This is a genomic window from Pseudaminobacter soli (ex Zhang et al. 2022) (genome assembly GCF_014595955.1).
GTDB classification, from domain to species: Bacteria; Pseudomonadota; Alphaproteobacteria; order Rhizobiales; family Rhizobiaceae; genus Kumtagia; species Kumtagia pseudosoli.
In genome coordinates this window covers 227006-457691 of sequence record NZ_JABVCF010000001.1, presented here as the reverse complement: position 1 = coordinate 457691, position 230686 = coordinate 227006, and the positions used below count along the sequence as shown (strand labels likewise).

General features: G+C 63.3%; 205 protein-coding genes, 5 tRNA genes, 4 pseudogenes and 1 riboswitch (2 of these 215 cut by a window edge). Of the genes and pseudogenes, 126 read left to right on the top strand and 88 right to left on the bottom strand.

From position 1 onward, the window contains the following. A protein-coding gene (iolG, locus tag HUI96_RS02150) for an inositol 2-dehydrogenase (RefSeq protein ID WP_188252963.1) crosses the window boundary here: on the top strand, window positions 1-788 show its 3' portion. 202 nt of this gene lie to the left of the window's left edge; 788 of the gene's 990 nt are visible here — the last part of the coding sequence; the start codon falls outside the window, past its left edge; the stop codon is at window positions 786-788. 27 nt (window positions 789-815) lie between these two features. Then, a complete protein-coding gene (locus tag HUI96_RS02145; RefSeq protein ID WP_188252962.1) occupies window positions 816-1604 on the top strand; it encodes an SDR family oxidoreductase in 789 nt (262 codons plus the stop codon). Between the two features lie 84 nt (window positions 1605-1688). Here the strand turns inward: HUI96_RS02145 and HUI96_RS02140 are convergent, their stop codons facing one another. Further along, on the bottom strand, window positions 1689-1994 hold the full coding sequence (locus tag HUI96_RS02140) for a hypothetical protein (RefSeq protein WP_188252961.1): 306 nt from the start codon (window positions 1992-1994) through the stop codon (window positions 1689-1691). 215 nt (window positions 1995-2209) lie between these two features. Further along, a complete protein-coding gene (locus HUI96_RS02135; RefSeq protein ID WP_188252960.1) occupies window positions 2210-3319 on the bottom strand; it encodes a Gfo/Idh/MocA family protein in 1110 nt (369 codons plus the stop codon). 170 nt (window positions 3320-3489) lie between these two features. On the opposite strand from HUI96_RS02135, the gene HUI96_RS02130 reads away from it, so the two are divergent. From HUI96_RS02130 to HUI96_RS02090, 9 genes are all read left to right on the top strand, one after another. Next, window positions 3490-5424 carry a bifunctional 5-dehydro-2-deoxygluconokinase/5-dehydro-2-deoxyphosphogluconate aldolase gene (locus tag HUI96_RS02130; RefSeq protein ID WP_188252959.1) on the top strand — a complete coding sequence of 645 codons (1935 nt, stop codon included), beginning with the start codon at window positions 3490-3492 and terminating at the stop codon, window positions 5422-5424. A 44-nt stretch (window positions 5425-5468) separates the two neighbouring features. Continuing rightward, complete coding sequence (gene iolD / locus HUI96_RS02125) at window positions 5469-7316, top strand: 3D-(3,5/4)-trihydroxycyclohexane-1,2-dione acylhydrolase (decyclizing) (protein ID WP_188252958.1); 1848 nt, start codon at window positions 5469-5471, stop codon at window positions 7314-7316. 94 nt (window positions 7317-7410) lie between these two features. Continuing rightward, window positions 7411-8328, top strand: a complete 918-nt coding sequence (gene iolE / locus HUI96_RS02120) for a myo-inosose-2 dehydratase (protein ID WP_188252957.1) — start codon at window positions 7411-7413, stop codon at window positions 8326-8328. A 25-nt stretch (window positions 8329-8353) separates the two neighbouring features. Next, on the top strand, window positions 8354-8563 hold the full coding sequence (locus HUI96_RS02115) for a DUF3329 domain-containing protein (RefSeq protein ID WP_188252956.1): 210 nt from the start codon (window positions 8354-8356) through the stop codon (window positions 8561-8563). A gap of 4 nt (window positions 8564-8567) precedes the next feature. Next, window positions 8568-9380, top strand: coding sequence for a 5-deoxy-glucuronate isomerase (gene iolB, locus HUI96_RS02110; RefSeq protein WP_188252955.1), 813 nt, complete (start codon window positions 8568-8570; stop codon window positions 9378-9380). A gap of 83 nt (window positions 9381-9463) precedes the next feature. After that, window positions 9464-9540, top strand: a tRNA-Pro gene (locus HUI96_RS02105). A gap of 17 nt (window positions 9541-9557) precedes the next feature. Further along, window positions 9558-9863: an ETC complex I subunit gene (locus HUI96_RS02100; protein WP_188252954.1), complete on the top strand. Its 306-nt coding sequence runs from the start codon at window positions 9558-9560 to the stop codon at window positions 9861-9863. Between the two features lie 47 nt (window positions 9864-9910). Then, window positions 9911-9987: transfer RNA gene (locus tag HUI96_RS02095), tRNA-Arg, on the top strand. A 67-nt stretch (window positions 9988-10054) separates the two neighbouring features. After that, on the top strand, window positions 10055-10366 hold the full coding sequence (locus HUI96_RS02090; protein ID WP_188252953.1) for a PilZ domain-containing protein: 312 nt from the start codon (window positions 10055-10057) through the stop codon (window positions 10364-10366). Window positions 10367-10475: 109 nt separating this feature from the next. On the opposite strand, the gene HUI96_RS02085 is transcribed toward HUI96_RS02090, so the two are convergent. After that, a complete protein-coding gene (locus HUI96_RS02085; protein ID WP_188252952.1) occupies window positions 10476-11648 on the bottom strand; it encodes a cystathionine beta-lyase in 1173 nt (390 codons plus the stop codon). Between the two features lie 350 nt (window positions 11649-11998). On the opposite strand from HUI96_RS02085, the gene HUI96_RS02080 reads away from it, so the two are divergent. Genes HUI96_RS02080 through HUI96_RS02065 form a run of 4 tightly spaced genes read left to right on the top strand, consistent with a single transcriptional unit; the run spans window position 11999 to window position 16266 of the window. Beyond that, window positions 11999-13027: an amino acid ABC transporter substrate-binding protein gene (locus HUI96_RS02080; protein WP_188252951.1), complete on the top strand. Its 1029-nt coding sequence runs from the start codon at window positions 11999-12001 to the stop codon at window positions 13025-13027. 56 nt (window positions 13028-13083) lie between these two features. Beyond that, the gene (locus tag HUI96_RS02075; RefSeq protein WP_188252950.1) at window positions 13084-14274 is read left to right on the top strand and encodes an amino acid ABC transporter permease; all 1191 of its coding nucleotides are present in this window, start codon (window positions 13084-13086) and stop codon (window positions 14272-14274) included. A gap of 39 nt (window positions 14275-14313) precedes the next feature. Next, window positions 14314-15435 (top strand): amino acid ABC transporter permease, encoded by a 1122-nt coding sequence (locus HUI96_RS02070; RefSeq protein ID WP_210320018.1) that lies wholly within the window; start codon window positions 14314-14316, stop codon window positions 15433-15435. Window positions 15436-15462: 27 nt separating this feature from the next. Next, on the top strand, window positions 15463-16266 hold the full coding sequence (locus HUI96_RS02065) for an amino acid ABC transporter ATP-binding protein (RefSeq protein WP_273032282.1): 804 nt from the start codon (window positions 15463-15465) through the stop codon (window positions 16264-16266). A gap of 33 nt (window positions 16267-16299) precedes the next feature. On the opposite strand, the gene HUI96_RS02060 is transcribed toward HUI96_RS02065, so the two are convergent. Beyond that, window positions 16300-17562: an FAD-dependent monooxygenase gene (locus HUI96_RS02060; RefSeq protein WP_188252948.1), complete on the bottom strand. Its 1263-nt coding sequence runs from the start codon at window positions 17560-17562 to the stop codon at window positions 16300-16302. 18 nt (window positions 17563-17580) lie between these two features. Next, window positions 17581-17826 carry a zinc-finger domain-containing protein gene (locus tag HUI96_RS02055; protein ID WP_188252947.1) on the bottom strand — a complete coding sequence of 82 codons (246 nt, stop codon included), beginning with the start codon at window positions 17824-17826 and terminating at the stop codon, window positions 17581-17583. A gap of 143 nt (window positions 17827-17969) precedes the next feature. Here HUI96_RS02055 and HUI96_RS02050 point away from each other — a divergent pair, with 143 nt between their 5' ends. Together HUI96_RS02050 and ppx are read left to right on the top strand one after the other, a co-directional pair. After that, complete coding sequence (locus tag HUI96_RS02050; protein ID WP_188253187.1) at window positions 17970-20174, top strand: RNA degradosome polyphosphate kinase; 2205 nt, start codon at window positions 17970-17972, stop codon at window positions 20172-20174. Continuing rightward, the gene (gene ppx / locus HUI96_RS02045; RefSeq protein WP_188252946.1) at window positions 20174-21691 is read left to right on the top strand and encodes an exopolyphosphatase; all 1518 of its coding nucleotides are present in this window, start codon (window positions 20174-20176) and stop codon (window positions 21689-21691) included. The genes HUI96_RS02050 and ppx overlap by 1 nt, the downstream gene beginning before the upstream one ends. A gap of 112 nt (window positions 21692-21803) precedes the next feature. On the opposite strand, the gene HUI96_RS02040 is transcribed toward ppx, so the two are convergent. The 5 genes from HUI96_RS02040 to HUI96_RS02020 all read right to left on the bottom strand — a co-directional run bounded on the left by HUI96_RS02040 (window position 21804) and on the right by HUI96_RS02020 (window position 28271). Further along, window positions 21804-22226, bottom strand: a complete 423-nt coding sequence (locus HUI96_RS02040; protein WP_188252945.1) for a DoxX family protein — start codon at window positions 22224-22226, stop codon at window positions 21804-21806. A 123-nt stretch (window positions 22227-22349) separates the two neighbouring features. Continuing rightward, window positions 22350-23753, bottom strand: coding sequence for a class II fumarate hydratase (gene fumC, locus HUI96_RS02035; RefSeq protein ID WP_188252944.1), 1404 nt, complete (start codon window positions 23751-23753; stop codon window positions 22350-22352). A 404-nt stretch (window positions 23754-24157) separates the two neighbouring features. Then, entirely contained in the window at window positions 24158-25801 is a 1644-nt protein-coding gene (groL, locus tag HUI96_RS02030) for a chaperonin GroEL (RefSeq protein WP_188252943.1), read from the bottom strand. Between the two features lie 58 nt (window positions 25802-25859). Continuing rightward, window positions 25860-26156 (bottom strand): co-chaperone GroES, encoded by a 297-nt coding sequence (gene groES, locus HUI96_RS02025; protein ID WP_188252942.1) that lies wholly within the window; start codon window positions 26154-26156, stop codon window positions 25860-25862. Window positions 26157-26414: 258 nt separating this feature from the next. Beyond that, the gene (locus tag HUI96_RS02020; RefSeq protein WP_188252941.1) at window positions 26415-28271 is read right to left on the bottom strand and encodes a TadE/TadG family type IV pilus assembly protein; all 1857 of its coding nucleotides are present in this window, start codon (window positions 28269-28271) and stop codon (window positions 26415-26417) included. A gap of 1441 nt (window positions 28272-29712) precedes the next feature. Between HUI96_RS02020 and HUI96_RS02015 the strand changes: the two genes are divergently transcribed. The 4 genes from HUI96_RS02015 (at window position 29713) to HUI96_RS02000 (ending at window position 35597) form a co-directional block, all read left to right on the top strand. Then, window positions 29713-30570: a TIGR01459 family HAD-type hydrolase gene (locus HUI96_RS02015; RefSeq protein WP_188252940.1), complete on the top strand. Its 858-nt coding sequence runs from the start codon at window positions 29713-29715 to the stop codon at window positions 30568-30570. Window positions 30571-30579: 9 nt separating this feature from the next. Next, a complete protein-coding gene (locus HUI96_RS02010; protein ID WP_188252939.1) occupies window positions 30580-31566 on the top strand; it encodes a bifunctional riboflavin kinase/FAD synthetase in 987 nt (328 codons plus the stop codon). 245 nt (window positions 31567-31811) lie between these two features. Then, window positions 31812-34748 (top strand): isoleucine--tRNA ligase, encoded by a 2937-nt coding sequence (ileS, locus tag HUI96_RS02005; RefSeq protein WP_188252938.1) that lies wholly within the window; start codon window positions 31812-31814, stop codon window positions 34746-34748. 177 nt (window positions 34749-34925) lie between these two features. Continuing rightward, complete coding sequence (locus tag HUI96_RS02000) at window positions 34926-35597, top strand: hypothetical protein (protein WP_337917853.1); 672 nt, start codon at window positions 34926-34928, stop codon at window positions 35595-35597. On the opposite strand, the gene HUI96_RS01995 is transcribed toward HUI96_RS02000, so the two are convergent. Next, entirely contained in the window at window positions 35598-36050 is a 453-nt protein-coding gene (locus HUI96_RS01995) for a deaminase (RefSeq protein ID WP_188252937.1), read from the bottom strand. Window positions 36051-36290: 240 nt separating this feature from the next. Here HUI96_RS01995 and HUI96_RS30010 point away from each other — a divergent pair, with 240 nt between their 5' ends. The 12 genes from HUI96_RS30010 (at window position 36291) to lpxK (ending at window position 48139) form a co-directional block, all read left to right on the top strand. Then, window positions 36291-36995: a hypothetical protein gene (locus HUI96_RS30010; protein ID WP_337917905.1), complete on the top strand. Its 705-nt coding sequence runs from the start codon at window positions 36291-36293 to the stop codon at window positions 36993-36995. After that, a complete protein-coding gene (locus HUI96_RS30005; RefSeq protein ID WP_337917895.1) occupies window positions 36938-38122 on the top strand; it encodes a pseudouridine synthase in 1185 nt (394 codons plus the stop codon). Before HUI96_RS30010 ends, HUI96_RS30005 begins: the two co-directional genes overlap by 58 nt. 5 nt (window positions 38123-38127) lie before the next feature. After that, window positions 38128-38682, top strand: coding sequence for a 16S rRNA (guanine(966)-N(2))-methyltransferase RsmD (gene rsmD / locus HUI96_RS01985; RefSeq protein WP_188252935.1), 555 nt, complete (start codon window positions 38128-38130; stop codon window positions 38680-38682). A gap of 93 nt (window positions 38683-38775) precedes the next feature. Next, complete coding sequence (locus HUI96_RS01980) at window positions 38776-40152, top strand: M16 family metallopeptidase (RefSeq protein ID WP_188252934.1); 1377 nt, start codon at window positions 38776-38778, stop codon at window positions 40150-40152. Continuing rightward, a complete protein-coding gene (locus HUI96_RS01975; RefSeq protein WP_237683907.1) occupies window positions 40149-41522 on the top strand; it encodes a M16 family metallopeptidase in 1374 nt (457 codons plus the stop codon). Before HUI96_RS01980 ends, HUI96_RS01975 begins: the two co-directional genes overlap by 4 nt. Beyond that, window positions 41522-42367 carry a patatin-like phospholipase family protein gene (locus HUI96_RS01970; protein WP_188252933.1) on the top strand — a complete coding sequence of 282 codons (846 nt, stop codon included), beginning with the start codon at window positions 41522-41524 and terminating at the stop codon, window positions 42365-42367. The genes HUI96_RS01975 and HUI96_RS01970 overlap by 1 nt, the downstream gene beginning before the upstream one ends. A gap of 147 nt (window positions 42368-42514) precedes the next feature. Further along, on the top strand, window positions 42515-43858 hold the full coding sequence (locus HUI96_RS01965) for a TldD/PmbA family protein (RefSeq protein WP_188252932.1): 1344 nt from the start codon (window positions 42515-42517) through the stop codon (window positions 43856-43858). Next, the gene (locus HUI96_RS01960) at window positions 43845-44669 is read left to right on the top strand and encodes a 3'(2'),5'-bisphosphate nucleotidase CysQ (protein WP_188252931.1); all 825 of its coding nucleotides are present in this window, start codon (window positions 43845-43847) and stop codon (window positions 44667-44669) included. Before HUI96_RS01965 ends, HUI96_RS01960 begins: the two co-directional genes overlap by 14 nt. Window positions 44670-44754: 85 nt before the next feature. Beyond that, window positions 44755-45012 (top strand): DUF4170 domain-containing protein, encoded by a 258-nt coding sequence (locus tag HUI96_RS01955; RefSeq protein ID WP_188252930.1) that lies wholly within the window; start codon window positions 44755-44757, stop codon window positions 45010-45012. After that, a complete protein-coding gene (locus HUI96_RS01950; protein WP_188252929.1) occupies window positions 45009-45803 on the top strand; it encodes a lysophospholipid acyltransferase family protein in 795 nt (264 codons plus the stop codon). The genes HUI96_RS01955 and HUI96_RS01950 overlap by 4 nt, the downstream gene beginning before the upstream one ends. After that, window positions 45800-47116 (top strand): lipid IV(A) 3-deoxy-D-manno-octulosonic acid transferase, encoded by a 1317-nt coding sequence (waaA, locus tag HUI96_RS01945; protein ID WP_188252928.1) that lies wholly within the window; start codon window positions 45800-45802, stop codon window positions 47114-47116. Before HUI96_RS01950 ends, waaA begins: the two co-directional genes overlap by 4 nt. Next, window positions 47117-48139 carry a tetraacyldisaccharide 4'-kinase gene (gene lpxK, locus HUI96_RS01940; protein WP_188252927.1) on the top strand — a complete coding sequence of 341 codons (1023 nt, stop codon included), beginning with the start codon at window positions 47117-47119 and terminating at the stop codon, window positions 48137-48139. A 33-nt stretch (window positions 48140-48172) separates the two neighbouring features. On the opposite strand, the gene HUI96_RS01935 is transcribed toward lpxK, so the two are convergent. The 3 genes from HUI96_RS01935 to mutL all read right to left on the bottom strand — a co-directional run bounded on the left by HUI96_RS01935 (window position 48173) and on the right by mutL (window position 50870). Then, entirely contained in the window at window positions 48173-48403 is a 231-nt protein-coding gene (locus HUI96_RS01935; protein ID WP_188252926.1) for a DUF2093 domain-containing protein, read from the bottom strand. A 227-nt stretch (window positions 48404-48630) separates the two neighbouring features. Next, window positions 48631-48996 carry a VOC family protein gene (locus HUI96_RS01930; RefSeq protein WP_188252925.1) on the bottom strand — a complete coding sequence of 122 codons (366 nt, stop codon included), beginning with the start codon at window positions 48994-48996 and terminating at the stop codon, window positions 48631-48633. A 53-nt stretch (window positions 48997-49049) separates the two neighbouring features. Next, the gene (mutL, locus tag HUI96_RS01925) at window positions 49050-50870 is read right to left on the bottom strand and encodes a DNA mismatch repair endonuclease MutL (RefSeq protein WP_188252924.1); all 1821 of its coding nucleotides are present in this window, start codon (window positions 50868-50870) and stop codon (window positions 49050-49052) included. Window positions 50871-50993: 123 nt separating this feature from the next. Here mutL and HUI96_RS01920 point away from each other — a divergent pair, with 123 nt between their 5' ends. Further along, the gene (locus HUI96_RS01920) at window positions 50994-51530 is read left to right on the top strand and encodes a class I SAM-dependent methyltransferase (protein WP_188252923.1); all 537 of its coding nucleotides are present in this window, start codon (window positions 50994-50996) and stop codon (window positions 51528-51530) included. A gap of 114 nt (window positions 51531-51644) precedes the next feature. After that, entirely contained in the window at window positions 51645-53201 is a 1557-nt protein-coding gene (locus HUI96_RS01915; protein WP_237683934.1) for a trimethylamine methyltransferase family protein, read from the top strand. A 67-nt stretch (window positions 53202-53268) separates the two neighbouring features. On the opposite strand, the gene queF is transcribed toward HUI96_RS01915, so the two are convergent. Further along, complete coding sequence (gene queF, locus HUI96_RS01910) at window positions 53269-53730, bottom strand: preQ(1) synthase (RefSeq protein WP_188252922.1); 462 nt, start codon at window positions 53728-53730, stop codon at window positions 53269-53271. A gap of 181 nt (window positions 53731-53911) precedes the next feature. Between queF and HUI96_RS01905 the strand changes: the two genes are divergently transcribed. The 3 genes from HUI96_RS01905 to HUI96_RS01895 all read left to right on the top strand — a co-directional run bounded on the left by HUI96_RS01905 (window position 53912) and on the right by HUI96_RS01895 (window position 57918). After that, a complete protein-coding gene (locus HUI96_RS01905; RefSeq protein WP_210319992.1) occupies window positions 53912-54592 on the top strand; it encodes a superoxide dismutase in 681 nt (226 codons plus the stop codon). A gap of 92 nt (window positions 54593-54684) precedes the next feature. After that, the gene (locus tag HUI96_RS01900) at window positions 54685-56730 is read left to right on the top strand and encodes an NADH:flavin oxidoreductase (protein ID WP_188252921.1); all 2046 of its coding nucleotides are present in this window, start codon (window positions 54685-54687) and stop codon (window positions 56728-56730) included. Between the two features lie 153 nt (window positions 56731-56883). Beyond that, window positions 56884-57918 (top strand): SDR family oxidoreductase, encoded by a 1035-nt coding sequence (locus HUI96_RS01895; protein WP_188252920.1) that lies wholly within the window; start codon window positions 56884-56886, stop codon window positions 57916-57918. 18 nt (window positions 57919-57936) lie between these two features. Here the strand turns inward: HUI96_RS01895 and HUI96_RS01890 are convergent, their stop codons facing one another. Then, entirely contained in the window at window positions 57937-58647 is a 711-nt protein-coding gene (locus HUI96_RS01890; RefSeq protein ID WP_337917848.1) for a DUF2270 domain-containing protein, read from the bottom strand. Between the two features lie 205 nt (window positions 58648-58852). Between HUI96_RS01890 and HUI96_RS01885 the strand changes: the two genes are divergently transcribed. Then, window positions 58853-60052: an acyl-CoA dehydrogenase gene (locus HUI96_RS01885; protein ID WP_188252919.1), complete on the top strand. Its 1200-nt coding sequence runs from the start codon at window positions 58853-58855 to the stop codon at window positions 60050-60052. Between the two features lie 133 nt (window positions 60053-60185). On the opposite strand, the gene HUI96_RS01880 is transcribed toward HUI96_RS01885, so the two are convergent. Both HUI96_RS01880 and hspQ read right to left on the bottom strand, forming a co-directional pair. Beyond that, complete coding sequence (locus HUI96_RS01880) at window positions 60186-61172, bottom strand: isopenicillin N synthase family dioxygenase (RefSeq protein WP_188252918.1); 987 nt, start codon at window positions 61170-61172, stop codon at window positions 60186-60188. Between the two features lie 113 nt (window positions 61173-61285). Next, a complete protein-coding gene (gene hspQ / locus HUI96_RS01875; protein ID WP_188253181.1) occupies window positions 61286-61609 on the bottom strand; it encodes a heat shock protein HspQ in 324 nt (107 codons plus the stop codon). Between the two features lie 124 nt (window positions 61610-61733). Here hspQ and HUI96_RS01870 point away from each other — a divergent pair, with 124 nt between their 5' ends. Beyond that, on the top strand, window positions 61734-62702 hold the full coding sequence (locus HUI96_RS01870) for an AEC family transporter (protein ID WP_188252917.1): 969 nt from the start codon (window positions 61734-61736) through the stop codon (window positions 62700-62702). Here HUI96_RS01870 and HUI96_RS01865 read toward each other — a convergent pair. Further along, the gene (locus HUI96_RS01865; RefSeq protein WP_188252916.1) at window positions 62673-63869 is read right to left on the bottom strand and encodes a UbiH/UbiF family hydroxylase; all 1197 of its coding nucleotides are present in this window, start codon (window positions 63867-63869) and stop codon (window positions 62673-62675) included. The genes HUI96_RS01870 and HUI96_RS01865 overlap by 30 nt on opposite strands. Before the next feature lie 340 nt (window positions 63870-64209). Here HUI96_RS01865 and pcsA point away from each other — a divergent pair, with 340 nt between their 5' ends. From pcsA to HUI96_RS01815, 10 genes are all read left to right on the top strand, one after another. Further along, a complete protein-coding gene (gene pcsA / locus HUI96_RS01860) occupies window positions 64210-65067 on the top strand; it encodes a phosphatidylcholine synthase (RefSeq protein ID WP_188252915.1) in 858 nt (285 codons plus the stop codon). 88 nt (window positions 65068-65155) lie between these two features. Then, the gene (locus HUI96_RS01855; protein ID WP_188252914.1) at window positions 65156-66133 is read left to right on the top strand and encodes a quinone oxidoreductase family protein; all 978 of its coding nucleotides are present in this window, start codon (window positions 65156-65158) and stop codon (window positions 66131-66133) included. 109 nt (window positions 66134-66242) lie between these two features. Continuing rightward, a complete protein-coding gene (locus HUI96_RS01850; RefSeq protein ID WP_188252913.1) occupies window positions 66243-67865 on the top strand; it encodes an ABC transporter ATP-binding protein in 1623 nt (540 codons plus the stop codon). Then, window positions 67865-68968 carry an ABC transporter permease gene (locus HUI96_RS01845; RefSeq protein ID WP_188252912.1) on the top strand — a complete coding sequence of 368 codons (1104 nt, stop codon included), beginning with the start codon at window positions 67865-67867 and terminating at the stop codon, window positions 68966-68968. The genes HUI96_RS01850 and HUI96_RS01845 overlap by 1 nt, the downstream gene beginning before the upstream one ends. After that, window positions 68955-69929 carry an ABC transporter permease gene (locus HUI96_RS01840; RefSeq protein ID WP_188252911.1) on the top strand — a complete coding sequence of 325 codons (975 nt, stop codon included), beginning with the start codon at window positions 68955-68957 and terminating at the stop codon, window positions 69927-69929. The genes HUI96_RS01845 and HUI96_RS01840 overlap by 14 nt, the downstream gene beginning before the upstream one ends. Window positions 69930-69975: 46 nt before the next feature. Beyond that, on the top strand, window positions 69976-71052 hold the full coding sequence (locus tag HUI96_RS01835; protein ID WP_188252910.1) for a BMP family ABC transporter substrate-binding protein: 1077 nt from the start codon (window positions 69976-69978) through the stop codon (window positions 71050-71052). Window positions 71053-71237: 185 nt separating this feature from the next. Beyond that, on the top strand, window positions 71238-71978 hold the full coding sequence (locus HUI96_RS01830; RefSeq protein ID WP_188252909.1) for an ATP-binding cassette domain-containing protein: 741 nt from the start codon (window positions 71238-71240) through the stop codon (window positions 71976-71978). Beyond that, the gene (locus HUI96_RS01825) at window positions 71968-73071 is read left to right on the top strand and encodes an ABC transporter permease (protein ID WP_425299178.1); all 1104 of its coding nucleotides are present in this window, start codon (window positions 71968-71970) and stop codon (window positions 73069-73071) included. Before HUI96_RS01830 ends, HUI96_RS01825 begins: the two co-directional genes overlap by 11 nt. A 53-nt stretch (window positions 73072-73124) precedes the next feature. Further along, window positions 73125-74129, top strand: a complete 1005-nt coding sequence (locus HUI96_RS01820; RefSeq protein ID WP_188252908.1) for a substrate-binding domain-containing protein — start codon at window positions 73125-73127, stop codon at window positions 74127-74129. A gap of 141 nt (window positions 74130-74270) precedes the next feature. After that, window positions 74271-74903 (top strand): glutathione S-transferase family protein, encoded by a 633-nt coding sequence (locus HUI96_RS01815; protein WP_188252907.1) that lies wholly within the window; start codon window positions 74271-74273, stop codon window positions 74901-74903. Here HUI96_RS01815 and rimO read toward each other — a convergent pair whose 3' ends face one another. The 4 genes from rimO to HUI96_RS01795 all read right to left on the bottom strand — a co-directional run bounded on the left by rimO (window position 74904) and on the right by HUI96_RS01795 (window position 78416). Further along, window positions 74904-76217 carry a 30S ribosomal protein S12 methylthiotransferase RimO gene (rimO, locus tag HUI96_RS01810; protein ID WP_188252906.1) on the bottom strand — a complete coding sequence of 438 codons (1314 nt, stop codon included), beginning with the start codon at window positions 76215-76217 and terminating at the stop codon, window positions 74904-74906. A 138-nt stretch (window positions 76218-76355) separates the two neighbouring features. Further along, the gene (locus tag HUI96_RS01805; RefSeq protein ID WP_188252905.1) at window positions 76356-77048 is read right to left on the bottom strand and encodes a TerC family protein; all 693 of its coding nucleotides are present in this window, start codon (window positions 77046-77048) and stop codon (window positions 76356-76358) included. 139 nt (window positions 77049-77187) lie between these two features. Then, window positions 77188-77652, bottom strand: a complete 465-nt coding sequence (locus HUI96_RS01800) for a MucR family transcriptional regulator (RefSeq protein ID WP_337917843.1) — start codon at window positions 77650-77652, stop codon at window positions 77188-77190. Between the two features lie 395 nt (window positions 77653-78047). Further along, the gene (locus tag HUI96_RS01795) at window positions 78048-78416 is read right to left on the bottom strand and encodes a hypothetical protein (RefSeq protein ID WP_188252903.1); all 369 of its coding nucleotides are present in this window, start codon (window positions 78414-78416) and stop codon (window positions 78048-78050) included. 240 nt (window positions 78417-78656) lie between these two features. Here HUI96_RS01795 and HUI96_RS01790 point away from each other — a divergent pair. After that, window positions 78657-78746, top strand: a tRNA-Ser gene (locus HUI96_RS01790). A gap of 94 nt (window positions 78747-78840) precedes the next feature. Here HUI96_RS01790 and HUI96_RS01785 read toward each other — a convergent pair. Further along, entirely contained in the window at window positions 78841-79713 is an 873-nt protein-coding gene (locus HUI96_RS01785; protein ID WP_337917842.1) for an ATP-dependent DNA ligase, read from the bottom strand. 257 nt (window positions 79714-79970) lie between these two features. Then, a complete protein-coding gene (locus HUI96_RS01780; RefSeq protein WP_188252902.1) occupies window positions 79971-80945 on the bottom strand; it encodes a GlxA family transcriptional regulator in 975 nt (324 codons plus the stop codon). 120 nt (window positions 80946-81065) lie between these two features. On the opposite strand from HUI96_RS01780, the gene HUI96_RS01775 reads away from it, so the two are divergent. Continuing rightward, window positions 81066-82433, top strand: coding sequence for an MmgE/PrpD family protein (locus HUI96_RS01775; RefSeq protein WP_188252901.1), 1368 nt, complete (start codon window positions 81066-81068; stop codon window positions 82431-82433). Between the two features lie 45 nt (window positions 82434-82478). Here HUI96_RS01775 and HUI96_RS01770 read toward each other — a convergent pair whose 3' ends face one another. The 6 genes from HUI96_RS01770 to uxaC form a co-directional block, all read right to left on the bottom strand. Beyond that, a complete protein-coding gene (locus tag HUI96_RS01770; protein WP_188252900.1) occupies window positions 82479-83324 on the bottom strand; it encodes an ABC transporter permease in 846 nt (281 codons plus the stop codon). A 1-nt stretch (window position 83325) separates the two neighbouring features. Then, window positions 83326-84222 (bottom strand): ABC transporter permease, encoded by an 897-nt coding sequence (locus tag HUI96_RS01765; protein WP_188252899.1) that lies wholly within the window; start codon window positions 84220-84222, stop codon window positions 83326-83328. A gap of 8 nt (window positions 84223-84230) precedes the next feature. Beyond that, a complete protein-coding gene (locus HUI96_RS01760; RefSeq protein WP_188252898.1) occupies window positions 84231-85298 on the bottom strand; it encodes an ABC transporter ATP-binding protein in 1068 nt (355 codons plus the stop codon). A gap of 144 nt (window positions 85299-85442) precedes the next feature. Continuing rightward, on the bottom strand, window positions 85443-86618 hold the full coding sequence (locus tag HUI96_RS01755) for an extracellular solute-binding protein (protein ID WP_188253178.1): 1176 nt from the start codon (window positions 86616-86618) through the stop codon (window positions 85443-85445). Window positions 86619-86719: 101 nt separating this feature from the next. After that, on the bottom strand, window positions 86720-88219 hold the full coding sequence (locus tag HUI96_RS01750) for a mannitol dehydrogenase family protein (RefSeq protein ID WP_188252897.1): 1500 nt from the start codon (window positions 88217-88219) through the stop codon (window positions 86720-86722). Between the two features lie 2 nt (window positions 88220-88221). Next, the gene (uxaC, locus tag HUI96_RS01745; RefSeq protein WP_188252896.1) at window positions 88222-89622 is read right to left on the bottom strand and encodes a glucuronate isomerase; all 1401 of its coding nucleotides are present in this window, start codon (window positions 89620-89622) and stop codon (window positions 88222-88224) included. A 155-nt stretch (window positions 89623-89777) separates the two neighbouring features. Between uxaC and HUI96_RS01740 the strand changes: the two genes are divergently transcribed. The 3 genes from HUI96_RS01740 to HUI96_RS01730 all read left to right on the top strand — a co-directional run bounded on the left by HUI96_RS01740 (window position 89778) and on the right by HUI96_RS01730 (window position 94017). After that, a complete protein-coding gene (locus HUI96_RS01740) occupies window positions 89778-90530 on the top strand; it encodes a GntR family transcriptional regulator (RefSeq protein ID WP_188252895.1) in 753 nt (250 codons plus the stop codon). Between the two features lie 42 nt (window positions 90531-90572). Beyond that, entirely contained in the window at window positions 90573-91757 is a 1185-nt protein-coding gene (gene uxuA / locus HUI96_RS01735; RefSeq protein WP_188252894.1) for a mannonate dehydratase, read from the top strand. Window positions 91758-91962: 205 nt separating this feature from the next. Further along, entirely contained in the window at window positions 91963-94017 is a 2055-nt protein-coding gene (locus HUI96_RS01730; RefSeq protein WP_188252893.1) for a vWA domain-containing protein, read from the top strand. Between the two features lie 44 nt (window positions 94018-94061). Here the strand turns inward: HUI96_RS01730 and HUI96_RS01725 are convergent, their stop codons facing one another. Next, on the bottom strand, window positions 94062-94307 hold the full coding sequence (locus HUI96_RS01725; RefSeq protein WP_188252892.1) for a DUF982 domain-containing protein: 246 nt from the start codon (window positions 94305-94307) through the stop codon (window positions 94062-94064). A 289-nt stretch (window positions 94308-94596) separates the two neighbouring features. On the opposite strand from HUI96_RS01725, the gene HUI96_RS01720 reads away from it, so the two are divergent. The 3 genes from HUI96_RS01720 to HUI96_RS01710 all read left to right on the top strand — a co-directional run bounded on the left by HUI96_RS01720 (window position 94597) and on the right by HUI96_RS01710 (window position 96241). Further along, entirely contained in the window at window positions 94597-95292 is a 696-nt protein-coding gene (locus HUI96_RS01720; RefSeq protein ID WP_188252891.1) for an RNA polymerase sigma factor, read from the top strand. Between the two features lie 91 nt (window positions 95293-95383). After that, a complete protein-coding gene (locus tag HUI96_RS01715) occupies window positions 95384-95908 on the top strand; it encodes a DUF4142 domain-containing protein (RefSeq protein WP_188252890.1) in 525 nt (174 codons plus the stop codon). 12 nt (window positions 95909-95920) lie between these two features. Further along, window positions 95921-96241 (top strand): cupredoxin domain-containing protein, encoded by a 321-nt coding sequence (locus HUI96_RS01710; RefSeq protein WP_188252889.1) that lies wholly within the window; start codon window positions 95921-95923, stop codon window positions 96239-96241. Window positions 96242-96360: 119 nt separating this feature from the next. Here the strand turns inward: HUI96_RS01710 and HUI96_RS01705 are convergent, their stop codons facing one another. Next, the gene (locus HUI96_RS01705) at window positions 96361-97440 is read right to left on the bottom strand and encodes an NAD(P)H-dependent flavin oxidoreductase (protein WP_188252888.1); all 1080 of its coding nucleotides are present in this window, start codon (window positions 97438-97440) and stop codon (window positions 96361-96363) included. A 773-nt stretch (window positions 97441-98213) separates the two neighbouring features. Between HUI96_RS01705 and HUI96_RS01700 the strand changes: the two genes are divergently transcribed. From HUI96_RS01700 to HUI96_RS01670, 7 genes are all read left to right on the top strand, one after another. After that, complete coding sequence (locus HUI96_RS01700) at window positions 98214-98999, top strand: glycosyltransferase family 2 protein (protein WP_188252887.1); 786 nt, start codon at window positions 98214-98216, stop codon at window positions 98997-98999. Further along, the gene (locus tag HUI96_RS01695; RefSeq protein WP_188252886.1) at window positions 98996-99283 is read left to right on the top strand and encodes a lipid-A-disaccharide synthase N-terminal domain-containing protein; all 288 of its coding nucleotides are present in this window, start codon (window positions 98996-98998) and stop codon (window positions 99281-99283) included. Before HUI96_RS01700 ends, HUI96_RS01695 begins: the two co-directional genes overlap by 4 nt. After that, on the top strand, window positions 99277-100698 hold the full coding sequence (locus HUI96_RS01690; protein WP_188252885.1) for a glycosyltransferase family 39 protein: 1422 nt from the start codon (window positions 99277-99279) through the stop codon (window positions 100696-100698). Before HUI96_RS01695 ends, HUI96_RS01690 begins: the two co-directional genes overlap by 7 nt. Window positions 100699-100953: 255 nt before the next feature. Further along, complete coding sequence (locus HUI96_RS01685) at window positions 100954-101613, top strand: hypothetical protein (protein ID WP_188252884.1); 660 nt, start codon at window positions 100954-100956, stop codon at window positions 101611-101613. Beyond that, the gene (locus HUI96_RS01680; protein ID WP_188252883.1) at window positions 101613-102005 is read left to right on the top strand and encodes a phage holin family protein; all 393 of its coding nucleotides are present in this window, start codon (window positions 101613-101615) and stop codon (window positions 102003-102005) included. Before HUI96_RS01685 ends, HUI96_RS01680 begins: the two co-directional genes overlap by 1 nt. Then, window positions 102002-103201 (top strand): DUF3618 domain-containing protein, encoded by a 1200-nt coding sequence (locus HUI96_RS01675; protein WP_188252882.1) that lies wholly within the window; start codon window positions 102002-102004, stop codon window positions 103199-103201. The genes HUI96_RS01680 and HUI96_RS01675 overlap by 4 nt, the downstream gene beginning before the upstream one ends. An 865-nt stretch (window positions 103202-104066) precedes the next feature. Continuing rightward, window positions 104067-104426, top strand: a complete 360-nt coding sequence (locus HUI96_RS01670) for an SPW repeat protein (protein ID WP_188252881.1) — start codon at window positions 104067-104069, stop codon at window positions 104424-104426. Window positions 104427-104818: 392 nt separating this feature from the next. Here the strand turns inward: HUI96_RS01670 and HUI96_RS01665 are convergent, their stop codons facing one another. Then, window positions 104819-104971, bottom strand: coding sequence for a hypothetical protein (locus HUI96_RS01665; protein WP_188252880.1), 153 nt, complete (start codon window positions 104969-104971; stop codon window positions 104819-104821). 96 nt (window positions 104972-105067) lie between these two features. Between HUI96_RS01665 and HUI96_RS01660 the strand changes: the two genes are divergently transcribed. Then, window positions 105068-105343 (top strand): metal-sensing transcriptional repressor, encoded by a 276-nt coding sequence (locus HUI96_RS01660; RefSeq protein WP_188252879.1) that lies wholly within the window; start codon window positions 105068-105070, stop codon window positions 105341-105343. After that, window positions 105343-106656 carry an MFS transporter gene (locus HUI96_RS01655; RefSeq protein WP_188252878.1) on the top strand — a complete coding sequence of 438 codons (1314 nt, stop codon included), beginning with the start codon at window positions 105343-105345 and terminating at the stop codon, window positions 106654-106656. The genes HUI96_RS01660 and HUI96_RS01655 overlap by 1 nt, the downstream gene beginning before the upstream one ends. Window positions 106657-106749: 93 nt before the next feature. On the opposite strand, the gene chrA is transcribed toward HUI96_RS01655, so the two are convergent. Both chrA and HUI96_RS01645 read right to left on the bottom strand, forming a co-directional pair. Beyond that, a complete protein-coding gene (gene chrA / locus HUI96_RS01650; RefSeq protein WP_188252877.1) occupies window positions 106750-108171 on the bottom strand; it encodes a chromate efflux transporter in 1422 nt (473 codons plus the stop codon). Between the two features lie 17 nt (window positions 108172-108188). After that, window positions 108189-109175 carry a chromate resistance protein ChrB domain-containing protein gene (locus HUI96_RS01645; protein WP_188252876.1) on the bottom strand — a complete coding sequence of 329 codons (987 nt, stop codon included), beginning with the start codon at window positions 109173-109175 and terminating at the stop codon, window positions 108189-108191. Between the two features lie 260 nt (window positions 109176-109435). On the opposite strand from HUI96_RS01645, the gene HUI96_RS01640 reads away from it, so the two are divergent. The 5 genes from HUI96_RS01640 to HUI96_RS01620 all read left to right on the top strand — a co-directional run bounded on the left by HUI96_RS01640 (window position 109436) and on the right by HUI96_RS01620 (window position 113612). Next, window positions 109436-109741 carry a PepSY domain-containing protein gene (locus HUI96_RS01640; RefSeq protein ID WP_188252875.1) on the top strand — a complete coding sequence of 102 codons (306 nt, stop codon included), beginning with the start codon at window positions 109436-109438 and terminating at the stop codon, window positions 109739-109741. 73 nt (window positions 109742-109814) lie between these two features. Further along, entirely contained in the window at window positions 109815-110282 is a 468-nt protein-coding gene (locus tag HUI96_RS01635; protein ID WP_188252874.1) for a chromate resistance protein ChrB domain-containing protein, read from the top strand. Window positions 110283-110381: 99 nt separating this feature from the next. After that, on the top strand, window positions 110382-111296 hold the full coding sequence (locus tag HUI96_RS01630) for a DUF1259 domain-containing protein (protein ID WP_188252873.1): 915 nt from the start codon (window positions 110382-110384) through the stop codon (window positions 111294-111296). A gap of 46 nt (window positions 111297-111342) precedes the next feature. After that, window positions 111343-112311, top strand: coding sequence for a YncE family protein (locus tag HUI96_RS01625; protein ID WP_237683904.1), 969 nt, complete (start codon window positions 111343-111345; stop codon window positions 112309-112311). Between the two features lie 29 nt (window positions 112312-112340). Then, the gene (locus HUI96_RS01620; RefSeq protein ID WP_337917834.1) at window positions 112341-113612 is read left to right on the top strand and encodes an MFS transporter; all 1272 of its coding nucleotides are present in this window, start codon (window positions 112341-112343) and stop codon (window positions 113610-113612) included. A 481-nt stretch (window positions 113613-114093) separates the two neighbouring features. On the opposite strand, the gene HUI96_RS01615 is transcribed toward HUI96_RS01620, so the two are convergent. Then, window positions 114094-114735: a class I SAM-dependent methyltransferase gene (locus HUI96_RS01615; RefSeq protein WP_188252872.1), complete on the bottom strand. Its 642-nt coding sequence runs from the start codon at window positions 114733-114735 to the stop codon at window positions 114094-114096. A gap of 44 nt (window positions 114736-114779) precedes the next feature. Beyond that, a complete protein-coding gene (locus HUI96_RS01610; RefSeq protein ID WP_188252871.1) occupies window positions 114780-115496 on the bottom strand; it encodes a hypothetical protein in 717 nt (238 codons plus the stop codon). Between the two features lie 186 nt (window positions 115497-115682). Here HUI96_RS01610 and HUI96_RS01605 point away from each other — a divergent pair, with 186 nt between their 5' ends. Further along, window positions 115683-116288 (top strand): TetR/AcrR family transcriptional regulator, encoded by a 606-nt coding sequence (locus HUI96_RS01605; protein ID WP_188252870.1) that lies wholly within the window; start codon window positions 115683-115685, stop codon window positions 116286-116288. Window positions 116289-116568: 280 nt separating this feature from the next. Further along, window positions 116569-118251 (top strand): SbmA/BacA-like family transporter, encoded by a 1683-nt coding sequence (locus tag HUI96_RS01600; protein WP_188252869.1) that lies wholly within the window; start codon window positions 116569-116571, stop codon window positions 118249-118251. Between the two features lie 44 nt (window positions 118252-118295). Here the strand turns inward: HUI96_RS01600 and HUI96_RS01595 are convergent, their stop codons facing one another. Beyond that, window positions 118296-118964 carry a CBS domain-containing protein gene (locus tag HUI96_RS01595; RefSeq protein ID WP_188252868.1) on the bottom strand — a complete coding sequence of 223 codons (669 nt, stop codon included), beginning with the start codon at window positions 118962-118964 and terminating at the stop codon, window positions 118296-118298. Between the two features lie 622 nt (window positions 118965-119586). Here HUI96_RS01595 and HUI96_RS01590 point away from each other — a divergent pair. From HUI96_RS01590 to HUI96_RS01580, 3 genes are all read left to right on the top strand, one after another. Next, a complete protein-coding gene (locus HUI96_RS01590; RefSeq protein WP_188253175.1) occupies window positions 119587-122052 on the top strand; it encodes a phosphoketolase family protein in 2466 nt (821 codons plus the stop codon). 125 nt (window positions 122053-122177) lie between these two features. Continuing rightward, window positions 122178-126083 (top strand): GH36-type glycosyl hydrolase domain-containing protein, encoded by a 3906-nt coding sequence (locus HUI96_RS01585; RefSeq protein ID WP_188252867.1) that lies wholly within the window; start codon window positions 122178-122180, stop codon window positions 126081-126083. A gap of 4 nt (window positions 126084-126087) precedes the next feature. Continuing rightward, a complete protein-coding gene (locus tag HUI96_RS01580; protein ID WP_188252866.1) occupies window positions 126088-127407 on the top strand; it encodes a glucoamylase family protein in 1320 nt (439 codons plus the stop codon). A 511-nt stretch (window positions 127408-127918) separates the two neighbouring features. Here HUI96_RS01580 and HUI96_RS01575 read toward each other — a convergent pair. From HUI96_RS01575 to HUI96_RS01550, 6 genes are all read right to left on the bottom strand, one after another. Beyond that, window positions 127919-129004 (bottom strand): ABC transporter ATP-binding protein, encoded by a 1086-nt coding sequence (locus HUI96_RS01575; RefSeq protein WP_188252865.1) that lies wholly within the window; start codon window positions 129002-129004, stop codon window positions 127919-127921. 125 nt (window positions 129005-129129) lie between these two features. Then, the gene (locus tag HUI96_RS01570; RefSeq protein ID WP_188252864.1) at window positions 129130-130206 is read right to left on the bottom strand and encodes an ABC transporter substrate-binding protein; all 1077 of its coding nucleotides are present in this window, start codon (window positions 130204-130206) and stop codon (window positions 129130-129132) included. A gap of 22 nt (window positions 130207-130228) precedes the next feature. Further along, window positions 130229-131071 (bottom strand): ABC transporter permease, encoded by an 843-nt coding sequence (locus tag HUI96_RS01565; protein WP_188252863.1) that lies wholly within the window; start codon window positions 131069-131071, stop codon window positions 130229-130231. Beyond that, window positions 131068-131946 (bottom strand): ABC transporter permease, encoded by an 879-nt coding sequence (locus tag HUI96_RS01560; protein WP_188252862.1) that lies wholly within the window; start codon window positions 131944-131946, stop codon window positions 131068-131070. Before HUI96_RS01560 ends, HUI96_RS01565 begins: the two co-directional genes overlap by 4 nt. A 354-nt stretch (window positions 131947-132300) precedes the next feature. Then, a complete protein-coding gene (locus HUI96_RS01555) occupies window positions 132301-132501 on the bottom strand; it encodes a hypothetical protein (protein ID WP_188252861.1) in 201 nt (66 codons plus the stop codon). Between the two features lie 193 nt (window positions 132502-132694). Further along, entirely contained in the window at window positions 132695-133636 is a 942-nt protein-coding gene (locus HUI96_RS01550; protein WP_188252860.1) for a ring-cleaving dioxygenase, read from the bottom strand. 393 nt (window positions 133637-134029) lie between these two features. On the opposite strand from HUI96_RS01550, the gene HUI96_RS01545 reads away from it, so the two are divergent. The 6 genes from HUI96_RS01545 to HUI96_RS01520 all read left to right on the top strand — a co-directional run bounded on the left by HUI96_RS01545 (window position 134030) and on the right by HUI96_RS01520 (window position 142698). Next, window positions 134030-134608: an OsmC family protein gene (locus tag HUI96_RS01545; RefSeq protein ID WP_210319990.1), complete on the top strand. Its 579-nt coding sequence runs from the start codon at window positions 134030-134032 to the stop codon at window positions 134606-134608. A 58-nt stretch (window positions 134609-134666) separates the two neighbouring features. Beyond that, window positions 134667-135899: a flavin-containing monooxygenase gene (locus HUI96_RS01540; RefSeq protein ID WP_188252859.1), complete on the top strand. Its 1233-nt coding sequence runs from the start codon at window positions 134667-134669 to the stop codon at window positions 135897-135899. Between the two features lie 10 nt (window positions 135900-135909). Then, entirely contained in the window at window positions 135910-137133 is a 1224-nt protein-coding gene (locus tag HUI96_RS01535; protein WP_188252858.1) for an NAD(P)/FAD-dependent oxidoreductase, read from the top strand. A 159-nt stretch (window positions 137134-137292) separates the two neighbouring features. Beyond that, window positions 137293-137532, top strand: a complete 240-nt coding sequence (locus HUI96_RS01530; protein ID WP_188252857.1) for a DUF1127 domain-containing protein — start codon at window positions 137293-137295, stop codon at window positions 137530-137532. 147 nt (window positions 137533-137679) lie between these two features. Further along, window positions 137680-137832 (top strand): hypothetical protein, encoded by a 153-nt coding sequence (locus HUI96_RS01525; protein WP_188252856.1) that lies wholly within the window; start codon window positions 137680-137682, stop codon window positions 137830-137832. 132 nt (window positions 137833-137964) lie between these two features. Then, entirely contained in the window at window positions 137965-142698 is a 4734-nt protein-coding gene (locus HUI96_RS01520) for an alpha/beta fold hydrolase (protein WP_188252855.1), read from the top strand. A 16-nt stretch (window positions 142699-142714) separates the two neighbouring features. On the opposite strand, the pseudogene HUI96_RS29255 reads toward HUI96_RS01520, so the two are convergent. After that, window positions 142715-142821: pseudogene (locus HUI96_RS29255) on the bottom strand (metallophosphoesterase); the annotation flags it as partial. 814 nt (window positions 142822-143635) lie between these two features. Here HUI96_RS29255 and HUI96_RS01515 point away from each other — a divergent pair. After that, on the top strand, window positions 143636-145648 hold the full coding sequence (locus HUI96_RS01515) for an amidase (protein ID WP_337917822.1): 2013 nt from the start codon (window positions 143636-143638) through the stop codon (window positions 145646-145648). Between the two features lie 752 nt (window positions 145649-146400). On the opposite strand, the gene HUI96_RS01510 is transcribed toward HUI96_RS01515, so the two are convergent. The 6 genes and pseudogenes from HUI96_RS01510 to HUI96_RS01485 form a co-directional block, all read right to left on the bottom strand. Further along, window positions 146401-146664 carry a formate dehydrogenase subunit delta gene (locus tag HUI96_RS01510; protein WP_188252854.1) on the bottom strand — a complete coding sequence of 88 codons (264 nt, stop codon included), beginning with the start codon at window positions 146662-146664 and terminating at the stop codon, window positions 146401-146403. Further along, entirely contained in the window at window positions 146654-147424 is a 771-nt protein-coding gene (gene fdhD, locus HUI96_RS01505; RefSeq protein WP_188253172.1) for a formate dehydrogenase accessory sulfurtransferase FdhD, read from the bottom strand. Before fdhD ends, HUI96_RS01510 begins: the two co-directional genes overlap by 11 nt. Window positions 147425-147482: 58 nt before the next feature. Further along, on the bottom strand, window positions 147483-150362 hold the full coding sequence (gene fdhF / locus HUI96_RS01500; RefSeq protein WP_188252853.1) for a formate dehydrogenase subunit alpha: 2880 nt from the start codon (window positions 150360-150362) through the stop codon (window positions 147483-147485). Window positions 150363-150372: 10 nt separating this feature from the next. Beyond that, window positions 150373-151929: a formate dehydrogenase beta subunit gene (locus HUI96_RS01495; RefSeq protein ID WP_188252852.1), complete on the bottom strand. Its 1557-nt coding sequence runs from the start codon at window positions 151927-151929 to the stop codon at window positions 150373-150375. Next, a complete protein-coding gene (locus HUI96_RS01490) occupies window positions 151926-152399 on the bottom strand; it encodes a formate dehydrogenase subunit gamma (protein ID WP_188252851.1) in 474 nt (157 codons plus the stop codon). Before HUI96_RS01490 ends, HUI96_RS01495 begins: the two co-directional genes overlap by 4 nt. A 120-nt stretch (window positions 152400-152519) precedes the next feature. Then, window positions 152520-153417, bottom strand: a pseudogene (locus HUI96_RS01485) (LysR family transcriptional regulator). A 444-nt stretch (window positions 153418-153861) separates the two neighbouring features. Here HUI96_RS01485 and HUI96_RS01480 point away from each other — a divergent pair. The 7 genes from HUI96_RS01480 to HUI96_RS01455 all read left to right on the top strand — a co-directional run bounded on the left by HUI96_RS01480 (window position 153862) and on the right by HUI96_RS01455 (window position 157779). Then, window positions 153862-154068 (top strand): TOBE domain-containing protein, encoded by a 207-nt coding sequence (locus HUI96_RS01480; protein WP_188252850.1) that lies wholly within the window; start codon window positions 153862-153864, stop codon window positions 154066-154068. A gap of 25 nt (window positions 154069-154093) precedes the next feature. Then, window positions 154094-154579, top strand: a complete 486-nt coding sequence (locus tag HUI96_RS01475; RefSeq protein WP_188252849.1) for a hypothetical protein — start codon at window positions 154094-154096, stop codon at window positions 154577-154579. A gap of 207 nt (window positions 154580-154786) precedes the next feature. Next, window positions 154787-155125: a hypothetical protein gene (locus HUI96_RS01470; protein ID WP_188252848.1), complete on the top strand. Its 339-nt coding sequence runs from the start codon at window positions 154787-154789 to the stop codon at window positions 155123-155125. A gap of 87 nt (window positions 155126-155212) precedes the next feature. Further along, a complete protein-coding gene (locus HUI96_RS01465; protein ID WP_188252847.1) occupies window positions 155213-156691 on the top strand; it encodes a multicopper oxidase family protein in 1479 nt (492 codons plus the stop codon). A 29-nt stretch (window positions 156692-156720) separates the two neighbouring features. Then, a complete protein-coding gene (locus HUI96_RS01460; protein WP_188252846.1) occupies window positions 156721-157161 on the top strand; it encodes a DUF411 domain-containing protein in 441 nt (146 codons plus the stop codon). Between the two features lie 34 nt (window positions 157162-157195). Beyond that, window positions 157196-157324, top strand: a complete 129-nt coding sequence (locus HUI96_RS29800; protein WP_273032246.1) for a hypothetical protein — start codon at window positions 157196-157198, stop codon at window positions 157322-157324. Further along, window positions 157321-157779 (top strand): c-type cytochrome, encoded by a 459-nt coding sequence (locus HUI96_RS01455; protein ID WP_188252845.1) that lies wholly within the window; start codon window positions 157321-157323, stop codon window positions 157777-157779. The genes HUI96_RS29800 and HUI96_RS01455 overlap by 4 nt, the downstream gene beginning before the upstream one ends. Before the next feature lie 221 nt (window positions 157780-158000). Here the strand turns inward: HUI96_RS01455 and HUI96_RS01450 are convergent, their stop codons facing one another. The 3 genes from HUI96_RS01450 to HUI96_RS01440 are packed head-to-tail and all read right to left on the bottom strand — an operon-like array spanning window position 158001 to window position 161240. Then, window positions 158001-158609 (bottom strand): SCO family protein, encoded by a 609-nt coding sequence (locus tag HUI96_RS01450; protein ID WP_188252844.1) that lies wholly within the window; start codon window positions 158607-158609, stop codon window positions 158001-158003. 2 nt (window positions 158610-158611) lie between these two features. Beyond that, window positions 158612-159094 carry a copper chaperone PCu(A)C gene (locus tag HUI96_RS01445; RefSeq protein WP_188252843.1) on the bottom strand — a complete coding sequence of 161 codons (483 nt, stop codon included), beginning with the start codon at window positions 159092-159094 and terminating at the stop codon, window positions 158612-158614. 16 nt (window positions 159095-159110) lie between these two features. After that, window positions 159111-161240: a heavy metal translocating P-type ATPase gene (locus HUI96_RS01440; protein WP_188252842.1), complete on the bottom strand. Its 2130-nt coding sequence runs from the start codon at window positions 161238-161240 to the stop codon at window positions 159111-159113. A gap of 66 nt (window positions 161241-161306) precedes the next feature. On the opposite strand from HUI96_RS01440, the gene HUI96_RS01435 reads away from it, so the two are divergent. Further along, window positions 161307-161714: a MerR family transcriptional regulator gene (locus tag HUI96_RS01435; RefSeq protein WP_188252841.1), complete on the top strand. Its 408-nt coding sequence runs from the start codon at window positions 161307-161309 to the stop codon at window positions 161712-161714. Between the two features lie 400 nt (window positions 161715-162114). Here HUI96_RS01435 and HUI96_RS01430 read toward each other — a convergent pair whose 3' ends face one another. Together HUI96_RS01430 and HUI96_RS01425 are read right to left on the bottom strand one after the other, a co-directional pair. After that, window positions 162115-162825 carry a L,D-transpeptidase gene (locus HUI96_RS01430; protein WP_237683902.1) on the bottom strand — a complete coding sequence of 237 codons (711 nt, stop codon included), beginning with the start codon at window positions 162823-162825 and terminating at the stop codon, window positions 162115-162117. Between the two features lie 189 nt (window positions 162826-163014). Then, window positions 163015-163194 carry a hypothetical protein gene (locus tag HUI96_RS01425; protein WP_188252840.1) on the bottom strand — a complete coding sequence of 60 codons (180 nt, stop codon included), beginning with the start codon at window positions 163192-163194 and terminating at the stop codon, window positions 163015-163017. 842 nt (window positions 163195-164036) lie between these two features. Here HUI96_RS01425 and HUI96_RS01420 point away from each other — a divergent pair. After that, window positions 164037-166286, top strand: coding sequence for an Orn/Lys/Arg decarboxylase N-terminal domain-containing protein (locus HUI96_RS01420; RefSeq protein ID WP_188252839.1), 2250 nt, complete (start codon window positions 164037-164039; stop codon window positions 166284-166286). A 51-nt stretch (window positions 166287-166337) separates the two neighbouring features. Here the strand turns inward: HUI96_RS01420 and dnaE2 are convergent. The 4 genes and pseudogenes from dnaE2 to HUI96_RS01400 form a co-directional block, all read right to left on the bottom strand. Continuing rightward, window positions 166338-166726 (bottom strand): annotated as a pseudogene (dnaE2, locus tag HUI96_RS01415) (error-prone DNA polymerase); the annotation flags it as partial. A gap of 239 nt (window positions 166727-166965) precedes the next feature. Beyond that, a tRNA-Asp gene (locus HUI96_RS01410) sits at window positions 166966-167042 on the bottom strand. Window positions 167043-167230: 188 nt separating this feature from the next. Continuing rightward, entirely contained in the window at window positions 167231-168490 is a 1260-nt protein-coding gene (locus HUI96_RS01405; RefSeq protein ID WP_188252838.1) for a M23 family metallopeptidase, read from the bottom strand. A 305-nt stretch (window positions 168491-168795) separates the two neighbouring features. After that, window positions 168796-169275, bottom strand: coding sequence for a peroxiredoxin (locus HUI96_RS01400; protein WP_188252837.1), 480 nt, complete (start codon window positions 169273-169275; stop codon window positions 168796-168798). Between the two features lie 237 nt (window positions 169276-169512). Between HUI96_RS01400 and HUI96_RS01395 the strand changes: the two genes are divergently transcribed. Next, entirely contained in the window at window positions 169513-172800 is a 3288-nt protein-coding gene (locus HUI96_RS01395; RefSeq protein ID WP_237683901.1) for an AsmA-like C-terminal region-containing protein, read from the top strand. Window positions 172801-172802: 2 nt separating this feature from the next. Here the strand turns inward: HUI96_RS01395 and tyrS are convergent, their stop codons facing one another. Next, window positions 172803-174056, bottom strand: a complete 1254-nt coding sequence (gene tyrS / locus HUI96_RS01390; RefSeq protein WP_188252836.1) for a tyrosine--tRNA ligase — start codon at window positions 174054-174056, stop codon at window positions 172803-172805. A gap of 105 nt (window positions 174057-174161) precedes the next feature. Between tyrS and HUI96_RS01385 the strand changes: the two genes are divergently transcribed. Together HUI96_RS01385 and HUI96_RS01380 are read left to right on the top strand one after the other, a co-directional pair. Beyond that, window positions 174162-175298 (top strand): anhydro-N-acetylmuramic acid kinase, encoded by a 1137-nt coding sequence (locus HUI96_RS01385; RefSeq protein ID WP_188252835.1) that lies wholly within the window; start codon window positions 174162-174164, stop codon window positions 175296-175298. Window positions 175299-175411: 113 nt separating this feature from the next. After that, window positions 175412-176782: an esterase-like activity of phytase family protein gene (locus tag HUI96_RS01380; RefSeq protein WP_188252834.1), complete on the top strand. Its 1371-nt coding sequence runs from the start codon at window positions 175412-175414 to the stop codon at window positions 176780-176782. Window positions 176783-176876: 94 nt separating this feature from the next. Here HUI96_RS01380 and HUI96_RS01375 read toward each other — a convergent pair whose 3' ends face one another. Further along, entirely contained in the window at window positions 176877-177551 is a 675-nt protein-coding gene (locus HUI96_RS01375) for an alpha/beta hydrolase (protein WP_188252833.1), read from the bottom strand. Window positions 177552-177749: 198 nt separating this feature from the next. Between HUI96_RS01375 and HUI96_RS01370 the strand changes: the two genes are divergently transcribed. The 6 genes from HUI96_RS01370 (at window position 177750) to HUI96_RS01345 (ending at window position 184583) form a co-directional block, all read left to right on the top strand. Beyond that, window positions 177750-178913: a cysteine desulfurase family protein gene (locus HUI96_RS01370; protein WP_188252832.1), complete on the top strand. Its 1164-nt coding sequence runs from the start codon at window positions 177750-177752 to the stop codon at window positions 178911-178913. Between the two features lie 138 nt (window positions 178914-179051). Further along, window positions 179052-180587 carry a Fe-S cluster assembly protein SufB gene (gene sufB, locus HUI96_RS01365; RefSeq protein ID WP_188252831.1) on the top strand — a complete coding sequence of 512 codons (1536 nt, stop codon included), beginning with the start codon at window positions 179052-179054 and terminating at the stop codon, window positions 180585-180587. A 147-nt stretch (window positions 180588-180734) separates the two neighbouring features. Next, window positions 180735-181490: a Fe-S cluster assembly ATPase SufC gene (gene sufC, locus HUI96_RS01360; RefSeq protein ID WP_188252830.1), complete on the top strand. Its 756-nt coding sequence runs from the start codon at window positions 180735-180737 to the stop codon at window positions 181488-181490. Between the two features lie 9 nt (window positions 181491-181499). Then, complete coding sequence (gene sufD / locus HUI96_RS01355) at window positions 181500-182768, top strand: Fe-S cluster assembly protein SufD (RefSeq protein ID WP_188252829.1); 1269 nt, start codon at window positions 181500-181502, stop codon at window positions 182766-182768. Window positions 182769-182931: 163 nt separating this feature from the next. Continuing rightward, on the top strand, window positions 182932-184173 hold the full coding sequence (locus tag HUI96_RS01350) for a cysteine desulfurase (protein ID WP_188252828.1): 1242 nt from the start codon (window positions 182932-182934) through the stop codon (window positions 184171-184173). A 5-nt stretch (window positions 184174-184178) separates the two neighbouring features. Then, complete coding sequence (locus HUI96_RS01345; RefSeq protein ID WP_188252827.1) at window positions 184179-184583, top strand: SUF system Fe-S cluster assembly protein; 405 nt, start codon at window positions 184179-184181, stop codon at window positions 184581-184583. A gap of 43 nt (window positions 184584-184626) precedes the next feature. Here HUI96_RS01345 and HUI96_RS01340 read toward each other — a convergent pair whose 3' ends face one another. After that, a complete protein-coding gene (locus HUI96_RS01340) occupies window positions 184627-185172 on the bottom strand; it encodes a DNA-3-methyladenine glycosylase (RefSeq protein ID WP_210319989.1) in 546 nt (181 codons plus the stop codon). Between the two features lie 573 nt (window positions 185173-185745). Further along, the gene (gene lipB, locus HUI96_RS01335) at window positions 185746-186453 is read right to left on the bottom strand and encodes a lipoyl(octanoyl) transferase LipB (protein WP_188252825.1); all 708 of its coding nucleotides are present in this window, start codon (window positions 186451-186453) and stop codon (window positions 185746-185748) included. A gap of 327 nt (window positions 186454-186780) precedes the next feature. Here lipB and HUI96_RS01330 point away from each other — a divergent pair. Then, window positions 186781-186865: transfer RNA gene (locus HUI96_RS01330), tRNA-Leu, on the top strand. A 616-nt stretch (window positions 186866-187481) separates the two neighbouring features. On the opposite strand, the gene HUI96_RS01325 is transcribed toward HUI96_RS01330, so the two are convergent. Then, window positions 187482-188228, bottom strand: coding sequence for a hypothetical protein (locus HUI96_RS01325; RefSeq protein WP_188252824.1), 747 nt, complete (start codon window positions 188226-188228; stop codon window positions 187482-187484). Between the two features lie 62 nt (window positions 188229-188290). Between HUI96_RS01325 and HUI96_RS01320 the strand changes: the two genes are divergently transcribed. Further along, complete coding sequence (locus tag HUI96_RS01320) at window positions 188291-189085, top strand: ABC transporter permease (protein WP_188252823.1); 795 nt, start codon at window positions 188291-188293, stop codon at window positions 189083-189085. Between the two features lie 80 nt (window positions 189086-189165). On the opposite strand, the gene HUI96_RS01315 is transcribed toward HUI96_RS01320, so the two are convergent. Beyond that, on the bottom strand, window positions 189166-189909 hold the full coding sequence (locus HUI96_RS01315; protein WP_188252822.1) for a sulfotransferase domain-containing protein: 744 nt from the start codon (window positions 189907-189909) through the stop codon (window positions 189166-189168). Window positions 189910-190216: 307 nt separating this feature from the next. Between HUI96_RS01315 and HUI96_RS01310 the strand changes: the two genes are divergently transcribed. Continuing rightward, the gene (locus tag HUI96_RS01310) at window positions 190217-190603 is read left to right on the top strand and encodes a MerR family transcriptional regulator (RefSeq protein WP_188252821.1); all 387 of its coding nucleotides are present in this window, start codon (window positions 190217-190219) and stop codon (window positions 190601-190603) included. Between the two features lie 142 nt (window positions 190604-190745). On the opposite strand, the gene HUI96_RS01305 is transcribed toward HUI96_RS01310, so the two are convergent. From HUI96_RS01305 to HUI96_RS01295, 3 genes are all read right to left on the bottom strand, one after another. Continuing rightward, window positions 190746-191219 (bottom strand): methyltransferase family protein, encoded by a 474-nt coding sequence (locus HUI96_RS01305; RefSeq protein WP_188252820.1) that lies wholly within the window; start codon window positions 191217-191219, stop codon window positions 190746-190748. Next, window positions 191216-192211, bottom strand: coding sequence for a DUF1624 domain-containing protein (locus HUI96_RS01300; RefSeq protein ID WP_188252819.1), 996 nt, complete (start codon window positions 192209-192211; stop codon window positions 191216-191218). Before HUI96_RS01300 ends, HUI96_RS01305 begins: the two co-directional genes overlap by 4 nt. Window positions 192212-192402: 191 nt before the next feature. Next, complete coding sequence (locus HUI96_RS01295) at window positions 192403-193590, bottom strand: aromatic ring-hydroxylating oxygenase subunit alpha (RefSeq protein ID WP_188252818.1); 1188 nt, start codon at window positions 193588-193590, stop codon at window positions 192403-192405. A 130-nt stretch (window positions 193591-193720) separates the two neighbouring features. Continuing rightward, window positions 193721-193913: riboswitch (cobalamin riboswitch) on the top strand. 37 nt (window positions 193914-193950) lie between these two features. On the opposite strand from HUI96_RS01295, the gene HUI96_RS01290 reads away from it, so the two are divergent. The 4 genes from HUI96_RS01290 to cobO are packed head-to-tail and all read left to right on the top strand — an operon-like array spanning window position 193951 to window position 196025. Then, complete coding sequence (locus HUI96_RS01290) at window positions 193951-194124, top strand: CbtB domain-containing protein (RefSeq protein WP_188252817.1); 174 nt, start codon at window positions 193951-193953, stop codon at window positions 194122-194124. A 12-nt stretch (window positions 194125-194136) separates the two neighbouring features. Beyond that, window positions 194137-194898: a CbtA family protein gene (locus HUI96_RS01285; protein ID WP_188252816.1), complete on the top strand. Its 762-nt coding sequence runs from the start codon at window positions 194137-194139 to the stop codon at window positions 194896-194898. After that, window positions 194891-195406 carry a bifunctional adenosylcobinamide kinase/adenosylcobinamide-phosphate guanylyltransferase gene (gene cobU / locus HUI96_RS01280; RefSeq protein WP_188252815.1) on the top strand — a complete coding sequence of 172 codons (516 nt, stop codon included), beginning with the start codon at window positions 194891-194893 and terminating at the stop codon, window positions 195404-195406. Before HUI96_RS01285 ends, cobU begins: the two co-directional genes overlap by 8 nt. A 1-nt stretch (window position 195407) precedes the next feature. After that, on the top strand, window positions 195408-196025 hold the full coding sequence (cobO, locus tag HUI96_RS01275; RefSeq protein ID WP_188252814.1) for a cob(I)yrinic acid a,c-diamide adenosyltransferase: 618 nt from the start codon (window positions 195408-195410) through the stop codon (window positions 196023-196025). Window positions 196026-196033: 8 nt separating this feature from the next. Here cobO and HUI96_RS01270 read toward each other — a convergent pair whose 3' ends face one another. Further along, on the bottom strand, window positions 196034-196543 hold the full coding sequence (locus HUI96_RS01270) for a class I SAM-dependent methyltransferase (RefSeq protein ID WP_188252813.1): 510 nt from the start codon (window positions 196541-196543) through the stop codon (window positions 196034-196036). A 77-nt stretch (window positions 196544-196620) separates the two neighbouring features. Continuing rightward, complete coding sequence (gene cbiB / locus HUI96_RS01265; protein WP_188252812.1) at window positions 196621-197592, bottom strand: adenosylcobinamide-phosphate synthase CbiB; 972 nt, start codon at window positions 197590-197592, stop codon at window positions 196621-196623. Here cbiB and cobD point away from each other — a divergent pair. Together cobD and HUI96_RS01255 are read left to right on the top strand one after the other, a co-directional pair. Then, on the top strand, window positions 197591-198655 hold the full coding sequence (gene cobD, locus HUI96_RS01260) for a threonine-phosphate decarboxylase CobD (protein WP_188252811.1): 1065 nt from the start codon (window positions 197591-197593) through the stop codon (window positions 198653-198655). The genes cbiB and cobD overlap by 2 nt on opposite strands. Continuing rightward, complete coding sequence (locus HUI96_RS01255) at window positions 198652-199161, top strand: protein-tyrosine phosphatase family protein (RefSeq protein WP_188252810.1); 510 nt, start codon at window positions 198652-198654, stop codon at window positions 199159-199161. The genes cobD and HUI96_RS01255 overlap by 4 nt, the downstream gene beginning before the upstream one ends. A 12-nt stretch (window positions 199162-199173) precedes the next feature. Here HUI96_RS01255 and HUI96_RS01250 read toward each other — a convergent pair whose 3' ends face one another. Next, entirely contained in the window at window positions 199174-199977 is an 804-nt protein-coding gene (locus tag HUI96_RS01250) for a creatininase family protein (RefSeq protein ID WP_188252809.1), read from the bottom strand. 151 nt (window positions 199978-200128) lie between these two features. On the opposite strand from HUI96_RS01250, the gene HUI96_RS01245 reads away from it, so the two are divergent. Further along, on the top strand, window positions 200129-200365 hold the full coding sequence (locus tag HUI96_RS01245; RefSeq protein WP_188252808.1) for a hypothetical protein: 237 nt from the start codon (window positions 200129-200131) through the stop codon (window positions 200363-200365). 9 nt (window positions 200366-200374) lie between these two features. On the opposite strand, the gene HUI96_RS01240 is transcribed toward HUI96_RS01245, so the two are convergent. The 3 genes from HUI96_RS01240 to map all read right to left on the bottom strand — a co-directional run bounded on the left by HUI96_RS01240 (window position 200375) and on the right by map (window position 202536). Beyond that, a complete protein-coding gene (locus HUI96_RS01240; RefSeq protein WP_188252807.1) occupies window positions 200375-200791 on the bottom strand; it encodes a RidA family protein in 417 nt (138 codons plus the stop codon). A 47-nt stretch (window positions 200792-200838) separates the two neighbouring features. Further along, window positions 200839-201612, bottom strand: coding sequence for a RadC family protein (gene radC, locus HUI96_RS01235; RefSeq protein ID WP_188252806.1), 774 nt, complete (start codon window positions 201610-201612; stop codon window positions 200839-200841). Window positions 201613-201708: 96 nt separating this feature from the next. Beyond that, entirely contained in the window at window positions 201709-202536 is an 828-nt protein-coding gene (map, locus tag HUI96_RS01230; RefSeq protein WP_188252805.1) for a type I methionyl aminopeptidase, read from the bottom strand. A 324-nt stretch (window positions 202537-202860) separates the two neighbouring features. Here map and HUI96_RS01225 point away from each other — a divergent pair, with 324 nt between their 5' ends. Both HUI96_RS01225 and HUI96_RS01220 read left to right on the top strand, forming a co-directional pair. Then, entirely contained in the window at window positions 202861-203085 is a 225-nt protein-coding gene (locus HUI96_RS01225; protein WP_188252804.1) for a hypothetical protein, read from the top strand. Between the two features lie 147 nt (window positions 203086-203232). After that, on the top strand, window positions 203233-204144 hold the full coding sequence (locus tag HUI96_RS01220; RefSeq protein ID WP_188252803.1) for an acetamidase/formamidase family protein: 912 nt from the start codon (window positions 203233-203235) through the stop codon (window positions 204142-204144). Between the two features lie 78 nt (window positions 204145-204222). On the opposite strand, the gene HUI96_RS01215 is transcribed toward HUI96_RS01220, so the two are convergent. The 6 genes from HUI96_RS01215 to HUI96_RS01190 all read right to left on the bottom strand — a co-directional run bounded on the left by HUI96_RS01215 (window position 204223) and on the right by HUI96_RS01190 (window position 208621). Next, window positions 204223-204507 (bottom strand): hypothetical protein, encoded by a 285-nt coding sequence (locus HUI96_RS01215; protein ID WP_188252802.1) that lies wholly within the window; start codon window positions 204505-204507, stop codon window positions 204223-204225. Between the two features lie 268 nt (window positions 204508-204775). Beyond that, window positions 204776-205468: a glutathione S-transferase family protein gene (locus tag HUI96_RS01210; protein WP_188252801.1), complete on the bottom strand. Its 693-nt coding sequence runs from the start codon at window positions 205466-205468 to the stop codon at window positions 204776-204778. Window positions 205469-205492: 24 nt separating this feature from the next. Next, the gene (locus tag HUI96_RS01205) at window positions 205493-206074 is read right to left on the bottom strand and encodes a VOC family protein (RefSeq protein WP_188252800.1); all 582 of its coding nucleotides are present in this window, start codon (window positions 206072-206074) and stop codon (window positions 205493-205495) included. 29 nt (window positions 206075-206103) lie between these two features. Continuing rightward, window positions 206104-207405 carry a phenylacetate--CoA ligase family protein gene (locus HUI96_RS01200; RefSeq protein ID WP_188252799.1) on the bottom strand — a complete coding sequence of 434 codons (1302 nt, stop codon included), beginning with the start codon at window positions 207403-207405 and terminating at the stop codon, window positions 206104-206106. A gap of 8 nt (window positions 207406-207413) precedes the next feature. Further along, window positions 207414-208196 carry a citryl-CoA lyase gene (locus HUI96_RS01195; protein ID WP_188252798.1) on the bottom strand — a complete coding sequence of 261 codons (783 nt, stop codon included), beginning with the start codon at window positions 208194-208196 and terminating at the stop codon, window positions 207414-207416. 281 nt (window positions 208197-208477) lie between these two features. Next, the gene (locus HUI96_RS01190; protein WP_188252797.1) at window positions 208478-208621 is read right to left on the bottom strand and encodes a hypothetical protein; all 144 of its coding nucleotides are present in this window, start codon (window positions 208619-208621) and stop codon (window positions 208478-208480) included. Window positions 208622-209327: 706 nt separating this feature from the next. Between HUI96_RS01190 and HUI96_RS01185 the strand changes: the two genes are divergently transcribed. From HUI96_RS01185 to HUI96_RS01160, 6 genes and pseudogenes are all read left to right on the top strand, one after another. Further along, window positions 209328-209981 (top strand): SGNH/GDSL hydrolase family protein, encoded by a 654-nt coding sequence (locus HUI96_RS01185; RefSeq protein ID WP_188252796.1) that lies wholly within the window; start codon window positions 209328-209330, stop codon window positions 209979-209981. Window positions 209982-210091: 110 nt separating this feature from the next. Further along, window positions 210092-211282, top strand: a complete 1191-nt coding sequence (locus tag HUI96_RS01180; protein ID WP_188252795.1) for a glycine C-acetyltransferase — start codon at window positions 210092-210094, stop codon at window positions 211280-211282. A 37-nt stretch (window positions 211283-211319) separates the two neighbouring features. Beyond that, complete coding sequence (gene tdh / locus HUI96_RS01175; RefSeq protein ID WP_188252794.1) at window positions 211320-212354, top strand: L-threonine 3-dehydrogenase; 1035 nt, start codon at window positions 211320-211322, stop codon at window positions 212352-212354. A 142-nt stretch (window positions 212355-212496) separates the two neighbouring features. Next, window positions 212497-213006, top strand: a pseudogene (locus tag HUI96_RS01170) (HPP family protein). Window positions 213007-213143: 137 nt separating this feature from the next. Continuing rightward, a complete protein-coding gene (locus HUI96_RS01165; RefSeq protein ID WP_188252793.1) occupies window positions 213144-214157 on the top strand; it encodes a fumarylacetoacetate hydrolase family protein in 1014 nt (337 codons plus the stop codon). Between the two features lie 28 nt (window positions 214158-214185). Further along, a complete protein-coding gene (locus HUI96_RS01160) occupies window positions 214186-214740 on the top strand; it encodes a DinB family protein (RefSeq protein WP_188252792.1) in 555 nt (184 codons plus the stop codon). Between the two features lie 90 nt (window positions 214741-214830). On the opposite strand, the gene HUI96_RS01155 is transcribed toward HUI96_RS01160, so the two are convergent. Further along, window positions 214831-215775, bottom strand: a complete 945-nt coding sequence (locus HUI96_RS01155; RefSeq protein WP_188252791.1) for a threonine ammonia-lyase — start codon at window positions 215773-215775, stop codon at window positions 214831-214833. Window positions 215776-215862: 87 nt separating this feature from the next. Continuing rightward, the gene (locus HUI96_RS01150; protein ID WP_188252790.1) at window positions 215863-216954 is read right to left on the bottom strand and encodes a DUF4432 family protein; all 1092 of its coding nucleotides are present in this window, start codon (window positions 216952-216954) and stop codon (window positions 215863-215865) included. A gap of 691 nt (window positions 216955-217645) precedes the next feature. Here HUI96_RS01150 and HUI96_RS01145 point away from each other — a divergent pair. The 6 genes from HUI96_RS01145 to HUI96_RS01120 are packed head-to-tail and all read left to right on the top strand — an operon-like array spanning window position 217646 to window position 224918. Further along, on the top strand, window positions 217646-218635 hold the full coding sequence (locus HUI96_RS01145) for a glycosyltransferase family 2 protein (RefSeq protein ID WP_188252789.1): 990 nt from the start codon (window positions 217646-217648) through the stop codon (window positions 218633-218635). Next, entirely contained in the window at window positions 218632-220428 is a 1797-nt protein-coding gene (locus HUI96_RS01140) for an ABC transporter ATP-binding protein (protein WP_337917807.1), read from the top strand. Before HUI96_RS01145 ends, HUI96_RS01140 begins: the two co-directional genes overlap by 4 nt. A 5-nt stretch (window positions 220429-220433) precedes the next feature. After that, a complete protein-coding gene (locus HUI96_RS01135) occupies window positions 220434-221654 on the top strand; it encodes a glycosyltransferase (protein ID WP_188252787.1) in 1221 nt (406 codons plus the stop codon). Then, window positions 221651-222955 carry a glycosyltransferase family 2 protein gene (locus HUI96_RS01130; RefSeq protein ID WP_188252786.1) on the top strand — a complete coding sequence of 435 codons (1305 nt, stop codon included), beginning with the start codon at window positions 221651-221653 and terminating at the stop codon, window positions 222953-222955. Before HUI96_RS01135 ends, HUI96_RS01130 begins: the two co-directional genes overlap by 4 nt. Next, window positions 222952-223692, top strand: a complete 741-nt coding sequence (locus HUI96_RS01125; RefSeq protein WP_188252785.1) for a class I SAM-dependent methyltransferase — start codon at window positions 222952-222954, stop codon at window positions 223690-223692. The genes HUI96_RS01130 and HUI96_RS01125 overlap by 4 nt, the downstream gene beginning before the upstream one ends. Next, window positions 223689-224918: a glycosyltransferase family 4 protein gene (locus HUI96_RS01120; RefSeq protein ID WP_188252784.1), complete on the top strand. Its 1230-nt coding sequence runs from the start codon at window positions 223689-223691 to the stop codon at window positions 224916-224918. The genes HUI96_RS01125 and HUI96_RS01120 overlap by 4 nt, the downstream gene beginning before the upstream one ends. 18 nt (window positions 224919-224936) lie before the next feature. Here the strand turns inward: HUI96_RS01120 and galE are convergent, their stop codons facing one another. The 4 genes from galE to HUI96_RS01100 form a co-directional block, all read right to left on the bottom strand. After that, window positions 224937-225911, bottom strand: coding sequence for a UDP-glucose 4-epimerase GalE (galE, locus tag HUI96_RS01115; RefSeq protein WP_188252783.1), 975 nt, complete (start codon window positions 225909-225911; stop codon window positions 224937-224939). Beyond that, on the bottom strand, window positions 225908-226882 hold the full coding sequence (locus HUI96_RS01110; protein ID WP_188252782.1) for a UDP-glucuronic acid decarboxylase family protein: 975 nt from the start codon (window positions 226880-226882) through the stop codon (window positions 225908-225910). The genes galE and HUI96_RS01110 overlap by 4 nt, the downstream gene beginning before the upstream one ends. 259 nt (window positions 226883-227141) lie before the next feature. After that, window positions 227142-228482 (bottom strand): c-type cytochrome, encoded by a 1341-nt coding sequence (locus HUI96_RS01105; protein ID WP_188252781.1) that lies wholly within the window; start codon window positions 228480-228482, stop codon window positions 227142-227144. A 31-nt stretch (window positions 228483-228513) separates the two neighbouring features. Continuing rightward, window positions 228514-230686 carry the 3' portion of a xanthine dehydrogenase family protein molybdopterin-binding subunit gene (locus HUI96_RS01100; RefSeq protein ID WP_188252780.1) on the bottom strand. Its footprint extends 89 nt past the window's final position, so 2173 of the gene's 2262 nt are visible here — the last part of the coding sequence; its start codon lies off the right edge, out of view — the gene reads right to left on this strand; it ends in the stop codon at window positions 228514-228516.

Sequence of the window (230686 nt, the reverse complement as noted above, 5' to 3'; positions counted from 1 at the left end):
TCTGCACGCCCACCGACACGCATGCCGATCTCATCGAGCGCTTCGCCCGCGCCGGCAAGGCCGTGTTCTGCGAGAAGCCGATCCATCTCGACGCCAAGCGGGTGGAGGAGTGCTTGGCGGTCGTTGACGAGACCGGCGCCACGCTGATGGTCGGGTTCAACCGTCGCTTCGATCCGCACTTCGCAGCCGTGCGAAAGGCGATCGACGACGGTGCGGTCGGCAAGGTGGAGCAGGTGGTCATCACCTCGCGCGATCCCGGCCCGCCGCCGCTCGACTACATCCCGCGTTCGGGCGGCGTTTTTCGCGACATGACCATCCACGACTTCGACATGGCGCGCTTCCTGCTGGGTGAAGAACCGGTGACCGTCAGCGCGACGGCCTCGGTGCTGGTCGACGACAGGATCGGCGAGATCGGGGACTTCGACACGGTCAGCGTCCTGCTCACGACCGCCAGCGGCAAGCAGGCGGTGATCACCAATTCGCGCCGGGCGACCTACGGCTACGACCAGCGGATCGAGGTGCATGGCTCGGACGGCATGGTCGCGGCGGAGAACCAACGCCCAGTCTCCATCGAGGTGGCGAATGGCAGGGGGTATATCCGCCCGCCGCTGCACGACTTCTTCATGACCCGCTATGTCGAGGCCTACGCCAACGAGATCGCGACCTTCGTCAAGTCTGTGAAGGAAGGAACGAAACCTTCGCCCAGCGGGCGGGACGGGCTCATGGCCCTGAGGCTTGCCGACGCCGCGCTGCAGTCGGCTCGCGAGGGGCGGGCGATCAAGCTCTAGCGGCAAGCAAGACATTCGGGAGGCAGCATGGCGACGGGTCGGAACAGCAGCACGCGGGTGATCATCACAGGGGGCGCACAGGGCATCGGCTTTGCGGTGGCCAACCGTCTGGCAGATGAGGGCTGCCACGCGATCGCGCTCATCGGGCGCGACAAGGAGAAGGGGAAGGCGGCGGCCGCTGCCCTAAAGGCGAAGGGCGTCGATGCCATCTTCATCCGTGCCGATGTCGCGGATACCGGAGCGTGCGGCTCGGCCTTTTCGGAGGCGCTTGGACATTTCGGCAGCCTCAACGCGCTGGTGAACGCGGCCGCCACATCGGCGCGCGGTTCGCTTACCGACACCACGCCGGAACTCTTCGACCGCATCTTCCACACCAATGTGCGGGGGCCGTTCTTCCTGATGCAGGCGCTCGTGCGTCACCTGCTCGAGGCGGAAAAGGCGGGTTCGATCGTCAACGTGCTGTCGATGTCGGCCCATTGCGGCCAGTCGTTTTTGGCGCCGTACTCTTCCAGCAAGGGCGCGCTCGCGACGCTAACCAAGAACGCGGCCAACGCCTATCGCACCAACCGCATCCGCGTGAACGCGGTGTTGCCCGGCTGGATGGACACGCCCGGCGAGGCGGTGGTGCAGGCGCAGTATCACGGCGCCGGGCCGGACTGGCTGGAGAAGGCCGAGGCCGCTCAGCCGATGGGGCAACTGGTCAAGCCGGATCAACTCGCCGGCCTGGTCGCCTATATGCTGAGCCCGGAGTCCGGCGTCATGACGGGTTCGCTGGTGGACTACGACCAGAACGTGGCGGGCGCCTTTCCGGAGTAGCTTTGGCTGGGGCCCGCACACCTGCATCCCGGCCGCCGGATGACCCGGGTCCGGGAGGCCGCATCTTCGCCCCGAGGGTGCTACTCACAGTGTCCTGCATTCGGTCGCGCGGATCAACACCTTCTCCTGAATGAACTCGTCCTCCAGCCGCTTGCGCAACTCGGCCCACCAGGTCTCGTCAAGCTCCTCGACCATCACCTCGATGATGACGATGCGGTCGCGCGCCACGGTTTCGCCCGTGTGCCACAAGCCCTCGGCCGGGGCGCGGGTGAAGGCCGTCGCACCGCCGAAGCGGTGCGTAAAATCGTGCACGAGATCCTCGATCTCCTCGGGGCGCACTTCAGAGCCATCGCCGCGATCGAGTGGCAGGAAGACGTCGATGAGATGCATCGAGATTCCCTAACTTGGTGAACTTCATCTAGGCCGGACGGCATCGAGGGAAAGGACAGGCGCGGAAAGGAACTCAACGAGGGTAACGCCGCGGAGAGCCCGAACCGGCGACCGGCGGGGATTTGGTCCAGGCTCCTCGGGCATCAAATGACCGCCGCCAAGCCGGTTACAACGGCAACGGCCTACTGCCGGCCACGCTAGCGGTCCGGTCCACGCTACCGCACGTCGACCCAGCGCTGCTCCTGATGCGAACGCGCCATGGCGTGGACGCTGCGCTCGATCTCAAGCCCTTCGTCGAAATCCACCAGATGCGCCGGCCGGCCCTCGAGCCGGGCGATGATCTCGTGGCATTCGATGATCTTGTGATCGTTGAAACCGAGGCCGTGGCCTGGCGCGGGAATGAAGCGGCCATAGGGTTCGTGATGCGGCCCCACGAGGATCGTGCGAAAACCCTGCTCGGTCGGGCGGTCAGAGGTGACGTAGAGTTGGAACTCGTTGAAACGCTCCTGGTCGAATACAATGGTGCCTTTCGACCCGAAGATCTGCAGAGCAATGCGGCCCTTGCGTCCCCAGGCGGAGCGGTTGACCTGCAGTGTTCCGGCGATCCCGTTTTCCAGCCGCATCAGTACGCTGGCGATGTCCCAGGTCTCGACTGCTCGCCGCCCGCCGCCGGCGACTTGTCGGTCCGCATAAGGCTTTGCCATGTCGCACATCACGCGGGAGACGCGTCCGAACAGCTTTGAGATCAGCGAGAGCGGGTGGACGGCAAAATCGTCCAGAGCGCCGTAGCCGGAAGCCGCCTCGTGCTTCCAGAAGAACAGCGCTTCGGGATCGGCCATAAAATCCTCGTCCATCTCGATCCTGAGATGGTTCACCTCGCCGATGATCCGTTCATCGAGCAGGGTGCGAATGTGGCGGAAAGCCGGGCTCTGGATGTAGTTGAACCCGAGCACCGCCAACTTGCCGGAGCGGCTGGCTGCATCGCGCATGGCTTGCGCCTCGGCGAAGGTCGGTGCCATCGGCTTCTCGCACCAGACATGTTTTCCGGCTTCGAGCGCCGCGATCGCCATCTCGGGATGGAACTGGTTCGGCGTGGTGACGGAGACTATGTCGACCTCCGGGTCTTCGATCACGGCGCGCCAGTCGCCGGAAGCCTTGGCGAAGCCGAACTCGCGTGCGCAGCGCTCCGCCAAGTCCTCCGTCGCCTCGCCGAGATGGACGAGCCGTACCCGCGGCGTGTCACCGAACACCGCTCCCACGGACGTCCATGCTATCGCGTGGCACTTGCCCATGAAGCCTGTGCCGATCAGTCCGACGCCGACCATCTCCAGCCCTCTTTGCGCGATAGAGCCTTGTATGGATTAGTCGATTTCGAGTTGAAACGGAATGGATAGTTTATTCTATTTGGTCTACCCGGCTTCCCACCAAATGGTTCCGAGTGGGGATTACTATCATGTCTGCTGACGGCGTGCGGCCGCCAAAGGAGATATCTTTCATGAGGAATGCGCCGGGCGAGCAGTCGTCCGAGATCGACGTCATCACCATCGGGCGCTCGTCCGTCGACCTCTACGGACAGCAGATCGGCTCCCGCCTGGAAGACATCGCATCCTTCGCCAAATCGGTGGGAGGCTGTCCGGCGAATATCGCGATAGGCACCGCGCGGCTCGGGCTCCGATCGGCCTTGCTGACGCGCGTCGGCGACGAGCAGATGGGTCGGTTCATCCGCGAGCAGCTACAGCGCGAGGGTGTCTTGGTTCAGGGTGTCGTCACCGACAAGGAGCGCCTGACGGCACTCGTCCTGCTCGCGGTCGAGGCGGAAGGCGTCTCGCCGATGATCTTCTACCGCACTGATTGTGCCGACATGGCGCTGTGCGAGGACGACGTCGACGAAGAGTTCATCGCTTCCGCGCGGGCGATCGTCGTCACGGGAACCCATTTCTCTCGCCCGAACTCCGACGCGGCGCAGCGCAAGGCGATCCGGGCCGCGAAGGCGGCGGGCCGCAAGGTTGTCTTCGACATCGACTACAGGCCCAATCTCTGGGGCCTCGCCGGCCATGCCGCCGGTTTCGAGCGCTATGTAAAGTCCGAGCGTGTTTCTCAGCAGCTGAAATCGGTCCTGCCCGACTGCGACCTGATCGTCGGCACAGAGGAGGAGATCATGATCGCCTCCGGCGCCGACGATGTGCTCGGCGCGCTGAAGGCCATCCGCTCCGTCTCCCTGGCCACCATCGTGCTGAAGCGCGGCTCGATGGGGTGCATCGTCTATGACGGCGAGATCAGCGACGATCTCGAGGAGGGAATCGTCGGCCGGGGCTTCCCGATTGAGGTCTACAACGTCCTGGGGGCGGGCGACGCGTTCATGTCCGGTTTCCTGCGCGGCTGGCTGGGCGGCGAAAGCCTCGAGACCGCCGCCACCTGGGCCAATGCCTGCGGGGCCTTCGCGGTGTCGCGCCTGCTCTGCTCGCCCGAATATCCGACCTGGGAGGAACTGCAGTTCTTCCTCAGGAACGGCAGCCCGCACCGGGCGCTGCGCAAGGACGAGACGATCAACCACATTCACTGGGCGACGACCCGCCGGCGCGAGATCCCAACGCTGATGGCCTTCGCCGTGGACCACCGTGTGCAGTTGGAGGATATGGCGAAGGCCGCTGGGGCGGGGCCCGAGCGGATTTCTGCCTTCAAGGTACTGGCGGTCAAGGCCGCCGCTCGCGTGGCCGACGGCCGCGAAGGCTATGGCATGCTGATCGACGAGAAGCATGGCCGCGACGCCCTCTTCGAGTTCGCCCGCCATCCGTTCTCATGGCTGGGCCGCCCGGTCGAATTGCCGGGATCGCGGCCGCTGCGCTTCGAATCAAGCCAGGACATCGGCTCGCAATTGATTGAATGGCCGGTGACGCACTGCATCAAATGCCTGTCCTTCTACCATCCGGGTGATCCGGCCGAGCTTAAGGCCGAACAGCAGCAAAAACTGGGCGCGCTCTACGATGCCTCCCGCAAGGTCGGACGCGAACTGCTCGTCGAAATCATCGCCGGCAAGCACGGCACGCTTGCCGATGACACGATCGCCCGCGCTCTGGAGGAGATCTATGCGCTGGGCATCAAGCCGGACTGGTGGAAGCTGGAGCCGCAGGCCTCGCCCGACGTGTGGCGCCGCATAGGCGCCGTCATTGAGAACAACGACCCGCACTGCCGCGGCGTGGTGCTGCTCGGGCTGGAGGCGCCGGAGGAGGAACTGGCCAAGGCGTTCGCCGCGGCGGCAGACGCCCCGATCGTGAAAGGCTTTGCGGTCGGCCGCACCCTCTTCGCCGACGCAGCCCAAAAATGGTTCGCAGGCAAGATCTCGGACGTCGAAGCGGTTGCCGACATGGCCGAGCGCTTCCAGCGTCTCACCAGCGCCTGGCTTGCAGCACGGGGGCTTGAGACGGCATAGTCAAAGACGCCGCGTTTCGGAGCAAAATCGTCTGGGAGGACAAGATGACCGAGACCATCCGCCTGACCATGGCGCAGGCGCTCACCCGCTTCATGTCACGGCAGATGACGGTAATCGACGGCCGGAAGGTTCCGATCTTCGCCGGCGTTTGGGCGATCTTTGGTCACGGCAACGTCGCCGGCGTCGGCGAAGCGCTCTATCAGGTGCGGGAGGAACTGCCGACCTACCGCGCTCACAACGAGCAGGCGATGGCGCATGCGGCCATCGCCTTCGCCAAGGCGTCGTTCCGCCGCCGTTTCATGGCGGCGACATCCTCTATCGGGCCGGGCGCCACCAACATGGTGACGGCAGCGGCCCTTGCCCATGTCAACCGCCTGCCGGTGCTCCTTCTGCCGGGCGACGTCTTCGCCAACCGGGCGCCCGATCCCGTGTTGCAGCAGGTCGAAAGTTTTGGCGACGGCACCATAAGTGCCAACGACGCGTTCCGGCCGGTGTCGCGCTATTTCGATCGCATCACACGACCCGAGCAGATCATCCCCGCCCTCCAGCGCGCCATGCAGGTCCTGACCGACCCAGCCGATTGCGGGCCGGTGACGCTGAGCCTCTGCCAGGACGTGCAGGCGGAGGCCTTCGACTATCCGCAAAGCTTTTTCGCCGAGCGGGTGTGGGAGCCGCGCCGGCCCCGCCCGGACGTTCGGGAACTGGAGGTGGCGGCCACCGCGCTGCGCGGGGCGGAAAAACCGGTGATCATCGCCGGCGGCGGCGTCCTCTATTCCGAGGCGGCAGCGACGCTGCAGGCCTTCGCCGAAAAGCACGGCATCCCGGTGATGGAAACCAATGCCGGGAAATCGAGCCTGCCGCACGATCATCCGCTCAACATGGGTTCGATCGGGGTCACCGGCTCCTCGGCGTCAAACCTGCTTGCCGAGCAAGCGGACGTGGTGCTGGCGGTTGGCTCGCGCCTGCAGGATTTCACCACCGGCTCCTGGGCGCTGTTCAAGGCGGAAGGCGTGAAGGTCGTCGGGCTGAACGCACAGTTGTTCGACGCCGGCAAGCATCGCGCGCTGCCGCTGGTGGCCGACGCCAGAGCGGGTCTTGAGGGGCTGGAGGAAGGGCTCGACGGCTGGAAGTCGCCCGACAACTGGGTGTCCAAGGCCAAGGCCGCGAAGGCCGACTGGCTGGAGGCGGCCAAGGCGGTGACCGACCCGACCAACGCGCTGCCGTCCGACGCGCAGGTGATCGGAGCGGTGCACCGCGCGCGCGGCTCGAAGGCAACCGTGGTTTGCGCTTCCGGCGGCCTGCCGGGCGAACTGCACAAGCTCTGGCCAGCCGGCGCGCCCGGCAGTTATCACCTCGAATACGGCTATTCGACCATGGGCTACGAGATCGCCGGCGGCTTGGGCGTGAAGCTCGCCAGGCCTGATGACGACGTGGTCGTGATGGTCGGCGACGGCAGCTACATGATGATGAATTCCGAGATCGCCACCTCGGTGATGCTGGGCGTCAAGCTCACCATCGTGGTGCTGGACAATCGCGGCTTCGGCTGCATCAACCGGCTGCAGATGGCGACCGGCGGCGCCAACTTCAACAATCTCTTCAAGGACACCCGGCATCAGCTTTTGCCTGAAATCGATTTTGCCGCCCATGCCGCCTCTATGGGCGCGGTGGCGCGCAAGGCAGCCTCCATTGCGGAGTTGGAGCGCGCGTTGAAGGAGGCCGAGGCGGATGACCGCACCAGCGTGATCGTCATCGACACCGACCCGCTGATCTCGACCGAGGCGGGGGGACATTGGTGGGATGTGGCGGTGCCGGAGGTGAGCCCGCGCCCTACCGTGAACGACGCGCGGAAGAAGTACGAGGAAGCCTTGAGGGTGCGGCGGCTGGTGAGCTGAAATCTGCCCCTCTCGCCGCCGCTGCGGTCAGAGGATGCCGGCTGGCAGGTGAGGGGGTGTGCGTGCAACGCTCAAAGGGATCGGAGGGAAGACGGTGAAAGCCAGACTGGGAATGTCCCCGATTGCGTGGTGGAACGACGATCTGGTCGAACTCAGCGAGGACGTGTCGCTGGAGGAGTGTTTGCGGCAGTCGCGCTCGGCCGGTTTTACCGGCATGGAGATGGGGCGGCGCTTCCCGAGAGACCCGGAAATCATGCTGCCGATCCTGCGCGAGGCCGACGTTACCCTCTGCGGCGGCTGGTTCTCCGGGACGCTGGTCGACGAGGAGATGGCCGTGAACAAGGACCGCATCCAGCCGATGATCGACCTGTTCAAGGCGGTGAACGCGCCCTGCATCGTCTATGGCGAGGTCGGCCGATCCATCCAGGGCGACCGCTCGAAACCCCTCGCGACGAAGCCAAAGCTCTCTGACGATGAGATGAAGGCCTATGCAAGGCGGCTCACCGAGTTCGGCGAATGGTGCGCCGGGCAAGGCATGCCTCTGTCCTATCACCATCACATGGCGGCGGTGGTCGAGACCGAGCCGGAGCTCGACACCTTCATGCGTCATTCAGGGTCCGGCATTCCGCTCCTGCTCGACGCCGGACATCTCGCCTTCGCCGGCGGCGACGTGCTGCGCGCCATCGACAAGCACCACGCGCGCATCAACCACGTCCATGTCAAGGACGTGCGCATGGACGTCATCCGCAGCCTCGACCGCAGCAGGCAATCCTTCCTCGACGCCGTGGCGCTCGGAGCCTTCACGGTTCCCGGCGACGGCTCGCTGGATTTCGGCGCGATCGTCAAGCGGTTGGCGGATTATGGTTACGACGGCTGGTTCGTGGTCGAGGCCGAGCAGGACCCGGGGAGGAGCCCGCCCCTGAAGATGGCTCAGATCGGTCACAAGGAACTGATGCGCGTCCTGACCGAGGCGGGCTATACGGTCGAGACGCAGGGTTTTCGCCTTGCCTGACACCGCGAATTTGAGCCGAGGACTGATGCGCGACGCAGATCACCCCTTTTTCCGGCCGCTGTGGCGGCGTGTCGCCATCGTCGTGGTCTGCGCCGCCTGGTCGATTCTCGAGTTCTGGGCCGGAGCGCAACTCTGGGGAATGCTGGCCGGCGGCATGGCTGTCTATGGCGTCTGGACGTTCCTGCTCAACTACAAGCCGCCCGCGGATCCAGACCGACCTTCTGAAAAGGAGTAAGCGTATGCCGAAACTGCTTGTGAAGCCCGGGGGCACGAGCGGCCGTGTGACCCACGTCACGCCGGAAAACGCCGGGTGGACCTATGTGGGTTTCGAGCTTCTCCGACTGAAGCCGGGCGAAAGCGTTTCGGCCGAGACCGGTTCGCGCGAGGTCTGCATCGTCTTCGTGACAGGGAGTGGGAGCGCCAATGCGGGCGGCCAGGCATTCGGCTCGCTTGGCGGCAGGACCAGCCCGTTCGATGGAAAACCCTGGTCACTCTATGTGCCCGAAGACTCCAATTGGTCGGTCACGGCGGAGACCGATCTGGAACTGGCCGTATGCTCGGCCCCGGGGTTGGGCGGCAGACTGCCGCCGCGCGTCATTGGACCCGACGATGTCAAGCAGGAGGTCCGCGGAAAGGGCTCCAACACCCGCTACGTGACCAACATCTTGCCGGAGGGCGAGCCGGCCGATTCGCTGCTGGTGGTCGAGGTGATCACGCCGGGCGGCCACACATCCAGCTACCCGCCGCACAAGCACGATCGCGATGCGCTTTCTGCCGAATCGTATCTCGAGGAGACCTACTATCACCGGCTCAACCCGCCCCAGGGCTTTGCCTTCCAGCGGGTCTATACGGATGCCGACGAGAATGGTGTGCGCGAGTTGGACGTGGCAATGGCGGTCGAGGACGGGGACGTGGTTCTGGTGCCGAAGGGGTATCACCCCTGCGCGGCCTGCCACGGCTACGATCTCTATTACCTGAACGTCATGGCCGGACCGAAGCGCACCTGGAAGTTCCACAACGCGCCCGAGCACGAGTGGCTGCTGAAGGCGTAAGGGCGCGTAGCTTGGGCGCATCTTGGAACAAGTCGCGCCAAGTGCTTGCGTTCGCTGCGATCACCCCCTAAGGGAGAGCCATCCGGAGTGTAGCGCAGCCTGGTAGCGCACCTGATTTGGGATCAGGGGGTCGCAGGTTCGAATCCTGCCACTCCGACCAGTTCGCGAGAGGAATGGATGTCAGCGCGCATTTTCAGCCCCGCCCGTAACGCGATGCAATCCGGCAAGGCCAAGACCGGCTTCTGGGTTCTCGAGTTCGAGCCGGCGCAGCCGCTCAAGATCGATCCGCTGATGGGCTACACCTCTTCCGGCGACACGAGGCGCCAGGTTCGGCTCACCTTCGACACCAAGGAGGAGGCGATCGCCTACGCTGAAAAGAACGGCATCGACTTCACCCTACAGGAGCCGAAGGTTTCGAAGCGCCGACAGATTTCCTATGCGGAGAATTTCCGCTATGACCGCAAGACGCCCTGGACGCACTGACGGCGCGTCCGCCTGATCGCTTCTCGCGGCAAGCCGCTCTGCCGAACGGTCCCGTAGCTCAGCTGGATAGAGCACCGGCCTTCTAAGCCGATGGTCGCAGGTTCGAATCCTGCCGGGATCGCCAAAATCAAAGCTTATCCGTGATGGCCGAGTTGGGTGAACTGCAACCCTTTTCGCGATCCAAGTGATCCATGACCGACGACGATCAGTCGAAAGCCAGCTCTTCCGCGCCACCGCCTGCCCGCGCCCATCGGGCGAGGGTCTTGAAGCGGGCGACGATCGTGCGCGGGGTCGACGAATCGGAGATAGGCTGCACGGTCCGCAACCAGCATTCCGATGGCGCCGAACTGATCGTCCCTGCCGTGCCTGTCCCGGGCGAATTCCTACTATACGTTCCCGCAGACAAGCTGGCGTATCGCTGTCTCGTGAGATGGCGTCGCAACGATCACATCGGTGTTCAGTTCACCGGAACGGAGCCCAAGCCGAAGCACCACTATGGCTGAGTTGTGCCAAGCTGTGGTGGCCGGCTCAAGCCTCGGCGTCGCCGCGAGCGCGCCTTAATTTGATCGCGGAAGCGACAAAGCCGCTCAGTCCAGGAGCCGGCCGCCATCCTCAAGCCTCCGCTGCCGCCTTCAACCCGCGCTGCAGGTCCGCCTTCAGATCCTCGACATCCTCCAGGCCGATCTGGAGGCGCAGCACCGGTCCCTCGTAGGGGCCCGTCGCGATCGTCCGATCCGTGATGTTGACCGGCACGGCCAGGCTCTCGTAGCCGCCCCAGGAATAGCCGAGCCCGAAGATCTGCAATGCGTCGAGGAAGGCGTGGCCATGGCGAACCCCGCCGCCGGCCAGCACCACCGAGAAGACGCCGCTCGAGCCTGAGAAATCGCGATTCCAGATCGCATGGCCAGGATGGCTTTCGAGGGCCGGATGAAGCACGCGGGCAACGCCCGGCTGCGCCTCGAGCCAGCGAGCGACCTCCAGCGCGCTCTTCTGGTGCCGCTCCAGGCGGAGACCCATGGTGCGCAGCCCCCGCAGCACCTGGTAGACGTCGTCGGGACCGGAACAGCAGCCCATCGTGAAGAAAGTCTCCTGAAGTCGCGGCCAGTGAGCCTCGTTGGCGGAGACCGTGCCGAGCACCAGATCGGAATGGCCGGCCGGATATTTGGTGGCGGCATGGATCGAGATGTCGACGCCATGGTCCAGCGGCCGGAAGTAGAGCGGTGTTGCCCAAGTGTTGTCCATCATCACCACGGCGCCGCGTGCCTTGGCGGTTTTGGCGATGGCCGGTATGTCCTGGACCTCGAATGTGTTGGAGCCCGGCGATTCTGTGAACACGACCCGCGTATTCGGTTTCATCAGGCGCTCGATGCCGGCCCCGATCAGCGGGTCGTAGAATTCGACCTCGATACCTAGCCGCAGCAGCATGGTGTTGGCGAAGTGACGGGTGGGGAAATAAACCGAGTCTGTGATGAGCACGTGGTCGCCGCTGGAGAGAAACGCCAGCAGGGGGATGGTCACGGCGGCCAGACCCGACGGGACGATGATCGTGCCTGCCGAACCTTCCAACTCGTCGATGGCGGAGGCCAGCGCATCGGTGGTGGGGGTACAGCGGGTCCCGTAGGTGTATCTCTGGCCGCGTGACGCGATCGTCTGAGCGTCTGGATAGAGCACCGTGGAGGCATGGACGACCGGCGGGTTCACGAAGCCGAAGAAGTCGCGCGGATCGTTGCCGGAATGCGCAAGACGCGTGTTCACGCCCGCTTTGCTCAGGTTACGTTCAGTCATGCTGTCCTCTTCGTAGTCGGCATGGCTTAGAGCGGTGTTGTGCCTGGCGCAACCGCTCGAGCGCAGGGGAACGTGCGGAACTCAGCGATGCCGATTGTGCAAGAATCAGCGGACAGCCGACGTGCACGCATCGTTGGCAAGCGGCGCCGCCGCATGACGGTGGCAAAACTGGCCTAACCGGTTCATACCGCTTGACCTCACGGAAATAATCAACTTCGATGCAAGCCGTGAATGGGGAACACGGGAAGGTCTTGCCAGGTATCCCGTCTCGGGGTGGCCGGGCACCAGAACCGCCGCCTCCAGGGGGAAATCGGGAAGAGCAGTCCCGGCAGACAGAAAGGCTCGCTGAAATGAAAAACACGTTGAAGGTCGTTCTCGGGGCGGCCGCGCTGGGGCTGATGGCATCGGTTGCCTCCGCCGGAACGCTGGAAGACGTCAAGGCAAAGGGTTTCGTCCAGTGCGGCGTGAATACCGCTCTGGCCGGCTTCTCCGCGCCGGACGATAAGGGTAACTGGACGGGCCTCGACGTGGATTTCTGCCGGGCGGTGGCGGCAGCGATTTTCGGCGACGGCAACAAGGTGAAGTTCACCCCGCTCAGCGCCAAGGATCGGTTCACCGCGTTGCAGTCGGGCGAGGTCGACCTGCTTTCTCGTAACACCACCTGGACGATCCAGCGCGATACAGCGCTCGGCCTGAACTTCGCCGGCGTTACCTACTATGACGGCCAGGGTTTTATGGTGAACGCCAAGAAGCTGCCGGGCGTCAACTCCGCGTTGCAACTGTCCGGCGCGTCCGTGTGCGTGCAGTCCGGCACGACCACCGAACTGAACCTCGCCGACTACTTCAAGGCGAACAATCTCGAATACAATCCGGTGGTCTTCGAGAAGGTCGAAGAAGCCAACGCCGCCTATGATTCCGGCCGCTGCGATGCCTACACCACCGACCAGTCCGGCCTCTACGCGATCCGCCTGACGCTCGCGGCACCGGACGATCACGTCGTGCTGCCCGAGATCATCTCCAAGGAGCCGCTCGGCCCATCCGTGCGCCAGGGCGATGACAAGTGGTTCGACATCGTCAAGTGGACCTATTACGCGCTGCTGACCGCAGAGGAACTCGGCATCACCCAGGCCAACGTCGATGAGATGAAGAATTCGGCCAGCCCCGAGATCAAGCGCGTGCTCGGCGTCGAGGCCGAAACCAAGATCGGCACCGATCTCGGTCTCGACAACGATTGGGTGGTCAAGATTGTCAAGGCAACCGGCAATTACGGCGAGATCTTCGAGCGTAATGTCGGCTCCGGCAGCCCGCTGAAGATTGCGCGCGGTCTCAATGGCCTGTGGACCAAGGGCGGCCTGCAATACGCGATGCCAATTCGCTGATGCAAGGCTGGGCCGGAGTCCACCTCCGGCCCAGTACCTATCCGGAAGGTTAGCCAATGGCGATACAGGATGCGGTGAAGGCAAGCGAGCCGGCCAAGAGCTCGCTGATCTATGACCCGCGTTTCCGCAGTATCTTCTTCCAGGTCCTTATTGTGGGGCTTTTGGTATTCGCGATCTGGTGGATCGTCGGAAACACAATCGAAAATCTGCGCCGCTCGAACATCCCGACCGGGTTCGAGTTTTTACGTGGGCGGGCCGGCTTCGACATTTCCGACCGGCTGATCGCTTACAGCTCAGACTCGACCTATGGGCGCGCGATCCTCGTCGGCCTCTGGAACACGGTGCTCGTGGCGGTCTGCGGTATCGTGACGGCCACAATCATAGGCTTCATGGTCGGTATCGCCCGGCTCTCCCACAACTGGCTGATCCGGAAGATCGCGACCGTTTACATCGAGATTTTCCGCAATATCCCGCCATTGCTGGTCATCTTCTTCTGGTACCTCGGGGTTCTGTCGATCCTCCCGGCGCCGCGTGACAGCATCGTGCTGCCGTTCGGATCCTATCTGAACAGCCGCGGCTTCTATTTCCCGAAATTCGTCTGGGGGGAGGGCGCCTGGCTCGTTGTTGCCGGGCTTATTATCGGTATCGGCCTGAGTTGGTTCGTGGCCCGACGCGCAAGGGCGCGCCAGATGGCGACCGGCCAGCAATTTCCGGTATTCTGGACGAGTGTCGCGCTCATCATTGGCTTTCCGCTGCTTGGTTTCGCGGTCGCCGGATTTCCGCTGACGCTCGATTTTCCGAAAGCGGGCACTTTCAATCTCACCGGCGGCTTCAATGTGAAGCCCGAGTTCCTGTCGCTCTACTTGGCGCTCTCCTTCTACACGGCCGCGTTCATCGCCGAGATCGTGCGGGCTGGTATCTTGGGCGTCAGCAAGGGCCAAGGCGAGGCGGCGGCGTCGCTGGGCTTAAGGTCTGGGCAGGCGCTTCGCCTGGTGATCATCCCACAGGCAATGCGGATCATCGTTCCGCCGCTCACCAGCCAGTATCTCAACCTCACCAAGAACTCGTCGCTGGCGGTCGCTATCGGCTATCCGGATCTCTATGCGATTGGCGGCACGATCCTCAATCAGACCGGCCAGGCGATCGAAATCGTTGCCATCTTCATGGTCATCTATCTGGGGATCAGCCTGCTGACCTCCGGCTTCATGAACTGGTTCAACGCCAAGATGGCGCTGAAGGAGAGGTGAGCCGTGCAAGAGCATGACGTCTCCTGGGTTAGAACGGAAATGGTGCTGGCGGAGGCCGCGCCACGCAGCCAAGCGGGCTTCGGCGCATGGTTCCGCAAGAACCTGTTTGCGACCCCGATCGACGCGGCTCTGACGGTGCTGGCTCTGCTGGCGCTGGCCTGGGCGGTTCCGCAAATACTGAACTGGGCGTTCTTCAGCGCGCAATGGACTGGCGCGGACCGGTCCGCCTGCCTGACCGTCGCCCAGGGCGGCAGCCATCCCGACGGGTGGTCCGGCGCCTGCTGGGCGTTCGTCAGCGCAAAATTCGGTCAGTTCATGTTCGGCCGCTATCCGATCGAGGAACGCTGGCGCGTCATTCTCACCGGCATCCTCTTCGTCGCTCTGCTGGCGCCGCTGTTGATCCCGCGGGCGCCTTACAAGGGATTGAATGCGATCCTCTTCTTCGGGCTGTTCCCCTTCGTCGCCTTCTTCCTGCTGGTCGGCGGCTTCTTCGGGCTGCCCTATGTGGAGACCTCGCTTTGGGGCGGCCTGCTGGTGACCCTTGTCCTCTCCTATGTCGGCATCGTCGTGTCGCTGCCGCTGGGCATCATTCTGGCGCTCGGTAGGCGCTCGCACATGCCGGCGGTCAAGCTCTTGTCGGTGATCTTCATCGAGACAGTCCGCGGCGTGCCGCTGGTGACCGTGCTCTTTATGGCTAGCTTCATGCTGCCGCTGTTCGCGCCGCCCGGGGTGACCTTCGACAAATTGCTCAGAGCTCTCATCGGCGTGGCGCTTTTCGCCTCCGCCTACATGGCCGAAGTGGTCCGAGGCGGACTGCAGGCCATCCCGAAGGGACAGTATGAAGGCGCGGACTCGCTCGGTCTTGGCTATTGGCAGAAGATGGGCCTCATCATCATGCCTCAGGCGCTGAAACTCGTCATTCCGGGCATCGTCAACACCTTCATCGGCATGTTCAAGGACACGACGCTGGTCCTCATCATCAGCATGTTCGATTTGCTCGGGATCGTGAAACAGAACCTCGCCGACGCCAACTGGGCGACGCCGCAGACGGCCAAGACCGGGCTGGTCTTCGCCGGCTTCGTGTTCTGGATTTTCTGCTTCAGCATGTCGCGCTATTCGATGTACATGGAGCGTCGGCTCGATACCGGATTACGGCGCTAACAACAAAAAACAATGGGAACCCCACATATGAGCACCGAGAACGCCGTCAGCGCCGAGGAGATCAAGGTCGACGCGCGCAAGATGCACGTCTCCGAAACGGATGTCGCAATCGACATCGTCGGCATGCACAAATGGTACGGCGACTTTCACGTTCTGAAGGACATCAACCTGAGAGTGATGCGCGGTGAGCGGATCGTCGTCTGCGGTCCATCGGGCTCGGGCAAGTCGACCATGATCCGCTGCATCAACCGGCTGGAGGAGCACCAGAAGGGCAGGATCATCGTCGACGGCAAGGAACTCACCAACGATCTCAAGAAGATCGACGAGGTCCGGCGCGAGGTCGGCATGGTGTTCCAGCACTTCAACCTTTTCCCGCACCTGACCATCCTGGAGAATTGCACGCTGGCGCCGATCTGGGTGCGGAAGGTCCCACGGAAGCAGGCGGAGGAGACGGCGATGCACTTCCTGCGGCGGGTCAAGATCCCGGAGCAGGCTCACAAATATCCCGGCCAACTCTCAGGGGGCCAGCAGCAGCGCGTCGCCATCGCCCGCTCGCTCTGCATGAACCCGCGCATCATGCTGTTCGACGAGCCTACCTCGGCGCTCGACCCCGAGATGATCAAGGAAGTGCTGGAGACGATGGTGGGGTTGGCCGAGGAAGGCATGACGATGCTTTGCGTCACCCACGAGATGGGATTTGCGCGCAAGGTCGCGAACCGCGTGATCTTCATGGACCAGGGCCAGATCGTGGAGCAGAACACGCCGGCCGAGTTCTTCGACCATCCCCAGCACGAGCGCACAAAGCTGTTCCTCAGCCAGATTCTGCATTGAGGACGGGCTCGGCGGGAACGTTCCGTACTGTCGCTACCCTGACGTGCCGGGCTCCCACCCATAAAGCCAGTCCATATCTGCGGCGAGACTCTGTGATGGTCGGGCGCGCAGGACAAGGTTGCGGGCAAGCGCGACCGGCCCGCTCGCATGCCACACGAACTCGTTGAACGCCCCGCGCTTTCGCACGGCGGCGATACGGGTTCTTCGGGATGTCTCCCAGGCGAGTAAAGCTTGGTGAAGCCGAGTGGTGTCGGATATCGACAACCCATTGGGCACCTCAGCGTCGTTCGCGGCCCCGACCACTTCGCCGATCACATCGGCCAAGGTCACAGCGTCCTCGATTGCCATTGCCGCACCCTGCGCCGCAAAGGGCGTGAGCGCATGCGCAGCATCGCCGATTAGGACAAGCCGGTCACGAATCCAACGGGTCGAACTGTCAACTGTACACACTGGCCATGGTGTCCAGACCGTACCGTCTTCCGCAAGGAGCGCCAACTCGGGTGCGGTGCTTGCCAGCGCGTTGCGGAGTGACAGAGGATCGGCTTCGGCCGACCAGCTTTCGTCGACGCGACCGTTCGCCTTCGTGAACGCGACTAGATTGATGTCCGATCCCCCGCGCAGCGGATAGGCGACAAGGTGGAAGCCAGGGTGCAGAAACGCATTGACGCTCAGGTCTCGTGGAAACCATGAGACTTCTGGGCTGCCAGCCGGCAGGGTGCGGCGCCAGGCCATTTGGCCGCTGAACCGGGCGACACTTCCTAAGCCTCCCTTCGTCCTGAGTTCGGACCAGACGCCGTCTGCTCCTACCAGCAGCGCTCCGGCGAAGGTCTCGACCTGTCCTCCGATTTCGACCGTGACGGAGACCCGCGAGGTTTCCAGGTCCACCTCCCGGACCGTTGCGCCCGTGATCAGGGAAATGCATGGACAGTTTTGGGCGGCTTCCAGAAGAGCAGCCTGCAGGTCCGCCCGGTGGACAACCAGATAGGGCGCCGCCCAGCGCCTTTCGGCCTCTGCGCCAAGCGGCACCCGCGCGAGCGCTTTCAACGTTCGGGCATCGCGCAATACGATCGCCGGCGGAGCAACTGCGGACTCCCGCAGCAGATCGAGCACGCCGAGGCGTGCCAGCAGCCGCGTTGCATTGGGCGACAACTGCAGCCCGGCGCCGATCTCCTGAAGTTCGGGAGCGCGTTCGAAAATGCGGACGGGAAAGCCCCGGTCGGCCAAGGCGATGGCGGCGGTCAGTCCAGCAATTCCGGCACCCGCAACGAGGATTTCGCGCGGTTGCCGCTTAATCATCGGTCGCGTGGCGCCGTCCTAGGCAGCGCGGCTGACGTACAGGCTGCCCTCGGGCCGAGTCTCCGTCGCTTTCAGGGCAGGGTCGTAGCGGTAAAGGGTCGAGCAATAGGGGCAGACCTTCTCGTCATCGTCGCCCATGTCGAGGAAGACGTGCGGATGGTCGAAGGGCGGAGTGGCGCCGACGCACATGAATTCCTTCACGCCGATCTCGATCGTCGCGTGTCCCGCGTCGTTCTGGAAATGGGGAACCGTGCCGCCCGCCATCGCTGTCTCCTTCGCGCTTCGCGCCGCGTCATAACAGTCCGGGGCGCGTTCGCCAATCACCCGTAGGTGCCGAAATCAAACTGTCACATTCGCCTGTCACGAGCTACATTTTGCCTAGGTGGAGGGGGCAGGGAATGATCGAGATGGATGAAGTCAAGCCGCTGAAGAGGTACGAAGCGACCGAACTGGCGGCTCCGGACGCCGTCACCGGCAACCCGGATCGGTTCGTCAATCGAGAATTCTCCTGGCTTCAGTTCAATCGGCGCGTGCTGGAGGAGGCGCAGAACCCTCATCATCCGCTGCTGGAGCGGGTGCGATTTCTCTCGATCTCGGCGGCCAACCTCGATGAGTTCTTCATGGTTCGTGTGGCCGGGCTCGCTGGCCAAGTACGAGAGGGGATTACGCTGCGCAGCCCGGACGGTCGCACGCCCGAACAGCAACTCGATCAGATCCTGCACGAGGTCGAGAGCCTGCAGCAGGATCAACAGGTCAGCCTCGCGACCCTCATGGATCTGCTCCGGGCCGAGGGCATCGAGACGGTCGCTGCCTCCGCTCTCACGACGGACGAGCGCGCTTGGCTGGAGGACCACTTCCAGGAGCAGATATTCCCGGTGCTGACGCCGCTCTCGATCGATCCGGCGCATCCCTTTCCGTTCATCCCCAATCTCGGCTTCTCGATCGCGCTGCGGCTGAGACACCGGAAGGACAGGGAGGAGATGAATGCCCTGCTTCGTCTTCCCGTAGCGCTGAGACGCTTCATCCGGCTCCCGGATGGCAAGACGGTCGTTCGCTTCATCCAACTCGAGGAAGCGGTCGGCATGTTCATCGGACGCCTGTTCCCGGGCTACGAATTGAAGGGCTCCGGCACGTTCCAGATCATCCGCGACAGCGATATCGAGGTGGAGGAGGAGTCGGAGGATCTCGTTCGGCTCTTCGAGACGGCGCTGAAGCGGCGTCGGCGCGGCTCGGTGATCCGGATCGAGTTCGACGCGCGGATGCCGTCGGAACTGCGCGACTTCGTGGCCGGCGAGTTGGGGGTCCCATCGAACCGGATATCGGTTATCGACGGCCCGCTCGCTCTCAGCCAGATCGCCGAGATCTACGCCATCCCCCGCGATGATCTGAAGTTCGTGCCCTATAATCCGCGGTTTCCCGAGCGTGTGCGCGACCATCGCGGCGACTGCCTGGCCGCCATCCGCGAGAAGGACATGATCGTCCACCACCCCTATGAATCGTTCGACGTTGTCGTCCAGTTCCTTCGCCAGGCAGCGCTCGACCCTGACGTCGTCGCCATCAAGCAGACGCTCTACCGCACCTCCAACGACAGCCCGATCGTACGCGCACTGATCGATGCGGCGGAGGCAGGAAAGTCCGTGACCGCGCTGGTCGAGCTCAAGGCACGCTTCGATGAGGAGGCGAACATCCGCTGGGCGCGCGACCTTGAGCGCGCGGGCGTGCAAGTCGTGTTCGGGTTCCTGGAACTGAAAACCCACGCCAAGATGTCGCTGGTGGTGCGCCGCGAGGACGGCAAGCTGCGCAACTACGTGCATCTGGGGACCGGCAACTACCATCCGATCACCGCACGCATCTACACCGACCTCTCCTTCTTCACGACCGACCCGCAGATCGCGCGCGACGTGGCGCAGATCTTCAACTACATCACCGGCTATGCCGAGCCGGCGGAGGAAATGGCCATCGCCATGTCGCCGCTGACCTTGCGCAGCCGCATCCTCAAGCACATCGCGGACGAAATCGATCACGCCAGGGCAGGGCGGCCGGCGCGCATCTGGATGAAGATGAACGCATTGGTGGACCCTATGGTGATCGATGCGCTCTACGAAGCGAGCCGGAACGATGTGGAGATCGACCTCGTCGTGCGCGGAATCTGCTGCCTGCGCCCTCAGGTGCCCGGCCTTTCAGAGAACATAAGGGTGAAGTCGATCGTCGGGCGGTTTCTGGAACACAGCCGGATCTTCTGCTTCGGCAACGGGTATGGGCTGCCGTCCGACGAGGCCATCGTCTACATCGGCTCGGCCGACATGATGCCGCGCAATCTCGACCGGCGGGTCGAGACGCTGGTGCCGATCACCAATCCAACCGTTCACGAGCAGGTTCTGGGGCAAATCATGCTCGGCAACATCATGGACAACCAGCAGAGTTTCGAAGTATTGCCTGACGGCACTTCCCGGCGGGTGATGCCGGACGAGGGCGAAGAGCCGTTCAACGCTCAGGAATATTTCATGACAAATCCGAGTCTCTCCGGCCGCGGCGTTGCGCTGAAGAGCCACGCGCCGAAGCAGATCGCCCAGTTTCGCCGCCGCAAGAAGCCCGTCGCGATCTCCGGCTGATGATCGCCAACTCCCAAGGTCGACTGCAGGATCGCAATCCGGTCGCGATCATAGACATCGGATCGAACTCGATCCGCCTCGTCATATATGAGGGGATCGCCCGTTCTCCGACCGTGCTCTTCAACGAGAAGATGCTGGCGGGCCTGGGCCGAGGCATCGTCTCGACCGGCAAGCTGGACCCGGAAGGCGTGACCCGCGCAGTCGAGGAGTTTGGCAGGTTCCGTGCGCTTGCCGACCAGGCTGGCGCAGGGGAACTGCACGTCATTGCAACGGCCGCTGCGCGAGAGGCCGAGAACGGCCCCGACTTCATCGAGAGAGCCGAAAAGATCCTGGGAACCACGATACGCGTGCTTAGCGGGCGCGAGGAGGCCGGCTATTCGGCGCTCGGCGTGATCTCGGGCTTTCATTCCGCGAACGGAATCACGGGCGATCTCGGCGGTGGCAGCCTGGAACTCGTCGACATCGACGGCGAGGCGATCGGCGACGGCATTACCCTGCCGCTCGGCGGCCTGCGCCTTCAAGACATGGCGAACAATTCCTTGGCGGAAGCCGCGCGCATCGCCCGCAGCGAAATCAAGCGCGCCAAGCTGCTGAAAGCAGGAGAGGGCCGGAACTTCTATGCGGTCGGAGGCACCTGGCGAAACCTCGCCCGCCTGCACATGAATGCCACCAACTATCCGCTGGCGGTCATGCATCACTACGAGATGTCGATAGGCGGCTCGCTTCCTTTCCTGCGCCAGGTCGCCAAGGGCGACATCGACAAGATGAAAGGGCTCGAAGCCGTTTCGAAAAGCCGGCGGGCGCTGCTTCCCTACGGCGCTGCGGTCCTTTTGGAGATCATCGAGGCGATGAAGCCGTCGAAGATCGTCGTCTCGGCGTTCGGTGTGCGCGAGGGCTATCTCCATTCCCTGCTGTCACCCGAGGAGCAGCGGCGCGATCCCCTGATTACGGCTTCAGAGGAACTAGCCCTGCTGCGTGCCCGCTCGGTCAAGCACGCGCATGAACTGGCCGAATGGACCGGCTATTCCTTCGCCGCCTTCGGCATCGACGAGACCGAAGAGGAGGCGCGCTACCGCCGGGCTGCGTGTCTGCTCGCCGATATCGGCTGGCGCGCCCATCCCGAATACCGCGGCACGCAGTCGATGAACATCATCTCCAACGCCTCGTTTATCGGCGTCGATCACCCCGGCCGGGCCTTCCTGGCGCTGACCAACTTTTTCCGCCATGAGGGAATATTCAACGAAGCGGGCGCGGCGGAGATCATACGGCTGGCTACGCCGCGCTATCTGGAGCGGGCGCGGCTGCTCGGCGCCATGATGAGGGTCGTCTATCTTTTCTCGGCAGCGATGCCCGGCGTCATTCCGACGCTGCGCTGGGAACGCACGGAAGGCGAAGGTCTTGCGCTTGTCGTTCCCAAACGCTTCGCCGCACTCGTGGGTGAGCGGCCGGCCGGCCGCCTCGCTCAACTCGGCAAGCTCACCGGGCGCAAGCTGGAGCTTCGCATGGAGGAAGAGTAATCGGCGCGATGAGCGTCGTTGAGGCTCGAGCGGTCTGCCTCAGATATCCGCAACAAACAAAAAAATAGGCCCGGACAATGCCGGGCCCTCGGAGGCTTGAACTTCGGAGATCTTAGCCGCGCCGTGCGTCGATCGAAAGGGCGCCCGGGCCAAAGACCGCCAGGATCAGGAAGCCGCCGGTGATCGCCAAGTTCTTCTGGAAGAATAGCATCTGGCTCATGTCGGCGAAGTTGGTGTGCGCGATCAGGGTCGCCGCAACGGTGAAGAGCGCAAGCACGACCGCGGCGATGCGGGTCTGGAATCCGATCAGGATGGCTAGGCCGCCGACCAGTTCGACCAGGCCGACTCCGATCGCCACAAGGGTCGGAGCAGGCAGGCCGATGCTGCCGAACCACTGCGCCGTGCCGCTGATGGCGGTCAGCTTGGAAAAGCCGGCCATGATGTACATGGCAGATATGAGAAGCCGGCCGAGGACGAGCACGGCAGCGGCGCCGGTGCTCTGGCTGGCGGATGACTGGGTAGCGCTAATGGACATTCAAATGCTCCGATGTGCTGTTCGCGAAGTCAGATAGCAGCGGAGCGCTGTCCTTAGAAAGGTACCTACACGTCAACGCATCGTTCACTTCTATTGAACAGCGGAGGCATCTGCCCCAGGGGTTTACCCGGGGCGCGTCATTTCCTCCGGCCGAACCATGCGGTCGTACTCCTCGGCGGTCACCAGTCCGGTCGCCAGCGCCTCTTCGCGCAACGTGGTGCCATTCTTGTGAGCGGTTTTGGCGATCTTGGCCGCATTGTCGTAGCCGATCGTCGGCGCAAGCGCCGTCACGAGCATCAGCGAGCGCTCCAAAGCTGCTCTGATATTGTCCTCCCGCGCCTCGATGCCGACCACGCAATTGTCCGTGAAGGAGACCGCCGCGTCGCTCATCAACTGCACGGACTGCAGGAAATTGTAGGCCATCAGCGGATTGTAGACGTTCAGCTCGAAATGGCCCTGGCTGCCGGCGAAGGTGATGGCCGCCTGGTTGCCCATTACCTGGATGCAGACCTGCGTGAGCGCCTCGGACTGCGTGGGATTGACCTTGCCCGGCATGATCGACGAGCCAGGCTCGTTCTCGGGCAGCGACAGTTCTCCCAGTCCCGAGCGCGGGCCAGAGCCCAGGAACCGGATGTCATTGGCGATCTTGTAGAGCGCAGCGGCCGCGGCGTTGATGGCGCCGTGCGAGAACACCATGGAGTCGTGCGCGGCGAGCGCCTCGAACTTGTTTGGCGCACTGACGAAGTCGATGCCAGTGATGGCCGCGATGCGCTCGGCCACCTTCTCGGCGAAGCCGATCGGGGCATTGAGCCCGGTACCCACCGCCGTGCCGCCCTGGGCGAGTTCCTGTAGGCCGGGCAGCGTCAACTCGATCCGCTTGATCGAGGAGGCGACCTGGGCCGCATAGCCGGAGAATTCCTGGCCGAGCGTCAGAGGTGTGGCATCCTGGGTGTGCGTGCGGCCGATCTTGACGATGTGCGCGAACTCTTTCGCCTTGGCGTCGAGCGCCGCATGCAGGTGGCGCAGCGCGGGCAGCAGGTCGTGGACGATCCGCTCGGCGCAGGCGATGTGCATGGCCGTCGGATAGGTGTCGTTCGACGACTGGCTCATGTTCACGTGGTCGTTCGGGTGGACGGGCTTCTTCGAGCCCATCTCGCCGCCCAGGAGCTCGATCGCGCGGTTCGAGATCACCTCGTTGGCGTTCATGTTGGACTGCGTGCCCGAGCCGGTCTGCCAGACCACCAGCGGAAAGTGGTCATTGAGCTTGCCTTCGATGACCTCCTGCGATGCCTCCACTACCGCTTTGCCGATCGTCGGATCGAGGCGGCCGAGTTCCATATTGGCCTCGGCGGCGGCGCGCTTGACGATGCCCAGCGCGCGCACGATGGCCAGCGGCTGCTTCTCCCAGCCGATCTTGAAGTTGCCCAGCGAGCGTTGCGCCTGCGCGCCCCAGTAGCGGTCGGCGGGGACTTCGATCGGCCCAAAGGTGTCCGTTTCAATCCGTGCCTTGTTCGCGCCTTCGCTCACCACCGCCTCCTACGCTTCCGCTTTGCGGCATGGGCCTATCGCGTTGCACAACAGCCTTCAAGGGCAGAATGGGTGAGCGCGGAAATCCAATCGATTGAGAGGGAGGGCTCGTCCTTTGCGAACGGTGCTAGCCGACCGAATCCTGCATCGATGACGTCAAGTTTCCCTCATAAAAGCCGCCTCGCCGGTGAGGGCTCCGGCGAGGCGTTCCGTGGCATCAGTGGATGCTTCGGAGTGAATCCGTCGTCCACCTAGCACGATTATGAAATGCGCAGGGTGACCTTGGGTTCCGCCGATAATCAACTTTGCTCCAAAGAGCCTGGGGCCCATTTTGCACCCCTCCTATGAAGCAAAAAAAGGGGCGGCATCGCTGCCGCCCCTCGATAGACTTGGCTGTGACGGACTTAGAAGTCCATACCGCCCATGCCGCCCATGCCGCCGCCGGGCATCGCCGGAGCAGCCGACTCCTTCTTCGGAGCCTCGGCGATCATGGCCTCGGTGGTGACCAGCAGGCCGGCGACCGAAGCGGCATCCTGCAGGGCGGTGCGCACGACCTTGACCGGGTCGACGATGCCCATGGTGATCATGTCGCCATACTCACCGGTCTGAGCGTTGTAGCCGAAGGTGGCGGCATTGTTCTCGAGGATCTTGCCGGCAACGATCGACGCTTCGGCGCCTGCGTTGGCAGCGATCTGGCGAGCCGGAGCCTGCAGAGCGCGGCGCACGATGTTGATACCCGCATCCTGGTCGGCATTGGCCCCCTTGACCTTGAGCGAGGACGAAGCCCGCAGCAGCGCGACGCCGCCGCCCGCAACGATGCCTTCCTCGACGGCCGCACGGGTCGCGTTGAGGGCGTCGTCCACGCGGTCCTTCTTCTCCTTGACCTCGATCTCGGTGGCACCGCCGACGCGGATCACCGCAACGCCGCCCGCGAGCTTGGCCAAGCGCTCCTGCAGCTTCTCGCGATCGTAGTCGGAGGTGGTCTCTTCGATCTGCTGCTTGATCTGGGCGACGCGGCCCTGGATCTCTTCCTTCTTGCCGGCGCCATCGACGATCGTGGTGTTCTCCTTCTCGATGCGCACCCTCTTGGCGCGGCCGAGCATGTTGAGACCGACGTTCTCGAGCTTGATGCCGAGGTCTTCGGAGATGACCTGGCCGCCGGTGAGGATGGCGATGTCCTCGAGCATGGCTTTGCGGCGATCACCGAAGCCTGGAGCCTTGACAGCGGCGATCTTCAGCCCGCCACGCAGCTTGTTGACGACGAGCGTGGCCAGTGCCTCGCCCTCGACGTCCTCGGCCACGATGAGCAGCGGCTTGGAGGTCTGCACGACCGCTTCCAGCACCGGCAGCATGGCCTGCAGGTTGGCGAGCTTCTTCTCGTGGAGCAGGATATAGGCGTCCTCGAGTTCGGCAACCATCTTGTCCGGGTTGGTGATGAAGTACGGCGACAGGTAGCCGCGGTCGAACTGCATGCCCTCGACGACCTCGAGTTCGGTCTCGGCGGTCTTCGCCTCTTCGACCGTTATCACGCCCTCATTGCCGACCTTCTGCATGGCCTCGGCGATCATCTCGCCGATCTCCTTCTCGCCGTTGGCGGAGATGGTGCCGACCTGCGCGACTTCCTCAGAGGTGTTGATCTTCTTGGCAGCGGCGCCGAGATTGGCCACCACCTCGATGACCGCCTGGTCGATGCCGCGCTTCAGGTCCATTGGGTTCATGCCGGCGGCAACGGCCTTGGCGCCTTCCTGAACGATGGCCTGGGCCAGAACGGTCGCAGTCGTGGTGCCGTCGCCGGCCAGGTCGTTGGTCTTGGAAGCGACCTCACGCACCATCTGCGCGCCCATGTTCTCGAACTTGTCGGCAAGCTCGATTTCCTTGGCGACGGTGACGCCGTCCTTGGTGATGCGCGGTGCGCCGAACGACTTGTCGATGACGACGTTGCGGCCTTTCGGACCCAGCGTGACCTTCACGGCGTCGGCAAGGATGTTGACGCCATTCAGCATGCGCTCGCGGGCGTCGCGGGAGAATTTTACGTCTTTAGCAGCCATTTCAAGCTCCTGGGCTCAATGCCCTTATTTAACAAATACAGGGGAGGGGCGACCGGCCTCAGCCGATGATGCCCATGATGTCGGATTCCTTCATGATCAGCAGGTCTTCGCCGTTCAGCTTGACCTCGGTGCCCGACCACTTGCCGAACAGCACGCGATCGCCAGCCTTCACATCCAGCGGGACCAGCTTGCCGGTCTCATCGCGAGCACCCGATCCGACGGCGATGATCTCGCCTTCCTGCGGCTTCTCCTTGGCGGTGTCGGGGATGATGATGCCGCCGGCGGTCTTCTCTTCGGCCTCAATGCGGCGGACCACCACGCGGTCGTGCAGCGGCCGGAAATTCGACGTTGCCATGATTGACTATCCTTCGAAACGGATGTTGAGAGGTTCCTCCGTCCGGGCTGGCCGGACTGTCATTAGCACTCGCCCTGAGTGAGTGCTAATGTAGCGCGCAGATAGACGACGGCTGCCGCGATGTCAAGGGATTGAGCGATTTGGCAGGCGCACTCGGCGGGCTTCATTTTCGTGCGGCAGGAAGTCTGTCCGGTCGGCCCTCCCCGAAAAAGGACCCCGCCGATTGGCGGGGCTGGGGGTCATAAAGAGGACGGCTGATTAGCCGACGATGCGCAGGTTCGAGAGTTCGTTGCCGATCGCCTTGAAGTCGTCCGACAGGCTGGCGCCGGTAGAGTTCCAAAACAGCTTGGCCGGGCTGCCGCCTTCCTTGCGGTATCGGGATTCCGACGCACATTCCTTGAGCATGTTGATCTGGGTCTTCTCGGCGGACTTGGATGCGTCCAAGTCGAGTGCGACCGTCATCACCATGATCTTTTTTTCTTTGGCACTCTTGCACAGATCCTTGAAGTGCTCGTTCATGGCGTTCGTATAGTTCGCGTTCGCGTAGTTCGTCTTCGAAATCGCGCTGCTGGTCCCCTGGAAGATGCGGCCGGTCTTGGTGCTATCAAGAACCATCTTCACATAACCCAGCGGAGAGTACGTCGACATGTTGCCGGCACCGTCGCTGTAGTTGAGGGAGTCCGGCCTGTAGTAGGTGTTGGCACCGTCGGTCACGACGATCACGACCTTGTCGTTGCCCTTCTCGTTCTCCGATCGTCCTTCCGTGTAAGGAGCGCCGCTGGACACCGTTCTCCAGCCCCAAGCCATGCCTTCGGGAACGTTGGTGGCACCGTTCGGCTGCATCGCGTCGATGGCCGTGTTGATCGCCGAAAGGCCTGCGGCGATGGTCACGTCCGTTAGCGGCGTGATCGGCACGGTGGTGCAACTCTGGTTGGGTCCGACGGTGACTTTGTCGCCCGATCTCACGCTTTCGCCGGACTGAAGCTGCGCCGTGGTGAAATATTTCGGCATATAGGATTGACGCGTGAGCTGGCTCGAGTTGGAAGTGCCATCCGGGAACCAACTGTTATAGGGCTTCGTGTCGTCGCTCGACTCGTCGGGTGCAAACATGGGTACAAACAGCGTCGCCGGCGTGGTGGTCGACGGCGGCGTATCATCGACATTATAAGGATGTGGGCGCGCCTCTACGCAACCCTTCCATGAGGCGAAAGCCGCAGCAGTTCCCAAAGTCTTGCAGGAGCCATTGCCGTAGTATTCCGTGCAGGGCTGGTACTTCACGTCCTTGTACATGGTGAAGCGGGTCACCGGCTTGTCCTTCTGCGAGCCCCACCCGGTTCCCCGCATATACCAGGCGGTGCCTACGGGCTCGACGTACTTATTCGAGTTGAAGCTCTTGGACATAGTCGTCCAGTCGAAGTTTTCATGGTGGATCGGCGAGATCCCGTTCTGGTCCATCCAGGATGCGTTTTCCTTATCAGGTCCCACGTTGACGGAGGCAGCGAACGGCACGACAGAGAACTGCACGGGCTTGGCCACCTGCTTCATCTTGTTGCCTTCGCCCGCGAGCGTCTTCACTAATTCCTTAGCCGCGGCCTTCAAGAGATCCATCCGGACCTTGCCCGAACTGCCGCCCTTCTCTGACATCGACCCCGAGTTGTCGAGGACGAGTGCGACTTCCAGAGTGTTCTTCAGCCGGATCTCGGTCTCCGCGCTGAAATTGACCTGATTGACCGCGTTCTTGCCGAGCATGCTGGTCAGCACCGGCAGGAAATAGGGACTGTACTTCCCGTCAACACGCAGCTTGAGCGAGCCTCCACCCTGACTGTTGTCCGGAAGGGTAACTGTCAGGGTCACCTTGCTCGGATCGAGCCCGTTGGCATTAGCCATGAAGTAGGCATGGGCATAGGTCCGGAGTTGCGCCTCGGTGCCGCCCTCCAGATAGCGGAGGGATGTCGCGAGGGCGGCAGCATCGAGCGCATTCAGGGCTAGGCTGCGCTCCCGCGACAGTTCCGAGTAGTCAACGGCGACTGCCAGTCCACCCATCAGCGGGAGCATGGCGATGACCGTCATCATGGCATAATTGCCGCAACGATCGGCCCAGAACTTGCGTAGCATCAAAAGACCCCGGGAATCCTAGTTCCCGGAATCATCCCAAAAAGAGTTGAACATCGCCTCTTTCAGTATGGTGCAAATTTCGTCACCGCCTTCAGCCGCCGTTAACCATGCTACAGGTCGCAAGAATATCCATCTGCCGCGACGATCGCGACCGGAAAAGTCAATGCCTTCAAGCCAGGACCTGCGGCCGGCTCGGAAAAGTACCTCGCGGTTCTCCGACAAGTTCGTGACGTAACCCTGCTCAGGAAACCGCAGCTTCAGCGCACGCAGGTAGCGCCCGCCATCCCGCAGTTGGTCACCGGTGGGCTGTAGCCAGGCGCCAGGTCGTAAATTCCAGGATAGCGGGGGTACCCCATGCTGTATGTCGAAGGCGGCTGCGTATAGTACCCGCCATATGTACGAGGCTGACGATAGTACCCGCCGTATGTAGGAGCACGCCGTATGTGGTATGTCTGATGATGCCGGGTGCTGTGCGTCTGACCATGCCGAATGCTGTGCGTCGGAGACTGCTGCCAAGCATACGCCTGAGAGCCCAGGAGGCAGGCGGTGGCGCCGGCCATCAGCATGATCGTTATTCTGCGGAACTGTCGCATTTCCAATCTCCTTGAAGCCGCTTCAAGTCGTATTCGGATCGATGAGACAGGCGCGTGGGAGGCGTACAGCTTGCGAAACGATAGTACCCGACCCGGAGGCGGATTCCTGGAAGATCACAACGGCAATCGGCGGATGTTGCAGGACTGGCCATGGTTCGCACTCCTCCGCGATGGATCGAAGGGAGGGCTCATTCATACTTAGCGCCAACTGACGCGTTGTGCCCGACAAACATCATTGAACATCATCACGTTAGCGCGACTTGCTAACTCTCCGACCGGCTCGTGTAGCGCGGCGTCGCGGCAGCCTAGACAATCCGAACCGTGGGCAGGGGCACCACATTATCCGGCGGAAGCTCCGTCTGTGCCGAAGTGTCTTCGTGCCCGGGTCCGCTTGCTTCCTGCCGGGCATGTCGCGAGGTCAACTCGATTATCGCAGACTCGACCGAGCGGGCCAGTCTCGCCATCTCCACATGTGCCCGTCGTGCGCGCTGCGCCGCGCGCAGTGCCAAGGCAGCCGAAAACACAGCAAGCAGTAAAGCGGACGCACAGGTCGCGAGAACGATGTCGGTCAGGGGCACACCGGATGCGAGAATACCGCGCAAGACATATACGCACGCACCGCACAGGACGGCTGCTCCCGCAACGGCAAGAACTCCGCGCTTCATTGTACTCCCCAAGCCCCTTAGCGCCTTGCACGCCCGTCCCTTGGCCGCAACCAGCCTCTCAATCTTGCACGACGGCGCGACGCCGTTAAGTCAAAGCTCGTGACAGGGTGATAAGTTCCGGTTAATTGCCCCGTGGCAGCCGGACGCCGTCCTCCGCGCATCACCCCGAACGAAAGGAATTCCATGGCGGGCACACTCAATATGATTTCGTCGCTCGCTGAGATTTCGAAATCCTACTCCGTCATTCTTTCAGACGTCTGGGGCGTGCTGCACAATGGCGTCGACGCCTTCAGCCATGCCGAGGCGGCGCTGGAGCAGGCACGGCAAAGCGGCATTGCGGTCGTCCTCATCACCAACGCGCCGCGCCTCTGGCCGGATGTAGAGAAGCAGATCACGGGACTGGGCGTAAAGTCCGGCTATGACCGCATCGTCACCTCGGGCGATGTGACGCGACAACTGGTAAAAGAGGGCCCGCGAAAAATCTTCCATCTCGGACCGGAGCGGGATCTCGGCCTCTACGAAGGGCTAGAGGTCGAGTTGGTGGAGGAGTTCGAGGCCCAGGTCGTCGTCTGCACCGGGTTCTTCGACGACGAGACGGAGACGCCGGACGACTATGCGGACATGCTGCGGCGCTTTCGAGCGCGCAACCTGCCGTTCGTATGCGCCAATCCGGACATCGTGGTGGAGCGCGGACATCGTCTCATCTACTGCGCCGGGGCGCTCGCTCGCGATTATGCCCAACTCGGCGGCCGTACCCTTATCGCGGGCAAGCCGCACAGGCCGATCTACGACGCGGCCATGCAGGCCGCCTGCGAGTTGCTCGGCCGCGAACTGGACCGCAGCGAGATTCTCGCGATCGGCGACGGCATGATGACGGACGTCAAGGGTGCGGAGGACTACGGCCTCGACATCCTCTACGTTTCCGCGGGTATTCACGCAGGCGAATATGGCAATCCGCACGAACCCGACGAGCAACTCCTTGCCGAGTTCCTGGCCCGCCACGGCCATCATCCGGTGGCCGTCATCCCGCGTCTGAGATAGACCCGCAGGATGAGTTTGACCGGATTCCATCGTATCGAGGGGGCGGGGCGGCTGCCCGAGAGCCTGCGCGGCAGCGTGGTGGCGATCGGCAATTTCGACGGCGTCCATCGCGGCCATCGAGCGGTACTGGACTGCGCGCTGGAACTGGCGCGGTCCAAGGGTCTGCCCGCGCTTGCACTCACCTTCGAGCCGCATCCCAGATCGGTCATTCGCCCGGAGGCAGTAGTCGCGCGCATCACGCCGGCGCCGATGAAAGCCCGTATTCTGCGGCTGCTCGGCTTCGATGCGGTGGTGGAGGAGCCGTTCACCAAGAGTTTTGCAGCCCGGCCCGCCCTCGACTTCATCGACGACGTCCTTGTGAGAGACATGGGGGTTTCCCACGTGGTCACCGGCTTGGACTTCCATTTCGGTCATGACCGGCAAGGCAACCCGGCCTTCCTGAAACGCGCCGCCGAGGAGCGCGGATTCGCCGTCACCACGGTGGAGGCGTTCTGCGACGAAGGCGGCGAGGCCGTATCTTCGACCCGTATCCGGCATCTTCTTTCGCAAGGGGACGTCGCCCAGGCGGCAGGCCTGCTCGGCTATCGCTACACGATCGAGGGCGAGGTGGTGCACGGAAAGAAGCTCGGCCGCACGCTGGGCTTTCCCACGGCCAACATGGTGACGCCCGATGACGAACTCCTGCGCCACGGGATCTATGCGGTGCGGCTGCGCCGGGCCAATGGCGAACTGTTCGACGGTGTTGCGAGCTATGGCCGGCGGCCAACGGTGGACGAGTCGGGCAATCCACTGCTCGAGACCTTCGTCTTCGACTTCGAGGGCGATCTCTATTGGGAAGTGTGCCAGGTCACCTTCTTTGGTTTCCTGCGCGGCGAGGAGAAGTTCGACGGCCTGGATGCACTGACTGCGCAGATGCACCGGGACAAGGAAGAAGCACGCGCCCTGCTGGCCGGCGTCCGGCCGCTCTCCGAGCTAGATCTGAAACTGGCGTTTTAGCAGCGTCGGTGCGACCCGCGCGTGCGTTTCAACCCTTTATCTCACCGCCGCTATTCGCTATTGAGCGCGACCATGCGATATGCCGCCGTCACGATACGAATTATCGGCCCGGCCTTCCTCGCGGCCTGAGGCTCGCGCGGAAGTTCCGGGACCCCCTTTTTGCCTGAGCGCATTCGCGCTTTTCCCCAATCGTGATAGTTGAACGCCCGGGCGCCAGCGGCGCGGGCAGTGTTGATGGCAAGACGATGACCGATACCAGCGAGAAGATCGACTATTCGAAGACGCTCTACCTGCCGCAGACCGATTTTCCCATGCGGGCCGGCCTGCCGGAGAAGGAACCGCAGATCGTCGCCCGCTGGCAGGAGATGGACCTCTACCGCCTTCTGCGGGAGAATGCCGACGGCCGGCCGAAATACGTGCTCCACGACGGCCCGCCCTATGCCAACGGCAACATCCATATCGGACATGCCCTCAACAAGATCCTGAAGGACGTGATCACGCGCTCCTTCCAGATGCGCGGCTACGACTCCAACTACGTACCCGGCTGGGACTGCCACGGCCTGCCGATCGAGTGGAAGATCGAGGAGGAGAACTACCGCTCGAAAGGCAAGTCGAAGCCCGACCTCTCCGATCCAACTGCGATGGTCGCCTTCCGCCAGGAATGCCGCGCCTATGCCGAGAAGTGGATCAAGATCCAGAGCGACGAGTTCCAGCGGCTCGGCGTCGTCGGGGATTTCAAGACCCCCTACACCACCATGAACTTCCACGCCGAGGCGCGGATCGCCGGCGAACTCCTGAAGTTCGCGATGTCGGGCCAACTCTATCGGGGCTCGAAGCCCGTGATGTGGTCGGTCGTCGAGCGCACTGCGCTGGCCGAGGCCGAGGTCGAGTACCAGGACTATGAGTCCGACACGATCTGGGTGAAGTTCCCGGTCGAGAAGGGCGTGCCTGCGTTGGAAGGCGCCCATGTCGTCATCTGGACGACCACGCCCTGGACCATCCCCGGCAACCGTGCGGTGAACTATTCGTCGCGCATCAGCTACGGGCTCTACGAGGTGACGGCGGCCGAGAACAACTATGGACCGCAGCCCGGCGAAAAGCTGATCTTCGCCGATGCGCTGCCTGAGGAGGCGTCCGCCAAGGCCAAGGTCGTCTTGAACCGCCTTCGGACCGTGCCGGCTGAAGAGCTTGAAAGCCTCACGCTCTCCCATCCGCTCGAAGGCCTGGGTGGCGGATATGAATTCCCCGTGCCTATGCTGGCGGGCGAGCATGTCACGGACGATGCCGGCACCGGTTTCGTGCATACCGCTCCCGGCCACGGCCGCGAGGACTTCGACGCCTGGATGGATGCTGCCGCCGCACTCGAAAAGCGCGGCATCGACACGCGCCTGCCGTTCACGGTCGACGATGCCGGCTTCTTCACCAAAGATGCGCCGGGCTTCGGCCCGGATCGCGAGGGCGGGCCGGCGCGCGTCATCGACGATGCGGGCAAGAAGGGCGACGCCAACAAGGCCGTCATCGACGAACTTATCAAGGGCAACATGCTGTTCGCGCGGGGGCGGCTGAAGCACAGCTATCCGCACAGCTGGCGCTCGAAGAAGCCGGTCATCTTCCGCAACACGCCGCAGTGGTTTGTCTATATGGACAAGGAACTCGGCGATGCCACCACATTGCGCTCACGCGCCCTCGCGGCCATTGACGACACGCGCTTCGTGCCGGCTGCCGGCCAGACACGCCTGCGCTCGATGATCGAGGAGCGGCCGGACTGGGTGCTGTCGCGGCAGCGCGCCTGGGGCGTGCCGATCTGCGTCTTCGCCGACGAGGACGGCAACGTGGTGAAGGATGAGGCGGTCAATGCCCGCATCCTCGAGGCCTTCGAGGCGGAAGGGGCGGATGCCTGGTTTGCCGAAGGCGCGCGCGAGCGCTTCCTCGGCAGCCGCGCCAACGAACCCTGGGTCATGGTCAAGGACATCCTCGACGTGTGGTTCGATTCCGGCTCGACCCACACCTTCACGCTTGAGGACCGGCCCGATCTCAAATGGCCGGCCGACGTCTATCTCGAAGGCTCAGACCAGCATCGCGGATGGTTCCACTCCTCGCTGCTCGAAAGCTGCGGGACCCGAGGCCGCGCGCCCTACGACACCGTCGTCACCCATGGCTTCACCATGGATGAGGACGGCCGAAAGATGTCGAAGTCGCTCGGCAATGTCGTCGTGCCGCAGGACGTGATGAAGCAGTCCGGCGCCGACATCCTGCGGCTCTGGGTGATGACCACCGACTACTGGGAGGACCAGCGGCTCGGCAAGAACGTCCTGCAGACCAACATCGACGCCTACCGCAAGCTGCGCAACACGATCCGCTGGATGCTGGGCACGCTGGCTCACGACGACGGCAGCGAGGTGCCGCTGGAAAAAATGCCGGAGTTGGAGCAGCTTATGCTGCACCGGCTGGCCGAACTCGACGATCTGGTCCGCAGCGGCTACGACGCGTTCGACTTCAAGCGTGTCGCCAAGGCGCTGCTCGACTTCATGGTGGTCGACCTCTCGGCGTTCTACTTCGACATCCGTAAGGACGCGCTCTACTGCGACGCGCCGTCGAGCGTGCGGCGGCAGGCGGCGGTGCAGGTGGTGAGGCACCTGTTCGAGCACCTCGCGAAATGGCTCGCGCCGATGCTGCCCTTCACCATGGAGGAGGCTTGGCTGGAGCGCTATCCGGACCGCATCTCGATCCATCTCGAGCAGTTCCGGACCGTACCGGCCGAATGGCGCAATGACGCGCTTGCCGAAAAATGGCGGAAGATCAGGAGAATAAGGAGCGTCGTTACCGCGGCGCTGGAGATCGAGCGCGCCAACAAGGTGATCGGCTCCTCGCTGGAGGCCGTGCCGGTCCTGTACTTCGAGGACCCGTCGCTGGCGCAAGTGGTTCCGGCCGAGGACCTGGCTGAGATCGCGATCACAAGCGATCTCAAGTACTCCGACCGCGAGGCCCCGGCCGACGCGTTCCGCCTGGACGAGGTGCCCGGCGTCGCCGTCGAGGTGACGCTGGCCGGGGATCGCGGACTGCGGAAGTGCGCGCGCTCCTGGCGCTACACGGACGATGTCGGTTCCGACCCGGATTTTCCGGACGTGTCCGCGCGCGACGCCTCGGCGCTGCGCGCGCTCAGATCGCTTGGAGTGCTGTGAACAACGCCGCAATCGTTGCCGTTTTCCGCCCTCTGGGGTAGAGGGGTAACCATTCTGGGTGACAAACTATCGCCGGATTCTCCCGCCATGCCCGATCTGGGGACGAGTCGGGGCGGTTTTCGAGAGGCATTTGCATTGACAGTGCGTGGACTTGCGGAACGGCGCCGGCGAAAAATCGTGGCTCTTGCGGGTATTTTGGCGGCCGGAGCGGCGGTGTCCGGCTGCGTGGGCTCGCCCACCTATGGAACGGACAAGACCGCCAATGAGCAGTTGATGAGCGACGTCAGCAATATCCTGGCGCTCGGGCCGAAGGAGCGGCAGTCGATCGATTACAAGCCTCGGCCCGAACTGGTGAAGCCGGCGAAGGGCTCCACGGCAACGCTGCCTGAGCCGCAGCAGAGCGTGGCCTCCGCCGAAAATCCAGCTTGGCCCGAATCACCCGAGCAGAAGCGGGCCCGGCTGCGCGCCGAAGCCGACGAGAACCGCGACAAGCCCGGCTGGCGTCCGCAGATCGAGCCGGATCTCGCTCGTGCCACGGCACGGCCCAGGGAGGCGACACCCACGGGCCAGAGCGCGCGCTACGGGGACTCTGGTGTGACCCCCGTCGGCATCAACACGACCAAGCAGAGCGAGGAGTTCCGCAAGAAGCTGGCCGAGGAACGGCAGGGAAGTCCCACGAACCGCAAATACCTCAGCGAGCCGCCACTCGAATACCGGCAAGCCGCGGCGACCGCTCCGACCGGCGATGTTGGCGAGGACGAGATCAAGAAGGAACGGCGGCTGAAGGCGCAGGCCCGGAAGAACAAGGGTTTTAGCCTGCCGAAGTGGGCCGACATAAACCCCTTTTGATTAGGGCTCGCGCCGCTCCCTGAAGAAGCGCACCAGGAGATCGGCGGCAGCGCGTTCGCCGATCCCGGGATAGAGCTCCGGGACATGATGGCAGGTTGGGGCTGAGTAGAACCTGACGCCGCTGACGACCGCGCCGCCCTTCTCGTCCGTCGCTCCAAAATAGAGCCGCCGGATGCGGGTGAAGGAGATCGCCGCGGCGCACATGGTGCAGGGCTCCAGCGTCACATAGAGGTCGCAGCCACCGAGGCGCTCCGCCCCCAGCTTGGCCGATGCTTCCCGAAGGACGAGCATTTCGGCATGAGCGGTGGCATCATTCAGTTCGCGGGTGCGGTTGCCGGCCCTGGCCACCACATCGTTGCCGCTGACCAGCACCGCGCCGATCGGCACTTCGCCTCTGCCGGCCGCATTCTCGGCCTCTGCCAGCGCAAGGCCCATGAAATCGGGTCTGTTCACCGGAATACCATCGGGACATTTCCCTCGCAGGTCATAAGCGTTACTGCTACATCCCGCCGCGAAAGGCAAAGCTAATGGACGACAAACCGAGAAAACCCTCTGCAAGGGGCAAGCCGCGCGGCGGAAACAACGACCGTTTCCGCTCAGAGAGCGGGCGCGGCCGCACGGACCGTCCCAAGTTCGCCAAGGAGGGAGACTTCAACAAGGGAGCGAACGGCCCGGGAAGCCGTTGGAAGCGCAATGACTCGGATGAGAGTGCGTCGGGCGGTGCCGCCCCGCGCGAATTTCGGCCCAAGAAGCAGGGCGATTTCCGAAATCGTGAAGAGACGAGAGGGGCCGGCAGAGGCGAGGAGCCAAGGCGTTTCGGCCGTGATGGGTCAGAGGGCGGATCGGGCCGGTCCGACCCAGGTCGGCCCTGGCGTGGCGAAGGCCGGTCGGGTGAGGGTTTCGAGCCGCGCGCACCTCGTCCGGGGCGTCGCGAGCGTGAAGACGCGGCCGGTGGCTACAAGCCGCGAAGCACCGAGGGAAGGACGCATACGGGAGAGCGTCCGGAAGGTCGCCGATTCGAGAAACGCTCCGAGCGTCCGGGGACATCCGGTGATTTCCGGCCGCGCGAATTCCGGCCGCGTGAAGATCGGGGCGAAGGCGCCCAGCGGAGCGAACGCCGAGGCGGATTTCGGTCTGAAGGACGTGGTGACCAGCAAAGAGAGAGGGGTCAATTTCGGTCTGAAGGTCGTTCCGGATCTCACGATGACAAGGGGCGGTTCCGTCCCGAGGGGCGCGAGCGGCCTGCATTTGGCAGGGACGAAGCCCGCCCCCGCAAGGAGTTCCACGGCGAGCGTCGCGATCGGGGCGGACCGCCAGCCGAAGAGGCCGCCGGCGAGCGCATCGCCAAGCGGCTGGCGCGTGCAGGAATTGCCTCGCGCCGCGACGCCGAGGCGCTGATCGAAGACGGCCGGGTGAAGGTCAATGGCCGCGTCCTCGATACGCCGGCCTTCAACGTCATGCCTGACGACGCGATCGAGATCGACGGCGCGCCGCTGCCGCCGGTCGAGCGTACACGGCTCTTCCTCTTCCACAAGCCCGCCGGCGTGGTCACCACAAGCCGCGATCCCGGGGGCCGCCAAACGGTTTTCGACGTATTGCCGCAGGATCTGCCGAGACTGATCACGGTCGGGCGTTTGGACATCAACACCGAGGGCTTGCTTCTCCTTACCAACGACGGCGGGCTTGCCCGCACGCTCGAACTGCCGGCCACGGGTTGGCTCAGGCGCTACCGCGTGCGGGTCCATGGCAAGGTCACCCAGGCGGACCTGGACAAGCTCAAGGACGGCATCGCCGTCGACGGCATCTTCTACGGCTCGGTCGAGGCGACCCTGGATCGCGAGCAGGGCAGCAATGCCTGGCTGACGGTCGGTCTGCGCGAAGGCAAGAACCGCGAGGTGAAGAACATTCTCGGCGCCCTCGGCCTGGAGGTTGGCCGTCTGATCCGGGTCTCCTTCGGCCCGTTCCAACTGGGCGAACTTCCCGAGGGCCACGTCCAGGAGCTCAAGGGCCGGACGCTGCGTGACCAACTCGGCGAGCGGCTGATCGAGGAGTCTGGCGCGAACTTCGATGCAGACATCGCGAAGCCCTTCAGCAACCGTCCGAAGGCGCGCGAGGACGATCGGCCGAGCCGCGCCAGCACACCGGAGCGGAAGCCTCTAATCGAGGGCGAGGGCGGGCTAATCAAGAACCGCGGCCGCGGCAGGGACCGTATGCGGGACGACGCTCTGGGACGGCTGACCACAAAGCCGAAGCGGCCCGGCTTTGGCGATGGCCGGCCGGGCAAGCCGGAGCGTGGCCCACGCAAGTTCGGCGAGCGTGAGCAGCGCCCCATCGAGCCGCCCGGGGCGCGCAAGTCCAATGTCTGGATGGCGCCGGGTGCGCGTCCGCAAGGCAAGCACGAAGAGGCCAAGCCATTCGGCGAGCGGAAGGATCCGGCCGGGAAGCGTCCTGGCAAGCCGGGATATGGCCGCGAGGGCGGCGCCGGCGGGCGGCCGCACTCCGGCAAGCCGCGCAGGGACAAATAGGCGACATGCGGATCGTCGGGGGGGAGTTCCGGGGCCGGCCGCTGGCCACGCCGCGCGGCAGCAGCATCCGCCCCACGAGCGACCGCACCCGCGAGGCCGTGTTCAATGTCATCGCGCATCGCTTCGGCGACCGATTGGCAGGCGCCCGAGTGATCGATCTGTTCGCGGGTACGGGTGCTCTCGGCCTCGAAGCGCTCTCCCGCGGTGCATCCTTCTGCATGTTCGTGGAGGAGTCGACCGAGGGACGGGGGCTCCTCCGTGCCAATGTAGAAGCGCTCGGCCTGACCGGCCGCACCAAGATCTTTCGCCGCGACACAACGAAGCTGGGGCAAGTGGGAACGATTTCACCGTTCAACCTGCTCTTCGCCGATCCGCCTTATGGGAAGGGCCTCGGCGAGAAAGCACTTGTCTCTGCTCGCGCCGGCGGGTGGCTACAGCCGCGTGCACTTTGCGTTCTCGAGGAGAGCGCAACAGTTGCTTTGGCGCCTATTCCTGACTTCGAACTTGTCGAACAGCGCTCCTACGGGGAAACGATCGTTCACTTTTTGATGAACGTCTGACTTCTGCCTTTTTCGACATATTCATGGCGGGCAACGGCTTTTCCCCTGATTTCGCGCCCCCATATAAGTCGAAATACTCGTCCAGGAACCTTCATGAACTATCGTTTACATTCGCCGCGCCATTTTGCGGCAGCGGCTCTGATGCTCCTTCTGATTACGTTTCCGACTCAATTCGTACAGGCAGAGGCGGCCAAACAGGAACCCGTAGCCAACTTCGTTCTCGACAATGGCATGGAGGTCGTGGTGATCCCCGACCACCGGGGGCCCATTGTCACCCACATGGTCTGGTACAAGGTCGGCAGCGCCGACGAGCAGCCCGGCAAATCGGGGATCGCTCATTTTTTCGAGCACTTGATGTTCAAGGGCACGAAGAACCACCCCTCCGGTGAACTCGATGCTATGGTGTCATCGATCGGCGGCGAACTGAATGCTTTCACTACCTACGACTACACCGCCTATCATGAAACCGTTCCTCCCAAAGCCCTCCCGACCATGATGGCGCTCGAGGCGGACCGGATGCGCAACCTGATCATCGACGACGCCGTCGTCGCAACGGAGCGCGAGGTGATCATGGAGGAGCGCCGTTCGCGCATCGACGGCGATCCGCAGGCCCTGCTTTCGGAGGAGGTGCAGCCGACGCTCTATAGGAACCATCCCTATCGGCAGCCGGTTATCGGCTGGATGCATGAAATAGAGCAGCTCAACAGCGCCGACGCCAAGGCTTTCTATGACCGCTACTACCGGCCGAACAATGCCGTGCTGGTGGTTGCCGGCGACGTCACGGCAGAGAGTGTTCGCGCCATGGCTGAAGCGACCTACGGGAAGCTCGAGCGCGGTGAGGACCTGCCGCCGCGTGTCCGCCCGAGCGAGCCGCCGAACGACGCCAGTCGCGCCGTGAAGATGAGCGACGCCCGTGTCGGCATTCCCAGTTTCGGGAAATATTGGCTGACGCCGTCGCGGCGGACGGGAGATCCTGGTGAGGCGGAAGCCCTGGAACTGCTGGCCGAGATCCTCGGCGGTGGTGCGCGTAGCCGGCTTTATCAGAATCTCGTCGTGAAGGATCCGGTGGCCGCTGCTACTGGTTCCCAGTACGATGGTGATATGCTCGACGAGACGAGCTTCGTTGTGTACGGCGCGCCCAGGAGCCCGGAGGGGCTGGGTGACCTCGAGCAGCGAGTGGAGAGCGAGATCGCGCGCATCCGCCGCGACGGGGTCTCTGCCGAAGAACTCGAGCGCGCCAAGAACCGGCTGGTGCGGAGCACCGTCTTCGCTCAGGACAAGCCATCCCGCCTAGCCCACATCTATGGCACGGCGCTTGCGACGGGCGCGACGGTCGAGGACGTGCAGGAATGGCCGGAACGCATCCGGGCGGTCACCGCTGCGAAGGTCCAGTCCACGGCGCTGAAGTACCTGGACCCGCAGCGGATGGTCACCTCCTATCTTCTGCCTGCCGCGGAGACACCGAATTGAGCATACATTCCATGACCGCCGGACGGCCGGCGGCGAGCGCAGGTCGCTTTCTCTCTTCCATCGCAGCCACTCTCGGGGTTTTCGCGGTCCTAGTCGTTTCTCCGGCCAAGGCTGAGGTCGAAATCCAGCAGGTGGTGTCCCCCGGCGGCGTATCCGCCTGGCTGGTCGAGGACTATTCGGTTCCAATCATCTCCGTTCGCTTCGCATTTGCCGGTGGAGACTCGCAGGATCCGCGCGGAAAGGAGGGTCTGACGACCCTCATGACCGGCCTCTTCGACGAAGGCGCCGGCGATCTCGACAGCGATGCCTTCCAGACCCGGCTCGATGATTCGGGGGCGGAAATGAGCTTCCGGTCGGATCGCGACAACTTGTACGGCTCAATGCGCATGCTGGCCGAAAAGCGGGACGAGGCACTGGATCTGCTTCGCCTAGCGATCACCGCTCCTCGCTTCGACCAGGATCCGATCGACCGCATCCGGGGTCAGATGATCACGGGGATCCAGAGCGAGGCGAACAATCCCGAGGCGCAAGCGGGCAAGCGGTGGCTCGCCGCGCTCTATGGCGACCACCCCTATGCACGTCCCAGCGAAGGTACGGAACAATCGCTCAACTCGATTACGGCGGACGATCTACGTTCCTTGCACAAGGCGGTCTTTGCCCGCGAGAAACTCAAGATCGCCGTTGTGGGTGCAATCGATTCCGAGACGCTCAAGCTCCAACTCGATCGTCTCTTCGGAACGCTGCCCGAAAAACCCACGCTCGCACTCGTCCCAGACATCCTGCCCAAGCTCGATCAGCAAGTCCGGTTCGAATACAAGCTGCCGCAGACGAGCCTCAGCCTCGCCTATCCGGGGGTGTCGCGCCACTCGCCCGATTTCTTCGCGGCTGTTCTCATGAACCATGTCCTTGGCGGAGGCAGCTTCACCTCGCGCCTCTTCCAGGAGGTGCGCGAGAAGCGCGGGCTGACATACGGCATATCTTCGGCTCTGGTAGACCGCGAGCATACGGACTCGCTTGTGATCAGCACCTCCACCCGGGCGGGCAAGGGGACCGAGACCTTGGGCGTTATAAGAGGTGTCGTGAGAGATATGGCCGAGAACGGGCCCACGGAGGCGGAACTGGCCGCCGCGAAGCAGTATCTGATCGGCGCCTACGCCATCAACAACCTGAACTCTTCGGGGGCGATCGCGTCCACCCTGGTTCAGTTGCAGATCGACGGATTAGGGGCCGACTATATCCAGCGGCGCGCTGGGCTAATCGATGCGGTCACTCTCGATGATACGCGAGCGGTGGCGCAGAAGCTGCTTCGAACAGACCCGGCTGCCCTCATCGTTGGCCCGCCCGAAAAGCCAGCAGGCGAGGGGCACTGATGAGCCCAACCTTCGCTGTTGCGTTCGGCGGGGGAGGGGCGAGGGGCCTCGCGCACATACATGTCATCGAGGCGCTCGATGAACTCGGAATACAACCTGTCGCGATAGCCGGCTCCTCGATCGGCGCTATCATGGGAGCCGGCATGGCGGCGGGAATGTCGGGCCGCGACATACACCACTACGCGTCGTCGCTGTTGGGGCGCCGGGCAGAAGTCGCAAGCCGAATATGGCGCGCCCGGCCCGGTACCTTCCTGGAGGCCTGGCAGGGTGGACTGGGCCTCAGCCAGTTCAACATAGAACGGATTCTAAAATCCTTTCTCCCGGATGCCATTCCCGATCGGTTCGAGGAACTGCAGATTCCCCTCAAGGTGACGGGCACGGACTTCTATGGCCGCAAACTGGCTGTCTTCGAGGATGGCGATCTGCTGTCGGCCCTTGCCGCTTCTTCAGCGATCCCCGCGATTTTCCGGCCGGTCCGACGCGGTGGGGGCCTCTTCATCGACGGCGGCATCTACAATCCCGTGCCGTACGACCTTCTGACCGGACTGGCGGACTTCGTGATTGCGGTCGATGTCGTCGCCGCTCCGGCGATGCGAGCGCGCCGCAAGCTGAGCTCGATCGAACTCATGCTGGGCGCCACCCAACTGATGATGCAGTCGATCATCTCCGGAAAGCTTGAGCATAGCCGGCCCGACATTCTCCTGAGACCACCGGTATCAGGCTATAAGGTGCTCGACTTCCTCAAGGTCGAGGCCCTGCTCACGGAGACGGTGGTCATCAAGGACGAACTTAAGCGCGCTGTCGACAGGCTGATAAATGGAGGCCAGTTGCGGCTGCGGGCCTAAGCAGCCTCTGAGGCGGGGGCCCAGGCCGAACGGGCAGCACCGCGCACGCCGGCTCCGTGAGCACGGCCGGGCTGGCAACGGCGAACCATTGCCTAAGCCGGACCGGAGCAATAGATGGTGCACCAGCAAACGGGAATTTCGCTCCCCATGGACAAGACCTTAGAAACCGCTGCCCTGATCGACCGTGTCTCAGCACTGGTGGACGCCGCGAAGGCGGCGGGAGCCGATGCTGCCGACGCCGTCGTTGTGCGTGGCCGCTCCACGGGCGTATCCGTCAGGCTGGGCAAGGTGGAATCCACGAATTCCGCGGAAGGCGACGACGTTGCGCTGAGAGTCTTCGTCGGCCGGCGGGTCGCAAGCGTCTCCGCCACGGCGGCATCAGATGCGAAGACCTTGGCCGAGCGTGCCGTCGCCATGGCTCGCGTCTCGCCGGAGGACCCGTATCAGGGCCTGGCCGACGCCGCATTGCTGGCGACGGTCGTGCGCGACCTCGACCTCTACGATGCGACCGAAGTTTCCGCTGAGCGGTTGAAAGAGGACGCGCTGGCGGCCGAGGAAGCCGCGCTTGCGGTCTCCGGTGTCACCAATTCCGCCGGTAGCAGCGCCAGCGGCGGCCTCGGCGGCCTGGTGCTTGCCACATCGCACGGGTTTCTAGGCCAGTATGTCGGCACGCGGTTCTCCCGGTCCGCAAGCGTCATCGCGGGCGAGGGCGTCGGGATGGAGCGGGATTACGAGTACTCCTCCCGCCTTCATTTCGCCGACTTGGACGCGCCCGATGAGATTGGCCGCAAGGCCGGCGAACGCGCGGTGAAGCGCCTCAATCCGCGAAAGGCCAAGACCGGTCCTGTAACGGTGGTGTTCGATCCGCGCGTCGCGCGCGGCATCGCCGGCCACCTGGCGGGCGCGATCAACGGCGCATCGGTGGCGCGCAAGACCAGCTTCCTGCGCGACATGATGGGCAAGCAGGTGGCCTCGGCCCAAATCACGGTGATCGACGAGCCGGCCCGGCCGCGCGGACAGGCCTCCAGGCCGTTCGACGGCGAGGGCATCGACGGTCCGACGCTCATCATGGTCGACAAGGGCGTGCTGCAGCACTGGTTCCTGTCGACGTCCGCCGCACGCGAGCTGGGGCTGACCACCAACGGCCGCGGCGCACGCAGCGGCTCCTCGGTGTCTCCGACCTCCACCAATCTTTCCATTGAGCCGGGGGACCAGACGCCGGAGGCGCTGATCAGATCGGTGAACTCGGGCTTCTACGTGACGGAAGTCTTCGGCCAAGGCGTCAACATGGTGACGGGCGAATACAGCCGCGGCGCTTCGGGCTTCTGGATCGAGAACGGCGAGCTTGCCTACCCTGTTTCGGAGGTGACGATCGCCTCCAACCTGAAGGACATGTTCCCTCGGATGGTCCCCGCGAACGATCTCGACCGCAACTATGCCACCGCGGCGCCGACCCTGCTCATCGAAGGCATGACGCTTGCCGGAAGCTGAGCAAATCACACTGGGCGAGGGGCTGGAGGCCGATCTCGATCTCTTGCGTGACGCGGCAAGCCAAGCCGGCAAGATCGCCATGCGCTTTTTCCGGCAGGATCCGGAAGTCTGGATGAAGGCCGGCAGTTCGCCGGTGAGCGAGGCGGATTTCGCGGTCGACCGGTTTCTGCGCGAAAACCTTCTTGCTGCACGGCCCGATTATGGCTGGCTTTCCGAGGAGACCGCCGACTCGGCGGCGCGGCTCGATGCGGCGCGGACCTTCGTCGTCGATCCCATCGACGGGACACGCGGCTTCCTTCAAGGACTGGACCTCTGGTGCGTTAGTCTCGCCGTCGTCGAGAACGGCAGGCCGATTGCCGGCGTACTGGAATGTCCGGCCCGCAGGCACACCTACTGGGCGCTGCCCGGTCGCGGAGCCTTTCGCAACGCCTCCAGGCTGAAGGTCAGACGGCCGGGAAATGAGGTCGAGATCGCCGGGCCTAAGCCGATGCTGGAGGGACTGCCGAGGTCCTGGCAGGAAAGGTTGAAGCGGGTCGGACACATACCCTCGCTTGCCTACCGGATCGCCAGGATTGCCGACGGCAGCCTGGATGCGACCTTCGTCAAACCGAACTCGCACGATTGGGATCTCGCCGCAGCCGACCTGATCCTGAGCGAGGCAGGGGGCACGGTTGTCGACGGCAGGCGGGAACGGCCGACCTATGCAGGACCCAAGGTCTCGCATGGCGCGCTCGCGGCCGGAAGCGGCGAACTCCTGGAGAGCATGGCCGGCGTGATTGCGCGCCAAGCGCACCGGCAGCCGGGTGACTGACGCCCTTTAGGCGTCCGAGTGTTCCAAAAGACCGGAAATTCATCTAGAGCAATGCACGCATTTCAGAGCGACTCAGGATTTTCCCATGGCTGAGCAGGACAGCAAGAAGCAGCTTCTGCACCTTGTCTTCGGCGGCGAATTGAAGTCGCTGAAGGCGACCGAATTCCGCGATCTCGACAAGCTCGACATTGTCGGCATCTTCCCGGACTATGCCTCCGCTCTGGCGGCCTGGAAGGCTAAGGCGCAGGCCAGCGTCGACAATGCACATATGCGTTATTTCGTCGTTCACCTGCATCGGCTGCTCGATCCGGAAGGCAGCGCACCGGGTAAAGCCAAGGAATGAGCGACATTCCGGTATCGCAGCTCGGCGCGGCCGCTCCTGCGAAGAAGAAGAAGCCGCGGCGTCCGGCGGGACCACTGAAAGCTTTCTGGCGGCGTATCCGGCAGCCTTTGGCCGAGTCGCGTTTTGCGAAGGGCGCGATCGCCACCCTGCTCGCCCACGCGCTGAGGTTCATACGCCTCACCAACCCGGCTGCAGAAGGTTCGACCGATCTCAACAAGGCGCATGAGGCGCTGACCCCGGCGATCCTGGCGCTGTGGCATGGCCAGCATCTTCTGGCCCCTACGGTCTACACGCACGGTGAGGAGATCATCGCCATGGTCTCGCGCAGCGCCGATGCGGAGCTCAACGCGCTGGTGTTGGAAAAATTCGGTTTCAAGACGGTGCGCGGCTCCGGCGGGCGCGGCGAGAAGCGCGCCAGCAAGGGTGGAGCACAGGCGCTCGTCGCCATGAAAAAGGCGCTGGATGCAGGCACTAACGTTTGCATGATCGCCGACATACCGCACGGAACGCCACGCCAGGCCGGCATGGGCATCGTGACCCTGGCGCGGCTTTCGGGGCGTCCGATCGTTCCACTGGCGATTGCAACCAGCCGTCGCAAGGTGCTCGAGAGGAGTTGGGACAAGACGACGATCAATCTCCCATTCGGCCGCTCCGCCGTGATCGTGGGAGAATCCGTCCTGGTTCCTGCGGACGCCAGCGAAGCCGAGCTCGAGGCGAAGAGACAGGAGGTCACCGCCAGGCTCAACGAAGCGACAGAGCAAGCCTACCGGATCGCCGATCAACGCCGATGAGCGAGCGCTGGGCACGCACGCTGCTGAACGGCTATCGATTGGCGGGCGCTGCCGTCTATCCGCTGATCGGCCCCTATGTCGCCTGGCGGGCAAGCCGCGGCAAGGAGGATCCTGCCCGTCGCCGCGAGCGATACGGCCGCCCCAGCAAGCCACGCCCGCCAGGGCCGATCGTTTGGATCCATGCAGCAAGCGTCGGCGAGACCAACGCGGTCGTGCCCCTGGTGCGGCGCATCCTCGGCTATGGCGTGAATGTGGTGCTCACGACCGGAACGGTCACGTCGGCGCGCGTGGCTGACGAGCAGTTGGGCGAGCGGGTGATCCATCAATATGTGCCGCTCGATCTCAAGCCTGCGGTGGATCGCTTCCTGGACCATTGGGCCCCCGACCTCGCCATAATGGCGGAGTCGGAGATATGGCCCATGACCATCCTGGAACTTGGCGAACGCCGGGTGCCGCAGGTGCTCGTGAACGGCAGGCTCTCCGACCGATCGTTCCAGTCGTGGAAGAAGCGGCCCCACATCGCCGAAGCGCTGTTCGAGAACCTTGCCCACGTCGTCGCCCAATCGGATGTCGACGGAGAAAAGTTCCAGGCTCTGGGGGCGCGCCCTGTCACGGTATCAGGGAACCTGAAGGTCGACGTCGCGCCGCCGGCTGCCGACGACGCGGCGGTGGATCTGCTGCGCAGCCAGATCGGCAATCGCCCGACCTGGGCGGCCGTCTCCACGCATGACGGCGAGGAGCAGGTCGCGGCGGAGGTTCACCGCATGCTGCGCAACCGACATTCGGGCCTTCTCACGATCATCGTGCCGCGTCATCCGGAGCGAGCGGGGGAGTTGGCCAGCCAGATGTCGGGAATGGGACTGAAGGTGGTGCGCCGGACGAGTTCCGAGTCGATCGCGCCGGATACCGACATTCTGCTCGGCGATACGATCGGCGAGATGGGCCTTTACCTGCGCCTGACCGAGATCGCCTTCGTCGGCCGCTCGTTGACCGGAGAGGGCGGCCAGAACCCGCTCGAGCCAGCCATGCTGGATACGGCTGTCCTGTCGGGACGCAACGTCCAGAACTTTCGCGACGCTTATCAAAGGCTGCTGGACGGCGGCGGCGCGCGGCTGGTCCGCGACAAGGAAATGCTCGCCGGTGCCGTCAACTATCTGCTGACCAACGAGTCGGCGCGCCGCGAGATGATGGCCGCGGGCGCCACAACGGTCGAGGCCATGCGGGGCGCACTCGATAAGACGCTGAGGGCGCTGGACCCCTTCATCCATCCGCTCGTCGTGAAAGCGCGGCTGGAAACCGCCAACGGGGGCTGAGTGTTTTCGCAAGCCCCAGCCTTCTGGTCGAAGCCGGACTGGCGCGTCGCCGCGCTATCCCCGGTTGCCCTCGTTTATGGTGCGGTTGCGCGGCGACGGCTGGTCACCGCTGCGCGCAGGCAGGTCGAACTACCCGTGCTGTGCGTAGGCAATTTCACGGTGGGTGGGTCCGGCAAGACGCCGGTCGTCATTGCGCTGGCGCTTGAGGCCGGCCGTATGGGACTGAAGCCGGGCATCCTTTCGCGCGGCCACGGCGGACGCGCACGAAAACCTCTGCTGGTCGAACCGGAACGCGACGGCGCCGAGTTGGTCGGAGACGAGCCGCTGCTGCTTGCCCGCCACGCACCTGTCGCCGTCACGCCGGATCGGACCGCAGGAGCCCGCCTGCTCGAGGAACAGGGCTGCGACTTCGTCATCATGGATGATGGATTCCAGAGCGCGCACATCCACATGGATTTCGCGTTGCTCGTCGTAGACGCAGCGCACGGCGTCGGCAATGGCCGGGTCCTTCCAGCCGGTCCGCTGCGGGCGCAGATCGTCGATCAGTTGCGCTATGCGGACGCGGTGCTGCGTCTGGGCGACGGTCACGCCGCCGACGAGGTCGTGCGCGCCGCCTCGCGCGCGGGGAGGCCGGTCTATGACGCCGCTCTCGCCCCTCGAACGCCAGACCGCTTCGCCGGGAAGAGGGTGCTCGCCTTTGCGGGTATCGGCCATCCCGAGAAATTCTTCGTCACCCTGCGCGGCATCGGCGCGGACATCGTCGAGGCCCGATCATTCCCGGACCACCATGCGTTCAAGGAAGAGGAGATCCGCGACTTGCTAACGACGGCCCGGGACCAGGGCCTGGCGCTGGTCACCACCTCGAAGGACGCGGTGCGGCTGGGCGAAGGACCGGCGAGCGTGGAGATCAGGCAGGTGCTCGAGGTGGTTGAAGTCGAAGTGGACTTCGCCAGTTCCGAGACCCCTCGGCGCATTATCAGCCAAACTCTTGAGGCCTGGCGCCGGCGCAAGTCCTCGCTCTGAGCAGGATATCCCGTCTGAACTGCAAGTCGCGGATCAGCCGCGCTTGCGCAATGACGGATTTAGATCGAGTTCGCGCTTCAACGAAGCATTGGCATCGACATAGGGCTCCTGCCGCGCGACGCTCCAATACTTCAACTCGTCCAGTTGGATGCGTTCGCCCGTAACGGCGCAGCGCACGAAGGACCCAGGGCTGGTGACCTGAAAGTCTCCGTCAAGATAGCGAATCCCGGCTTCTCGTGCGCCCGGGCCCTCGAAGCGGTTCATGCAATGGTCCCTTTCTATCGGCTCCTTCCGCCACAATTCACCGGCGAGGTCAAGCGCCCCAGATGCGGCGCTTTAGTTCGCATCTGCAGTCGCGGCACGACTCTTGCAATCACTGGAGCAGCATCTGAGGGTACCACAATTGGGCGCGATGTCCGGCTGGCCGAACCTCATTCCTGCACGGCTCTCAGCGACAATTGAACGAGACGCCCTTCTTGCTCGCGGAATCGTCAGTAATGAGCTGCCGCCGTTCCATGTACGGCACGCGGATGCCTGGGCTCGTACAGTCCGAGGCGGGCGCCGCTTGGCAGAACGACCTCGGTGAGCAGTCCCCAACCCTCGTCGGAAACACCCCCGCATTGAATGTTGTGCGCCGTCAGCTCTTTGACGGTGGCCTGGATGTCCTCGCACGTCAGGTAAAGATCGTGCTCGCTTCCCTCCGCTGTGGGATGTACCGCGACTTCGGCCGGCGGAAGCGCGAAGATCAGCCAGCCGCCTCCGGCGTCTACGGCAGGGAAGTTGAGGACGTCTCGGAAGAAGCGCCGATCAGCCTCCGGGTCTGTGCTGTAGACCACGACATGCGCACCTGAGATCATGATGCACTCCTCTGGCCGGCTCGGCCGAAGCATTCAATGGTCGAGCGCTAACCTCAGCGCCGCCCGAACAGCCTCTCGATGTCGGCGAGCTTGAGCTCGATATAGGTCGGTCGGCCATGATTGCATGTGCCGGAACCGGGGGTCACCTCCATCTGCCGAAGCAGCGCGTTCATCTCGTGGGGCAGCAGGCGCCGGCCGGAGCGCACTGAGCCATGGCAGGCCATGGTGGCGGCGATGGCGTTAAGGCGCTGCTTCAGGGTCTCGACCGTGTCGTGCTCGGCGATCTCGTCGGCGAGGTCTCGCACCAACTGCTCGACGTTGGTCTCGCCCAACATTGCCGGCGTCTCGCGCACCGCAACCGCGCATGGCCCGAAACGCTCCAGGCCGAGACCGAAGCGCTTGAGCGTCTCGGCGTGCAGCGAAAGCCGCTCGGCATCTTCCTCGGCTAGATCGATGATTTCCGGCAGTAGTAGCATCTGCGCCGGCAAGGGACGGGAGGCGAGGGCCTCTTTCAGGGCCTCATAGACCAGCCGCTCATGCGCGGCGTGCTGGTCGACGATGACCAGCGAATCCTCCGTCTGGGCGACGATGTAGTTCTCGTGCACCTGCGCGCGTGCGGCGCCGAGACGGAAACTGGCTGTTGAAGGTTCGGCATCCTGTTGCGAGGCGCGCGTGTCGGCGCTGGCAAGGGGACCGGCTTCGAACACGGCCTGCGCTGCCTCGGCGAAACCGTCGAGCGGCCGCTGATGCGAGCGCAGCGGATCGAAGCCGGGACTGCCGTGGAAAGAGGGATTGTAGTGGCGATGTCCATTCGCCGGCCCGGGGTGCCCGAACGGGACCGGTCCTGGGCGGAATGCGCCCAGCATGGCGGCTGCACCGGTGGTAGCAGGTCGGACCCCCGCCGCGGCCAGCGCCTCCTTGATGGACCCCACGATCAGGCCGCGCACCAGCCCCGGGTCGCGAAAGCGAACATCCGCCTTCGCCGGATGCACGTTGACGTCGACTAGCGCCGGGTCGAGCGAGAGGAAGAGCGCGGTCACGGCGTGCCGGTCGCGGGCAAGCACGTCCGCAAAGGCGCCGCGGATCGCCCCGGCGATCAGTTTGTCGCGCACCGGACGGCCATTCACGTAAACGTATTGCTGCAGCGCATTGGCGCGCGAATAGGACGGGACGGAGACGTGACCCTCGAGCCGCACGTTCTCGCGCTCGGCGTCGATCTCAACCGAGTTCTCCGGAAATTCCGCCCCAAGCACTTGGGCGACGCGACGAAGACGTTCGTCCGTGGGCGCGAACTCGAGTGTCATGCGGTCGCTGCCGGACAGGGTAAACCGCACGGCGGGGAAGGCGATGGCGATACGGCGCACGATATCGGCGATCGCCGATGCCTCGGCGCGCTCGCCCTTCATGAACTTCAGCCTTGCTGGCGTGGCATAAAAGAGGTCGCGCACCTCGACGGTGGTCCCACGATTGGCGCCCGCCGGCCGCACAGGCGAAACGCGTCCCCCTTCGACGGAAATTTCGACCGGCTCACCGGCGGCGGTCCGGGACCGGATCGAAAGGCGGGATACCGCGCCGATCGACGGCAGCGCCTCGCCCCGGAAGCCGAGTGTGCGAATGTCGTCGATGCCGTTGGCGAGCTTGGATGTGCAGTGACGCGAGACCGCCATTTCGAGTTCGTCAGCCGGGATGCCCCCGCCGTCGTCGCTGACGCGGATCAGCGTCAGCCCGCCGCCGGAAGTCGCGATCTCGATCCTGGTCGCGCCCGCATCGACGGCATTCTCGACCAATTCCTTGACCACGCTTGCGGGACGCTCGATCACCTCGCCGGCGGCGATCTGATTGATCATAGTTTCCGGAAGAAGGCGTATTGGCATGGATCGAGAATACCCGGATTCGCCGGCATTCGAACAGGCCATGAGTCGGTCCTGCCTAAGAGAGCCGGGCAGCCTTTGTCATGCCTCGCTTCGTGCCTATACACTGGGCCGGAGCTTGTTCACATGGACAGTTCAGTGCCGAGCCGCCCGACGAGAACCCGTCTGGATGGCTTAATAGGGCGCCTAACCGCGCAACGCGACATACTGGACGAGGTCTGTCCGCACATCCCCGCCGATGGACCTGTGATTGAACTCGGGCTGGGCAATGGGCGGACCTACGACCATCTGCGAAGCCGTCTTCCCGGCAGGCGGATCATCGCCTTCGATCGCGCGCTGGCGGCCCATCGCAGCAGCGTGCCGCCGGAGGAAGACCTCGTGCTCGGCGAAATCCGCGAAACAACGTGTTCCTATGCGGGAACCTGCGCGGCGCTTGTTCATGCGGATATTGGCACCGGATATGCCGAGATTGACGACCAGACGGTGCAATGGCTTCCTGATCTCGTTGCCCGGCTGCTTTGCCCTGGTGGCATGGCGGTGAGCGGCCTGCCGCTAGATCATCCCTGGCTCGAACCTTTGCCGCTGCCCGACAGCGTGCCGGTCGGGCGATACTTCGTCTACCAGTTGCGGACGACGAGGAGGCCAGATCGAACAGGCGCCTAGTCGATCCAGCCTTTGGTGCGACTGCCTGATATGCGTCATCGAGCGCCGCGAGATCGCGGCCAAGAGACCATGTCAGCCTCTATCATCGCTACAGGCATAGTACTGGAAGTGATGATGGACGCGACCACGCCCTCTGAGCAGACTGAGAAACGGGCCCGAGCAGGCCGCAGCGCACGGCGCGAGCAACGCTCCCACGGACCGCAGGGCCTCGGCCGGCCCTATATCGTCCGCAACATCCCGACTTACGACATCCTTTCGGAAGAGGGCCTCATCCGCATCGAGGAGACGGCGGACCGCATCCTTGCCGAAATCGGGATCGAATTCCGCGACGATCCGGTTGCCCTCGACCACTGGAAGAGGGCAGGGGCCAAGATCGACGGCGTGCTGGTGAAGTTCGAGCCGGGTATGTTGCGGGAGATCCTGAAGACCGCGCCGGCGAGCTTCACGCAGCACGCGCGTAACCCGGCCAAGTCGGTCGAGATCGGTGGCAAGAGCGTCGTCTTCTCGCCGGCCTATGGTTCGCCCTTTGTCATGGATCTCGACAAGGGCCGCCGCTACGGCACGATCGAGGACTTCCGCAACTTCGTGAAACTGGCGCAGTCCTCGCCCTGGCTGCACCACTCCGGCGGCACGATCTGCGAGCCGGTCGACGTGCCGGTGAACAAGCGCCATCTCGACATGGTCTATGCCCATATCCGCTACTCGGATCGCGCTTTCATGGGCTCGGTCACGGCCGAGAGCCGGGCCGAGGATACAATTGACATGGCGCGCATCGTCTTCGGCGAGGAGTTCGTTGATGCGAACTGCGTCATCCTCGGCAATGTCAACGTCAACTCGCCGTTGGTCTGGGACGGGACCATGACTACCTCGCTGCGGGCCTATGCGCGCGCCAACCAGGCAGCCGTGGTAGTGCCGTTCATCCTCGGCGGCGCGATGGGGCCGGTCACCAATGCCGGCGCTATCGCCCAGTCGCTGGCCGAGACCATGGCTGGCTGCGCGCTGACCCAGCTCGAGCGGCCGGGTGCGCCCGTCATCTTCGGCAACTTCCTTTCTTCGATGTCGCTGCGTTCCGGCTCGCCCACCTTCGGGACGCCGGAACCGGCGGTCGGCTCGATGGTCATCGGCCAGCTCGCGCGGCGGCTCGGCCTCCCGCTCCGCTGCTCCGGCAATTTCACCACCTCGAAGCTTCCCGACGCGCAGGCCATGAACGAGGGCACCGTGTCGATGCTGGCGGCCGTCCATTGCGGAGCCAACTTCATCCTGCATTCGGCCGGCTTCCTCGATGGACTTCTGTCCATGTCGTACGAGAAGTTCATGATGGACACCGATTTCTGCGGCGCGCTTCACACCTATCTCGACGGGGTCGTCATCGACGACAACCAACTGGCGCTGGACGCTTTCCGCGAGGTCGGGCCGGGCAATCACTTCTTCGGCTGCGGCCATACCATGGCGAACTATCAGTCCGCGTTCTGGGACTCGGAGCTAGCCGACAACGAGCCGTTCGAAAAATGGGAAGCAGCCGGCTCCGTGGATGCCGCCACGCGCGCCAATCGCCGCTGGAAGAAGGTCCTCGCCGAATATCATGCGCCGCACCTGGATCCGGGCATCGACGAAGCGCTGAAGGATTTTATGGCGCGCAAGAAGGCATCCATGGAAGACGCCTGGTACTGAGGCGTTGTAGCCGACACGTAGCCGCCTTGAGCTCTCGCACCAGCGACTACGCGCTGGCGCGGAAGGGCTAGCCGCGTCCGCGATAGGGCGGCACACCTGTGTCCGGGAGCCAGGCTCCCTGGGGCGGCTCGCCGGTCTGCCAGAACACGTCGATCGGGATGCCGCCGCGCGGATACCAGTACGCGCCGATCCGCAGCCAAAGCGGCTTGGCGGCCGCAATGAAGCGGCGGGCGATCGCCATCGTGCAGTCCTCGTGGAAGGCACCGTGGTTGCGGAAGGCGAACAGGAACAGCTTCAGCGACTTCGATTCGACCAGTAGCGCGTCCGGCGCATAGTCGATGACGATGTGCGCGAAGTCGGGCTGACCCGTGACCGGGCAGAGCGACGTGAACTCCGGACAGGTGTATCGCACGATGGTGGGCGGGCCATCGCCCTGCGTGAACGGCACCGTCTCCAGCACGGCTTCCTCCGGCGAAGTGGGCGCCTCAGTCCTTCTTCCCAGTTGGGTCAACTCATCGGTAGCGGTCATCGTGAACCCCCAGAGATCTGTGCGTCGTTCATGGACCGCAACTTAGTCAGTCTGCCGGCATTTGCGAGGGTCGAGGCGGTTTTCATATGGGAGGAGCGGGAACGTACCGAGCTACGTTGAGGAACTGCACCGTGGCGAGCCCGTTCGGGGGGAGCGGGAGGTCTCGAAACGGAGGATTGTCATGGCTATTACGATCACCAGACGCGCGACCCTGGCTCTCGGGGCCGCCGCAGCAGCCGTCACGCTGGCGCGGCCCTCGCTTGTCCGAGCCGCGGCGCCTTTCGAGCAGCCGCCCTTGCCCTACGAACAGAATGCGCTCGAGCCGCAGATTTCGGCGAGAACCGTGGGCCTTCACTACGGCAAGCACCACAAGGGCTATTTCGACAAACTGAACCAACTGGTGCCCGGAACGCCTTACGCCGACATGAGCCTGGAGGAGGTGGTGGCGGCTTCCAAGCGCAACGGCGACGACAAGATCTTCAACCAGGCGGGACAGGCCTGGAACCACAACATCTATTGGGAGCAGTTCACGGGCGGACCGGCCAAGGCGACCGGCGCGTTTGCAGAGGCGATCGAGCGGGACTTCGGCGGCGAGGACAAGATGTTCGAGGCATTCCGCAAGGAGGCCGACGGTCTGTTCGGGTCCGGCTGGGTCTGGCTCGTAATGGATGGCGACAAGCTGGCGCTAAAGTCCTACCAGAACGCGGGCAATCCTCTGCCCGATGGATTGAAGCCGCTAGTCGGCATCGACCTGTGGGAGCACGCCTACTATCTCGATTACGAAAACAGGAAGGCCGAGCACATCGCGGCGGTGCTCAAGGATCGCGTGAACTGGCAGGCAGCCGGGGAGCGCATGACGTAATCACGATCATCCGCGCCGCGTCGAACGGTTGAAGCCGGTCGCGCGCCATTGCAGGCTGGCCATCGTCTTCACAGCCAGCCTGCGAGCAAGCATTGACATCCGATCCGCTCCTCCAGCCCTACCAGCTCAAGCACCTGCGGTTGAAGAACCGGGTGATGTCGACCAGCCATGAGCCGGCATACTCCGACGACGGCCTTCCGAAGGAACGCTACAGGCTCTACCATGCCGAGAAGGCGAAGGGCGGCATGGCGCTGACCATGACGGCGGGTTCCGCCCTGGTCTCGCGAGACAGCCCTGCGGCCTTCGGCAATCTCCAGGCCTATCGCGACGAGATCGTGCCATGGCTGCGTGAAATGGCAGAGGCCTGCCACGAGCACGACTGCAAGGTGATGATCCAACTCACCCATCTCGGCCGCCGTACCGGGTGGAACAAGGCCGACTGGCTGCCGGTGCTCGCGCCGACGCCCGTGCGCGAGCCGGCGCATCGCGCCTTCCCCAAGGAGATGGAGGACTGGGACATCGAGCGCATCGTCGCCGACTATGCGAGCGCGGCGCAGCGCTGTCAGGCGGCCGGCCTCGATGGCATCGAATTCGAAGCCTATGGCCACCTCATGGACGGCTTCTGGTCGCCCGCCACGAACCATCGGTCTGACGAGTTCGGCGGTTCGCTCGACAACCGGCTGCGCTTCACCCGGATGGTTCTGGACGCTATGAGAAAGGCGGTCGGACCGGACTTCGTGGTCGGCATCCGAATGGTCGCCGACGAGGATTTTTCGTCCGGTCTTTCGCGCGAGGAGGGCGTCGAGATAGCGCGGCGCCTCGCCTCCTCGGGCAAGCTGGATTTCCTCAATATCATCCGCGGCCACATCGAGACCGATGCGGCGCTGACCAAGGTCATTCCGATCACGGGAATGCGCTCGGCTCCGCACCTCGACTTCGCCGGCGAGGTGCGCGCCGCGACCAAGTTCCCCGTGTTCCACGCTGCGCGAATCCAGGACGTCGCAACGGCCCGTCACGCGATTGCCTCCGGCAAGTTGGACATGGTCGGCATGACCCGCGCCCATATCGCCGATCCGCACATCACGCGGAAGGTCATCGAGGGGCGCGAGCACGAGATCCGTCCCTGCGTGGGGGCCACTTACTGCCTGGACCGCATCTATGAGGGCGGCGAGGCGCTGTGCATCCACAACGCCGCGACAGGTCGCGAGGCGGCGATCCCGCAGATCATCAAGCGAACGACGGGGCCGTCGAAGAAGGTGGTGGTCGTCGGTGCCGGACCTGCAGGCCTGGAGGCAGCGCGCGTCGCCGCCGAAGCCGGTCATTCTGTCACGGTGCTGGAGGCGGCGGATCGCGCGGGAGGCCAGATCCTGCTCGCCACCCAGAACCCACGCCGCAAGGAACTGAACGGCATCGTCGACTGGCGGCTGGCGCAACTGGAGAGGCTCGGCGCCGAGGTCCGCTACAACACGCTTGCGGAAGCATCGGACGTGCTGGCGCTGGAGCCCGGGGTGGTGATCGTGGCGACCGGCGGCCTGCCGCAGAACCCGCCGCTCGAAGCCGGCGACGACCTCGTGGTTTCGAGCTGGGACATCCTCTCGGGTGCGGTCAAGCCGGCCGAGACCGTGCTGCTCTATGACGACAACGGCGGGCACCAGGGCATGAGCGCCGCCGAGGTCATCGCCAGTTCGGGCGCGCAACTGGAACTCCTGTCGCCCGAGCGGTTCTTCGCGCCCGAGATGGGGGGGCTGAACCACGTGCCCTACATGCGCAGCTTCCACGAGAAAGGCGTGCGCGTCACCATCAACACGCGGCTGAAATCCGTCCGCCGCGAAGGCAACCAACTGGTGGCGACACTTGCCTCTGACTTCGCGGAGAGTTTTGCCGAAGAGCGCCACGTCGACCAGGTCGTGGTCGAGCACGGCACGGCGGCCAACGACGAGCTCTATCACGCACTGAAGCCGCTTGCGCGGAACCAGGGGGCGGTCGATTACGACGCGCTGGTGCGCGGGACAGGCACGCTCTTCCCGACTCGCAACGAGGAGGGCGCCTTCGTGGTCTTCCGCATCGGCGATGCAGTCGCCTCGCGCAACATCCACGCGGCGATCTATGACGGGATACGGTTCACGATCCGCATTTGATGAGTAGTCAGGTCGATACCTGGCTGTGTCGCCGCGAAGGCGGCGGCACTCACGCAGTGTTGACGCCGGCGGTGCGGACCCAGCCGCTGAATCTCAGGTTGTGCAGGCCTCTGCGCGAGCGAGCGCAGATTCAAGCCGAGGCTGAGGCCTGCCATGAAACCGGAAGAACCTGACAGCACGCGACGACTTGTGGTCGGGGGGATCACGACGGGACTGGCCGGCGCTCTCGCCAGTTCGGCCTTCGCTCAGGAGCAAGCGCCAGCACAGCAAGCCCCGGCGCAGCAACTGCCCCCGGCCGCTCAGGGCGTCAGGCTGATAAATCCGGTGACGGAGTATCCGAGGCCTCCCTTCCCGAGACAGGAGCAGGAATGGCCGGGGCTCGCGAACAAGATGAACCCGCGTCCGGACCATGGCGAGGCCACCTACAGGGGTTCCGGACGGGTGACCGGGCGCAAGGCGCTGATTACGGGAGGCGACTCAGGCATGGGCCGCGCGGCCGCGATCGCCTTTGCGCGCGAGGGCGCGGACGTCGCCTTCGGCTTCCTCCCGGCCGAGCAGTCGGACGCAGACGAGGTCATCCAGCTCATCCAGGAGGCCGGGCGAAAAGCGGTGCCGCTGCCTGGCGACATACGCGACGAGAACTTCTGCAATCAGCTGGTGACGGATGCCGTACGTGAGCTCGGCGGACTCGACATCCTGGTCAACAATGCGGCCCGGCAGCGGTCGACCGACTCGATCATGGACATTTCCACCGATCAGCTCGACTGGACGTTCAAGACCAATCTCTATGTGCTGTTCTGGATCACCAAGGCGGCGCTCCAGCATCTCGGTCCGGGTTCGGCCATCATCAACACTACCTCGGCGACCGCCTACGAGCCCCCGAAGAACCTCGTCGATTATGCGGTCACCAAGGCCGGCATCATGAACTTCACCAAGAGCATGGTGAAGCAACTTGCGCCGCAGGGCATTCGCGTCAACGGGGTGGCGCCGGGGCCGATCTGGACGCCGCTGCAGCCGAGCGGCGGCCTACCTCCTGACACGCTGCCGCAATTCGGAGCCGATACTCCGATGGGCCGTCCCGGCCAGCCGGCGGAGCTTGCGCCGATCTACGTGCTCCTCGCCTCGGCGGAACCGAGCTATTCGACCGGCCAGATCTTCGGCGCCGTCGGCGGGCGCGGCGGGCCGTAGGCAGGGCGCTCCGCTCCGCTAGACATGGACGTCCCCGTCCTGGTCTTCTTTATCGTGGGCGAAGAAGGTCGTGTATACGAGCCAGCCATAGAAGACCGCCACTGCCGCCACGACGATCCAGCCTGGCAGGTGGCCCAGTGAGGCGTTATCCACGATCTCGCGGATGGAAAAGACCGGGTTGCCGCTCGTGCCTTCGACCTGCAGCTTCGGTGTCGCAAGCTTGAGGATCCACGACAGAAAAAGCATCAGGAAGATCCAGATGTAATTCCGGCGCAGCCTTCGCGACATTGCCACACGCAGGCTGATCAGGAAGGTGGGCTTGTCGAGGCTGGCGGCCAGAGCCTGCGTCCATTCGCTGGTCGCCGACTTGGATCCCGCGAAAACGGGCGCGAAGAAGTGGCGCTCAATCAGCCGGACCCTCGCTCGATAGACATCGAAGAAGCGGTAGCGCCGTGCCTCGATGATAAGAAGGAGGAGGACCAGCAGCATCGTGAAAAGGAGTACGCCGTGATGCGAACTAGGCGTGGATAGCGTCAGCGAGAGCACGGCCCCGGCACCCGTGATCGCCCAGTTCGTGGTACGATCGATGCGGTCGCGCCAGCCCGCCATCCGCGCGAGCTCGGCGCGATGGAAATGCGCCAGCACAGTGATGTATTCCGACGTGGTGGTGGGCGCCGGCGGGTTGTGAGGGGCCGGCGTTACCGTCGCGGCATGGGGCTCGCTGTCCACTCCTTTCCTCCCGGTGGGTACTCCACTGGAACAGTTTGGGCCAAAGATCGATCCAATCTTGACGATACCACATCCCTGGGTCGCTTTGGATGAGGAACCAGGCCATCGAGAATTCTTGAAGACTTGACGGGGGCCGGGAGAAAGGCTTCCACGGGACCCGCTCTCGCCGATACAATCAGAAAGAACACGAGCAGGACGAACTGCGATGAACATCGAAACCAAGACCCCCGCCTCCTTCGTCTGGAACGACCCGTTCCTCCTGGAGGACCAACTCACCGAGGACGAGCGGATGCTGCGCGACGCCGCTGCGGCCTTTGCCGCCGACAAGCTCGCGCCGCGCATCGAGCAGGCCTATCTCGAGGAGCACACGGACCCGGCGATCTTCGCGGAAATGGGCGAGGCGGGGCTCCTGGGGATCACTATCCCGGAGGAGTATGGTGGGCTCGGCGCCGGCTATGTTTCCTACGGTCTCGTCGCGCGCGAGGTCGAGCGCATCGATTCCGGATACCGCTCGATGATGAGCGTGCAGTCCTCGCTGGTGATGTACCCGATCCATGCCTACGGTACCGAGGAGCAGCGCAAGAAATTTCTGCCGAAGCTCGCTTCCGGCGAGTGGATCGGCTGCTTCGGTCTCACCGAAGCAGATGCCGGCTCCGATCCCGGCGGTATGAAGACCCGGGCCGAGAAGATCGATGGCGGTTACCGCCTCTCTGGCACGAAGATGTGGATCTCCAACGCGCCGTTCGCCGACGTCTTCGTCGTCTGGGCGAAGTCGGACGCCCACGACAACCAGATCAAGGGTTTCGTGCTTGAAAAGGGCATGAAGGGGCTTTCGGCACCGAAGATCGAGGGCAAGCTGTCGCTCAGGGCCTCGATCACGGGCGAGATCGTGCTCGATGGCGTCGAGGTCGGCGAGGATGCGCTGCTGCCCAACGTGGCAGGCCTGAAGGGTCCGTTCGGCTGCCTCAACCGGGCGCGCTACGGCATTTCCTGGGGCGTCATGGGCGCGGCCGAGGACTGCTGGTTCCGCGCGCGCGAATATGGCCTCGATCGCAAGCAGTTCGGCAAGCCGCTCGCCGGCATGCAGCTCTACCAGAAGAAACTGGCCGACATGCAGACCGAGATCGCGCTTGGCCTGCAGGGCTCGTTGCGGGTCGGGCGGCTGATGGAGGAGGGCAAGTTCGCCCCCGAGATGATCTCGATCGTCAAGCGCAACAATTGCGGCAAGGCGCTCGACATTGCCCGGATGGCTCGCGACATGCACGGCGGCAATGGCATCCAGATCGGCTACCACGTCATGCGCCATTCGCAGAACCTGGAGACGGTCAACACCTATGAGGGCGCGCACGACGTGCATGCGCTCATCCTCGGCCGGGCGCAGACGGGACTGCAAGCGTTCTTCTGAGGCGTGGCCGGCTGATATCCGCTAGAACTGCTCCTCATCCGCTGCCGGCACCTTCTCCCCGTATGGACGGGGAGAAGGGAGATCGGCCGCAACGCTGACGACCCCTCAACTGGGGTGGAGGCAGCCGTTTGCCTTACGCTGCCGTCTTGGTGGTCGAGCGGAACTTGCTCATCAGATAGGGTCCAGACAGCACCGGCTCGTATTTCGGCTTCTCTCCCGGCGCGAGACACGGCTCGATGCAGGCGATTTCCGCATCCCAATCCGGCTGGTGGAAGAAGGCCAGCGATTGCCGGCGCGCCATGCCGCCTTCTTCAGCCGGCGGGTTCACCACCCTGTGCACAGTCGATACCCAGCGATCGTTCGTCCAGCGGGCCATGAGATCGCCAATGTTGATCACGAAGGCGCCCGGCACTGGTGGGACAGGGGTCCACTCTCCGTCCGGCGTGATGATTTCGAGGCCTTTCGAGCCTTCTTGGGGGAGCAGGATCGTCAGGCTGCCATAATCGCTATGTGCGCCGGCGCGGAGCTGGCCGGGTCTCGGCGGCACCGTCTGCTCGGGATAGTTGAGCGCCCGCAGCGCGCTGATCGGTGTCTTGATGTAGCGGTCGAAGAAGTCTTCCGGCAGTTCGAGCGCGGCGGCGAAAAGGCGCATGATGCGGGCCGCAAGATCCTCCATGGCGGCATAGTAGGCCTTCCATGCATCCGCGAAACCTTCCGGCGCTGCGGGCCAGATCGTCGGGGCGTAGCAGAAGCTGAGCGCGTCCTTGTCCTGGATGCCCTCCGGTGTTCCGAGCGGCCCGCCGTTAAAACTCTCCTTGAGGTCGGGCGGGGTGTCGACCCCGCGCGATTTGGCAAGCGCTTCCAGTTCCGGTCCGAGATAGCCGTAAGGATAGCCGGGATAGGGAGCCCTGGCCTTCTGCTTCTCTGCAGGCGCTAGGTCGAAGAACTCGTGGGCCTTGTTCCACACTCCGTCGATCGTTTCGGCGGGGACGCCATGATTGGCGATTGCCAGGAAGCCGGTCGAGCGGCAAATCCGATCCACTTCGGCTGCCATTGCACGGCGTTCTGCCGCGCTCGCTTGTTCGAAACGGCCCAAATCGAAAACCGGAAAGGCGGACATCAACTCTTATCCCTCGCATAGTTCGGTGCCGAACCTATTCTTGAGGGATAGCGGGAACCAGTCCGGGGAACAGAAAAGTGCGGCTTATTCCCGCTCTTTTCGGCGCAGGATGATCAATGCCTTAGCCGCGCCTTTGGCCGATAGAGGCCGTCCTCGGTCCTCTCGAACAATTCCCCCAACTGGGGGTGGCGGATCGGCTCGCCGGTGCTGTCCTCGAGCAGATTCTGCTCGGAGACGTAGGCGATGTACTCGGTATCTTCGTTCTCGGCGAGGAGGTGATAGAACGGCTGGTCCTTGCGCGGCCTGACATCGGCTGGGATGGCCTGATACCACTCCTCGGTGTTGTTGAATTCGGGATCGATGTCGAAAACGACGCCCCGGAATGGAAAGTACCGGTGTCGCACAACCTGACCGATCGCGAATTTAGCCGCCTTCATAGTCGTCATGGCATTATCCCGTGTAGCAATTTGGCCGAACGAGCCGGTGAATTCAATCCGCCCGGCTTGACGCCTGGTCCGACGACGCGTTAGCGCCGCCGCACCATCCACGTGCAGCGGCCAAATGTACGACGTCATCGGACTCGTGATTCCGTTCTTCGGGCTCATCTTCATCGGCTTCGTCGTAGCGCGGCTCGCTCGCCAGCCGCTGGACGCGCTCGGATGGATGAACACCTTCATCGTCTATGTGGCCCTTCCGGCTCTGTTTTTCCAGCTTCTGGCGAAGACGCCGATCGAGCAACTGACCGCCTGGAGCTACATATTCGCCGTGGTGCTTTCCACCTATGCGGTCTTCACGATCATGTTCTTGGGGTCCCTGCTTGCACCGGCGGGCAACATCGCCGAGTCCACCATGAAGGGGCTTGCCGCGGCGTACGGCAATATCGGCTACATGGGTCCGGGCATCGCGCTGCTGGCGCTGGGCGAGGAGGCGGCCGTTCCCGTCGCTCTCGTCTTTTGCTTCGAGAACATCGTGCACTTCGCCGTCGCGCCGATGATGATGGCGCTTTCGGGAGGCAAGCGCCAATCGCCGGCGCGTCTGGCCCTCGACGTCCTCAAGAAAATCGTTCTCCACCCATTCATCATCGCGACCGCGATCGGCGTTGCGGCCGCGGCTTTCGAGGTGCGGCCCCCGATGCCGATCGAACGCCTGCTCGATTATCTTGCCCGCGCCGCCGCCCCTTGCGCACTCTTCGCCATGGGAGTGACACTGGCGCTGAGGCCGCTCAAGCGCATGCCGGTCGAGATCGCGCCGATCACGATCCTCAAGCTCGCTGTCCATCCGGCACTCTGCTACGTCGTGCTGAGCTGGGCTGGCGACTATCCCCCGAGTTGGATGTATGCCGCCGTGCTACTTGCTTCGCTGCCGACCGCCACCAACGTCTATGTGATCGGTCAGCAATATGGCGTCTGGGTTGAACGGGCGTCCGCCACGGTGCTGGTGACGACCTGCTTTTCGGTAGTGACCGTCACGTCGCTGCTTTACCTGATCACGAGCGGCATCCTACCGCCGGACCTGTTCCCTCAAGGCTGAGAAGAGGGACGAGAACCCGCTGCCCGGCTTCATGCCCTCGCGCATGACGAAGGCCCGCAGCGGACCGATCGAACCCAGGAGCCCCAGTCCCGCGCTGCGGGCGATCTGCGCAGGCAGCATGTCGGAGAGCAGGGAGCGGTTGAGCAGGCTGACCGCGCCGCTGCGGGCGAGGATGTCCGGGCGACGCTTGGCATCATAGGCGGAAAGCGCCTTCGCAGAGCCTGGATCGCTTCGGTATTGGCTCGCGATTTCAACCAGTTCCTGCACGTCCCTGACGCCGAGGTTCAGTCCCTGCGCGCCGATCGGCGGGAACATGTGCGCCGCCTCGCCAACGAGAGCGACCCGGTTGCGGGCGAAGGCGGAAGGCAGGCTTGCCGAGAGCGGATAGACCTGGACGGGCGAATCGACCGTGACTCGGCCGAGCATCGACTGCATCCGCTCCTCGATCAGCAGCGAAAGCTCTTCGGCGCCCCGGTGGGCGAGGCGCTCGGCTTCCCAGGGCTCCACCACCCATACCAGGCTCGAGCGGTTGCCGGGCAGCGGCACCTGGGTGAACGGTCCGGTCTCGGTGTGGAACTCCGTCGAGATGAACCCATGGCCACGCGCATGTGCAAATGTGAGCACGACGGCTGATTGCCGGTAAGGCTTTGTCGAAGTCGAGATGCCGGCAGCGTCACGGGCCGGCGAGTTGCGGCCGTCGGCCGCGACGGCCAACTCGGCCGAGAGCTCCGTGCCGTCGGCGAGATGCGCCTCGACCCGATCCTGCGAGATCGTCCAGCGATCCACGATCGTCTCGTGCCGCGTGATCCCGACCGCTCGGGTGACGGCATCCTCCAGGGCCTGGTTCAGCACGCGATTCGGGATGTTCAGGCCGAAAAACTCCTCCGCGATCTCAGCGGCATGGAAGGTGACGACCGGACTGCGGATGAGCCTTCTCGTACCGTCGATGATCCGCATGGTGCGCAGGGGCGCCGAGGCCGGCTCGATCGCCGAGCGAAGGCCCAGTACATCCAGAAAAGCGATCGCCGGCGCCATCAGCGCCGTCGTTCGCCCGTCCTCCCGGTTCGCCGCGGGTCCGACGAGCGCAACCTGGAAGCCATCGCGTGCCAGTGCAAGCGCTGCCAGCATGCCGGCGGGACCGGTTCCCGCCACGATGATGTTGCTCATTGCCTTCCCACGACCGACTTTGTTCAGTTGCCCAAATAGCTTGCTGGTATACGGCGTTCCGGGCATGCGGATCAACGCGACCGTCGGATTCGCGTCATGAACTTGTCTCACACGTGGTGTCTGTGATTTCGAGGCTTGTGGAAAAGCCGCTGATTGGGCACCGGATCAGTCGATCGCCTCGAAGCGATCTTGCTTGTATGGTCGGTAGCCCTGCTATTAACTTCCTGTGAATCTGGGGGACGGACATGAACTGGGCAACGGAGGGAGGACTCGTTCTATCCCGCAACCGCACTCTTCGCCGGCGCTTCTTCCTATTGCCCGGAGCGCGGGCGACGGCGGAATGCTGCAGTCCGAGCCGGGCCTGCGGCTCGGTTCGTTTATCCCAACTGGGGCCGCGCGGCCAGTGACCCGCAAGCCGCTCTCGTCCCGAATTCCGAAGCCGAAGAAGAAGGTGACGTGGCCGCAGGCGCGCGCCTTTTCGGTGCACCTGCTCACCGCGTCGGGCTCGTTCCTGGCTTTCCTGTCGCTCGTGGCGGCCAGCGAAGAACGCTGGACGGCGATGTTCTGGTGGCTTGGCCTGGCATTGTTCGTGGATGGCATCGACGGGCCGATCGCCCGGAAGCTGGAGGTCAAGGAAATCCTTCCGACATGGTCGGGCGAACTCCTCGACAACATCATCGATTACGTGACCTACGTCCTCATCCCAGCCTTCGCGCTCTATCAGCGCGGGTTGATGGGGGAGGGGCTGTCCTTCCTGTCGGCGGCCATCATCGTGGTGTCCAGCGCGATCTACTACGCCGATACCGGCATGAAGACGAAGGAGAACTTCTTCAAGGGCTTCCCCGTCGTCTGGAACATGATCGTCTTCACCCTGTTCGTTGTGGAGCCGGGCGAGTGGATTTCCTTCGCCGTCGTTGTGGTCGCGGGCATCATGACCTTCATGCCGGTCAATTTCCTCCACCCGGTTCGGGTGGTCCGCCTTCGCCCGATCAACCTCGGCATGACCCTGCTCTGGTGTGGATTCGGCATGTTGGCACTGCTCGAGGCGACGCTCGCCGCCTGGTACAACAAGATCGGCCTGCTCGCTGAGAATGTGAGCTTCTTCTCGAAAGTCGGAATAGCCGTGACCGGCGTCTATCTCTTCTGCATCGGCGGCATCATGCAGGCATTTCCCAATCTCGGGAGACGCAAACCGTAGCGCGGGCTGTCAGGTTTACTTTTCATCCGTTGCGCCTAGCATGCCGGCTAGCCTTCCAGGGCCATAAACAAGCTCCCCGGAGTTTCCCATGTCGAAAGCGATCCGCATCCACGCCAATGGCGGTCCCGACGTTCTCAAATACGAAGATGCCGATCCCGGCAGGCCAGGCCCAGGGCAGGTTCTGCTGCGACATACTGCGGTTGGGCTGAACTTCATCGACGTCTACTACCGTACCGGTCTTTATCCACCGCCGAACGGCCTTCCTCTCACCCCGGGCGGCGAGGCCGCCGGCGTGGTCGAGGAGGCGGGCGAGGATGTGGATTGGCTGAAGCCCGGCGATCGGGTCGCGTATGTCAGCCAACTCGGCGCCTATGCCGAACACCGGGTGATCGACGCGGACCGGCTCGTCCGCATTCCTGACGGCGTCTCCGACGAGCAGGCCGCCGCCTCGATGCTGAAGGGGCTTACCGCCGAGTACCTGCTGCGGCGGACCTATGCGGTGAAGCCGGGCGATACCATCCTCTTCCACGCGGCGGCCGGCGGCGTGGGACTCTTTGCCGGGCAATGGGCGAGGCACCTGGGTGCCACGGTGATCGGGACGGCAGGCTCGCCCGATAAGGTCGAACTGGCCAGGCAGCATGGCTACGATCACGTGATCAACTATCGTGACACGGATTTCGTCACAGCGGTCAAGGAGATCACCGGCGGCGGGCTCTGCGAGGTCGTGTACGATTCCGTCGGCAAGGACACCTTTCCCGGCTCGCTCGACTGCCTGAAGCGGCGTGGGATGTTCGTGAGCTTCGGACAGTCATCCGGTCAGATCCCGCCCTTCAATATGGGGATCCTGGCACAGAAGGGATCGCTTTATGCGACCCGGCCGAGCCTCTTCGCCTATATTGCCACGCGCGAGGAACTCGAGGCCGCCGCCGCGGCGCTCTTCGATGTCATGTCCAGAGGAATCGTGAAGGCGGTCGTCAACCAGCGCTATCCACTTGCCGAGGCGGCGCGCGCTCATGAGGACCTCGAGGCGCGCCGCACTACAGGCGCGACGGTCCTCATCCCATAGGCTCGGCCGCAAACTCCAGGGACCGATCTCATGCGGCGGGTTTTCGCGAATTTTCTTGAAGCACTTTCAAGAACCGCTCGCTTTACCTTCTTGCACGGCCGCGCCTAGCATGGTTTTGGGAACACACAACATATCTGGAAACCAGAGTCGGGGAGGCAGCGTGGGTGCGCAGCCTGGGCTGGGCGAGGCGAACCTTCTCGAGGTGCGCGGCCTTACCAAGATTTTTGGCACATTGACGGCCTGCGACCATGTGGACCTCACGGTCCGCAAAGGCGAGATCCATGCGCTTCTCGGCGAGAACGGGGCCGGCAAGTCGACGCTGGTGAAGATGCTGTTCGGCTCGCTGGAGCCGAATGCGGGCGAAATACTGTGGGACGGAAACCCCGTCCGCATCCCGAACCCGAGTGCCGCAAGGCGGCTGGGCATCGGCATGGTGTTCCAGCATTTCTCGCTGTTCGATGCGCTGACTGCGGCCGAAAACATCGCGCTCTCGCTGCAGAACGACACGCCGATCGCGACGATCGCCGCCAAGGCGAGCGCGCTCTCGCATGCCTATGGCCTGCCGCTCGACCCCTTTGCGCTGGTGGGCGATCTCTCCGTGGGCGAGCGCCAGCGCATCGAGATCATCCGCTGCCTCTTACAGACGCCGCAACTGATCATTCTCGACGAGCCCACCTCCGTGCTGACGCCGCAGGAGGCGGACAAGCTGTTCGAGACGCTCGACCGGCTGCGCTCGGAAGGCAAGTCGATTCTCTACATCTCGCATCGCCTGGAAGAGGTGAAGCGCATGTGCGATGCCGCCACCGTGCTGCGGCACGGAAAGGTGGTTGGCCATTGCGATCCGCGGCAGGAAACGGCCGCTTCGCTCGCGCGCATGATGGTCGGCAACGAGGTGCAGGCGGTCGTTCGCGAGCCCGTGTCCGAATCGGAGCGCGGGCCGGTGCTGCTGGAGATCAGGAACCTCTCCCGGCAGCCCGCCACTCCCTTCTCCATTCCGCTGCGTAGCATCAATCTCAGGGTAAGGGCCGGAGAGGTAATCGGGATCGCTGGTGTCGCCGGCAACGGCCAGGGCGAGTTCTTCGAAGCTGTTTCCGGCGAGGTCATGCAGACGGACGCCGCTTCGGTCCGCATCCGGGGAAAGGATGCCGGACGGCTCTCCATCTCTGGGCGTAGGCGCATGGGGGCGGCATTCGTGCCCGAAGAGCGCCTTGGCCACGGCGCGGCTCCGCGCATGCGGCTCTCCGAAAACCTGCTTTTGTCCCGCCACGCCACCGACGGGCAGGCCTTTGTCGGCTCGGGCGGCGTGGTGAAGGCAGGCGCGATCGACGCGGCGGCGCAGCGCATCATCCAAGCGATGGACGTGCGCAAGAGCGCCCGCGACCCCGAAGCGTCTGCGCTGTCCGGCGGCAACCTGCAAAAATTCATTGTCGGGCGTGAACTCGACCGCAGGCCTTCGGTGCTCGTAGTGAACCAGCCGACCTGGGGCGTGGACGCCGGTGCCGCGGCAAAGATCAGGCAGGCGCTGATCGGGCTTGCCCGCGCCGGCTCGGCGGTGCTGGTGATCAGCCAGGACCTCGACGAACTTTTCGAAATCTCGGACGCGATCGCGGTGATGCACAATGGCGAACTGTCGCAGCCGCTTCCGATCGCGGAGGCGACCTATGAGAAGATCGGGCTGCTGATGGGCGGGGCGGAACCCGGCCATGCACTCCATGCGACGGAGCCGGCTTGATGCGCATCGAACTGGTCAAGCGTCCGCAGCGTTCGAAGCTGTTCGCCGCGATTTCGCCCTTCCTGGCGTTCCTGCTTACCTTGCTCGCGGGCGCGCTGCTCTTTGCCATCTTGGGCAAGGACCCGATTCTGACCCTCTACACCTATTTCGTCGAACCGCTGACCGAAGTCTGGTCTTTGCACGAACTGGCGATCAAGGCCGCGCCGCTTATCCTCATTGCAGTCGGGCTTTCTGTCTGTTTCCTCTCGAACAACTGGAACATCGGCGCCGAGGGCCAGTTCACGATCGGCGCCATCACCGGCGCGATCATTCCTCTCTATTTTCCCGAATGGAACAGCTTCGCGGTCCTGCCGCTGATGCTCGTCATGGGAGCTCTGGGAGGAGCAGCTTATGCTGCCATACCTGCCGTGCTGAAGGCCCGCTTCAACACCAACGAGATCCTGACGTCGTTGATGCTGGTCTATGTCGCGCAACTCTTCCTCGACTGGCTGGTGCGCGGGCCTTGGCGCGATCCCGCCGCGATGAGTTTTCCGCAGGCGCCCGCATTTCCTTCGTGGGCCATCCTGCCGGAACTTTTTCCATCCTCTGGCCGAGCGAATTGGGGGATCGTCTTTGCCGTCGTCGCGGCGGTAGCGGTCTGGTTCCTGCTGAAGAAGACCTTGAAGGGATTCGAGGTCCGGGTAATCGGCCAAAGCCCGAGGGCAGGGCGGTTCGGCGGGTTCTCGACCGCCAAGACGATCATCTTCGCTTTTCTGCTGTCCGGCGCTCTGGCGGGCTTGGCTGGCATATCGGAAGTGTCGGGCGCTATCGGCCGCCTGCAACCGGTGATCTCGCCCGGCTACGGCTTTGCGGCGATCATCGTTGCCTTCCTCGGCCGGCTCAATCCGCTCGGCATCATCGCGGCCGGCCTGGTGCTGGCGCTTTCCTATCTCGGCGGGGAGGCTGCCCAGATTGCGGTGGGCGTCACGGACAAGACGGTGCGCGCCTTCCAGGGCATGCTGCTCTTCTTCGTGCTCGCCTGCGACACGCTGATCCTCTACCGCATCCGCTTCGTCCGTACCGCGGTTTCGCCTGCCAAGGAGGTTTCCTATGGGCATGGCTGAGGCGATCCTTCTCACCATCGCGACGGCCGCCACACCGCTCCTGCTGGCGGCCATCGGCGAACTGGTCGTCGAGCGATCCGGCGTCCTCAATCTCGGCGTCGAAGGCATGATGCTGATGGGGGCCGTGGCCGGCTTCGGCGCCGCCTTGACCACGGGTTCGGCGTGGGTCGGCGTCTTCGCAGGAATCATCACCGGAGCGCTATTCTCGCTGCTCTTCGCGTTTCTAGTCTTGACCCTGGTCACCAATCAGGTGGCGACCGGCCTCGCGCTGACCTTGCTGGGCATTGGCGTATCGGGGATGATCGGCGAAGCCTTCGTTGGCCAGCCAGGCGTCAAGCTGACAAACATCCATATTCCAGGCCTCTCTGACCTGCCCTATGTGGGCCGGCTCCTGTTCGGACAGGATCCGCTCTTCTACATCTCCGTGCTGCTGACCGTCGGCGTAGCGTGGTTCCTCTTCCGTACCCGAGCCGGCCTGACGCTGCGTTCGGTCGGCGACAGCCATTCGTCAGCGCATGCGCTAGGCATCCGCGTGATCGCAATCCGTTATGCGGCGATAGCATTCGGTGGCGCCTGTGCAGGCTTGGCCGGCGCGCATCTGTCGCTCGTCTATACGACCCAGTGGATCGAGAACATGACGGCCGGCCGCGGCTGGATTGCTCTTGCTCTCGTCGTCTTCGCTTCGTGGCGTCCGTTACGGGTTTTTGTTGGCGCCTATCTGTTCGGGGCGATTTCCATCCTGCAGTTGCACATTCAGGCGATGAACCTCGCGGACCTGGCCTTCCTGCCTGGACCGCTCTACTGGCTGCTTGCGCAACTCAAATCGCTCCCGTCGCAATTCCTCTCGGCATTGCCCTATCTGGCGACGGTGGCCGTGCTCGTACTAATCTCAAGAAACAGAAGGCTTACCATCATGAACACGCCGGCTTCGCTTGGACAGCCGTTCGTGCCGGATCGGTGAGGGAGAGGGAGGATCCTTTAACATGACAACTCAGGGAACAAGAGCAATGAGGAAACTATTGTTTGCGCTGGCCGCGTCCGCGGCCATGCTCGTGGCGGGCGGTGCGTCCGCACAGGAGAAGGTGAAGGCCTGCTTCATCTATGTCGGCCCGATCGGTGATTTCGGATATTCCTATCAGCATCACCAGGGCGCGCTGGAGATGCAGAAGAATATCGGCGGCGAAGACAAGGTCGAGATTGCCTATCTCGAAAGCGTCCCGGAAGGCGCCGATGCCGAGCGCGCGATCGAGCGTTTCGCCCGGTCCGGCTGCAACATCATCTTCGCAACGTCCTTCGGCTTCATGGACGCCACTAACAAGGTGGCTGGCAGGTTTCCGGACGTGAAGTTCGAGCATGCCACGGGCTTCAAGCGCGAGCATCCGAACGTCTCGACCTACAACTCGCGCTTCTATGAGGGCCGCTACGTCCAGGGCGTGATCGCCGCCAAGATGTCGAAGGCCGGCATGGCCGGCTACATCGCGTCGTTCCCGATCCCGGAGGTCGTCATGGGCATCGACGCCTTCGTGCTTGGCGCCCAGTCGGTCAATCCCGATTTCAAGGTCAAGGTCGTGTGGGCCAACACCTGGTTTGATCCGGGCAAGGAGGCTGACGCTGCGAAGGCTCTCGTCGACCAAGGCGTCGACATCATCACCCAGCATACCGACTCCACGGCGCCGATGCAGATCGCTCATGAGCGCGGCATCAAGGCCTTCGGCCAGGCCTCGGACATGATCAAGTTCGGGCCCGAGACGCAGCTTACTTCGATCGTCGACGATTGGGGCCCCTACTACACCCAGCAGGTGAAGGCCGTGATGGACGGCACCTGGAAGCAGCATGACGTCTGGGGCGGCATGAAGGAGGGGCACGTCGTGATGGCGCCCTATACCAACATGCCCGACGACGTGAAGAAGGCTGCAGAAGAAGCCGAGGCCAAGATCAAGTCCGGCGAGTTTAATCCCTTCACCGGCCCGATCACCAAGCAGGACGGCAGCGAGTGGCTGAAGCAGGGCGAAGTTGCCGAGGACAGCGTGTTGCTCGGACTTAACTTCTACGTGAAGGGCGTAGACGACAAGCTGCCGCAATAAGGCGTAAGCGGCGAAGCATTGGGAAGGCGCCCCGCTTGCGGGCGCCTTTGCCATTTTTGGCCCAGCCAGCCAGGCGATGCGGACGCCGGCTTGCGCAACGTGACGAGATCAAAGTTCTCTGCTAAACATCGTTTGGTCCGACCAGTGAGGCAACAAACTGGAGGATGGGAGCGAGGGAACGCCTCATGTCGCTGCTGGAGGTACGCGGCGTTGGTAAGAGCTTCGGAGCGATCCGGGCGCTGCACGATATCGATTTCTCAGTCGCGGCCGGTGAAGTCATCGGCCTGATGGGCGACAACGGCGCCGGCAAATCCACCATGGTCAAGCTGATCGCCGGCAATTTCCCGCCGAGCGAGGGTGAGATCGCGGTCGGTGGCAAGCTCTGCCACTTCCACAAGCCGGTGGAGGCGCGCGCCGAGGGGATCGAAGTAGTCTACCAGGACCTCGCACTGGCCGACAATCTCACGGCTGCCCAGAACGTTTTCCTCGGACGCGAGGTCAAGAAGGGCACCTGGCCATTCCGTATCCTCGACAAGAAGGCGATGATCGAGCGGGCGGCTCAACTCTTCGCAGAGCTGAAGTCGGAAACCCGTCCGCGTGATCTGGTGAAGAAGATGTCGGGCGGTCAGCGACAGGCGGTCGCTATCGCCCGCACCCGGCTTTCCAATGCAAAGCTGGTGCTGATGGACGAGCCCACGGCGGCGATCTCGGTTCGCCAGGTCGCAGAGGTCCTGGATCTGATCCGCCGGCTCAGGTCACGGGGCGTGGCTGTGATGCTGATCAGCCACCGCATGCCGGACGTGTTTGCGGTGTGCGATCGCATCATCGTGCTGAGGCGCGGCTCCAAGGTGGCTGACAAGCAGACCACCTCGACCTCGCCGGAAGAGATCACAGGCCTGATCACGGGGGCAATCCGTGCAGCATAGTCAGGCGCAACTCGCCGCAGAGAGCCACGCCGAGATCAGCGACGTCGTCGGCATCAAGGAGCAGACGGTCCTCCAGACCATGCTCAGCAGCCAGTCTTTCTGGGTGACAGTGGCGCTGGCCGTGCTGGTGATCTTCATGAGTTGGTTGCAGCCGAGCTTCGGCACGGTAGAGAACGTGACCAACGTCACCCGCAACTTCGCGCCGATCGGCATCATGGCGCTCGGCATGACCGTCGTGCTGATCACGGGCGGCATCGATCTCTCGGTCGGCTCGGTGATGGGCCTTGTGGCGATCGTGGCGGGACTGCTGCTCACCTGGCACCATCCATGGTATGTGGCCTTCGGGGCAGGGCTCTTGGCCGGCCTAGCATGCGGGGCGTTCAACGGCTTCTTCGTGGCCTATGTCGGCATGCCGTCCTTCGTCGTCACGCTTGGCATGCTTTCGATCGCTCGCTCGCTGGCCGTGGTGATCTCGGGCAATCAGATGCTCTATCAGTTCGGGCCGGACGCGCCGATCGTGAAGGCGATCGGGCAGGCGAAGTGGCCGCTGCGCGCCCCCGCTGGCTGGGCGCCGCACTGGATGCCGGAGCTCTCGTCGCATTTCTGGGTGATGGTCGTCCTTGGCCTCGCCGTTGGCTTCGTCTTTATCTTCACCGCCTGGGGCCGCCACCTGTTCGCGATCGGCGGCAATGAGCATGCCGCCCGGCTCACGGGCGTCCCCGTCGACTGGATCAAGTTCCAGGCCTATGTGTTCTCGGCCTTCTGCGCTTCCATCGCCTCGCTGCTTTTGCTCGGCTACAGCGGCTCGGCCATCAATGCGATGGGCACCGGATACGAACTGCGCGTCATTGCCGGTACCGTGATCGGCGGGGCGAGCCTGATGGGCGGCTATGGCAGCGCCTACGGTGCGATCATCGGCTCGGCGTTCCTCGAGGTCATCCGCAACGCGCTGCTCATGGCCGGCATCGACTCGAACTGGCAGGGGGCGTTGGTCGGCGCCTTCATCATACTTGCCGTGCTGCTTGGGATGCAGAGCCCGGCGACCTCCGTGGGGGTTTGGGTGCGTGCAATGTTCGCGAGCAAGCGCGGATAGGGTCCGGCAATCGTCCGCCGGTGAGAAAGTGACGATGAAAGGTGGAGGAGAAAGTGAACAAGTACCTACTTTCAGCCGCCGTAGCGGCTTCTGCGCTGATCGCAGGAAATGCCTATGCCCAGCAAACCTATACCTTCGCGCTCGTGCCGAAGAACATGAACAATCCATTCTTCGACCAGGCTCGCGACGGCTGCAAGAAGGCAGAAGCCGAGTCCAACGGCGCGTTCAAGTGCGACTATATCGGCCCCGGCGAGCACGGCGGCGGCGAGGAGCAGGTGCAGATCGTGCAGGACCTCGTGGCGCGCCGCGTTGACGGGATCGCCGTATCTCCTTCGAACGCGGCTGCCATGGCGGTTGCGCTGCAGGCGGCGAAGGAGGCCAATATTCCGGTCCTGACCTGGGACTCCGACCTGCTGCCCGAGAACAAGGACCTTCGCGTGGCTTACATCGGCACGCACAACTACGAGATCGGCGTTAATCTTGCTAAGATCGTGCAGACCATCAAGCCGAAGGGCGGAACGATCTGCATCCAGTCGGGTGGCGCGGCCGCCGCGAACCACAATGAGCGCATGAAAGGTATCCGCGATACGCTGGCGGGTAAGGAGTCGGCCGAGTCGCCCGGCGATCGTCTGACCGGCCAGAACGGCTGGACCGAAGCCGAGGGTTGCCCGCTCTACACCAACGACGACTTCCCCGTGGCGGTTCAGCAGTTCCAGGACTTCATGGCTAAGATGCCGAACCTCGACGCCTTCGTGCCGACTGGCGGTTTCCCGCAGTTCGTGCCGGACGCCAATCGCGCCGCTGTCACGCCCTACAAGGACAAGATCGCGTCCAGGTCGCTCGCCCTGGTCGTCGCCGACACGCTGCCGGTGCAGATGGACCAGATGAAGGAGGGGCTGTCGCTCGGGCAGGTCGGCCAGCGTCCGTTCGAGATGGGCTACAAGACCATGTTCGCCCTGAAGGACATCAAGGACGGAAAGGCTCCGCCGACCGATCCGACCTATACAGGACTCGACGTCTGCACGCCTGAGACGGCGGATACCTGCATAGCGAAGTAGTCTGCTGGTTCTGGGCGGCTGGGTCCCGGCAGGCGAGGGGACCACATATCCCGATACGCCTTGGCGGGAACGCTCCTGACATTTGGCTGTCAGGAGCGTTCTGCTATTTGGGCTCCCTCGAAGAAGCAGAGGAGCGCGACGATGCTGAAGTTCTATCATGCCCCTTGGTCACGCGGATCCGGCGTGCTGTGGCTCCTGGAGGAACTCGCGGTCGATTACGAATTGGTTCACATCGATATCCGCGCAGAGGAGGGCGCGCCCGAATGGTATCGCGCCGTTCAGCCGAACAAGAAGGTTCCGGCGATCGAACACGATGGCGTGGTCATCACTGAGCGCGCCGCGATCACCGTCTATCTGGCGGACACCTTTCCGCAGGAAGGGCTCGCACCAGTAATCGGTGATCCCACGCGCGGGCCATACCTTTCGACCACGGTCTATTGCGACTCGGTCTTCGATCCGTGCATCGCGGCCCGCGCGCACGGTCTCAGCTATAAGAGCAACGATTATTCCTTCGGCCTCTTTGAGGACATGGTCGCTCACCTGGAGCGCAGGCTGACGGCTCATCCCTTCGCGGCCGGCAACAGCTTCACGGCGGCGGACACGCAGCTAGGTTCGGCGATCCATTATACGATGGTGCGCTTGAAAGCGCTGCCCGAGCGCCCCGCCTTCAAGGCCTATCTGGAGCGCCTGGCCGACCGCCCCGCCTGGAAGCGGGCTCAGGAGAAGGATTATGCGCTGGCCAAGACCGTTCCGGCCTGGGCCGGAAAGGTCTGATCAGACGGCCTGGCCGTAAAGGTCGTAGGCGTCGGCGCGGTCGATCTTCACGGTGACGATCTCGCCGGCGCGCAGCGGCCGCCGCGAGGTGATGTGCACCGCCCCGTCAATCTCTGGCGCATCATACTTGGTGCGGCCCTTGCCGGCCGTTCCGTTCGCCTCGTCGATGATCACGGGCAGCCGCTTGCCCACTTTCTTCTGCTGCTGCGCCGCGGACACCTTCTGCTGGCGCTGCATGAAGCGGTGCCAGCGGCTCTCCTTCACTTCCTGCGGCAATTCGGGCAGGCCGAGGTCGTTCGAGCGGGCGCCTTTGACCGGCTCGTATTTGAAGCAGCCGGCGCGCTCGATCTTCGCCTCGCTGAGCCAGTCCAGCAGAAGCTCGAAATCCTTTTCCGTCTCCCCTGGGAAACCGACGATGAAGGTCGAGCGGATCGCCAGGTCCGGGCAGGCCTCGCGCCAGGAGCGGATGCGCTCCAAGGTCTTCTCGCCGTGGGCGGGCCGCCGCATGTTCTTCAACACCGCTGGCGAGGCGTGCTGGAAGGGGATGTCCAGGTAGGGGAGGATCTTGCCCTCCGCCATCAGCGGAATCACTTCCGTGACGTGCGGGTAGGGATAGACATAGTGGAGCCTGACCCAGATGCCCAGGTCTCCGAGTTCCTTGGCGAGATCGTAGAACTTGGCGCGGACGGTGCGGTCGCCATACTGGCTTTCAGCATATTTGAGGTCGATGCCGTAGGCGCTCGTGTCCTGCGAGATCACCATGATCTCCTTGACGCCGGCCTTGGCCAGCCGCTCCGCTTCGCGCAGCACGTCGGCGGCGGGACGCGAGACGAGATCGCCGCGCAGCGACGGGATGATGCAGAAGGTGCACCGGTTGTTGCAACCTTCTGAAATCTTCAGATAGGCGTAGTGGCGCGGCGTGAGCTTGACGCCCTGCGGCGGCAGCAGGTCGATCAGCGGATCATGCTTCGGCGGCACCGCCTCGTGCACGGCGGCCATCACACTCTCGTAGGCCTGCGGTCCAGTGATCGCCAGTACATTGGGATGCCGCTGCCGAATCACCTCCGGCTCGGCGCCGAGGCAGCCCGTGACGATCACGCGTCCGTTCTCGGAAAGCGCGTTCCCGATCGCGTCGAGAGACTCGTCACGTGCCGAATCGAGAAAGCCGCAAGTGTTGACGACGACGAGGTCCGCACCGTCATGCTTGCGCGCGATCTCGTAGCCTTCGGCACGCAGGCGGGTGACGATGCGCTCTGAATCGACCAGCGCCTTGGGGCAGCCAAGGCTGACGAAGCTCACACGGGGTGCGCTCATGGATGGCACTCGCGAAAATCATGCAAGCCGCGCCACGTATCACAGTTGCCCGGTTTTGCAACCGGGCGCCTCGCGGTGGGCAAGCGGCAATCCGCCGCTCCGGGCCCGAAGTCGGTCCGCCTCACGCGCCGACCGCCCTCAATGCGCGCTGGCTTCGCCGCCGAACCAGAACTCGAGAAACGCGAACTGTTCCGGCCACTGACCGTAGGCGCCCTTCAGCAGCATCTCGATGGCCACGTAGAGGATGACGACCAGGCCGAGATAGGCGATCCAGCGATGCTTATGCAGCAGCCGAGCTATGAAGCTCGCGGCAAAACCCATCAGCGCAATTGACAGCGCCAGGCCGATGATGAGCACCGTCGGATGGTCCATCGCCGCGCCTGCGACTGCCAGCACATTGTCGAGCGACATCGAGACGTCGGCGATCACGATCTGCCAGGCGGCCTGGGCGAACGTCTTTCGCTTGGCCTTGCCGGCCACCGTACCACTAGCGTCAAAATCGCTGTCGGCCAGCGCCTCGGTCGCCTCATGCTCGTCCTCAAGCGAGGTACGCAACTCGCGCCACATCTTCCAGCAGACGTAAAGCAGGAGCAAACCGCCCGCGATGAGAAGGATCGGTCCGATCTGCAGGAGTTGCTGGGTGATCAGGGCGAAACCGATACGCAGGACGGTAGCCGCGATGATGCCGACGAGGATCGCCTTACGACGCTGCTCGGCGGGGAGGCCGGCAGCCGCCAGGCCGATCACGATGGCATTGTCCCCCGCAAGCACCAGGTCGATTGCGATCACCTGCAACAGTGCGGTGAAGCCAGCCGCCGTGAAGATTTCCATCAGGAGCCTTTCCGAGAATATGTTGGCGGGCCCGCCTATCGGCCTGACATTGTGCCGTCAAGTGCGAGGGGCCGCGATGGTTCCCTCGGATGCTCGCGGAATGGGCAGATCTGAGATCGAGCCCGAGGCTACCACCGGCTTACTCGGCGTGCTTCTTCGTACGTCCACGTCGGCCGGTTCGGGGTCGTCCCGGCGAGCCTTCCCCTGTCGTGGGCTTGCGGCCGAGGCCTATGCTCTTGGCGAGCGCCGAACGCGCGGAGGCATAGCTCGGGGCGACCATCGGATAGTCGGGCGGGAGGTTCCACTTCGCCCGGTACTGTTCGGGCGACATGCCATATTGGGCGCTCAGATGGCGTTTCAGCGACCGAAAACGCCGGCCGTCCTCAAGGGAGATGATGTAGTCGGACGTGACGGATTTCTTGATCGGGACTGCCGGGACCAAGGGCTGGGACTCGGAGGACGTATCGCTCTCCAGTCGAAGGAGTGTTTCATGGATCGTTTGAACAAGTTCGCCGATATGAGCCATCGGCACGCTGTTGTTCGAAACGTAGGCTGAAACAATCGAGGCGATCAGTTCCAGACGAGATGACTGTTCGTCATTCACGTACCTTCTCCGCATGTGTGCCGGTCACCCCGAGCGCAAAAACGATCCGACTCAAATATTAATGAAAAGCTTTTTATCACCCTCTCGATCGAGATCAACGATCTTCCGTTCTTGAACGGGGGCCTTGATGAATTGTTCCCTGCAAAAGTGGGTAAGTCTAACGTTGGAGCCTTCCTCGCATAATCGGGGCCGCGAAACCGTCTGCCGCGGCCGGATCGGGCATGAGGCAGTATAATGGGACCTCGGGCTAAGAATTGGCTCCGAGCGCCTGACGGCCAGCCGGTGTGAATTCACGGCTGGCGAGGCCCGATCGAATCCTGTCGGGGCAGAGAGGCCGGCACCAGGAAGTCGACGGCATGCCACGGATCGGGAACGTCACGCCTTTTCGTAGGAGGTCAGTTGCAGGCGACCCTCACGCGCCCGTTATCTCCCTGCGTGGTGCGGCAGGTGACGGGCGTTTCTGACGCGACTTGCAGCGGCAGCAGGCGCCGCCCGCTGTCCGCCGGCCTCGGAACAGTGCGGGTGGGTCGAGACGGTGCAGCCTCCGCCTGGGGCGGCGGCGGAGCGCTCGGGAATTCCACGAAGCGGCTGGCTGGGAGCGTATCCGATTTGCGATACTCGACGCGGGGGACGCCGCGTTCCACCGCCAGCATCGGCGTGTATTCGGGGACGATCGTCCCATCGTAGGTCCGCACGCAACCGGCAGCCGTCAGGCAGGGAAGCGCCAGGACGATCACGCAGGCCAGTTTTGGTTTGCGGCGCATCGGGTCAGACTATCTTTCAATCCCTGCGGAAGCGATGAACGAGCTTAGTTCGAAAGTCGTGGAGGAACAATCACCTGCGCCGACTGGGTTCCGAGAGTGCCGTCAGCCAAGCGGGAGCCCCGCTGTGACCGATGCTTTCGTGATGCCGAACATTGACGCGAGGAGCGCAGAAACGATAAAGGCAGCGCCAGCCACCATGTGGCAGTTGCTGGAATGCCTGCTCTGCACAGAGCGGTATCCGGAGGGATGGCCGAGCGGTTTAAGGCACCGGTCTTGAAAACCGGCGTGGGCGCGAGTCCACCGTGGGTTCGAATCCCACTCCCTCCGCCACAATAATTTGTCAAGAGACCGGAGTTGCTCTCTTTTCAACTGGCGCGTTATGTCGTTCCTACGGCCGTCTCCACTTGCACTGGCGGCGGAGGTCTCATTGATCCTCGCGCACATCCTTCAGCGTGGCATGCCGGAGCGTCTCCTCGCCCTTAAGGAACCGGACCCGCCCGATCAGGCCGGGCCTGATCCACTCGGCCTTTTCCTTGTCCAGGCCCTTGGGCGGTTTCGCCCCAGCCTTCGCCTGCACCCGCTGCCATAGACGCTCGCGGATGCCTTTCGGCAGTGTGACGAAGGCGCTGCCAACATAGTTACCGGTTTCGTCGGCCATCAGCGCCATGGCCGATTCTCGGCCCTCCCGCTGCACGCCGATGATGCCGAACTCGGCCTCTACGAAGCACGTGGTCTTCATCCAGTCGATCGTGCGGCCGCTTCTATATCGGCTGCCCAGCCGTTTCGAGACCATCCCATCCAGCCCCATCCGCTCGATAGCGTCGAAGATCTCGGTGGAGGTCCCTTCAAAGGACTGGCTGAAGCGGATCGGTTCGTGCTCGGGCTTCAGCATGGCGTGCAGCAGCAGGCGCCGGCGCTGCAGCGGCTGATCGCGAAAATCGTAGCCGTCGAGGTGAAGCAGGTCGAAGGCTATGTAGATGAGCCGCTTCGGCGCAGTCCGGATCGCGGGCTTCAGGGCCTTGGTGTTCGGCTTGCCCTCCGCCTCGGCGACGATCACCTCGCCATCGATCACCGCACCCGAGCCGACCTGGATCCGCTCCGCCGCTTCGGCCAGCGGCAGGTACTTGAGCGTCCAGTCATGGCCATTTCGGGTGAAGAGCCGCGCTCGCCGATCGGCGATCACGATCTGAGTGCGGTATCCGTCGAACTTCAGTTCGTGAATCCAGTCGTCCCCCTCGGGTGGTTCGTCCACCAGGGTCGGGAGCATCGGCGGGATGAATTCGGGACGCGTACTCACGATGAGTCGACTCTAGGCGCATCTGCGCGGCCGGACAGGGGAACGAAAGCAGATTTGGAATTAGTAAGCCGGAATCGCGGATCAGGAGCATCCTGCTCCTATCGAGGGCAGGGCCTATAGTGGCATCTCGCTGGGTCGCCGCGCACCGTAAGGATCGCACCGCCGCCGCCATCCTGCGCGTCAACCTCGTCAACCGCGCCAATCTGCGCGGGCTGAACGCGCTCCACCTCTCTCTTTCCCATCGGGCCGTCGGTCCTCTACACTTTCTGCTTGATCATGTTTGTTCGAACACGGTCCGCGCTGGGAGAGCACCCGAAGTGGCTTCGATAGGCTCTTGAGAAATGCGAGGCTGATGTGAAACCGCAGGCAACCGCGGCATCGAATATGGGCATCGAGGAATGGCGCAACAGCGCCCGGGCGCGATCCAGCCGTACCCGAACGTAGTATTGTGCGGGCGCAACTCCGAGCCACGTTTCGAACAAGCGCTCCAACTGCCGCTGCGATACACCCACACGACGCGCCAGCACAGGTAGGCGGAGCGGAGACTCGGTATGGGACTCCATCAGGCCGACCGCGTCGATCAAGGTCACATTCGCCACGCCCAGGCGCATCCGCAAGGACATGCGCTGGCTCTCGTCGTGGCTGCGTATGCTTCCATAGACGAAGTTCTCGCGGACCCTGTTTGCGAAATCGCTGCCTCGCATGCCCCCGACGATCTCCAGCATGACATCCATTGCGGCGACGCCGCCGCCGCAGGTGAAGACCCGTCGGTCGATCACGAAGATATCGTTGCAGATGTCGAGTCGCGGATACTTCTCCCGAAAGGCATCGATGTAGTCCCAGTGGGTTGTGCAACGCCGGCCATCCAGGACTCCCGCGTCTGCGAGGATGAAGCTCCCGGTGCCGACGCTGCCGACAATCGCCTCGGTGCGCACGAGGTGGCGCAGGAATTCCCGCAACCTGCGGTCGGTATACGTCTCGTCTTCCTGGCCGCCGCAAATCGCGACCATGTCCGAACCCTCATCTCGCACGGGGATTGGTTGTGTCTGCAATTCGATGCCGTTGCTTGCCGGAACGGGTCCGCCGGCCGGGCTGAGTAGGCGCCACCGGAACAACTGGCTGCCCGCTATGCGATTGGCCCCTCGCATCGGCTCGATCAATGACGAAAACGACATCATCGAGAAGCCCGGAGTGAGGAAAACGGTCGCGGTAAAGGTGCCTTGATCGTGCATGTAATGCTCTTTCTTGAGCGCTGCCGAAACACGCACAGTACCCGTCGAAAAATGTCAAGCATCGGCAGCGGCCGTGGGCATAGTTGCCGCCACTGCATGGGCTCGGGGAGGAGTTGAAAAGTGGGCAAGCGGTTGCATGATTTCGTCTGTTCGACGCGGTTCGCGGACTTGCCGGACGAGGTCGTTCGAATGGCTCGTCGTTGTCTGCTCGACCTGATCGGAACCGCCGCCGCCGGCACACAAACGGACATGTCGCGCATCATCATAGGCCATGCGGCCAGATTCTTCGGGGCAGGGCAGGGCGAGCGGCCTTCTCGCATCCTCTTCGACGGACGTTCGGCGAGCCCGGTCGGCGCTGCCTTGGCCGGCGGCGTTACCATCGACAGCTTCGATTGCCATGACGGGCACGTGCTGACGAAAGGCCATGCAGGCTGCGCGATCCTTCCCGGGCTGGCGGCCGTGGCGGACACGCTTCAGGAGCCGATGCGGGGCGATGAGTTTCTCGCGAGCCTCGTGATCGGCTATGAGATCGCCCTGCGCGCCGGTATTGCCCAGCATCGGATCTGCTGCGACTATCACACCTCCGGCGCCTGGAACGCCCTCGGGGTCGCTGCAGCGGCCGCGCGCGTCTGGGGGTTCGACGCAACGCGTCTTCGCGAAGCTATCGGCATTGCGGAGTATCACGGTCCCCGCAGCCAGATGATGCGCTGCATCGACTTCCCGACGATGGTGAGGGATGGCTCCGGCTGGGGCGCCATGGCGGGCCTCAGTGCCGCCCATCTGGCCGCTGACGGCTTCACAGGGGCTCCGGCGCTGGTGGTGGAAGACGAGAAGGTCGCGGATCTCTGGAGTGATCTGGGCGAGCGCTGGCGCATCCTCGAGCAGTACTTCAAGCCCTACCCGGTCTGCCGGTGGGCGCAGCCCGCCATCGAAGCCGCGTTGTCGGTGCGCCGGGCACATGATCTGACTGCCGATGCCATCGAGCAGATTGAGATAGAGACCTTCCACAATGCCGTCCGGCTGGACGACATGATGCCGGCGACGACCGAGATCGCGCAGTACAACCTTCCGTTCCCGGTCGCCGTGGCCGTTGCCTATGGAGAGTTCCCCCCATCGGCTATCGTCGGGCCGTCCCTGCAGGACCCCACCGTTCGTTCGCTCAGCAGCCGGATCCGGCTGATCGAGGCTCCCGACCTCGAGGCACGCTTCCCGGCCGAGCGCTTCGCGCGGGCCCGCTTCAGGCTCAAGGACGGCCGTGTGCTGGAAAGCGAAACGCTTCCGGCCCGTGGCGATGCCGAGCGCCCTCTGAGCGACGCCGAAATCCTCGCCAAGTTCCATGCCAATGCCGACGACTTCTGCGGGACCGAGCGTGCCGGTCAGATCGTCGACGCGGTAGCCGCGCTGTCGGGCAGGGTTCCGGTCAATCCACTCCTGGATCTGATCACTGCACCGCCGGTTGCACGCGCCTTCAGCAGATCGGCTGCGTGAGCCGTCTAGTCGCGGAGCGCCAACCGATAACGGCAGCGAGCGCAATCAACTCGAGGCCGGCTGTTGCTTGGCGCGGGCGACGATCTGCGTGGGATTGACGAAGCGGAGCGCGATCAGCAGCCAGACCAACGTTGTGATCATGTAGATGACCGCCATGGCGTCAATGGACTGCACCGCGCGCACGCCCGAGGCAAAGACCGAATAGTAGAGCGCCACCACGAGCGTCTGGCTGGTCGGGCCGGCAGTCAGGAACGTCAACTCGAACATGCCCACCGTGCGCACCAGGACCAGAAGCAGGGCCGCCAGAATGCCCGGCAGCAACATCGGCAACAGCACATGGAGGAGGAGCCGGAACGTATTGGCTCCGAAGACGCGTGCCGCCGCCTCGATCTTCGGATCGATCTGCTCGATGAAGGGGATCATCACCAGAACGACGAAGGGGACCGTCGGCACGAGGTTGGCGAGCACCACGCCCCAGAAGGTACCGGCGAGCCCCGCCTGATAGAGCACGGTCGCCAGCGGAATGCCGAAGGTTATCGGCGGCACCAGAAGGGGCAAGAGGAATAGAAGCATCACCAGCTTCTTGCCCGGGAAATCACGCCGTGCCAGCGCATAGGCGGCCGTCACCCCAAGCAGACCCGCCAGCGCCACCACGGTGAAGGCGATCTGAAACGTCACGATTAGGACGTTATATAGCTGGAACTCCGCCCAGGCGGTGAAATACCAGCGCGTGGTGAAGCCGGCGGGCAGCCAGGTTCCGAGCCAGCGCGTGGCGAAGGATGACAGGATGACGGTCGCGATCATCGCGATCAGGTTGACGACGAAGAAGGCGACGACCACCCAGATCGCGGTGATCCAGAGTTTTGCGCCGACCGTGGTATCGCGGATCATCTCAGCCCTTTCCGCCGGCGGTGGTGCCTCGATAGAACAGGTTGCGCAGCATCAGCACGGCCACGACGATGACCAGTTGCACCGCCGCCATGATCATGGCGATCGCCGATGCCATCGAATAATCATATTGCTCGAAAGCCGCCTGATAGGCAGCGATCGAGATCACCCGCGTCGGACCGGCCGGGGCGCCGAGCAGGATCGCTGAAGGAAATACCGCGAAGGCCTGGACGAAGGAGAGGCAGAAGGCGATCGTCAGGCCCGGTACCAGCAGCGGCACGAAAACGTGGCGGAAACGCTGCCATGCGCTGGCGCCATGCGTCGCCGCGGCCTGTTCGAGCGCCGGATCGATGCCCGTCACATAGGACAGCGTCAGCAGGAAGGTGAACGGGAAGCCGGTTATGATCAGCGAGGCAAACACGCCCCAATAGTTGTTGGTGAGCTTCACGGGGCTGTCGATGATCCCGATGAGCATCAGGGTACGGCTGAACCAGCCCTGCGGGCCAAGAAAGTTGAGAAGTCCTTCGGCCACCAGGACCGTGCCAAGCGTGACCGGTAGAACGAGGACGGTGGTCAGCAGCCTTTGACGGGTCATCAGGCGGACGCGGAAGGCGACCGGCAGCGCGAAGGCCAGGCTGATGACGGTCACCGGCATGGCCAGCCACAGCGTGGTGGCGATGGTGTTGTAGAGGAACGGATCGGAAAAGAAGCGAATGTAGTTGGCGAGCACCCCGCCTTCCTTCGGCGTGAAGGACAGCAGCAGGCCATAGACAAACGGGTAGACGAAGATCGCCAGCACGAACAGCACGGCCGGCAGCACCATAAGCGTGACACCGTCAATACCCTTGACGGCAAGCCGCTGTCGCAAGGTCGGAGGTGGGGTGTGTACGGCCCTCTGCATGTGAACGCTTACACGGCGTAGACTAGCGCGTGTGCCGGGTCGACCGACAGCGAAACCGTGCTGTCGATCGCTGCGGCCTGAGGCGCATGGAAGATCAATTCGAGCCCGTCCGCGGTGCGGGCGCTGCCGACGAATTCGCGGCCACGGTATTCGATGGTCTCAACTGTAGCCTCGAGAGCGCTTTTCCCCTGGTTCGCGGCCGTGACGTCGTCCGGGCGCGCAGCGATCACGGCTTGAGCGCCGACGGGAATGTCGCCGCGCATCTTGCCGGCAAGCCTGACAGTGCCGACCTCCACCGTCACGCGTTCGCCGTCGCGGGCTGTGACCTTGCCGGTGAGGCGGTTGCGAAAACCCATGAACTCGGCGACATCGAGATGGTCGGGGCTTTCATAGAGGTCGCGCGGCGAACCGACCTGCCGGATCCGGCCCTCGCGCAGCACGACGATCCTGTCGGCGAGTGAAAGCGCCTCGTCCTGATCGTGGGTGACATAGATGGTGGTGGCGCCGAGCTGGTTGTGAATTCGCCGTATCTCGGCGCGCATTTCCAGGCGTAGCTTCGCATCCAGATTGGATAGCGGTTCGTCCATCAGCACCAAGGGCGGTTCGATGACGATGGCGCGGGCGATGGCGACGCGCTGCTGCTGGCCCCCGGACAATTGTCCGGGCAGCTTGTGGCCATGTGCTTCTAGGCGCACCAGCGCCAGCGCCTCGTCAACCCGCTTGGCGATTTCGGCCTTGGGCGTGCCTCGCATCTTCAGGCCGAACCCGATGTTGGCGCGGACGCTCATGTGCGGAAAAAGGGCGTAGCTCTGGAAGACCATTCCGAAGCCGCGGTCCTCCGGCTTCAGTTGGTCGATGCGCTTGTCGTCGAGATAGATGCTTCCGCCGGTGGCCGCGAGCAGCCCTGCAATGCAGTTGAGTGCCGTCGATTTTCCGCAGCCCGAAGGCCCGAGAAGAGCGATGAACTCGCTCCTTCGAATGGTCAGTGAGACGTCTTGAAGCGCATTCAGCGCACCGAATGACCGTGTCAGATGGTCGAGCCGTAGTTCATCGAATTTCGACGACGCCAGAAGCATCCGCAATTCCGTTCTTGAAGAAGAGCCGGGCGAAGGGCGCCCGGATCCTGCCAGGTCAAGCAGCTATCACGAGAGTCCCGAGAAGAGCCGGAATCCAGCCCTTCTTGACGACTGAAGCGCCTTCAGAGGCGCCCTCCTGATGCGCTACTTCGCCGCCGCAGCGACCTGTTCGTCCCAAATGCGGAATGCCGTGACCATCGACGATGGTTCGAGCGGCAGTTCGATCGGATTGTTGGCGATCAGATCGGCGTATTCCTCGCGCCCGAATTCGGCGATGGCGTCCTGGCTTTCCTGTGGCGCCATGGCGAGCGTCACGTTTTTGACCGCCGGGCCGGGATAGAAATAGCCTTGGTCATAGGTGAAGGCCTGCTGTTCCGGGGTCAGCAGGAAGGCCATCATATCCTTCAGCACCGCCAGCTTTTCGTCGGAGACACCCTTCGGCACGCACATGTAATGAGCGTCGGCGACCCAGTGGAAGCCCTTCAGCGCAGCCACCTTGGCTTCCTTCGGGACGACGCCGAGCACGCGCGGGTTAATGTCCCAGCCGGTCGTGCTCACCGTCATGTCGCGCGTGCCCTCGCCGAGTTCCTTCATCAGCGCCCCGGTGCCGGTCGGGTAGTACTCGATGTACTTGTGCAGTTCCTTCAGATAGGCCCAGGTCTTGTCCCAGCCTTTGACCGGGTCCTGCGGGTCGGCGTCGCCGAGCAGATAAGGCAGGCCCATGAGGAATGTGCGACCAGGGCCGGAATTGGCGGGGCGCGCATAGATGAAACGGTTCGGGTTCTCCTTGGCCCAGGCGAGCAGTTCATCCGCGGTGGTCGGAACCGTCTTCACCTTGTCGGGCATGTACTCCAGCAGCGGGCCGGACGGATAGTAGGTCACGACAACGCCGTGGTCCTTGCCGAGCGCCAGCATGCGTGCTGCCGGCTCCAGATAGATGTCTAGAAGCTTCGGCAGGCTACCGGATTCGTCCGGCAGCAGCTTGACCCACAGATCCTGCTCGAGACCGGCAGCAAGCGCATCGGTTCCGGTCAGCACCAGGTCGATGTCGACGCGGCCAGCATCCTGCTGGGCCTTGATCTTGCCGGGCAGTTCAGGAGCCGGAGCCTTGGTGAAGGTGATGCTCGAGACAAGCTCGGGCTTGGCCGCCCGGTAGTTCTCGATTGCCTTCTGCGTAAGTGCCAGATTGCCAGCAACGTCAACGATGTTGATCGCAACCGGCGAGGTAGGCAGCGCTGCTGTTTGCGCGAAAACGCGCGCGGCCGGCAGGGTTGCGACGCCCGCCAGTCCGCCGAGTGCTTGTCTGCGAGTGATGCTGATCATTTCCCGTCTCCTCCCTGAAATCTTCTCGCCGCAGCTGACAGGTTGCCGCAGCCCGAGTTTGATATATTAATCTACCAGTTATTGAACACAACCGCTTTCTAGTTCCTCCGTAACCGCGGATATGGTGCGCGAAAGCGCGCGACTGCTGCGGCCGCACCCTCCCTCAACAGAAGGTCCAACCCGGTCTCGACCGAGGCGCGGAATTCGGGTCGGGAGGGGAGGTCGGTCCCGAAGACCTGCTCCAGCCCGAGGAATGCCGTGGTCAGGTCAGCGGCAGACGCGTGACCTTGCGTCCGGCTTCGAATGAGTTCGGCAAGAGGGTCGCGGACGTCGATCGGCGCGCCCTTCTCGTCCCTTCCAAGAGTATAGCGCATCCAGGCGGCGACCCCGAGCGCCAGCCGTGCAAAAGGAGCGCCGCTGCCGATCCGGTCGCGGATCGTGTTGAGCAGGCGTTGAGGCAGTTTTTGGGAGCCGTCCATGGCGATCTGCCAGGTGCGATGGCGCAATGCGGGGTTGCGGAAACGCTCGAAAAGGTCGGCCTTGTAGGTAGCGAGGTCGATCCCCGGCAGATCCGGAAGCGTCGGAGTCACCTCCTCGTCCATAAAACCTTGGATTAGCGCGCCAAAGCCGGGCGCAGCGATCGCCTCGGCAACGGTTTCGTGGCCCGCCAGATAGCCGAGATAGGCGAGCGTCGAATGGCTGCCGTTAAGGAGCCGCAGTTTCATCAGTTCGTAGGCATCGACATCCCGTACGAATGTCGCGCCGGCTTGTTCCCATTCCGGCCGCCCGGCGGGAAAATCATCCTCGATGACCCATTGCGAGAACGGCTCGGTCATGATCGGCCATGCGTCGTACAGACCGAGGCGCTCGGCAATGGCGGCGCGATCGGCATCCGTCGTCGCTGGCACGATCCTGTCGACCATCGTCGAGGGGCATGCGATCTGCTCGGCGACGAAGCGGCCGAGGTCATGGTCGCGCAATTCGGCAAAGCGGGTCGCGGCCCGCTTCAGCGTTCGACCGTTGGCGGGAAGGTTGTCGCAGGAGAGCAGCGTGAAGGGCGCATGGCCGGCGCTGCGTCGCCGGGCGATCGCCTCGACGATGAAACCGATGGCGCTGCGCGGCGCCCGCGGCGAGGCAAGGTCATGGCGTATATCGGGGTGGGTTTCATCGAGATCGCCGCTGGACGGGGAATGGCAATAGCCCTTTTCGGTCACCGTCAGCGAAACGATCTTCATCTCCGGACGCGTCATTGCCGTCAGCAGGGCTTCCGGGTCTTCCGGCGCGACGACCAGACCGGTGCTGCTGCCCACGACACTCAACTGTTCGCCGGCGCCGTCGCGAGCGGCGACAGTGTAGAGGCCGTCCTGTGGCGCCAGGGCATCGCGTGTTTCAGCGCTGCGCAGCGAGGCGCCGACAATGCCCCAGCGTAGGTCGCCGCCGTTCAGGACGGCATCGGTGTAGACCGCCTGATGTGCGCGATGGAAAGCCCCGACGCCGAGATGCACGATCCCGGTTTGCAATCGGCTGCGATCGTAAGCGGGGCGGCTGACATCCGCCGGCAATTCGCCGAGCGTATTGTTGGAAAGGCGATTCCCCATCGTCACAGCCGATAAGCCTGCTTCGCCAGACGGTAAGCGAGATCGTATGCTAACTCGTGCGCCTCGTCCTCCTCAAGCCGATGGGAGGCGACGAGTTGCGCGAGGTAGGCGCAGTCGACCCGCCGGGCCATGTCGTGGCGCGCCGGGATCGAGCAGAAGGCCCGTGTGTCGTCGTTGAAGCCCACCGTATTGTAGAAGCCCGCCGTCTCGGTGGTAAGTTCGCGAAAGCGGCGCATGCCTTCCGGGCTGTCGAAGAACCACCAGGGCGGGCCCAGCCGCAGGGCCGGATAGTGGCCCGCGAGCGGCGCCAACTCGCGGCCATAGGTGGTCTCGTCGAGGGTGAACAGGATGAGTGTCAGCCGCGGATCATTGCCGAAAGCATCGAGCAGCGGCCTTAGAGCGTGCACGTAGTCCGTGCGCGTCGGAATGTCGGCGCCCTTGTCGAGGCCGAATTCGGCAAAAAGCTGCGGGTTGTGGTTGCGGAACGAGCCGGGATGGATCTGCATCACCAGCCCGTCCTCGACGCTCATGCGGGCCATCTCGGTCAGCATCTGTGCACGGAAAAGATCAGCGTCTTCGGCCGTCACCTCCGGCTTCAGCACTCGTTCGAACAAGGCTTCGGCCTCGTCCCGCGGGAGGTTTGCCGTACGGGCGTTCGGATGCCCATGGTCGGTGGAGGTTGCGCCGCGCTCCTTGAAGTAGGCGCGCCGGGAGCGATGCGCGTCGAGATAGCCGGCAAAGGTCGCGGGCGCGCCGGCAACTGCCAGGAAGCGCTCGACCTCGCCGCGGAAATCCTTGCGCGACGGGTCAATCACGGCATCGGGCCGATAGGCAGGAACGACACGGCCCGTCCAGCCCGAAGCCTTGATCCTGTCATGTGCGGCAAGCGGGTCGGAAGCGGCGTCCGTGGTGGAGATCACCTCTATGTTGAAGCGCTCGTAAAGCGCCCGCGGCCGCATGTCGGCCTGACCAAGCCGCTCTGAAATCCGGTCGTAGAGGGAATCGGCGTTCGCCGAGGTCAGCCGCTCCTCGATCCCGAACACCGTCTCGAGCGAATGCTCGAACCATAGCCGTGATGGCGTCCCGCGAAAGAGATGATAGTGATCGGCAAACAGACGCCAGATCTTGCGGCCATCGGACTCGACGGGAGCGCAGTCCAGGCGCGGCACTCCCAGCGCCTCCAACTTTACGCCCTGCGAGTAAAGCATGCGGAAGATGTAGTGATCGGGCTTGACGAACAATGTCGCCGGATCGGGAAACGGCGCGTCGTCGGCATACCAGTTCGGATCGGTGTGGCCATGCGGGGAGATGATCGGCAACGCCTGGACGCTTCGATACAAGCGCCGCGCGATCGCCCGGACAGCAGGTTCGGGCGGCAACAACCTGTCAGGATGGAGCGGCATTACTGATCCTTCCGGCGGCTGCTATGGAGCGGCGATCGTTGCCTGCATCGCCGATCGCGGTAGTCTTTTCGACAAAACCCGATGCACTAGCCTTGGCCAAGACTAGGGAATAATATATTAATATGTCAACCGATCTGGCCAGGGAGAACTGGTAAATGAATTCGGCGCCCCCGAAGCGGCGGGTTACAGGCTCTGCAGCGGCGACCCGTCCGGGCGCCGGGCGAGCGGCAATGCCACGCCCGGCCGGCGTCGTGCGGACCACGGCAGCGACGGCGATCTATCGCGAACTCCATGCAGCGATCGTCTCGATGCAACTCAGGCCGGGCAATGCGCTGAATGAGAAGGCGCTGGCGGAGAAATTCGGGGTCAGCCGCACACCGATCCGCGAAGCCCTGATCCGTCTGGTCGAGGACGGCTTGGTCAACATCTATCCGCAATCCGGCACTTTCGTTGCGCCGATCCCGACCTCGCTCATTCCCGAGGCGGTGGTCATCCGCCAGGCGCTGGAAGGTGCGACGGTGGAAAAGGCGGCGGGTTGCGCCACGGCCGACGACGTGGCCAGGCTCGATGAGATCCTGGCGCGGCAGCGCTTCCTTGCCGACAGGGAGAACCTGGACGGGTTCCATGAGGCTGACGAGGCATTCCATGAGGCGATTGCCGAGATCGCCGGCTACCCCGGCCTTTGGAGCTATCTGAAGCCGGCGAAAGTGCAGATCGATCGTGCGCGGCGCATGTCGCTGCCAGCGCTCGGCCGCGGGGAACATGTCATCAGCGAGCACGTCACAATCCGTGACGCCATCGCTGCGCACGACGTGAAGGCGGCCTGCGACGCGATGAGAATCCACTTGAGCGCAGTCATCCCGGATGTGGAGCAGCTTCGCGAATCCTATCCGGACTGCTTCGTCTAGCCGCGAAAGCCATATTGAATTACCGTATCGGAGGCGTTGCTTATGCGGCAGGCATGGAGATGGTTTGGGCCCGAAGCTGGCGTTCCGCTGGACGCGGTGCGCCAGGCCGGCGCGACGGATGTCGTATCGGCCCTTCACGAGGTGCCGATCGGACAGGCCTGGACCAAAGCCCAGGTCGCCACGCGCAAAAGCCTGATCGAGGATGCCCCGCGCGGGCGCTCGCCGCTCGTCTGGTCGGTCGTCGAGAGCATTCCCATTCCGGACGCCGTCAAACGGCTGGGCGCCGCCGCCAAGGCCGAGATCGACGCCTGGATCGCCAGCCTCGAGGCGGTCGCCGCCAACGACATCCGTGTCATCTGCTTCAATTTCATGCCGGTCGTGGACTGGACGCGAACCGACCTCGATTACGAACTGCCGACCGGCGCAACCGCAATGCGGTTCGACCAGGACAGGTTCGCAGCCTTCGATCTACACATCCTGCAGCGTAAGGATGCTGAGGCGAACTATTCAGCCGAGGATCGCGCCCGCGCCAGAGCGGTGTTCGAGGCGATGAGCGACAAGGACGTCGCCGATCTCACCACCAACATCGCCAGCGCCCTGCCGGGCTCGACCACCGAGCCCTTGACAATACCGGCCTTTCGCGAGCGGCTGGAAAGCTATGCCGGCATCGACGCGACGCGGCTGCGACGCCACCTGATCGAATTCCTCGCCGCCGTTGCACCTGCTGCCGAAGGTTGCGGCGTGCGGCTGACCCTGCATCCGGACGATCCGCCGCGGTCGCTGTTCGGCCTGCCGCGGATTGCGTCGACAGCCGATGATTACGCCGCCGTCTTCGATGCGGTCCCGTCGCCCTCCGTCGGCATGTGCTACTGCACGGGCAGTCTTGGCGTGCGTGCCGACAATGATCTTCCGGCGATCGCGCGCCGCTTCGCTTCGCGGATCCATTTCGCCCATCTGAGAGCCACCAAACGCGAGGGTGACGGCCGCAGCTTCCATGAATCCGCGCATCTGGAAGGCGATGTCGATATGGTTGCTGTCCTGCGCGAACTCCTTGCCGAGGATCGAAGGCGAGCATCGGATCAGACCATCATCTTCCGCCCCGATCATGGCCACCGCATGCTCGATGATCTTACCAAGAAGGTAAGCCCCGGCTATCCGGCGATCGGTCGACTGCGCGGCCTGGCCGAGCTGCGCGGCACCATCCACGCGCTGGAGGCCGGTGCCTGACCAGGCGCCGGGAAGAAATCGGGAGCCGCCGCGAAAATCCAGCTGTCGAGTGCATCGGCGGCTCTTCATCGCGAGTCATATAAGAGTTCGTCAAGTTCAGCGCTTCGGGAATGAGATGATCTTGAGGCAGGCACATCCGCGCAACTTATCAACTTGAGGGTTTACCAGCGGCAGATATATTGGCCTCGCGTAAGGGGGGATTTTCATGGGCGATGTTCTGTCGAAAGGTCTGTTGGTGCTGGGCGTGCTGTGTTCGGCGCCGGCCATTGCCGCCGACAAGGCCATCATCGTCCTTGACGGCTCAGGCTCGATGTGGGGACAGATCGACGGTAGGCCAAAGCTCGAAATCGCACGCGAGACGCTCGACAAGATATTGCCGACCATGCCGCAGGGCCTGGAACTCGGTCTCATGGCCTATGGCCATCGCCAGAAGGGGCAGTGTGGCGACATCGAACTGATCGTGGGGCCTGCTCCCGGAACTGGCGAAGCCATCAGCAAGGCGGTGGCCGGGATGCGCTTCCTAGGCAAGACGCCGCTGTCGGCCGCTGTCGAGCAGGCCGCCGCGGAACTGCGGCATTCCGAAGACAAGGCGACCGTCATCCTGATTACCGACGGGATCGAGACCTGCGGCGCCGATCCATGCGCCGTCGGAGCGTCGTTGGCGAAAGCGGGGGTGGATCTGACCGTTCACGTAGTGGGCTTCGGACTTTCGAGGGAAGAAGGCCGTCAAGTCGCGTGCCTGGCCGAGAATACGGGCGGCCGCTACATCTCGGCAGCCGATGCCGGCGAATTGGGTTCTGCGCTGACTGAAACCATCGCGCAGCCGGAGCCGGCGGCGGAGCCAAAGAGCGTGGAACTGCCGAAGGCCGGTGTTGCACCGGCAGCAAAGGTCGCCATTGGCGCCGGTTTGGCTGTCGAATGGAGCGGCCCAGGCGCCGATGGCGACTATGTCGATCTGGTCCCAGGCGGTTACGAAGAGCCGCATGGCGAACTCAGTTACCGCTACGTGGCGGAAGGCCCGTCACTCCAGTTGCGGGCGCCTAGCCAAGTCGGAACCTACGACGTGCGCTATATCTGGGCAGGACCGGACAAGCGCTACGTCCTCGCAAGATCGTCGGTCGAGGTGGTGGACAGCGAGTTCGCCGTGATCGGCCCGTCTTCGGTGGTGACCGGTCAGCAATTCGAGGTCGTGTGGAAGGGGCCGGTAAATGAAGGTGACTATGTCGACCTCGTGCCGGCCGGACATGAACAAGCCAGCGGCGAAATCAGCTATTTCTATGTCAGTCGAGACCCCTCGTCAGGACCCGGAAAGCTGCATGCGCCCGCCGAGCCCGGCACTTACCAGCTCCGCTATGTGCTGGAGGCCCCGGATGCGAAGAAGGTGATGGTCAGCGTACCTTTGGTGGTAACGCAGGCTACCGCCTCGGTGGCGCTGCCCCCGCAGATCGGTGCCGGCACGAGTGTAAGTGTGGCCTGGCGCGGCCCTAACAATCAAGGCGACTATGTCGACCTCGTGCTGGCCGGCCACAGTGAAACGAGCGGTGAACTGAGCTATTTCTATACCGGTTCCTCGCAGGACGGTGAGACCGGGATGCTGCGGGCACCGGGGGCGCCGGGTCTCTACCGTGTGCGCTATGTGATGCAGGCCGCCGACGACAAGCGCGTGCTGGCGAGCCAGGTGGTTGAGGTGACGGCGATGGAGGCGGCCGTGACCGCACCGGAGGCTGTGACGATTGGTTCCCGCTTCCCGGTCGAATGGAATGGTCCCGGTAGCCAGGGTGACTATGTCGATCTCGTGCCGGCCGGCCACAGTATAACGGATGGTGAGCTGAGCTATTTCTATGCGGATGGCTCGGGGGACGAAAAACGCGGCACGCTGCAAGCGCCCGGCAGACCCGGCGACTACCAGATCCGCTATGTGCAACAGGCCGCCGACAGCAAAAGCGTGCTGGCCGTCCGAGCGGTTGCAGTCGCACCGGCAACGGCAACCTTGTCCGGACCGGAGGCGCTCGAAACGCAAACGGAGTTCGCTGTCGAGTGGACGGGTCCCGCAAACGAGGGAGACTATATCGATCTTGTTCCTGCCGGCCAGGACGATATCGGCGGGGAACTGAGCTTCGTCTACGTGACAAGCGGGGCCGCCAGCGGGAGCGGCACTTTGAGAGCTCCCGATCAGCCCGGCAATTATCTGATCCGCTACGTTATGTCGGCCTCGGACGGCCAAGTCGTGCTGGAGAGTCGTCCCGTTACCGTTCAGTGACCGGAAATGCGGTGGCTCCGCCCCAAGGCTATGCTCGCGCGAAGCTATTCCGCGAGCACGCGCGCTTCTTCTGCCGCCTCAAGGAAAGCAGCTCTGGCTTTCTCGGGAGAGGCGCCAGCGTACATGGCGGCCAGGCAGGCGCGCAATGCGGCTTGCTGCTTGGCGCTGCCTTGTTCGCGCCAATTGCTCTGAAGCAGAGCCGCGGCCTCGCTGGCGCTGGATATGTTCCGAACGTCGCCGATAATACCCACTGCGACCGCAACAGGTTTTGAGAACCAGCCTGCGTTCACGGATGACCTCAGGGAGATAGTTGACTGTCAAAGGATACTTAGTGCTTCGACCCGACCGCACAGCGCCCATCACCCATATGTGAAGGGTACTTTCCCTTGCCGGTCCATCACTGCGAGCGTGGCGTTGCCGACCATGCCATGAAGCGGCTGGCGAATGTCCAGGTCGAACACTCTTCGTCCAGATCCTCGTCAGAGCATCTTTCGTTCGCTAGACTGGGCACCACAGGAACCTTTCCTTCCTAGCGCCATCCAATGAATCGAGACGGATAAGCCGCAAGGGGAGAGTGCGATGCAGGCAGCTCAAGCCAATACCGCCGAGCATGGTCCGCATGGCGAGGAGATGGCACTCGTTTCCCGAGCCCTTGCGCGGGACGATCAGGCGTTCCGCACAATCATGAAGCGAAACAATCGGCGCCTCTATCATATCGCGCGAGCCGTCATCCGCGACGACGCCGAGGCTGAGGACGTCGTCCAGGAGGCGTATGTTCGGGCATTCTCAAACCTCGCCGCGTTTCGCGGCGGCTCAAGCCTCTCCACTTGGCTCTCGCGCATCACCATCAACGAGGCGCTGGGAAGGCTGCGGAGCCGGCGGCGCGCCAAGAACGCCCGCCTTGATCCCTCCCAAGTTGTAGAAGCCGAAATCATCCGCTTTCCCGGCAGTCCTGACGCTGGCGATCCGGAACGGACGATAGCGCAGCGCCAGATCCTGCGGCTCGTCGAACAAGCGGCCGACAAGCTCCCGGACGGCTTCCGAACCGTCTTCGTGGCCAGGGTGATCGAAGGAATGAGCGTGGAGGAAACTGCCGACCTGCTGCAACTGCAGCCACAAACCGTCAAGACCCGCCTTCATCGGGCCCGTTCGATGGTGCGGAAGGAACTCCAATCGCAAATCGGAGCAGTCCTCCTTGACGCCTTTCCCTTCGCCGGCCGCCGCTGCGCCCGGCTGACTTCAGCCGTCATGCGGCGGCTCGGCTTCTCCGTATGAATCTCCCGGGAACGTTTCCGGGCAGGCGGCATCCAATCAGCGTCGACTGAAACGCACCCCGGCTGCAAGTCGCCGGGATAAGGAGATAATCATGTTCGTACGCCCAATTGCGGCGCTTGCCGGGTTATGCCTCTTCGCTGCCGCGCCCTTTGCCCAGGCGCAGGATAAGCCCACCGATCCACAGATCGCACATATCGCCTATACGGCAGGGGTCATCGACGTCGAGGCGGGGAAGCTCGCCAAGGATAAGTCGAAGACCAAGGATGTCGTCGATTTCGCCAACCAGATGATCCAGGACCACGAGGCAGTGAACGTCCAGGCGTTGGACCTTGTGAAGAAGCTCAACGTCACGCCCGAGGACAACGCCACCAGCAAGGCACTGACCAAGGCGGCGACCGAGAAGCGCGCCGAACTCTCGGCCCTAGACGGCGCCGCCTTCGACAAGGCCTACCTCGACAACGAGGTGGCCTATCACAAGCAGGTGAACGAGGCGCTCGAGAAGGTGCTGATCCCTTCGGCCCAGAACGCAGAGTTGAAGCAGTTGCTGGAGACCGGGCTTAAGCTGTTCCAGGGCCATCAGGCCCACGCCGAGCAGGTGGCGGCCGAACTCAAATAGGGGAACGCGCCGATGTCCATCGAGCATCGCAGCTTATGGCTTGCCGTCGTGCTGGTACTGCCGCTGGCAATAGCTCAGGCGGCGCAGGCAGAGACCATTCAGGTGGTCATCGACAAGATGGCGTTCTCGCCGACCGCCATCTCGGCCAAGGTCGGCGACACGATCGAATGGATCAACAAGGATCCCGTCGTGCACACGGCGACCGTTAAGGGCGAATGGGAGGTGATGCTCCCTGCCAAGAAGTCGGTCACCCAGCGCCTCGAAAAGAAGGAGGCCGTGGATTTCTACTGCCGCTTCCATCCGAACATGAAGGGCAAGCTGACGGTCGACTAGGGCCGTCAGCGAGTGCGGTCCGGCCCTGCTCGCTTATGCGATGGCAGTGTCGCCATGAGAATGCCCTCCGGTCTACCCTGCTGGATCGCCAGCAGGGTAAACCGGGAAAGAGATCAGCCTCAGGCCAGATCGTCCCGAGAAAGCCGCGAGAACGCTTCCGATGCGAGGCGACGGGTCAGTTCGCCCGCCGGCATTTCCCGGCAGAGCCTTGCCGATTGCCCCGACCACAGAGAAATGAAGTCGCCCGACCCCGCCTTCAGGCTGGCCTCCCGCAGCGGCGCCAGCGCACCGCCCGCGAGCGGGAACGCAGGCGCGGTGTCTGTCATGGGCCCCACCTCGCTCATGATGCGATTAACGATGCCTCGTGCAGGCCGCCCGGTGAAGATGTTCGTCAGGACGGTTTCCTCGGCCCTGTCCTCTCGAAGCGCAGCGCGATGTGGAGGCGCCAGCCGTGCTTCCGGCGTGAACAGGTAGGCCGTGCCGATCTGCACCGCCGAGGCGCCCAGCGCGAAAGCGGCAACGATCCCACGCGCATCGGTGATGCCGCCCGCCGCGATGACCGGAACCTTCACAGCATCGGCCACCTGCGGAACGAGCGCGAAGGTGCCGACCTGTGTGGATATGTCCTCATCGAGGAACAAGCCGCGGTGGCCGCCGGCCTCAAAACCTTGAGCGATGATCGCGTCGGCGCCGTTCTCCTCAAGCCAGCGTGCCTCCTTCACGGTGGTGGCCGAGGACAGGATCTTCGCGCCTGTCTGCTTCACGCGGTCGAGCAGGCGTGGTTCTGGAAGTCCGAAATGGAAGCTGACCACTTCCGGCCGGAACTCCTCGATTAATGCGCAGAGTTGGTCATCAAATGGGGTGCGATTCGACGTCGGGATCGGGCCGTCGGGATCGAGTTCGAACTCCACATAGTAGTTTCTAAGGCGCTGCCGCCAGAGAGCTTCCCGCGCCGGGTCCACGGCAGGCGGCGTATGGCAGAAGAAGTTTACGTTGATCGGACGGCTGGTGCGGCTGCGGATGATGCCCAACTCTGCGCGCACCTGCTCGGCATTCATGGTGGCGCAGGGAAGCGATCCGAGCCCTCCCGCCTCGGCGACGGCGATCACCATGTCCGAGAAGACCGGGCCCGCCATAGGGGCCTGGATGATCGGCAGCTCGATTCCGAGAAGATCAATCACGCGGCGGTCGGGCCACATCGTCCACCTCTCATATTCCTTGCGGCAAGGATAAATACCGCCTCCGGGAATAGATAATCACACGATAACGGGACGGCGTGTCAACTCAGCTCAAAAGGTGCAGCTCGTGGGTTAAGCCGGAGCCATGTCGACCATCTTTACGTCTCCGAAGCGAGCTAACACGGGAACTGCGCATTATTCGCGCTCCATTACGGGTTCGCAGGATAAAGACAGATATTTTCTCCAATGACGGCAACGACCGAAACTGTCGAAGAGCTCTGTTGAGTTAGCGGCGGGCGCGTGCTTCCGCAATTACAAAGAACAATCCTTTTGAATGCTTTTACTATCAAGTGAGTATACATTGATCAGGGAGGTGCGGGTGCGCGCTACGGAGTTGGGACGGAACTGCGATGAGCCAGACGCTGGCGGCCAAGTGGGGTCTTAGGTGTGAAAAAGTTGGGCCTATAACTGCTCAGGACGCTTGCTATGCGGCATTTCTCAGGAGCAAGGATGGACTCGACGTGCTGTTCGACCCTGGAAGGCCCAGCCCTTAGGGCTAGGGGTTGCTGAATTGGCAGAGGGCGAGGGGCAAGTAGTGGACCATGCTTACATCCGCAGATTTGGTAGAGAAGTCGGGGTTCAAGCTCGATGTGGATACTGGTTTTGCCACGCCAGATGTGAGTGCCGATCGATCACCATCGTCTTCGGGGCTGGAAGCATCGGGACAAGCCGTGTATGCGCCGCAAGAGTTACTCGGAGCCCTAGATGAACGATCCCCACGGTCACCGCTCACCATGCACAACGTCGTAGAAGAAGCGGGGGCGGCGGGGACCGCGATCTCCGTAATCGTTCCGGTGTTGAATGAGGCGGAAAACATCGACATCCTTGTCGATGAGATCCAACTGGCTGCGCTCGGTCCAAGTCCCATCCGCGAGATCGTCTACGTGGACGACGGCAGCACGGACGGGACCTTGGAAAGGCTCCTGGCGCTGCAAGCGCAAGTGCCGATGCTTCGGGTAATCCGGCATGAGCGGCCTCTCGGACAATCGGCAGCCTTCTTGTCGGGCGCCAGAGCCGCGACGGGCGATCTCCTGGTCTTCATGGACGGCGACCTCCAGAACGATCCGGCCGACATTTCTTCGCTCTTCGAATGCTACCGTCGGGCGAGCGCCGCGCAGCCACGGGCAGCGGTCCTGGGACAAAGGGCAGTCCGCAAGGACAACCCGCTGCGCAGGATCTCTTCTCGGCTGGCCAACAAGTTCCGAGCCGCCGTGCTCAAGGACGGCACGCGCGACACGGGCTGCAGTCTCAAATTGATCCGGCGCGCGGACTTCCTGGCGCTGCCCTATTTCGACCATGTGCATAGGTTTCTCCCCGCTATGCTATTGCGCAACGGGGTCGAACTCCACCATGTCGCGGTCTCGCACCGGCCCCGCGTAAAGGGCCGCTCGAAGTACGGGTTCTGGAACCGCGCATTGGTAGGAGCCGTCGATCTTGCAGGCGCGGCGTGGCTTCAGCGACGGCGGCTGCCGAGCGATTACGCACCCAAGGAAATAACCAACCCGGTGAAGGCGCCGTGACATATTCGACATTGTGGCTGGGAATAGGGCTGCTTGGGCAGGCCCTGTTCTTCATGCGTTTCCTCGTGCAGTGGATTGCATCCGAGCGGCGGCGGCGCAGCGTCGTTCCAAGGGCGTTCTGGTACTTCAGCCTGGCTGGGGGCGTCGTCCTGCTCACCTACGCCGTGTACCGGCGAGATCCCGTGTTCATCATCGGCCAGGCGACAGGTATCTTTATCTATCTTCGTAATCTCCATCTCAGCCGGCCGGCGGCCAGCGAGCCGGGCGATGCCGCTGAATGCTGACCAAACCGCCGATCGCGCCGCTTCTTCCCTACCTGTTGCTTGCAGTCTTCTTCGTCGTCGGTTTTGCGGCTCGACCAATCATTCCGCCGGACGAGACCAGATATCTTACGATAGCGTGGGAGATGTACCTGCGTGAAAGTTGGTTCGTGCCGACGCTCAACTTCGAACCATATTTCCAGAAGGGCCCGCTGCTTTTCTGGCTGATCGATCTTGGCTGGGAGATCTTCGGGGTCAGCCGTGCTGCGGCATTGGTCGTGATATTCGCGATATCTGCGTCCATCATCTATCTGACGCAGCGTCTTTCACGGGCGCTGTTTCCGAATATGGAGGGAATGGCCGAGAGGGCGCCGTGGCTTCTGCTTGGAAGCGTCCCCTTCCTGATCTATGCCAGCCTGATATTTTTCGATTTGCTCCTTACGGCACTTGTCGTTGCGTCGTTCCTGGCCCTGATCCGCCTGTCGAAGGATGGAGATTGGCGGCATGCGGCGCTCGCGGGTTTGTTTCTGGGGCTTTGCCTCCTGGCCAAGGGGCCAGTGGTGTTCATACATGTCGGCTTCCCGGTCGCATTCTACTCCCTTTGGCGTGACCCGGTTTCGAGCATAACGCCTCGGCAGTTCTACCGCCGGCTGCCGATAGCTGTGCTCGTCGCTGCCATGATGCCGGTTGCCTGGCTCGGCCTGGCCTTTCATCAGGCGGGCTGGGACTATGCCTACAACCTTGTCTGGCGTCAGGCTGCCGGGAGAATTTCCGGCTCTCTCGAGGGCGCTCACGTAAGGCCGTTCTACTTCTACCTCCTTCTGTTGCCGGTGATGCTGCTCCCCTGGGTGCTGTCATGGGATATGTGGCGACTGCGTCCCGTCCGCCGGCTATACAGCGGGGAGGGGCTAGATCGAGGTGGACAACGAATTCTGCTGTTTCTCGGTCTTTGGTTGCTGCTGGAACTGGTCCTCTTCAGCCTGATTTCCGGGAAGCAGCCGCATTATCTGATGCCGCTCCTCCCGGTCCTCATAGTGCTGTTTGCATATTTGATGGCGGCCATTCCATTCAAAGCCTTTCCCATAAGCTCCGGAGCGATGGTCGCGCTTTTCTGCGTGGGACAACTCGCCGTGTTCCCGTTCTTGCCGGAGCGTTACGACCTTGAGCCATTGGCCGAATTCGTCGCCGGACAGAGCGGGGCCGACTGGGGGTTCGCGGGCCACTATCAGGGACAGGTTGGCTTTCTCTCGCGGGCAGAGAAGCCAGTGGCCAATGTCGATGAGAAACAGATCGACGAATGGTTGCAGGCGCATCCGAAAGGCTACGTGATCGCTCGGGCTTCATGCTGCAAGGATAGGACTAGCCGAATTGTCTTCGGCGATGCGAGCCAGGGACGCTCATGGATTATTTTGGGCGGCGAATTGGTTTCCCGCAGGTGAAGTGAACGCTGGGCTCGGCCGCTGGCTTTCCCGGCCTGCCGAGCGGAGCGCCGTGGCGGACTTGGGCCGCTCCTGAGCGGATTGTGCCGTGAGCGCTCACTGAGCTTGGTTCTGCTCCCCGGCATGCCGCAAAAATTGAAATCCGGCAGGAATATGACCCTCCGCGGGAACCGGATGCGAACATTCCAGTTGAGCTTGGCAAAGCAATTCGCCGCCGTCCAGAGACGCGCGGCCCAAGCAAACCGGAGCACGTCCATGAGCAACGAAGACACGGGCTGGAGGCCGGGAGGCCCTTCAGGCCCTGGAAGGCAGGACCCCGCCGGCTCGCACAGCGGCGCCAAGTCCACCAGCGACAATGCCAAGGAAGCCATCAGCGACGCAGCCCATACCGTCAGCGATAGCGCCAAGGATGCGGCCCAGAGCGCCAGGGATAAGGCAGAGGAATTTGCCGAGCACGGCAAGGAGGCGGGAGCGAACCGCATTGAGGGATTCGCGCAAGTGGCCCGCAACACCGCCGACGATCTCGAGAAGCAGTCGCCGGAGATCGCAGGCTATGTCCGCCAAGCCGCCGATGGCCTCGAGCGTGCCGCCTCATCGGTTCGCGGACGCAGCGTAGGGGAGTTCGTCGATATGGTCGACGACTTCGCTCGCCGACAGCCGGCGGCCTTCTTCGGCAGCGCGGTTCTTGCTGGCTTCGTGCTCTCGCGCTTCATCAAGAGCAGAACCGTCCAGTCCTATGCGAACGCCGGTCAGGACCGCTCGTATGGGGGTGCGGGTGCCCGGCGCGGGGAACAGGCCGGAAGTCGCGCAATGGCCGAAGGGCTGCGCCAGACAGGAACTGAAACCCGGTACGGCAGCGGCGGCGTCGGTCAGACCATGCCCTCCACGCCGTCCTCAATTGGGGAGATGCCATAATGTCGATTCATGACACTCGCTCCCTGCCCGAACTGCTGTCGACGCTCGTGAACGAGATGTCCACGCTCTTCCGGCAGGAAATCCGCCTTGCCCGGACGGAAACTTCCGAGAACATCGGCAAGATGACCGGCGCGATGGGGATGCTTGCCGCTGCGGGGGTTCTGATGATCCCAGCCATCGTCATACTGCTGCAGGCGATATCGGCCTTTCTGGTCGCTCAAGGCATGGAAGAGCACTGGGCGTTGCTGGTCGTTAGCCTCGTCGTCCTTCTTGTCGGCGTCATACTCCTCTCGGTCGGTCTGGGCCGCCTCAAGGCATCTCATCTCGCCCCCGACCGCACACTCGAGCAGGTGCGCCGTGACGCACTGGTAGCCAGGGAGCAGATACGATGAGCACAAACGGACATAAATCCAGCAGCGAGATCGAGCGCGATGTCGAGCAGACCCGCGCCCGCGTCAGCGAGACCCTGGACGAACTGCGCGCAAAGATGTCACCCGGGCAGATGCTCGACGAAGTCCTCGGCTACACCAAGGACACCGGCGGCGGAAAGGTGATGCACAATCTCGGCCGAACCATGCAGGACAACCCGGCGCCACTGTTGCTGATCGGCGCGGGCATCGCTTGGATGATGGTTGGCGGCGCCCGGAGCGGCGGCTTCTATCCTCGCGGTTATGATACGCATGTCCGGCGCGGAGGCAACGGATCGGACGGCTACCGCACCGGCGCCTCGGAGTGGTCCTCGGACGGCAGCTCAGACTGGGGCGTCGGGTCGGCGTCGGAGTCGGTCCGTGACGCTGGAAGGAGCGCGGGCGAGGGCATTTCGTCCATGGCTTCCTCGGCCGCCGATATGGCCGCTGGCGTGCGCGAGTCGGTGATGGGTGCTGCCGCCAGCATGCGGGACACAGCGTCATCGATGCAGGATTCGGCGAGCCGGGGCATGCACGATCTGCGCGACTCCGCTTCCCGCATGGGGGGAACCGCAGTCCGGCAAGGGCGACACATGACTGAGTCGCTGACCGGCATGATGCGCGAGCAGCCTTTGCTGCTTGGCGCGATCGGCCTGGCCATAGGCGCCGCTCTTGGGGCCGCGCTGCCGGAGACCGAGACGGAAGATCGGCTGATGGGCGAGGCAAGCGATGCGGTGAAGAAGCAGGCTAGCGACATGGCCGCCCAAGGCTACGACAAGGCGAAAGCCGTCGCGGCCGGGACCTACGAGAAGGTTGCCGAGGAAGCTGAGAAGCAGGGGCTGACGTCCGAAAAGGCCGAGGACCTGCTCGGGGAGATCGGAAGCCGCGCGAGTACCGTGCTGCAGACCGCGAAGGAAACGGTCAAGCAGGAGGCCAAGCGCGAGGGCCTGACAGTAGGCGCGGGAGGCGAGCACTCAGGCGGGGAGCCCCAGCGTGGGGGGCTGGCAGGCCGTCAAGCCTCAACGTCGACGGGCGAGCCGCAGCGGCAGGCAGGCTCTACCGGCAGCCAGGGGCTTGCCGGCGGAGGTGAGCGCCATCGCGAAGGCGCTTCGAGACAGAGCGAAAGCGCTTCCTCGCTCGACGTCGGGAACATAGAGACTGTGCGGTCCCACAAGACTTGAGCTTCCGCTTCGCAGGATTCTCCTATCGTCGGACTCGCGCCCTCAAGGGCGCGGGTCCCTTTTCTTTGCACAGGGTAGATCAGGCAAAGAAATCGCTGCGTAGGTAGCGGCCCTGGGTGCCGTAGCCGAGGAATACAGGGTTCGGAACGGCCGACATTGGAGTACCTGATTGCAGTTGTAACGGGTGTAAACTGTTATTCCTTCCGGTCGGCATTCCTACCATTTATGGAGCATGATTTGGCAGTAATGTGATTAGACCGGTTAAATGTGCAGGTGTATAGCCGCGGTGCAGGGGGCGCTGCCTCCAAAGGAGCGCGCCGTGACTGATAAGCATCGAAAGTTTATACATCTGGAAAATATCAGGAACTTCGAGAAAAGGCTTGAGACGGAAACTGATCCGAAGAAGATAGATCTTCTTGTTCGGCTCATAGAAGAAGAAAAGGTCAAGTGGATTTCGCCCGTAGATTCACCAAGTGCGGACGTTGCGTCTTGAGGTTGGGGGCGGCGGGTGGTTCAACTCGGCTGCGGATCTCCGTAATCGATCTTGGCAGTCACAGATGGATCAATTTAAGCCATCGCTATTCATGCTTGCACGGGGACTGGCAGCGATAGCGTGACGCAAGCCGAAATGCGGTCGGCGGAGAGGTTCGAACCCTCCCGTGAACGCGATGCACTCGGCAATATGCTTGAGGCACTGGGTGAGAAGCCGGGCATAATGCCGTCCTGAAGATCACTGCTTCCTCCGGTCACCGCACCAAGCCCCGAAGCGGCTTTGACTTCCCTCAATGCCGCCTGGCAAGGGCGATCCTCTAATCTCATCCGAGGCAGGCCGCGCTCATGGCCGAGATGCTTCATGGAGCGCAACATGAACGGTCAGAGATGGCAGGATCGGCTTTTGCCGCTGATTGGGCTCTATGTGTTTCTATCTCCAGTCATCATCCCGCATTTCTACGCGGCTTCGGTAGCCGCGGGAGCCGTGGCATGGAGCCACTACCTGGTCGGTGCGGCGATCGGGCTTCTGGGCATAGCCGCGCTCTCGAGCAATCAACTCTGGGAGGAGTGGGTCACTCTGGTCCTGGGCGCGTGGCTGATTGTTTCGCCGTGGCTCCTGGGCTTCGCCGGGATGAGGGCCCTGACTTGCAACGCGGTGCTTACGGGCGCAATCGTGGTGATCCTTTCGGCATCGGTGCTGCTCGCCAGCAGCCGCTCCGTCCGCCCGACATGATGCGGAGGTAGAAATCATTTCCCTGCGCGATTGTAATCCTGGCTGGGGGCGTGGCTGATTGCATTGCTCTTGGCGAACCGTTGGCGGTCGCCGGGATAAGATTGGCTAGCTGGCGTCTAGAGCACGTGCGGATTGCAGGGTTTTCGGTCTCGTCAGCAGGCAATCTATTCCCACTCCAGAAAGTCGAATCTGCCTAACGTGGCAAGCGTGGCGCCAGCGGTTGGCAGGCGGCATTCTGACGGCTCGGTGTCCATCGGGTTAACCCCAAATCAGCTTCCCGCCTGGCCTTAGGCCGCATTGGTTGGGGGCGGGTCTGTTTGCATGTGAATCCTTCCCGGTCGGACGAGAGACGATCGAATCCGGGACCCAAAGGCAAAGACCTGATCCGGAGTTCACTGCGTCCGCCGCAAATTGAGGGGCAGCTTTGCGCCGATGGCGGCCATAGAGGCAAACCTAGCCGGTGCCTGGAAGCAGACATCGCGGGTGGCCGTTTTGGAAAGCGCCGATTCCTGACGTAAACAAAACCCGCCGATCTCGATCGCCACCACGAGCGCGCCTGATGAGCGGCGCCCGCGAGGCGACCGCGCCAGTCCGACAGAACGGGTTGACTCCATCCCCCCGGGGAGGATACGGCCCTAGGCATGGTCGAGCATCCCCACAGGTCCCACCCTACCATCGTGAAGCGCCTGAAGCGCGCCGAGGGGCACCTGCGCAGCGTCGTCGGCATGATCGAGGGCGGCAAGCCCTGCCTCGACATCGCCCAGCAGTTGCATGCCGTCGAGAAGGCGGTGGCGCAGGCCAAGCGTGCCCTGATCCACGACCATCTCGACCACTGCCTCGAGGAGACCATCGGGCCTTTGCCGCGGGAGAAGCGCGGCTCGGTCGATGAGTTCAAGCAGATCGCGAAGTATCTCTGATGCTGGCTGTCCTCTCCAACCGCACCTATCGCCACCTGTTTTTCGCGCAGGTGATCGCGCTCGTGGGCACGGGACTGCTGACGGTCGCGCTCGGGCTGCTCGCCTTCGAACTCGCCGGGGCGGAAGCCGGGGTTGTGCTCGGCACGGCGCTTGCCATCAAGATGATCGCTTATGTCGGGGTCGCACCTGTCGCCTCCGCCTTTGCCGAGCGGCTGCCACGCCGGTCGATGCTGGTGGCTCTGGACCTCGTGCGGGCGACGGTTGCGGTGCTGCTCCCTTTTGTGACGGAGGTGTGGCAGGTCTACGTCCTGATCTTCGTGCTACAGTCCGCGTCGGCGGCCTTCACTCCGACCTTCCAGGCGACGATCCCGGACGTGCTCCCGGACGAGAAGGACTACACCCGGGCACTGTCGCTTTCCCGTCTGGCCTACGACCTCGAAAGCGCCGTCAGTCCCATGCTGGCCGCCGCGCTCCTGACTGTAATCTCCTTCCACGACCTGTTCGGCGGCACCGTTGTCGGCTTTCTTGCCTCCGCGGCGCTCGTGCTCACCGTGACGCTGCCCAGCCCGAAGCCGTCGCAGCCGCGCGGCATCTTCGACCGGACCACGCGCGGCATCCGTATCTATCTCGCGACCCCGCGCCTCAGAGGACTGCTTGCTGTCAACTTGGCCGTGGCCTCGGCCGGCGCGCTCGTGATTGTGAATACCGTGGTCTTTGTGCAGGCGGTGTTCGGGCTCGACCAGGAGGCGATGGCCATCGCGCTCGCGTCCTTCGGAGGCGGGTCCATGGTCGCTGCGCTTCTGCTCCCGCGGCTGCTGGAGACGGTCCCGGACCGCACGGCGATGCTCGCCGGCGCGGCCCTGCTCGCGGCCGGAACGCTCGCCGCGGCCGCGCTGGCCTCCTACCAATGGCTGCTGGCGCTATGGTTCGTCCTCGGTCTTGGCTACTCGATGGCGCAGACCCCTTCCGGGCGGCTCCTGCGCCGCTCCGCGAATCCTGAGGACCGTCCGGCACTCTTCGCCGCGCAGTTCGCCCTCTCGCACGCCTGCTGGCTTATCGCCTATCCGCTCGCCGGATGGGCTGGATCGGAGCTCGGCCTGCCGCTGACCGCAGTCATCCTTGCCGGGCTTGCTGCTGCCGCGGTCGCCGTCGCGCTCGCGGTCTGGCCCGCCCACGATCCGGAGGCAATCGAGCACACCCACGACGACCTCCCGGCAGATCATCCGCACCTTGTTGCGAAGGGAAATGGCCACGACCACGTGCACGCATTTGTCATCGACGACCTCCACAAGGCATGGCCTGCGAAGGGCTAAGGGGCGCAGCTTGCCGCTTAGCTGAGAACCGGGCGAGAAGCGCTCGTTGGTTGATCTAGCTTGCCTTCGGTAGCTCAGTTCGGCCCGGACCCATCACGCGCCGAGCGATCCCGCAAGCAATGCATAGAGCAGGCCGAGGATAGAGCAGCCGGCCAACACCGTGAGCATGCCGACCTTGAAGCGGAACACGGCCACGATTGCGCCGAGCGTCAGGACCAGCGATGCGACGTTGACGGAGCTCAAAACGGGCACGTCGACCGTCATGCCGAGTCCGTGCGCTTCGTAGAGTTCACGAAACAGGACGTGCAGGGCGAACCACACCGCGAGGTTCAGGATGACGCCGACGACCGCGGCGGTAATCGCCGCCAGGGCCGCGGATAGTGCCCTGTTGCTGCGCAGCGCCTCCATGTAGGGCGCGCCAAGGAAGATCCACAGAAAGCACGGAACGAAGGTCACCCAGGTGGTGAGCAGTCCGCCGAGCGTGCCCGCGAGCAGCGGGTCCAGCGAGCCGGGCGATCGGTAGGCTCCCATGAAGCCGACGAACTGCGTGACCATGATCAGTGGCCCGGGGGTCGTCTCCGCCATGCCGAGACCGTCCAGCATTTCGCCCGGCTTCAGCCAGCCATAATGCTCGACGGCTTGCTGGGCGACGTAGGAAAGCACTGCATAGGCTCCGCCGAACGTGACCATCGCCATTTTCGAGAAGAAGATGGCGATGTCGGTGAAGACATTGTCTTGGCCAAGGAATGCCAGCAGCGCGAGAACGGGAACCAACCACAGGAGGATGCCGGCGCTGGCGACCTTCAGATACCAGCCCAACGAAGGGCGTGCATGTTCAGGCACTCCTTCTCCCAGAGCGGAGTCGACGTCAGCGACCTGGTTGCCGCCGATCTTTCGGTGGCCGCCGCTTGCGAGAAACGCGGTCCACTCCGCCCGACCTCCCACGTACCCGATCAGGCCAGCCGCGAGGACGACCAGCGGGAACGGTGCCCGGAAGAAGGCCAGGGCGATGAAAGCGGCCGCGGCCAGGCCGATCATGACATTGTTCTGGAGGGCCCGCCGCCCGATCCGGAGCACGGCCTCGAGCACGATCGCGAGAACCGCGGCCTTCAATCCGAAGAAGAGGGCCTGGACCGCTCCGACGTTGCCGAAGATGGCGTAGATCCAGCTCAGCGCCATGATGGCGAGCACCCCCGGAAGCACGAACAGGATGCCCGCGACCAGCCCGCCTTTGGTCTTGTGCAGGAGCCAGCCGATATAGACTGCGAGCTGCTGAGCTTCCGGGCCGGGCAGCAAGGTGCAGTAGTTCAGGGCATGCAGGAACCGCGTCTCGCCGATCCAGCGCTTCTCCTCGACAATGATGCGATGCATGACCGCGATCTGTCCGGCGGGCCCGCCGAAGCTCAGGGCCGCGACACGCGCCCAGACTTTCATCGCCTCACCGAAGGGGATGCCGTGGGCGGGGGCATCGAGGCTTTTTACAGACGCGGCGGCGACCATGCTTGCGTGATTCATCGGCTGGCTTCTGCCGTTCAACCGCGGTTCTTGCGAAAATATTCGTAAAGATTGTCGAAGACCGAGGCTCCCTTGGCGACGCGTTCAGCGTCCTCATCGTTGGCCATGGCGATGCCGGCGATGAGATGGGCGATGCCCGTCGTCTCCTCGCGTCCAAACTTGGCGTCCTTCAGATCGATGTCGTGAACGATCTCCGAGATGGCTTGAAGCGCCGGATCGGTGATGCCGGCGCGGCCTAGCAGGACCTCGAAGCTGCAGCGGTCGCCTTCATGGGTGATCTCACCTTCGAACATGTCGAAACGGAGTTCCCCTTCCTTTGGAACATATCCCTTGCCTGGCACGAAGCGGATCACGGCATCGGGATCGATGAAGCGGCGGATCAGCCAGCTACAGGCGATGCGGTCGACATGCACGCCCGTGCGCGTGACCCAGATCCGTCCCTTGAGATCCGCCGCTGTAGGCTGCGGCGCTTGCGGCATTTCACTGGCCATGTCGGTGTCCTCCGTGAGCCTGCGCTCCAGGTCCGCGATCAGGCTTTCCGCCGTGAGGCGACCGGTCGCGCCGAAAAAGTCGGTCGCGGCGATCTCGGCGAGCCGCTTGCGTAGACGGCCGATCTGGCCTCGGCTCTCGGCCCGCTTTGCCGCCGCGCCGTTGGCTTCCAGCCTTGCGGCAAGGTCTCGCGCCTCCTTGGCGACTTCGTCATAGTCCTCGTCACGGGCGGCATCGAAGAGGGCACGCGCCTGGCCATCCGAGAGGCCGTCGATGAGTCGCGCCTCGCACACGAGGGCCTCCCCGCCGCCTTCAACGATCTCCTTCAGGAGCCATTCGAAGTCCTCCTGCGTCTCCGCATTCGCGGGCAGCGCATAGACCGTGCTTTTGACCGCGACCGCGCCGATGCCCTGCAGCCTGCGCCAGATCTTCACCCGGAAATAGGCGGGCTTGCTCGGCAGTTGATGGATCAGCAGCAACCATGGGGCATTCGGCCCGTTCACGTCAGCGGTCATTGCAAAACCGTATCATCAAACTCAGTGGATGCAACACTTGTATCACGATATGAACGGGCGTAGGATTTTGGCCTGAAGAAGAAGCCCGGCGAGGATGCTGAAGCTGGGCGCGGCCCCGTAAGTGGGTGAACGTCCGGATCGCAGCATTCCGACAAGCTTCCCGCGCTTTCTCCGCGAAGACGCATCCCGAACGGGATTGCGAGCCTCACAGGGCCCTGGACTACGGGCGGAGGAAAGCGGCAACGGACGGAGTAAGGTCCATGGACCGAACACTCATTGGCGTCATCAGCGGCGTCTTGCTCGCGGTGGCCGCCGGGCTCGCGATCGTGCTGGCGCAGCCGAGGAACGAGACGACTTTCATCCCGGGCGACCAGCCAGTCAGCGAGGCCCAGGTTCGGCAGAAGCTCGAGGCGGACGGCTGGTTCAACGTGCAGATCGTGCGGGAAGGCAGATATTACGAGGCAATCGCCTCGAAGGCCGGACAGAGCAGCAAGTTCGTCGTGGATTCCCAAAATGGGCGGTTGGCGGTCTCCGGGGAAGGTGGAGGCGAGTACGATGACGATTAGGGGACGGGAATCCCTGGCGCGCTATGGGCGCGCCGACCGTCCCGCATAATCTGGCAGAAGGGAGGACTGCGTCATGAAATGGGTCGCTCGCGAACGTCCGGTCATAGACCGCATCGCCTGCCCCTGGCTGATCGCGCGCTTCATCGACAAGGAGCCGGAATTCCTCTTCGTGCCCCCGGACCAAGTGGCTCGGGTCGCGGAGGATACCGGGGCCACACCCTACGACGTGCCTGACGTCGAGTTCACGCATGTGGGCGACGGCTGCAGCTTCGACGCGTTCGTCTCCAAATACGGGCTGGATCGCGACCCCGCCATTACGACCATCGACGCGATCGTGGGCGGCGCCGACACCGACCGACACGACCTCACGCCGCAGTCGGCCGGACTCCTGGCGATTTCGATGGGCCTGCGGGACCTGTCGCCCGACGACCATGAGGTGCTGAAGCACGGCTTCGTCATCTACGACGCGCTCTATGCCTGGGCATCCCGCCGCAAGGTGGAGACACATAGCTGGCCGCCCACCATGAAGCCGGCGGCGTAATCGGCAGCCCGCCCGTCAAAATTCGCGGGTGCGGCAGCATTCCCGGCGGACGACATTTGCCCGGTTTGGGCACTTGGGGTGGGAGTACAGGAGTATACCATGCGTGCAAACATCGTAGCTGGCCTGGCGTTTGTGGCCTCCCTCGGAGTCGCTCAGCCTGTACTGGCGGTACCGGACTGGAAGGCAGTGGCGGGGGCGATCGAGAGATCCGGCACCGAGCTGCCGGGCGGCATCTACCGGATCGGGCTGCCCCGCTCGGATCTGAAGGTCACACTCGACGGCATCGCCATCAAGCCAGCGCTGGCGCTCGGCTCCTGGCTGGCCTTCAAGCCTATGGGCGACAGTGACTCGGACTCGGTGGTGATGGGCGACCTTGTGCTCACCCAGGACGAGGTCAGCCCGGTCATGACGGTCCTCGCCGCCAACGGCATCGAGATCGCCGGGCTGCATAACCACCTGCTGCGGTCGCAGCCTGCGACCATGTACATGCACGTGAAGGGCCACGGCGACCCCGTGACATTGGCGCGGGCCTTTGGCCAGGCACTGGGCAAGAGCCACACTCCGACCGGCTCAGAAATCGCCTCTGCTGCGGCTCGGACTGGCAAAGCCGACGAGAAGCTTGATCTCGACACTGCCGGGATCGACCGCGAGCTTGGCCACAAGGGCAAGGCCAACGGAGGCGTCTATCAGGTTTCGATCCCACGGGCCGATCTCGTGGAGGACGGCGGCATGCCCGTTCCGGGTTCAATGGGATCGGCCATCGCCATCAACTTCCAGCCCATAGGCGACGGCAAGGCGGCGACCACCGGCGATTTCGTCCTGACGGCCGAGGAGGTGAACCCCGTGTTGCGCGCCCTGACGGAGAACGGCATCGAGGTGATGGCCCTGCACAACCACATGCTCGCGGACCAGCCGCGGCTGTTCTTCATGCACTTCTGGGCGCATGACGATGCCGGGAAACTCGCCAAGGGGCTGCGCGCCGCGCTCGATCACGTGAAGGCCGGCAAGGGCTGAGGGCGCGCCAATGAAACGGGGCTTTTTGCTGGGAAGCGTTCTCGCGATGGCCGCGATCGCGGCCGCGATGGAGCCACGGGCTGCGCAGGCGGTCGAAGCCGCACCCCGCCAGCTTGTGGCGAAGATCCCGCTCGGCGAGGTCAAGGGCCGCATCGACCACATGGCCGTCGACCTTCCCGGGCAACGCCTGTTCGTGGCCGAACTTGGCAACGGCAGCGTGGGGATCGTCGATCTCAAAACCTTCGAAGTTTCGGGCCGCATTCGCGGATTCAGGGAACCTCAGGGCGTCGGCTATGTGGATTCGACGGGGACGCTCTACGTCGCCAGCGCCGGCGACGGATCGGTGCGGCTGTTCCGGGGAAGGAACCTCGATCAGGGGGGGCGGATCGACCTCGGCGAGGACGCGGACAATATCCGGGTCGACAGCCCGAACAACCGGGTGTTCGTGGGCTATGGCGCGGGCGCGCTGGCGGTCATTGATGCGGGGGAGAACCGGAAGATCGCCGACATTGCCCTGGACGGCCATCCCGAAAGCTTCCGGCTCGAGAGCGGCGGAAGCCGGATCTTCGTCAACGTTCCCAACGCGCATGCGATCGACGTCGCCGACCGCCAGCGTGGAGGGGTGGTGGCCCGCTGGCCGATGGGCCAGTCCCGCGAGAATTTCCCGATGGCGCTGGACGAGGCCTCGGGCCAAGTCCTCGTCGTGTTCCGGAAGCCCGCGACGCCGGCGGCTTTCTCGATGAAGGACGGATCCCTGGTCGCAAGCGCGCGGTCCTGCGGGGATGCCGATGACGTGTTCGTGGATGCGAAGCGGCACCGCGTCTACGTAAGCTGCGGCGACGGCCATCTGGATGTCTTCGTGCTGGAGAACGGCAACTTCCGCAGGGTCGGGCGTACTTCAACTGCTCCCGGAGCGCGCACGTCGCTGTTCGTGCCCGAACTCGACCGCCTGTTCCTCGCAGTGCGGGCGGGCCACGGGGACGCGGCGATCTGGGTGTATCAGCCCACGCCTTGAGAGGCAGGGAACTGCGAGAGGGAAAAGCCGTGTCCAGCGTGGTCCACGACAGCAAGGATCCAGACCCGGCGGAAGCAAGCTCGGGGACGGGCGCGGGCCATCACGGCACGGGATGGTCTCCGGACCTCACGCGTGTTCTCGTCGCACGCTCGCTCCGCGCATTCGGGGACGGCTATGTCGCGATCCTGCTGCCGATCCATCTCTCCCGTCTCGGCTATGATGCCTTCGCCGTCGGCCTGATCTCCACCGCGACCCTGTTGGGTTCTGCGCTCCTGGTCCTGGCGGTCGGGCTGCTTTCTTACCGGGTGGGACGGCGGCACGCCCTTCTCGGCGCAGCGCTCCTGATGGCTGCGACCGGGCTGGGCTTCGCCAGGATCGACAGCTTCGGGCCGCTGCTCGTCATCGCCTTCGTCGGGACGCTCAACCCGTCGGGAGGTGACGTAAGCGTCTTCCTGCCGCTCGAGCACACCGTCCTCTCCCACGTCGTCGCCGACGAGAACCGGACGGCCGTGTTCGCCCGCTACAGCGCCGTCGGCGCCGTCTTCGGCGCCCTCGGAGCGGTCTTCGTCGGCGTGGTGGACTGGCTCGCCCCGGTGCTGGCGCCGTCGACGACAACGACGCTCCTCTTCGGGCTGTATGGAGCCATCGGGCTGCTGACCTTCCTGCTGTACCGTCACCTGTCGCCCCGCATCGAGGCTGGCGCGGACAGCCCCCCGGCACCGCTCGGCCCGTCGCGCGGCATCATCTATCGGCTGGCTGCGCTGTTCTCGGTCGATGCCTTCGGCGGAGGCCTGGTGATCAACTCCCTGCTGACCCTGTGGCTCGCCGCCCGCTTCGTGCTCGACCTGTCCGCCATCGGCGTGATCTTCTTCGTGACCAGCTTGTGTTCGGCGGCATCGTATTTTGCGGCGGCGCCGCTGGCCCGGCGCTTCGGGCTGGTCAACACCATGGTCTTCACCCACCTGCCGTCGAGCATGTTCCTGATCCTGACTGCCTTCGCTCCGACTGGCTGGGCCGCGTTCGGGCTGCTGATCCTGCGGGCGCTGCTCTCCCAGATGGACGTGCCGACGCGGTCGTCCTACGTCATGGCCGTGGTAAGGCCGGAGGAGCGCCCTGCCGCCGCCAGCGTGACGGCGGTGCCGCGGAGCCTAGCCGCAGCGGTCGCGCCGCTACTGTCGGGCTGGCTGCTGACCGCATCGCCGTTCGGCTGGCCGCTCATCCTCGCAGGCATCCTCAAGGCGGCCTACGACCTCGTCCTGCTGCGGCGGTTCTCGGGCATCAAGCCTCCGGAGGAACGGTGATAAGGCTATCGGAGCGACCGCTCTCAGCCGCAGCAGGAATGACTCGGATCAGCAGGTGCCTGACGCGGTGTCGGATAAGTGGCCGGGTAAGTCGTGGCGTTTCCGACCACCATTTAACTTCGCGGCCGTTGCTTGGACAAGGATTGCTATGCGCAATCGCGGACATTGACCGATACGCTGCGGAGGTCCTGAACAGGTCAAATCACGTCGATGCCCCCGCCGGCCCAAAGGTCCGCTTCTGACGATTCGAGCCTCAAAGCTGCCGGTCCGCTCACGGCCCAATATGTCATTCTGTCATCGGCTCAGAACGAGTGCTCTTGGCGCCTCAAAGATCCTTCACCACAGGAGCCGACGGCCGAACGAATCCTTGGTAGAAGGCGAATAGTGACCCTGCTTCAGTGATCCGGATTGGCTCGCGCGACGACGCAAGTTGACGCTAGCGGTCCTGTTTCCAGTGAACGACCTGAACGCTCAAGCCCGGCTAAGCTTTCGTTCCTTTCAGGAAGTGGAGGTCGAGCCAGGAAAGGCGACCGCCTGTGATTTCGATAAAACCTTCCTCTCCCATCGGTTCGCGCAGATCATGCAGGTCGAAATGGCCGTGAAGACCCAGGCGCGCCGACAGGCGCCGATGTTGCGGGTTGCCGCCATAGTCGACGATCAGCAGCCTGCCTCCGCCGCGCAATACCCGCCGGGCTTCCAGCAGGCACACCCGTCGCCTTGCCTCGTCCACCATGTGAAGCACCGTCGTGATGGTAACCACGTCGAAGCGGCCGCTCTCGAACGAGAGTTCTGTGGCGCTACCCTCACAGAGGCTGAGGGGGACACCGGCGCGACCGCTTTTTCGCTGTGCCGCTTCGATCATGCTGGGTGAAATGTCGAGGCCGGTCACCGATCCTCCTGGCTGCGTCCGTCCCCAGGCCGCGATCGCTTGGGTGCCTGTACCGCAACCGATGTCCAGCACATGGTCCCCCGGCACGATGCCGGCCAGATCGAGGACGTCTTTGCGGTAGGTGCTTTCCCGCCCGCGGGCCAGTAGTTTCACAATCAAGTCGTAGAGGCGCGGGAAATTGATGCCGTGGCCGGAATGCGCGGCCGAACGGGCCGACTGGTCTTTCGTAAGCATGGCTTTCCTGGACCTATGATCTTCAAACATGGCGGTACCCGGCCTCACGCGTGCATCGGTCGGGTCGCCGCAGCACGCGGCGCACCGCCGAGTTTCACAGCGACAGTGAAGTGGATGAATAGAAGGGTCGGCACCAGGACGGAGGGAACCATCGCCCAGGGCAGGGCGGTCATTGCAGCGATGCCGGGGCCGTCTTCAAAGAACCGGAATGGCGTTCCCGCCGCGGAGAACAGCCCGATCGTGACGGCGACCAGGAGGTCGAGCGCGCCGAAGCCGTTCCAGAGGGCGAGCCATGACCGCCGCGGTGCGTGTCCGAGTAAAAGCGCTGCCGTCAACGGGATCGCCAATGCACCGGTCAGGATGTCGCCCCACCCGGCACTGGACGCGAAGGGCGCCGACAGCCGCCCTTGCGCTTCGAGAAGAAGGAAGAAAACGCCGCCGAGCCGTGCGACGTTCAGGCCGACCAGTGCCGCCATCGGCAGTGCGGCGACAGCCGTCCGGAAGGAGGGGACGAGCAACCCGCCGCCAAACAAGAGAACCAGCGTGCCCGCGAACGGAATGAGGCTGGTCGGCACGGGACCTGGAGCCTCGGGTGTCAGCCATCCGAACCCGATCGTTGTGGACACCGCGACCATCCACACGACGGCGGCGGCGAACAGTCCGATTCTCGCCACCGGGCGTACTGGCATCAAGCCAGCCAGCGTTCCGATGACCGCTGCGAGCAGTGTAGCGACAAAGATGGCACCGATGAAATCCAACATGAGCATAACCCGGCTTTGGAATGAGTGCGGGGAGCGATGCGCTGTCCGCGTTTCTGCGCGACCCTACCTAGCCGGACAGTTAGTATGTTATTGGACAGGGTGTCCGATATATTTATGGACAGGGCTGAAGCACCGTCTCTTACCGGACTTTAATGGGCGCTTGTCCTGCAAAACAGGGAGTTCGGTATGGTCGGATCGATCGATCGCCGCGTTGCTCGCACAAGGCGGGCTCTCCACGACGCGTTGATGGGTCTGATCCTCCGAAAGGGGTTCGATGCGCTGACCGTGCAGGATATCGCCGGCGAAGCCGATGTCGGCCGCTCGACATTCTACGCGCATTATCCAAGCAAGGAGGAGTTGCTGCGTGACGGCTTCAGGATCTTGCGTTCCGAACTCTCCGAGGCCATCCAGGCCGCTCCGGTGCAAGGCGGGTCACCGCCCCTGCGCTTCAGCCTCGCCATGTTCGAACATGCAGGGCGTTTCGCGCAGACCTATCGGGTTCTGGTCTTGGGGCAAGGCGGCGTCATCGCCATCGAGGAGATAAGCCGCATCCTGGCCGACCTCGTGCGTCAAGACCTTGTGACGGAGACGGAGATTGAGGGCGTGCCGCGGGGCCTGGCGGTCCAATATGTTGTCACCACCTTCATCACCGTGCTGCGTTGGTGGCTCGAAGAGCAGCCAAATCTGACCGCCCGCGAGGCGGATCGCGTGTTTCGTCGGCTGGCGATGGGCGGACTGGCAATGCTCCCGCCTGAGGGCCAGCGAGTCGCCTCGCCGGCACTGTCAGCATGATGGCTGAGTAGAAGCCTGCCCGCTCCTCTGCGCCTACGGGCTCTCAGAGCCTGAGCATGCTTGGTGTGTTCGGAGTTCATGCCGGCTAGACCTCTCGAGGCGGCGAACTGGGCCCCTCCTGGCTACATTTGACGAAAGCTACTGATCAGGCAGTGATAGGCGCAGCGCTGTTCGGCCAGTGTAACCATCCTCGACGGAAAGGTTACAGTGCCGAATACTCTCGGATCGGGTATCCTCTTCATAGCCTCTCTGGCCTTTCGATCACGCGAAAGGGGCTGACGTGGATCAGCAGCAAGTGCCCCTCAAAATCACCGCAGCTCGCTTCCTGCGCGCTGTGGGCATCTTCGTCGGTTCCGAGGTTGGGACCAAAGCCAAGTTCATGTTCGTCGGACTGATGGTCCTGTTGTGCGGATTGAGCGGCATGAATGTCGTCAACAACTACGTTGGCAGAAACTTCATGACCGCGATTGCCGAGCGGCAATATGCCGAATTCATCCGCCAGGCGGTGTTTTACATCGGCGTATTTGCTTGCCTCACAGCCGTTGGCGCACTTGCCCGCTTCGTCGAGGAAAGGCTGGCGCTGCTCTGGCGCGAGTTCCTGACCCGGCGCTCCGTCAATCTCTATCTCGATAACGAGGTCTACTACCGCCTGGATGCCTCAGGTCGTCTTACGCACCCTGATCAGCGCATCTCCGAGGATATCCGCGAGTTCACGGTGACGACGCTTTCATTCGTCATCATGATTTTTAGTGCAAGTCTTACCGTACTGACCTTCTCAGGGGTGCTGTGGTCGATCAGCCCGGTGCTGTTCGGCGTTGCCGTCCTCTATGCGGCCTGCGGCTCGTATGTGACGATCGCTTTGGGCCGGCCTTTGATCGGCCTGAACTACGAGCGGCTCGACAAGGAGGCCAGCTTCAGGTCCAGCCTCATCCACGTCCGCGAGAACGCCGAATCCGTCATGCTGACGCGGGGCGAGGAACGGCAGAAGAATCTGCTGCTGCATCGACTTGACGATCTGATCGTCAATTTGCGCAGCATTATTGCGCTCAACCGGAATCTCGGATTCTTCACCGGCGGCTACAACTGGATGATCCAGATCGTTCCGGACCTGATCATCGCTCCGGCTTTCATAAGGGGCGAGATCGAGTTCGGCGTCATCACCCAGTCAGGCGCCGCCTTCGCGATGCTTGTCGGCGCGTTCTCGCTGATCGTCAGGCAGTTCAACTCGATCTCAAATTTCGCAGCGGTGGTTGCTCGGCTCAGTTCCCTGATCGACGCCATCGAGAAAACTCAGACGACAACAGGTTCGGCCATCGAGATGACCGAACAGAAAGGCTGTCTGGCTTACGACCGGGTGACGTTGCTGTCGGCGACTGACGAGTCGCCTTTGGTGAAGGAGTTGTCGCTATCGATACCAGTGGGCGCCGTCCTGATCCTCAAGGGGCCAAGTTCGGCTCCGGGTACGGCGTTGTTCAGGGCGACAGCCGGTATTCCGGTTCCTGGCAGCGGGCGCGTAACCCGCCCTGATGCCGACGAGATCTCGTTTGTCTCGCAGCGGCCTTACTTGCCGCCCGGCACCTTGCGTGAGGTGCTGGTGCGTCCAGGGAAAGAGGGCGAAATCGCCGACGACCAGATCGTCGACGTGCTGCGTGAACTCGCTATCGAATCCGTTGTTGGCCGGGCGGACGGCCTTGATGGAAGCTCCGGCTGGGGGATGTCCGTGAATGAGCAGCAGCTTCTGGCGATCGCAAATGTTCTTCTCGCAAGACCTCGCTTCGTTTTCCTGGATCGGATCGATGCGACTCTTGCCCCCGAACAGTTCCGAAACATCCTGCGCATGTTCTCCGAGCGTTCGGTCACTTGCATCATCAACGCAGAAGCCCGTGAAGCGTGTGATCTTCCCCATGCGGTTCTCGAGTTCGGCGAAGGCGGTGGGTGGCGATTGCTCCCGAACGAAGGATGATCTGCTGGGAAGCCGTCGAAACGTCTCCAGGACTTCCGTGCAGTTTACGGCGCCCTTTGCGGAAAATGCTCGACGACTCCTCTCACGCCATGAACGCTTTCGGCGACCACGCGGGCGGCGTTCCGGCAGTGCTCCGTGTCAACATTTCCCCAAAGATGGACTAGTCCGTCGGTCACGGTGACCGTTATGGCCTTTCCTTCGAGCCCAGTCTGCTCATTGAGGCGGGTGATGATGCTCCGGCGGATCGCTTCGTCGCCGGACGCAGTCTTGTCACGGCTGGCGCCGCTTATGGCACGAAGGAGATCCGCGCGGCTTACGATGCCAATCAGCCTGCCGCCCCGCAGGACGGGTATGCGCTTGATTCCATGCTGAGCCATCAAGCTCGCCACTTCCGACACTGGTGCCTCCTCATCCACGACGACCGGATCGCAGGTCATAACGTCGGCGACCTTCCACGAGTTGGCCCTCACATAGGCTCGAGCGCGTTCCTCGTCCGTAGGAAATGGCCCCGCCAGGTGGGCGATGGCACCTAGCCCGAGTTCGGCCCTGCGTAGAAGATCGCCTTCGCTGATGATGCCGACGAGCCGGCGCTCGTCGTCGACCACCGGAAGGCCACTGACGCGATTGGCCATCATGATCGTCGCCGCGTGCTTGACGCCGTGATCGGGCGATATCGTGATGACTGCTGAAGTCATGATATCGGCGGTCTTCATCTGGGCTCCTCCTCAGATCGTTCAGGAGCGATGGCCAACCCGCATCGGCAAGCGTAAGTCTGCAGACGTCGTCAGACAACGGATATTTGCGGCCGCCCTGCGGAAGCTGCGAGACCAGGCTCTTGACGCGATTGGCCATCATGATCGTCGCCGCGTGCTTGACGCCGTGATCGGGCGATATCGTGATGACTGCTGAAGTCATGATATCGGCGGTCTTCATCTGGACTCCTCCTCAGATCGTTCAGGAGCGATGGCCAACCCGCATCGGCAAGCGTAAGTCTGCAGACGTCGTCAGACAACGGATATTTGCGGCCGCTCTGCGGAAGCTGCGGGACCAGGCTCTTGACGCGAACGCTTCCCACACGGCGGTGCCGTCGGATCGCGATTCTCCTGTGATCCACACGGCTTTTATGCAACAATGCGGGGGTCCGACTTACGGATACTTGACAACGGCATTAGCGAACTGCCGCAGCAGGTAGTTGTTGTTCAATTTCGCGATAACGACATTTGTATAATTGGCGCGCTTAAGAATAGGTCATCAAAAAGACAAAGAATAAACCTGAAGTTATTTCAATATTGTCATTCTGAGGGCGCGGCGATCGACTTCGATGAGGAGACCTCGATGTCTTCGATTCAGACGACTAAGCGTGAGAAACTCCGCACGGATGAGACCCAGCGTGATAGCGATCCGCTATCATCTGAAGAGGTCAGGCTGATCGATGCCTACTGGCGAGCGTCGAACTACCTCTCGGTTGGGCAGATTTATCTGCTGGACAATCCCCTTCTGAAGGAGCCGCTGAAACGCGAGCACATAAAGCCGAGACTGCTCGGGCATTGGGGAACGTCGCCGGGATTGAACATGCTGTATGTTCATCTCAACCGCGTGATCAAGCGCGGCGATCTAAACATGATCTACGTCATAGGGCCCGGGCACGGCGGTCCTTCGCTTGTCGCACACGCCTATCTGGAAGGAACCTACAGCGAGTTCTACCCGAATATCGGCCAGGATGCCGACGGCATGAAGCGGCTGTTCAAGCAGTTCAGCTTCCCGGGCGGCATCCCGAGCCATGTTGCCCCGGAGACGCCCGGAAGCATTCACGAGGGCGGCGAGCTTGGATACGCCTTGAGCCACGCGTATGGGGCGGCCTTCGACAACCCCGACCTTATCGTCGCCTGCGTCGTTGGCGACGGGGAGGCTGAAACCGGTCCGCTCGCGACCGGTTGGCAGAGCAACAAATTCCTTAATCCGGCCCGCGACGGCTGCGTGCTGCCGATCCTGCACCTCAACGGATATAAAATCGCCAACCCCTGCTTCCTCGCACGAATTCCCGAGGACGAATTGCGGAAATTCTTCGAGGGCATGGGGTACAGACCATACTTTGTCGAGGGAGACGATCCGGACAATGTGCACCAACAACTGGCCGGTGTGCTCGATACGGTAATAGCCGAGATCCAGGGGATCTGGGCGGATGCCCGCACGAACGGCAGCGTCAAGCGGCCGATGTGGCCCATGATCGTCTTCCGCACTCCCAAGGGCTGGACCTGCCCGAAGGAGATCGACGGCAAGAAATGCGAGGACTACTGGCGGTCGCATCAGGTGCCCATGGGAGACATGGACAGGCTGGAACACATCAGCATTCTCGAACAATGGATGAAGAGCTACCGGCCCGAGGAGCTTTTCGACGATGCGGGCCGGCTCAAGCAGGAACTGGCGTCGCTGGCGCCTGCGGGCCACCGCCGGATGAGCGACAACCCGCATGCCAATGGCGGCATTCTGCTGCGCGACCTGAAGATGCCAAACTTCGAAGACTATGCGGTTTCAGTCCCCAGCCCCGGGGAGACTACTGCCGAGTCGGCCCGTGTAATGGGCAGGTTCCTCCGGGACGTGATGAAGCTGAACCTCGACAGCAAGAACTTCCGCCTGTTCAGTCCGGACGAGAACAATTCCAATCGCTGGCAAGACGTCTTGGAGGTCACCGACCGCTGCTACATGGCGGAAATCTACCCCGAAGACGACCACCTGTCCCCCGACGGCCGGGTGATGGAGGTCCTAAGCGAGCATCAATGCCAAGGATGGCTGGAAGGCTACCTGCTGACAGGCCGCCATGGCTTCTTCTCCTGTTATGAGGCCTTCATCCACATCATCGACTCGATGTTCAATCAGCATGCCAAGTGGCTGAAGGTCTGCAATCATATCCCCTGGCGGCGCTCGATCGCTTCGTTGAACTACTTCCTCAGTTCCCACGTCTGGCGACAGGATCACAACGGCTTCAGCCATCAGGATCCCGGCTTCATCGATCACGTCGTCAACAAGAAGGCGGATGTGATCCGGGTCTATTTGCCGCCGGACGCCAATACGCTGCTGTCGGTTACGGACCATTGCCTGCGGAGCCGTAATTACGTCAACGTTGTGGTGGCGGGCAAGCAGCCCGCGCCGCAGTGGCTCACCATGGACCAGGCGATCAAGCACTGCAGCGAAGGTCTCGGTATCTGGGAGTGGGCCAGCAACGACAAGGGCTTCGAACCCGATGTGGTGATGGCATGCTGCGGCGACGTCCCTACTCTCGAGACCTTGGCGGCAGTCGAGTTGATCAGGCAGCACCTTCCGGATCTGAAGGTGCGCGTCATCAATGTGGTGAACCTGATGAAGCTTCAGCCCGCGGGAGAGCATCCGCATGGGTTGTCTGACCGCGATTTCGACGCTCTCTTCACCAAAGACAAGCCGATCATCTTCGCCTTCCATGGCTATCCCTGGCTGATCCATCGGCTCACCTACCGCAGGACGAACCACGGTAACCTGCATGTGCGCGGCTACAAGGAAGAAGGCACGACGACTACACCGTTCGACATGGTCGTCCTGAATGAACTTGATCGGTTCCATCTGGTCCAAGATGTCATCGACCGCCTGCCGCAACTGGGCGCGCGCGCCGCGTATTTCAAGCAGGCCATCCATGAGAAACTGATCGAACACCGGCAGTACATCGAAAAGCACGGCGATGACATGCCGGCCATACGTGGATGGAAATGGGGCGCGGAAAGTGCCGGCAAGGGAGCGCGAGGGACGTCCACGGAGGGAGACAATCTTTGAGCGGCCTCTTACCGGGCCGATAGCGCATCGCGCTGACCGCACATCGAAGAGCGACGCCGACCTTCCAGGCGAGCAGGCACTCTTACTCGATCCCGTCCAGCGCGGCTCTGAGAGAGAAGCACGCTATGGGAAGCTCTGTTCACAACTCCCGCAAAGCCGAGGACGTAGAAAATCGCCGTTCCCCGGGTGACACGGATTCGAGTTCCACCGCCGCGCTTCTTTCAAATGGACGCTACAGCGTCCTGGTCACGTCCGCTGGTGCCGGCTACTCAACCTGGCAGGACCTCGACGTCATCCGCTGGCGAGAGGATCGCACCCGCGATTGCTGGGGGCAGTTCTTCTACATCCGTGACCTTGCGGACAACAAGCTTTGGTCGCTCGGCAAGCAGCCACTCTTCGTCGCCGAATGTGCGTACGAACATGCTTTCCACGGGGACCGAGCCGAGCTCAGCTGTCGTACCGAAGACATCGAGACTTCCTGCGCGATCTGTGTGGCGCCGGACGTCGATGCAGAGGTGCGCATGGTCACGGTCACCAATCACGGAAGCAGGGTCAGGCACCTTGAACTGACCAGCTATTCCGAGGTCTGCCTGAACAATCGCCGTGCGGACAGAGCTCACCCTGCATTTGCGAAGCTCTTCGTCGAGACGGCCTTCGACGAAGGCACGGGTGCGCTGCTGGCCCGCCGCAGGCCACGCGCAGCTGAAGAAAAGCCGCTCTGGGCGATCCACGTATCATCTTCGACTTTGAAGGGCGGTGCTTCGATCGAGTTCGAGACCGATCGACTGAAATTCCTGGGACGTGGCCGCACGATTGAGAATCCTGCGGCTTTCGAGACCAAGGCCGGCCTTTCGGGTTCGACGGGGCCTGTTCTCGACCCCATCTTCAGCCTGCGAAGGACACTGGAACTGGGCCCCGGCGCGACGGAGCGGGTCGCCTTCATAACGGGTGCCGCAAACACCCAGGCGGGTGCCAGATCGATCTCCACGCGGTTCGCGGACATCGAGGCCGCCAGCGCAACTTTCTCTGATGCCTTGCAGAGCCATCGGATGGAACTCCGGCGCCTGGGCCTTTCTCCTTCAGACGTGAGACAGTTCAATCGGCTCGCGGAAGGCATAGTCTTTGGTGATCCGGCTCTGAGGGACCCCGCTGCCGTCAAGAGGACGAGCCTGGCTAGGGACGGTCTTTGGGCCCATAGCATATCCGGTGACATCCCAATCGTCCTGCTTCGTCTAGCCGGTGACGGAGATGCCTCGCTGCTTCGGGAAGCCTTGTCTGCCCATGACTTCCTCGGTCACCGACGATTGCAATTCGACCTTGTTATGCTCGACGAGGGTCACACAAACAGTGCAGAAAACTGGCTGAGAGAGCTGCGGGCCGGCCCGAAAGCCGAGCTTCTGGGCAAGTCGGGAGGCATTTTCGTCGTTTCCGCTGATGCGATCCAGGCCGTTCACACTGATACGATCGCTGCGGCCGCCCGCATCGTCCTGTCGGACCGACGGGGTTCTCTTGCCGACCAGCTTGCCCGCCCGAGCTACGATGCTCCGCGATCTCAGCGGCAAGTGACATCCAGCGCGACTAGGAAGCCTCCGCGGCCTTCCGCCACAACGGAAAACACGGCCTCGTATTGGAACGGCTTCGGGGCATTCAGTGCAGATGGCCACGAGTACGTCATCCGTGTTGACGCGACCACGCCAGGGAAGCCTGAGCTACCGCCCGCGCCTTGGTCCAATGTCATCGCAAACCCGAATTTCGGCTGCCTGACTTCCGAAGCGGGCCTTGGCTACACCTGGTCGGGGAACAGCCAAATGAACCGGCTCACACCCTGGTCGAACGATCCCGTTTCAGATGCGCCCGGCGAGGTCCTCTATCTGCGCGACGAGGATACGGGCGAGGTCTGGACGCCTACGCCCTTGCCCACCGGGAACGGGTCGGTGGTGAACGTCCATCACGGCCAGGGCTATAGCCGGTATGAAGGCGCCAGCCACGATCTGCACCACGACTTGCTGGTGTTCGTACCGCCGGCGGATGCGATCAAGATCTTGCGCCTGAAGCTGACTAGCAGCGATACCCGGCCGCGCCGTCTGTCAGCGACATACTACGCGGAGTGGGTTCTCGGAACACAGCGCGAAGATGCTGTGATGCAGGTCGTCTGCGAACGCGATATCCAATCCGGAGCGATCATGGCCCGCAATCCATGGGCAACGGGATTTCCCGGGCTTGCCTTTGCAGCTGCAAGCCAGCCTGTGCGTTCGTCTACGTCCGATCGCTCAGAGTTTCTAGGCTTCCTTGGTTCGGCATCTCGGCCGGCGGGGTTGCAACGACTGAGCTTCTCAGGACGCCACCGCGCGCTCCATGACCCCTGCGCAGCGATCACGGTGGACGCCTCCCTGGCGCCCGGGGAAAGCACCGAAATCGTATTCGTACTCGGCCAGGCCGGCAGCCTTCCGGAAGTCCGCCGGCTCGTTCGCGAGTATGCCAGAATGGAGCAATCCCAGGCCAAGCTGGCGGAAACATGTGGGCAGTGGGACGGCATTCTTAATTGCATCCAGGTCGTCACGCCGGACGTGGGCTTCAACCTGATGATGAACCGTTGGTTGCTGTATCAGGTCCTGGCATGCCGCGTCTGGGCGCGCTCCGCCTTTTACCAGTCCGGAGGTGCGTATGGCTTCCGCGACCAACTCCAGGACGTGATGGCATTGGTCCACTGCGCGCCCCATGAAGCCCGCTCCCACATCTTGCGGGCGGCCGCCCGGCAGTTCGAGGAAGGCGACGTTCAGCACTGGTGGCATCCTCCATTAGGAGTCGGCGTTCGCACCCGCATGACCGATGACCTGTATTTCCTTCCCTATGTCGTTCACCACTATGTCTCCGCGACCGGAGACGTCGGCCTGCTCGATGAGCAGGTTGCTTTCATCAGTTCACCCGTCCTGAAGCAGGACCAGGAGGAGGACTTCAACCGGCCGGACGTCAGCGGACAGATCGGCACGGTCTATGATCATTGTATTCGCGCGCTTGAGCGAGGGTTGCGCCTGGGCAGTCACGGCTTGCCGCTCATGGGGACAGGCGACTGGAACGACGGCATGAACAAGGTCGGCGCCGCGGGCAAGGGTGAAAGCGTCTGGAACGGCTGGTTCTTCGTAACCGTCCTGAACGCGTTTGCCGCAATTTCGTCTTCGCGCGGCGACGAGGAGCGCTCAGCCTGGTGCCGAAATAGAGCCGAAGAACTGCGCGCAGCGCTCGAAGAGAACGCCTGGGACGGCGCATGGTATCGTCGCGCCTATTTTGACGATGGCACCCCGCTCGGATCTTGCACCGGCGAGGAGTGCCAGATCGATGCGATCCCGCAAGCCTGGGCGGTCATCTCCGGTGTAGCCGACAGCAAGCGGACATCTGCGGCGATGCACGCGGTCTATGAACGGCTCGTTCGGACGGAGGAAAAGCTGATCCAGCTTTTCGACCCGCCTTTCGACAAGGGCCGACTGCAGCCCGGCTACATTAAGGGCTATGTTCCCGGCATCCGGGAAAATGGCGGGCAGTACACGCATGCGGCTGCCTGGGTGGTCCTGGCCACTGCCTTGCAAGGTGACGGCGACAGAGCGCTAAAGCTCTGGAATTTGATCAATCCGATCAATCACGCGACGACGCACGAACAGGCCAGTCACTATATGGTCGAGCCGTATGTCGTCAGCGCGGATATCTACGGCGCGCCTCCACACACCGGACGCGGTGGCTGGACATGGTACACGGGCTCTGCAGCCTGGCTCTATCGCGTAGGATTGGAGAACATCCTGGGGTTTCGCCGCCAAGGCGGAACTCTCCAGATCGACCCCTGCATTCCGAGAAACTGGCCAGGCTTCGAGTTGAGCTATGTCCATGGGTCGTCAACGTACCGGATCCGCGTGGATAATGAGGCAGGTGCCGGCAAGGGCGTAGTCCGCACCCTGCTGGACGGTCGCTCGATATCCGATCGCAAGGTTCCACTCAGCGACGACGGGCACTCACACGACGTACTGGTAACGATCGGGTAGCAAAATGCGGGAATTGCCGTCGACCGACCCCGATCTTGACGGATTGCCGACGAACCAGGATCTCGGACGGCTACAGCTCACGACGCTGCTGTACTACCTTCACTGCACCAACCCGGAGAACGGCCTTGTCCGTGACAAGACCGACGCTGATGCCCCGGCAAGTATCGCGGCAACCGGGATGGCCCTTGCGACGATTCCGATTATCGTCGAACGGGGTGTCATAATCCGCAAGTTCGCGGCAAAGCTCGCCCGAAAGCGTCTCGAGTTTCTGTTGAGGTGCCCCCAGGGGCCGCAACCCGATGCGACCGGGTACAAGGGCTTCTTCTATCATTTCCTCGACATCGAAACCGGACGCCGGGTCTGGCAGTGCGAATTGTCGACCATCGACTCTGCGTTCCTGTTCGCAGGCGCACTGACCGTTGCGGCCTATTTCGATGGCGACTCAGCCGACCAGGCCGAGGTCCGGCGGCTTGCCAACGCGCTCTATGAGAGGGCGGATTGGAACTGGGCTCGTGACCACGGCCTCACCCTGACGCATGGCTGGCGTCCCGAAAATGGGTTCATTCCATATCGGTGGCGGGGATACGACGAAGGCTTGCTGCTCTACATCCTCGGGCTGGGGTCGCCTACGCACCCGCTGCCCGCCGAGTCCTACCGCGCCTACACCGAAAGCTATGAATGGAGGAACATCTACGGCCGCGAACTTCTTTATTCGGGGCCGCTCTTCACCCATCAGCTATCGCATATGTGGATCGACTTCCGCGGCATACGCGATGCCTTCATGCGCGACCACGACAGCGACTATTTCCGGAACACCCGCCACGCGACCTACGTCCACCAGGAGTACGCGATCCGAAATCCGATGAAATTTGTTGGCTATGGAGAGTATTGCTGGGGATTGACCGCGAGCGACGGACCCGGATGGATCAAGCGTGAGGTGGATGGCGTCGAGCGCGATTTCTTCGACTATCTCGCCCGAGGCGCGCCATTCGGACCGGACGACGGGACTGTATCGCCATGGGTGGTGGTTGCCTCACTGCCCTTCGCGCCCGAAATCGTCGTTCCCACCGTCCGGAACTTCGCCCGGATGGATCTTGGCATGACCCGCCTCTATGGCTTCAAACCTTCGTTCAACCAGACCTATGCCGTGGAAGACAGTTCCTCGGGATGGTGGGTCACTCCCTTCCATTTCGGCATAGATCAAGGGCCCGTCGTCCTGATGATCGAAAACTACAGGACGGGATTGCTGTGGGACATCATGCGCCGGAGCAAGCCGATCGTGACCGGATTGCGCAAGGCAGGATTCGTCGGCGGCTGGCTATGACCGCTGTCGTTCAGGCTCACTTTCCACTGTCACGTCGATGATCCTTTGCCCTCTCGCTCGCATCACCCACCGAGCGGCGCGAGAATGCCTGACCAAGGCGCGCAACAGGGCTGCGCGACCTAGACGTCGGCCGCTCAGCGCCGTCGCAGAGGAGAGGTTATACGGCCGGCGTTGTTGCACATCTGAGGTATTCGTATCTCAGACATGCATGCGCTGTGACCAAGTTCGCGATTCGAGTGCCTCACTGCAAGCGCTGGTCAATGCATAGCAACGAGCGATCTGGTTGGTGTCGAAACTAAAACGACACCCGCTGTGGGCTGCTGCGCACAGCAGACCACAGGGGGTCGATCGCCAGCCATCCTCGCACATCGAAGTCGAGGACGATAATGCCTTCGACATGTCTGCCGGCTCCCCACCAACGGATGACTTGAACCAGCTTCGCGTCGAACCGGGTAGCTCGATCGCTCAGCCCTACAGTTCGCCAGTTGACGATCTCGTCAACGATTGCCTTTCAGGCCGCAAGGATCACGCAACTGGCTCCCGGGCGCTGGCTTACATGCACGATGTCGCCGACATCGAAAGCCGGCTGCATGGCCTGGCGCGGCGCGTCGATGACGAGAGCCGCGCCACCGGCCGTCGAGGCGTGCATCCTCAAGGCGCGGCCGTGGAAGACGATGCTGTTGATCTTCGCCGGAGCGGTTGCGGCGCCAGCCTGAGGGTTCGCGACCAGGTCTTCCGGACGGATGCCGATCGTATGCATCTGACCGTCAGTGGCAAGCGCGTTCGCATCGGCGGACAACTCCAACGGCAGGTCCCCCGAGAGATAGCGCAGCAAGGCGCCATCGCGTCCGACAAAGCGGGCATCGAGCAGGTTCATCGTGCCGATGAAGCCGGCCACGAACCTTGTAGCTGGGCGGTCATACAGGGCGGCCGGCGATGCGATCTGCTCGATGCGCCCCTTGTTCATGACCACGATGCGATCGGAAATCGACAGCGCCTCAGTCTGGTCATGCGTGACCATGACGAACGTCATGCCGAGGCTCGACTGCAGACGCTTCAGTTCCATCTGCATATACTCGCGCAGATGAGCGTCGAGGGCCGACAATGGTTCGTCGAGCAGGAGGATACGCGGCTTGCAGACGATGGCGCGGGCAAGCGCCACGCGCTGCCGCTGGCCGCCCGAAAGCTCCGCCACCCGAGCCCTTATCTTGTCGCCCAGGCCGACCATGTCCAGCGCCGCCGCCACCTGCTTCTTCTGCTCCGCGGCCGGTACTCTGCGCAGCGACAGGCCAAAGCCGACATTTTCGGCGACATTCATATGGGGAAACAGCGCATAGTCCTGGAAGACCGTGTTCACTGGCCGATCGAAGGGGCGCAGCGAGGTGATGTCGCGGCCGGCCAGCACGACCCGTCCGGTGGTAGGGGTCTCAAAGCCGGCCATAACCCGCAAATTGGTGGTTTTCCCGCAGCCGGAAGGTCCGAGCAGGCTTAGAAACTCGCCGTGCTCGATATCGAGGTCTACAGAGTCCAGCCCTACCACTCCTCCCGGAAAACATTTCGAAACTGCTTCGAGCCGAAGCAGTGCGTCTTGGGGCATCGACAATCTCCAACGGTGCCCGGACCCGGCCGCGCTCGCATCGGAGCGTCGGTCTCGGCACCGATCAAACATAGACACGTACGAAGGGAGGCATCGCACAGCGAACACCGCGCGATGCCTCCGGATCAGCCACCGGCCTTGACACGTTCGAACATCTTGGCCAGGTCGTCGTTCTGCTTCATCGGCGCGGTGAAGACGGTGGTCTTGAGCATTGCGTCGGGATCGGACGGCAGTTGCAGTCTTTCCAGTTCCTCCGCCGGCACGCCTGCAAAGGCGGTGCTGGTGGCGCTGCCATAGCCGTAGTTTTCGATCAGATACCGGCCTGCCTCGGCCTCCAGGCGGCTGTTGATGAAGTCATAGGCGAGATCGACGTTCTTCGCGTCCTTCAGCAACACGTAGCCGCAGGACCAGGTGAGCATTCCTTCCTTCGGCTTCATGAACTCGACCGGGACGCCCTGTTTCTTGAGTGTTGTGGCTGACGCGTTCCAGGTCATTGCCGCTACCAGGGCGCCGCTGGCCAGCGATTGCTCGATCGAGGTCATGTCCGTGGTGTAGGCGGATAACAGCGGTCGTTGCTCGCGCAGTTTGTCGGCCACCTTGTCCATTTCTTCCGGAGTCATGTCGAACGGGTTCACGCCCGCAAGGATGGCTGCCACTAGGGGCGTGTCGTGGACCGCGTCGATGGTTGCGATGCGGCCGGCATATTGCTTGTCCCACAACAGGTTCCAACTCGGCTCGGGGTTGGGCACGAGGTCCGTGCGATAGAGGATGGAGGTGTTGCCCCAGTCCCACGGGACCATCCAGACCTTGCCATCGCCGGCCTGCAGGTCGGGCAGGTTCTTGAGGACCGGGAAGATCGAATCCCAGTTCTTGATGCGGTTGGTATCAATGGGCTGCAGCAGCCCTTCCTTGTTCCAGCGCGCGACCTTGTCGTAGCAGGGATGTGCGACGTCCGGTCTGAACCCCGCCTTAACCTTGGTGAAGGCGTCGTCGTCGTCGCCGAACATGGTGAATTCGATACCGTCCGGATGCTCGGCAAGGAAGCTCTGGTTGAACTCCGGCAGTTCATAGCCGGACCATGTGAAATATTGCAGCTTGTCCGCCGCTGATGCGGGCAGGGCAATGGTAGCTGCGACCAGCGCAAGGCCGGCGATGCGTACAACCATTGTGCGGCCATGTCTGGTTATGCGGTCGGATGTCATATGAGTCCCCTTTGATTGTTGTTCATGGTTTGAAAGGTCCGGCTGGTGCAGGTCGCGAGGTCATCTGGGACAGGCCGCGCCGGCGCAGAAGCTCCGCCAGCCCGGCGATCACGAACGATACCGTCAGGATCATGGTGCCCAGCGCCATCACGGTGGGCAGCGACTTGGGAAAGCGAAGCTGGCTCCAGATATAAAGCGGCAGCGTCGGCTCGGTGCTGGCAAGAAAGAAGGCGACGATAAATTCGTCGAAGGACATCAGGAAGGCGAGCATGAACGCGGAGCCCACGGCCGGCAGGCTGAGCGGCAGCATGACGCGCCGGAACGTCACCCAGTCCGAGGCACCGAGGTCCAGCGCGGCCTCGCTCATGCTCCTCGGTATGGAGGCGAAGCGACCGCGCATGACAAGTACGGAAGTGGGCAGCGCCACCAAAATATGGCCGAGCACGATCGCCAGCCGCGAGGGTCCGAAACCCAGGAGATTGACAAAAATCAGTAACGAGATGCCGACGATCACCCCCGGTATGAGGAAGGGCAGCCGTGAGATCATCGATACCGCCTGCGCGAGCGGCGAACGGCCATAGATCTCCATATAGGCGACAGTGGTGCCGCAGAGCGTCGCGCCGGCGGCCGCGGCAACGCCGACCACGATGCTGTTGGACAGCGCGCCCGACAGCGCGGAATTGCCGACGAGGGTGCCGTACCAGGCAAAGGTAAAGCCTTGTAGCGGGAAGGCGGCCTGGATGGAGTCGTTGAAGGAAAACAGCGGGATCAGCGAGACCGGCAGATACAGGAAGACAAGATAGGCCGCGACATAGGCGCCGAGCCAATTCCGGCCCGCGGCGAATCTGTGCCCCGCGGCTCTCATGCACGACTCCCGAAGCGGGCATCGGTGGTGCGCACAATCAACACCACGGTCAGGATGACCAGCATGACAGCAGCCGAAAGCGCCGCGCCGAACGGCCAGTCGTTGGCTTTACCGAACTGCGCCTGGATCATCGAGCCGATCATCGTGCTTGAAGGGCCGCCGACCAGCGCCGGCGTGACATAATCTCCCACCGTCGGCACGAAGACGACGAGTGCCGCCGCCATCACGCCGGGCATGGCATTGGGCAAGATGACGCGCCGGAACGTAGTCCACGGCCTTGCACCGAGATCGGCGGCCGCCTCGATCAGCGACCGGGGAATGGTGTCGAGCGCCACATAGATGGGCAGGATCGCGAAGGGGGCATAGGCATGCGCCAAGGTCACCACCACCGCTGTCGGTGTGTTCAGGAACGCCAGCGTCGGCTCGGAAAGCAGACCGCTGCCGACGAGCGCCGAGTTCAGCACGCCATTATAGGCGAGCACGATTTTCCAGGCGAAAACGCGCAGCAGATAGCTGGTCCAGAACGGCAGCGTCACTAAAAACAGAATGAGGCCGCGCCGTCGCCCGGCATGGAAGGCGAGGAAATAAGCGACCGGAAAGGCGGTGATAACCGTCGCCGCCGTCACGCAGCCGGCGATAGCCAGAGAGCGCAGCATGACCGACCAGTTGAGCGGGTCGAAGATGACGTTGCTGAAATTGCCCAGTGTGAAGCCCGCCCCCAGGAGCGAGCCGTCATTCACCCTGAAGGCGAGGAACACCACGAGTGCGAGCGAGAAGAGGATCAGCAGGAAAGTGATGGCTGTGCCCGGGGCCATCATCCCGGTCCGGAAAGCCAGTGGCGCTCGCGTGGAAGGTGTGAGGCTGGCCTCTGTCATTGACACGATCAAGATGAAATGTCGGCTAATCTTTTGCTGGCGCATGAAAAAGTCAAGGCGCTTTCATTTATGCCTAGGGTCGAAGAAGTAAAAGCTCGGTAGGGAGGAGGCGGTAGTTCTTGCCCAGAAAAATAACTAGCCCAACGCGGACTTGCGTATGGTGCGACGTGAACAGCAGCTCTGCGCCCGAAAACGGTCATCCAGGCGGTCCCGGGTGCTCTCCAAAAGCGGACAGCGCAGTTGGCCGCGGAGATGGGGCAGTCCGATGGACCCAAGTGATCCCGCCGCTCGTAGATAGATAACCGCGCCGCGTTCCGGCGCCGGTCGATGAGAGATTGGAATTACATCAGCTTTTCAGTCTGTCGCTGCGTCCACACGTGTTTCGATGATCGCCAAAGCGTCAGCGCGGCCCGCGATAAGGCCGAACTCGTCATGGCCCCAGATCGAGATCTCGGGAACGAGGTGGGGGTCGTAGTTCGGCAATCTGCGGCAATGCGAGTCCGCGAAGGGCAGCGGCTCCCATCTCATCGGGGTCGCGCCGAGGTTCGTCGTCATTGACATCGGAGATCAGTTGATCGAGCAACTGGCGAGCGCGCGTAACGCTCGCATCGAGCTCTTCGTTGAGTTCCCCGGTGAGAAACTCTTCCATTAGCTTGTGAAGGATGACACCGCGGCGGGCCCGCGCGCCTGCGACTTAACCAGTTGGCAAAAGGGACAGCTTCCCGGCGGCCTCTTCATGGTCAGGCGATCAGTCCAGCGGCTTCAGACCGGCCTCGATTTGCGCGAGGCGCGGCTCAAGGAACGGCGGCAGCGACAGCGCCTCGCCCATTGTCTCAAAGGGCTCGTCCACCGCAAACCCCGGTGTGTCGCTCGCGATTTCGAACAGGTTGCCGCCCGGTTCGCGAAAATAAAGCGAGCGGAAGTAATAGCGTTCGACCTCGCCCGAGGACGGTACGCGGAACTCGTTCAGGCGCTGAGCCCAGTCATGGATCGCGGCGGCATCCGGAACTCGGAAGGCGACGTGGTGCACAGCCCCGGCACCCTGCCGCGCGATCGGCAGGCCCGGCTGGACAGCGACATGCAACTCGGCCGCAGGGCCACCTTCGCCCATTTCGAACACATGCACCTGATCTCCCCCGTCGGGGCTGGCATATTTGCGGACCTGCCGCATGTTCATCACGCCGGTCAGAACCGCCTCGGTCGGGGCGAAATGGGGAACCGAAATGGTGATCGGGCCCAAGCCCCGGATCTGGTGCTCGGTCGGAACCGGGCTGCGCTCCCACGGGTGGGTCCCGCCCGGCTGATCCGCGGTCAAGCGAAAGCGTTGGCCCTCCGGATCCTCGAAGTCCAAGGTCGCTCGCGTATCCAGCGTCGTGATTTCGCCTGTTGTCAGACCTTTGTCGAGCAGGCGAGCCGCCCAATACTCGAGACTCGCTTCGGTCACGCGCAAGCCTGTGCGGCTGATCGAATGGGTGCCGCGCCGTTCGCGCGCCACAGGCCAGTCGAAAAAGGTGAGGTCCGTGCCCGGACTGCCCGCACCGTCGGCGAAAAACAGGTGATAGGCGGATGTATCGTCCTGATTTACGGTCTTCTTCACTCGCCGCAGCCCCAGCGTCTCGGTGTAGAAGCGGTTGTTGGCGGGCGCGTCGGCTGTGATGGCCGTCAGGTGGTGAATGCCATTGAGGTTCATGCGCGGCCTCCTTTCCTTTCCGCCGATATTGGCATTGTCCGCAACCTTACCAGCGGCGGCCTGCCGAAACCCGCGTTCTGTTATTGCGAACGATCAGCACGCAAATAGGTGAAATACTCCCTGAACGAGATCACCTGCCGGCGCCCGGTGTCTTATCGCGAGCCCCCTCATTTGGCACCGCAAGGGCAACAATAAAAGGGGATGGGCTGATGTGACCGGTTTCCAGCTCTGCGGCACCATCCAGCATCTTTCATCCTATCTCATCTCTTCGCACGCTCGGCCCTCCCGGGAGCGCGTTTCCACCGTCATTTCCACTGTCGCTCAAACGTCCCGGTCCGAAGCAGGCAGGGTCGAGCGGGATCACCCGTTCAGCTTGATCGAAGGAGACTGGCAATGGAAATGCAGACCAAGGCACCGCGTGCCCCGCTCAATGGTGTAGACACTCCAACCCTTCTGAACACGATCAACTTCGTCGCCGGCCAGCCGGAGCTGGCGAAATTCCAGTTCCGAGCCAGCAACGACTGGGTCGACGGCACCTGCAGCCGCAGCGCCATGCTGGGCTTCTACGGCGCCGGCGGCGAACAGCAGCACATGACGACCTACTTCGGGGAGGCCGATCATCCGGCGGTACTTTGCGGCGGGGACCGCGCGCCTAGCCCGGTCGAGTGGCTGCTGCATGCTCTGGCTTCGTGCCTGACAGCGGGAATAGGCAACATCGCCGCCGCCCGCGGCGTGAAGCTCACCAAGGTGCGCTCATTCGTCGAAGGCGACATCGACCTGCGCGGGATACTCGGGATCTCGGACGAGGTCCGCAACGGATACCAGAGCATCGCGATCCGCTTCGAGATCGAGGGGGAGGCGCCTGCCGAGAAGCTGAAGCAGATCGTCGAGCAGGCTCGCGACCGCTCGGCGGTGTTCGACGTGCTCAGCAATGGCGTCCCGGTCTCGGTCGGGATCAAGTCCGTCCAGTGACAGCCTTGGGGGTCGGGAGCGACGGCCCCGGATCGCCCAACATTTTCCGGAGATTAACATGAAAGCGACCGACGTCGCCGTGATCGGCGGCGGCCAGGCGGGGCTCGCCCTGAGCCGGTGCTTGACCGAATGCAGCCTCGACCATGTGGTGTTCGAGCGCGGCGATATCGCCGGGCGCTGGGAGACCCGCACGTGGGACTCGCTGCGCCTGCTCACGCCCAACTGGCTGAACACGCTGCCAGGACTGCCCTATGACGGCGAAGACCCCGACGGCTTCATGGTCTGCGGAGATTTCGCTGCCCGGCTGCGTGGCTACGCCGCAGCTTCCGCTGCGCCGGTGCTGACTCATACCGAGGTGAGTTCCGTCGGTCGAACCTGTGGCGGCTTCCTGCTTGCGACCAGTACCGGCCCGTGGCGGGCACGCTCAGTGGTGATCGCGACCGGCCATTGCGACGTGCCGTTCATGCCGCTGATGGCTCGAAGAGCGGCCCTCCCGCCCGTGCACTCGTCAGAGTACCGCTCGCCTGACGCGCTGCCCCCGGGAAAAGTTCTCGTAATCGGCGCTTCGGCTTCCGGCGTGCAGATCGCGGACGAACTGCGCAGAAGCGGCCGCGCGGTCATCCTGGCGGTCGGCCGGCACATGCGCCTGCCGCGCGCATGGCGGGGACGGGATATCCATCGTTGGCTGCAGCAGACCGGAATGCTCTCACAGCCGACCAGCGAGTTGGTTAGCCTGGAAACGGCGCTGCGCGAACCCACTCCGCAACTTGCCGGACGTCCGGACCGCGCCGACGTCGATCTCGCGTCGCTGCAGGCGCGCGGCGTCAGGCTTGCCGGACGGGTCATCGACGCGGAAGGGGACGTGGTCACCTTCGCAGACGATCTCGCCTCCGATGTCGCTAAGGCAGATGCGAAGCAGCGGCGGGTGCTCGAACAAATCGATGCTTGGGCGGGGCTTCCTCCGGGCTTACCAGAGCCTTCGATGCCAAGGGTAGATCTGTCGCGACCGACGCCTCGCCGTCTCTCCCTGAAGGAAGAGGGAATCGGCGCCATGATCTGGGCGACAGGATACCGGCGTGACTTCGGCTGGCTGAAGCTGCCTGTCCAAACCCCCGAGGGCGAACTTGCCCACCGGGAAGGGGCAACGCCGGTGCGGGGCCTTTATGCGCTCGGGTTCCGGCTCCTGCGCAAGCGCGACTCCCACTTCATCGGCGGCGTCGGCTCCGATGCCGAGGCCATCGCCGGCGAGATCTCTGAATTTCTCCGAAATCAAGGCCGCAGGGCCGCCTGAGGAGGCCAGCATGTCCGATATCCGTTCGCTTTCCCCGCACTATGATGTCGTCGTGGTCGGCGCCCGCGTCGCCGGAGCGGTCACCGCCATGCTGCTGGCGCGCGCCGGCATGAGGGTGCTCGCAGTCGACCGCCAGGGCTATGGATCGGACACCCTGTCAACCCATGCGCTGATGCGGCCCGCAGTCATGCAACTCGCCCGCTGGGGTGTGCTCGACCGGCTGATCGAAAGCCGGACGCCCGTCATCACGACGACCACGTTCCACTACGAGGGGAGGGAGGTTCCCGTAGCGATCCGGCCTGAGCCGGGCATCCCCGGCCTGATCGCACCGCGCCGAACCGTCCTCGACCGCACGCTGGTTGATGCTGCAAGTGCAGCCGGCGCGACGATCGTCCACGACGTTTCCGTTCGCGGACTGCTAGTCGACGAGCGCAGTCGAGTCTGCGGGGTGGAACTCAGGGATGACAACGGTCAGGCCCGCGTCGTCTCCGCTCGTCATGTCGTCGGAGCGGACGGTCTCGGCTCGACTGTGGCCCGCCAGACCCAGGCGCGGGTAAAGGTGCGGGGCCGATCATCGGTTGCGCATATCTACGGTTACTCACCTGTCTCAAGCCTCGGGGGTTATCACTGGTATTTCGCACCCGGTCTGGCCGGCGCTGTGATCCCGACCAATGACGGCCTGTCCTGCGTCGTGGTGTCTGTACCCACGACCCGCTTCGACGCCGAATTCCGCTTCAATCTTGCGGCCACCAGGCTCGCGGCCCTCGACAAACTCGCGCGGGAAGTCGCAGTCCATGCAGCGGCCGGCAGCCCGGTCCGGGCCTTCCGCGGCACGCCCGGATTATTGCGACAGGGCTATGGCCCCGGCTGGCTGCTGGTGGGAGACGCCGGCTTCTTCCGCGATCCTCTCACGTCCCATGGCATCTCGGATGCTATGCGTGATGCCGAAGGCGTGGCGTCGGCCCTGCTTGCGGACTCCGAAGCAGCCATGCGGCGCTTCGAAGACGAGCGCGACGCCTTTGCCTTGCCGATCCTCGAAGCCACCGAGGCTATCAGCAGCTTTGAGTGGGCAATCGAAGAACTCCCTGAAAGGCATAAGCGGTTCAGCGATGTGCTGAAGGCTGAGACTGCGCTGCTTGCGGCACGATCCGCATGCGACCGTGTCGCGCCGCTTTCCCATGCCGCCCACCCGCCATCCCGCCGTTCGCTGCGTGCGCCCGCGATGCACGCCTGAGCACTTTTTCAAGTACCCGTTCTCGCCGGGCTGGTGGGGACGGCCAGATGTCGCGTTTCATTTTCCACGCTCGAGCACACGCTGGCTCACATCAGGCAGAACGAAAAATGACACTGGACGGCGCGGCTGTTCGCGTCCCGGAAGTTTCGGAGATCGACCATGAGCACAGTCATCACATCATCATTGCCGCGGATGGCCGCTGCCTCCGCAGTTGCGCGCACCGTGGCTGTCCTCCGGCAGAGCTTCGAACGCCTGCAGGACCGGATCCGCGCGCGACGCGCGGCCGAGCATCTATTGGAGATGCCCGACTACCTCCTGCGCGACATCGGAATAGGCCGCTCGGAGGTGCTGTCGGTGGTCCTGTTCGGCGGGCGGGACGTGACCCGCCGGTCGCGCTGAGGCGGATTCGAGGCGACGCCCTGAAGCCCCGCAGATCTTCCTCAACAGCGGTAAATCCATGCTGTCCACCACGATCGCTCAAATGCTGCCATCGCAATCTACGGACAGCAGCGGATGGCCGCTGACCAACCTCTAGGAGCAAAGGTCATGAACATCCCGTTCGGCATCAACTACAAACCTACCTCCCGCGCCTGGGAGGATATCCGCAAGGGACCGTCGCTGGACGCGGTGCGCGAGCACCTCGATCGAGTGGTCAATTCCGGCCGCTATTCGGGGCGCGGCGCCAAGGGCACACGCTGACGATACGGCCGAAGGTGCCGAGGAGACGCTGCCTCAAATGTGCGGCTCCTCGGCGCCCAAACCCATGCTGGAGATGCCGTCGGAACCGCGTTAGGATGCCCTCGGTAGGACCTACCGTGGCAGGCTACTCAATTGGGTTCGCGCATCGCCATCAGGGTGTTGGGCGACTTTTCCGTCACCCGAGATGGGTCGGAAGCGCCGCTGCCGCAGTCGCGCAAGACGCGGGCGCTGCTTGCCTACCTTGCAGTGGTCAACAAGCCGCAACGCCGCGAGCGGCTGTGCGAGCTATTCTGGGATGTCCCGGACGACCCGCGCGGTGCGTTGCGCTGGAGCCTTTCGAAGCTTCGCCCGATCGTCAACGCCGACGGCGTGGAGCGGCTGGACGCGGACCGCAACTATGTCCAGCTTAAGTCTTCCGGCCTCGAACTCGACTACGACCTCGTTCGCGGCCTCTCGGCCGACTCGATCGGCGAGCTTGCCACTGAGCGGCTTGAATCCATAGCCGCAGCCTTCACCGGTCCATTCCTTGCCGATCTCTCTCTGCCGCGATGCTCTGCTTTCGAAGCCTGGCGGGCCTATTGCGCGAACGACGCCGAGGTGGTGCGCCTGAAGACCTTGAGGACGTTGCTCGACCGCCTGGCGAATGAACCTGAGCGGGCGCTGGCGCATATTCACGCATTGCAGTCTCTCTTGCCCGAAGAAGATTTCGGAAAGGAGATCGCCCGCATCAACGAGCAGGCGCGGCTAACCGTGGCGGTGAAGGCCGAGCGCACCGCCGCACAGGTCGCACCGCTGGCTGTCCTGGCCCCCGCGGTTGTCGTGGCCGCGCAAGCACGCGCCGTTCCCGACGTCGTTTCTGAAGTGGCCCCAGTCCTACCCAACTCGCCCGGCCAACAGATCCGGCTCACCACCGCACGCGACGGAGTGCGGATAGCCTATGGAATGAGCGGATCGGGACCACCGATCGTCAGGGCGTCGCACTGGATGTCCCACCTCGAGTTCGACTGGGAAAGCCCGGTTTGGGGGCACTGGATCGACAGTCTTTCCGACGGCTTCACGCTGTTCCGTTATGATGGTCGCCTAAACGGACTTTCGGACACCGAGTGCGATGACCTTTCACTGAATGCCTTCGTTTCGGACCTGGAAGCGGTCGTCGATGCCGCGGGCCTAGAAAAATTCGTTCTTCTCGGCATCTCCCAAGGAGCCGCCTTGTCCATAGAATACGCGTCGCGCCATCCCGACAGGGTTGCCGGGCTGCTGCTCTATGGCGGCTACGTGCGCGGCTGGCGCTCACGCGGCAACCCTACGGAGATCGCGCGGCGCGAGGCGATCGGGACTTTGATGCGGCAAGGCTGGGGCCAGGACGATCCGGTCTTTCGCCAGCTTTTCACAAACCTGTTCATTCCGGGCGCCAACCGCGCCCAGATGGACTGGTTCAATGAGCTCCAGAAGCGCACCCTCACACCCAACAACGCCTGGCGCCTTTCCAATTCCTTCTCGACCATCGATGTCTCCGCCCGGCTTGGCGGCTTGAAGAAACCAACGGCCGTCTGGCACGCGCGGTCGGATCGGGTCGCGCCGTTTGCCGGGGGCGTAGAGTTCGCCGAAAAAATCCCCGGCGCGCGCTTCACCGAACTGGACAGTTCCAACCACATCCTCCTGGGCGACGAGCCGGCGTTCCAAGTGTTCATGCGCGGTGCCAAGAACTTTGCGCACCAGGTGCTTCGAACCCCGATTGTCATGCCGGTCGATCAGCGCACCCTGCGGCTTGCGACGATCCTGTGTGCCGATTTCAGCAGCCCGCTGCAGTCACTCGCTGAAGAATCTCCCGAGACTGCGATCGAGATCGTCGACCGCCTCGCCGCGCGCGCGGCTGAGATCGTGAAGGCCAACGGCGGGACGGTGCTCAGCATCACGGATGCGGAGCTGATGGCCTCGTTCGGTGCGCCCGAAGCGCTGGAAGGCCATGCGGCGCTTGCCTGCCGCGCTGCACTCGCCATCCGCGACATCTGTGCCGAGGAACCGGCCCATTTAATCGTGGCGCGAATTGCGCTCGACACCGGCGTAGTGATCGTCGGTCCGGCGCGCGTCGGCAGTCGGGGCGGAATCGAGGTTCGCGGCGCACCGGTAATCAACGCTGGCACCATTGCTCGGGCGCTGCGGGTAGGAAGAATTACCGCCACCGAGCGGACCCGCCAGTCCGCAGGCGGCTTCGCGGCAATGCAAGCTCTCGCGCCCGATGCGACATCTGGAATGCTGGGGGATCAGCGCTTGTATCAGGTCAACGCGATCAGGCGAGCGTTGTCACGCTGGCATTTGAGAGCGGAGCGGCAATTGTCGCCCTTTATCGGCAGGGACATGCAACTCCAGTTGCTCAATCGCGCCTGGCACGAAGCAAGGGACGGGGAGGGACAAACGGTCTTCGTCTTCGGTGATCCGGGTGTGGGCAAGTCGCGGGTCACCCACGAATTCGTCGGCGCGATTCCGGATGACGAGGCTGAATGCCTGGAAGCAGGAGCGCTGGAGACCGACCTGGGGACAGGGCTTCTTGTGATAAGGCGATTGTTGCAGGGCCTTTTCGGTATTGACGACGCCGATGGCGCAGCGGTGGCGACCGAGAAGGTGCTGATGGCCCACACGGGTCGCGGGCTCGACGAGCGTCTGATCGATCCGGTGCTTGCGGCGATGGACCTTCCTGTACGGGACCCGCTGTGGGCGGCGATTTCCGCGCCCGAGCGTGCCCGGCGAATCCGGGAGGGGGTGGTAGCGCAGCTTCTGTCCCTTGCCGCGTTCAGGCCGATCGTCCTCCTGGTCGAGGACCTGCACTGGATCGATACCGAAAGCGCGGTGATTCTGGCACGGCTTGCCGAGGCGCTTCAGGCAGGAAGACTGCTCATGATTGTCACCTGCCGGCCCGAATACGACCGCAGCATTTTCTCCGGAGCGGGGCCCGTCGAAATCCGGTTGTCCGCCTTCAGCTCGGCTGAGACTGAGGAACTGCTCGACCATCTTTTGGGTAGCGCGCCTGAACTGAGCGATCTGCGGGCCCGTCTGACGGGGATGTGCAAGGGCAATGCGCTATTCCTGGAGGAAACCGTCCGGGCGCTCGCCGACACCGGGAAATTGAAGGGCCAGCCTGGCCACTACCACTCGGAAGGCCAGATCGGCGAGATAGCGGTGTCAGCCACCCTCCATTCCATCGTCGATGCGCGTTTCGAAAGGCTGGACGCGGATGCGAAGCGGCTGGCCGAAGTCGCCTCGATCTTCGATGGCGAGATACCCGCCTCCTTGCTTCGACGGCTGGACGTACTGGCGGGCGACCACTTCGACATGGCGTTGCAGACCCTCAAGAGAGCGGATCTTCTGGTCGAGGTCCAGGTATTCCCGGAGCCGATGCTGCGCTTCAAGCACGTGCTGATCCGCAACGCGATCTCCGGGCGGATCCTCAATTCGGCCCGGATCGAACTCCACCGCGTGGCGCTTGCGGAACTCAAGGTCTACTATGCTGACCGCATCGACGAAAATGTCGAGCGGCTGGCAAGGCATGCGCTCGAAGCCCAGAGTTGGGAAGACGCGGTCACCTATCTCCTCGCCTGCGCCTGGAAGGCGATCCGCAGATCGGCGCACACCATCGCGCTGTCGGATCTCGACACCGGTATCCGGCTTCTTCGGGACCATTGCGAGATGAACGACGCGCAGCGTCGCGAGATCGAGTTCCACCTCGCCCGGGGGGTGGCGCTGATGGCCGCGAGAGGCTGGGGCTCGGAAGAGGTCCTCGCAGCCTTCCAAAGCGCAGAAGCACTATGCGAAGCGACAGGCGACGAAACCCGCCTGTTCTCGACCCTGAGGGGCCGGGCCCAATACTACATGATCAGCGGCAAGCCTGCGGCCGCACAGGAGCTTGCCGAGCGATGCGCAAAGCTCACTCAAGACAGCGACGATCCGGGACTGCACATCGAGACGAACCACATGTTCTGGACGAACAACTTCTTCCTGGGCGACGTGGCGGCTGCACGAAAGCACGCCGAGAGCGCGATAGGGTGCTACGAAGTCGAGCGGGATCATCGCCTGGCCTACGTCTATTCGGGTCATGACCCGGGAGTATGCAGCCGATGCTTCGCAGGGCTCAGTGCGTGGCTCGAGGGTGATCCGGCAGGCGCCCACAGATATTGTCGGGACGCGGTCGAGCTTGCAGAGCGCCTTCAGCAGCCTCTGAGCACCGCGCTGGCTTACTGGGGCTTCAGCTACCTGCACGTCTTCGCCGGCGAGCCGGAGGACGCGCTGCGCTGGGCGGAGCGCGAGCTCTCCACGGCAGAACGCTTCCAGTTTCCGCTGCTCTCGGGGCAGGCGCTTTGTCAGTTGGGCTGGGCACGGTTCCAGCTAGGCGAGCGCGATAATGGATTGCGCCAGATGGAGGAGGGGGTTGCAGCGATCCGCGGCACCGGCGCAGAGATGGGACTGCCTTACGTCATCGCGCTCTACGCCGAATCGCTTGCGGAGTCGGGACGATTGGACGACGCGCAAAGCTCAATCGTGACGGCCATCGATCTCGGTCGGCAGAACGGCACGCGATTCCAGCTTGCCGAGGTGCTGAGTATAGAAGCGAGGATCCGGGAAGAGCTCGGTGCGAGCACCGTGGAAGTGGAGACGCGCCTGCGTCGCGCGGCCGATGTCGCATTTTCGCAGCATTCCCGGATCGGCGAATTGCGTATTGCGACCGAGCTGGCGCGACGACTGCGTGATCGCGGTCGCGAATACGAGGCGAGCGACCTGATTTCGAGGCACGCCGCTCTCATCGCACAGCTCCGCGACAGCCCTCATGCGCTAGCGGCCCGCGAGTTTCTGCGCGAATTTCAGGGGCCTTGATGTTGGCGTCACACTCTCAAATCTCGAGCAGCGCGTATGGACGGCCAGTCGAGTTCGCGACGTGGGCGGCAACGTTGTAGGCCGAAGCACCACCTGGTGTGCGCCCTCATAGGCGCCGCGATGAACTTCTGCGACCCGCATGACATAAAGGAGGTGCGAGATGGATGGCGCCTTACCTGCCTGCTTCAGACGGTCAGTCTCCGATTTTGCTCAGGAGTCCCGCCAGAATGGAGGCTTGCGAGTGGCCGTTGTGCTTGAGCGTGCAGTTCTCTCACTCCCGCGAGCGCAAAGGAGCGTTCCGCGAGGAGAAAGCTTCTGTAGCAGTCTGGGAACACGTCGACCTCCACCGTTCCACGGGCGGTGTCTGCCGTGAGGGGCTCCTCCACCCTGAAGCCGCATTCACGTAGGATACGTGCGACCTCTTCTTGCAGCCGCTTCCAGCTTTACGCGAGAAGCTTGTTGCCCGCGAGCCAGTTCGTGGCTGTTCGGGTGCAATCTCCATCTATCTGCCACCAGCTTGTATTGGTAAGAAATTGCCTATTCTGAGCGCTCAGCAATGTTCGCGAGGACGACGGCCTTGGTGCAGCCCGCCCGTACATCCATCAGCCCGGACAGTCCGGTTCCGGCCCCAAGCTGCCAGTCAGAGCAACGCCCGCAATGTCGGCCATAGGGCGCGTTTGCCGCTGCCCGAAAATAGACATTGCGTGCAGAGTGCCTGTAAGTCTCCGGCCTCGCGCCGCGGACCGGCCGCGATGGTCATCGGCTGCTACCTATCCGCTTTACTCGACGACTTCTCCCGTTACGTCTTTGCCTGGAAGGTACGATTAAGCAACTCCGAGATGCCTTTTTCGCAGCGCAGCAGCATCCCACGGAGTCGGGTTTGTGTGGGGCGGTGGCGTCCCTTGTATCACCAGCGACAGCCGAAAGGAAAAATCCGGTGATTGATGTTGTAGAGGCGTCGATGCGCGACCTGCAGGATGCGCTGTCCAACGGTTCGACCACGAGTGTCGCGCTCGTCGCTGCATACCTGAATCGCATTGCCTTCTATGACCGCCGTGGCATTTGTCTGAACTCGGTTTCTGTACTCAATCCCGGGATGTTCAAAGAAGCGATGGCTTCCGATTTGCGCCGAGCGAACGGCGAAGTGCTCGGTCCGCTCGATGGCATCCCATACACCGCAAAAGACAGTTACAAGGCGCGGGGACTAACCGTAGCCGCCGGCTCGCCAGCGTTCGCTGATCTAGTGGCCACGGATGACGCCTTTGCTATCGGAAGGCTTAGAGCCGCCGGAGCTGTCCTGATCGGGCTAACAAATATGCCACCCATGGCGAACGGGGGTATGCAGCGCGGCGTCTACGGGCGCGCCGAATCTCCATACAATGCGGGCTATCTCACCGCGGCATTCGCGTCGGGGTCCTCCAATGGCTCGGGCACAGCCACAGCGGCCTCTTTCGCCGCGTTCGGTCTCGGAGAAGAGACATGGTCGAGCGGTCGTGCTCCAGCGTCAAACAATGGGCTGTGCGCTTACACTCCGAGCCGAGGCGTCATTTCCGTTCGCGGCAACTGGCCCCTGGTGCCCACCATGGACGTTGTGGTCCCGCACACGCGAGACATGTCGGACATGCTTCAAGTCCTTGACGTAATCGTCGCAGACGATCCCGAAGTTCGCGGTGACTTCTGGCGGAGTCAGCACTGGGTTCACATCCCCCGTCCGTCGGAGACGCGCCCTGTCAGCTATGCGGCCCTCGCGGAGAGTGCGACACTCACAGGCATGAGGCTTGGCGTGCCCGCGATGTACATCAATCAAGACAATATTGCTGGCACCGCAGATCGCCCCGGCATAGGCGGACCAACGGGACAAGGAATTGAGACCCGACCGTCAATCATGGCGTTGTGGCGTCGCGCGCGCCAGGCTTTGGAAGCAGCAGGAGCGGAAGTGGTCGTCGTCGATTTCCCGCTCGTATCCAATTACGAGGGCGACAGGCCAGGTTGTCCGACTATCACCACACGGGGTTTGGTCAGCCCAGAATTCCTGCACCACGAAATCCTGGACTTAGCGGCGTGGTCTTGGGACGACTTTCTAGCTGAAAACGGCGATCGGAGAATATCGCGCCTCGCGAATGTCGATGGTGAGAGCATATTCCCGCCGCCGAACGGCGCGCTGCCGGACAGATATGATGGTTTTGCAGACTTCCTGCCGGATTATCCTGCGCACACAGCCTCCAATCCCCACTCGACGTTTCGGGATATTCCTAGTCTAGAGGAGGGTTTGCGGGGACTGGAGGAAACACGGCGTCAGGACCTTGAACGATGGATGGCTGACCTTGGGCTGGACGCTGTAGTGTTTCCGGCCGTCGCGGACGTAGGACGGGCCGATTCCGATACGAATCCAGAATCCGCCGACAAAGCTTGGCGGAACGGCGTATGGGTTGCGAACGGCAACCTCGCGATCCGGCACTTCGGCGTCCCGACCGTCACGGTGCCGATGGGCGTAATGAGCGATATCGGAATGCCGGTTGGCCTAACGTTTGCGGGCCGGGCGTGGGATGACGCAAAACTCCTCGGTCTGGCTTCGGCTTTCGAGGCGACGGGGAAATACCGGGAAGCACCGACGAGGTCCCCACCGCTACGGCTCGGTCCGCAAACCAGGGGCACTTCAGCTATCTCTACCGACGAACTGCCATTGTTTGCCTGGGTCGAAGCGATTGACGACGTAACCGAGCGTGTGGTGGTCGAAGGGCGATGCGGTACCGCCTCTGTGACGGTCGCGATCGACGGAGAGGCCGTAGAGGTCGAACGAGATGGCGAGACGTTTGCTGCTGCGATTGCAGTGCCAATAAACACTCATCGGCATAGCCAGTGGACTGGGCCATGGGGTCATCTCATAGTCGCCGCTATAGATGATGGACGCGGGGCATTCGTCGAAACCCATCTCCCGTCACCGTCTTAATGACTTGAGAAGGCACGGCTACGATCGACCCGTCTCAGATCAGCGTTACGTCCCGTGGGCCCCGAGATCGAGCGAGCGATTACAGCCGCCGCGCCGAGCACCGCGCGATCTACACCAGCCCACCGCACACCGTCCTGGCGCCTGGCTTTGCCCGCGTATCGACCGCCAGCACGATCGCCGTTGCCGATCCGGCGCTGATGACCGTTAGCGCGACTACGGTGGTGAAGACGATCTCAAAAGGGTTCTCTTCCGATGGAGGAGTGTCTCGGACGTAGCAAGGAGAGGATGAAATCCGGCTTGCGTAGAACGTGAGGATTGCATGGGCTTTCGCGCGCTCCAGAAAGCCGAATCTGCTAGCGTGACAAGCGTGACGACAAGGGTTTGCAGGCGGCATTCTGACAGCCTGGTGTCCATCGCAGTTCTGGTTTCCCTTGCTCAGCACGCCCGCAGTTAGACCGGCGGCTCTGCTTTCGTCGGAATCCTCCCGGCCCGGCGAGAGACGATCGAACCCTAGTCACAAGACTGGGATTATCTGGGCCAGAGCCTGACTTGCGGTGAAGGGCAGCTTTGTGCCGATGTCGGTCATAGAGGCAAACTTTGCCTGCACCCAGAAGCGGACATTCGATGAAGGCGCCTTGGGCGGGACGTGCGGGCGCGCACCAGCGAAACGCCGACATCCCTGTTCGGGGGGCGACTCTTCCACGCTCCAGAATCTGCGAACGCAGTCTTTCAGCCTATATCGGGCTGTTGTCTCATTCAAAACTGGTGGGCTCTGGCTTGGGGCGACGCACCTTCGGGGCGGCGGCGGTAACCAGTTCGTCAAAGCCCTTGCCACCGGCATCGATCATCTCGAAGAATTGGCGGCGCATCCGGGGCTCCCAGAATTTGTTGATGTGGTCAGCCACGCCCGCAACTCCCTCATCGCGCGGCTTGGAGCGGAAGAAGGTCGCGATTTGATTGGCCATATAGGCGAGCTTCTCCTTGGCGCTGAACGAATGGTCTTCGTCATGCGACATGCTTCTCGGCTCCAAATGTGGTGCGTTCGGGATGGGTAAAAATGTCGTAGTCTTCCCCGCGCACCAGAGCGACCAGTGTCATTCCGGCCCCCGCGGCTGTGCGGATGGCGAGCGCAGTGGGGGCTGATACGGCGATGATGAAGGGGGCGCCAATTGCTGCCGTCTTCTGCACCATTTCGACGGAAACACGGCTTGTGACCACCACCGCGCCGGTGGCTCCAGCAATCGCGGCCTTCGTCAGCGCGCCAGCGAGTTTGTCGACGGCATTGTGACGGCCGACATCCTCGCGCGTGGCAACGATGCCCTTGCCGGGCTGGTAGAAGCCGGCGGCGTGAACGGCGCCCGTCTCGGTATGGAGAGGCTGTCGGGCCGCCAGTTCCCGCACCGCCTGCGCAATCTCGGCCGGGCCGATGCTGAGCTCTGACGCGCCTACGCTTCTCGCGCTGCGCATCGCCTCCTCGATCGACTCAATGCCGCATAGGCCGCAGCCGACCGGACCGGCGAGGCGCCGGCGCCGCGCCTCGAAGCGGGCGTTGGCCGGGTCCTTCAGCCGGATCTGGATGTCGATGCCGGCGCCGAGGTCCTCGATCGCGACGTTCTCGATCTCGTCGGACGAGGCGACAATGCCTTCAGTCAGCGAGAAGCCGAGCGCGAAGTCTGTGAGGTCGGCCGGCGTTGCCATCATCACCGCATGGGTGGTCCCGCCATAGGAAAGGGCGACCGGTGTTTCCTCCGGCACCGTGCGGTCCGCGGTCAGCATGCCTGTGCGGCGGTGGGCGAGGCGCGAGGCGGAAGTCAGGGCGTCTTTCAATCGAGACCTACTCCGCCGCGTCGAGCCGCCCCTCGATGCGCCGGCTACGGCGAGAGAGGTCTCTGTAGTCCACTTGCCAGTCGCTCTGGCCGTTGGATGGGGTCACTTGCACCGCGGTCACCTTGTACTCGGGGCAGTTGGTCGCCCAGTCCGAGAAGTCGGTGGTGATGACGTTTGCCTGCGTGTCCGGATGATGGAAGGTCGTGTAGACCACCCCGGGCGACACGCGGTCCGTGATCAGTGCCCTCAGCGTCGTCTCGCCGGCGCGGGAGGCGAGGCGCACCCAGTCGCCGTCGCGGATGCCGCGCTGCTCGGCATCGTGCGGATGAATCTCCAGCCGGTCCTCGGCGTGCCACACGACGTTGTCGGTGCGGCGCGTCTGCGCACCGACATTGTACTGCGACAGGATGCGGCCGGTGGTGAGCAGCAGCGGGAATCGCGGCCCGGTCTTCTCGTCCGTCGCCACATACTCGGTGCGGATGAACTTGCCCTTGCTGCGCACGAAGCCGTTGACGTGCATGATCGGCGTTCCGAGCGGCGCCTTCTCGTTGCAGGGCCACTGCACCGAACCGACCTCCTCCAACAAGTCGTAGGAGACGCCGGCGAAGCTCGGCGTCGTCGCCGCGATCTCGTCCATGATCTCGGATGGATGCGCGTAGCTCCAGTTCAGGCCCATCGCCTTGGCCATCAACTGGGTGACTTCCCAGTCCGCATAGCCGTTCTTCGGGGCCATCACCTTGCGAACGCGATTGATGCGCCGCTCGGCGTTGGTGAAGGTCCCATCCTTCTCGAGAAAGGTCGAGCCCGGCAGGAAGACATGGGCGTAGTTTGCGGTCTCGTTGAGGAACAGGTCGTGGACCACGACGCACTCCATGGCGGCAAGGCCGGCCGACACATGCTTGGTGTCGGGGTCGGACTGCAGGATGTCCTCGCCCTGGATGTAGATGCCCTTGAACGTGCCTTCGACGGCCGCGTCGAGCATGTTCGGAATGCGCAGGCCCGGCTCGTTGTCGAGCTTCACGCCCCAGAGGCTCTCGTAGATCTCGCGCGTAGAGTCGCCGGAGATATGTCGGTAGCCCGGTAGTTCGTGCGGGAAGGAGCCCATGTCGCACGAGCCCTGCACGTTGTTCTGGCCGCGCAACGGGTTCACGCCGACGCCGCGGCGGCCGATGTTGCCCGTGGCCATGGCGAGGTTGGCGATGGCCATGACTGTGGTGGAGCCCTGGCTGTGTTCGGTGACGCCGAGGCCGTAGTAGATCGCCGCGTTGCCGCCGGTCGCATAGAGGCGCGCCGCGCCGCGGATGAGGTCAGCCGGAACGCCGGAGAGATTTTCCACCGCTTCGGGGCTGTTGCGCTCCTCAGCGACAAACGATGCCCAGTCCTCGAACTCCGACCAGTCGCAGTGCTCGCGGATGAAGGCCTCGTCATGGAGCCCTTCGGTGACGATGACATGCGCCAGCGCCGTCACCACGGCGACGTTGGTGCCGGGCTTCAGCGGCAGGTGGAACTCCGCCCTGGCATGGACCGAGTCCACCGTTTCGGTGACGCGCGGGTCGAGCACGATCAGCTTGGCACCCTGCCGGATCCGCTTCTTCATGCGCGAGGCGAAGACGGGGTGCGCCGCCGACGGATTGGCGCCGATGACCATGATAACGTCGGACTCTTCGACCGAATCGAAGTCCTGCGTGCCGGCCGAGGTGCCGAAGGCCTGGCCGAGACCGTAGCCGGTTGGCGAGTGGCAGACGCGAGCGCAGGTGTCGACGTTGTTGTTGCCAAAACCCTGGCGGATCAGCTTCTGGACGAGATAGGTCTCCTCGTTGGTGCAGCGTGAGGAGGTGATGCCGCCCACGGCGCTGCGGCCGTACTGGTACTGGATGCGGCGGAACTCGTTGGCGGTATGGGTCAGCGCGTCTTCCCACGACACTTCGCGCCACGGGTCGCTGATTTTCTCGCGGATCATCGGCTTGAGGATGCGTTCCTTGTGCGTGGCGTAGCCATAGGCGAAGCGGCCCTTGACGCAGGAGTGGCCGCGATTGGCCTGGCCGTCCTTGTAGGGCACCATGCGCACCAACTCCTCGCCGCGCATCTCGGCCTTGAACGAGCAGCCGACGCCGCAATAGGCGCAGGTGGTCACGACCGAGTGCTCCGGCTGGCCGATCTGGATCACCGATTTTTCCGTCAGCGTCGCGGTCGGGCAGGCCTGCACGCAGGCGCCGCAGGAAACGCACTCGCTGTCGAGGAACAATTGGTGCATGCCCGGCGAAACGCGGCTGTCGAAGCCGCGGCCTTCGATGGTCAGCGCAAAGGTGCCTTGCACTTCTTCGCAGGCGCGCACGCAGCGCGAGCAGACGATGCACTTCGACGGATCGTAGGTGAAATACGGGTTCGACTCGTCCTTCGGCATCCACTTGAAGTTCTGGACGCCGTCGTTCTTGGCGCGGACGTGGTTGTCGCCCTCATAGCCGTAACGCACGTCGCGCAAGCCGACAGCGCCCGCCATGTCCTGCAGTTCGCAGTCGCCATTGGCGGCGCAGGTCAGGCAGTCCAGCGGATGGTCGGAGATATAGAGCTCCATCACGCCCTTGCGGATGTCTTTGAGGCGGCTGGTCTGGGTGTGGACGACCATGCCGGGCGCCACCGGCGTGGTGCAGGAGGCAGGCGTTCCGGCGCGGCCCTCGATCTCGACCAGGCACAGGCGGCAGGAGCCGAAGGCATCGACCATGTCGGTAGCGCAGAGCTTCGGCACCTGGATTCCCGCGTCCATCGAGGCGCGCATGATCGAAGTGCCCTCGGGAACGGTGACGGTGAAGCCGTCGACCGTCAGCGTCACCTGCTTCTCGGCGTTGGAGGCAGGCGTGCCGTAGTCGATTTCCTGGATGAGACCCATTCTTTGTCTCCTATTCCGCTGCCTGGGGGACCGGAACCGGCCGGAAATCCTCGGGGAAATGGTTGATCGCGCTCATGACCGGGTAGGGCGTGAAGCCGCCCAGCGCGCAAAGCGATCCGAACTTCATCGTGTTGCAGAGGTCGGTGACCAGCGCGAGGTTCTTCTCCGGCTCGATGCCGCCTGCGACTTTGTCCAGCGTCTCGACGCCGCGCGTGGAACCGATGCGGCAGGGTGTGCACTTGCCGCAGCTCTCGACGGCGCAGAACTCCATGGCGAAGCGCGCCATCTTCAGCATGTCGGCGCTGTCGTCAAAGACGGTGATGCCGGCATGGCCGATCAGCCCGTCCTTGGCGGCAAAAGCCTCGTAGTCGAACGGAGTGTCAAACAACGCGCGCGGGAAATAGGCGCCCAGAGGCCCGCCCACCTGCACCGCCCTCACCGGCCGGCCGCTGGCGGTGCCGCCGCCGATCTCGTCGACGATCTCGCCCAGCGTCAGCCCGAAGGCCACCTCGTAGAGGCCGCCATGCTTCACGTTGCCGGCGATCTGGATCGGGATCGTGCCGCGCGAGCGGCCCAGGCCGAAATCCTTGTAGAAGGTGGCGCCCTTGTCCATGATGATCGGCACGGAGGCGAGGCTCATCACGTTGTTGATCACTGTCGGCTTGCCGAACAGGCCCTGGATCGCCGGCAGCGGCGGCTTGGCGCGCACCACGCCGCGTTTGCCTTCGAGGCTGTTGAGCAGCGCGGTTTCCTCGCCGCAGACGTAGGCGCCGGCGCCGGAGCGGATCTCAATGTCAAAGGCATTCGGCGAGCCCAGCACATTGACGCCAAGCACGTTAGCCTTCCGCGCAACGGCGACTGCCTTCTCCATCGCGGCGATGGCGTGCGGATATTCCGAGCGGATGTAGACATAGCCCTTGGTGGCGCCGGTAGCGATGCCGGCGATCGCCATGCCTTCGATGAGGACGAAGGGGTCGCCCTCCATGATCATACGGTCGGCAAAGGTCGCGGAGTCACCCTCGTCGGCATTGCAGACGATGTATTTGCGGTCAGACGGCGTATCGAGGACGGTCTTCCACTTGATACCGGTCGGGAAGCCAGCGCCGCCGCGTCCGCGCAGGCCGGATTCGGTAACGATCTTGACGATCTCAGCCGGCGCTATCGCAACCGCGTTCTCGAGGCCACGCAGGCCGCCATGCTTGCGGAAATCATCCAACGAGAATGGGTCGGTGATGCCGCAGCGGGCGAAGGTCAGCCGCGTCTGGTTGGCGATGAACGGGATCTTCTCGGGATCGCCCAGCGCGAGCGGGTGGTTGCCGCCATCGAGGAAGTGGGCGTCGAACAGCGAATGGACGTCGCTCGCCTTCACAGGGCCGTAGGCGACGCGGCCGACCATGGTCTCCACCTCGACCATCGGCTCCAGGAAATAGGCGCCGCGGGAGCCGTTGCGCACGATCACGGCCTCGATGTTGCGTGCCGAGAGTCCTCGCTCGACCGCACGCGCCACCTTGTCCGCGCCGACCGCCAGTGCGCCGGAGTCGCCGGGGATGTAAATGGTGATGGTCATGCTCGCACCGCCTCGACGATCTCGTCAATCGTCTCGTCATCGACGCGGCCTATCACCGCCCCGTCCAACATGGCGGAAGGCGAGCAGGCGCACAGCCCCAGGCAATAGACTGGCTCCAGCGTCACTGCGCCGTCAGCGGTCGTCTCGTGGAAGCCAATGCCTAGCGCCTGCTTGACCTTGGCGGCGATCGCCTCGCTACCCATCGACTGGCAGGCCTCGGCCTGGCAGAGCTTCAGCACATGCCGTCCTGCGGGCGCGCGGCGGAAGTCGTGATAGAAGGTGAAAACGCCGTAAACCTCGGCGCGCGACATGTTGAGCGCATGGGCGATGACAGGCAAAGTCTCCTGCGGCACATGGCCGAACTCCTGCTGGATTTCGTGCAGGATCGGCAACAGCGGGCCTTCGAGATGCTTCAGTTCGTCAATGATGCCCTGAGTTCGGGCCGCAATTTCAGTGTTTGCAGGCTGCATGATGAAGCAGGGCCCTCCCTCGATCCGCCCCAATAGCTAGACGGCTCCACAGCAGGAGACAGGCTCTGGATCAATATCGCAGTTTCGTCGATTGATAGATGTTCTCTATCGTTTGTCACTTCATCGGCTGGCACGAAAATGGTTTGCCAACGCCATCGCCTCGTCCAGCAGCGCCGCCACGAGTGGTGTATGCGGCTCGCGTGGCGCCGCGACGACTCCGACAGTATGCTGCGCGTCGGGATTGACGATGGGAAGCCCTGATCGGCTCCGCGAAGCCTAACGTCTCTGTAAGATTGAGCGGCATGATGGAAGACCATTTGCCCGTCCTGATGTGCGAGAAAAGCACTATCATCGAATTGGATTCAAGCGTCGGGCGAACCTCGACTCCGGCTTCGGCGAGATGCTGATCGATGATGCGGCGGTTCTGCATGTCCGGCGTGAGAAGGCAGAGCGGAAGCTCGCTGACCTCCGCCCAGGTCACGGCCTTGCGCTCCGAAAAGGGATTTCCGGCCGCCGTGATAAGTTGATAGCGCTCCGAATAGAGCGGCACGGAGACCACCCGGCCGAGGGGTTCGTTGTCGAGATAGCTGATGCCGAGATCAATGTCGAAGTTGCCAAGCAATGACAGTATTTCGACTGAAGTCCGCGACAACACCGAGAACGTGACGCCGGGATGCTTTTCGCGGAAAGGAGTGGTCAGTTTCGGTATCATCGCAAGTGCCGTGGGGATCGCCGCGATGCGGATGTGCCCCGAAAGGCCGTGCCGGGCTGCACGCATCTCCTCCTTCATCGCTCGCGCATCACTGGTGATACGACGTGCCCAGGCGAGCACCTGCTCACCCTCCTGTGTGAGGCCTTGAAAGCGCGAACCCCGCTTGACCAGCATCACACCGAGTTGGTCCTCCAGTTGCTTGAGAGCCGCCGAGAGAGTTGGCTGCGTGATGCCAAGGAACTCCGCAGCACGCCCGAAATGCTGCTCTCTGGCGAGGGCGATGAAGGATTCGAGCTTGTCAAGCATGAGGGCGGAGGTCTCCTTTCCGCGACGATGCTGCCTTGCGGGCCACGATCCATGTAGTCTTTTTCACAGGCAATCTCGAACGCTACCACGCGCCTGTCCGGTGCCTGATCGTCCTCCGGTCGAGAGCTGGCGATCATGGCAGGCAGCGCTTCCGGATTTCTTTCTGATCGCGCGAACCGCTCCGGGTCGGCCGACTCGCCCGATATACGGGACCTATGGCGATTACCGTGCCGTTGACAACGCCGCGGGCCGAAGAAGTTTGCGTCCGTTCTCGATCCCTCTCTACCTTGCGGCAGATGGCCATGAGATGCTTGACTAGGCTCAGACGGTCCGGTGCCCCCGACTTCGTAGTGCCCCAACTGCTTTGCTTTTCAGCGAATGCAGGAGTTCGTACAAACGCGAACAGTGTCTGGAGTTGCGGCTCGGATCCAAAGGAGGGACGTGATGAAGCTCAGTGCCAGAAACATCTTCCCCGGCCGCGTGACGGAAGTGAGAAAGGGCCAGACCACCGCCCACGTGAAGATCGAGATCGCTTCGGAAGTGGTGGTCACCGCCTCGATCACCAATGAGGCAGTGGACGAACTCGGTCTCAAGGCGGGCGATGAGGCAAGCGCCGTCATCAAGTCCTCGGATGTGCTGGTGGCAAAATGACCTTCGGCTGAGGAGCCCGACTTGAATGAAGGCGAGCAGTGCCATCGCTGTCTTGACGGCTGCCATCCTGGCGGCCGGCACCGTTCATGCCCGGGAGATCACTGATGCTGCGGGCCGCACAGCGACCATTCCCGATCAGGTGGAGCGAGTCTTCGCTGCCGGCCCACCCGCTTCTATCGTCCTCTACACGCTTGCTCCCGAGAAGATGCTGGGCTGGAGCCGAGCGCCCTCTCCAGAGGAGGGCGCTTACCTGCCGGAACAGTACCGCGATCTCCCAGCCCATGGCCGGCTGACCGGCCGCGGCAACGACATCAATCTCGAGAGGCTTCTGGCGCTCAAGCCCGATCTGGTGCTCGATATCGGTTCGGTCGGTCCGACCTATGCCTCGCTTGCCGACCGTGTGGTCGAGCAGACCGGGGTTCCCGCAATCCTTCTCGGGGGGCCGGCTGGACGAACTGTCAGGCACCTACCGCCTGCTCGGCGATGTCCTCGGCGCGAAGGAGCAGGCTGAACAACTCGCCATGCCGATACGCTCGACGCCCAGGCCGAAGAAGGCGAAAAACAGGGGAAAGATACCCCAACTCATCCCGTCATTGAGATTGTTGATCAGGCCGGCCTGCGAGGCAGAGAACAGGTTGCCTGAAAGCTGACATCGCGCACGACACGCGCGACAACTCGACATGGACATCACGGAAGTGCAGGCGTACCTTGTTGTCCGATGAGCAAGGTGGCCCGCATCGTCGCTGCTGTCTTGGTCGCAGTGTTCATTGCGGGCACGGCGTCGCACGCGACGGTTGCCACCGCCATGGATGTCGAGATGTCCATGGCCGGCATGGACGAGGGCGGCATGGCGGACTGCAGGGACTGCCCCGGTGATCACGTACGGGCCGCCGTCTGCGATCAGTTCTGCGTGACCGTCTTGGTTGCAATCTTCGCACCCGAGGCCATCCCATTCGTCCCGCCCGCCGACGAGGCGGTCAGTTCCCCCAGCGCCCTTCCCGTCGGCATCACAAGGCCGCCTGATCGGCATCCTCCACGAACCATCCGCATCGGCTGACACGGCCGCCGCAGCATCCGCCCGGCAGGCTGATCCGACGCGCGTTGCGCGCGTCTTACAAGGCTATTCAAACGGATGGTTGATCTCATGTCATGTCTATCCATGCCGACGCTGACGCGCCGCGCCTTCCTGGCATCCGCAGCAGCCGCCTCGGCGAGCGCGGTGCTTCCCCTGCATACGAGGCCCTCTGCCGCAGGCATTCGGGAGTTCCGCCTTCGCGCCGGCCCCGGTCGAGCCCAGATCGCGCCCGAGCCTTACGGTCAGACGGCGGTCTGGTCCTACAACGATGCGGTTCCCGGCCCGGAGATTCGGGTTCGCCAAGGCGAACGTGTGGGGATCGCGGTCGAGAACGCCCTTGACGAGGAGACGACGGTTCACTGGCACGGCGTCCGTGTGCCGAACGCTATGGACGGCGTGCCGCACCTGACGCAAGTGCCCATAGCCCCGGGCGAGACCTTCACCTATCAGTTCGATGGCGTCGACGCGGGCACGTTCTGGTACCACCCGCACCAACGCAGCTTCGAGCAGGTCGGCCGCGGCCTCTATGGCCCGCTTATCGTGGAGGAAGCCGATCCCATCCAGGTGGACCGCGACGTCACCTGGGTGCTCTCGGACTGGCGGCTAACGAACTCCGCCGAGATGCGGGAGGACTTCGGCGGTCGTCACGACATGATGCACAACGGCCGGGTTGGGAATACCGTCACGATCAATGGCCGCGTGCCGGACGCATTCCCGGTGAAGAAGGGCGAGCGCATCCGCCTGCGGCTGATCAACGCCGCGAACGCCCGCATCTTCGGCCTCGAGTTCAGAGGCCATGAACCGATCGTCATCGCGCTCGATGGGCAGCCTGTCGCGCCGCACGCGCCGGAGGGCGGCATGGTCGTTCTCGGCCCCGCGATGCGGGCGGACCTCATTCTCGACATGACGGGGGACACCGGGTCGCGTGTCACCGTGACCGACCGTTTCTACACGGGGCTGGAATACCGTTTGGTGGACCTCGCCTACGAGAAGCAGCCGCTGAGGGACAAGGCACCCGACTGGCCTCTCGCCCTTCCTCCGAACCCTCTGCTCGAACCGGACCTCGCGAAGGCTGCCCGGCATGAGGTCACCTTCAACGGCGGCATGATGGGTGCGATGGTCATGCAGGAGATGGCCGGCAGCATGGGCGCGGAGCCCTCGGGCCGGATGGGCGACATGATGGGCAACATGGGCTCGATGATGGACATGATGCACTCGGGGAAAATCTGGTTCATCAACGGCGTCGCGGCGCAGGGCCATGTCATGGACCCGATGCTGATACTCGAGAAGGACCGCAGCCATGTGCTGGCGATGACCAACGCGACCGCCTGGCATCACCCGATGCACCTGCACGGCCACTCCTTCCGGGTAATCTCCCGGAATGGCGAACCGACGCCGCATCGCGAATGGCAGGATACGGTGCTGATGGCGCCGCGCGAGCGGGTCGAGATCGCCTTCGTCGCCGACAATCCCGGCGACTGGATGTTCCACTGCCATGTCCTCGAGCACCAGGCCGCCGGGATGATGGGCGTGATCCGCGTGGCCTGAACGGTTTCCTGACGGAAGGAGAAACGAACATGCGAAAGTTGCTGAACACGCTTGCGCTGACTGTCTTCGCCTGGAGCGCCGCCCCGGCGCTTGCGGGCGAGAACGATGTGACGCTCTACAAGAATCCGCAATGCGGCTGCTGCGAGGGCTATGCCGACTACTTGCGGGAGAACGGTTTTACCGTCACCACCAAGCCCACTCACGATCTGGCCGAGATGAGCCGCAAGGCTGGCATCCCGGATGAGTTCCAGGGCTGCCATCTCTCCTTCATCGACGGCTACGTCGTCAGCGGCCACGTGCCCGTCGGCACGATCCGGAAGCTCCTGACCGAGCGGCCTGCCATCGGTGGCGTGACGCTGCCCGGCATGCCCTTGGGCTCGCCGGGGATGAGCGGGACCAAGGACGCACCGTTCGAGATGCTGGAGATCACCAAGTCCGGTACCGTCGGCGGTGTCTACTCGCGGGAATAGGACCGCCTGCCACAAAACCCGGAAGGAGCCGACGATGATGGACGGCGGAATGATGGACGGCATGATGGCGGGCATGGGGCTGGTCTGGCTCTTGCTCCTGATCGTGCTTGTCCTCGCGGCGGCGGCACTGGTGAAGTACCTGTTCTTCAGTGGCCGCAAATGAGCAGGAGAACTGTTGGCCTCGGCATCGTGGCGGCGCTCTCCGGAACTGCCGTCCTCGCCTTGACCTGGCTGCTCGAGGCCCTTCCGGGTGAGGCCGAGATGATCGCGCGTGGCCGACAGCTCTATGCCGAGCACTGCGCGAGTTGCCATGGAGACACGCTCCAAGGCCAGCCGAACTGGAAAAGGCCGCTCCCCTCGGGCCGCATGCCCGCCCCGCCGCACGACGCGTCCGGGCACACCTGGCATCATCCGGACGGCGTTCTGTTCCGCATCACCAAGGAAGGTCCCGCCGCCGTGGTGGGCAACGGCTACGAGAGCGATATGCCGGGATTCGCAGACGCGATGAGCGATGACGAGATCCGAGCCGTCCTCGCCTTCATCAAGAGCACGTGGCCGGATCGCGAGCGCTTGTATCAGGCGGAGATGAGCCGGCGGGAGAAGGAAAGGACACAATAAAGCGCCGGCATGGGCAACTCGCAAACCGGATGAGTACCTGTCTCGGCTCTAGGGTGCCGCGGGCCTTCGAACCTTAGCAATTATATGACCTGGTCTCTGCAGAGATTGAAGCGGCTGGCGGCACGGCAACGCAGTGAGCCTTCCGAGGACGCTATACCGGCGACAATCCCCGCGGAAGCCTTGCCTGGCCCGCGCCGACGACGAGGACTTCCACGCTGCGATCAGGCAGCGGTGAGGCGCCGGAGCTTCGCCAGCACATTCTCGCGCGGCTCGTGCAGGTCGAGCGTGCCGGCGAAGCGGCCCTCCTCGTCTATGAGGATCACGCCGGCCGTGTGGTCCATAGTGTAGCCGCCGTCGGTTGGCACCTTGCGGTAGTAGGCGGCGAACGCCTTCACGGCCGCGTCCGTGGCGGCCTTATCGCCTCGGAGTGCCAGGATGCGTCCGTCGAAGGCGGTCATGTATTCCGCCAGCACCGTCTGCGTGTCGCGTTCCGGGTCGACGGTGATGAACAGCGGCGTGAGGCGGTCGGCCGCGGGACCGAGGTCGGCCATCAGGTTGGTGAGTTCATAGAGCGTCGTCGGGCAGATGTCCGGGCAGTGGGTGAAGCCGAAGAAAACGAGGTATGGCTTGCCCGCCAGCTTCGCGTTGTCGACGGCGTCGCCCTTGTGGGAGGTCAAGGTGAAGGGGCCGCCGACCCGGGCTGTCCCTGTGGCCACGGATTCAGGCGTCGGGCGCGTGCCCGGCAGCCAGCCACTCGACGCAAGCAGGATGCCTCCCAGGACCGCGACCGCCACCCATGTGGCGATCCGGAAAAGCTTGATGCCACTCACCGTCAGCCTCCGTGTCCCGAATGGTCCGCCGGCGCTTCCTCGGCTGCCCTGCGCTGGACGACGAACTCGACCTCGACTGCGCCCGCCTTCTCGAACACGAGCGTGGCCGGAAACCGCTCGCCGTCCTTGAGCTGTCGGTCCGGCCCTATGAACATGACGTGCAGCTTCTCGGCTTCGAAGTCGACAGTCGCGCCAGGTTCGATGGCAAGAGCCTCGACCGGCCGCATGCTCGCGACCCCGTTCTCGACAATCGAGCGGTGGATATCGGCCCTCTCCGCCGCTGGCGAGGAAATCGCAGTCAGGCGGTCGACTTCCGTGCCCGTGTTGGTGAGCTTCATGTAGCCACTGGCCACGGGCGCGGAGGGCGGGGTCGGCCGGGACCACGGGTGACCGATCTCGATCGTTCCGGCCTTGAATTCGTGGGCAAGCGAGGGACCCGCAAGGGCGATGAGGGCGGCAAGCGCCGCCGCGGTTCTGCGAAACAAGGCGATGTCCTTCCAGTTACTTCGATGGCCGATAGGCAAGCAGGCGGAGAGCGTTGGCGGTCACGAGAACCGTGGCTCCTGTATCCGCCAGGATGGCCATCCAGAGGGTCGTCACGCCGAAGAGGGTGGTCGCGAGGAACACGGCCTTCAGTCCCAGCGCCAGCGCGATGTTCTGCCAGATGTTGCCGAGCGTCGCCTGCGACAAAGCGACCAGATCGGCAACGCCTTCCACCCGGTCCCTGAGCAGCGCCGCATCCGCGGTCTCCAGCGCGACGTCTGTGCCGCCGCCCATGGCGATGCCGACCGAGGCGGCCGCGAGCGCGGGCGCATCATTGATGCCGTCGCCGACCATCGCGATGGGACCCTTCTCCTTCAGCCTGCCGATCTCGGCGAGCTTCGCATCAGGCAGGAGTTCTCCCCGTGCCTCCAGGCCGAGCCGCCCGGCGATGGCGTTGGCCGTGCGCTGGTTGTCGCCGGACAGCATCAGGACGGCCACGCCGCGGTCCTTCAGCCGCCGCACGCCTTCCGCAGCGTCGTCCCGCGGCTCGTCCCGCAGCGCGATCAGGCCCTCGACCTTCTTGCCTGCCATGAGAACGACGACGGTCTTGCCTTCGCCTTCGAGCGCCTCGATGCGGTCCCGCACGTCTGCCGGAACGTCCGTCTCCTCCGCCGCGTGGCGCGGCGAGCCGACGGACGCGAAGCCGGACTTCAGCCGCGCGGTGACTGCCTTGCCCGGGACTGCAATGCCGCCGCCGAAGGTCGCCGGGAGTTCCAGCGCGCGCTCCTTGGCTGCTGCTACGATGGCCACTCCCAGCGGATGGCTGACGTTCCTCTCGACCGCCGCGGCCTTGGCCAGCACGTCGTCCTCGGAGCCGACGATGGCGACTACGTCCGTTACCTTGGGATGGCCGCGTGTCAGTGTACCCGTCTTGTCGAAGGCGACCGTCGCGACCTTGCCGAGCGTCTCCAGCGCAGCACCCCCTTTGATCAGCAGGCCCTGCCGCGCTCCGGCGGCGAGGCCCGACGCGATCGCGGCCGGGGTGGAGATCACGAGCGCGCAGGGGCAGGCGATCAGCAGCGTCGCAAGCCCTCGGTAGACCCAGGTCATCCACTCGCCGCCAAAGGCCAGCGGCGGCAGGACCATGATCAGCGCCGCGACCGCCATCGCGCCGGGCGTGTACCAGCGCGAGAAGCGGTCGATCATGCGCGCGGTCGGAGCCTTCGATTCCTGCGCTTCCTCGACCATGTGGATGATGCGCGCGATCGTGTTGTCGGCCGCGACATGGGTGATCCTGACGCGCAGTTCGCCATTGGCGTTGATGGATCCGGCGTAGACCGTCGCTCCGGCTTCCTTGAGCACCGGGACGGATTCGCCCGTCACGGGCGCCTCGTTCACTTCGGACGCTCCTTCCTCCACGATGCCGTCAGAGGGAACCCTGTCGCCCGGGCGCACGACGACCCGGTCGTCGATCGCGAGCGCCTCGACCGACACGCTTTCGGTTCCGCCGGAGGTGGTCAGCCGCAGCGCTGTCCGGGGCACGAGATCGATCAGCGCCTCGATGCCCGCGCGGGCCCGTCCGGCCGCGATGGTCTCGAGAAGCTCTCCGACGGCGAACAGGAAGATGACGACCGCGGCTTCCTCCGCCTCGCCGATGGCCACCGCGCCGAGCGCAGCAACAGACATCAGCGTCTCGATCGTGAATGACGAGCCCTGCAGCGCGCCCGCGATGGCCCGGCGGGCAAACGGAACGACGCTGACCAGGGCGGCGGCGGAAAAGAGCCATGCATTCCATTGCGGCAGGACCCACGCGGCCACGAAGGCCGCCGCGAACAGCGCTCCCGTCACGAAGACCAGCCGCGCCTTCGCTCCGCGCCACCACGGCTCCGTGGTCCGCTTCCGAAGCAAGGCCAGTTTCGCCTCCGGAGCCGAGCCGACAGGCCGATAGCCCAGCGAACGGACCTTGTCCTCGATCGTGCGCTGCGAGATCCTGTCTTCGTCGACCTTCAACGCCAGGGTGCCCGCCTGATAGCTGACATTGATATCGCTGACCCCGGGCAGCCGCTGCATGGCGGTCTCGATCTTCAGCGCGCAGGACGCGCAATCCATGCCCTCGATCTGGAGCTTGAGCTGGCTTGCGGCAGCCATGTTCGTCACCTCGACTTTTCCGATGTGACCCCTTACCTAGGGGCTGTAGTCACTACAGGGTCAAGGATGAGCGCGAAGATTCTCACCATCGGCCATCTGGCCCGCGAGACGGGCACCAAGGTCGAGACGGTTCGCTTCTACGAGAAGTCGGGACTGCTGCCCGCTCCTTCGCGTACCGAGGGCAACTACCGCTCCTACGACCAAGCGCACCTGAACCGTCTGAGCTTCATCCGCAGGGCGCGCGATCTCGGCTTCTCGCTCGACCAGGTCCGAGCACTGCTGGCGCTATCGGACGACCGGGACCGTTCCTGCGCAGCGGTTGACGAGATCGCAAAGGAGCACCGGGCCGAGGTCGAGAGGAAGATCGCCGACCTCCAGTCGCTCAAAAGGGAACTCGATCGGATGATCGACCAGTGCGGCTGCGGCGTCGTCGCCGACTGCCGGATCATCGAGTCGCTTTCGCCTAGGACTTGATGGGCTCCTGGCGGCTGCCCTGTGACTGCTGGATAGACCGCCGCGATGGGCGATAGGCAACCCACGAATGCCACACCGAGCCTAATCGGCGCAGCTTTACCGAAGTTCAATCCAAAGCTGACAGTCCGATGTCGGCCCGTTTTAGCCGTCCGACAGCTAGGGCGGACTTCAAGTTGTTTGCTTTGGTCTCTGCTCAATCGTAGGGCGGAGGTATCACCGCATCGGCTTATAGCCACGTAATCTCCATCAGCAGGAGTTGCTCCTTCAGGTGTCATGCGCGACCGGGGCGTCGTCGTTCAGAGAAAGACCGGAAGAGCAAAATCAGATCGCTTCGCCGAGGCTCGCTCGAGTGAGAGTGACTTCTGAATCGATCTTGCACCCTGATCTTTGCAAGTAGCCGCTACAAAACAACGACCTTCGCCCCCGTGCGAACCCGTTCGTAGAGGTCGATGACGTCATGGTTCAGCATGCGGATGCAGCCGGCCGACACGGCCTTGCCGATGCTGCCTGGCTGGTTGGTGCCGTGGATGCGGTAATAGGTGTCCTTGCCGTCCTTGAAGAGGTAGAGGGCCCGGGCACCGAGCGGGTTACCAGGACCGCCCTCGACTCCGTTCTCGTGCTGCTTATAGCGCTCCGGCGCGCGGGCAATCATGCTGTCGGTCGGCCGCCAGCGCGGCCACTCCTGCTTGTAGGCAAGGTCGGACGTGCCGCTGAAACCGCGCCCGGCCGCGCCTACGCCGACGCCGTAGCGCAATGCCTTGCCGTCGGCCTGGACCAAGTAGAGGACGCGATCGTTCGGATCCACGACAATGGTGCCCGGAGCATGTTCGGTGGGAAAGTCGACGAGTTGGCGCTGGTATTTTTGCGGGACCCTCGCCAGATCTTCCGCGGGCACCGGGAAGCGCTCGTTTTGTCGCGGCCCGTGGCGCGGTGGTGTGGCCGAAGCGGACGGTTCCTCCACCACCGCGGGGAGCGGTTCGAGCGCCGCCGCCACCTGGGGAGGCGGGACTGTCATCTCGGAAGTGGTGGCGCAGGCGCCAAGCCCCATGCATGCCAGCAGCGCCAACGCCGTGAGCACGCTTCGGGTCTGGCGATCCGTTTCGTCGATCATCCGTACTTCCTTCGAGTTGCTTATTGCCGCGCCCGCGCGTCGGAAATCACTTGCTTGAACCCCATCTCGTCGAGCGCCGAGACGACGAGGAACGGACCGATAAGGAAGACCGGTGTGCCGGCCAGGCCAGCGCATCGGCCTGCGCACCGTGACGCTGCAACAGGGCGGTAATCTCGGCGTCCTTTGCCTTCAAGTCGCATCGGCCGAGAGGCCGTCTTCCCCGGCCCGTGCCCATGGCACTAAGCCCGTCGTGGCGAGCAGCGCCAACATGGCCAGCACGGAGCGGCGGGGGACGCCGGCGGCGTCATGGGCTTCGACAGGGCCGGTGTTTGCAAGTGCTGGCATGATCCGGGGAGGGGTGGTCGACATGGTAAGCGGCCTCGATTCCTAGAATTCGGACCGACAGGGTTTTGTCCACCTTAAGGCAGGCTTAAGGGCGCAGAGGAAGACCGCGTATGCCGAAAAAATAATGTGTTGCAACGGCCACACAGATGCCGTTACGGCGCGCGCAGGCACTTTCCTTAGGTTTTCCTTAAGGCCCGGGGTGAGCGAAAAAGGCGCCTCACCCCCGGCTCGCTTCGGCCCACCGGTTGCCTACTCAGTTCAGGGACTCGGCTTGTCCGGGGCCTATCGCGGTCTGCGACGAGGTGCATTCGACCCACCAGTCGGGAGAGCAAGACGCGTCAGCATCATGTGCCAGCGGGCAGATCGGCGGCTCCTGGCGCTTCTGAAACCTTCAACAACGATGCGAGGAGACCCGATCGAAGCCCTACATAAGGCAAAGTTGGCCCATTTCAGATGAGTGGGATTCTAGTTTGTCGCTATGGCGAGTTCGGCGCGTATGGCAGCGGTATTCTGCGTGGAGTTGCGACGCCACACATCGATGGTCGAGTCGTTGCCATTGTGAAGTCAGCGGCGTCAATGTCCTTCGAGGAAGACATAGTTCTCCCAGCTACGAATGCGACCGATGCGCCATTCGTTGCGATCTAACCAGCAACTAGCGCCTAACTTCGAGGGCTGGGGTAGATTCCTCTTGCGTCTGCGCGGCCGGTGCGGGACGCTTTGGCGCCCTTTTCGCGGCACCGTGTATTCGGCGACTCCTAGCGCGATCTCAATCCGCGGCTGTCAGGGCAGGAGCCGATGTCGCTTCCCCACTTCCGAGCGAGGAGGCGACTCAGGGGCCGGGAGCATAGCGGGACCGGGAGCCGACGATGCAAGAGATCCAGGCGTTCCCAATTGCCATTATCGATGAAGACTACGAAGGCAGGCACGCTGCCGGACGCGGCATGCAGCAGCTTGCGGCGGCGATAGAGGAGAAAGGGTACCGTGTGGTCGCCGGGCTGAGCTACATGGATGCCCAGCGTCTCGCCAAGATCTTCAACAACGAGGCGTGCTGGTTGGTTTCCGTCGACGGCCTGGAAGACCCTGTGACGCGATGGCAACTGCTTGAGGACATGCTGGCGTCAAAACGGGCACGCAACGACCGCCTGCCGATCTTCCTGTTCGGCCACGAACTCACCGCCGAGATGGTGCCTGCGGGCGTGCTAAAGCACGCGAATGCCTTCATGCGCCTGTTCGAGGATTCCTCCGAGTTCATGGCGCGCGTCATCGTCCGCGCCGCCCAGCGTTATGTCGAGGACCTTCCCCCGCCGATGTTCCGGGCGCTGAGGGAGTATACGCTGCACGCCAGCTATTCTTGGCACACACCCGGCCATGGCGGCGGCGTGGCGTTCCGCAGGAGCCCCGTGGGCCAGCTCTTCTATGAGTTTTTCGGCGAGAACACGCTGCGGTCCGACATTTCGGTGTCGGTGGGCAGCCTCGGCTCGCTGCTCGACCATACAGGGCCGATCGCGGAGGGTGAACGCAATGCCGCGCGCATCTTCGGTTCGGACGAGACGCTATTCGTGGTAGGTGGCACATCAACAGCCAACAAGATCGTCTGGCATGGAGCGGTAAGCCGCGGCGATTTCGTGCTCTGCGACCGCAACTGCCACAAGTCGATCCTGCATTCGCTGATTATGACCGGGGCCATCCCGATCTACCTCGTGCCTTCGCGCAACGGCTTCGGCATCATCGGGCCAATTTCCAAAGACCAGTTCACGCCCGAGTTCATCAAGGAAAAGCTTGCCGTCAGCCCGTTCGCCAAGTCTACGGACGGCAGGATCCGGCTGGTGGTCATGACCAACTCGACCTATGACGGGCTCTGTTACAACATCGATGCGATCAAGGAGGGCATCGGCGATGTCGTCGATGCTTTCCATTTCGACGAGGCCTGGTATGCCTACGCCAATTTCCACGAATTCTATGACGGCTATCACGCCATCTCGTCGGGCGATCCGACACGCTTGCGCAACGCGATAACTTTCGCCACCCAGTCGACGCACAAACTGCTCGCGGCCTTGTCACAGGCCTCCATGATCCACATCCGGCACGCTCAGAACCGACACTTGGACATGGCGCGCTTCAACGCCGCATTCATGATGCACACATCGACCTCTCCCCACTACGGCATCATTGCCTCGTGCGACGTGGCCGCCGCCATGATGGAGCAGCCCGCCGGCCGCGCGCTGGTCCAGGAAACGATCGACGAGGCACTGGGGTTCCGGCGGGCAATGGCTGCGGTCGGAAAGCAGGTGAAAGGCTCGTGGTGGTTCGACGTCTGGCAGCCGGACGCCGTCGCCAAGCGTCCGACTGACACAAGATCCGACTGGATCCTGAAGCCACGCGACCGCTGGCACGGCTTTGAGGGCCTCGCGGAGAAGTATGTCCTTATCGATCCGATCAAAGTAACGATCCTCAGTCCCGGGCTGGCCGTCAATGGCGACATGCAGGAGTTTGGCATTCCGGCCGCGGTCGTGGCCAGGTTCCTGTCGTCGCGGCGGATCGAGATCGAGAAGACGGGACTCTATTCCTTCCTCGTGCTGTTCTCGATGGGTGTCACGAGGGGCAAGTGGAGCACGCTGGTCACCGAACTCCTCAATTTCAAGGAACTCTACGATTCCAACGCGCCGCTCGAAAAGGCTCTGCCAGGCTTGGCTGAGGCTCACCCCGATGCTTATGCCCATCTTGGCCTGAAGGATCTATGCGAGTTGGTGCATCAGGCCTATCACGGATACAACCTGCCCAAGGCGCAGCGGGAGATGTACACGACACTGCCGGAAATGGCGCTGCCACCGGCTGATGCCTACGACCGCCTGGTGCGCGGGCGCGTGGAAAGCGTAGAGATCGACAATCTTATGGGGCGCGCGCTCGCGGTGATGGTGGTGCCCTATCCGCCCGGCATTCCGCTCATCATGCCTGGAGAGCGGATCACGCCGGCAACCAAGTCGATCCAGGACTACCTTCTCTGCGCACGCGATTTCGACCGCAAGTTCCCGGGCTTCGAGACTGACATCCACGGCCTTCGCTTCGAGCCCGCGGCCGGGGGACGGCGCTATCTCGTTGACTGCATCGAGGAGTGACCCTTGATCCCGCGTTACGTGAGATCTCCGACAGTCGCATTCGCAGGCAAGGTGCAGCATGTCCCCTTGGAGCGGCCCGGGACGGACGATAGCCACCTGAACGACGAGGTCGTAATAAGTGCGAGACTTGAGCCGCGGCAGCATCGACATCTGCGCCCGGCTCTCGATCTGGAAGGTGTCCAGAGTGTCGGCCTTCCGGATCATGGCATAGGTGCGCGGATCCTCTGCCGGAATCGTCGTCAGGTCGTAGGCGATGCCCTTGTGCTCTGAGAGGAGGTCCAGGCCCTTCTTCATGCAGGTCAGCATGCCGAGGGCCAGCACGTCGACCTTCATGAACTTCAATGCAACGATGTCATCCTTGCCCCACTCGAGATGACCTGACGGTCCGCCATGATGGCCGGCTCGGTCGGCACGAGGTCGTCGAGGCGGCCTAGAGACAAGCGACCTGTCTAGTTCGAGATCGGGGGCCCGAGTAAGCGGTCTCTGCGCTTTTGATCAATCTCGACCCAACTCCTGCGGCAGCGTCGGCTTCTGTGTCAGGAGGTCGGGGTGATGCGAACACCTCTCCAAACGGTTTGCCGAGGCGGCCGTGAGGAGAACAAAAAGGGGAAAAGTTTGAATTGCCGGTCTGGATTCAAACTTTTCGTCTGAAGATGTCTTGCTAAGTATTTGAAAATGATGGCGCGAGTGACGGGGCTCGAACCCGCGACCTCCGGCGTGACAGGCCGGCACTCTAACCGACTGAGCTACACCCGCGCATTGGCGCCGCGTCGGCGGCGTTGGTGGGTCGATTAAGGGGTTCGCGGTGGGCTGTCAAGCGTGATGGATAGCGTCCTGTGAGGTTTGTGCAGGCTTCCGATTGGGCTTTGCCTGCCGCAGTCCATGGGGCGGCCGCAATGAAGCGTCAGAAGCCCGCAAGCCGCTGCGTCAGGTGCCGAACAGGCTCAGAGAAGCTGGCTTAACCTTTTCCCCAGCTTGATGAATCGCAGCGGGTCCACCGCCTCTCCGTCCTTGCGTACTTCATAGTGCAGGTGCGGACCAGTCGAACGGCCGCTGCTGCCCACCTGTCCGAGCACATCGCCCGCTTCCACCTTCTGCCCCTCCTTTACCTCTATGCGGCTCAGATGGGCGAAGCGGGTGGAGAGACCATTGCCATGGTCGATCTCCACCATGCGCCCGTAGCCGCCGTTCCAGCCGGCCCAGGTGACCGTGCCGGGTGCGGTAGCGCGCGCCGGAAAGCCTGACGGGGCGCGGAAATCCATGCCCGAGTGCATGGCCGGCATGCCGAGAATCGGGTCCTTGCGGACACCGAAGGTGCTGGAAATGGAGCGTCCGGCCGCTGGATTGCCGATGGGTAGTTGCCTCGCCTGCTCCTTGGCGCGTTCGAGCTTGTCCAGCGCCTGGTCGAGTTCCTTGACCTTCGTGTCGAACACGTGAGGCCGTGGTACCGCGAGGAAGGGGCCGCCCATGGCCTCGTTGCTGAAATCTAGATCGACCGGCAGTCCGGCCTGTTCGATCGCGTCGGAGATTTGTTCGGCCGTCTCGTAAGCATTGTCCGCGAGAGAGGTGATCTTGTCGATCTGCTCACTCTCGATGGTACGAAGCGACTGGTTGATGGCGACGAAGAGCTTGTCGGCGCGATCGGCTGGGCTCTCGCCAGGGTCGTTTCCGGCGCGTGTCGACCACAGCGCAAATGGATCGCCCGCCGGATGGGCCGCATGGGCGAGGGCAGGGGCTTGCGGTGGCGACAATTGCGCCTGTTCGTCGCCTCTCTTCTCGGGTGCCGCCGCCTGAGTCCTATCTGCCTCGGAGCCGGCGCGTTCGAGCAACGGGCCAAGCCGTCCGTGTCGTTCGCTGAGCTTGGATTGCCTGGCAAGAAGCTCCGTCACCTTGGTTTCCATCAGCCGCTGGTCGAGCAACTGCCGGCTGGTGATCCGATCGACCTGCGTCCGCAGGGCCGAAATGCGGTCTTCGTAGGCGTGCTGCATCCGCGCCTGGCGTGCTATCGCTGCGCCGATCAGATCGTCCCGGAACACGAGATAGGATGTCGCGGTGAAGTAGCCGAGAGTGACCGCCGCAACCGCCGAGCCCGCCAGCGCCGCCATCCACGGACGCACGGTGAAATGCCGGATCTCATCTCCCCGTGCGATAATGACGGTATGCGGCTCTCGGCGCCTGCCGAACACTGCCGATTGACTTGCCATCGCCCCCGACTCCTGCACTTGCACGGAGGCGATTACACATCGTTAGGGTTAACAAAGGCTTTGGTGCCAGAAAGGGCCGTGCCGCACGGGGGTGAAAACAAAAAACCCGCCTTCAGGACGGGTTTCTTGAGGGAGGTCCTAGTGAAGTCCTCCAAGCAGCCAGATCAGAATGATGATCGGAATCGGAATGCCGATCAACCAAAGTAATGCGCCTCTCAACATTTGCAGCTCCCGCTTTGTTGTTCTCCGCCGGACAAATGCGGGGCGCTGTGAAAAGGTTCCCGTAGCTTGAACCTGGTTGTGGTTCAGGATCGCGCGTCTAGCTGGCGGGCAGCTTCGAGCACCTCCTCGACGTGACCTTTTACCCGCACCTTCCGCCAGATCCTGGCGATTCGGCCTTGCGGATCGATGAGGAAGGTGGAGCGCTCCACGCCCATGTAACTGCGGCCGTACATGTTCTTCTGCACCCACACGCCATAGCGTTCAGCCGCCTCATGGTTCTCGTCCGAAGCGAGATCAATCGTGATCGCGTGTTTCCCGGCAAACCGTGCGTGCCGTGCCGGACTATCCGGCGAGACACCGACAATCGTTGCGCCGGCGGCCTCGAAATCGCCCTTCTTCGCCGTGAAGGCATTTGCCTCGGCTGTGCACGCTTCGGTGTCGTCCTTCGGATAGAAGTAGAGGACGACCGTCCTTCCGCGAAGATCCTGCAGGTCCCACTGTCCGCCGCCGCTGAGCGGTAGCGAAAGGGGCGGCGCCATATCGCCTTCTAACAACTCGGCCATAGAGATGCCCTTGTTCGAGAATAGGTGTACGAAGGGCAGGGGTTATAGGGCGCAGGCTGGATTCGTCCACATCCGTGTTCCGTCGCGCTCTCCATTCCCAACAAAGTCCAGTCGGGCATCAAACTGAGCCTCGCTTTGCATTACGAGCCGGCCAAGCACCAGAAGATCCGTTTTCGTCGCGACGAAATCACGAATCTTTCGGAACTCCCCTCGGCCGAGGGGCAGCGATCGCACTTGATGCGCGACCGCACGCGACGACGCCTGTCGAGCTTGGTGCTGACGGCCGGCGGAGTGGCTTCGGTGATGCTGCTGATCTGTCTGGCGGCAGCAATTGCCTTCGCTAACTCTGGATGGGGCACCGAGACGCTGCGGCGTCAAGCCGAGCGATCCGTCCAGAGCCTGGCGGGCCAGTGGGCGAAGGCTTCGGTCGGGCCCGCAAGCCTGGCCTTCGGCGTTCCGAATCCGATGTCGCTCGAACTGCGCGACGTGAAGTTTGCGAATGCTGAGAGCGGAGCCCCAATCGCGGAGCTCGAAAGCATAGACTTCGGCATCCAGTTGTTGCCGTTGCTCCAGGGTGACCTGAGGCTGGGCAGCGCGAACATTTCAGGCGCGACGATCAACACGGCGGCAATCCCGTCGTTGGGCGGCTCGGACTGGACCCAGACGTTCAGGGATGAGAGGGGCCTGGTCGATCCGGATCTGGTCGCGGCTGCGGTCTTCCAGCCGCTGCATGCGCTTTTCGACGCCTTCGACGGCGGCCTGCTCGGTGAACTTGCGATCAGCGACATCACCGTCGCCTTGCCGGAGGGCAATCAGGCTCGCACGATACTGATCGAGGAAGGAATGCTTACCCGCGCATCCGACGATGGCGTGGCGATCTCTATCCTTGCCGATGTCGACGGTCGTCCGGTCACGCTGACGGGCGCGACCTATCGCGAGCCTCAGTCGCGGCGGATTCGGGATCTCAGCCTTGAGATATCGACCGACGCGTTGCCGGAGGAAGCCCCCGCTGGCGCAGCGCAGGCGGCCGGACGCCTGGGGTCGATTACGCTCTCCATATCAGGCGCGGAGCAGGTGGGATCAGGCGCGCAGCAGTTGAAGCTATCGGCAGCGATCGAAGGCTCGGTCGTGGATCTTGGCGCGAGAGGTGCCTTCACGGGCAATGTGCAGCTGGATGCGGCGCTTGCTACGGGATCGAAGAAGATCGAGGTCGAACGCCTCCTCGTCGAGACCGGACGCAATTCGATGGAGTTCAACGGGGCCGTCGGCCCACGTCCGGCCACCGGGACAGCGGACGACAAGCCCGTCTATCGCTACGAAATGCTTAGTACCCGAGCGGTGCTGGCGCCGTCGGACTCGCCCGAACCGGCGGTGGAGTTCCAGTCGCAACTGGAGGGCATCTTCGATCCCCAGTCGCGCGTTCTCTCGGCGGATCGGATAGCAATCAGGGCCGCCTCGGGGGTGGCCATTGGCACCGCCAAGGTTGACCTCGTCGATGGCAAGGCGCCTGGCGTGTCGTTCGCGCTCGACGCCCAAAACCTTCAGGTTTCACACGCAAAACAGCTTTGGCCGTGGTTTGCCGCCTCGAGCCAGCGCAAATGGGCGCTGGAACACGTGTTCGGCGGAGAGCTCGAATCGGCGGACATCGAACTCCGGGTTGAGCCCGGAAGGCTCGGCAATGGCGTGCCGCTGTCGTCGGAGGAAATTTCGGGGCGTTTTGTGGTCAATGGCACCCGATTCGACACCTACGGACAGTTGCCCCCCGTTCGCGAGGCGAGCGGGGTATTGGTCGTTCATGGACGCGACGTCGAGATCACCATGTCGTCAGGGGTTGTGTATCTGCCGAGCGGCCGGTTCGTAACCGGGCGGAACGGCACCCTGTCCGTCAAAGGGTCCAATCGCGACATCGGCAAGCTTGACGTCCAGGTCGAGGGTGAGGCGGGCGCGATCGTCGAGTTCGCCTCGCTCGAGCCTCTTAACGCCAACCGCATTCTGAAGATCGATCCTGCAGGGATCTCTGGCATGGCGTCCGGACAAGTGATCACTGACATTCCGTTCAAGAAGGGGATCGACGGCAAGAGCCTGCAGTGGCTGGTCTCGCTCGATTATACGGGGCTGTCGCTGGACAAGCCTTTGGCCGGCCAGTTGCTTACAAAGTCCGATGGCAGGCTCGTTGTGGAGCCGACGCAGGCCACGTTGTCGGCCAAGGGACTGCTGAACGGCATGCCGGCAGACATCGACCTTGTGGAGCCGTTGCGGTCCGAGGGGCCGCAACGGCAACGGATCGTGGAACTGGCGCTGGACAATGCCGCGCGCGAGAAAATCGCCCCCGGTCTCAATGCGCTCGTCTCCGGGCCGCTCACGGTGCGCGTCGAGGATCAGGACGAGCAGCGACGGGTTTCCGCCGATTTAACCAAGGCACGTTTGACCATACCCTGGGTCGGCTGGAGCAAGGGGGCCGGCGTATCCGCCAAGGCCGAGTTTTCGATGCAAACGCTGGAGAACAGCCTCCAGATATCGGATTTTGAGTTTTCGGGAGACACGTTCTCGGTCGCGGGAGACATGACCTTTGCCGGAGGAGAGCTGAGTTCGGCCCGTTTCCAGAAGGCCCGCCTCAATCGCGATGACGATGTGGGGGTGAACATCGACAGGAAGAACAGGACCTACACCATCGACATCAAGGGCACGTCGCTCGATGCCCGCTCGGCGATCAAGAGCCTCGTTTCCGATTCGCCCGATTCAGACCGAACGAAGAAGACAAGCACCACCGCGATGGCGGTGCGGCTGGATGTGGCGAAAGTCGCCGGCTTCAACGGAGAATCGCTGTCGAGCGTTAGCTTGGTTTCCGACGGAGCGACGACGAGAGTTTCGGGTGTTTCCCGATCCGGCCGAGAGTTCGCGTTCGAGAACGCTTCCGCCGGCCCCCGCAAGCGGATGGCGATGCAGGCAGGAGACGCGGGTGCGATCCTGCGCTTCCTGGATCTCTATAAGCACATGCAGGGCGGGACGATCCAACTCGATCTCGCCGGGAATGCTAACGGAAGCATGTCCGGGCAGATCGATGCGCGTAATTTCCTGGTGGTTGACGAGCCGAAGCTGGCATCGATCGTGGCAAGCCAGCCGGCGGGAAGCGATCGCAGCCTGAACGAGGCAGCTCCCAGGAGGATCGATGCCTCGCGCGTGCTCTTCGAGCGCGGCTCTGCGCAGATTGCCCGCGGCGGCGGCGCGCTGCAGATCAAGAATGGCGTGCTGCGCGGTCCGGCGATCGGCGCCACGTTCCAGGGAACGCTCTACGATCGGCGGGGCAACATCGATATGACCGGCACGTTCATGCCGATCTATGGCCTCAACCGCATCTTCGGCGAGATCCCGTTGTTCGGCACGATTCTCGGCAACGGCCGCGACCGCGGGCTGATCGGTGTCACCTTCAAGCTGGACGGCGACGCCAAGTCGCCGCGCCTTCAGGTCAATCCGCTTTCCGTGATCGCTCCCGGCATCTTCCGGCAGATCTTCGAATTCAATTGAGGTCAGGCGGTTCTGACCAGGATGTGCTTCTTCTTGCCGAGCGAGAGTTTCAGCACGCCTTCCGGCGTGAGATCGGCAAGCGTCACCATGCGGCGGTCGTCACTGACAGGCTGGTCGTTCAGTCGGACCGCGCCGCCCTGGACGTGACGCCGCGCTTCGCCGTTGGATGCGGCAAGGCCCGCCCTCACGAACAGCGAAAGAATGCCTGTCCCCGCCTCGAGGCTTGCGCGTTCGACCTCGACGGTGGGCAGCGTTTCGGCCAGCGCGCCTTCCTCAAAGGTCTTGCGGGCGGTCTCGGCAGCCTGCTCGGCGGCCACGCGCCCATGCAGCAGCGCCGTAACCTCGGTGGCGAGCACCTTCTTCGCATCGTTAATTTCGGTGCCGCCGAGGCTTTCGAGCCGGGCGATCTCATCCATCGGCAACGTCGTGTAGAGCTTGAGGAAGCGGCCGACATCCGCGTCCTCTGTGTTGCGCCAGTACTGCCAGAAATCGTAGGCGCCCAGCATGTCGGCATTGAGCCAGACCGCGCCGCCCAGCGATTTGCCCATCTTGACGCCGGAGGCGGTGGTCAGCAGCGGGGAGGTCAACGCGTAGAGTTGAGGCGTGCCCATGCGATGGCCGAGATCGATGCCGCTGACGATGTTGCCCCACTGGTCGGAGCCGCCCATCTGCAGCCGCACGCTATAACGCTTGTTGAGCTCCACGAAGTCGTAGGCCTGCAGTATCATGTAGTTGAATTCGAGGAAGGACAGCGACTGCTCGCGGTCGAGGCGGAGCTTCACCGAATCGAAGGAAAGCATACGATTGACCGAGAAGTGGCGGCCGACATCGCGCAGGAACTCCAGATATTTGATGGGCAGCAGCCAGTCGGCATTGTTGACCATCAGCGCGTCCTTCGGGCCTTCGCCGAAATTGAGGTAGCTGGAGAAGACCGTCTTGATGGAGGCGATGTTGGCCGCGATCGTCTCCGGCGTCATCAATTGCCGCGCTTCGTCCTTGAAGGACGGGTCGCCGACCATGCCCGTGCCGCCGCCCATCAGCGCGATCGGCCGGTGGCCGGTCGCCTGCATCCAATGCAGCATCATGATCTGGATCAACCCGCCGGCATGGAGGCTCGGCGCCGTCGGATCGAAGCCGATATAGGCCGTGACCGTCTGTGTACGGAAAAGGTCGTCAAGGCCCTGCTCGTCCGAAATCTGGTGGATGAAGCCGCGTTCGGAGAGGATGCGCAGGTAATCGGACTTGAAGGCGGACATGGGCGATAGTTCCGGATGGGCTTGCAGGCGAACTGCCGCGATTGGCTCGGGGTGCAGCGCGCTTTAGCATCGCGGCCCGGGGAATCACAAGGATGAGGGGACCGAATGAGCGTTCGCTGCGCGATGGGGCTGATGAGCGGCACGTCGATGGACGGCATCGACCTGGCGATTCTAAGGACCGACGGCGACGATATCGTGGAGCGCGGCCCGTCCTATTTCGTGCCGTATGACGCGGCATTTCGCAGGCGGCTGGAGTCCGGCTTGGAGGAGGCGAAGGCGATGGTTCGGCGGGACGACCGCCCCGGCGTCCTGGCCGAGCTGGAACGTGAGATCACGATCCGCCATGCCGATGCGGTCTCTGCTTTCCTCCGGGACGTTGGACCGGAATGGAGCAAACCGGACGTGATCGGCTTCCATGGCCAGACGGTGCTGCACCGCCCGGACCAGGGCCTGACGGTACAACTTGGTGACGGACCCCTGCTGGCGAAACTCACCGGCCGGCCTGTGGTCAGCGACATGCGCGCCAACGACATGGCACATGGGGGGCAGGGCGCGCCGCTGGTGCCGGCATATCACGCCGCGCTGGCGCGCTCGCTCAAGGGCCAGCATTCTGACAAGCGGCCAATCTGCTTCGTCAACATCGGCGGGATTTCGAACATCACCTATGTTCCCACGCAAGGAGAGCCGGTGGCCTTCGACAGCGGCCCTGGCAACACGCTGATCGACCAGTGGGTGGCGCGCGAAGGCGGCGTGCCGTTCGATGCGGGCGGCTCGATCGCCAGTGAGGGCGGCGTCATCGATGGCGTCGTGGACGCTTACCTCGAAGGCCCCTTCTTCCTTCGGGGCGGACCGAAATCCTTGGACCGCAACGACTTCACGCTGGATCTTGCTGAAGGACTCGAGCTGGCGGATGGCGCCCGGACGCTTGCTGCGGTCTCCGCGCGAGCGATCCTGCAATCGGCCGAGTACGTAGCGGAGCATCCGAAACTCTGGATCCTGTGCGGCGGCGGGCGTAAGAATCCGCACATCGTCGCCGACCTGCGGGATGGCGCTCAACAGAAGGGCGGCGAGGTCGTGCTTGCCGAGGACGTCGGCCTTAACGGCGACTCCATGGAAGCGGAGGCCTGGGCCTATCTCGCGGTGCGCTCGCTGCGGGGCCTGCCGCTCACCTTCCCGTCGACCACCGGGTGTCGGGAGGCGGTCACGGGTGGGGTGTTTGCGGACGCGCTTCTGACAGACTGACCGGGATGGGGGGCGGCGCACGCTGTGATCAAAGCTTCATAGAACTGTTATCCGCCCTTCACCCTCGCGTCCTAGCTCGCCCGTGTTTCGATCCTCAAAACCCGGGTAGCACCATGCGACGCTCGCTTCTATCGACAACCGCTCTCCTGATCCTCACGCTCGGCTCTGCAGCAGCCGACGAGAAGGAGTTCCCTGCCAAGCTGGCCGGCCATGCCATCCTGCCCGCCGACACGGTCATCAAGGCCCCCGAGAATGCGCCGGAGCACCTGCAGACCTCCGGCAAGTTCAGCACGCCGGACCGCAAGCGCGCCATAGAGTTGGGCTCTGTGCCCGGCAAGGACGGCGTGCGCCTCACCGGCCTGTCGCTGCCTTTTGATGGCCAGCCCGTACAGGGCTTCTCGGGCATCAAGAATGCCGGCGACGGAACGTTCTGGACGCTCTCCGATAACGGCTTCGGCAACAAGCTCAACTCGACCGACGCGGCGCTGATGGTGCATCGCGTCGGCTTCGATTGGAAGACCGGCGCAGTCGACCGGAAGCAGACCTTTTTCCTGACCGATCCTGATAGGAAGGCGCCGTTCCCGATCGTGCTGGAAGGCAGCGACACGCGCTTCCTTACCGGCGGCGACTTCGATGTCGAGTCGATCCAGCCGGTCGCCGACGGTTTTTGGATCGGCGAAGAGTTCGGTCCCTATCTCCTCAAGTTCGATCTGGACGGCCGACTGACCGACGTGATCGACACCGTCGTGGACGGCAATCCGGTAGTGTCGCCAGACCACCCGAGGCTGACGCTGCAGGCCAACCCATCGCTGCCCACTCCTGCCTTCAACGTGAAGCGATCTGGCGGCTTCGAGGGCCTTGCCCAGTCCAAGGACGGCAGCAAGCTCTACGCCTTGCTGGAAGGGGCGCTGTTCACGCCGGATGGCACCATGGAGCGGGCCGAAGGACAGCAGGAAGGCGACCGGGCACTGCGCGTCATCGAGTTCGACGTCGCCAAGAAGGTCTGGACCGGACGGACCTGGTTCTATCCTCTATCGGCGGGCGGCGACGCTATCGGCGATTTCAACATGATCGATGAGACGACTGCCCTCGTCATCGAGCGGGATCAGGGCGCCGGCACGGCCGACAAGGCCTGTGCGGACCCAAAGAACCCACAGCCCGACTGCTTCGACCAGCCTGCGAAGTTCAAGCGCATCTACAAAATCGAAATGAACGACGCCAATGCCGGCGGCGCGGCCCGCAAGATCGGCTATATCGACCTCTTGAAGATCGCCGACCCCGACAACAAGAAGCGCCAGGGTGGCGGCGAGGGCTTCTACGATATGCCGTTCGTGACCATCGAGAACGTGGATCTGGTCGACGCCACGCACATCGTGGTGGGTAACGACAACAATCTGCCCTTCTCAGCCGGTCGCGCGCTCGAAAAGGCCGACGACAACGAGTTCGTTCTGCTCGAAGTGGGCGAGTTCCTGAACGCGAAGTGACAAGCTCCTCCCAAGCTTGCAAAAAGCCCCGGTCGGTACCGACCGGGGCTTTTTGAGGTGCGTCCTTCGAGACCCACTCGGTTGATGGATAGTCTTACCGCAGCCGCTTTGGCTTCGGATCGGCAAGCTGGCCGGCGAGGCGCTTGTCGAGATAGTCGGCGCACTCGTCGATCAAGAGCTGCGGATCGTTCGAGAAGAAGTGATTGGCGCCCGGAATCGTCTTCTGCGTGATGGTGATGCCCTTCTGGGTATGCAGCTTGTCCACCAGCGTCTGGACGTCCTTGGCGGGCGCGACCTTGTCCGCATCGCCGTGGATGATCAGGCCGGACGAGGGGCAGGGCGCCAGGAAGGAGAAGTCGTAGGTGTTGGGCTGCGGCGCGACCGAGATGAAGCCCTCGATCTCGGGACGACGCATCAGGAGCTGCATGCCGATCCAGGCGCCAAACGAGTATCCGGCAACCCAGCAGCTCTTCGAATCCGGGTGAAGCGACTGGATCCAGTCGAGCGCGGCCGCTGCATCCGAAAGCTCGCCCATGCCGTGGTCGAACTCGCCCTGGCTGCGGCCGATGCTGCGGAAATTGAACCGCAGCGTCGTGAAATTGCGCTTCTGGAAGATGTAGAACAGGTCGTAGACGATCTTGTTGTTCATCGTCCCGCCGAACTGCGGGTGCGGATGCAGGATGATCGCGATCGGCGCATTTTTTTCGGTCGACGGCTGATAGCGTCCCTCGAGACGGCCCGCGGGACCGGCAAAGATGACTTCAGGCATTCCTGACTCCACAAATTCCAACGCTGCTGCGCATTCAGTCGTCCGGCTTCGACTTGACGAGACGGACGCGCCTACCTAAAGCTAGTTTAGAACGTTTCAAAACTGATGCGCGAGCTTTTGCGCGTACATAGGGCGTATGGCCTCGCAAATTCAAGGAAATTGCGACGTCCGCGCCGGGCTCATTCGATCAGAAGGAAAATGGCTGAGCGACGCGTCTATCTCGATTACAACGCCACCGCGCCTCTGCTCCCCGAGGCGCGGCAGGCGGCGCTCGCGGCGTTGGACCTGGTCGGCAACCCGTCCTCCGTGCATGCGGAAGGCCGGGCCGCGCGGCGGATCATCGAGACGGCGCGAGCAGACGTGGCAGCTCTCGTGGGCGGCTCGCCCGAGAACGTCGTCTTCACGTCCGGCGCAACCGAAGCGTCAACCACTCTGCTCACCCCGGATTGGCGGCTCGGCCGCGCGCCGCTCAGGCTCTCGCATCTCTATGTCTGCACTGCCGACCATCCCTGCCTGCTGTCCGGAGGCCGATTCCCGGCCGAGCGGATCACTCCCATCGGCGTCGATTCGAATGGGCTGCTGCGGCTGGACGAACTGAAGGCCGCACTGCAGGCGCACGATGCTGCCGAGGGCCTGCCGCTGGTTGCGGTCCATCTCGCAAACAATGAGAGCGGGGTGATCCAGCCGGCTGGCGAGATTGCGGAGGTGGTGAAGGCAGCAGGCGGGGTGCTCGTCCTCGACGCGGTGCAGGCTGCAGGAAGGATTTCCCTCGACCTGACGGATGGTTGCGGAGATTTCCTGATCCTGTCCGCGCACAAGATCGGCGGCCCGAAAGGCGTAGGTGCGTTCGTCGGACGCTCCAATCTGATGATGCCGAATCCGCTTGTAGCGGGTGGTGGCCAGGAAAAGGGATTCCGGGCCGGGACCGAGAATCTGCCCGGTATCGCCGGTTTCGGCGCGGCCGCCAAACGAGCGCGGAGCGCGCTGGACCACGTGGGTTCGTTGCGCTCTCTACGCGACCGGATCGTGGGTTCGGTCCTGCGGCTCGCGCCGGATGCGGAAATCTTCGGACGGAGCGTTGACCGGATCGCCAATACCGTGTTCTTCGCGGTGCCCGGCGTGAAGGCCGAAACTGCACAGATCGCCTTCGATCTGGCCGGGATTTCCCTTTCCGCCGGTTCGGCCTGCTCCTCGGGGAAGGTCGGTCCGAGCCATGTTCTCAAGGCAATGGGCGTCACGCAACCGGAAGGAGGCTTGCGCGTCTCGATCGGCGAGGGGACGAGTGAGGAGGACATCGCTCGCTTTGAGGCTGTGCTGGAGCAGATCGTGTCGCGAAGGAACAAGACCCAGCAAGCCGCTTAAGGTGTTGCCGGATCGTGCACCGCGACCGAATGGCCCGTGAAATCTTGTCACGGGCACACTATATCCGAGGCACGCCGCGCGGCGGTGCCATAGTTTGAAAACGGCCGGGCCTTGAACCCGGCATGGATGGAGAACGCGATGCCTGCTGTGCAGGAGACGATTGAGCAGGTCCGTAGGATCGACGTCGATCAATACAAGTACGGTTTCGAGACGGTCATCGAGGTGGACAAGGCCCCAAAGGGCCTCTCGGAAGATACGATCCGCCTGATCTCTGCCAAGAAGGACGAGCCCGAGTGGATGCTCGAGTGGCGGCTGCAAGCCTATCGGCGCTGGCTGACCCTCGAGGAGCCAACCTGGGCACGCGTGGAATATCCGAAGATCGATTTCCAGGACATCCACTACTACGCGGCTCCGAAGAATCACGCGGGCCCGAAGTCGCTCGACGAGGTCGATCCGGAACTGCTCAGGGTCTATGAGAAGCTCGGCATCCCGCTGAAGGAGCAGGAGATCCTGGCTGGCGTGAAGAAGCCGGGCCATGAGACCGAGGCGGACGGCGTGCTTTCCGATCTGGCCAATGACAACGTCTATAAGTCGGGCCGGGTGGCCGTCGATGCGGTGTTCGATTCCGTCTCGGTCGTCACCACCTTCAAGGATGAGCTCGCAAAGGCCGGCGTAATCTTCTGCTCGATCTCCGAGGCGATCCGCGAGCATCCGGAACTGGTGCGAAAGTATCTCGGCTCGGTCGTTCCGATCACCGACAACTTCTATGCGACGCTGAACTCCGCGGTATTCACCGACGGCTCTTTCGTGTTCGTGCCGAAGGGGGTGCGCTGCCCTATGGAGTTGTCGACCTACTTCCGTATCAACGAGAAGGACACCGGCCAGTTCGAGCGCACGCTGATCATCGCAGAGGAGGGGTCTTACGTCTCCTATCTGGAAGGCTGCACCGCGCCTCAGCGTGACGAGAACCAACTGCACGCCGCCGTGGTCGAACTGATCGCGCTGGACGATGCCGAGATCAAGTACTCGACGGTCCAGAACTGGTATCCGGGCGACGCCCAGGGCAAGGGCGGCATCTACAACTTCGTGACCAAGCGTGGTGACTGCCGCGGCGACCGCTCGAAGATTTCCTGGACGCAGGTCGAGACCGGCTCGGCGATCACCTGGAAGTATCCGTCCTGCATCCTGCGCGGCGACGATTCCCGCGGTGAGTTCTATTCGATCGCCGTCTCCAACGGCTATCAGCAGGTCGACAGCGGCACCAAGATGATCCACCTCGGCAAGAACACGTCGAGCCGCATCATCTCCAAGGGCATTGCGGCGGGCTTTTCGCAGAACACCTATCGCGGCCAGGTCTCAGCGCACCGTAAGGCGACGAACGCGCGCAACTTCACAAACTGCGACTCGCTGCTGATCGGCAATAACTGCGGCGCACACACCGTCCCCTACATGGAGGCGAAGAACGCCACGGCGCAGTTCGAGCACGAGGCGACCACGTCAAAGATTTCCGAGGACCAGAAGTTCTACGTGATGCAGCGCGGCATCCCCGAGGAAGAGGCGGTGGCGTTGATCGTCAATGGCTTCGTCAAGGACGTCATCCAGGAACTGCCGATGGAGTTCGCCGTCGAGGCCCAGAAGCTGATCGGCATCAGCCTCGAGGGGAGCGTGGGATAATTTTTGAGACCTCGCGCGAAACGCTGGACCATGTGCTGGCGATCCGACGGGACCTCGATCGAATGAAGTTGAGCCTGCAGGCCACAAGACGACACGTGCGTGAGACGCTGAGGATGCTAGCGGAGCACGCAGGTAAAAGGGAAGACAATGCTTGAAATCAAGAACCTCCACGCCCGCATCGCCGATACCGGCGTCGAGATCATTCGCGGGCTGAACCTTACGGTGAAGGCCGGCGAGGTTGCGGCGATCATGGGGCCGAACGGCTCCGGCAAGTCGACGCTGTCCTACATCCTTGCGGGCCGCGAGGACTACGAGGTCACAGAAGGCGATGTTCTCTACAACGGGGAGTCCGTCCTCGAGATGGATCCGGCAGAGCGCGCCGCCGCCGGCATCTTCCTCGCCTTCCAGTATCCGCTGGAGATACCGGGCGTCGCCACCATGGAGTTCCTGAAGGTGGCGCTCAACGCCCAGCGCAAGGCGCGCGGCGAGGAACCGCTGAAGGTTCCGGAACTGCTGAAGCGCGTGAAGGAGGCCGCCGGCTCGCTCGATATCGAGATGGGGATGCTGAAGCGGCCGCTCAACGTCGGCTTCTCCGGTGGCGAGAAGAAGCGCGCCGAGATCCTGCAGATGAAGCTCCTTCAGCCGAAGCTCTGCGTGCTCGACGAGACCGATTCGGGTCTCGACATCGACGCGCTCAAGATCGTGGCGGAAGGCGTCAACGCGCTGCGCTCGCCTGACCGAGCCATGGTCGTGATCACCCACTATCAGCGCCTGCTCGAATACATCGTGCCGGACACCGTGCACGTCCTCTACAGGGGCCAGGTGGTGCGCTCGGGCGACAAGACGCTGGCGAGCGAACTCGAGGCCAACGGCTATGCCGCGATCGTCGAAGAGGCCGCATAGGTGACGGCCATGAACATGCACGCAACAATCCTTCGAACGCCGGCGGAAGCCGCCCTCATCGAGGCTTTCGCCGAGCGCTGCTCGGACCTTCCCGGAAACGAGTCAGTGGTTATCCGGCGCGACGAGGCCATGGAGGTCCTGAAGCAGGGCCTTCCCACCCGGCGGGTTGAGTCATGGCATTACACCGACATGCGCCGGCTGCTGTCCTCGGTTCCGACCTACGATGCCCATGGGCATGCTGAGGTCCTTGCACCCGTACTTGATGGTTCCGTCGTGCTGCCGATGCTGGTCGGGGCTGCTTCCGGCGCTGCACCTGCGCTGGAGGGCGTTACCTTTCGCCCCGTCCGCGATAAGCTTGCCGATGGCAGCCTTGCGCAGGCGCTTGTTCCGCAGGGCGACGACGATGCGATCGGCGCGCTGAACGCCGCCTTCGTGCGCGATGGCTGGTTCGTCGATATTGCTGACGGCGTCATGGTCGAGCGGCCGATCGAACTGCAGAACGTGCAGGGCGGAGGCCAGGCGCATGTCCGCTTGCCCGTGCGGGTCGGCAACGGCGTGAAGGCCACCATCGTGGAGCGGCAGACAGGCGCCGGCGCCGGGTTCGTCACCTCCGTCGCTAATCTGGTGGTCGGCGACGACAGCGACGTTCTTTACGTGATCGTGCAGGAGCAGCCGGAGACGGCCACTCATCTTGGCCAGTTCAATGCCTGGATCGGCAAGAACGCGAAGCTCACGCTCTTCGTCATGAACGCCGGCGGCAAGCTGGTGCGACAGGAAGTGCGCGTTGTGGCGAAGGGGGAGGGCTCTGATTTCCAACTCCGTGGCGTCAACCTGCTCGCCGGCGACACCCACACGGACCTGACCATGGTTCTTGACCACACGGTGCCGCATACCGGTTCGCGCGAACTCGTCCGCAACGTCGTGACGGGCAAGGCGCGGGGCGTGTTCCAGGGGCGCATCAACGTTCACCAGATCGCGCAGAAGACCGACGCGAAGATGGCGTGCAATACTCTGCTTCTGTCGGATGACGCCGAGTTCTCTACCAAGCCGGAGTTGGAGATCTTCGCTGACGACGTAGCCTGCGGCCATGGTGCGACGGTGACCGAGATCGACCGCAACCATCTGTTTTATTTGATGGCACGCGGCATCGACGAGAAGACCGCGCGAGGCCTGCTGGTGGAGGCGTTCGTGGCGTCGGTGATCGAGGAACTCGAAGATGAGACGATCGTAGAGGCGCTGGAGGCAAGGCTTCACCAGTGGTTCGCCGAGCACGGGTAGCTAGTATGATGATGCGGCCTCCGGGCCTCCCGCCACGTTGACGCCCTCTTCCCTCACTCTCGCAGGGAAAGGGGGTAACGGTGTCAGGCCGGCGCCAACCTCCCTCTCCTGAGGAGCGAGCGCAGGAAGCTTCGAGGACGCACTTTAGATACGGATGTCCGCCATGGACCAGAAGGTCGAATACAAGCCCTACGACGTCGAGGCGATCCGTCGCGACTTCCCGATCCTGTCGCGGCAGGTGTACGGCAAGCCGCTCGTCTATCTCGACAACGGCGCCTCCGCCCAGAAGCCGAAAATTGTGCTGGATACGATCCAGCACGCCTATGCCCAGGAATATGCCAACGTACACCGCGGGCTGCACTTCCTCTCTAACGCCGCGACCGATGCCTATGAAAAGTCGCGCGAATCGGTGCGCCGGTTCCTGAACGCCGGCTCCATCGACGAGATCATCTTCACCTCGAACACGACATCCGCGATCAATCTCGTCGCGCATTCCTGGGGCATGCCGAACATTGGCGAGGGCGACGAGATCGTGCTCTCGATCATGGAGCACCATTCCAACATCGTACCTTGGCATTTCATCCGCGAGCGCCAAGGCGCCAAACTCGTCTGGGTGCCGGTCGACGATCTTGGCGAACTGCACCTCGACGACTTCGAGAAGAGCCTGACCAGCCGCACGAAGCTGGTGGCGATCACGCATATGTCCAACGCGCTCGGGACCATAACCCCGATCAAGGAGATCGTACGCATCGCCCATTCGCGCGGCATTCCGGTCCTGGTCGACGGCAGCCAGGCGGCCGTCCATATGCATGTCGACGTGCGCGACCTCGACTGCGATTTCTACGTTTTCACCGGTCATAAGGTTTACGGTCCGACCGGCATCGGCGTCCTCTATGGCAAGCGCGAGATGCTGCAGACCATGCGCCCGTTCCACGGCGGCGGAGAGATGATCCTCGACGTCACCGAAGACGAGGTGACCTACAACGACCCGCCGCACCGATTCGAGGCGGGCACCCCGCCGATCGTGCAGGCGATCGGCCTGGGCGCGGCGCTCGACTACATGGATTCGATCGGCCGCGACCGCATCGCCGCCCATGAAGCCGAACTGAAGGCCTATGCGCACGAGCGGCTGCGCTCCATCAACTCGCTTCGCATCTTCGGCGATGCGCCGCAGAAGGGGGCTCTCGTCTCGTTCGAACTGCAGGGCATTCACGCGCACGACGTCGCCATGGTCATCGACCGGCAAGGTGTCGCGGTCAGGGCCGGAACGCATTGCGCCCAGCCGCTGCTGAAGCGTTTTGGCGTGACGTCTACATGCAGGGCCTCGTTCGCGATGTACAATACGCGCGAAGAGGTCGACATACTGGTCGAGGCGCTCGAGAAGGCGCGCAAGTTTTTCGGGTGACGCGAATGAGTGAGGATCACAGCCTCGAGAAGGCAGGCGGCACAGCAGCCGAGGCATCGGGGGCAGTTTCAGCCGCGCCTGCGTCCGCCATCCCCGCGGACGAACTCGCCCGCATCACCGATGACATCATCGCGGCGCTGAAGACCGTCTATGACCCCGAGATCCCCGCCGACATCTACGAACTCGGCTTGATCTATCGCATCGACATCGAGGACGACCGCTCGGTGAAGATCGACATGACGCTGACGGCGCCCGGCTGCCCGGTGGCAGGCGAAATGCCGGGCTGGGTCGAGAATGCCGTCGGTGCGGTGGAAGGAGTCTCGGGCGTCGAGGTGAGCATGGTGTTCGATCCGCCGTGGACCCCGGACCGCATGTCGGAAGAGGCGCAGGTCGCGGTCGGCTGGTACTGACCGCTTCTCGTCGGTGGCCAGGAGCCCCGTCGGAAAAGCCTCGTTACATCCTGCCGCTGAGATAGGGCGAGCCGGCGAGCCCGAACCGCCAGGGTTTCTCCACCGCGCGCGTGATCCCAATGCGCAGGCCGGTCGCAACCGGGAGGGCTTCTTCCGCGATCCGGAACTCGAACGGCGATTCCGTGAACGACATGTCGTTCACGGATCCGTCGATGCCAAGCGCCTGGCTCAGGCGCCCCGGCCCGGAGCAGAGCAGCCGGTCATCATCCACCCCGCGGCGCTCCCGCATCTCCGAAAGCCCCCATCTCGGCTCGATGGCGCGTATCAAGACGGCGCTTCCCGGCAGGCAGACGACATTCAGGCACCAATGAATGCCGTAGGACCGATAGACATAGGCTCTGCCGGCGCGCCCGAACATGGCGCGATTGCGCGGCGTCTCGCCCCTGTAGCTGTGAGAGGCTGGATCGTTGGGCTCATAGGCCTCCGTCTCGACCAGGATGCCACCGGCCCCGTTTACCTTGAGCTGGCAGCCGATGAGGTCCCGCGCCACCGCGACCGCGGGGCGCTCAAAAAACGCTGATAACGTCATCACAATCCAAAAGCTTGCAGCGCTGACCTATCAGTTCTCGATGACGCGCGGAACAGGATGTGCGGGGGGGGGGCGGGGTTTCGCAGAAACGATCAAGAGGACCGGATCATGCAGGACAAAACCGCGACGCCTATTCCTGATGCCGGTCATCGACTCCTATCGATGGGCAGGACTGGGAGGGACTGAAGGACGTGGAGTTTGATTCCCTATACCAGAACGGCGAGAAACGTCCGAAGCCGGCCGGCGACAAGCGCAGCCCGAAGGCTCTGTCGAGCCGGACGAAGCGCAAGCGACGCAGCCCGCAACACGGCAGTGATCGAACGAACCGAGCGCATGCGCGCTACCCGGCCTATGCGCGGGTGCGACCTTTAGCTTTCCCTAACCATTTGCCCGGCCGGCAACGTCAGCGGCGTCGCCAGGGTTGACTTTGATTCAAATGAGAACAAAATAGGAACAAACGCGATGGAGGGAAAAGATGACCCATTTCATTCAGGACGTGCTGTCGCTCGTTTCCATGAGCACCTTTTTGATCACGCTGGCGCTCTGGATCGGCGCTCTCTGATGGCGGCGGAGCTAGGCGACCGGCCCGAATACCTTCTCGAACGACGCCTTTAGGGCGACGTCGAAGTCGGACATCGTCACTGGCAGGCCGAGGTCCACGAGGCTGGTCACGCCATGCCCGCTTATGCCGCAGGGCACGATGCCGGAGAAATGCGACAGGTCCGGCTCGACATTCACCGCGATGCCGTGAAAGCTCACCCAGCGGCGCAGCCGTATGCCGATTGCGGCGATCTTGTCTTCCGCCGGAGCCCCGTTCGGCTGTGGCGGGCGGCCGGGACGGACTACCCAGACGCCGACCCGATCCTCGCGCCTCTCGCCTCGGATGTTGAACGAGGCGAGGGCGGCAATGATCCAATCCTCAAGCGCGGCGACGAAGGCCCGCACGTCCTCGCGCCGCCGTTTCAGATCGAGCATGACATAGGCTACGCGCTGACCGGGCCCGTGATAGGTGTACTCGCCGCCGCGGCCGGCATCGAAGACGGGGAATCGGTCGGGCTCGACGAGATCCTCGCGCCGCGCGCTGGTGCCGGCGGTGTAGAGCGGAGGATGCTCGACCAGCCAGACGAGTTCGTCGGCGCTGCCGTCGCGAATCGCGGCGGCCCTCAGTTCCATGAACTCGAGCGCCTGATCATAGGGCGTCAGTCCTGGCTCGACCCGCCACGTGACAGGGGCAGAGCCCGGGGCGGGCAGGAAGGATCGTGCTGTTTCGCTACGCTGCATGAGAACTCCGGTCAGATCTCATATGGATGCGTCGGAGTAGGACGTCCAGCAAACGAATCGCAGGCCGCCGCCGGTTGCGCGAAGAGTGCAGCGTGGGCGAGCAGGCAGCACAAGCTGGCAGAGCCCCCGAACGGCTTCACCGCGGTGCGACATGGCCGACGTGACGCATTTCTTTAGCGGAGCATTATGGGCTGCCTATCCGGCTCCTGTGCGCACCTTCCCATGCGGTATCTCGCTTCCGTGGGAATTCCCCTTCGCCGCCCTTGTTTCCCGGAAACCGATTTGCTAAATCGCGCTGGCCGGCTTGGACCGGCCCTTTCGTGACGTGCGGTCGTGGCGGAATTGGTAGACGCGCAGCGTTGAGGTCGCTGTGGGGCAACCCGTGGAAGTTCGAGTCTTCTCGACCGCACCATCTGAAAGTCGACTAGCCTTTCCAGCATGATTCGTAATTTTTAGCGCCTATCCCTGAAGCAGGGGAGGGCTCTCCAGTGCGCGCGCGTTTGCGTCGGCAACGGCTGAACCGATGGTCGCAAGGATCTCGCCCGAATTCATGACGATTTCTTTTGCCGTCTCGCGGATCGTTTCAGCGCTCTTGTTGCCGCACTATTATCCGACGCTATCGGGGGTCTATTAAAGATGTCGAGTGTCGCGCCAACTGCTTTCGACTCGATGGCGCAGTCGAAGATGGCGAGTTGGTCGAACCACCATGTTCGAGGATATTTCCCCATGGGAAAGCGGCTCAGGATATAGCTCTCCAGCAGGCGTAAGAACCGAGAGCCGGCTGCGGTGTCCGCGATGACGGTGCCACTGCCTCGTAGCATCCGCCAAGGTACATGGGAGGCGGGTCCCAGGTGCGAATTGAAGGTGAGGTCCGCCTGCGAGGCAGTCCTTTCTATGAAGGCTGCGTCAAATCGATAAGAACCGTCGATGTCTCCGATCAAGAGCGGGGTTCGGTATGTCTCCTGAATGATCCGTGCACGAGCGAACCGGAGGAGCGTATACCACGTCACGTCGGTCTTGTTGGTCCACTAGATGGATTCGGTGCTCAGTCCGGCAAATCCAGGCACGATGGTATCCACATCGTGTTCTGGATTGATGACATGGAAGTGGATGCCAACGCCTTTGCCGTCGACGCTCTCTACCATCCGAGGGGCGAAGTTACGCAGGTACACCATGTCAGCCCCTATCAGAATCGTAACGGGGAAGTCATGGCGTCGGTGCATGGCGAAGGAGGCATGCTCCGAACTCGGGGGAGGGGTTTCGCTCTTGTGGGCTTCGACAGAGTAAGCGCCGAGGTACATTCGTTGCAGGGGTCGATCTTGCCGATCGGCAAGCTCGGCTGCGTATTTGAAGGCTTTCCGTGCGAGTTCTAGATCGCCTCGTAGGAAATGTACGGAGCCGTCCATCATCCAGAGGTGAGGCATCTGGCCGTACATCTCCAGATTGCGTTCGCGGATGTCTAGTAGCGGAGTCTCCAGACGTTGCGGGTCGTAGGCAAGCAGACGCGGAATACCATAGACTGTGCGCCCTCGCTCTCCCTGCCACGATGACTCCCTGGCAGTGACGTACTCCAGCGCAAGAGCCTGGAGATAATGTATGAGATAGAGGTTAGAATGCCTTCGAAAGAGTGTCTCCAGTAGCCATTCGGCGGTAGCATCCTGTTGCACCGCGAACATCCTGGCTAATTCGGCGTAAACGGAATCCACTGTCTGGAAATCAGTCTCTGATTGCTCGAGAAGACACCTGATCGAGGCAAGTGGACTTTCGGCCTTCATCTGAACTCCAATGAGTCTAAAGCTATTGTGCAGCGGTACAAATGTAGCCTATGAACCCGGACATGCAGCATATTCAGGCATTCACCCTTCGGGCGCAGCTTGGCGTCATGGGAAGGGTCATCATTGCCGTCATCATCCGTGAATTGAAGACCCGGGTCGGGCGCAACCGAATCGGCCTGTTCTGGATCGTCATGGAGCCAGTCCTTTTCACGCTGGCCGTGGTTCTGGTGCGAATGTTCCTCGGGAGGAATTCCCCGTTCGGAGAGAGCGCCGCACTGTTCATGGTGTCCGGCCTGTTGGTGGTCAGAGCCTTCACGTCCATGGCTGGACAACTCTTGAATGCCATCTCGGCGAACAAGGCATTGCTGACCTACCCTCCGGTGAAGCCCATCGATCTGGTTCTGGGGCGCGCCACGCTCGAAATGGGCATCGCACTTTTCGTATGGGCCGCCTTCTTCGCGCTGGCCAATGTCTTCATCGAGCACAAGGTATTGTATCATCCAGAGCGGGTGGTTGCCGCGTTCCTGCTGCCAATGTGGCTCGCTTTCTGCGTCGGATACTTCAACGCTGTCATGTCGAATCCATTTTTGATGTGGTCAAAAGTCTGGAGCATTCTTCGCCTGCCGTTGCTTCTTTGCAGTGGCGTCTTCTACGTTCCAATCCTGATGCCACCGGCTATACAGAACATCCTCGCTTGGAATCCCGTTCTTCACTGTGTCGAGATGCTTCGAACGGCTATTTATTTGACCTACGAGCCTCTTTTGAGCGTAAATTATGTGATCTGGCTCGGCGCAATTCTCCTGCTGCTGGCAACGGCGCTCGAGCGGACATACCGGCACATCCTGCTGAACCGCTGATTTGGTCTGCGAGAGTTGGTAAACATTGGTTCACGCAGCATGGCTCGCCTTTGCGCTAAAGCTGAGTCCAGCAATGCGATTCAGACAGGCGTACCGCCCCAACCTCGGTAACCCGGTGAGAGATCCCAGAAGTCAGTGGCGAGGTCAGCGTAACGGAGAATCGCCGCAGCATCCTCGAATACGAGATCGATGAAGGCGCGGCGGTCCTGCTCTGAAACGGGCGGCTTACCTGGTCGGTCGGTGTGGTTATCTGACTGGCTGACCTTCGGAACCTTTATTGGTTTGTGCTCCACACCTAGGAACTCCTGCAGTTCCGCTAAAAGCTTGCGGTCCTTACTCCGCTCCACCAGCGGAACAACCCTGATCTGATTGTCTGGAAAAAAGTCGCGGTATTTCGAAATCTGGCTGTAAAAGAGGGCCCGATTGAGGACCACGGCACCCCAGTCGTGCAGCGACTGCATGAACGGAATTGCTTGGCCCTGCAGTTCGGCCGCCATACGCCAATTGGAAATCGCGCAATCAATAGGATTGCGGATCAGGTGTATAATTTTGGCGTGTGGATACGCTTGGCTGATGCGGCGGGCTGGCGTATGGCTTGATGCAGTTGCGTAGCTCGGCGAGAAGTCGCCTGTGATCATGTCTGGGGTGGCTTCGGCGTAGTTCTCGCCATACCAATCCCAGCCCTTTTCCCAGTTCTTGTCGAAGAAGCGGGGCTCCTTCACTCGAGGTGCGTAAATGCTGGGATGTCGACCGAACGCCCTATAAAGACTTGATGTGCCGCAGCGTGCGGGTCCGATGACGAAGAAGTCAACCTTTGGTTTCACTGATTCCCTACCCGGAAATTGTGACTATTTTGGTCGTAGCACCCAGGAATAAGAACTGGCAATAATGCTTGCCGGCTGGTCGGAGCGTCGACGCTATCAAAAGCTATGTTACAGATACATTTGCCGACATCTCAGCCTGAACGGGCAGGAGGGCGAAACGGAACTTGTTTCAGGACGAAGGCTACGACCACGGCAGAGAAAGCTGGCGCTTCATTTGCTTCGGCGCGGCGCCTGCACATGCCACCCTGTTTGACTTTTACGTAAGTGCGTGGGAGGTCTTTTCCGGACAGGAGATCGCGCGAACCCCATGCGAGAGTACTACTCGATCACGGAACTCACCCGTGAATTCGACATATCCACCCGCACACTGCGTTTCTACGAGGACGAAGGGCTTATCCACCCGGCTCGCCGTGGGCGCACCCGGCTTTTCCGCCCGTCGGACCGTCACCTCGTGCGGCTGATCCTGCGGGGAAAGCGCCTCGGCTTCTCGATCGCAGAGATCCGCGAGATCATCCAGATGTATAAGGAGCCGCCGGGCGAAGTGGGGCAGCTTAAGCTGCTGATCGCGCGCATTAACGAGAAGAAGGAAGACCTCCGTCAGAAGCGCAGGGACCTTGAAGAAACTTTGGCTGAACTGGACCAGGCCGAGGAATCCTGCGTCGAGCGGCTCGCCGAGCTTGGTGTGAGCACGTAGCAGCGGTTTTCCGCGGGCAAGGGTGACGTGACGGCAGCCCCCGTCCGGGTGTACGCTCTGCCGATGGGGGCGCAGCACGATATTCGCCCACCCTAGACCAATTGGTGGAGGTCACCTGCGCCGTCAATCCGTTGAGGGGGACTCAGATCCAGCGCCTTATCCGGGCGCGATAGTCGCGGTACTTCTTGCCGAACTTGGCCTCGAGATGCCGTTCCTCCCCCTCGATCGCGAGTTTCTGGGTGGCGAAGGCCGCAATCAGCGCAAAGAGCAGAAACCATAGGCTCTCGGTGACGAGTCCGATTCCGATCGTCAGCATGGTATTGCCGAGATAGATCGGATTGCGCGTGAAGGAGAATGGGCCGGAGGTGACAAGGTGATCGCTCGGCCGGTCGGGCCGCATCGTGGTGTTGGCGCGTCGAAGCGTCCGCAGGGCTGAGATATTGAGGGCAAACCCACTGAAGACCAGCAGCCAGCCTGCGGCAAACAGTATATCGGAGAGCGGTGCGGTGATCCAGGGCAGGGGATAGACGACGGTGAGCGCGATTCCGGCGATGATCGCCGCGAGATAGATAAGCGGCGGCCAGGCGAAACGGTTGGGTGCCGCTGTGCTGTTCATGGCGCCGTGTCCTCGAGGACGCCTTCTTCGGCCCGGCTCGTGCAGAGCCCTGCGAGCCCGCTGATCCTGTCGCGCAATGCAGGGTCCTCTCTGCCCTGAAAGAGCTTTGGCAGGTCGCCGCTCGCATCCAGTTCGTCGCGCATGCAGTTACAATAACGCGTGCAGAAGCTTTCGTCTTGGGTTTGTTGGCAGGTCGCCTGGCAGGAGTAGCGGAGCCGGTCGTCGTCTGTGAGCGCCTGCGCCGGCAAGAGTTGCGAGAAGAGCCAGAGCGAGCCGATCAGGACGGGCTGGTGGACGAGGTAGAAGGCGAGGCTGTGACGCCCGATGAAGAACAGCGGGCGGAAGGGAGAGCCGAAACGGAGCTCCGCCAGCCGGGCAAAGACGCCGGTGATGAGACCGAGCCTTCCCACGGCGACCCCGATCAAGACAGGCCCGAACCAGGGAAACAGCGGCACGTAATCGTTGGACCTTGGGATAGTGGCGGAGAGGCCGACCCACCACAGGGCAGGGTGATCGAAGACCTCGGACCGCAGCAGGAATGGGGCGGCAACTATTCCGGCAGCCACGAGAATGGTGATGACAGGCGGCAGCCGGAGGAATGCAAGGCCCAGCACGCTCGCGAGGGCGATCTGGTGCAGGATGCCGAAGAAGATGAACGTCTCCGGCATTGCGAGGTAGGTTGCGGCGGAGATGGCGAGCGCCGCCCCGCCTACCATCGCCAGCCGGCGCCAGAAACCGTGCCAACGTATGCCTCGGCCATGTGCCAGCACCAGGCTGACACCCACGAGAAACAGGAAACTCGCGGCAATGCAGCGCGCAAATATCTTCCAGCCGCCGACCCCGGTCATGCCGGGTGGCACATAGCCGAAGAATTCGAGATCCCAGGTGAAATGATAGATTGCCATCGCGACCAGAGCGAGGCCGCGGGCAAGGTCAACGGCCTGCAGCCTGCCGGTAACGGCCCTGGGGTCGATTTTCTGGTCTGGATGCATGCGCGCCGTTCACCAATCGGAAGCGCCCGCCCTATCATGCGGCGGCACCAAACCGAAGCAAGTTTGCCCATTCCGCACGGTGAGCCAGATGTCGAATGTCCAAGCCTGGGCCTAGCGCGCTCTACGCATGCGGCGATTTCGGAATCGCGTGCGACGGCACTGCCAGACTTGGCCGGCGGGAGGGATCGGCACTACCCCTGATGAGGCGGTCCGGCGCGCTTATGGGCGTCGCGCACCCACTCATGGAAGCGGTGGAGATCATATTCCTCCGGCATCAGTACGCCCTGCCTGTGCGGGCGCGCGCGAAGCCCCTTCTGATTGACCTCGCAGATCGCGGCATCCTCCTCCAAAACGGTCGTCCCGAAGGAGACGATGTTGTCGATCTCCGCCTCCGCGTCGGAGAGCGCTTCGGGCAGGAAGAGCCATTCGGCGGTCAATTCAGTCCGTTCCGGTCCGAGCGGCACGAGCCGGACGGTGCGGACATAATCGACATGCCCGACGATGAACATCGACGGCAGGTTCATCGCGTAATTCTGGCCGGCGGCCCGTTCCGCGGCGGTCAACCCGGGAAACCGGTGCTTCATCGCCTGACCGTCGGAGGACCAGGTCTCGGCGCCGTTGCGCAGCCCGCCCGAATATTGCGGTTCGTCGTTGTCGGCATGCAGTTCCCATTCGGGATCGTCATGTCGGGCCATGAACCCGCGCCCGTAGATCGGTACCAGCGCCGACAAATGCTTATGCACGCCGGGGCAATGCAGGCATTCGTTGAAGTTCTCCCAGAACACCTTCCAGTTGCACTCCACGACCTTGGTTAGGACGTGCCCGGTGACCAGGTCTTCAAGCGGCCAGTTCAACAGGTCCGCCGACTGAGGATCGAAGCTGGGGAGAGCGGATCCTGCCGGGGCTTCGGCGAGGTTGACGAAAACGAATCCCCTCCAGGTCGACAGCGCCACCGGATAGAGCGGGTAGTCGGACTTGTCGAAACCTTCGGGCAGCACCTTGGACGGCACGCGCACGAGATTGCCGCGCAGATCGTATGACCAGGCGTGATAGGGGCAGGTGAGCAGCCTGGCCTTGAGCCGCCCCTCCGTCTCGCGGCAAAGCTGCGATCCGCGATGCCGGCATGTGTTGTGGAAGGCGCGCAACGCGCCGTGATCGTCTCGCAGGACAACTACCTGCTGGTCCCCGATAGCAAAGGTCCTGAAGGCGAGCGGGCTGGCGAGATCCGCCTCGCGGCAAACGAGAATCCAGTTGCGGTACCAGATCGCCTCAAGGTCTTTCTGGTACTCGGCCGGGTCCCAGTAGGCTGCGGAAGGAAGCGTCGGCTCCGCTGCGACAAGACCGTTGTAGCGCTCCGAAACTACCTGTTCCCGTGACATGGACTCCTCCGTGGGAGGCAGCGGATACCGCAGGGGCGGCTTTGTCAACCCGTCGCAAAGCAGGACCCCCGCCGTCGCAATCTCGTCCTTTGGTGCCGGGATTTGGTTTGCCCAGAATCGCGTTTGCCCCTATGGTGGCGGTGTCGTCGGTTCCGATGGGACCAACAGGGAATGCGGTGCGGGTCCCTCCCAAAGCCGCGGCTGCCCCCGCAACTGTGAGCGGAGAGCCCACCCCCGAATAGCCACTGGGGCATTTGCCTCGGGAAGGCGGGGACGGGCAAGAACCCGCGAGCCAGGAGACCTGCCGGCGACCGGTATGAATTCAAGGGCCCTCGGAGGGAGGGCGGAAGGACTTTTCGAATGAACACGACTTCACTCGGTATCCAGGCTTCCAGCACGTCGCGCGCAATGCAGCTCGCGCTGGCGGCCCTGCTCGGCATCTTCATCGTCGGTTTCGTCGGCTTTTCGCCGCTCGAGGCCGCGCACAACGCCGCGCACGACTATCGCCACTCGATGGCATTCCCCTGCCACTGATCGCTCAGTGATATGACCCTCTTTCGCAACGTCGTGTTCGTCGCGGCGCTGGCGGGGCTATTGGCGAGCCTGGTGATGACGGGCCTTCAGGCATGGTTCACCGTTCCGCTGATCCTCAAGGCCGAGACCTACGAATCGGCTGAACCGGTTCATGATCACGACCATAGCGCCTCTGCTGGTGCCGCCGATGCGAGCCACTCGCATGGCCACAGCCATTCGGACGGTCATGATCACGGGGACGGCTGGGCGCCTGCCGACGGCACCGAGCGGTTTACCTACACGGCCCTGGCCAACATCGTGAGCGGTGTAGGCTTTGCGTTGCTCCTGGTCGCGGTTTCCGAGTTCGCCGGTGGGATTTCCAGCTGGCGCGTCGGGGCCGCGTGGGGCTTCGCAGGTTTTGCGGTGTTCACTCTGGCGCCCGGCCTCGGCCTTCCGCCGGAGCTTCCTGGTATGCCTGCCGCCGAACTCGAAGGCCGGCAGTTCTGGTGGCTTGCGACCGTAGCGGCCACCGCCGCAGGACTTGCCCTGATTGCTTTCCGCGGAACGGTGGTGCTGTCGCTCGTGGGGCTCGCCCTCATCGTGGCGCCGCATCTGATCGGTGCTCCGCAGCCGGCAAGCCACGAATCCCCGGTGCCGGTTGAGCTTCACCGCGACTTCGTGATCGCTGCTACGCTGACCAGCCTGGTGTTCTGGGTTCTCCTCGGGGGCCTTGCCGGTGTACTCCGGCAACGCCTGATCGGCCGTGCAGGAAACCTGCGCGACCAGCTTGCCTGATCGAGTCACCCTGACCTTTCTGCTCGGCGGCGCACGCTCTGGAAAGAGCACGCACGCCGAGCAGCTCGTTACCGGGTTCCCCGCGCCGTGGATCTATGTCGCGACGGCGCAGGCCTTCGACGGCGAGATGCGGGGGCGCATTTCCCTGCATCAGTCTCGCCGTGATAAGGGCTGGAGCACGATCGAGGCTCCGCTCGATCTAGCGGGTGCGCTGGAGACCATGCCCACAGGAACTCCGGTGCTAGTGGATTGCCTGACGCTGTGGCTCTCGAACCAGATGCTGGCGGAGAATGATGTCGAGGCCGAATGCGCGAGGCTCGCTGCGGTGCTTGCAAAGCCGCGCGGCCCTTGGTTCGTTGTCTCCAATGAGGTCGGGCTGGGCATCGTGCCGGACAATCCGCTCGCCCGGCGTTTCCGGGACGCGGCTGGACGGCTCAATCAGCAGGTTGCGGCAGTCGCCGACAGCGTCCTGTTCGTGGTGGCCGGCCTGCCAATGCGGGTGAAATGACATGAAACCTGTCGATGATCAGGAAGCGGAGCGCCACAAGGCCAAGATGGCCAAGCGAAAGGCCGTCCAGGACGCGGAAGTTGCCGGCAAGACGATCGAGCAGAAGGGTCTGCTGATCGTCAACACCGGGCCCGGCAAGGGCAAGACCACGGCCGCCTTCGGCCTTGCATTGCGGATGCTGGGCTACGGGAAGCGCGTCGGCGTCGTGCAGTTCGTGAAGGGCGCCTGGCACACCGGCGAACGAGCCGCTTTCGCCGCTTTCGGCGACAAGGTGGCCTGGCATTCGATGGGTGAAGGCTTCACCTGGGAAACGCAGGATCTGAAGCGCGACATCGCCGCAGCCGAAGCAGCATGGGCTAAGGCTCTGGAGCTCATGGCGGACCCGTCCATCAGCCTTGTCATCCTCGATGAGCTGAACATCGCGCTGCGCTACGACTATCTCGACGTCGATGCGGTGGTGGCGGCGCTCAAGGGAAGACGCGAAGACCTGCATGTCGTGGTCACTGGGCGCAACGCCAAGCCGGCGCTGGTCGAGGCCGCCGATCTCGTCACCGAGATGGGTGCGACAAAGCATCATTTCGCCGCCGGCGTGAAGGCCCAGCAGGGCATAGAGTTCTAGGCGATCGCTCAGGAAGAACTGCTTCTCCGATAGAGGAAATACCGGCCCTCGCGCGCGCCATCCGGCAGCGGCAACGGCGACGCGCCTTCCAGGACCAGGGGGAGGTCGGAGAGCACGATCGCTCCCGGCGCAAGCAGCGGCGGTACGCGCCTGCGCAGAATCTCCTTGATCACCTCATTCCGCTCCGCCTCGTAGGTGCCGAGGTCGGCGTGAAGCAGCACCACCCGGCCGCCGAACCGCTCCTGCGCGGCTGCCAGCGTCTTATCGACATCGCCCAGCCAGAGCCGATCGTCGGGTGGCGTGCAATCGGCGATGCAGTCCACCTCGCGGTCGAAAACGTGGATCTCGCGGTCGGGCAGGCGGGTTCGCAGATGGTCGTATGTCCGTCCGTGCCCCAGGCCCAGCTCGAAGACAACGCCGGACATCGGGGCAATTTCCGTAGCGGCCCAGTTGAGGCAGACATGCTGGGCCTGGAGCCGGTAATAGAGCTTGTCCAGCCGGGTAAGCCGCAGGTTCATCAAAGCCCTTCCAACTCAGGCGCTATTTCATGGCCCCGCGAAACCGGCTAACCGGCACAAGGTGCAGGTGGCGTTTTTTACCACACGAGAAGCACTAGCACCGCGATCACTGCGGTCAGGCCGATCATCAATATGTCGGCGACCCAGTACAATTTGAGGGCAGCGCGGATGTCCGAGGGTTTTGCCTCGCGCCGGCCGCCTTGGCCCATGACCGCATCCTCGACCGTCACGCCGTCATAGACGCGCGGGCCCGCCAGGGCCAGGCCGAGCGCCCCCGCGACCGCTGATTCCGGCCAGCCTGCATTGGGCGAGCGGTGGTGCCTAGCGTCACGTAGAACGGCGCGCCAGGCATTGGAGGGGCTTGCGCCAGGAACGAAGCAGGCTGCCGCGATCACCAGCGGGGCCGTGAGACGGGAGGCCGGGAGGTTGATGAGATCGTCGAAGCGTGCTGCTGCCCATCCGAAGGCTTGGTGCCGGGGAGTCTTGTGACCGATCATGGAATCGGCCGTATTCGCGGCCTTGTAGGCGACCACTCCCGGCAGTCCCCCGACCAGCAGCCAGAAAGTCGGTGCGACCACCCCGTCCGAAAAATTCTCCGCGAGGCTTTCGATCGCTGCTCGGCAGACGCCGGCTTCGTCGAGGCGCTCGGGGTCGCGGCCGACAATCCGGGAAACGGCAGCGCGACCTGCACTCAGGCCGCCGCTGTCGAAGGCATCGGCAACGGCGCGCACGTGCTCGGCGAGGCTGCGTTGGGCAATGAGGGAACTGGCGAGCAGTGCGACGATCACTATCCCGAACGACAGGTTCAGGAGAAGCGCCTCGATCCCGAAGGCGATCAGGGCGGGGATGCCCACCAGCAGAACTAGCGCGACGCATCCGAGAATGCGCCGGGATGTGTCGGAGACGGTCGCGCGATTGAGGCTGCGATCGAGCCATGAGATGAGATGGCCGATCCAGATGACCGGATGGCCGATTGCACGCACGAGCCGGTCGGGATAACCGAGCGCCAGTTCGATGATGAGGGACAGGAGGGTGAGCGGAGCGGACATGCAGCCTGACGCGGCCGAGAGGATCGGAGAGGTGAAGGACCACGGTGGCAGCCTGGGCAACGCGCGCCTGCTATTCCCGCATGCGCCCGAGCCTTGGATCGACCTTTCAACCGGGATCAACCCGCACTCCTATCCGCTTTTCGATCTGCCTGCCACCGCATTCACGCGTCTTCCAGAACCCGATCTGGTGACGGATCTGTGTGGGGTCGCCGCGCGCGCCTATTTGGCTCCCGGCCCGCAGAACGTGGTTGCGGCGCCGGGGACGCAGATTCTGCTGCCCTATGTGATGAGCCTCGTGCGGCCCGGACGGGCGAAGGTGCTGGGCCCGACCTATGCCGAGCACGCCCGCGCCGCGCGCTTGGCGGGCCATGCGGTCGAGGAGGTCGAGAGCTTCGACGCCCTGGCGGATGCGGATCTCGCGGTCGTGGTGAATCCGAACAATCCGGACGGCCGCATCGTGCCCCGGGTGGAATTGCTTCGCCTTGCCGAGCAATTGCGCCAGCGAGGCGGCCTGCTGATCGTTGACGAGGCCTTCATGGATGTCGGACCTGCCGGAGAAAGCATCGCGGGAGATGCGGATAGGCGCGGTCTTGTGGTCCTGCGCTCGTTAGGAAAATTCTTCGGGCTCGCCGGCGTGCGGCTAGGCTTTGCGCTGGCTGAGCCGCGAATCGCCGCCGCCTTGGCCTCGCAACTTGGCCCGTGGGCAGTCAGCGGCCCAGCGCTGGAGATCGCCCTCCGGGCGTTGGGCGATCTCGAATGGCACGAGAGCATGCGGGGACGGCTAGCCGACGAAAGCGCTCGCCTGGATGCACTGTTTGCCCGCTTCGGCATCACCATCTCAGGCGGGACCAGCCTCTACCGCTTCTTTCAAACGCCTGATACGGAAGCATTGTTCGGTTCGCTCGGGGAACGCGGCATATTGCTGCGCCGTTTCGCCTGGAACTTGCAGGCGCTGCGCTGCGGCCTGCCTGCCGACGAGGCCGGATGGCGACGATTGGAGGATGGTCTTGCCGCGTGGAGCGCTGCAAAATCCCCCGGAACACTGAAGGAGATTGTCTCGTGATTTACGTATGCCCGCTGTCGAAGATCGATGAGACGGCGAGGGAAACCGGGGCGGAGTGGATGCTATCCCTGCTTGCCGAGGGGACCGAGGTGACACGCCCGTCCTCGATCGTGGCCGAGCGCCACCTCTATCTCGCCCTGCACGACATCGTCGAGCCGTGGGAAGGGCTTACGCTGCCAGCCGAAGAGCATGTGAGCGCGCTGCTGGACTTCGGCCGCCGGTGGGACCGACGCAAGCCGCTGCTCGTCCACTGCTTTGCCGGCATCAGCCGTTCGACTGCCTCGGCCTATATCATCGCCGCTGCGCTCGCCCCCGAGCGCGACGAATTCCAACTTGCCCGGCATTTGCGGGAGCAGTCCCCGTCCGCCACCCCGAACGGGCGCATGATCGCCCTTGCGGACCAGATGCTCGACCGAAACAACAGGATGGTCGAAGCCATCCAGTCGATCGGCCGCGGCGCCGAGGCGTCCGAGTGCGTGCCCTTCTGCCTGCGCTTCGACATCTGACCTAAGCTTGCCTCAGGTGATGTAGTCGGCGAGGGAAGCGGCGCGAATCTCGCGCAGCAGCCGAATGAATCCGTTGGCCTGGTGTTCGGCGGTGAGCCGGCCCTTTTCTGCGGTCGCCGCTGCGGCGTTGCCGACGACGCCGTGCGGATTAAGATCGCTGGCGATCCAGGCGAAGGCATGGGTACCCGTCTGCCGGAGAAGTTCGAATTCGCTCTCGGCGCGGGCGACGTTCGACACGAAATTCTCGGCCTTGGTCATGTCGACCAGATCCGGCCGGAAGTGGAGCATCAGCGAGGTTTCCACATCGCCGCCGTGGATGCCGTGGCGGTCCTCCAGTTCGGGGTACATGCCGGCAGGCCGGCCGAAGCGCTGCCAACTGGTCTTCACGGCCATCATGTCGAAGCGCACCCGCAATTCGCGGGTGACGATGCCCATGATCTCCTCGTTGCCGCCGTGCGAATTGACCACCACCAGCTTCCTGACACCTACGCGTGCGACAGAAGCGCCGATCTCGGTCCAGGCGTCGATCAGCACCGAGGGTGGCAGGGTCAGCGTGCCGGGCGCATGCACGTGCTCATTGGATTTTCCAACCGCCTGCACGGGAAGAATGCGAATGTCGAGATCGTCAGGCAATCGCACGATGACGGTCTCCAGCATTCCCTGCATGATTGTCGTGTCGGTCGAGACCGGCAGGTGCGGGCCGTGCTGTTCGATAGCGGCCACCGGAAGTACGGCGATCGTCTCTTCCGGATCGATCGAGGCGTATTCGGTGGTGGCATAGTCGCCCCACCAGACCCTTCGTCCCTGTTTCGTCACGGCAGACCTCGTTCAGCTGTCGGAATTTCGCTGCCGAGTGATATGCCAGCGCCGCATCCATTGTAAGGGTATCGGGACGGCTTTCTCCGATCTGCGCCGGGCGCTAGATTAAGAATGGTGGCACGCCAACCGGGGGCAACGGGAGGCAAGAATGGCCTACATTCTGCTCGGTGCGGCCTTCATGTTCGCAGGCCTCGTCTTCATGGCCGGCGCCGCCATCTGGCGCGGGCAACTCAGCGGTCCCGGATCTTCGCGCTCCAGGCTGCCGACCGATACGCTCGAACCTGCCCAGCGCGGCGTGCGCTTTCTCGGCTTGCAGGTGAACTGGCCAGGTATCGCCCTCTTCGTCCTCGGGGCAATCTTGCTGCTGATCGGAGCCTTCGACTGAGTAGTCAGCCTATTCGGCGGCGATTACTTCCACCTCGACCTTGAACTCCGGCCGGGTAAAGCCGGACACGATCATTAGCGTGGAGGCCGGTCCGGGCTCGCCGAAAAGGCGATCTCGCACGTCCATGTAGGGGCGCATGTGGGCCCGATCCGTCACGTAGGCGTTGATCCGCACCACGTTCGCCAGACACATGCCGGCCTCCTCGAGGATCGCCGCTATGTTTGCGAAGCAGATCTCTGCCTGCGCACCGGCGTCTTCGGGAATGGTCTCGTCCGCCTGGATACCGAGTTGCCCCGAGCAGAGGACCAGGCGCTTGCCCGCCGGGATCTCCACACCGTGGCTGTAGCGGGCGAAAGGCGGGCGAATACCGGCGGGATTCAGGCGGCGCAGGGTGGTAGCTTCCGAGTTCTGATCGAGGTCGTTCATTCTATCCTCTGCCCGGGATGGGAGCGTCCTGGCCCTGTTGGGTGGCATCAGATCAGCAGCAGGCCCTTCATGCTGGCATAACCCTTCTTGCCGATGATGATGTGGTCGTGAACGCCGATCCCAAGCGGCTTGGCCGAGTCGATGATGGTCTTTGTCATATCGATGTCGGCCCGAGACGGCGTGGGATCGCCCGACGGGTGATTGTGAACGAGGATGATCGCCGTGGCGGAGAGCTCAAGCGCGCGCCGCACCACTTCGCGCGGGTAGACGGGTGTGTGGTCGACGGTCCCGGTCTGCTGAACCTCGTCGGCAATCAGGCCGTTCTTTTTGTCCAGGAACAGGATTCGGAACTGCTCGCGCTCCTCGAACGCCATGGCGCTGCGGCAATAGTCGATCACCTGGTTCCAGGAGGAGAGCAGTTCCCGGCCCTTGATCTCGCTGCGCCCCATGCGCTGGGCAACCGCCGCGACGATCCTGAGATCCAGCGCAGCCGCCTCGCCTACGTCCTCGACCTCCCGAAGCAGATGCTCCGGCGCGCCGAGCACTTCGGCAAGCGAGCCGAAACGTTTGAGCAGCGCCTTGGCGCGCGCCTTCGTGTCGGCGCGCGGTATCGACCGGAACAGCAGCAGCTCGAGCAATTCGTAGTCGGCAAGCGCTGCAGGCCCCGCCCCGCGAAAGCGCTGCCGCAGCCTGTCGCGATGACCGGCTTGATGGGGCTTTTCGGCTATCCGGGTAGGCTTGGCTGGACGAGAAGGGGCTTTGCCGAGGACCACCGGCTGTTCGAGAAAGAAACCTCGCTCGTCGTTCTCGTCTGCAGCCATGCCGCGCCCTCGTGGGCTTCCGAATGGAAGCCCCGCCCCACCGATGGGCGGAAGTCTATCGCAAGCCGGACGAAAGCAAAGAGGCTTGTTCGACGGTCAGCCTGGCAGGCCAGGACGGTCGAGGCCCGCAGGCGAGAAGGTGAAGACCTCGCAGCCATCGTCGGTCACGCCGACCGTGTGCTCGTACTGGGCAGACAGCGACCGGTCGCGGGTCACCGCGGTCCAGCCGTCGGAGAGCACCTTCACGTGCGGCCGGCCGAGATTGATCATCGGCTCGATGGTGAAAATCATCCCAGGCCGCATCTCGACGCCCTCATTGGCGCTGCCGTAGTGCAGAATGTTCGGGGCATCGTGGAACAAGCGCCCGACCCCATGGCCGCAGAAGTCGCGCACGACCGAGCAGCGCTCCTTCTCGGCATAGCTCTGGATCGCAGCGCCGATCGCGCCGGTTCTGGCGCCGGGGCGGACCGCCGCTACACCGCGCATCAGGCACTCATGCGTGACCTCGAGCAGGCGCTCAGCGGCCCGCTTGATCGTGCCCACTGGATACATCCGGCTGGAATCGCCGTGCCAGCCGTCAAGAATGTAGGTGACGTCGATATTGACGATGTCTCCCTCGCGCAGCGGTTTGGCATCGGGAATGCCGTGGCAAACGACATGGTTGATCGAGGTACAGACGGCCCTGGTGTAGCCGCGATAGTTCAGCGTCGCCGGAACGGCGCCATGGTCCATCCCGAACTCGAACACGAAGCGGTCAATGGTCTCCGTCGGGACGCCGGGCTTCACGATCGGAGCGAGTTCGTCGAGGCAGCGCGCCGTGAGCGCGCAGGCGTTGCGCATGCCTTCGAACGCCTCGGGGCCGTAGAGCTTTATCTGGCCGGTGTTTCGCGTGGGCGCGAGATCTGCGTCGAGATAGGTCACCATGAACTCATGAGGGGTTAAGTCGAATGGGTGGCTTGCCGGGTCAAGCAGTCATGTGACACTGCCGGGGCGGGCCTTCAAGTGAAAACCGCTGAAAGACGGCTTTCGTTTCACTCCGCGGGCCTGACCATGGCAGCCGGCGATCTGCATCGCAACACATCAAGACAACAGGACGGTCGCGGTCTCGTCACTTGCGCGTCATCGTGCAGGCATACCCTGAAAAGGCTTCGAGCGAGCGCTTTTTTGATTTTTCGCAATGCTAACTTTGGTTGTTGGCCGGCATCCTGAAAGAGAGCCCAATTGCTGGACGGGAACGGGAGAGGATCAATGACACTCCTCCAGATCATCACCCACTACGTGGACACCCGACGCAACAAATCGAACCCACTCTCCGTGGCGGGCGCGATCAAGGCTATCAGGATGGTGGCGCCTCACTGTCATTTGTCCGATCGGGAACTGGCCGACCTGGTGGCGGTGGCCGCCATTGGCCGCGGCTTCACCATCGACTTCGATGGTTTACCGGACGAGAGCCCCAGCCGCGCCGCTGCCTGAAGGCGTAACGAGGCTACGCCCTTGTCTTAGTGGCACTGTGATGTGCCAAAGGTGGCGAGAAGAGGCCAGTCAGCCGCCGACTGGCCCAAATCACCACAGCGCCATGTGAGCTTGTCGCGCCTGCGGCGGGCGGCTACTCATTCAGCCATGACAAAGCATCATTTCCGCGCGAGTCATTGGCACAATGTGCTGGGCACCTTGCCTCCCGCCCTGACCGTCGCCTCCGGCGATTCGGTGATTACCGAAACCATCGACTCCCACGGCTTCGACAAGGATGGCGTGCACCGCGCGCCCGAGCCGAATCCCATGAACGGCCCGATCTTCGTGACCGGCGCCGAACCGGGGGATGCGCTGAAGGTCGAGATCCTGCGCATGACGCCGATCAGCGACACGGGCTGGACCCGCGCGGCTCTCGCCGGGAACGTCGTTGATCCGGAATTCGTCCGCGGTCTGCCCCCGCGGGACAAGACGATCTGGCGGATTGACCGCGACGCACTGACTGTCACGCCTGACCCACCGGTGCCTGGCCTCGAGAACTTCGTGCTGCCGCTGCAGCCCATGATCGGATGCTTCGGCGTGGCGCCCGCCCTCGGGCAGGCCTTCTCGACAGCGACCAGTGCCGAGAATGGCGGCAACATGGACTATCGCGGCTTCGGTCCAGGCGCCACGGTGTGGTTCCCCGTGGCCGTGCCAGGCGCACTGTTCTTCCTCGGCGACTGCCACGCGGTGCAGGGAGACGGCGAGATCGTGGGCACCGGGATCGAGACCTGCTTCGAGGTCGAGGTGCGCCTGACGGTGGAGAAGGGCCGCGCGCTCGTCTGGCCGCGCGGCGAGAGCGCGACGGAAATCTACTCGGTCGGCAATGCGCGGCCGCTCGACCAGGCGCTGCAGCACGCGACGACCGACATGTTCAACTGGCTGTGCAGCGATTATGGGCTGAGCCCAGCGGCGGCGAGCCATCTCATGGGGCAGGTGGTCCGCTACGACGTGGGCAATGTCTTCGATCCGGCCTACACCATGGTTTGCCGCATTGAGAAGAAGTGGCTGTCCAAGCGCTGACGGCTGTCAGGCGCGACGACTTCCATGCGCGCCAGTCTTTTCGACGAGGCGGAGACCGATGCCTCCTCGCCTCTTGAATCAGAAGCATTCCGCCCGGCGCTCGATCTCTATGCGGCCGTCTGCAACGGTGGCCCTGAACACGAAGCGCGTCCGGTCCCTGTGCAGCCTGACCGACACGACGCCGCCGTCGCCATAGACCGCCTCGCCGAAGGCGATCGCTCCGGCTTCGACGAGTTCGGCGAAATCGTCCTTAATCTTGCGGTCGAAGGCGGCGCGCGGGTCCAACTCGCAAAGGGTCTCCAGGAGCCGCGTGCGCACCATCCATTTAACGACCGCAAGGGTCTCGGTATTGCTGAACTTCATTTTACCCCCACCTCTTTAAGGCTGCTTTAGCCCGCTTCTATTCGTCGTTGTGGTCATGCGAAATGCGGCGCAGCTATGACGGTCTCCTCGCGTCTATACGTCGCGGCGGCGCCTGATCATTCCCGATTCCCATGCCCCTGGATACGGGAGAAGACCTCCTTTTAAGGCTTGGTCGGGCTCCATTCATGGAGCTTGGATATTCTTTCCAACTAAGATTGGGGCGGAGATTGGGCCGCGCCTGCCTGATCCGCTCCTTTGCTAAGCCGTTCTACGCAGCTTTGGACTTCACATAGGAAATATAGCCGCGCACGTCGGCCGCCGGCTCGCTGTAGGCGGAGCCAAGGGCCTCCTCCATTGCCGCCATGTACTTCTTCGCCCAGGCCGGCAGCGGATAGTCGATGACGGCCAGGAATTCGAGCGTGGCGGCAAGCCGGATGTCGGCAATCGAAGGTTTCTGGCCGCCGATGAAGGGGCCGTCGCCGATGTAGAACTTCTCGAAAACGGCAAGCGGCTCCGCGACCGCCTCCAGGGCCGCCTGCCGTGCGGCTTCCTTCGCGGCCGCGTCGGCGTCGCTGTGACCGACTTCGCCGGGATATTGCGGGAAGCCGAGCGCGGGATAGGTCGCGCGCGCGAGGTAGGGATAGAGCGTGCCGGTGAGGTAGAACATGGCGCTGTCGATCATGGCGCGTTTGGCCGGATCCCTCGGGTAGAAGCTGTCCAGCCCCTGCTTGTTGCAGAGATACTGCATGATGGCGCAGCTCTCCCACAGCGCGCCGCGGGGTAGGCCGGTTTCCTCGAGCATCGGCGTGAGATGCGCAGGGTTGCGCGCCAGGAATTCCGCGCTGCGCGTCTGGCCGTAGACATCATGCTCGCTGAACTCCAGCCCCGCGGCACGCAGGAAAATTCGGACCGTCAGATTGTTGACGCTCGGCTTGATCACGTTGAGCTTGATCTCGGACATCTGTCGTCTCCTCTCCTGGTTGGTTCAATACGGGTTCTTCGGCTCGCGGTCCGGCGAAAGGGTCGCCCGCGACCGCGCGGTGAGCGTCTCAATCGCATCGGCCAAATGGATCTCGGCGATCGCGTACTCGCCGCGCTCGACCCTGATCCTGTGCGCCTCCATCAGCACGTCCGCATGCGTGAAGCCGTGTGGCGGCTCGAATCGATAGGAGGCGAGTTCGATCAACAGCCCGAGCGGGTCCTCGAAGTAGATGGAATCCATGAAGCCGCGGTCCTTGACGCCGCTGTGCTTGATCCCGCGCTGGTTGAGCCGTTCCACCGCCTGCAGGAAGGTGACGCGCGAGACCGCGAAGGCGATGTGGTGGACGCAGCCGATGTCGGTCGGAGTCCGCTTCGGATCGGGCTTGCGCTCGTCATTCGTGAACACGGTGATCAACCGCCCGTCGCCGGGATCGAAGTAGAGGTGGCTTTCCGAGGCGCTGTCGAGATTGGGCTGCTCGAAGACGAAGGGCATGCCGAGCACGCCCTCCCAGAAATCGATCGAGGTCTGGCGGTCGGCGCCGACCAGCGTGATGTGGTGGACTCCCTGCGACTGAAGCTTCCGCATTTGCCTATCCTCCCGTCGGACCTGCGTGGCTATCGCTGAATGAGCTTCGACTTGTATTCGCTGCGCTGGAGCGTGCCCCAGGGCACCAGTTCGATCTCTGGCGTGAAGACGAGCGCATCACGGATTCGCTTCTGGATGCTCGCGGCGAGCTCCGGGCCGGCGACGGTATGTTTGGCCAGTTCCACCAGAACCGGCACCGGCGGCTCCTGCCGCACGCCAGCCGATCGTGGCTTCACCAGGATCATCCCGCTCACCTCCGGCATGAACTGATGCACCACCTCCCGGATTGCGGTGGGAAAGACGTTCACGCCGCGCACGAGCAGCATGTCGTCGGTGCGGCCGATGCAGCGGATCCGAGGGGCGGTGCGGCCGCACCGGCAGGGCGATGTCCACACCTGGACATGGTCGCGGGTTCGGAAGCGCAGCAGCGGCGCAGCCTGGTGGCGCAGGTGCGTGAGAACGAGTTCGCCTTGGGCGCCGTTTTCCATGGCGATCGGCTCGCCGCTTTCCGGATCAATCAACTCGGCATGGACAAACCCCCGGGCGCCGAGGTGCATGCCGCATTGTTCCTCGCATTCCCCCCACAGCGAGATGCCGATATCGCCGATGCCCATGGCCTCGGTCACTCTAGCGCCCCACGCCTCTTCCAGGCGCGCGCGCAGCGCAGGCTCGCCGCCGCCCGGCTCGCCAGCGACCAGCACGCGCTTGACGCTGGAGTTCCTGAGATCGAAGCGCCGCTCCTCCGCCCATTCCGCCAAGTGGGCGGCATAGGACGGCGTCATCACCACGGCCTCGGGCTTCAGAAGCCGGATTGCCATCATCAGCCGCTCGGTGTTGCCGGTGCCGACTGGGATATGGATCATGCCAATACGATCGAATGTGCCGAGCGCGGCGCCGGCCACGAAGGGTCCGGCATTATAGGTGGAGACGATCGCCTGGCCGGGACCGATGCCCGATGCCGAATAGCTGCGGGCCGACGCCACGAGCCAGTTGTCGAGGTCCTGCGCCGTCAGCGGGATATAGCTCGGGGTTCCAGTCGTGCCGCTGGTGGAGAAGATGCGGACGATCTGTTCCCTCGGCACGGCCAGATGGGTGCCGATAGGGTTCTCCTCGCCGGTGGAGGCTTTGATCTCGGCTTTCTCGGTAAAGGGGAGCCGCGAGATGGCGTCCAGCCCACCAATCTTGGATTGGCTGCCGAAACCGGCACGATTCAACTTGTCCTGGTAGAAGGCAGAGTGGGCGAGCAGATATCCGACCTGCCGTCGATACTGCGCATCATCGTGCAGGGCCTGCTCGGGCCAAGGGCGGGTCTCCACCTCCGGATCGTACATGGATCAGCTCACGTTTTGGGGACATACGAAACGGCGGCTTCGGCATGGCCGGCAAGCACGAAGCCGATGGGGTTCTGCTGTTCTTCTGCGAGGTGGGCGAGCAGTCCGCCCGTGCGCGCAAGCAGCGGGATCGCCTTGATCATCGCGGGAGGAAAGTCGAGGTCGAGCAGGACGGCCGCGATCGTCATGGAGACGTTCATGACCAGCGGCTTGCCCCAGACCGCGGCAACCGCGTCGCGCATGCGCCGTGCGAGGTCGACATGCACGCCGCTGACGCCGTGCTGGTCTGCAAGCTCGAGGATGCGTTCGGCCCGCGGGTCGACCGGCCGGTGCACCGGATGGCCGAAGCCGGGCGCCTTGCCACCGGATTCACGGATTTCGCGCGCGAGTTGCCGGGCGACCTCATCCGCATCCTCACCCGCGTCGACCCTCTTGCGCGCCTCCACAAGCAGCGCGCCGCAGAGGTCGGAGGTGCCGAGCAGGACCGGGCCGCAGCCGAGTATCCCGGCGGCGAGTGCGCCCTGCAACGCCTGGGGATCGGCAGCGAGCGTCATCCGCGCCGCCTGTACGGTCGGCATGATGCCGTGCTCGGCAATCGCGATCAGCAGGAGATCTAGAAAATAACGCTGTTTCTCGGTCGGTTCGCGACCCGTCAGAAGAAGGTAGAAATATTCCGTAAAACTAAGCCGGCCCATGAGATCACGGCAGAGATCCTTTCCGCGGACTTCCACGGCATCGGCCGATGCCGTGCAGATTTCAGTGGTGGCCGTCAACGCCTTTCCGATCTGCATGGCATCTGCTTCCGCTAGTGAACGGGATTGATGCTAAACTGACCCTCAGTGCGACACAACAGCAGCTTCTGCTGCCGATGCTCCCGATCGCATTATGCCGGCCCCCACTCAACTGGGACAGCTCCGCCGCGTCTCGACGATCGTTTTCTGAGGTAAATCCGGGCCTTGCGGACCTCGCTATAGGTTTCACTCTCGGAAATTGATCGTTATCAGTGACAGGCTGCCAAGTGAGCAGACAATTAGGGCTCGCCGCGGTTCGGCGCGTCGCTTTCAGGTTCCCTTTAAGCAGAGTGCGCGCCGATCAGGCGCAGCGTGAAGGAGACTGAAATGAGCCGCTTGCTCACCACCACCGTAGCTTCATTGTTCATCGCCACCTTCGGGTTTGCAGGGGTGACAGCCGCGCAGGCCCATGGGTACGGGAGCACGGGCTATTCCGAGATGTCCCCTGGGGCCGCGCACGGCATCCACAGGACCACGCGTCATCATCGCGCTACCCATCACTACCGGCAGGCGCCACTCCACACGAATTCTCAGCGTGCTCGGCAGAAGACGCATGCGGGTGTATCGCCGTCGGGCGTCCAATAGGCAGCTTTCGCCCCGGGTCGACCGGGCGCTGCGATGGAGGGGGGAGCTTTCCGAGCGCTTGGTCTCTCAAGGCCATTACAATTAATTTTGACAGGAGGTCATTTCGATTGGGCTGTGGACCCGATTGAGAGTAAGGTTTTCGGGTCGATTGCAATCGATCTGACAGGGAGGTTTTACATGCCGACTTGTGATCAATGCGGAAACAACTACGACAAAGCAATCCAGGTTATGTCAGCCGGACAAACCTATACGTTCGACAGCTTCGAATGCGCGATACAGAAACTTGCACCGACTTGCGCGCATTGTGGCGTGAGGGTCATCGGGCACGGGGTCGAGCAGAACGACGTCATCTATTGTTGCGCTCATTGCGCGGCGCAGGAAGGCGCCACGGGCCTCAAAGATCGGGCCTGATCCGCGCCTCACCGTACAATACGATCGCAGTAATCCCCTCTGATGGGCGGACGCAGCATTGCGCGCGCCATCAAGGCCGCATCTAATCCTGGGAGCCACAACATCCCGCCAGTACGGCGCGGATCAGGAGGCGCCATGAGTTCGCTCGCTCGACATATCCGCAAAGCAGCTCTGGTCCTTTCATACTTAACTCTGCTGGGGAGTTCTCTCGCAACCGGAAACGCTTGGGCTCAGCCGGCGACTGTGGTCGTGCTCGGTGACAGCAACGCCTCCGGCTCCGGCGTAGGCAGAAGGGCGGCGTTCCCGGCGCAGTTGGATGCGATCCTTCACAGTCGAGGGCACGACGTGCGCGTCATCAATGCCGGTGTGGGATGGGATACGTTCGAGCGGATGCTCGCGCGTCTCGACGCCAGTGTGCCCCCGGGAACAAGCCTCGTGATCGTCCAGGGCGGCTACAACGACGTGGTAGCCCGCACCCGACCTGAGGCCATTGTGGCAGCTATCGACGGGATACTCGCGCGGCTCAATGCGCGTCGCATAAAAGCGGTTCTCTGTGGCTTCTTCTACCCGGACTGGGACGCGGTAGGACGCAGCCTTTCAAGAAGACATCACGCGATATTCGTGAGCGGCAGCGCCTGCTACGATCCCGACCATCGTGGGCCTGATGGGGTCCATATGGCCGCTGCCGGGCATCGTGTGGTGGCCGCTCGTCTCGCACCCATTGTCGAGCAGGCACTGTTCCCGCGGATGGGGATGACAGTTTACGACCGACGTCACCGCAGCGAATGACCGGGCCATCGCGGCCCCCTGCAACAGCCAATGGTCCCGGCAGAGGTCGCATTTCCGATGGATTTCGTGCCTGCCCTGCGCGAAAGTGCTCCCTCACGAGGACTATCGGCATGCGCGACGCGTTTCTTTCCCATCTCCGGAACGAGCTTAAGGGTCTGAAATCCGCCGGGCTCTACAAGAGCGAGCGGGTGATCGTCTCGCCGCAATCGGCCGAGATAGAGGTAGAGGGCGGCGGCAAGGTCCTGAACTTCTGCGCCAACAATTATCTCGGCCTCGCAGACAACGACGAACTGCGCGAAGCGGCCAAGGCGGGGCTGGACCGCTACGGCTACGGCATGGCCTCCGTGCGCTTCATCTGCGGCACCCAGGAGGAACACAAGCAACTCGAGGTGAAGATCGCCGAGTTCCTCGGGATGGAGGATTCGATCCTCTATTCATCGTGCTTCGATGCCAATGGCGGCCTGTTCGAGACGCTGCTTACGGAAGACGACGCGGTGATCTCCGATGCGCTGAACCATGCCTCGATCATCGACGGCGTGCGGCTCTCGAAGGCGAAGCGTTTCCGCTACGCCAACAACGACATGGCAGCGCTCGAAGAAGAGTTGAAGAAGGCCGAAGGCAGCCGCGTCAAGCTGATCGCAACCGACGGCGTGTTCTCGATGGATGGCATCATCGCCAACCTGCAGGGCGTCTGCGATCTCGCCGAGAAATATGATGCCATGGTGATGGTTGACGACAGCCATGCCGTCGGAGTCGTCGGTAGCCATGGCCGCGGCTCGCCCGAGCATTGCGGCGTCGAAGGCCGCATCGACATCATCACGGGCACGCTCGGTAAGGCGCTCGGCGGCGCTTCGGGCGGCTACACGGCGGCCAGACGCGAGGTGGTCGAGTGGCTGCGTCAGCGTTCGCGCCCCTATCTCTTCTCGAACACACTGATGCCGGCCATCGCCGCGGCCTCGCTGAAAGCCTTCAAACTGATCGAGAACGGGGAGGAACTGCGGAGAAAGCTCTACGACAACGCCGAGCGTTTTCGCCGCGACATGACGAGGCTCGGCTTCACCTTGGCGGGCGAGGGACATCCGATTATCCCAGTGATGCTGGGCGACGCCGCCTTGGCGCAACAGATGGCTTCGAAGATGCTGGAGCGCGGCATCTATGTGATCGGCTTCTCCTTCCCGGTGGTGCCGAAAGGCCAGGCGCGCATCCGCACCCAGATGTCCGCCGCGCATTCGACCGCTGATATAGACCGGGCGATCGCGGCGTTCAGAGCGGTCGGAAAAGAGCTCGGAGTGATTAGGTAATGCTCCTGAGTCGATCCCCAAACTGGAGATGTCGTTGATGTCCAACATGATGCGCGCCCTGGTCAAGGCGAAGGCCGAGCCGGGCATCTGGATGGAGCAGGTGCCGGTTCCCGAGATCGGCCCCAACGACGTGCTGATCAAGGTGAAGAAGACCGCGATCTGCGGTACCGACGTCCACATATACAATTGGGACGAGTGGGCGCAGAAGACCGTGCCGGTGCCGATGGTAACGGGCCATGAGTTCGTGGGCGTCGTGGCGGATTTCGGCGCGGCGGTGACCGAGTACCGCGTCGGGCAGCGCGTCGCCGGCGAGGGCCACATCGTCTGCGGCCATTGCCGCAACTGCCGCGCGGGCAGGGGGCATCTCTGCCGCAACACGCTGGGGGTCGGCGTGAACAGGCCGGGCGCGTTCGGCGAGTATATTGCTATCCCGCAGCACAATGTGATTCCGATCCCGGATGACATTCCCGACGAGATCGCCGCCATCTTCGATCCGCTCGGCAATGCGGTTCACACCGCGCTGTCCTTCGATCTGGTGGGCGAGGACGTGCTGGTCACTGGCTCAGGACCGATCGGCATCATGGGCGCGCTGGTCGCCCAGAGCGTCGGCGCCCGAAAAGTCGTCATCACCGACATCAACCCCGTCAGGCTGCAACTCGCCAAGAAACTCGGCGTGCATCACGTCGTCGACGCCTCGAAGGAAAAGCTCAGCGACGTAATGCGCGAGGAGGGCATGCGCGAGGGGTTCGATGTCGGCCTTGAGATGTCGGGTTCGGCGGGCGCCTTCCGCGACATGATCGACGTGATGAACAATGGCGGCAAGATCGCCATCCTCGGCATCGCCCCGACGGGCTTCTCGATCGACTGGAACAAGGTGATCTTCAAGATGCTCACGCTGAAGGGCATCTACGGCCGCGAGATGTTCGAGACCTGGTACAAGATGATCGCGCTGGTCCAGGGCCCGCTCGACGTTTCCGGCCTCATCACGCATCGGATCGGTGCGGAGGACTACCTCGCGGGCTTCGAGGCCATGAAGAGCGGCAATGCCGGCAAAGTGGTGATGGATTGGTAGCGCACGCGCCACAGGGAAAATCATTTCCCTGCTGGCCCACAATATGAGAACGCAGTCGTCATGACGCGGGGCACGGCGTCTGCTATCCGGGCCGGCCATTAGCTTTGTTCCTGACGGGCCTGCCTCTTAGCTTTTTCCTGAAATGCGCCGCCATATCCTTCCCTTCGTCATACGTCATGAGCCGAGCGGCCGGATGCTCGGTCACCTGAAGTCCGGCGCGGGTTCGGCAATCGGGCTGAGCGGCGTCGGTGCGCTGTCCTCGCTGACCGAGCTTCCGCTGCTGATCGCTCCGCTTGGTGCGACCGTGGTGCTGCTGTTCGGCCAGCCGGCGAGCCCGCTCGCCCAGCCGATCAACATTTTCGGAGGCTATCTCTTTGCGACCATCGTCGCGGTCGCCGCCGCCCTGAGCTTTCCAGGCAACTGCTAGGTCGCGGCGCTCGCGGTCGGCGTGGTGATCGCGGGAATGCTGGCGCTGCGCATCACGCATCCGCCGGCTGGCGCCGTCCCACTGGTCGCGCTTGGCTCGCCGGCGCAGAGCATGACGCTGTTTCCGACCATCTTCATGGCCTGCATGAGCCTTCTCGTGCTCGCTTTGCTGCATCACCGCATTCCGCCGCGCGTGCAATATCCCCGGCCATTGCCGCAGAACTGAGCTTTTCCTCGCCCCTTCAGGGGGAGAGGGGCCGAGCGAAGCGAGGCGGAGAGGGGGCGAACAGCTACACACATACACACCTGCCTTGACGCAGGGCGACGATCGCCTAGGCTCCCTCGAGGTCAGGAGGAGACGCGATGAAGCTTGCCAGCCTAAAGGACGGGTCGCGAGATGGCGGGCTCGTCGTCGTCTCGCGTGACCTCACGCTCTTCACCGACGCTTCCTTCCTGGTTCCAACTCTGCAGTCGGCGCTCGACAACTGGCAGCGCGTGGCGCCGCATCTGCAGGCCATGGCCGAGTCGCTCGAGGCCGGCGCCGTGCCTGCCGAACGTTTCCACGAGCATCATGCCCATTCGCCCCTGCCGCGCGCCTACCAATGGGCTGATTGTTCGGCCTATGTGAACCATGTGGAACTGGTTCGAAGGGCGCGCGGGGCGGAGATGCCGGAGAGTTTCTGGACCGACCCGCTGATTTACCAGGGCGGCTCCGATTCCTTCCTGGCACCGCGAGATCCCATCATCATGGCCGACGAGGATTGGGGTATCGATTTCGAAGCGGAAGTCGCGGTCGTCGTGGACGACGTCCCAATAGGTGCCTCGGAAGAGGAGGCTGAGGCGGCGATCCGGCTGATCATGCTGGTCAACGACGTCAGCCTGCGCGGACTTGCCCCGGCCGAATTGGCGAAGGGTTTTGGCTTCTTCCAGTCGAAGCCGTCCTCCGCCTTCTCGCCGGTCGCGGTCACGCCCGACGAACTGGGCGAGGCGTGGGACGGCGAATATCTGCATCTGCCCGTCAATGTAGACCTGAACGGAAAGCCGTTCGGCCGGGCTAATGCCGGTGTCGACATGGTTTTCAACTTCCCCCGGCTGATCGCGCATGCGGCGAAGACCCGGCGGCTGGCCGCGGGCACCATCATCGGATCGGGCACGGTGTCTAACAAGCTGGACGGCGGCCCTGGCAAGCCGATCGCGAGAGGCGGTGTCGGCTATTCCTGCATAGCCGAGCAGAGAGTGGTGGAGACCCTCGAGACGGGCTCGCCGGAGACGCCTTTCCTGCGCTTCGGCGACACGGTGCGCATCGAGATGAAGGACCTCGCGGGGCATTCGATCTTCGGCGCGATCGAGCAGACGGTGCAGGCGGCGGCGAACTGAAATCAGTAGCCTCTGAGGGACAAGCGGTATGGACCTCCTTTCCCACTACCGCCGCATGGCGGCGAACAATCTGTGGTCGAACGACCGGCTCTATCGTGCGGTACACGCGCTGCAGCCGGGCGAGTTCGAGGCTGAGCGCACGAGCTTCTTTCCTTCAATCAAGGCCACCCTCAATCACGTGCTGTTGGTCGATCTCTACTATCTTGGGATGATAGAGCAGGACGGCGTCGGACGGGCCATCCTCGACCGCTATTCCGACTTCGACGATTCAGCTGAGCTCGCGGCCGAGCAGGCTGCCTTCGACCGGCGGCTGCTTGCCTTCTGTGAAGCGCTTGGCGAAGGCGACCTGGATCGCCAGGTATTTACGGACCGCGGCGAAAACGGGCAGATCCCAGAACACGTCGGCGACCTGCTCGCGCATCTCTTCATCCACGACATCCACCATCGCGGCCAGGTCCACGCGATGCTGTCGGGCGCCTCGGTACAGCCGCCGCAACTCGACGAGTTCTTCCTGGATTTCGACTGGAAGCTGCGGCGCGACGAGGTGACTCGGCTAGGTCTTCACGTCGAAACTGAGGCGTAGTCTGAGGTGGCATTCTGACCCGAAGAGGGAGGGCAAAGGGCCGCGACCGGGCGGCTCGGGAAGCCGTCCCGTTACCCGCCCCAAGCCGCCTTACGGCGCCGTGCCTTCTGCCCCGGCGCCGCAGATCAAGGCGCATATTCTCCGGCTCTCATCAAAGACGCGATGGCCGCTGCGCAGCGCCGCGATCGAGGCGGCGCCCGATAGATCGGCAGCGATCCCGTACTCATACCAGAGCCACTGCGAGGCGCTGAGCATAGCCTCGTCACTGACCAGAACGACATCCGACACGAGGCGGCGGGCGATCTCGAATACGCGCTCGTCGGTCCGCCGGCAGCTCATCGTGGCCACCCGGCTGGTGACCTCCGGAAGGGTCACCACCGCGCCGGCATCGAGGCTCGCCTTGATTGTCGGCGAGCCGACCGGCTCGACGGCGACGATCCGGACGTTGGGCCGGTGCGCCTTGATCGAGGTCGAAAGTCCGGCAATCAGACCTCCGCCGCCGATGGCAATCACGATCGTGTCGAAGTCTTCTATCTGATCGAGGATCTCCAGTCCAAGCGTGCCCTGACCCGCGACGACCAGTGGGTCGGCGAAGGGATGGAAATAGGCCGCGCCGCTGGATCTTGCGAATTCCAGCGCCGCCTCGTTCGAGGCGCTCCACTCCGCGCCAACGACGCGCACCTCGGCGCCCCATTTGTGCATCTTCTCGACCTTGGCGGGTGAGACGGTCTCGGGCACGTAGACGAAGGCCGGCACGCCCGCGACATGGGCGGTGCGCGCCACGGCAAGGCCGTGATTGCCGCCCGACGCGGTGATGATGCCATTCGCGATCTCAGCCCTGTCCGCACCGAGCAGCCGGTTCATCGCGCCGCGCGCCTTGAACGATCCCGTGACCTGGTTGAGTTCGAGCTTCAGCGTTACGCTGGCATCGACCGGGAGGTCCTCTCGTGCCAGCGTCGCCTCCATGATAGGCGTGCGCCGTACAAAGGGGCTGATGCGCTCGTGCGCCGCATCGATGTCCGCAATGGTGATCATTCTTGGCCCTTCCAAGAGGTTTGGCGCTCCGGCAGGCTGGCGGAGGAAGTTGACATGCCTGCAAATGGATTTGTCCAGCGAGCCAAATCAGCGGCCGCGGATCGATCCGATGGCGGCTTCGAGGAGGTCGGCGCTAGGCTTGTCGACCGCACCGAACCGCATCGAGGTCCGATAGGAAGCGCCCGGTGCGATCCAGACCAACTGCTTGTTGGCAGTGGCGGCCGCCAGCCCATCCGGCGGAGCGGTTGCCGGAAGTACGATCCCCAGCGCATCCTGATCCGGGCCGCGCGTGATCCAGCGCACTGCGTATGGAAGTTCGTCGGGACGGTACGTGACGAAGTCGGCGGTCCCGTCGGGATGCCGCTGAAGGGCATGCGCCCAGCCGTCTTCACCTGCGGCCGCATTCATCGTGAGGACCAGTTCCGGTTGGATCGGCGTTCCCGGCCGGAGCGTTCGATGGTGAGCCGGATCGGCGGCGATCGCCTTGTGATATGCGATGACTTCAGGCCGTTCCTCGGAGGAGAGCTTTGGGACGCGCACAGCAACATCTGCCCTGTCATCGCGCACAGTGTCGACCAGGACGCCGCCATCGATCGGGCGGAAATTGATGTGGGCGAGGTAAAGGAAGGGCAGGGGCTTTCCCGCCCGGTTCTCCACCTCGATCGATACTTCGAACGCAGTTTCCCCCTCGCGGATGCGGATGGCCGGGCGCGCGACAAAGTCGTGGTGGAAGGCGAGCGTGTCACGGCCGGCGCCGGTCAGGTCGACATATGCGCCTTCGTCGTCGCTGCCGAAGAGAAGCTGGGCGCTCTGATATGGGAGGTTGGGGAGTTCGCCATGAAGCGGGTGGGTGTCGGTCGGACCCGGATTGCCCATCGACGTGCCGCCGCAATGCAGGAAAAACGCGCCGTACGTCCTGAGATACTCGCGGGCCGGCTGCGGTTCATCGAACGGCGAATGCATGGTGAGGCGGCGGCCGAGGAACGTCGCGTCCCAGATCTGCTGGCCCTGGAACGGCAGCAGGACCGCTGTTCCAGCGCCGTTCTCTACCCGCAGCGCCGCGACTGCGGAGCGATAGCGGAACGCGGACACGGCGAACCCGCCGCTGGTTGCGATGATTTTTTCGCGATCGCCGAACAGGGAAGGATCAAGATCGATGACGACGGGCGTGTCAGGCATGGCGTGATCCGGCGGCTGGTCCGACTTGCGAGGCGCGTCAAACATCGTACGGGCCTTGCACGGGAGGGCGTTCCGCCAGTCGAGTCAAGTGCCACGCCTGAAATACGATCGAGCTGACACTTGCCTTAGCCGCATTACGGAAACCGTCTCGGAAAGTGCGGCTATGAATGATCGGAGCCGGATCGTCGGGCTATCGATGCATTGAAATGGCCATCCGATCCAGGATCGGGATTTGGCTCAGCCGAACGGACCTTCGGGACAAAAACTCCTCTCACCCAATCATGGGCGGACTTCATTGTCCGATTGGATTTGTTCGCCGCCTTACCAACCTCAGGTTGAATCCACAGGGATAGCGACGGCACTTTGTCTCACGAGGCCTTGTTCGCCCGGTGAGAACTCAAATTGGACAAATTTAATTCAAAGGTTGCCGCAAATCTTAGAGAAGCTCACCGGTTGTGCGAATACCTGAAATAGCCTTTTTGCCGCGCGGCATCATAACGCCCTGCAAGCGTTACCTTGCAGACGCGGACCTGTTCGACGGTCCGTGGCAGTCTGCACGGCTAGGTTGCATTGCGGACAATTCAACTTGGGGCGGCATCGGGGCCTTTGGGCACGGATCTTCGTATGCTCAGGAGGCCGTTCGATTTCGGATATGCGCCACCGCAGGCCTGACGGTTTGGGGCGCCGCCCGTTGAAAGTCGACAGCGTTCCCGTCGGCGTTGTCGTGCCGATGTACAATGCCGAGCGTACCATCGGCGCCACCCTGGAAAGCGTTCGCGGCCAGTCATATCCTGCGCTGGATATCATCGTTGTCGACGATGGGTCGACCGACGGATCGGCGGCGATCGTGGAGGAACACGCATGCCGTGATCCGCGCATTCGCCTGATACGGCAGGAAAATGGCGGTGTGGCCGCCGCGCGCAATCTCGGCGCCGCATCGACCGAAGCCGAGTTCCTGGCCTTTGTCGACGCCGACGACCTATGGGCGCCTTCCAAGATCGCGCAGCAATTGTGGGCACTGCAGGAAGGTGGGCCCACCGTCGGGCTTGCCTATTGCTGGTTCGCCCAGATCGATGCCGAAAGCCGCGTCTATTCACTCGACAACCGGCCCTCGGCCGAGGGATGGGTGCTGCGGCGCATGTGTCGCAACAATTTCGTCGGCAATGGCAGCTCATTGATGTTGCGCCGCGCAGCCTTCGATGCGGCCGGCGGGTTCGATCCTTCCTTGCGGGCGAGGAACGCGCAAGGCTGCGAGGACATGCTGATGTGCCTGCGTGTTGCCGCACAGTTCGAATTCCGCGTCGTTCCCCAGTATCTCGTCGGCTACCGCATGACGAACTCCAACATGTCGAGCGATGTCCGGCAGATGTTGCGCTCGTGTGAAATCGTGTTCGCCGAGTTCCGCGAGAAGCATCCGGAACTCCGCGACGACCTCGATGCCCATCTGGTCGACATGCTGCAGTGGCTCGTCGTCAGGGCACTGGTCGGCGGCTGCGTTTTGGCGGCTGGTGAGTTGATGCGTCGGCTGGCGACACTGGAGCCACGAATGGCCCTTTCGCGCCTGCCTGGCATGCTTGACACCTACTGTCGGGCCCGGCTCGTGCCGCAATGGGCCAAGGCCGGGTGGCGACGTGTCCGCGGGGCCCAGCCGCGGCCGCCATACGGGGAGATGGCTTGGTGACGCCGTCGCTGCCGGCGCGGATGCGAAGGATCTTCCGCCTAGCCGCTGCTCCTGTCTGGGCGGGGCCGGCCATTGTGGCGCTCGGCCTTACCGCGGCTGTGCTGGAAGGCGCCGGGCTGTTCCTCTTCATTCCGCTCATCGAGAGTCTTGGCGCGACGGCCGAGCCTAGCAGGTGGAGGCCGCTCTTCGAGGGGATCCTGTCGCCAATTCCCGAACATTACGTGACCGCAGTCCTGGTTGTCGTGCTGTGCGTCAGCATATTGCTGAAGATTGCCGTCAACCTCATCAACACGTGGGTGACCAGATACGTCGACGGGCTTGTTGCCCACCAGCTCAGATGCCGCGTGTTCGAACAGACGATCAGCTCATGCATCGACTACCGAGCCGAAAACAGGCGAGCCGATATCGTCACCACGATCGCGAACAATACCTGGAAGGTCAGCCAGGGGCTGAGTCTGTGCTACCGGCTGATCATCTGCGCCTGCACCTTCGTCGTGTTCGTTGCGCTGATGCTGGCGATCTCCGCCCGCCTGACGTTGCTTTCGCTGCTGTTTCTTGTGGTGACCGCGTCGGCCATCCGGTTCGCGACGCGTCGCGCCGATGAGACCGGCAAGGCCGTCGTCGAGGAGAACAAGCAGTTCGGGCTGCGCATGTGGGAGAGCATCGCCGCCCTGCAACTTATCCGGGCCTTCGCCCGGGAAGGATATGAGAGCCAGCGCCTCAGGCAGATATCGGATCGGGTGCGGCAGCGCTTGCTGCGCCTCGACATGCTCTGGGCGGTGCCGGGGCCGGTTTCCGAAATGTCGATCGCGGTCATGATCGGCATCCTGATCCTCGCCGCGGAGCGCACCGGTACCGGCATCGCCGCGCTCGCCGCCTTCCTGTCGCTGCTCTACCGCTTGCAGGGACCCGTCCGGGAGTTGCTGCAGTCGAAGATCGCGCTGGATGGCATCGGTGCGGCAATCGACGATGTCGACGATTTCCTGCGCGCCACGGACACGCCTTTTCTCAGCACTGGAAGTGTCGCCGCGCAACCGATCAGGCATGCGGTCGAATTCCGTGATGTGTCGTTCCGCTATGCGCCCGGCGAACCACTGACGCTCGATCGAGTCTCGTTCAGCATACCGGCCGGCAAGACCACTGCCATTGTCGGCGAATCCGGCGCTGGCAAGTCCACCGTGATGTCGCTGCTCTTCCGCTTCAGGGATCCCACATTGGGTGAGATCGTCGCCGACGGGACCCCGCTCCCTGCATTCGACCTGCATAGCTGGCGCGAGCGGCTCTCCGTCATGTCGCAGGATGTCTACCTGTTCAACGACACGATTGCCGGCAACATCGAATATGCCGATTTCGACGCTGGTCCCGAACGGATAAGAGATGCGGCGCGGATAGCGAGGGCCGATGACTTCATCACCTCGCTGCCCGAAGGCTATGACACCAAGGTCGGCGATCAAGGCATGCGGCTTTCGGGCGGGCAGCGGCAGCGGATTGCGCTTGCCCGCGCGATCCTGCGCAATCCAGACATCCTGCTGCTTGACGAGGCGACGAATGCACTCGACATCGAGACGGAACAAGCCTTTCAGCTCGCGCTCGAGCAATTCTCCAAGAACCGGACCTTGGTAGTCATCGCGCATCGCCTTTCGACAGTGCGGGCGGCCGATCAGATCATAGTCATGTCGAACGGGCGCGTCGTCGAGGTCGGTCCGCCAGATCAGTTGCTCAAGCGGCCCGGTCATTTTGCGCGGCTTTACGATCTTCAGAGCGGGCATTTGTCCGTTGCGGCGGCGAGTTGACGAGAGTGGCGTACCGACTCGTCGAAATCGAGCTGTCGAAGCCGCTAGAAGCAATCGAGTTCGCGCCCGAAGAAAGCGGCGTCGGGCTGATCGCGCGCTGGCACGATCAGTTGGTCGGCTTCGAGATGATCGCCCGTCCCTCGGGCTCGATGCTTTCCGCCGAAGAGCTCCGCGAGTTTGCAGATCGGCACTTTGCCGCGCGCGTGCTCATCGCAAAGGTCGAGCATGAATTGGCGCAGAGCGCGCCTCCGAGCGCGGCGCTGTCCTCGCTCAGCATTGCGATCTGCACCAAGGATCGGGCGCAGCGGCTGTCCCGACTGCTCACCTCGCTCGATGCGGTGCGCAAGAATTCTTCGTTCGCCGCCATCGAGATCGTCGTCGTCGACAACGCCTCGACGGACTCAACCACGCGCGAAGCTGTCGAGCGCTTCGATGGTATTCGATACGTGTTCGAGCCCAAAGCCGGGCTCAATTTCGCCCGCAATGCAGCCCTTGAAGCCGCCACCGGCGCGTTGATCGCATATCTCGACGACGACGTGGTCGTCGACCGCAACTGGCTTATCGGCCTCGCCAAGGCCTGCCGCGACAATCCCGGTGCCGGCGGGTTCACCGGGCTGGTGCTGCCATACCGCCTCGATACCGAAGCGCAGATCTATTTCGAGCGGCGCGGCGGCTTCGGGCGCGGCTTCTACCGCAACGAATTCCGCAATGCCCGGTTCGACAATCCGCTCCATCCGGTCGGGGCGGGGGTGCTCGGCGCCGGCTGCAATATGGCCTTCGAGCGGAAGTTGCTGATTTCCCTGGGTGGTTTCGACGAGGCCCTCGACACCGGCGCGCCACTGCCCGGCGGCGGCGACCTGGATATCTTCTATCGTGTCCTGCGCTCCGGCCGGACGATGGTCTATGAGCCGCAATTCGCCGTCTACCATGAGCATCGCGAGACGATCGCCCAGCTCAGGCGGCAATATTGGTCCTGGGGGCTCGGTATGATGGCCTTTCTGGTCAAGTGCAGGCGCAGCGACCGCGAGTTGCGCTCCCGGCATGGCGCCATGGTCCGCTGGTGGTTCGTGGATCAAGCCAGGGCGCTGGCGCGCGCCGTGCGCGGTCTTCGCGGTCGCGACGTCAATTTCGGCATTGCCGAAGTTTGGGGCGGCATACGCGGCCTCGCCGGCGAGTACGACCGCTCGCGCTCCCGCGTGCAGGCGATACGCGAGTTGAACCGATGACCGCGCAAAGCCTTCCCGTGAGACATATCGACCTGAGCACCACGCACAAGGACACTCATGGGGGCGATGCGGCCGCGTTCTCGGTCTTCTGGTGGAAGGACCTGCCGCTGGGAATGCGCGCTTCGCTTCCCGAGGAGCTGCCCTTCGGCGAAGCGCAGCTCCGCCAGTTCGCGGCCGAATTTGGCGCCGCTCAGCTCGCGGCGCGCAGCCCAACCCTCGGCGCTCCGCTCAGGGCGACGTTCGAGGGCCGGCCAAAGCAAGCGCTGATATTGGCTCACCTGCTCGGCGCGGACAATCTCGTTGATCAACTGGACCGACTGGCCGCCCCATCGGGGATGTCCGCTCAGGACATCTCGGTCGTGATCTGCACGCGCGACCGCGGAGAAGCGCTTGCCGGATGCCTGAAGAGCGTCACAACGCAGCAGACCCCTCCAAGCGAAATCATCGTCGTCGACAATTCCGTCGACGGCAATGCTAAATCGATATGCCGACGCTTTCCCGAAATCCGCCATGTGCATGAGCCGCGCCCTGGGCTTAGCGTCGCGCGCAATGCAGGGATTCGCGCGAGCTGCGGCGAAATCATCGCCTTCACCGATGACGATGTCGAGCTTCATCCAAGCTGGACTGCAGAGGTCGGACGCGCCTTCCTGGACGAGAGCATCGACGCCCTGACCGGTCTTGTTCTGCCAGCCCAGTTGGACACCCCTGCGCAGCGCATCTTTCAGCTGGACATGGGAGGATTCGGGACGACCTTCGTACCATTGCGCTTCGATCACCGCTTCCTCGAAGAGACTCGTCCCCACGGGGCGCATGTCTGGAAGATCGGTGCCGGCGCCAACATGGCCTTCCGGCGCAAGATGTTCGAGCGTATCGGCCTGTTCGACGAGCGACTCGGAGCTGGAGCGGCCGGCTGCTCCGAGGATTCCGAGCTTTGGTACAGGATGCTCGCCAATGGTGGCGTGTGCCTCTACGAGCCACGCGCCGTGGTCTTTCATCACCATCGCAGGGAGTTGTCGGAGCTGCGTCAGCAGATGCGGTCCTATATGAGGGGCCACGTCGCCGCACTCGTCGCGCAGTATGACGAGTTTGGCGACCGCGGCAATCTCGTCCGCATTTTCGGGCAGCTTCCGATTTATTTCCTGAGGACCTTTCTCAAAGGCCTTCTCGAAGGCCGCAACGGCCGCCCCGAAACCTTGACCGCTGAGGTCGCGGGTTGGACCGCTGGTCTACAGTTTCTGTTCCGGTCCGGTTGGCGCAGGCAACGCGCGCCGCGGCTTTCCGCCGGCGGAGCGGGCCAATGAGCCGCAAGGCGCCGCTCGGCGCCTTTCTCGCCCGCAACCCGTTCCCCAACGGTTTTACGGACGGGCTGTTCTATCGTGAGAAGATGAGGGCGATCCATCGTGTCGCTCCGGCCGAGTTGCAAGGGCGCGGACGCGTGCTGGAGGTCGGCGGCGGGCGCAGCGGGCTGGCGAGCCTGCTCTACCCGAAAGCGGACATCGTCACGCTGGATATCGACCCCGAGCTTTCGAAGAGCCAGCCGAGCTGGGAGCGCTCCATTTTCGTCTGCGGCGATGCGCGTTCCCTGCCCTTTGCGGACGACAGCTTCGACGTTGTGACGCTGTTCGACGTGCTCGAACATATCGAGGAGGACCATCGCGCCGCGCAGGAAGCCCTGCGCGTCGTCCGGCCCGGCGGCTGGGTCCTCGTCTCTACTCCGGAGGCCAACTGGCACTATCCCTATTACGCGGCGATGAAACCCTATTGCCCGCATGAGAGCGAGCTGATGCAGGAATGGGGGCATGTCCGCAGAGGTTATTTCGACCCGGAGCTTGCGGCGCTTTTCGGCAGACCGTCAGAGCGGCGGGCGACGTTCATCAATCCGGTCACCGCATTCTTCCACGATATCGCTTTCTCGCGACTCGGCCGACGCCGCCGCAAGCTCCTCTATGCGTTGGCGGCTCCGCTGACGGCGATCGGTTACCTCCTGCACAGGCCCTCCACGCGCGGCACCGAGACGGCCTTCGCTTGGCGAAAATGACCGGTACCTCCAGGATCATCGCTCTCTTTCCGTGGGGAGACGTGGTGGAGGAGTTTCTCGATCCGATCGGCCTGCGGCTCGAGGATTTCGTTGAGCGCATGACCGGCGGCTGGCTGTTCGGCTATGCGGCCGCGCTGCGACTCGCCGGGTATACGCCCATTATTGTCTGCGCGTCGGAGCGTGTGGACCGCATCACGCACCATCATCATGCCGCGACCGGCACGCCGATCTGGGTCGTGCCCGGCAGGCGTGCTCGAAAGGACGGATCGGACGCCGCCCATAGCCTTCGGCGCTGGCGGGCGACACCGCTTTCGGCATTTCGCGAAGTGCTCGCCGGCGCGGGATGCGATGTGATCCTGGCGCAGGAATACGAATACACCCGCATCGACGCCCTGGCCCTGCTCGCATGGCGCATGGGCATACCGCTCTACGCGACGTTTCAGGGCGGCGACCGCACGCTTTCGTGGATCGAGGGAGTTGCCCGGCAGGCATCGTTGCGTACCTGCAGTGGATTGATCGTAGCCTCTGCGGCAGAGCGCGAGAGGCTTTCCCATGCCTACCCACGCATTCGCCTGAACATCGTCGACATCCCCAATCCCATAGATGCGCAGGAGTGGCAGGCAATCGACCGCCAGGAGGCACGCGCCGCGCTTGGCTTGCCCGCGGACAGCTTCATCGTCGTCAACCACGGGCGCATCGACATCCGCAGGAAGGGACTCGACGTGCTCCTGCAGGCGTGGTCGGCCTTTGCCGACGATGCGAAGGCGCGGCTGGTGATTATCGGTTCCGGTCAGGACCGAGAGCCCTTCGCGGAACTGCTGCGCAACAGTGGCTTCCCGAATGTGAGCTGGCGTTCCGACTACACGACGGACCGCGCCTTTCTTCGGCAGTGGCTTTCAGCGGCCGACATATACGTCACGGCTTCCCGCATCGAAGGAATGCCCGTCGCACCGCTGGAGGCGATGGCCTGCGGCCTGCCTCTGGTGGCGACCGACGCTCAGGGATTGCCGGACATCCTGGCTGAAGGCGAAGCGTCGGGCGGTCTTTTGGTTCGCAAGGAGGCGCCGCAAGAGATCGCGGATGGCCTGAAGAGGCTGCGCGCCGATGTGGAACTGCGCCGCCGCCTCGGGCTCGCCGCGCGCCACCGTGTCGAGCAGAAGTTCTCGCTAAGGGCTGTCGGCGCGGCGCTCGACACATTGCTGAGCGCGGATGCGCGCCACGCCTAAACTTGACTGGCAGTGATCCTAGAGTTGCCGGCGATACCAGGCGAGTGCCGTCTCCGCGATCCTGTCGATATCGGACTGCTGCGGAAACCAGCCCAGTTCCCGCTCTGCCTTGCCGCGCGCGGCCACCAGTATCGGCGGGTCACCGGGCCTGGGCGGTCCGTATGCCACGCGTAGCTGCGATCCGGAGAGCCGGCTGACCGCCTCGACCAGTTCGCCTACCGTCGTCCCGTTCCCGGTTCCAAGGTTGTAGACATGGATGCCGCGCTCGCCGAGCAGCTTCTCGGCGGCCAGCACATGGGCCTGTGCAAGATCGCTGACATGGATGTAGTCGCGGATCGCGGTTCCATCGCGCGTGTCGAAGTCGGTGCCGTTGACGGTGAAGGTCCGATCCTGCTTGAGCGCGGCTTCGATCGCCAGCGGAATGACGTGTGTCTCCGGCTCGTGCCGTTCGCCGATCTCGCCGTCAGGATCACAGCCGGCAGCATTGAAATATCGCAGCATGACAGCGCTGAGCCCGTAGGCCCCCGCAAAGTCCTCGATCATCCGCTCGATCATGAATTTCGACCATCCGTAGGGATTGATCGGCGCCTGCGGATGCTCCTCGTCGATCGGCGTGCGCGACGGGATTCCGTAGGACGCGCAGGTGCTCGAGAAAATCAGCTTGTCGATGCCGACCTTCCGCATCTCCTCGAGCAGGACGAGCGAGCCGACGCTGTTGTTGCGGTAATAAATCTCCGGTCGCTCAACGGACTCGCCGACATAGGCGTAGGCCGCGAAATGAGCGACGACATCCGGCCGGTGTCGCTCAAGCGCGGCACCGATTTCAGCGGCGTCGGCGATGTCGCCTTCGACCAGCGGTCCCCATTTCACGGCCTCGCGCCAGCCGCGCGAGAGATTGTCGAATACGATGACCGTCCAACCCGCACGCGCAAAGGCCTTACAGCAATGGGAGCCGACATAGCCGGCCCCACCCGTTACCAGAACTGTCTTCATTCGGCGGCAAGACGGGTGCTGCGTTCAGAAGCCAAGAGGCTGTCGAAATAGGCGATCGTTTTGCCGAGTCCTTCACGAAGTTGCGTTTGCGGCTCCCAGTCGCAGGTCGACCTCGCCAAGGCTATGTCGGGTCGCCGGTATTTGGGGTCATCAACGGGCAGCGGCAGGTGGTGGATCTCGGAGCGGCTGCCGGTCAGTTCCAGCACCAACTCGGCCAATTCAAGCATGGTGAATTCGCCTGGGTTGCCGAGGTTCATCGGGCCAGTAACCTCGTCGGGCGTCTCCATCAGGCGGATCAAACCGGTGATGAGATCGTCGACATAGCAGAACGACCGGGTCTGCTCGCCATCTCCGTAGACGGTGATCGGCTCGTTTCGGAGCGCCTGCACGATGAAGTTGGATATGACGCGCCCATCGTCCGGACGCATCCTCGGCCCGTAGGTGTTGAAGATGCGTGCAACCTTGATCCGCAGCGAATGCTGTCGCCAGTAGTCGAAGAACAGCGTTTCGGCGCAGCGTTTGCCTTCGTCGTAGCAGGAGCGCGGCCCGATCGGATTTACATTGCCCCAATAGCCTTCTTGCTGCGGATGGACGTCGGGATCGCCGTAGACTTCTGACGTGGATGCTTGAAGGATCCTTGCGTTCAGACGTTTTGCCAGACCCAGCATGTTGATCGCGCCATGCACGCTGGTTTTCGTGGTCTGCACCGGATCATGCTGATAGTGAACGGGACTGGCCGGGCAGGCCAAGTTGTAGATCTCGTCGACCTCCATATAGAGCGGGAACGTCACGTCGTGACGGATGACCTCGAAGGCCGGATTGGAAAGGAGGTGCGCGACATTCCACCGACTGCCGGTGAAAAAATTGTCGACGCAGATGACCTCATGCCCTTGGGCGAGGAGGCGTTCACATAGAAACGAGCCCAGGAAGCCGGCGCCACCTGTCACCAAAATTCGCTTTGGGTGCTGCAAGACGAAACTCTCCTAACCAGTCAGCCCTTTCGCCGTAGGAGAGTAATGGGGCAACTCAAAGGTCATGCCAGCTTTCGCGGGTCATATCGCGTAAGGCATTGAAATATTAGAAACTTGTGCTGTGATTGTCGTTCCCCTACCGGGCAAGGTTCAAAGTATGGTCAATTCTCGGTGGACTATTCCGCACCGCCCGGATCGGTCCTCGGATTCAGCTTCGCTGCATGGGCCACGAACCGCAAAGCGGTTCGTGGCCATACGCTCAGCGCATCTGCAACAGAATGACTCTGTCACTGAACGGATTGGTCCGATCACGCAGGTCACGAACCTCTTCGACCGTGACAGCGCCACCCGTATTGCCCCACGATTTGCGAACGAAGGTTGCGAGGTCAGCGATATCCTGATCTTTCAGGGTCACCCTGTAGGGCGGCATCCGGTAGCTGTCCGGCACACCGTTGGCGACCACGCGCCCGGCACCATTCACGATGATGTTGATAACCGACGCGGGCGTATCGGCCAGCAGCGACGACGAACCGGCAAGCGGTGGTACGAATGACCCACGCGCCTTTCCGTCCCGTCCGTGGCAATGGCTGCATTTCTGCAGATAGAGCTGGGCACCGGGCTCCGCAGCAGACATGCCACCCGCGAAGATCGCCTGGGTGCTGTCGTCATATTCCCAGACCGGTTCAGGATCGCGCGGCAATGACTTCATGTAGTGGGCCATCGCTGAGAGATCGTCGTCGGTCATAAAGGTGGTGGAGTTGTTGAACGCCTCCATCATCGAGCCGAAGACCACCGCATGCTTGTTGCGGCCGGTCTTCAGGAACGAGACGATTTCGTCTTCCGTCCAGCGACCGATACCATTGCCAGACTCGCCGCGAAGCGCTGGAGCATACCAGCCGTCAAGCAATGCGCCGCTGAGGAAGGCCGGATCGGTCTCGTCCAATCCGAGTTCCTGCATCGCCGTGCCGCGTGGCGTATGGCAAGAGCCGCAATGCCCTCCAGCCTGCACCAGATAGGCTCCGCGGTTCCACTTCGCGTCCTTGGTCGGGTCGGGCTGGTACGTACCTTCGCGATAGAAGAGCAGGTTCCAGTATTCGATCGGCCAACGGGCGGAAAGCGGCCATGGGATGTTGGAGGCCGGAATGGCTTCGGCGACTGGCTCCACATGGTTCATGAAGTAGTCGTACATCGCCGCGATGTCCTCATCAGACAGCTTGGCGTAGGACGGATAAGGCATCGCCGGATAGAGGCGCCGACCGTCCGGCGCAACCCCACGCCGCACGGCCCGATCGAAATCGGCAAGCGAGTAGTTGCCGATGCCGTGTTCGCGGTCGGGGGTGATGTTGGTGGCGTAGATCGAGCCCAGCGGCGTCCCCATCTCGAGGCCGCCAGCGAAGGGTTTGCCATGTTCGGTCGTATGGCATGCCACGCAATCCGAAACACGGGCTGCGTATTCGCCGACCTCCACAGGCTTGGGCTCTCCAGCGACCTTTCCGTCGAAGGAGCTCGAGGGCAGCCGGGTCCCATACCAATATGCGAAGCCGGCAACGACAAGGGCGAGCAGCAGCAGATGCCCGAGCACTCTTCCGCGTCTTTTCATGATCTATGTTGTCCCTCGCGAAAGCGGCGTCTCAGACGCCACCTCCCCAACTCAGATCATGCTCCCGGAAAGGCTGCGTACGCAGGCGCTTGCCGGTGATCTCGAAGATCGCATTGGCCAGCGCGGGGCCGACGGGACCGACCGGTGGTTCGCCGATCTCATCGTAACGTTCGTGGTCGGTGAGCGCCTCGAAATGGACGTGAATCTCCGGAGTGTCGCCCATCCGGATCACCGGATACTCGTCGTAATTGCCTTCGACGATCCGTCCATGCTCGACGTTGAGCTTCTCGTTGAGCGCGAGATTCAGGCCAAAGATCGCGCCTCCTTCCAACTGTACCTGCACGGCATCCTTGTTCATCACCCGGCCGGTGTCGAAAGCGACATCGATGCGATGCACCTTGAGCTTTCCAGAGTTGGAGACCTCGGCGTGAACGACCGATCCCAGGGTCGTGCCGTGGTGCGGTTTTCCGCCCATGCCCCAGTTGCCGATCGCGACGCCGCGGGCTTGACCCTTGGGCAGCGGGCTGCCCCAGCCGGACTTCTCCTTCAGCACCTTGAGGATCTTGACCCAGCCTTCGTCTTCCCACTTCTCGTAGATGCGAATGCGATAGTCGAGCGGGTCCTCTCCGGCAGCGCGCGCCATATCGTCCAGGAAGCTTTCCAGGAAGAAGCAATTCGAGTTGAAACCCGGCCCGCGCAATGGTCCGGTCTTGATGTGGAAGTCGCGCACCACCGAACTTTCGATCTGTACGTTCGGCAGGACCAGCGGCAGAGCCGTATCGGCAAGCCCCCTCGTGAAGAAGCCCGGGCCGCCGGCCACGCGCGCAAGCAGCGCCGAAGGCAAACCATCTTCCCCGAGGCGCGCCTTGAGATGGGCTCCCATCAGCGGGCGATAACGCCCCTGGCGCACCGATTCCTCGCGGCTCCAGATGACGTGGACCGGCACGCCCGGATAACCCTTGGCCACCGCAACCGCGACACGTGAGTCATCGCCGTAGACCCGGCGTCCGAACCCGCCGCCTACGAACGTCTGATGAACCTTGACCTTCTCCGGCGCCACGCCGGTTTCCTGCACGGTGACGACGAACACCTGCTGCGTGTGCTGCGACGGGGTCCAGACTTCGACGCTGTCCTTGTCCACCTTTACGGTGCAGTTAAGCGGCTCCATCTGCACCTGATCGCAGTAGGGTGTCAGGTATTCCGCCTCAAGGATCTTGCCGCCCTTCTTGAACTCGGCCTCGACGTCGCCGACGGACAATTCGATGTTGTCGCCCGCCTTGCGCGCGGCTCCCATCGCCGCGTCGTTCATCATCTCGGTGTTGGCCCATTTGGCCCCCGGACCGTCATCCCAAACGACCGGCAACGCGTCCAAGGCGGTGCGAGCCTGCCAGTAATGGTCGGCGATCACCGCCACTGCGGCGGGGACGGCTGATGGGCCGAGCGGAAAGACAGCCTTCATCTTGTCCGGTTCGCCCGGCTCGGTCGGCTTGACCTCGACCACGGCGCGGACGCCAGGCATGTGCCGGATCGCTTCGAAATCGTAGCTGACGAGCGTGCCGCCCATCACTGGAGACTGGCGCAGCGCGGCATAGACCATTCCGGGCACACGAATATCCATGCCGTAGATGGCCTTGCCGGTGACGATCTCGGGAATCTGGATCTTTGCGGGATCGACCTTGGTAAGGAAGGTCCACTCCTCGCGGGTCTTCGGCTTCGGTTCCTCTGCCAGCGTGACAGCGGCGGCAACTGAAAGGAACTCGGTGAACGGGGCCGACCGGCCCGACGAGTGCGATAGCATGCCCTCGCTGACGGTGATCTCGGCGGAGGCCACGCCCCATGCTTCGCCGGCGGCGCTCTTCAGACGTTCGCGCGCTCCTGCAGCGGCGGTCATGTAGGCGGTACGACGCGGCTCGGAGGTCGAGCGGCCTGAGAAATAGGCCAGCGCGCCGCCAACCTCAGAATAGACGCCACCCAGAGCCTCGTTTCTTTCGGGGGCGGCATATTCGGCGCGGATGTCTTCCCAGCGGCAGGCCAGTTCCTCCCGGACATAGGCGCAGGCCTGTGTCAGCGGACCGTTACCGATGTCTGGGTGCGTGACGTAGACGGTGACCTTGCCGTCATTGTCCATGCGCAGCCAGGGCGTGAAGCTCGTGGCCTCGCCAAAACTGTCCCAAGGCTCGGCATTGACGGTGGCAGCCACCGCC

Coding starts and splice junctions, on each gene's coding strand:
- HUI96_RS02145 (WP_188252962.1), top strand. CDS start 816: ATGGCGACGGGTCGGAACAGCAGCACGCGGGTGATCATCACAGGGGGC.
- HUI96_RS02140 (WP_188252961.1), bottom strand. CDS start 1,994: ATGCATCTCATCGACGTCTTCCTGCCACTCGATCGCGGCGATGGCTCT.
- HUI96_RS02135 (WP_188252960.1), bottom strand. CDS start 3,319: ATGGTCGGCGTCGGACTGATCGGCACAGGCTTCATGGGCAAGTGCCAC.
- HUI96_RS02130 (WP_188252959.1), top strand. CDS start 3,490: ATGAGGAATGCGCCGGGCGAGCAGTCGTCCGAGATCGACGTCATCACC.
- iolD (WP_188252958.1), top strand. CDS start 5,469: ATGACCGAGACCATCCGCCTGACCATGGCGCAGGCGCTCACCCGCTTC.
- HUI96_RS02115 (WP_188252956.1), top strand. CDS start 8,354: ATGCGCGACGCAGATCACCCCTTTTTCCGGCCGCTGTGGCGGCGTGTC.
- iolB (WP_188252955.1), top strand. CDS start 8,568: ATGCCGAAACTGCTTGTGAAGCCCGGGGGCACGAGCGGCCGTGTGACC.
- HUI96_RS02100 (WP_188252954.1), top strand. CDS start 9,558: ATGTCAGCGCGCATTTTCAGCCCCGCCCGTAACGCGATGCAATCCGGC.
- HUI96_RS02090 (WP_188252953.1), top strand. CDS start 10,055: ATGACCGACGACGATCAGTCGAAAGCCAGCTCTTCCGCGCCACCGCCT.
- HUI96_RS02085 (WP_188252952.1), bottom strand. CDS start 11,648: ATGACTGAACGTAACCTGAGCAAAGCGGGCGTGAACACGCGTCTTGCG.
- HUI96_RS02080 (WP_188252951.1), top strand. CDS start 11,999: ATGAAAAACACGTTGAAGGTCGTTCTCGGGGCGGCCGCGCTGGGGCTG.
- HUI96_RS02075 (WP_188252950.1), top strand. CDS start 13,084: ATGGCGATACAGGATGCGGTGAAGGCAAGCGAGCCGGCCAAGAGCTCG.
- HUI96_RS02070 (WP_210320018.1), top strand. CDS start 14,314: ATGGTGCTGGCGGAGGCCGCGCCACGCAGCCAAGCGGGCTTCGGCGCA.
- HUI96_RS02065 (WP_273032282.1), top strand. CDS start 15,463: ATGAGCACCGAGAACGCCGTCAGCGCCGAGGAGATCAAGGTCGACGCG.
- HUI96_RS02060 (WP_188252948.1), bottom strand. CDS start 17,562: ATGATTAAGCGGCAACCGCGCGAAATCCTCGTTGCGGGTGCCGGAATT.
- HUI96_RS02055 (WP_188252947.1), bottom strand. CDS start 17,826: ATGGCGGGCGGCACGGTTCCCCATTTCCAGAACGACGCGGGACACGCG.
- HUI96_RS02050 (WP_188253187.1), top strand. CDS start 17,970: ATGGATGAAGTCAAGCCGCTGAAGAGGTACGAAGCGACCGAACTGGCG.
- ppx (WP_188252946.1), top strand. CDS start 20,174: ATGATCGCCAACTCCCAAGGTCGACTGCAGGATCGCAATCCGGTCGCG.
- HUI96_RS02040 (WP_188252945.1), bottom strand. CDS start 22,226: ATGTCCATTAGCGCTACCCAGTCATCCGCCAGCCAGAGCACCGGCGCC.
- groL (WP_188252943.1), bottom strand. CDS start 25,801: ATGGCTGCTAAAGACGTAAAATTCTCCCGCGACGCCCGCGAGCGCATG.
- groES (WP_188252942.1), bottom strand. CDS start 26,156: ATGGCAACGTCGAATTTCCGGCCGCTGCACGACCGCGTGGTGGTCCGC.
- HUI96_RS02020 (WP_188252941.1), bottom strand. CDS start 28,271: ATGCTACGCAAGTTCTGGGCCGATCGTTGCGGCAATTATGCCATGATG.
- HUI96_RS02015 (WP_188252940.1), top strand. CDS start 29,713: ATGGCGGGCACACTCAATATGATTTCGTCGCTCGCTGAGATTTCGAAA.
- HUI96_RS02010 (WP_188252939.1), top strand. CDS start 30,580: ATGAGTTTGACCGGATTCCATCGTATCGAGGGGGCGGGGCGGCTGCCC.
- ileS (WP_188252938.1), top strand. CDS start 31,812: ATGACCGATACCAGCGAGAAGATCGACTATTCGAAGACGCTCTACCTG.
- HUI96_RS30010 (WP_337917905.1), top strand. CDS start 36,291: ATGACTCGGATGAGAGTGCGTCGGGCGGTGCCGCCCCGCGCGAATTTC.
- rsmD (WP_188252935.1), top strand. CDS start 38,128: ATGCGGATCGTCGGGGGGGAGTTCCGGGGCCGGCCGCTGGCCACGCCG.
- HUI96_RS01980 (WP_188252934.1), top strand. CDS start 38,776: ATGAACTATCGTTTACATTCGCCGCGCCATTTTGCGGCAGCGGCTCTG.
- HUI96_RS01970 (WP_188252933.1), top strand. CDS start 41,522: ATGAGCCCAACCTTCGCTGTTGCGTTCGGCGGGGGAGGGGCGAGGGGC.
- HUI96_RS01965 (WP_188252932.1), top strand. CDS start 42,515: ATGGACAAGACCTTAGAAACCGCTGCCCTGATCGACCGTGTCTCAGCA.
- HUI96_RS01955 (WP_188252930.1), top strand. CDS start 44,755: ATGGCTGAGCAGGACAGCAAGAAGCAGCTTCTGCACCTTGTCTTCGGC.
- HUI96_RS01950 (WP_188252929.1), top strand. CDS start 45,009: ATGAGCGACATTCCGGTATCGCAGCTCGGCGCGGCCGCTCCTGCGAAG.
- waaA (WP_188252928.1), top strand. CDS start 45,800: ATGAGCGAGCGCTGGGCACGCACGCTGCTGAACGGCTATCGATTGGCG.
- HUI96_RS01935 (WP_188252926.1), bottom strand. CDS start 48,403: ATGAACCGCTTCGAGGGCCCGGGCGCACGAGAAGCCGGGATTCGCTAT.
- HUI96_RS01930 (WP_188252925.1), bottom strand. CDS start 48,996: ATGATCTCAGGTGCGCATGTCGTGGTCTACAGCACAGACCCGGAGGCT.
- mutL (WP_188252924.1), bottom strand. CDS start 50,870: ATGCCAATACGCCTTCTTCCGGAAACTATGATCAATCAGATCGCCGCC.
- HUI96_RS01920 (WP_188252923.1), top strand. CDS start 50,994: ATGGACAGTTCAGTGCCGAGCCGCCCGACGAGAACCCGTCTGGATGGC.
- HUI96_RS01915 (WP_237683934.1), top strand. CDS start 51,645: ATGGACGCGACCACGCCCTCTGAGCAGACTGAGAAACGGGCCCGAGCA.
- queF (WP_188252922.1), bottom strand. CDS start 53,730: ATGACCGCTACCGATGAGTTGACCCAACTGGGAAGAAGGACTGAGGCG.
- HUI96_RS01905 (WP_210319992.1), top strand. CDS start 53,912: ATGGCTATTACGATCACCAGACGCGCGACCCTGGCTCTCGGGGCCGCC.
- HUI96_RS01895 (WP_188252920.1), top strand. CDS start 56,884: ATGAAACCGGAAGAACCTGACAGCACGCGACGACTTGTGGTCGGGGGG.
- HUI96_RS01885 (WP_188252919.1), top strand. CDS start 58,853: ATGAACATCGAAACCAAGACCCCCGCCTCCTTCGTCTGGAACGACCCG.
- HUI96_RS01880 (WP_188252918.1), bottom strand. CDS start 61,172: ATGTCCGCCTTTCCGGTTTTCGATTTGGGCCGTTTCGAACAAGCGAGC.
- hspQ (WP_188253181.1), bottom strand. CDS start 61,609: ATGAAGGCGGCTAAATTCGCGATCGGTCAGGTTGTGCGACACCGGTAC.
- HUI96_RS01870 (WP_188252917.1), top strand. CDS start 61,734: ATGTACGACGTCATCGGACTCGTGATTCCGTTCTTCGGGCTCATCTTC.
- HUI96_RS01865 (WP_188252916.1), bottom strand. CDS start 63,869: ATGAGCAACATCATCGTGGCGGGAACCGGTCCCGCCGGCATGCTGGCA.
- pcsA (WP_188252915.1), top strand. CDS start 64,210: ATGCTGCAGTCCGAGCCGGGCCTGCGGCTCGGTTCGTTTATCCCAACT.
- HUI96_RS01855 (WP_188252914.1), top strand. CDS start 65,156: ATGTCGAAAGCGATCCGCATCCACGCCAATGGCGGTCCCGACGTTCTC.
- HUI96_RS01850 (WP_188252913.1), top strand. CDS start 66,243: ATGGTTTTGGGAACACACAACATATCTGGAAACCAGAGTCGGGGAGGC.
- HUI96_RS01845 (WP_188252912.1), top strand. CDS start 67,865: ATGCGCATCGAACTGGTCAAGCGTCCGCAGCGTTCGAAGCTGTTCGCC.
- HUI96_RS01840 (WP_188252911.1), top strand. CDS start 68,955: ATGGGCATGGCTGAGGCGATCCTTCTCACCATCGCGACGGCCGCCACA.
- HUI96_RS01835 (WP_188252910.1), top strand. CDS start 69,976: ATGAGGAAACTATTGTTTGCGCTGGCCGCGTCCGCGGCCATGCTCGTG.
- HUI96_RS01830 (WP_188252909.1), top strand. CDS start 71,238: ATGTCGCTGCTGGAGGTACGCGGCGTTGGTAAGAGCTTCGGAGCGATC.
- HUI96_RS01815 (WP_188252907.1), top strand. CDS start 74,271: ATGCTGAAGTTCTATCATGCCCCTTGGTCACGCGGATCCGGCGTGCTG.
- rimO (WP_188252906.1), bottom strand. CDS start 76,217: ATGAGCGCACCCCGTGTGAGCTTCGTCAGCCTTGGCTGCCCCAAGGCG.
- HUI96_RS01805 (WP_188252905.1), bottom strand. CDS start 77,048: ATGGAAATCTTCACGGCGGCTGGCTTCACCGCACTGTTGCAGGTGATC.
- HUI96_RS01795 (WP_188252903.1), bottom strand. CDS start 78,416: ATGCGCCGCAAACCAAAACTGGCCTGCGTGATCGTCCTGGCGCTTCCC.
- HUI96_RS01780 (WP_188252902.1), bottom strand. CDS start 80,945: ATGCACGATCAAGGCACCTTTACCGCGACCGTTTTCCTCACTCCGGGC.
- HUI96_RS01770 (WP_188252900.1), bottom strand. CDS start 83,324: ATGATCCGCGATACCACGGTCGGCGCAAAACTCTGGATCACCGCGATC.
- HUI96_RS01765 (WP_188252899.1), bottom strand. CDS start 84,222: ATGCAGAGGGCCGTACACACCCCACCTCCGACCTTGCGACAGCGGCTT.
- HUI96_RS01760 (WP_188252898.1), bottom strand. CDS start 85,298: ATGCTTCTGGCGTCGTCGAAATTCGATGAACTACGGCTCGACCATCTG.
- HUI96_RS01750 (WP_188252897.1), bottom strand. CDS start 88,219: ATGGGGAATCGCCTTTCCAACAATACGCTCGGCGAATTGCCGGCGGAT.
- uxaC (WP_188252896.1), bottom strand. CDS start 89,622: ATGCCGCTCCATCCTGACAGGTTGTTGCCGCCCGAACCTGCTGTCCGG.
- HUI96_RS01740 (WP_188252895.1), top strand. CDS start 89,778: ATGAATTCGGCGCCCCCGAAGCGGCGGGTTACAGGCTCTGCAGCGGCG.
- uxuA (WP_188252894.1), top strand. CDS start 90,573: ATGCGGCAGGCATGGAGATGGTTTGGGCCCGAAGCTGGCGTTCCGCTG.
- HUI96_RS01730 (WP_188252893.1), top strand. CDS start 91,963: ATGGGCGATGTTCTGTCGAAAGGTCTGTTGGTGCTGGGCGTGCTGTGT.
- HUI96_RS01720 (WP_188252891.1), top strand. CDS start 94,597: ATGCAGGCAGCTCAAGCCAATACCGCCGAGCATGGTCCGCATGGCGAG.
- HUI96_RS01715 (WP_188252890.1), top strand. CDS start 95,384: ATGTTCGTACGCCCAATTGCGGCGCTTGCCGGGTTATGCCTCTTCGCT.
- HUI96_RS01710 (WP_188252889.1), top strand. CDS start 95,921: ATGTCCATCGAGCATCGCAGCTTATGGCTTGCCGTCGTGCTGGTACTG.
- HUI96_RS01705 (WP_188252888.1), bottom strand. CDS start 97,440: ATGTGGCCCGACCGCCGCGTGATTGATCTTCTCGGAATCGAGCTGCCG.
- HUI96_RS01700 (WP_188252887.1), top strand. CDS start 98,214: ATGCACAACGTCGTAGAAGAAGCGGGGGCGGCGGGGACCGCGATCTCC.
- HUI96_RS01690 (WP_188252885.1), top strand. CDS start 99,277: ATGCTGACCAAACCGCCGATCGCGCCGCTTCTTCCCTACCTGTTGCTT.
- HUI96_RS01685 (WP_188252884.1), top strand. CDS start 100,954: ATGAGCAACGAAGACACGGGCTGGAGGCCGGGAGGCCCTTCAGGCCCT.
- HUI96_RS01680 (WP_188252883.1), top strand. CDS start 101,613: ATGTCGATTCATGACACTCGCTCCCTGCCCGAACTGCTGTCGACGCTC.
- HUI96_RS01675 (WP_188252882.1), top strand. CDS start 102,002: ATGAGCACAAACGGACATAAATCCAGCAGCGAGATCGAGCGCGATGTC.
- HUI96_RS01670 (WP_188252881.1), top strand. CDS start 104,067: ATGAACGGTCAGAGATGGCAGGATCGGCTTTTGCCGCTGATTGGGCTC.
- HUI96_RS01660 (WP_188252879.1), top strand. CDS start 105,068: ATGGTCGAGCATCCCCACAGGTCCCACCCTACCATCGTGAAGCGCCTG.
- HUI96_RS01655 (WP_188252878.1), top strand. CDS start 105,343: ATGCTGGCTGTCCTCTCCAACCGCACCTATCGCCACCTGTTTTTCGCG.
- chrA (WP_188252877.1), bottom strand. CDS start 108,171: ATGAATCACGCAAGCATGGTCGCCGCCGCGTCTGTAAAAAGCCTCGAT.
- HUI96_RS01645 (WP_188252876.1), bottom strand. CDS start 109,175: ATGACCGCTGACGTGAACGGGCCGAATGCCCCATGGTTGCTGCTGATC.
- HUI96_RS01640 (WP_188252875.1), top strand. CDS start 109,436: ATGGACCGAACACTCATTGGCGTCATCAGCGGCGTCTTGCTCGCGGTG.
- HUI96_RS01635 (WP_188252874.1), top strand. CDS start 109,815: ATGAAATGGGTCGCTCGCGAACGTCCGGTCATAGACCGCATCGCCTGC.
- HUI96_RS01630 (WP_188252873.1), top strand. CDS start 110,382: ATGCGTGCAAACATCGTAGCTGGCCTGGCGTTTGTGGCCTCCCTCGGA.
- HUI96_RS01625 (WP_237683904.1), top strand. CDS start 111,343: ATGGCCGCGATCGCGGCCGCGATGGAGCCACGGGCTGCGCAGGCGGTC.
- HUI96_RS01615 (WP_188252872.1), bottom strand. CDS start 114,735: ATGCTTACGAAAGACCAGTCGGCCCGTTCGGCCGCGCATTCCGGCCAC.
- HUI96_RS01610 (WP_188252871.1), bottom strand. CDS start 115,496: ATGTTGGATTTCATCGGTGCCATCTTTGTCGCTACACTGCTCGCAGCG.
- HUI96_RS01605 (WP_188252870.1), top strand. CDS start 115,683: ATGGTCGGATCGATCGATCGCCGCGTTGCTCGCACAAGGCGGGCTCTC.
- HUI96_RS01595 (WP_188252868.1), bottom strand. CDS start 118,964: ATGAAGACCGCCGATATCATGACTTCAGCAGTCATCACGATATCGCCC.
- HUI96_RS01590 (WP_188253175.1), top strand. CDS start 119,587: ATGTCTTCGATTCAGACGACTAAGCGTGAGAAACTCCGCACGGATGAG.
- HUI96_RS01585 (WP_188252867.1), top strand. CDS start 122,178: ATGGGAAGCTCTGTTCACAACTCCCGCAAAGCCGAGGACGTAGAAAAT.
- HUI96_RS01580 (WP_188252866.1), top strand. CDS start 126,088: ATGCGGGAATTGCCGTCGACCGACCCCGATCTTGACGGATTGCCGACG.
- HUI96_RS01575 (WP_188252865.1), bottom strand. CDS start 129,004: ATGCCCCAAGACGCACTGCTTCGGCTCGAAGCAGTTTCGAAATGTTTT.
- HUI96_RS01570 (WP_188252864.1), bottom strand. CDS start 130,206: ATGACATCCGACCGCATAACCAGACATGGCCGCACAATGGTTGTACGC.
- HUI96_RS01565 (WP_188252863.1), bottom strand. CDS start 131,071: ATGAGAGCCGCGGGGCACAGATTCGCCGCGGGCCGGAATTGGCTCGGC.
- HUI96_RS01560 (WP_188252862.1), bottom strand. CDS start 131,946: ATGACAGAGGCCAGCCTCACACCTTCCACGCGAGCGCCACTGGCTTTC.
- HUI96_RS01555 (WP_188252861.1), bottom strand. CDS start 132,501: ATGACGACGAACCTCGGCGCGACCCCGATGAGATGGGAGCCGCTGCCC.
- HUI96_RS01550 (WP_188252860.1), bottom strand. CDS start 133,636: ATGAACCTCAATGGCATTCACCACCTGACGGCCATCACAGCCGACGCG.
- HUI96_RS01545 (WP_210319990.1), top strand. CDS start 134,030: ATGGAAATGCAGACCAAGGCACCGCGTGCCCCGCTCAATGGTGTAGAC.
- HUI96_RS01540 (WP_188252859.1), top strand. CDS start 134,667: ATGAAAGCGACCGACGTCGCCGTGATCGGCGGCGGCCAGGCGGGGCTC.
- HUI96_RS01535 (WP_188252858.1), top strand. CDS start 135,910: ATGTCCGATATCCGTTCGCTTTCCCCGCACTATGATGTCGTCGTGGTC.
- HUI96_RS01530 (WP_188252857.1), top strand. CDS start 137,293: ATGAGCACAGTCATCACATCATCATTGCCGCGGATGGCCGCTGCCTCC.
- HUI96_RS01525 (WP_188252856.1), top strand. CDS start 137,680: ATGAACATCCCGTTCGGCATCAACTACAAACCTACCTCCCGCGCCTGG.
- HUI96_RS01510 (WP_188252854.1), bottom strand. CDS start 146,664: ATGTCGCATGACGAAGACCATTCGTTCAGCGCCAAGGAGAAGCTCGCC.
- fdhD (WP_188253172.1), bottom strand. CDS start 147,424: ATGCTGACCGCGGACCGCACGGTGCCGGAGGAAACACCGGTCGCCCTT.
- fdhF (WP_188252853.1), bottom strand. CDS start 150,362: ATGGGTCTCATCCAGGAAATCGACTACGGCACGCCTGCCTCCAACGCC.
- HUI96_RS01495 (WP_188252852.1), bottom strand. CDS start 151,929: ATGACCATCACCATTTACATCCCCGGCGACTCCGGCGCACTGGCGGTC.
- HUI96_RS01490 (WP_188252851.1), bottom strand. CDS start 152,399: ATGCAGCCTGCAAACACTGAAATTGCGGCCCGAACTCAGGGCATCATT.
- HUI96_RS01480 (WP_188252850.1), top strand. CDS start 153,862: ATGAAGCTCAGTGCCAGAAACATCTTCCCCGGCCGCGTGACGGAAGTG.
- HUI96_RS01475 (WP_188252849.1), top strand. CDS start 154,094: ATGAAGGCGAGCAGTGCCATCGCTGTCTTGACGGCTGCCATCCTGGCG.
- HUI96_RS01470 (WP_188252848.1), top strand. CDS start 154,787: ATGAGCAAGGTGGCCCGCATCGTCGCTGCTGTCTTGGTCGCAGTGTTC.
- HUI96_RS01465 (WP_188252847.1), top strand. CDS start 155,213: ATGTCATGTCTATCCATGCCGACGCTGACGCGCCGCGCCTTCCTGGCA.
- HUI96_RS01460 (WP_188252846.1), top strand. CDS start 156,721: ATGCGAAAGTTGCTGAACACGCTTGCGCTGACTGTCTTCGCCTGGAGC.
- HUI96_RS29800 (WP_273032246.1), top strand. CDS start 157,196: ATGATGGACGGCGGAATGATGGACGGCATGATGGCGGGCATGGGGCTG.
- HUI96_RS01455 (WP_188252845.1), top strand. CDS start 157,321: ATGAGCAGGAGAACTGTTGGCCTCGGCATCGTGGCGGCGCTCTCCGGA.
- HUI96_RS01440 (WP_188252842.1), bottom strand. CDS start 161,240: ATGGCTGCCGCAAGCCAGCTCAAGCTCCAGATCGAGGGCATGGATTGC.
- HUI96_RS01435 (WP_188252841.1), top strand. CDS start 161,307: ATGAGCGCGAAGATTCTCACCATCGGCCATCTGGCCCGCGAGACGGGC.
- HUI96_RS01430 (WP_237683902.1), bottom strand. CDS start 162,825: ATGATCGACGAAACGGATCGCCAGACCCGAAGCGTGCTCACGGCGTTG.
- HUI96_RS01425 (WP_188252840.1), bottom strand. CDS start 163,194: ATGTCGACCACCCCTCCCCGGATCATGCCAGCACTTGCAAACACCGGC.
- HUI96_RS01420 (WP_188252839.1), top strand. CDS start 164,037: ATGCAAGAGATCCAGGCGTTCCCAATTGCCATTATCGATGAAGACTAC.
- HUI96_RS01405 (WP_188252838.1), bottom strand. CDS start 168,490: ATGGCAAGTCAATCGGCAGTGTTCGGCAGGCGCCGAGAGCCGCATACC.
- HUI96_RS01400 (WP_188252837.1), bottom strand. CDS start 169,275: ATGGCCGAGTTGTTAGAAGGCGATATGGCGCCGCCCCTTTCGCTACCG.
- HUI96_RS01395 (WP_237683901.1), top strand. CDS start 169,513: ATGCGCGACCGCACGCGACGACGCCTGTCGAGCTTGGTGCTGACGGCC.
- tyrS (WP_188252836.1), bottom strand. CDS start 174,056: ATGTCCGCCTTCAAGTCCGATTACCTGCGCATCCTCTCCGAACGCGGC.
- HUI96_RS01385 (WP_188252835.1), top strand. CDS start 174,162: ATGAGCGTTCGCTGCGCGATGGGGCTGATGAGCGGCACGTCGATGGAC.
- HUI96_RS01380 (WP_188252834.1), top strand. CDS start 175,412: ATGCGACGCTCGCTTCTATCGACAACCGCTCTCCTGATCCTCACGCTC.
- HUI96_RS01375 (WP_188252833.1), bottom strand. CDS start 177,551: ATGCCTGAAGTCATCTTTGCCGGTCCCGCGGGCCGTCTCGAGGGACGC.
- HUI96_RS01370 (WP_188252832.1), top strand. CDS start 177,750: ATGGCTGAGCGACGCGTCTATCTCGATTACAACGCCACCGCGCCTCTG.
- sufB (WP_188252831.1), top strand. CDS start 179,052: ATGCCTGCTGTGCAGGAGACGATTGAGCAGGTCCGTAGGATCGACGTC.
- sufC (WP_188252830.1), top strand. CDS start 180,735: ATGCTTGAAATCAAGAACCTCCACGCCCGCATCGCCGATACCGGCGTC.
- sufD (WP_188252829.1), top strand. CDS start 181,500: ATGAACATGCACGCAACAATCCTTCGAACGCCGGCGGAAGCCGCCCTC.
- HUI96_RS01350 (WP_188252828.1), top strand. CDS start 182,932: ATGGACCAGAAGGTCGAATACAAGCCCTACGACGTCGAGGCGATCCGT.
- HUI96_RS01345 (WP_188252827.1), top strand. CDS start 184,179: ATGAGTGAGGATCACAGCCTCGAGAAGGCAGGCGGCACAGCAGCCGAG.
- HUI96_RS01340 (WP_210319989.1), bottom strand. CDS start 185,172: ATGACGTTATCAGCGTTTTTTGAGCGCCCCGCGGTCGCGGTGGCGCGG.
- lipB (WP_188252825.1), bottom strand. CDS start 186,453: ATGCAGCGTAGCGAAACAGCACGATCCTTCCTGCCCGCCCCGGGCTCT.
- HUI96_RS01325 (WP_188252824.1), bottom strand. CDS start 188,228: ATGAAGGCCGAAAGTCCACTTGCCTCGATCAGGTGTCTTCTCGAGCAA.
- HUI96_RS01320 (WP_188252823.1), top strand. CDS start 188,291: ATGCAGCATATTCAGGCATTCACCCTTCGGGCGCAGCTTGGCGTCATG.
- HUI96_RS01310 (WP_188252821.1), top strand. CDS start 190,217: ATGCGAGAGTACTACTCGATCACGGAACTCACCCGTGAATTCGACATA.
- HUI96_RS01305 (WP_188252820.1), bottom strand. CDS start 191,219: ATGAACAGCACAGCGGCACCCAACCGTTTCGCCTGGCCGCCGCTTATC.
- HUI96_RS01300 (WP_188252819.1), bottom strand. CDS start 192,211: ATGCATCCAGACCAGAAAATCGACCCCAGGGCCGTTACCGGCAGGCTG.
- HUI96_RS01295 (WP_188252818.1), bottom strand. CDS start 193,590: ATGTCACGGGAACAGGTAGTTTCGGAGCGCTACAACGGTCTTGTCGCA.
- HUI96_RS01290 (WP_188252817.1), top strand. CDS start 193,951: ATGAACACGACTTCACTCGGTATCCAGGCTTCCAGCACGTCGCGCGCA.
- HUI96_RS01285 (WP_188252816.1), top strand. CDS start 194,137: ATGACCCTCTTTCGCAACGTCGTGTTCGTCGCGGCGCTGGCGGGGCTA.
- cobO (WP_188252814.1), top strand. CDS start 195,408: ATGAAACCTGTCGATGATCAGGAAGCGGAGCGCCACAAGGCCAAGATG.
- HUI96_RS01270 (WP_188252813.1), bottom strand. CDS start 196,543: ATGAACCTGCGGCTTACCCGGCTGGACAAGCTCTATTACCGGCTCCAG.
- cobD (WP_188252811.1), top strand. CDS start 197,591: ATGCAGCCTGACGCGGCCGAGAGGATCGGAGAGGTGAAGGACCACGGT.
- cbiB (WP_188252812.1), bottom strand. CDS start 197,592: ATGTCCGCTCCGCTCACCCTCCTGTCCCTCATCATCGAACTGGCGCTC.
- HUI96_RS01245 (WP_188252808.1), top strand. CDS start 200,129: ATGGCCTACATTCTGCTCGGTGCGGCCTTCATGTTCGCAGGCCTCGTC.
- HUI96_RS01240 (WP_188252807.1), bottom strand. CDS start 200,791: ATGAACGACCTCGATCAGAACTCGGAAGCTACCACCCTGCGCCGCCTG.
- radC (WP_188252806.1), bottom strand. CDS start 201,612: ATGGCTGCAGACGAGAACGACGAGCGAGGTTTCTTTCTCGAACAGCCG.
- map (WP_188252805.1), bottom strand. CDS start 202,536: ATGGTGACCTATCTCGACGCAGATCTCGCGCCCACGCGAAACACCGGC.
- HUI96_RS01225 (WP_188252804.1), top strand. CDS start 202,861: ATGACACTCCTCCAGATCATCACCCACTACGTGGACACCCGACGCAAC.
- HUI96_RS01220 (WP_188252803.1), top strand. CDS start 203,233: ATGACAAAGCATCATTTCCGCGCGAGTCATTGGCACAATGTGCTGGGC.
- HUI96_RS01215 (WP_188252802.1), bottom strand. CDS start 204,507: ATGAAGTTCAGCAATACCGAGACCCTTGCGGTCGTTAAATGGATGGTG.
- HUI96_RS01210 (WP_188252801.1), bottom strand. CDS start 205,468: ATGTCCGAGATCAAGCTCAACGTGATCAAGCCGAGCGTCAACAATCTG.
- HUI96_RS01205 (WP_188252800.1), bottom strand. CDS start 206,074: ATGCGGAAGCTTCAGTCGCAGGGAGTCCACCACATCACGCTGGTCGGC.
- HUI96_RS01200 (WP_188252799.1), bottom strand. CDS start 207,405: ATGTACGATCCGGAGGTGGAGACCCGCCCTTGGCCCGAGCAGGCCCTG.
- HUI96_RS01195 (WP_188252798.1), bottom strand. CDS start 208,196: ATGCAGATCGGAAAGGCGTTGACGGCCACCACTGAAATCTGCACGGCA.
- HUI96_RS01185 (WP_188252796.1), top strand. CDS start 209,328: ATGAGTTCGCTCGCTCGACATATCCGCAAAGCAGCTCTGGTCCTTTCA.
- HUI96_RS01180 (WP_188252795.1), top strand. CDS start 210,092: ATGCGCGACGCGTTTCTTTCCCATCTCCGGAACGAGCTTAAGGGTCTG.
- tdh (WP_188252794.1), top strand. CDS start 211,320: ATGTCCAACATGATGCGCGCCCTGGTCAAGGCGAAGGCCGAGCCGGGC.
- HUI96_RS01165 (WP_188252793.1), top strand. CDS start 213,144: ATGAAGCTTGCCAGCCTAAAGGACGGGTCGCGAGATGGCGGGCTCGTC.
- HUI96_RS01160 (WP_188252792.1), top strand. CDS start 214,186: ATGGACCTCCTTTCCCACTACCGCCGCATGGCGGCGAACAATCTGTGG.
- HUI96_RS01155 (WP_188252791.1), bottom strand. CDS start 215,775: ATGATCACCATTGCGGACATCGATGCGGCGCACGAGCGCATCAGCCCC.
- HUI96_RS01150 (WP_188252790.1), bottom strand. CDS start 216,954: ATGCCTGACACGCCCGTCGTCATCGATCTTGATCCTTCCCTGTTCGGC.
- HUI96_RS01130 (WP_188252786.1), top strand. CDS start 221,651: ATGACCGCGCAAAGCCTTCCCGTGAGACATATCGACCTGAGCACCACG.
- HUI96_RS01125 (WP_188252785.1), top strand. CDS start 222,952: ATGAGCCGCAAGGCGCCGCTCGGCGCCTTTCTCGCCCGCAACCCGTTC.
- HUI96_RS01120 (WP_188252784.1), top strand. CDS start 223,689: ATGACCGGTACCTCCAGGATCATCGCTCTCTTTCCGTGGGGAGACGTG.
- galE (WP_188252783.1), bottom strand. CDS start 225,911: ATGAAGACAGTTCTGGTAACGGGTGGGGCCGGCTATGTCGGCTCCCAT.
- HUI96_RS01105 (WP_188252781.1), bottom strand. CDS start 228,482: ATGAAAAGACGCGGAAGAGTGCTCGGGCATCTGCTGCTGCTCGCCCTT.